Consider the following 230,686-nt stretch of genomic DNA (forward strand, 5'->3'; position numbering starts at 1 on the left):
ACCGAGTGCGGCCGGAAACTGTTGCAGCGCAATCACGACCGCGATACCCGCGGTGAACCCCTCGATCACCGGGGCGGGCATGTACCTGACCGCGCGCCCGACCCCGGCCGCCGCCAGCACCACCAGCAGCAGCCCGGCCATCAACCCGACCGCGAGTACGCCGCTGGCGCCGTGGGCATGCACGATCGGTACCAGCACCACTGTCATGGCCCCGGTCGGGCCCGACACCTGGAACCGGGAACCGCCGAATACCGCCGCCAGCGCGCCCGCGATCATGGCGGTGGCCAAACCGCCCGCCGCGCCCAACCCCGAGCTGATGCCGAATCCCAGTGCCAGCGGCAACGCCACCAGCGCCACGATCAACCCGGCCAGCAGATCCGCGCCGGGAGCCCGGAGCGCGGGCCGCCATTCCGACCAGGTCGGTAGCAGTGACCGCACGATCAGCGCGCGCCGAGCAGGCGCAACTTCAGAGCGGCCAACTGCTCGCGCAGTACCTCGGGCAGCCGGTTGCCGCCGATGGTGGCGTACCACTCATCGATCGAACGGGTCTCGGCCACCCACTCCTCGATATCGACCGCCAGCGCGTCACCCACCAGGTCTCGATACCCGCCGGCGATCCCGGTGAGATCGAGCGCATCCGGGGTCGGCACCAGACCGACAGGTGTCCACAGCGCGGGTGCCTCGTCGTCGAGGCGTTCCAGGGCCCACTTCAGAACCCGGACGTTGTCGCCGAAGCCCGGCCACAGGAACTTGCCGTCGGTGCTGCGCCGGAACCAGTTGACCTGGAAGATCTTCGGCAACTTCGCCGGGTCGGCGGCCGCGCCCAGTTTCAGCCAGTGTGCGAAGTAGTCCCCCACGTGGTAGCCCAGGAACGGCAGCATCGCCATCGGATCACGCCGCACCACACCGACTTTGCCCGCCGCCGCGGCGGTGGTCTCCGACGACAGCACCGACGCGGTGAAAACGCCGTGCTCCCAGTCGAAGGATTCGGCGATCAGCGGCACCGTGGTGGCCCGGCGGCCGCCGAAGAAGATCGCCGAAATCGGCACTCCGGTCGGGTCCTTCCACTCCGGAGCCACCGACGGGCACTGCTCGATCGGTGTGCAATAGCGCGAATTCGGGTGCCCGGCAGGTGTTCCCGCCTCCGGTGTCCAGTCGTTTCCATGCCAGTCGATCAGGTGCGCTGGCGGCTGTTCAGTCAGCCCCTCCCACCAGATATCGCCGTTGTCGGTGCGGGCGGTATTGGTGAAGATCGAGTTCCCGGCCTCGATCGTGGCGATTGCGTTCGGATTCGTTTTCGCGCCGGTCCCCGGTGCGACTCCGAAGAACCCGGCCTCCGGGTTCACCGCATACAGTCGCCCGTCGGCGCCGAAGCGCATCCAGGCGATATCGTCGCCGATGGTCTCGGCTTTCCAGCCGGGCAGCGCCGGTTCGAGCATCGCGAGGTTGGTTTTACCGCAGGAGGACGGGAATGCCGCCGCGATGTAGTGCGTTTTGCCTTGCGGGGAGGTGAGTTTCAGGATCAGCATGTGCTCGGCCAGCCATCCCTCGTCGCGGCCGATCACCGAGGCGATCCGCAGCGCGAAGCACTTCTTACCCAGCAGGGCGTTGCCGCCGTACCCGGAGCCGTAACTCCAAATAGTGCGCGACTCCGGGAAATGCGCGATGTATTTGGTGTGATCGCACGGCCACGGCACATCCTGCTCGCCGGGACTCAGCGGCGAGCCAACCGAGTGCAGGCACTTCACGAATTCGGTTTCACCGCTGAGTGATTCCCACACCGGTGTACCCGAGCGGGTCATGATCTGCATCGACACCGCGACGTAGGCCGAATCGGTGATCTGCACACCATATTTCGGCTCCGCGGCATCCAGCGGGCCCATGCAGAACGCGATCACATACATCGTGCGCCCCGACATCGCGCCACGGTAGTGCTCGCTCATCACGGTCTTCATATCGACCGGATCAACCCAATTGTTCGTCGGCCCCGCATTCGAGGGATCTTCCGAGCAGATGAATGTGCGATCCTCTACCCGCGCCACGTCATCGGGATCGGAGATGCACCAGAACGAATTCGGTTTGGCCGTCAGCGGCACGAAGGTGCCCTTGGCTACCAGCTCCGCGGTCAGCCGGTCCCATTCCGCCCGGGAGCCGTCACACCAGACGATCCGATCCGGCGCGGTCAGCTCCGCCACCTTCTCGACCCAGGCGGCGACACCGGAATGATCGGTCGGGGCCGAGGCGGCCACCGTGGGGGCGGAGCTATCGATCACTGCTGCTCTCCTTCGGATTCGCGTACGTATTTAGTTTAGAAATCGTGCAATCAGTTAGCCAGCAGGTCGCCTCGTGAGAAATCGCACTCCCGCCAGGCATGTCTCCATCTCCGGGAAGCCGCAACCACGAGCAAGGGCCTCGGGAGGAAGTGCCGGGCCCCGAACCGTATTCGACGCCCCGATCTCACGAACGATCAGCCGGTTGAGGTGGCAACCTACAAGATCTCAGCACTGCCCACGCGCCCGTGGCGGCTGGCATACCGCGAACCAGCGATCTGAAGACTTGCGAATTTTAGCAAACAGATCGGATTCTCCTCGATCGAGGGTGTTAGCCGCGGCTTGCATGACCGCCGCTGTGCGCCGATGGGGGATACTAGTTGCATAATTGCGAACATGACCAGGATGTTGATCAGATGACCGAACGGACGACACCGACACTCCCGCAGCGGATCGCCTACATCTGCGGGCGCACCCTGCCCGCGTCGATGTCGGACTGGGTGAGCAACGATCTGACCGGCCTCGGCGCGACCCGGCGCTACCTGATGCGGTTCCTCATCCCGATCATCCCGGTGCTGTGCCTGTTTCTGCTGGTCCCGGGGCCACTCTGGATGGGCCTGGCGATGATGGCACTGCTATATCTGCCGCTGATCTACTTCACCGCTGCCCTGATGTTCGTCTACCGTCGCGCGCGCCTGGTCAAGCACGGACTCGATCCCGCCCTGGCCGACTCTGGACAGCGTGACCGCGCAGCAGCACAGCGACTGGACTACGAACGCCGCCACGGACGCGCCTGAACACCAGCCAACCCACTGTCCCCGCGTAATCGAACAATCGCGAATATCGGCAACAACCTCGAAGGAGACGAGTGGGACGCGGGTAACGCCGATCGGCCGACTGCGCGGCCGGATTCTACGGTGCTACCACTGCGCGTTGCTGTGCCGAACCTCCGCGCTGGAGCCCAGAGCACGCTGCTGCCCGCGATGCGGCGCACAGCCGCTGGTCGATATCAGTACGGGAAGGCCATTCTCCCCACCGGTGCACCTCTGATCGGAACCGTCACCGCTCGCGACGGCCTACATATTCAGCCACCAAATCCAGCACACGAAAGTAGAAACATGCCCATTGCCACGCTCAACGGGGTCCGGATCAACTACGACGTCACCGGAACCGGCACGCTGGTATTGATGATCATGGGGACCGGCGGCCCGGGCAGGGTCTGGCGGACCCACCAGGTTCCCGCTCTGGTCAAGGCCGGATTCCGGGTTGCGACGATGGACAACCGCGGGATCGCGCCCTCGGACGAATGCGCCACCGGCATGAGCTTCGAGGACTTGGTCGGTGACACCGCGGCACTGATCGAACACCTCGGCGCTGGTCCCGCGCATGTGGTCGGCACATCGTTGGGTGCCCGGGTGGTCCAGGAGTTGGCGTTGGCGCGGCCCGACCTCGTCGGCAAGGCGGTCATGATGGCGACCGCCGGACGTCCCCATCCACTGTCGCGCACCCTCAACCTGGGCGAGCAGGCCCTCTACGACAAAGGTGTTCAGCTGCCTCCGCAGTACGCGGCGGCCATCAAAGCGATGCTGAATCTTTCGCCACACACGATGCAGGACCCGACCCGCGCCCAGGAATGGCTCGACATCTTCGAATTCACCTCGGGCACACCGTCGCCGGGCGTGCGGGCACAGATCGGGATGGATCGCTCCTCCGACCGCCGCAGCGACTACGCGCAGATCAGCGTCCCCAGCCTTGTCATCGGTTTCGCCGACGACAAAATGGCACCGCCGGTTTTCGGCCGGGAAGTCGCCGACGCGATCCCCGGTGCCAGGTACGTCGAAATCGAACGCTGCGGTCACTACGGCTACCTGGAGCGACCCGACGAGGTCAACCGCGTGATCATCGACTTCCTCACCGCGGCGTAACAACGCCCGGCAGCCCACAATCAGGAGACCTCGATGAACCAGCCCCTGCCACCGTGTCCGGCATGTTCGAGCGAATACACCTACGAGATGGGGACCTTGCTCGTATGCCCGGAATGCGCCAACGAATGGTCACCAGCCGGCACCGACAGCGTCGACGAAGACATCATCCGGGATTCCGTCGGCAACATCCTCACCGATGGCGACACCGTCACCGTGATCAAGAGCCTCAAAGTAAAAGGCAGCCCGACCGGTATCAAGGCCGGAACCAAGGTGCGCAACATCCGCCTGGTCAACACGGCATCGGCGACCACGACATCGACTGCAAGGTCGACGGCATCGGCCCCACGCAACTCAAATCCAGCGTGGTCAAAAAGGTTTAGCAGGGCTTGCGATCGGCGCGAGATTCGTCCGCGCCGATCGCGTTGCAGGCTTGGTCTCGGATCTTGGCGCTAGATCGTTTCCAGGATCTTTCCGCGTGCGGGCGCACGGTCGCGAGTTCCTGAAAGACACGTATGCAACCGAATACAGGAACCCGGCGCCACCGACCTCCCCGGATCTGGTTCGGTGCCGCGAAACCGTTGCCCATGTGGATCATTCGGTCGTTTTCCGTGTGACTACCAGATAATCGCGTATGACGACGCTGTGTCGGTTCTCCTCGGTGTCCACCGGCCGACCCAGGTGCCCCACGCCCTGTCGTGGGAGAAGTTTCTCGGCGATCCCGCGGTGGTAGGGGGCAAGTTGTCCTCGGTGAGCAGGTCGGTGATCATTTGCGGCCCTGGAGAAATTGTCGGTGGCGGCGGTGCCGTTCAAATGCCCGGCGGCCCCGTTCGAGGCCGCGTTCCTCATCGCAGACCAACTCGGTGAGAATTCACCAGCGGCACAGTGCGTGTGGATACGTTCACGCCGGATCCGCTGCCGATGCCGGTCGCTGGACCCGAGGTCGGCAAGGCCCTTGTCGGCATGCTCGAGGCCAAGGGCATCGGCTTCCACAATAGGAAGTCGACCGCCCGTGTCGATCCTGCCGCGCGCACGGTCCAATTCGCCGACGGCGCAACCGAATCGTTCGATCTGCTCGCGGTGGTGCCGCCGCATTACTCGCCCGCCGCGGCGGTGATGTCGAGCACCGTCGGGCCGACCGGGTGGATCCCGGTGGACTCCTCGACGCTAGCGACGACCGCACCGAGGGTGTGGGCGATCGGTGACAACACGGCGCTGCTGTTGCCCAACGGCAAACCCGTGCCCAAAGCCGCGATCTGCTCGATGGCGGATTCCACATCTTCGTCAGCCAATGGAACACCGGTGCCCCCGACGGCTGGCCCTACCGGGCCATGCAATTCGGTGTCCTTGATCTCCCGGTCGAGGTCGAGCAGCTTGCGGGCAAGACGTTTGACCAGCACAGCTGTAGTCGCCTCGCCTGCGACGGCGATGTCCTGTTCGGCGGCCGCGACAGCAGCGGATGCCGCCATCGAGACGATCCCCTTTGCCCACGCGCCGTTCTCCTTCAAGTGGGCCGTCACCCCTTCGACACCAGCAGCGCGGATCTCCGACGGCGTGCACAGGCCCGAGACCAGGATCAGCGGAGGCCTGTTCGAATAGTCGAACGCCGCCTCGAGGGCCGGGAAGATCGATGCGAGCATGGCCCGCAGCTGGTTGACCCCGCGCACCCAATCGCCCATCAGATCCGTGCGATAACTCGACAGCTGGGTCAGCTCCGCCACCAGTGCATCCGGTGCTGCTACCGGCTCCAAATCGGTTCTCATTCGCGCGGTTTCGGCGATCACACGCGCGTCCTTGGCGACGCTCCTATAGGTCAAGTCGATCGCGGTCCTGCGTTAGGCAGTGTGCTGGTCGGGCGGTTGGGCGATGGGGGTGATGCGAAGGTTGTCGCTGGTGAGGGCTTTGAAGATCTCGCGGGCCAGGTAGCGTTTGAGTCAGCGGATGATCTCGCGTTTGCTCTTTCCCTCGGCGGTGCGTCGAGCGGCGTATGCACGGGCGTGTGGGTCGTAGCTGAGCCGGTTGATGGCCAGCATGTGCAAGGCGCGGTTGGCTTCTCGGTTGCCGCCGCGGTTGAGGCGATGACGGGTGGTCTTGCCGGAGCTGGCCGGGATCGGCGCGGCACCACACATGTGGGCGAACGCGGATTCCGAACGCAGCCGGTCAGGATTATCGCCGGCGGCGGTGAGCAGAGCGGCGCCGGTATCGGGTCCGATTCCCTTGACCCCGAACAGGTTCGGGGCCGCCTGATGCGCCAGACGCTCGATCTCCGCGTCGAGCGCACCGATTTCTTCGGTGAGTTGACGGTAGCGCACCGCCAGGGACTTCAATGCCAGCTTGCTGGCGGCTTCGAGGGTTCCGATTACACCGGGACGCAGCCGCACCGCAGTCTCGACCAACTTCGCGACCGGCAGACGGCGCACACGGTCCCGCAGCTCGTCGGGTGCGGTGACGACAACGGCGTGCAGCTGGTTGGCGGCCTGGGTGCGCGCCTGCATCGCCGATCGGCGTGCTACCCGCAGTGTCCGGATCATTTCCACAGCACTGTCCTGCGATTTCGCTTGCCCGAGAACGGTTCCTGCTTGCACTGCCCTTGCTGCGGCCTCGGCGTCGATGGCATCGGACTTTCCCGACAATCAGCGAGTCTGCCTGCTGGGGCGGATGACTTCGATGACATCGAGGTGCTGGCGGCGCAGGTAACGAGTCAGGCCAGATCCGTAGGAGCCGGTGCCTTCGATACCGAACTTGCCCGGAATGCCAAGGCTGCGAGCCCATTCCAGCAGTCGCCGATGCCCAGATCCGTTGCTCGGGACGTGGATGGTGTCGAGCTTGCGACCGAACTGATCCAACGCGACCGCGACGTGGACATCCAGATGCGTGTCCACCCCGACGGTGACCACGACCCGGTCCAGTTCGATGATCTCGGCCTTGTCCACGAAACCTCCTGCTTCAATACTGAATTGGAGACATCCTCGGCCGGGGCAGCGCGGGCAAGACTGTGGTGGGAAGGTTCAAGCCCCTTTGAGGCCACAGCGCGCCCGGCCGAAGACGCCGGACGGTGTTCTTCCGATGACCGACGTGTCGCCAAGAAGGCACGAAGCCGGTCGGTTTTGGGGTCCAGCCACCGGAAGAACACCGCGCACATCATGCCCACAGTCGGTCTTGCCCTCGCCGCGGAACGCGTGGGTCATGGCGTTCACCGTCCGGCCGGGCACATACACCACCGACTGGCCGGCGGCAAGCAGGACCGTGATCAACAGCGCAGCCTGTGGACTGATCAGGTCAATCGCCCACCGCAATTCGACGGCGGTGTCACGAGCACGATCGATCAGGCTCTGGATCGCCCGCTGATCGTTGCCGACCTTCTGCGACCGGCAGACCTTGCCGGCCTCGTCGATCCCGCACGCGTGATGCCCCGCCTTGCCGACATCGATTCCGATCCACACCCGTTGCCGCTGAGCCACTCTCGGTTTTCTCCTGTTCCCGCAAGCAAACCCATGGACAACCCCGCCAACAGGTCCCTAACCGGCGACGATTCGCAAAAGATCTCAATCGGTGGCCGGGGTGTCCAGCACGGCGGGGCAGCCATTCGCAGCGAGCCACACAAGGGCAGAGACCGCATAAGCTACACCCCGCCGTCCTGGGTATCCAGGACGTCATCCCGGACGATGATGACCTTAGGGATCTCAATGGAGGAGGAGGCCGCCTTCCGACCTCGACCGGCGGCCATGAAATCATGGCACCTTGTCATGGTGTCCGCAGGGAGCCAGCACCGATAGCTGAGCGCCTCGACCGACTCGGTTGAAAGCGCTCCCGGGACTGAACTGCAATCCGGAGGCCGATAAGCCGCGTGGGTCGACGCGCGACCATTCATGGGGTATCGCAGCGATACCGATCCTGAATCAGTGCTGGATATTGGAGATCCCCACCGTTTCGATGCGCTCGCCTCGCTGGCGCTGATCTGGCAAATCTGCCACGTTTCCGCGCAGGTCGGTACTGGATCTCTGGCGATCCGGGATTTCCTGCGTGTGCGAGTAAGGAATCGATCACACGGAGGCAACAATATTGGTGCAGATGTGTGCACGAGTAGCTTCTATTGTGCGTAGCGAGAATGTAGCACAGAATCTATGATCATGTTGTGAGTCTTGTATTATCTTGAGCTGCAATACTTTTCGGTACTTCATTGTGAGTAGCTGAGTGGGAGAGGGTGGCGTCGGTTCTGTCGGTTGGTTTGGTTTCGGTGTGTTGTCTGCTTCAAATGTGTTGTGGTCGCGGTGGAGTCGTTGGTCGGAGCTGCTCTGGGTGGTGCCGGTCGCGTGTTGGTGGGGACCGGCACCGTGGCGGTCAGAGTGTGATCAGGGGTTGGTGAGTAGGGGGTGGGGTTCTTGGGTGAGTGCTGATAGTGCTGCGGCGATTTCGTGGAGGTTGGCTTTGACGTAGGTGGCGGTGGTGCCGTGGGTTTTTCGGGTGTGGTGGCCCGCGTAGGTGCGGGCGGTGGCGTAGCCGAAGGTTCGTTCGACCCAGGTGAGGGTGGTGTGGCGCAGCCAGTGGGTGCTGATGTGTTGGGTCGCGACCCAGGGGAGGTGTTGCCCGATGCGTGCCCAGAGGTAGTCGTAGCGGCGGGCGGTGATGGGTTTGGTGTTGCGGTAGCGCAGCAGCTGCCCTTGGGTTGGGCTGCCGCGTTGTTCGGCGTGGCGCAAGAGGTGTCGCATGAGGGTGGGTGAGATCGGTTGCCACCGGTCGATGCCTTCTTTTTCGCGTAGCAAGATCAGGCAGTGGTGTGGGTCGAGGTCGCAGGGGCGTAGGTGTAGGGCGCCGCTGCGGCGGCAGGCGGTTTCGATGTGTAGGCGCAGGATGAGGGTGTCGAGTTCGGGGTCGTTGCCGGTGAGGGCGGCGACGTGGCAGATCTCGGCGAGTTGGGGTGAGGGGATTGCTTGGCGGTGTGATGGGGGTCGGGTAGGTATTGCTAGGCGGCGGGCGGGGTTTCGAGTGGGGTGGATCCAGTTGTTGTCTTCGGCATAGCGGTAGAGGCAGCGCACGGCGCTGATGAAGTGTTCTCGTGCACCGACACCGTTGCGGCTGCCGCGGCTGCAGGCTTGTGCTGCTCGGGCTTTCTCGTCGAGGTCGGCCTTGGTTACTGTGTCCAATTGGCGGTCGTGCCAGGTGTTTTCGAGGTGGGTGTTGTAGGTGCGCAGGGTGCCTGGGGTGAGGGTGGCCCGTAGTTTCGGGATGACGTCGCCGAAGGTGGGCACCTCGAGGGTGTCGGTAAGTAGATCGGTGGCTGTGATGCCCATCTGCGACAGCAGGATTCGTGTGGCGTCGATGGCTGTTGGATCCGCGACAGTGCGAATGGTCGGTGTCATCGGCTACGACTCCAGCGCATGTGGATGGCCGAAGTATGGGTGGAGAGCTGGTGGTGGGTAGATCGCGAGTTGCTGACGTTGTGGGTGGGCGACGAGCAGGACTTTCTCACCGATGTTCTATGCCGAGGTGAGAACTATGCCGAGCAGATCGGCGCATGACATCGAATCTGTAGCAGCGCAGCATGTTCCGCAGCTAGTGATATCCAGCGGTCGGTCTGATCACAGGTTTTCGAGGAAGGCCAAGAGGGTGTCTGTCGGGCGGTAGATGCCCGGCGGTGTTGAAGCCTGGGTTGTCTGGTCGAGTGCGCGTTGCTTGATGGTCATGTCGGCGTGCAGATAGATTCCGGTGGATCGGATGTCGGCGTGGCCGAGCCAGAGTGCGATGACAGCGGTGTCGACGCCAGCGTGCAATAACGCCATCGCGCAGCTGTGTCGCAGGACGTGTGGATGCAGGTCGGCCGGCCGGATGCTGGGGCAGGATTGGGCTGCGGTGGTCGCATGTCGGCGGACCAGGCGTTCTATAGCGTCGGCGCTGAGCCGTCGGCCGGTGCGGGTCGGAAACAAGGGCTGAGGGGCTTCGCCGGCTCGTTCGTCGGTCCAGACGCGCAGCACCCGCTGTGTGGGAGTGGTCAGCGGAACTGCGCGGTGTTTGCGCCCCTTGCCGAGGCAGCGGAGGTTGGCTCCAGCGCCGAGACTGATGTCGCCGCAGTTGAGCCCGGTCAGTTCGGAGACGCGTAGCCCGGTTTGGACCGCGACCAACAGCAGGGCGTGATCACGGCGACCTTCCCAGCGATCGCGGTTCGGTGCTGCGAGCAGGGCGTCGATCTCGGTGCTGGTCAGGAACGCGACGAGCTGTTTGTCGAACCGTTTGGGTGGGATCGCCAGCACTCGCTGGATCAGCTCGGCGTGCTCGGGGTGTCGCAGGGAGGCATAGGTGAACAGGGACCGGATCGCGGTCAGCCGCAGGTTGCGGGTGCGGGGGCTGTTACTGCGCTCGTGTTCGAGGTGATCGAGGAACGCGCTGATGGTGTCGACGTTCAGGTCGGCCCAGTCCAGGTCGGACGCTGGTTTCCCCGCGCGTTGGGAAACGAAGCCCAGCAACAGTTTCAGAGAGTCGCGGTAGGAGGCGATCGTGCGCGGGCTGACGTGGCGGTGTTTGATAAGCCGTTCGGTGAAGAAGTTCTGCAGGGTGGCGGCGATCGCGGTCATGACGGCCTCGCTTGGACCGAGTATTCGAGCCGCTGTGCGGCAAGACTCAGCAGCTCCGGGGCCGCCGACAGATACCAGTAGGTCGAGCGCGGGTCCCGATGACCGAGATAGGTCGACAGCGTCGGAAGTTTCGCTTCGACGTCCTCGCCGGTTCGATGCCAGCGCAGCAACGTGTTGACCGCGAACGAGTGCCGCAGGTCGTGGATGCGTGGTGGGCGGGGCGCTTCGGCCCCGATTCCGTTGGTGTGACACAACTTCCGGAAGATCGCATGAACGCAGGGATAGACCATCCGGGCGCCGCGGCGGGAGACGAAGAAGCTAGCCGTTGCCGCGTTCAGGTGGTGCTCGTCGCGGATGTCGGCGTAGTCGCGCAGGGCAGTGACGGTGGATGGCAGGATCGGAACCAGTCGGGATTTGCCGAATTTCGATTCTCGGATCAGCAGTGCTTGGTCTGTCCAGTCGATGTCGGTGCGGTCGAGGCGGATCGCTTCGCCGACCCGCAGACCAGTGGCGCCGAGCAGGCCCAGCATCGTGGAGTGAGTGGCCGCCGGCAGCCGACCCTGGACCTGGCGTCGCGCCTGAGTGGTCAGTGTTTCCAGGTCGGTTCGGGTGTAGATGAACGGCGGATGCCAGCGTTGAGGGAACGAGATCAACCCTGGTGGTGGGACTTCGGTGCGCGGGTCCAGCCCGGCCATGTGCTGGGCGAAGCGGCGGGCGATCGTCATCCGGCGTGCCGGGTTCGAGGTCGCCGCATCGACCTCGGGTGCCAGGGCCCAGTCCATTGCGGCGTTGATCGTGACTGTCGGCGCCCCGATATGGTCGAGATAGGCGACGAACCGCGGCAGCAGTCGATGGTGCTCGGCCAGGTCGTGGCCGAGCCGTTTGCGCAGATCCAGGTAGTCGGTAGCAGCCTGAGACAACCGGCTCATCGTGGCGCTCCGGGCCATTCGGCGGCGATGTCGCGCAGCGTGGAGAGGTCGACCTTCGCATAAATCGCGGTCGTGGCCAGGTCTCGGTGGCGAAGGACCTGGCTGATATCGACGAGCGGAACTCCGCGGCGCAGCATTTCGGTGGCCAGCGAGTGTCGCAGCCGATGAGCGCCGACGCGCGGCAGACCCGCCCGATCGCAGGCTCGGCGGGTGACATCGCTGACCAAATCGGCGCGGATGCCGCGCAGGGGCGCTTTGCAGGTCACGAATACCGGGCGCAACGTCGTCGTCGGCCGGACAGCGGTCAGATAGGCGCTGATGGCCTCCCCGACGTCGAACGGCATCGGCATTGCATCCTCGCGGGACGCTTTGCCGCGCAAGATGATCCGCCCGCCCCGCCAATCGATATCGCCCACTTCCAGGCGTGCGACCTCGATCGAGCGCAGTCCCAGCCTCGCGATCATGGTCAAGATGGCGTAGTCGCGGATCTGGACCGGGTCATCGCGGTCGCAGGTGTCGAGTAGTCGCTGGACCTGCCCAGCGGTGATCGACTTCGGGATGCCGGTGTCGTGCCAGCCAGCGACCGGCGGAACCGCCGAAGTCAACGGGTGTGGAAGCAGCCCGCGCAGATACAAAAACTTCAGCAGCGACCGCAGCTCTGCGACACGGCCTTTGATCGCGCCGACGCTGACTCGCGGGCTTTCGGCCAGCAGAAACGCGACGATGTCCGCGCCATCCAGTTCGCCAGGTCCGCTTGGACATGCCTCGGCCAGGAACCGGCGGGCCAGGCTCTCGTAGCGGACGATCGTGGTCGCCGCTAGACCTCGGTCGCTCACCAGCCATGCACGGTATTCGCCGATCAAGGGGTCCAGCGGATCGAGGACGACTGGCGGATCTGTCAGTAGCCCTTCCGATTTCAGGAAGTCGATGAGCGGGTTGAGGCTCTTCGCGGTCGGCGGGTGGCGCATCGCTTCGCAACAGACCCTGCGGAATTCCTCCAGAGATTTCGCGGTCAGCTGCTCTGCCGTCACGTCCTGCTCGATCATCCAGCGTCCCAGATCGCCGATGATCTGCAACATGTTCCGGATCGTGGCGGAGGTGTATCGGCACTCCTCCAGATGATTTCGGTAACCGGCGATGTATGGGCCCATCCTGCCCGGCTTTCTCCGAGTCCCGACCATGATCACGCCTCCATCTGACGCACTCACCCATCAGAAGAAGTATCAGTGCTGCCGCTGGAACTATGCAGGCCGTTTCGCCGCCATACCGAGTCCTTCTGCCGCCATTACCAGGGCTTTCACGTCACGATCCCTGCCGCAGCGGCATAGTTCCCACCTCGGCATAGGTCGACGATGATCAGCTTGTAGCGGCGGATCTTCTTCAACTCGTTCTGCAGCTGCCCCATCTGATGCGCCGCCGAGAGCCGGGTGATCCAGTTGTTGGCGGTGTCGAACAGCACCGAGTGACCGCTCTGCGCGGCTCTGACGCCGAGTCCGATCGCTAGGTGTGTCTTCCCGATCCCCGGCGGGCCCAGCAGAATTACGTTCTCGGCTTTCGCGACGAACGTCGTTGTTGCCAAGTGCGCCAACACATCTCGACGCAGCGAAGGCAGGTGGTCGAGGTTGAAATCCTCAAGGGTTTTCACTTGCGGAAAGTGGGCGGTCGCGATCCGCATGGCGGTGCCTTTGGATTCGCGGTCACTGACCTGGCGTTGCAGGACGGCGGCCAAATACTCTTCGTGGGACCAGTTTTCGTCGCGGGCATGGTCGGCGAGTTCTTCCCAGCAGTGCCCGATCGCCGGGGTCTTCAGCACCCGGGTGAGGTAGTGCAGCATCGAGGGGATGCCTTCGGCGGGTTGTTTGGTTGCCGCGGCGGTGAATTTGGCCATGGTTAGTGGTTGCTCGCTTCTGAGGTGGGAACGGGGGTGAAATCGACGCCGAACAAGGCGTGGTAGTCGGGCAGGGACCGCAGGATCACCTGGTGTCCGTCGCTGTGATGGCGGGCGGCGCGTTCACGGCTGTCACGTTCGCGGGCCAGCCCGGCCCGCATCTGGCGGGCGGTCTCGACATGGACGGGATCGGTGACGACGACCCGCTGAGCCCAGCAGCGGTCGTGGCGGGCCACGACCTCGCCGTCGCAGCGCGCGGTCACCGTCGTCGGTGAGGCGGTGACATCGACGAACCGACCGATCACACGGGGATCCACGGAGTAGTCGACGGTGTCGACGCGAACGTAATAGTCACGCGCCAAACGGATTCGGTGATTGATCCCGACAACCGGATCCAGCGGTGGCAGTGGCATCATCGCCGCGTAGTCACCCTCGAGCGCGTCGACCGGACGGGTCGCGATCGCCCGGACCGTGCGCTGATTGGCGCGGCCCAGCCACTCACCGAGCTGAGTATTGAAGTCCGCCGGTGAACCGAAACTTCGGCCGGGCAGGAACGAGGTCTCCAGAAACCCGTTGCAGCGCTCGACCATGCCCTTGAACTCCGGATCTCGCGGCGGCGCCAACACGATCCGAGACGCCAAGGTCCCGGCGAAAGCCGCAGCCGGTTCGGTCACCTTCCCGGTGCCACCGATCGCCGCTTCTCGATCCCAGACAAGGGTTTTCGTCACCCGACCGATCCCGGCGATCAACTGCCACATCCCCGACAACAAATCACCGCCCTGACGCGAGGGCAGCATCACCGCCGACAGAAACCGCGAATACGCCAACGTCATCACCAGCACCGGCAACACCCGCACCTGTTCATGCCCGACCGGGACCCGGACATCGGGAAACCACAAGTCGCACTGCGTTGTTCGGCCCGGCCGATAGACCACCCGATCCACCGGATCGACACCCGCGTATTCCGGACGGATCTCATGAATCCGGGCCCGCAGGATCGAGGAGGAATGCCTCCACCCGATCCGCTCGGCGATCACCGTCGCCGGCATCCGCGGGAACTCCGCCAACAGCGCACGGATCTCACCCTCGAACGGATCCACCAGCGACCCAACCGGTTTGCGCTCGTACTTCGGTGGCCGATCCGACGCCAACGCCGCCCGCACCGTGTTCCGTGCGATCTCCAACCGTCGCGCTATCTCACTGATCGACACGCCCTCCGCACGATACAGCCGACGGATCTCGGCCCAGTCCTCCACAGCAATCACCCTCCAAAGGGGTACAGGGCTGCTCAATTTTCAGTCGGCAGAATCCGATCAGTATTCAGACGGCACCGACACGCGTTGGTGCACGGCGACTTTCGCCTGGACAACGTCGTTGTTGTCGAACCCGATTACGGCAATCGGTGTCCTCGACTGGGGGATGGCGACGCTCGGTGACCTGCTGACGGACCTGGCCTCGATGGCCTTGTGGTGGACGGAATTCGGGGACTCGATAGTCCGGTGGCGGGCGTGCCGGGAGATGTGCCCGGATGTCCCGGCTCCGATGCCCTCATTCAGGCGTATGCCGCGCAAACGGGGCGACCTGTCGGAGTTCAGTTGGTATTTCGGCTTCGCGAACTACAGAATCGCGGTGATCTTCGAGGGGATTCACTATCGGAACGGCACGGGCTCACCGTCGGGGAGGGGTTCGAGCAGTTGGGGCGATGGTCCACGCTCTGGTCGAGCGTGGACATGTAGCCGTGGAGGACGCCTGGTGAATCCGGTTCTGTGACGCCACACGATCACGAAATTCGCTACATCAGACTGTGCGACTCGGGTAGAGGCAGTCCGATCTACCAATCGCTGGTGGACTCGTTCACCGAATCGGTCCGTCGACCGAGGGGCTGACGATGCCCACAGCTTGCCGATTCATTCCAATGGGCGCCGAGCGGGCATGAGACGACAACACCGCGTGGCGCTGGCGATCAAGTGAGTTCTTTCCATGCGGTAGCCACAGTGTGGACATGTGGGAACCCGTCAACCGGGCACCGCAGTGACTTCGGAGACCAAGAACCAACGCATTCGGATTGCGGTCAAGCATTCTCTTGCCTGGCCTCCTCCACCATCCAGGCCGCAATCTGGGCGCGTGAGGTGAATCCGAGTTTGCTCAGGATATGTTCGAGATGCCCTTGCGCAGTGCGCTGGGAGATCACCAGTTTTGCGGCGATCTGCTTGTTGGTGAGCCCCTGGGCGACAAGGCCGGCGATCTGCCGTTCACGCTTGGTCAATTTCTGATCCGAAGCGCGCGGCGTGCCGGCGGGCTGCTCCCCCAGCGCATAGGCCACCGCAGCGTTCATCCCCATCGCCTGGCCGCGCCGCAACGCCGCGTCGAATCCTCGTTCACCGAGGGCGCGGCGCACCATCCGGTCACATTCGTCGTGATAATGCGACAGGTCCGGGAAAACACTCCCACCAACGACGGACCGCAGTAGCTGGTCCGCGGCCCCCATCAGAGTGGCCGCCCGCTCACCGTCGCCGTCGGCGACGATCCAGGCCAGCACCTCGAGACCGAGTGCCGCGACGGCAGGGCTGCGCACCCGTCGGTTGATTCGCAGCGCTTGCTCCACGAGCTGTTGTGCACGAGCCGGCTGTCCTTGCTGCCATACGGCAAGCCCCAACCCCCACAGCGCGTACGACCGAAACGTCGATTCGTCGCACGCTTCGGTGATGGACAGTATCTGCTCATGGCACTCGATCGCCCGCCCGGTATCGCCCTGGAGTGAATATGCCCAACCGAGCACGGTCAACGCACCAAAGTACCCCCAGTATTCTTGTCTAACCGAACTGAGCATCTCGACAGCACGTTCGAGGCGGGAGGTTGCGCGAGCCAGGTCGCCTCGATACAGCGCCAGCAAGCCATCGGCGAAGGCGGCCAGCGCCTGGTGCAGGGGAGTGGGAGCCCGTTGGGCCAGCGCGCGCTCCTGCTCCACGAAGCCTGCCGCCGAGTCGAGGTCCCCCTGCGCCATCGCCATGACGGCGGCGGCATGAAGCGCCCTGACACGCTCGGGTATCGAGCCCGCGGGGGGGTGGGCCAGGGCGTGGTCGAGCCAGCGTCGCCCTTCGCCGTACAGACCCCGTTGGATCCAGAACACCAGCAATGCGGCGGCGGTACCGAGTCCGGCCTCGGCCGAGGCTGTGCTGTCGTCGGACTCGCAGAACTCGAGTGCATCACGCAGATTCGGTTGCTCACGCTCGAGCCGTGCAGCCCAGTCCAGCTGCCGGGCGCTGATCCACCCGGCCTCCGCCTCCAGCGCCAGCCGCTGGCACCAGTCGCGGTGGCGTCGACGCAGATCCTGGTATTCGCCGGTCTCGTGTAGTTTGTCGCGGCCGTAGTCGCGCACGGTCTCGAGCATCCGGAACCGCACGACACCATCGGACTCCTCCCGGATCACGATCGACTTGTCTACCAGGGCGGAGAGCACGTCCAGCAGACTCTCTACTGCCAGATCATCGGTGCCGCATACCTGCTCGGCGGCGTCGAGTTCGGCACCGCCGGCGAACACCGACAACCGCGCCCACAACTGCTGCTCGACCGGCGTGCACAGCCGGTAGCTCCAGTCGATGCACCACCGCAGCGTCTGCTGCCGCGTCGGCGCGGAGCGGCTGCCCCGGGTGAGCAGTGTGTACCGGTCGGTCAGCCGCGCCAGGATCTGCTCTGCAGACATCGCACGCATCCGCGCCGCCGCGAGCTCGATCGCCAGCGGCAACCCGTCCAACCGCGAACAGATCCGCGCCACGGTCGTTGCGTTGTCGTCGGTGAGCTCGAAACCCGCCACCACCGCCGCGGCACGGTCGGCGAACAACGTCACCGCATCGTACCGGGGTAGCCCCCGCAGCGCCGGCTCACGATCAGGATCCGGGACCGTCAACGGCCTCACCCGCAGCACCGCTTCCCCGGCGATGTCCAACGGCTCCCGGCTGGTGACCAGAATCCGCAGACTCGGACACGCCCGCAACAATGTCTCGACCAGCCCCGCCACCCCCGCCACCACCTGCTCACAATTGTCCATAACGAGCAACGTTTCCCGCACACCCAGGAACCCGACCAGCACCTCGCGCATCGGCCGGGCCGAATCATCGCGCAAACCCAGGGTGGCCGCCACCACGTCGACCAGCATCGCCGGGTCACGCACGTCGGCCAGCTCGATCAGCCACACCCCGTCGGCGAAACCGCGTCGAACACTCGACGCCGCCCGCAACGCCAGCCGGGTCTTACCGACACCCCCGATCCCGGCCAACGTCACCAACCGGCCGGCCGACAACAGATTCTTCACCTCCGACAGCTCGGAGCGGCGATCGACGAAACTGGTCAACTCGAGCGGCAGATTGCCATCAGCGCCATCAGTGCGATCGTCCCCCGCCGCCGGCGGGCCTCCCTGCGTCGGAGGCGGGTAGTCCCGCGACTCGCTGCCTGGTTCCATCTGCAGCGCCATCGCGTCGACCGGGTATCCGTGGCGGCGCTGCACCTGCCGAATGGTCTCGCCCAGCCCCGCCGCCGTGGGCCGCTCGCGCGGATCGCGGCTCATCGCCGTGGCCACCACCGCCGACACGTCCTCGGGTATGCCGCTCTCCCCCAGGTCCGGCACCGGCTGGGTAGTGATCCGCAGAAACTGCGACACCACGTTCTCCCCGCTACGCCGCTCGAACGCGGCATGCCCGGTCAGCGCACAAAACAGCGTCGCACCGAGCCCGTAAACGTCCGCGGCCGGGGTCGGCGCCTGACCCTCGAGTACCTCCGGCGCGGTAAACGCGGGCGACCCGGTCAAGGTGCCCGCGGCTGTCTGGAAGCTGTCGGACATGCGGGCGATACCGAAATCGGTCAACGCCGGCTCGCCGTAATCGGTGAGCAGAATGTTTCCCGGCTTCACATCCCGATGCACGATCCCGACCCGGTGCGCGCTCTCGAGCGCACCCGCGATCTTCACACCAATCCGCAACACCTCCTCCACCGGCAACCGACCCCGCCCGCGGATCCACGCATCCAGCGAATCCAACCGGTGATACGGCATCACCAGGTACGGAAGGCCACTCGCGATGACACCCACCCCGAGCACGGTGACGATGTTCGGATGTCCGGTCAACCGGCCCATCGCCCGCTGCTCTCGAAAGAAGCGTGCCTGGTTGTCGGCGTCCAATTCGGCGGTCAGCACCTTCACCGCCACCGTGCGGTCCAACGCCACCTGCACACAGCGATACACCACACCGAAACCGCCCCGTCCGATCTCCTCGGCATCGGCGAACCCGGACAGACTCAACTCCGCCGCGACCGGCGCGATCACCTCACGGCGCGTCCCGAGCGAGTCATTATCGGCCATCAGCTGCGTGCAAGCCACCCAGCACATGCCCGGACATCAGGCATCAAGGGTCACCTTTCGACAACGCCCAGCGTATCCCACGGGACTGCCTCCACGCTGGTTGACTCATGGGGTCGAGTCTGCGGCACCACCCCGCGCCGCAAGATCATCAACATCCCCTACCTGGCTTGCCCGCAACGCCGACCGATCCTGCACCCGCCCAATCACCGGCCCAGGAGCGATGCCTGGCTCATGTTGTGGCACAAGACAATCGGATACCTACCACCACAGCCGGTCACACCCTGCGCCTGCTGATGCGTCTGGCCCATGAGCGGGGCCTTCGCGGGGGCATCGACGATATGTTCGCGGGCGAGCCCGTCAATACGACAGAGGATCGCGCGGCCCTGCACACGGCGTTGCGCGCTCCTGCCGCCACCTCGATCCGGCTGAAGGGTGCCAATGTGGTGCCTGCGGTTCATCGCGTACTGGATCGTATGAGTCGTTTCGCCGATCGGGTGCGGTCGAGGCAGTTTCGCGGTGCTACCGGGAAACCGATCAAGACGGTGGTGAACATCGGTATCGGCGGATCAGACCTCGGACCCGCGATGGCCTACCACGCGCTGCGCGAAGTCGCGCACGCCAAGATCGAGGCACGGTTCGTCTCCAACATCGATGGACACGACATCACCAGGGCGCTACGCGACCTCGATCCTGAAACCACGCTGTTCGTCATCTCGTCGAAGACCTTCACCACCGTCGAGACTCTGACGAACGCCCGGACCGCGCGCGATTGGTTGTTGTCGCGCCTCGACGATCCCGCCGCGGTCAGCAAACACTTCGTCGCCGTATCCACCAATGTCGAGGAAGTGGCCGCCTTCGGCATCGATCCGGCCAACATGTTCGAATTCTGGGACTGGGTCGGCGGGCGGTACTCGTTGCCGTCCGCGATCGGACTGTCATTGATGATCGTCATCGGTCCCCAGCAGTTCCGCGAACTACTCGCCGGTGCGCATTCCATCGATCACCATTTCCGCTCGGCTCCCTTCGAGGAGAACCTGCCTGTCTTGCTCGGCCTTTTGGGCATATGGCATCGGAACTTCTGGGTTGCGCAGGCTCATGCGGTGCTGCCCTATGACCAACGGCTGGCCCGGCTGCCCGCCTACCTGCAGCAGCTCGACATGGAAAGCAACGGCAAGTCCGTCGATCGTGAAGGCCGCCAGGTCGCCGTCGATACCGCTCCGATCATCTGGGGCGAACCCGGTACGAACGGGCAGCACGCCTTCTTCCAAATGTTGCATCAGGGAACAACTCCCGTACCATGCGACTTCATCGGTGTGCTCGAACCCGCTCATGCTCATCGGGAACACCATGATCTGCTCATGGCGAATTTGTTCGCGCAAACTCGTGCGCTGGCGTTCGGTGATCTCGATAACCCCGATGCTCTGCCCCCGCACCGATCCTTTCCGGGCAATCGCTCGAGCAATACGATCCTGCTACCCCGCTTGACCCCCTACACGCTGGGCCAGCTGATCGCGCTGTATGAGCACAAAGTGTTCGTACAGGGCTGGATCTGGGGTGTGAATTCATTCGATCAGTGGGGTGTCGAGCTCGGCAAGAAGCTCGCCAACCGTATCCATGATGATCTTCGATCCGACCTGCCGCCCAGCTTCGACAGTTCCACCAACGCGCTGATGATGCATTACCGGCGCGTGCGGCAGTCGAGTATCGCGAATCGACTCTCCATTTACCAGTGAAACGAGCTGAATCGTGTTCTACCCCAAAGCATCTGCCCAGATCAGCGTGACCGGTCTGGCGGTCATGGGCAGCAATATCGCCCGTAACTTCGCGCGGAACGGTTACATCGTGGCGCTGCACAATCGCAGCATCGGCAAGATTGACGCCCTGCTCGAGGCGCACGGCGGCGACGGCGATTTCGTGCGGACCGAGACCATCGAGGAATTCGTCGGCGCGCTGGAGAAGCCGCGGCGGGTACTGATCATGGTGCAGGCGGGCGACGCCACCGATGCCGTGATCACCGAACTCGCCGACGCCATGGAGCCGGGCGACATCATTATCGACGGCGGCAATGCGCTGTACACCGACACCATTCGCCGCGAGGCCGCCATGGCCGCGCGTGGCCTGAACTTCGTCGGCGCGGGCATCTCCGGCGGTGAGGAGGGCGCGCTGAATGGCCCCGCCATCATGCCGGGCGGCCCGAAGGAATCCTACGAATCCCTCGGCCCGCTGCTGGAATCCATTGCGGCACAGGTCGATGGCGTGCCGTGCTGTACGCATATCGGCCCTGACGGCTCCGGACACTTCGTGAAGATGGTGCACAACGGCATCGAGTACGCCGATATGCAGCTCATCGGCGAGGCCTACAACCTGTTCCGCGACGCGCTCGGCTTCGACGCCAAGCAGATCGCGGATGTGTTCACGCAGTGGAACTCCGGTGATCTGGAGAGCTACCTGGTGGAGATCACCGCCGAGGTGCTGAACCAGGTCGACGCCAAGACCGGCAAGCCGCTGGTCGATGTCATCGTCGATGCCGCCGAGCAGAAGGGCACCGGTCGCTGGACGGTCAAGTCGGCCCTGGATCTGGGTGTGCCGGTGACCGGTATCGCCGAGGCGGTGTTCGCCCGCGCCTGTCCGGTTCCCGCGCCCAGCGCAAGGCCGCTGTCAGCCTCGCGTCGGGCACCCTGTCCGAAAAGCCCACCGACGTAGCGCAATTCACCGAGGACATTCGCCAAGCGCTCTACGCCTCGAAGGTTGTCGCATACGCGCAGGGTTTCGACCAGATCGCGGCGGGCAGCGCCGAGTGCGACTGGAACCTGCACCCCGGTGACCTGGCGACCATCTGGCGTGGCGGCTGCATTATTCGCGCGCGCTTCCTGAACCGCATCAAGGACGCCTACGCGGAGAATCCGGAACTGCCGAGCCTGATCCTGGCCCCGTACTTCCGCGACGCGATCGAGACGGCCATCGACAGCTGGCGTCGGGTCGTGTCCACGGCCACGCTGTTGGGTATTCCGGTACCCGCCTTCGCCTCGTCGCTGTCGTACTACGACGCCCTGCGCGCGGAGCGCCTTCCCGCCGCGCTCACTCAGGCGCAGCGTGACTTCTTCGGAGCGCACACCTATGAGCGCGTCGACGCGGACGGCAAGTACCACACGCTGTGGAGCGGTGACCGCAGCGAAATTGGTGCCTAGTCAGGTGCGCTCTACTCAAAAGGACAGGAAGTCAACCACATTGAGCCTCAAACTCGGATACAAGGCGTCGGCCGAACAGTTCGCCCCGCGGGAACTGGTGGAGATCGCGGTACTTGCCGAAGAGCACGGCATGGACAGCGCCACCGTGAGCGACCACTTCCAGCCCTGGCGGCACAATGGTGGCCATGCGCCGTTCTCGCTGGCGTGGATGGCCGCTGTCGGTGAGCGCACCCAGCGCATTCAGCTCGGCACCTCGGTGCTGACCCCGACCTTCCGCTGCAACCCGGCGGTCATCGCGCAGGCCTTCGCGACCATGGGCTGTCTACCCCGAGCGCATCATGCTCGGTGTCGGCACCGGTGAGGCGCTCAATGAGATCGCCACCGGCTACCAGGGCGAATGGCCGGAATTCAAGGAGCGTTTCGCCCGGCTGCGCGAGGCCGTGGACCTCATGCGCGCGCTGTGGACCGGTGAGCGCACCGATTTCGAAGGCCAGTACTACAACACCGTCGGGGCCTCCATCTACGACGTGCCCAAGGACGGGATCCCGGTCTACATCGCCGCGGGCGATCCGCTCGTCGCCCGCTACGCCGGGCGCGCCGGTGACGGTTTCATCTGCACCTCCGGCAAGGGCATGGATCTCTACACCGAGAAGCTCATGCCCGCCGTCGCCGATGGAGCCGCCAAGGTCGGCCGCACCGTCGACGATATCGACCGCATGATCGAGATCAAGCTGTCCTACGACACCGATCCCGAACTGGCGCTGGAGAATACGCGCTTCTGGGCCCCGCTCTCGCTCACTCCCGAGCAGAAGCACAGCATTACCGATCCCATCGAAATGGAGGCCGCCGCCGACGCGCTGCCCATCGAGCAGATCGCCAAGCGCTGGATTGTGGCCAGCGATCCGGATCAGGCGGTGGAGCAGATCAAGCAGTACACCGATGCGGGGTTGAACCACTTGGTGTTCCACGCGCCGGGACATGACCAGAAACGGTTCCTGGAGCTGTTCGAGCGGGACCTCGCACCGCGGCTGTGGGCGCTGGGCGTGTATGAAAATGGTCGATGACGGCCGGGTCCGGAACCGTTGGTGGCGGGGGCTTCCAGAACCTGTCGATTTGCATGAGCGCTCTCTGGACTGCGGACGAGGACCGTCTGCCGTTCATACTGACGACGGGTGCCGCTAGGGCGAATAGGGCGCGGGCGTGCAGGTGCGAACCAGTTTCCTGCGGTGTAGGCGGGCCGTACGCCACCGAACTACGTTGACCCGTAACCCAATCACCGGCACCGCATAGGGCATCGGAATGAACGACGCAAAAGTAAGATCGCCTGCCATTCACGTCCCGGTAGTCGGCAGCCGGTCGGGTGGGAACCCGGGTGCCATTTCGCGTGCCAGTTTGCGGTCCGAAACGCTGGGAATCCACGGGGTTCAGCCGGAACGCGTGGGATGCCTTGGGACGCTAAAATACCTGGTCGGATAGGTAGAACCCCCAAGATCGCCAGGTCGCTGACCGGTCTTGGGGTTCTACGAGATGATGAAGAAGAACTGACCGTTTCCGCTGGTCAGGGCGTTGCGGACTGCTGAACTAGGCCGCAGAGTACCAGGCCCGGATCGCTACGCCGGAACAAGTGCCCGAACCACTTCCTTATCTGCGCGAATCTCGCTCCTGGGCCCTCGATATCGAGCTGACTGTCGAATGGAACGGCCACGAAGTGTCGCGCCCGCCGTACCGGACGATGTACTGGTCCCCGGCGCAGATGCTCGCGCACTGCACGGTCAATGGCGCGTCGGCCCGAACCGGCGATATGTTCGCCTCCGGTACGATTTCCGGTCCGGACCAGAACCAGCGCGGAGCTTTCATCGAATTGACCTGGGGCGGAAAGGAACCCGTCACCCTCGGCGACCAGACCCGCACCTTCCTCGAAGATGGTGACACCGTGGCGATTTCTGCGAGCGCCCCGGGACCGTCGGGGACACGCATCGGATTCGGCGCCGTGACCGGACGCATAACGCCGTCACTGTGACCGTCCCGGCCGACGTTCAGGCGTTCGCGGGCAGCGACTCGGAGACGATCAGCGGTACGCCGACCATTTGGCGCAGGTCGTCGATCGAAATCCCGAAGGTCTCCCGAACCGTTGCGCCCGCGGGCCCGACGTCGAAGACCGCGACGTCGGTGTACACCCGACTGACACAGGCGACGCCGGTCAGTGGATAAGTGCACTCCGTGACGAGCTTGGAGCGTCCTTGCTTGTCGCGGAGTGTCATCATCACGAAGACCCGTTCGGCGCCGATCGCGAGATCCATGGCCCCGCCGACGGCGGGAATGGCATCGGGTGCGCCGGTGTGCCAGTTCGCCAGGTCGCCCGTCGTCGAGACCTGAAGGGCCCCAAGGACACAGACGTCCAAGTGACCGCCGCGCATCATGGCGAACGAGTCGGCGTGATGGAAATACGCCGCCCCGGGCAGTTCGGTGACCGGGACCTTGCCCGCGTTGGTGAGGTCGGGGTCGACTTCGTCGCTGCTGGCCGCGGGACCCATGCCGAGCATGCCGTTCTCGGTGTGCAGCACGATGTCGGATTTGGGGGAGAGGTGGTCGGCGATCTTGGTCGGTTGGCCGATGCCGAGATTGACGTAGGCCCCGGCGGGGATATCACGGGCGATGACGGCGGCGAGTTCGTCGGGGGGGAGTGGCATCAGCGCGCTCCTTGAACCGTGTACTGGCGGGCGTCGGCCCGGACTACCCGGTCGACGTAGATTCCCGGGGTGACGATCACCTCGGGATCGAGGGTGCCGACCGGCACGATCCCGCCGACCTGGACGATGGTCGTGGTGGCGGCGGTGGCCATGACGGGGCCGAAATTGCGGGCGGTCTTGTGGTAGACGAGGTTGCCCAGGGTGTCGGCGCGGTGGGCGCTGATCAGTGCGACGTCACCCTTGATCGGGTATTCGAGAGTGTATGTGCGCCCGTCGATTTCGCGGGTCTCCTTGCCTTCGGCCAGCGGCGTGCCGACCCCGGTCGGGCAGAAGAAGCCACCGATTCCGGCGCCCGCGGCGCGCATGCGTTCGGCGAGATTGCCCTGCGGGACGACCTTGAGTTCGACCTCGCCCGCGCGATACAGCGTGTCGAAGACGTAGGAGTCGGTCTGTCGTGGGAAGGAGCAGATCACTTTCCGGACCCGGCCTGCCTGCAACAGGGCGGCCAGCCCGACCTCGCCGTTGCCAGCGTTGTTCGAGACGATCGTCAGGTCCTTCGCGCCCTGGCGGATGAGCCCGTCGATGAGGTCGAACGGCATTCCGGCGAAACCGAATCCGCCGACGAGAACCGTTGCGCCGTCTTCGATTCCGGCGACCGCCTCGTCGACGGTTTCCAGTACCTGGGTCCGGCTCATTTCTTGGTCTCCGTGTTCTCCAGTACGACGGCCAGCCCTTGGCCGACGCCGATGCAGAGGGCGGCGACGCCCCAGCGTTGTTCGCGTTCGCGCAGTACCGCGGCCAGGGTGCCGAGCAGGCGGCCGCCGCTCGCGCCGAGCGGATGACCGAGGGCGATCGCCCCGCCCCGGATGTTCACGATCTCGGGATCGATACCCCAGGCGTCGACGCAGGCGAGGGACTGCACCGCGAAAGCCTCGTTGAGTTCGACCGCGCCCACCTGGTCCCAGGTGATGCCCGCTCGCCGCAGCGCCTGGTTGGCGGCCTCGACGGGTGCGTATCCGAAGATCTGCGGATCGAGCGCGAACACCCCGCGGCCCGCGATGCGTGCCAGCGGATCCCGACCGATCCGGTCCGCCGCGGCCGCGCTCCCCAGGAGAACGGCCGACGCGCCATCGCTGAGCGGTGACGCGTTGCCCGCGGTAATGGAGCCGTCCGCGCCGAAGCTCGGCCGCAGCCGGGCCAGCGCGTCCACCGACGTATCGGGTCGGATGCCCTCGTCCCGGGTCAGCCCGGCAACGGGTGCGACCAGAGTGTCGTAGAAGCCCTCGTCCCAGGCGGCGGCCGCGAGCCGGTGCGAGCGAACCGCGAACTCGTCCTGGCGTTTTCGGTCGATGTCGAACTTCTCGGCGAGCTGTTCAGTGGCCGCGCCGAGGCTGACCGTCCACTCCGCGGGCATGCGTGGATTGACCAGCCGCCAGCCGAGCGTGGTGGAAACGAGCGCAGCGTCTCCGGCGGGATACGCACGGCCGGGTTTCGGGACCACCCACGGGGCCCGCGTCATCGACTCGACGCCACCGGTGAGCACGATGTCCGCGTCGCCGGTCTCGATCTGCCGGGAGCCGATCATGGCCGCGTCCAGGCTGGAACCGCACAGGCGGTTGACGGTGGTGCCGGGCACCGAGGTGGGCAGTCCCGCCAGCAGCGCGGCCATCCGGCCGACATTGCGGTTCTCCTCGCCCGCGCCATTGGCATTGCCGTAGACCACCTCATCGATCGCGGCCGGGTCGAGGCCGGGTGTCTCGGCGAGCACCGCGGAGATGACACCGGCGGCGAGGTCATCGGGCCGGACCTCCGCTAGTGCGCCATTGAAGCGGCCGAACGGAGTTCGTACCGCGGCATACAGGAAAGCGCTCATGGTGATGACGCTAGATGCTCCGGTTGTTAAGGTGAAATATCTATATCCTCCCTAATTGAGACCTCATAGATATAGGACTCGCGATGGAACTCCGGCATCTGCGCTACTTCGTCGCCGTCGCCGAGGAACGACACTTCGGACGGGCGGCCGAACGATTGCACATTGCCCAGCCACCGCTCTCGCAGCAGATTCGACAGCTGGAGGCGGACGTGGGCGTCGAATTGCTGCACCGCACGACCCGGCGGGTCGAACTGACCGAGGCCGGGGCCACTTACCTGGCCGATGCCCGCGCCATCCTCGCCGATGTCGATGCCGCGGCGCACCACGCCCGGCGGGTGGCGGCGGGCGCGATCGGGCACCTTGCCATCGGCTGTGTGGGCTCGGTGACCTACAGCCTGCTCCCGACGCTGTCGCGCGGACTGTCCACCGAACTACCCGGCGTGGACTTCTCCTTCCGCGGCGAAATGCTGGTTCCCGACCAGGTCGAAGCCCTGCGCACCGGCGATATCGATGTGGCGCTGCTGCGCCCGCCGGTCGCGGACTCCTCGCTCACCGTCACTCCATTGCGGCGGGACCGCCTGGTGGCCGCTCTTCCCGCGGGTCACGCGCTCGCGCGTCGCCGGCGGGTGCGGCCGACCGACCTCCGTGATGTCGACCTGATCATCCATGCCGCCGACCGCCGCTCGGTGATGTTCGACGTGGTCCTGCGCCTGTTTCGCGACGCCGGAATCGAACCGCGCATCCGGCACGAGGTCGGCGAGACCTCGACCCTCATCACCCTGGTCGCCGGTGGACTCGGCGCCGCGATAGTCCCCGAGGCCGTCACGGCGCTAACCCTCGACGGCGTCACCTACCGGCCGCTGACCGGTCCCGCCACCACAGTGGAACTCGCGGTCGCCCATCGCGCCGACCGCACCGAACCCCACCTCGTCCGCGCGGTAGCGGTGATTCAGCGGCTCGTGTCCGGCTGAGATCTGGATTGCTCAGCCACGAACTCCAGGAACCGCTGAGCGGCTTGCCCGCTCGGCCCATGTGCGCGGGTCACCGCTCCGTATTGCCGGCTGATCGAGCGATCGCGAAATGGGATGGTGGGAGTCGCGAGCGTGTGCCCCGGCCACGCTGTCGGGATGACCGCGACACCCATTCCAGCCGTGACGAGTGCTCGGAGCGTGGACAGCTCGGTCACCTCGATCACGATCCGAGGGGTGAATCCCGCTTCGCGGCACAGCCGATCGGTCACCTGCCGGAGGCCATACCCGACCTCCAGGGCCACCATGGGCTCGTCGACCAGGTCCGCCACCGCGATATCTGCACGGCCTTCTAATGGGTGGCCCGGTGGGACACCGAGGCCCAGCTCCTCTCGACCGAGTGACAGCCAACGCAGATCGTCGGCGTTGGGGCGGGGAGCGACGAATCCGATGTCGATTCGCCCGTGGCGCACATCATCGACTATGGCATCGGCCGCGCCGCCGCAGAGTTCGAAGGAGGTGCGTGGGGCGAAGACTCGATAGCCATCCAAGAGCCGCGGTATCAACCATCCGCCGAAGGAATGCAGAAAGCCGATTGAGACGACTCCACGGTCCGGATCGACAAGGGTCGCGATCCGCTCCTCGCCCTGGTTGATCTCATCGACCGCGCGGACGGCGTGCGCTCGAAATACCTCGCCGTATTTATTGAGTCGCAGCCGATTCTGGTGACGGTCGAAAAGTTCTACGCCGAGCCTGCGCTCTATTCGGGCCAAAGCTCGTGAGAGTGTTGGCTGGCTGATGTTGAGCTGTTCTGCTGTGGAGGTCATATTTCCCGTCTCTGTCAAAGAGATGAACCATTCGAGTTCGCGCAGCTGCATATCCGGATAATACGGCGAAGCTTGTGGTTGCTCAGGCGGAAATCGTTTGCCGGAATGCGACTATGCACCGCGTGCATCGTGTGCACGAAGTTCCTGGCCTTGTCCTTCCTCCTTACGATTCCGCATTCTGAAATGGCTGCTCGGTGATGCCGATCACGGCAGTCTTCTCATATGACCACTAGGAAAGAGGCACCATGACCCAGTCGTCGCTGACCGCCGTCAGGTCTGACATCGGCACTCCGGATGCGGAGTTGGTGGGCCGCGCAACCGGCCTGATCCCGTTGATCCGCGAATACGCCGCGCAGGGCTCCGAGGCTCGCCGAGTGGCCCCGGAGGTAGTGAAGGCGCTGGGCGAGGCCGGGCTGTTCCACCTGCTCGTGCCCACACGGCTCGGCGGCTCCGGTGCGACGATGCGCACGACCGTCGACGCGGTGGCGGAGGTTGCCCGCGGTGACGGCTCGACCGGGTGGATCACGGCCTTGACTTCCTCGGCCAACGGATTCACCGCGACGTTTTCCGAAGCCGCGCAGCAGGACATGTTCGGATCTAATCCGAAAGCGACGTCATGCGGCATTTTTTCCCCGGGTAAGGCCGAGCCGGTCGAGGGTGGGTATCGGATCAGCGGCCGCTGGCCGTACGCCTCCGGATCCTTCGCGGCAGACTGGGCAACGGTGGGAATCGCGCTGGAGGACGGCGAGGTGGCACTGGCATTGATTCCCGGGGAGGCGTTCTCGATCGAACCCACCTGGTTCGTGACCGGAATGCGGGGCTCGGGCAGCGACACAATTGTTGTCGAAGACCATTTCGTGCCTAAACATCGTATACAGCGTTTCCAGGAAATGGCGGAAGGGCGGTATCTCACTCCATACAAGGATGAACATATGGCATCGATCGGCTTCACATCGGTTGCCTCTGCTATTCTCGTCGCCCCACAGGTCGGGATGGTCCGGCACGCGCTGGAGATTACTCGAGAGAAGTTGCCGGCAAAGCCGGTCGCCTACACGAGTTTCTCCCAGGCTCGGCAGTCGGCCACTCATCATCTCGCTGTCGCAAAAGCAGCCACCAATCTGCACATGGCGGAAATGCTGCTGGACAGGATTTGCCTCGACATCGACCAGGCTGCGGCCGAGGCCCGGCGAATGGATTTGGAAAATCGTGCGCGGATTCGAAACGACACGGGTGTGGTCGCCGAATTGTGCACGCAAGCGATCGACCTGCTGATGAGTGCAAACGGTTCGGGTTCCTTCGCCGAGGCCAATGTGCTGAGTCGGATTTGGCGGGACTCCTCCATCGCGGCGCGGCATGCCTATGTGAGCACCGACATCGGCCGGGAAGCGTACGGCCGGGTGCTGCTGGGCAATGAAGAGACCACAACGGTTCTGTAGGGACGGGTCATGGACACCACCACCGTAGAAGCCGATGCTCCAGCCGGCGATCCCGCCGACTACCGGCGTGTGCTCGGTCATGTTCCGACCAGCGTGGCCGTGGTTACCGCGGCGGGCAGGTCCGGGCCGGTCGGCATGACGATCGGCTCGTTCACCTCTGTCTCACTGGATCCGCCGCTGGTCGCCTTCTTCATCGGCAGCTCCTCTAGAACGTGGCCGCATCTGTACCGTGCGAGCCGCTTCGGCGTGAACATTCTCGGGCACAACCAGAGCGCGGTGTGCCGGGCGTTCGCGCGGCCGAGCGCGGAGCGTTTCGACGAGGTGGGCTGGAGCGCGTCGGCCAGCGGCGTGCCGCTGCTCGACGAGGCGATCGTCGCCCTCGAGTGCTCGCGGTTCAAGGTGGACCTGATCGGTGACCACTACCAGGTGGTCGGCCGGGTCGAGTCGCTGGAGCTGCGTGCCAGCGAGCCGCCACTGATCTTCCTGCGCGGACAGTTCGTTGACCTGAGCGACGGCTCGGACAACTCTCCGGGGCGCTAACCGAATTATTCGGTATTGCTTCGTATCTCAGAGGAAGGACAGCGAGATGATCGATGTCACAGTAGATTTCGGCCGCTGCGATGCCAATGGCACCTGTGCCGCGCTGATGCCCGACGTATTCCAAATCGGCCCGAACGGCTTACTCGAACAATTGCAGACGCGGATCTCCGACGATCGGCAGGAAGAGTTCGACGAGGTCGTGCTGTGCTGCCCGATGGGGGCGATCTCTCGATGAGGGAGACGCTGCTGCCCCGCTTCGATCCGTTCGCCCCGATAGACCAAGCGCACGAGGGCGGAGCCCTTCCGGACGGACCACTGGCGCTCGGCCCCTCCGGTTACACGGTGCTGACCTACGATCTCGCGACCACGGTGCTGCGCAATACGCGTTTCAAGAACGCTGCGCTCGAATTGATGGAGAAGTTCGGTATCACCGACGGACTGGCACACGAATTCCGTGCCGAAAGCGTCATCATGGCGGAGGGCGCGCGTCATTTCCGACTGCGCGCTCCCATGGCGCGGTTCATGGGACCGAACACCGTGCACGAAATCCGCGGAGTGGTCCGTGAGATCGTCGAGGACATTGTCACCGATCTCGAAACAAGCGCTACCGTCGATTTCCACACAGGGATCGACCAGCGCATTCCCGCACGGATCTACTGCTATCTCGCCGGGGCGCCCGCGACGGACGAGCCGTTGGTCGCGAGTCTGTCGGAACGCACGCTCTCACTGCTGCAACGCGACCGCGCTCTCACTCCCGTGATCGTGAACGCCTATGCCGAGCTCTTCGCCTACCTGCGTGCTCTCATCGCACGAAAGCGGGAGCAGGGACTCGGCGACGACATGCTGTCCTACCTGATCGGCCAGCAAGAAGAGGGCAAGCTGTCGGAGGACGAACTGCTCAACGAGGCCGCCGCCATGCTCGAGGCGAGTTCGGTCAATACCTCGCACCAGACCGGTCTGGTCGTGTGGACACTGCTGCGCGATCGAGCGACCTGGCGGCGACTCGTGGACGATCCCGAGTTGATTCCGGCGGCCGTGGTCGAGGCCATCAGGTTGTATCCGCGGCCCGGAATTGTGAGCAAGGTGGCGACCGAGGACATCGAAGTGAACGGAACCATCATCCCGGAGGGCTCCGATGTGCACGTGGCGGTGTGGTCCGCGAACCGTGATGGGCGGCGATTCGATCATCCCACCGAATTTCGTCTCGACCGAGAATCCAATGCGCCGTTGACCTTCAGTACCGGCAGTCACGGCTGCCTCGGTCAGAGCTTGGCCAGAGTGGAGATGGAAGAAGTGGTCAGGTATTTGGCCATGCATCATCCCGATGCGGTGGTGGTCGAAGACGATACCGAAATCGGCCAGAGCGGCGGCCGCTGGCTCGTGAAGGCACTCACTGTGAACTTGAATCCGCGGCAGGGAGAGCGTTGATGAACGCCGAGTCTTTGACGGAGCGCCTGGCTTCGAACTGGGCGAAAATTCGATTCGGCGATATCCCGGGCGAGGTCGTCGATGGAGTCAAGAAGAACATTCTCGATACGCTCGCCGTAGCGATGGCCGGTGCCCACACACAGGAGGCCCGGCAGGTGCGGACCGCACTCACCGGCGGGCGCGGCGTGTCCGGAAGCCTGTTGTGGGGCACCCCCTTTCGGGTTTCACCGGCCCATGCCGCGCTCGCGAACGGGACGGCGGCCCATGCGCGGGACTTCGACGACGGGGGCGGTCCGGGCCATGCCGGGTCCACGGTGCTGCCTGCAGCGCTGGCCGTGACGGAGGCGAACGGCGGTGACGGGCGCACTCTCATCGCGGCGACGATCGCTGGATACGACGTCGGCTACCGGGCGTTGCAGGCGCTCGGGGGCTTCGCCGTTCATACCGGCCGAGGCTGGCACTCGAGCGGCACCATGGGCAGTCTGGCCGCGGCCGCGGCCGCGGCGAAATCCCTTGGTCTGGATGCGGAACGCTTCGCCGACGCGCTCGGCATCGCGGGGTCGTTCACCGGCGGCGTGTGGGCGTTCATCGACGACGGTGCAATGACCAAACGTATCCACCCGGGCAAGGCAGGGGAGACGGGTGTGGACGCGGCCCTCCTCGCGGAGGCCGGAATTACCGGTCCCCGTAGAGTTTTCGAAGCCGAGTGGGGTGGCTTGTACGCCACGTACAACAACGGGCAGGGCTTTCCCGAACAGGCGCTCGTCGGCCTGGGTGCGGACTTCAACGTCGCGACCGCCTATATCAAGCCCTACGCCTGTTGCCGGGGAAGTCACTCCACCATTGACACCATCTTGTCGATAATGCGCGAACGTGACGTGAAACCCACTGATATCGCCCGCATTGCGATCAGAGCTTCTGAAACCGCGGTGAACATGCTGTCGGTCGACCCGATCGAGACGGTGTTCGACGCGCAGTTCAGTCTGCCGTATGCGGTGAGCGTGGCGCTGTGCGACGGCAGCGTCGGCCTCGACCGCTTCGACCCGCCGCGCACGGACGATCCACTGGTGGCGGAGACCTTCGCCAAGATCTCGATGCACGTCGACACCGACATCGAACTCGAGGACGGCCCGCAACTGGATGTGGAGTTCAGCAGCGGGGAGACCCTGACTCTGCACGCCGGAAACCCCACGACCGCAAAGGGTTCGGCACAAAACCCGCTGTCGCACGACGAGGTCGTGGCCAAAGCGCACGCCCTCCTCGCACCGCTCGATCCCGACCTTCCCCGCAGACTCGCGCACGCAGTCGACAACTTGGAAGACGCCCCCGATCTTTCCGACCTGCTGTGTGTGCTCGGAGCAGAAAGACGAGACCACTGCCTTGGCGACTGAACAGATTGCCCAGACGATGGAGCGAACCGAGACGATCGCGGCCGAGCCGGCCGAGTCGCTGGCCGCGCTCCTGGATATAGAAATGGATTGTGCGGCAGGCGATCCGGTACCACCACTGTGGCACTGGATGTATCTGCTGGAACGTCCGGCGCAGCGTGATCTCGGCGCGGACGGCCACCCGGTAACCGGGATACCCGCCCCGCCCGAGCCCGGCCGCCGCCGGATGTTCGGCGGTGGCCGCGTGACGACCTTCGGGCACTTGCTGATCGGCGAGCCCGCGACAAAAGTGACCTCGATCAAAAGCTCGCTCGAGAAGGTCGGCCGTACGGGTCCATTGACCCTGACCACCGTGCTCCAGGAGGTCTTCCAGGGCGACGAGCTCGTGATCCGCGAAGAACAGGACATTGTCTACCGCGCAGCCGGATCGGCCACACTGCCGGCCGCGCCCGTTGCTCCCGCACCGCCCAGCGGACCGACGCTGCGGCTCGCGGCGGATGAGCGGACGCTGTTCCGCTTCTCGGCACTGACCTACAACGGACACCGGATCCATTATGACCTGGGGTGGACCTCGCAGGAAGGCTACGACGGCCTCGTCATCCACGGCCCGCTGCTCGCGCTGATGATGGGTGAGCATATGCGGCGTGAGGGAATCGACCTGCGTGGCAAGACATTCGGATACCGGTTCGTCTCGCCGATGACGAAACCGCAGACCTTCACCATCGTCCCCGGTCCCGAAGGGTTGATGCGCGGGACCGAGGCACGCAGTGCCGCCGGCGCCGTGTGCGCTGTGAGTACGCTGGCGGAGCTCTGAGGGCATGACAGCGGAAGCCGATGTAGTCATCGTAGGTGGTTCCATCGCCGGGTTGCGGGCGGCGGAAACCGTCGTCCGGCTTGCTCCCGAGCTGAGCGTGACGGTCCTGAGCGATGAGGCTCATCTGCCGTACGAACGCCCGCCCCTGTCCAAGGTGGCATTGCGGGATCCGCTCGAACTGGACGATCTCATCTACGGGTCGGTCCGCGAACTAGATCTACACGGAGTCGACTTCAGGCTCGAAACGCCTGCCCTGGGCGTCGATCTCGCCGCCCGACAGGTCCGCCTTCCCACGGCGGAATTGAGGTATCGAGCACTCGTCATCGCGACCGGATGCGGGCCGGTGATACCGCCCGTATTCGCCGCGTTGCCGGAGGTCTATCCGCTGCGTAGTTTCGCCGATGCCCGCGCCTTGCGCGCGGCGGTTGCCGATACCTCGAAGTCGGTGGCGATCGTGGGTGCTGGATTCATCGGTGGCGAATTCGCGTCGACGCTGGTGAAGGAAGGCCGTGCGGTCTCTCTCGTCGATATGGCCCCGAAGCCCCTCGGCAGGTTCGGAGCTCCGGTAGCCGACACCTACGCGGCGTTGCATCGAGACGCCGGTGTCGAGCTGTTCCTCGGCAGGGCGGTTACCGATGTAGCCCACATCGCGGAGGGCCGGGAATTGGTTCTCGACGACGGCACCCGGGTTCGCGCGGATGTCATTCTCGTCGGGACCGGGGTCCGTCCCGCCACACGGTGGCTGGAGGATTCGGGGCTGACGCTCGACAACGGAATTCTGTGCGATAGCCAGTTGCGGGCAGCAGACGGCATTTTCGCTGCCGGTGATGCTGTCCGGTGGCCGAATCCACGGTTCGACGTGGTCATGCGGGTCGAACACTGGACCAATGCGGCGGAGCAAGGGCGTATCGCCGCGATGAACGCGGTGAACCATATCAGAGGACTCGAGGGCACGGTCTGTGCGAACGTGCCGTACTTCTGGTCCGACCAGCACGGGATTCGCATTCAATTCGCTGGATATCTGACGGGAAGCGAAGAGCTACTGGAGGACCGCGACTCCGATGGCTCGCTCTTCCTGTACCGGAACGGCGATGTCGTGACCGGTGTCCTGGCCTTCGAGCGGCGATCCGAGTTCGTCAAAATTCGCGCGGCAATGCGGCGAGGCAATCCCGCACTGCGTCAAATCGTTCCCGATGTGCCGGATCACGACGTAGCGCGCATCGGCTGAATTCTCCTGGCGCTCCGACTCGTAACGGTCGGGCACTCGGGATCTTCACAGTGGAGGACAGATGCGAGAAGAACAGCAAGTGATAGTCGTGGGCGCGGGTCCCGTTGGGCTCTTGAACGCGCTGGGGTTGGCACAGCAGGGTGTTGTCGTCACGGTGCTCGAGCGAGCGTCGTCGCTCTCGGACGCGCCGCGCGCCATCGTCTATCACTGGGCAGCGCTGGATGGCCTGGCCCGCTTGGACCTCCTCGACGACGCCGTGGGGGCAGGATTCCTGAAGCAGGACTACGCCTATCGGGTGCACAAGACCGGCGAGGTGATCGAGTACGGATTGCAGGCACTCGAGGGAAAGGTGGAACGCCCCTACAACCTGCACTTGGGGCAGGGCGCCCTGGCACACCTGATTCTGCGCCGCCTGGAAACCTACGACAACGCGCGGGTGCTCTGGAACCACGAGGTCACCGCGATCAGCCAGGACGACAACGGAGTCCGCGTCGCCGTCCGATCAGGGACCAGCGAACAGGAACTCCGTGCGTCCTGGCTCATCGGCGCGGACGGTGCGGGCTCCAGGATCCGGAGCGAGCTGGATCTCGGCTTCGAGGGGATGACCTGGCCGGAGCGGTTCGTCGCCACGAATGTGCGCTTCGCCGAAGAGCTTTCGGGCTGGGCGCAGTCGACATTCTATGTCGACGACGTCTTCGGCGCGATTATCGCCAAGATCGACGATTCCGGTACGCACGGCATGTGGCGGTACACGTATATGGAAGACGACGCCCTGCCCGCCGAATCGGCGGCCGAGCGCCTGCCCGGGTTCCTCGCCACCGTGTTCGGTGAAAAAACCGCCGCGGCAGCCGAACTCGAGGCAATCTCGCCATACCGGATGCATCAGCGCAGCGCGGCGGCTTACCGGTCGGGCAGGGTGCTGCTCGCCGGTGACGCGGCGCACGCGACAAATCCCACCGGCGGGCTCGGGCTGACCATGGGCCTGTTCGACGCGTACCTGTTGAACGAAGCCCTGGGCGCGGTCGTCTCCGGCCGCGCCGGCGACGGCATCCTCGATGTCTATTCCGACGAACGCCGTCACGCGTTCGTCGATGTCGCCAGTCCACGTGCCAGTGCCAATAAGTTGCTGCTGTTCCATTCCGCCGATCCGGTCCAACTCGATCGTGACCTGGACGTATTCCGGAAGATGTCCCGCGACCGAGAGTTCGCCGCGGAACGCCTCTACTTCACCAAAACCCTGGAAACACCCTCCCTGATCGCGCATTGAGTGTGGCCGCTGTCGTATCGAACGAAGGAATCCCTATGAACCCCCTCGACGGACTCACCGTCGTATCGCTCGAGCAGGCCGTGGCCGCCCCGTTCGCCACCCGCCAGCTGGCGGATCTCGGCGCGCGGGTGATCAAGGTCGAGCGTCCCGACGTCGGCGACTTCGCCCGCGGATACGACGAGACGGTGCGCGGAATGGCCAGCCATTTCGTCTGGCTCAACCGCTCGAAGGAATCGGTCTGCCTCGATCTGAAGTCCGAGCACGGCAGGGACAGCATCCAATCCCTGGTCCGCAACGCGGACGTCTTCGTCCAGAACCTCGCGCCCGGCGCGGCGGAACGGCTCGGGCTGGGCAGCGACGAATTGCGAAGGGTCAAGCCGGAACTCATTCATGTCTCGATCTCCGGCTATGGTCCCGGCGGACCGTATTCGGCGAAGAAGGCCTACGACCTGCTCGTGCAGTGCGAGGCGGGCCTGGTTTCCATTACCGGTACCGCGGACGAGCCGTCGAAGGTGGGGATATCCATCGCCGACATCGCTTCCGGAATGTTCGCGTACTCCGGCATTCTCACCGCCCTGATCCAGCGTGACCGCACAGGTGAGGGCGCCACCATCGAGATCTCGATGCTCGAGGCGCTATCGGAGTGGATGGGCTATCCGCTGAATTACGCCATGTACGGCGGTACGGCACCGCGACGGACAGGTGCGCGGCACGCGTCCATCGCGCCGTATGGGCCGTTCCGGTGCGGAGACGGAAATCAGGTGTTCCTCGGACTTCAGAACGAGCGGGAATGGGCGACGTTCTGCGCGGAGATCCTGGACGCCCCCGCCGTGGCGGAGGACCCACGGTTCGTTCGAAACTCGTTGCGGGTGAGCCACAGTCGCGAGTTGCAAGAGGAGATCGAGCGCGCCTTCTCGGCATGGAGCGCCGAAACGGTCGCGAAGCGGCTCGAGGCCGCGGGCATCGCAAACGCGCTCCTGCGGGATATGCACGACCTGGCGGAGCACCCGCAACTCGAGGCGCGCGGGCGGTGGTTCGACTACGAGTCCCCTGTGGGTTCGCTGCGGGCGCTCGTTCCGCCGGCCACATTCGTCGGAGCCAAGCCGGTGATGGGCCCCGTGCCCGGGATCGGCGAGCACACCGAAGCGGTACTCGCCGAATTCGGAATCACCTCAGTGGCAGATGAATTGGCGAACTGAGCACCAACATTGAATCGAAGGGCGGAATAGCAATGAATCGGGAGGAGGACGTACGGGGCGCCAGATCGTTTCTCTTCGTACCCGGCGATCGTCCGGAGCGTTTCGACAAGGCGATCCGGTCCGGGACCGACATTGTCGTGCTCGATCTGGAGGACGCTGTCGCGGACGAGCACAAGGACAGCGCCCGAGAGGCGGTAGTCGACTGGCTGTCCTCTGGTGGCCCGGCCTGTGTGCGGGTCGATTCCACGGCGGGGCAACGCTTTTGGGCGGACTTAGATGCGCTGATGGGCCTGCCTGGATTAGCCGCCGTAATGGTCCCCAAGGCCGAAAATCCCGACGGCCTGACGGCCGTTGCCGAGCGCGTCGGGGTACCCGTGATCGCGCTGGTCGAGTCGGCGCGGGGGATAGTCCATGCAACGGCTCTCGCCGCTGCCCCCGGCGTTACGCGAATTGCGTTCGGGCACTTGGATTATGCGCTCGACCTGGGATGCGACACCGGCCGAACGGCCATGCTGCACGCCCGGTCCGCACTGGTGCTCGCCTCGCGGGCCGCACGGCTTCCTGGACCGATCGACGGCGTGACCACCGCCCTGGACGACGCCGCGGCCCTGGACGAGGACCTGAGGTGCGCGAAGGAGCTCGGCATGACCGGAAAGCTGCTGGTGCATCCACGTCAGGTGGCGGGCACCCATGCGGCGTTTCGACCCGATGCGGCGACCATTCGCTGGGCTCGGCGGGTGGTCGAGTCCGAGGGTGGGGACAAGGCGGTTCGAATCGATGGCCAGATGGTCGACGCGCCGGTGGTGGCCCGGGCGTGGGCGATCTTGCGAGATGTGCGTTGAGGATGCGACCGCGAAAGGAAAACCGCAGTGGATTTCAATGAGACGACCGCGTTGGGTGCCGTCGTCGCGAGCTTCGAGAGTACGCCCGACCCGAGAGTCAAAGAGATATTGCAGGTGACTACACGTCACTTGCACGCCCTTGTCCGTGAGTTGCGGCCGACCCGGACCGAGTGGCAACAGGCCATCGACTTTCTCACCGACGTCGGTCACACCTGCGATGACACCAGGCAGGAATTCGTTCTCCTGTCCGATGTATTCGGCGTATCGATGTTGGTCGAGTCGATCAACGGTGATGAGCACGGCACCGAGGGCACTGTTCTCGGTCCCTTCCATATGACCGAGTCTCCCCGGCGTGAGCTCGGCGACTCGATCGACCTGGTCGGCGGTTCGACGCCCTGCCTGGTGACCGGTGAGGTTGTGGACGACGCCGGCAAGCCGCTGTCGGGTGTCACGGTCGACATCTGGCAATGCACGGAGGATGGCTTCTACGACGTGCAACAGCCCGACAAGCAGCCGCCGGGCAATGGGCGTGGTCTGTTCATGACAGATGAGCACGGGCGCTTCTGGTTCCGAACGGTTGTACCCAGCCACTACCCGATTCCCACGGATGGTCCGGTGGGGGATCTACTCGGCGCGTCCAGTCGTCATCCGTTCCGTCCCGCGCACATTCATGTGATCGCCGAAGCGGTGGGCTACCGGCCGGTGACGACGCACCTGTTCGTCGCGGATAGTGCGTATATCGACAGCGACGCGGTGTTCGCGGTGAAGAAGAGCCTCATCGTCGATTTCACCGCGATAGACGATCCCGCAGGGTTCGAGCACTACGGCATGACCGGACCTTTCCGCCATGCGCACTTCGATATTCGACTCGGTCGAAATGGGGAACCGAAATGACAGGCACCTTCACCTATGACGCGCTGCCCATGCGGGTGGTATTCGGGTCCGGAAGCATCGAGCAGCTGGCGGCTGAAACGGACCGATTGGGATTGCGCCGCGTACTTGTCCTCTCGACCCCGGAACAGCGTGCCCTCGCGGACAGAGCCGCGGGGTTGCTCGGGAAAGCCGCTGTCGGAGTATTCGATTCGGCCCGCATGCACGTCCCGGTCGAGACGGTTCAGGCAGCGGAGTCGATGGCGTCGGAACTCCAGGTCGATGGCTGCGTCGCGGTCGGCGGCGGATCCACGATCGGTCTGGCCAAGGCGCTCGCGCTCGGCAGCGATCTTGCCATCGTGACGGTGCCGACCACCTACGCGGGCTCGGAGATGACCCCCATCTGGGGAATCACCAAGGGCGAGAAGAAGACAACTGGTCGCGACCGCAAGGTTCTGCCGAACAGCGTCATCTACGACCCCGATCTGACGATGACACTGCCCGTTCCGGTGTCCGGTACAAGCGGGATCAACGCGATTGCCCACGCGATCGAGGCGCTCTACGCCCCCGACGGCTCGCCGGTAATCGCCGCCATGGCCGAACAGGGCATCCGCGACCTCGCCGACGCGCTACCGGCGATATCGGCTGCCTCGAACGACCCGCGGGCACGGGCGCTGGCATTACAGGGCGCGTGGCTGTGCGGAGCCTGCCTCGGAGCGACGACGATGGGCCTGCACCACAAGCTCTGTCATGTCCTCGGCGGATCGCTGGATCTTCCACACGCCGAAACCCATGCGGTAATGCTCCCGTACGTCACGGCATTCAACCTCCCATCGGCGCCCGCTTCCGCCGATGCCCTCGCCCGCGCCCTACGCACCGACGACGCTATTACCGCTCTCCGGGCATTGACCGTCGACCTCGGAGCGCCACAAACTCTCCTGGATCTCGGTGTCGGCGAGAACGACCTCGTCCGTATCGCCGATGAGGTCGTGAGCAATCCGTACTCGAATCCACGGACCTTCACCCGCGAGGAGTTGCTCGAACTCCTCCACAATGCCTGGAAGGGACGCCGCTGAGCGGGACTGGCAGACCACCGATTCGATTTCATCGAAACCGACAGTGGCCCAACGCTGCGGCTCGATATGGTGGACGGTGGGGACTGGGCCCGCGATCACACACTCATCGATGGGGGGTTGGCCGTAGTGCTGACTCGGGCCCGTCATGTCGTCGACGCGCCGTTGAACCCGATTCGGGTCTCGATGCGCCAGGGGGCTCCACGCCGGCTGGATGCCTACCGTGAGGCGTTCGGTGACGCCGTGATCGACTTCGGCATGGACGCGGATGCGACGACATTCCGTCCCGCCGATATGAACCTGCCGCCCACCACCGCCGATGCGGACCTGGCCGACGTACTGCGACCACTGGCCGAGGCGCTGCCACCGCCCCCGCTGTTGTCGACCGCGTGGCCGGAGCGCGTCGCCGTACCCTTCTTCTCCAGGGCCGTGATCACAGAGGCGATAGCGCTCTCGCGGGAATGGCGCACTGCATCTCCAATCAAGTGTTCGCTGACCTGACAACCTGCCGCTTTCATCCCGAGCGGTGCGGCAGCGTGAAAACCCCGAAGCGCGTGGAGATCTGGCTAGATCTCCACGCGCCGCCCCGGTGAAGCAGCGTGAATTGGCTTCTATAGGTCGAGCACGAGACGTTCGGTGCGGGCGCGCGAAACGCAGATCATCATGCAGTCCCCGACGGCCTGCTCCTCAGGGGACAGCACGGAGTCGCGATGTTCCGGTTCGCCGGTCAGGACCGGTGTTTCGCAGGTGCCACAGGTTCCGTTCTTGCAGGAGGATGGAACCGGGATACCCGCGTGCTCGATGACGTCGAGCAGGCTTTCCTCCGCTGGTACGTGCAGTTCCATGCCTGATCGCTGTAGCAGCACGTCGAATTCGCGGGCGGGCTCGTCCACGATTCGGGCCTTGAACCGCTCTGTATGCAAGGCACCGGGAGGCCAGTGTCGGCTGGCTTCTTCGATGGCGACGAGCAGCCCCTCCGGGCCACAGCTGTAGATAGCGGTGTCGGTGCGGGGCTCAGCGAGGAGATTGCCGAGGTCCAGCCGCGGGCCGCAGTCGTCCGCCATCACCGAGACTCGCGGATCGTCTGGAAGAGCGTCGATGTAGGCCATCGCCGACCGGGAGCGGCCACAGTAGACGAATTTCCAGTCGGCCCCTGACATGCGGACTCGATTCAGCATCGGAATCAGGGGAGTGATACCGATGCCACCGGCGATGAACAGGTATCGCTCGGCGTCGACCAGACGAAAATTATTGCGTGGGGCCGATATTTGAAAGATATCGCCGGGCTCGGCGGAATCGTGGATGTACCGTGAACCGCCCCGACTGTCCTGTTCGCGTAGTACGGCGATTCGGAGAAATTCCCGATCGTTCGGGTCGCCGCACAACGAATACTGCCGCACGAGGTCGTTCGGAAGGTGAACATCCACATGTGCGCCGGGTTCCCATTCCGGCGTACGCCCACTTTCGGGCTCGAAAACCAATTCGACGACTCGCTGTGCCAGCGTGCGTTTCTCGGCCAATCGAAATGGGGACGACTCCCCAGCTGGCGAGGGCGGTGCCATCATCCAGCTGGGCAATCCGATATTCATCGTAGTCAATTTCCCTCCACCACACCGGGCGCGAATCGGACGGGCAGCCGGGGGATATGTACGTAGTCACCGCCGCTGAATACGTACTCGGGGTCTGCGATGTCCACGGATAGGTCGGGCAGCCGCCGCATGAGTTCTTCCAACATGACGCGGAGTTCCATTCGCGCCAGCGATGCTCCAGGGCAAGTGTGCACACCGGAGCCGAAGGTCAAGTGCCGGTTGCGACCTCGGTCCAGGCGAAATTCACAGGGATCGGCGAATACCGCCGGATCCCGGTTGGCGGAGGCCCAGCCCAGATAGACGTCACTGCCCGCGCTGATATCGACGCCGCCGAGTTGAGTGTCCGCAGTCGCCCTGCGGAAGAAACCGAAGAACGGTGGCCGCAGTCTAAGCGACTCCTCGACCGCGATCGGAATCAATCGTTTCGGATCCGCCGCGATCTGGGTGCGAATATCGGTGTCGCTGAACACATCGACGATGAGACTGGTCATCGCCGACGTGGTGGTGTGGTGTCCGGCGCCGAGAAACCCGGTGAACAGCGCTACGTAGTCGTCGTCTTCGAGTGACCTGCCTTCTACCTCGATATTGGAGAGATACGTGAGGTAGTCGTCACGCGGTGTGGTCTTCCTATCGTGTACCTGGGCAAGGGTGATCTCGGCGAACTCGGCCTGGCGAAGGCGGAATTCGGCAGGGTCGCCCTGCGCGCCCAACATCGCCGCGGCTCGGTTTCGCACTTCCGGAACGAGCTCGTCCTCGATGCCGACGAGCCGGCAGATCGCGTCGGCGGGAATCGTCTCGGCCAACTCCGCGACCAGATCCGCCGTGCCGCGCTCGATGAAGCCATCGATGTGCTTGTTGATATCGGCCCTGACCGCGGGCTCCAGCACACCGACGATATGGGGTGTCACCGACTGGTCGTACAGCGCGCGCCACTCCGTGTGCTGCGGTTCATCCATTTCGAGTGCGGCAAACGAGCTACGTGGCAATATCGGCCGCAGCACCTGCGGTTCGGACGAGAAGAGTTTGTGATCGCTGGTACCGCGTTTGACAACATCGTATTCCAGCAGAATATGAAATCCGCCGTGCTCTTTGCTGTGGGCGACAGGACACCGGCTGCGAGCCGCATCGAAAAGTTCGAGTGTGCGCTTCGGGGTCGTGGTATGCGAACTCAGTCGGCCGATTTCCTCGTCGAGCTGGGTTTCCGGAATATCTTGCGAATCAATCATTGATTCCTCCATAACGCGTGAATCGAGTCACAGGTCGGCCGTTCAAACAAGAATGCGAGGCATCCGCTGTTCTGTAAAGGACAGGAATTTCGGGGACGTGATGCGCGCCGTGCATCGGCGTGCGAGCCACCCGTGATCGACGGCGTCCGTCGGTCCTACGCCGACACTGGCCAGGTCGTAGGGGCTTTGGTTCGAAGTATGTGTGCCGGAGGGTTGTCGGACGGCGAGCGGTTGGGCCGTGCCGGAAACGCCGAGACACCGGCGACGAACTTCAGGAAGCGCCGCGCGGCCTGGCCGCTCGGGCCATGCTTGCGGACGACGGCTCCGTAACACCGGAAGGCGGTCGAGTCGCTGAGCGAGATGGTGTCGACCGCGGCAGCGGCTACCGAGTGAGTGGCAGGCACGACGGCGACGCCCATTCCGGCCGCGACCAGGGCGTGCAGGGTGGAGAGTTCGGTGACCTCGATTGCGATCCGGGGACTGAACCCGGCCTCCCGGCACAGCCGGTCGGTGACCTGCCGCAGGCCGTACCCGGCCTTCAATGCGATCATCGGCTCGTCCGCCACGTCGGCCATTGCGACGTGATCGCGGCCTTCGAACACATGGCCCGCGGGAACCCCCAGACACAGCGCCTCACGTCCGAGCGGTATCCACTCGAGGTCGTCCGCGGCCGGCTCGGGCGCAACGAAGCCGATGTCGATTCGCCCTTGCCGCACGCTGTCGACCACGGAATCACAAGCGCCGCCATGCAATTCGAAGGACGTACTGGACGCGACCGCACGATACCGATTGAGCAGGTCCGGGATCAGCCAGCCACCGAAGGAATGCGCGAATCCGAGCGATACCGAGCCTCGATCCGGATCGACCAGTGCAGCGATCCGCTGTTCTCCGCGGTCGATCTCATTGAGCGCTCGCAACGCGTGGGCCTGGAAGAGTTCGCCGTATTTGTTGAGCCGAAGCCGGTTCTGGTTGCGATCGAAGAGCTGCACTCCGAGCTTGCGTTCGATTCGGGCCAACGCCCGTGACAGGGTCGGCTGGCTGATGTTCAGCCGAATCGACGCCTCGGTGATGTGCTCGGTCTCGGCCAGCGTTGTGAACCATTGGAGCTCGCGCAATTGCATGGTCAACCTAACCCTCGGGAAGGGGCGCCGACACTGGCGCACACCTCCCCGGTTGTCCAGCGCTGGAGTCCCAGTCGATCATTGGGAACATCCCCCGTACCTCGGTTCGCGGGATGGGAACTCCACCATCCCCTCCGAGTGCGCTCCGTCACATGCGGAGGAACACCTAACCGCTACGTATTCGCGCGCCTACGTATCCTGTGACGTGGAACACCGGCGGTAGTTGCGCGTCAGAGCTTTCTACCGAGGGCGTTGGCCGCCCACAGACCGGCTTCGGTGCGTGAGTTGACGCTGAGCTTGGCCAGAATGTGCTCTACGTGTGCCTCTACCGTGCGCGGGGACAGTACCAACTTGCCCGCAATGGCGCGGTTGCTGAGTCCATCTGCCAGTAATGTCGCCACCTCTTTTTCCCGCGGCGTCAGCAAGCTGGCAAAGGCCACCGCGTCCGCCTGATCCGAGGGGACGGTGGCAGCCGGCCCGAGCGCCAGGCGCATTCGCTGGCCCCGGTCCAGTCGCCGCCCGATCTCGTGCTGGCGGGCGAACAGGTCCTCCCCGAGCCGATCCCGAGTGGCGGCTTTGATCTCCTGATAGCGCGAGCCCAGCATGCCCGGCACTTCGGTATCGATAATGGCCAGCAGTTCCGCGACGACGCCCAACAACTTGGCCGCCTTCTTGGGGTCGCCGTTGTCCAGCGCGATTCCGGCCAGCAGATACAGGACGACCGCACTGCCGAAGTCGTCGTGGTAGTCCCAGCGGAGGGTGAGGCTTTGTTTGGCGTACTCCTCGGCGACATCGAGATTCTGGCACGTCCACGCGTCGAATCCCAGCATCCATTGCGAATAGGAGCGCCCCCACGTATCGCCGACCCGCTCGCTTCGCTCGAGGGCTTCCCGGCCGGCGGCTGTCGCTCCCGCATGATCTCCGGACATGCTCTTGACCAATCCGAGCAAGAACAAGGTCATCAGCAGGCCCTCGGCATCCGCGTGCTCCCGGTGCTCGGTATAGGCCGCTTCGAGAGCTGAGCGGCAGGCCTCGAAATCCCCGGCGATCATGGTGGTGAAGCCGGTCCAGGTGGCGGCGCGCGCGGCCATGCGTGGATCGCTGATCTCCCGGGCGATCGCGACGGCCTCGTCGAGAAATCCCAGGGCAGTACGCGTTTCGCCGTGCAGTGCCTCGAACCAGCCCGCTGCCCATAGTGCGTTGCCACGCTCGGCGCAGGCGGTCGCGTCGCTGGCGAGGGCTCTCTCCAGCCAGCGTCGACCTTCGCGGAGATGGCCACTCATCCACGAGAAGCGAAGGTTGGCGGCCAGCTCCAGGGCGCCATGGGAGCCTGGGGCTGCCCGGAGGAGATCATCGAAGGCCAGCTCGAGGTTCGTGAAATCGGACTCCCAGCGCTGGACGATATCGGGTTGGTCCGGGCCGAAGAAGTTCTCCGCGGCTCGGGTTGCCCAGGTTCGGTAGTACTCCGTGTGGGCACGGCGAGCGCGTCCGTAGTCGTCGCTGTCGCGCGCGTGTTCGCGAGCGAATTCGCGCAGCGTTTCCAGGAACCGGTAGCGCATGCCATCCTGAGCCGTCTCGGTGAGGACGATCGATTTGGATACCAAGCCGTCGAGCGCGTCGAGCAGTTTGGTTCCCTCCAGTGGAGGGAGTCCGCAGACCGCCTCGATCGCGGGGAGATCGGCACTGCCGCTGAACACGGCCATCCTCTCCCAGAGCAACTGCTCGGTTGGGGAGCAGAGGTCATAGCTCCAACGCACAAGCGCGTCGAGCGACTGGTGGTGCGCCGCGGTAGTGGGATCGCCGGAGGTCAACAACGCGAATCGGTCGTCGATGTGGGCCAGCAGCTCCTGTACTGACAGCGAACGCAGGCGCACAGCTGCGAGTTCGATGGCCAGCGGCATTCCATCGAGCTTGGCGCAGAGTCTGGAGACCGCCGCGGTGGTGCGCTCGGTGATCTCGAATTGATCGTTGACGGACTTGGCTCGGGCTTCCAACATGGCGACGGCCGGATATTGGCGTAGTTCGTCCACAGTGACGTCGTGCTGGCTCGGCGGGGTCGCCAGCGGGCGAACGACAACCACACGTTCGCCACGGATTCCCAATGGCTCTCTACTCGTTGTCAATACTCGCAGCTCGGTGGAAGCGGCGAGGAGCGCGGACACCAATCGCCGGCATCCGGGCAGCACATGCTCGCAATTGTCCAGTATCAACAGCATCGAGCGGTCGGCCACATGCCGGCGGAGCTGTTCTTCCGCGCCTACGGTGGCCAGCGCACCCAGGCCCAGTTGGGTCACCACGGCTTCGGCGACGGTATCCGAACTGCGTTGTGCGCCAAGCTCTACGAACCAGGTGCCGTCCCGGAACGCTCGGTCGAGAGTGGCGGACAACGCTGCGGACAATGTGGTCTTGCCGACGCCACCAGGACCGGTGAGGGTCACGAGGCGGGTAGCGGAAAACAATTCGCGCGCCGTTGCCAGCTCGCGCTGGCGCCCGAACAGTTCGTCCGGTGGTGGCGCCAGGGCTCGAGCCCGAGATACGTGCTTACTCATCCCGGTCATTGTGCTCCAGCGCCATACCGGTCGTCATGGATTTGCCGGTCGCGCAATTCCGCTGCGCGACCGGTATCAGCCCCAGGTAATCGGCAGTGTGGTGAGGCCGCGAAAAACCCATCCGTTCCAGGCCACTTCCCGGCGCGTATCGACACGCAGCCGAGGAAGTTCCGAGTACAGCAACGGAACCGCGATCTCCCCGATTCCGATGCGCGCGGCCCAGTTGCCGGCGCACATGTGCACGCCACCGCCGAACGCCAAATGCGGATGCCGCGGGCGGAAGATGTCGAACTCGTCGGCGCGCTCGAAGACGGTGGCGTCGCGGTTCGCTGCGGCGATCATGACGCCGACCATCGTACGGGCGGGCAGTGCGACATCCTGAAGGACGGTGTCACGCGTCGTCTCCCGCGGGTAGTAGCCGATCGGGGAAAGCCATCGGACCGTCTCATCGAATACGGTCGGCCACAAGGCCGGGTCAGCCAAGACGCGATCACGTTGGTCGCGATGGCCATCCAGCGCCCAGACCGAGCTCGTGATCGCGTGCTGAGGCTCGTTCATGCCGCCCGAGATGGTGAGATTGACGTTTGCGGCGATCTGCGTCATCGTCATTCCCGCGTTGGCGAACGCGGAGATCATGCTTTCGTTCGGATGCGCCCGGTAGTGCGGGACGAGCTCGCCGAGACGAGCGTCGACCTCCGCGCGGACGTCGTCGCACCGCTGCCAGAGTTCCGGATCGTCGAAGATATTGCCGATTCCCTCGACGAACGTATTCGACCAGCGGCGCATCACTTCGACCTCGACGTCCTGGAAACCCAGCAGGTCGATCAGGTTCTGCGAGGCGACCGGAGCCGCGTAGTCCCGGTTGAGGTCGGCTCGGTCGGGTCCCTGCTCCCGCAGGTTCTCGAGATGGGTCCGGGCATTGCGTTCGAAGATCGGCGCCCAGTGGGCCCTCATACTCGACGGCCGCAGGGTCCGGTTGACGGGTTGCCGCTCGCTCGCATGGTCGGGATCGTCCTTGTTCACCATGGGTGGGGCACCCACGGCCCGGGCCATCTGGGCGGTGGCGCCGGTGGTGATGTCCGCGCTGAAGGTTTCCTGGTCGGCGTCGATGGCCCGGCAAGCTTGGTGGGAGGTCACCAGGTACTGGTTCAACGCGGGCACCCATGCCACCGGGGACTCGTCGAGCAGCCGTCGGTAGGTGGGGTAGGGATCGGTCACCATCGCGACGGGGTCGACCCAGTCAGCGGTGGGAATCGCGGAGGTCGAATGCGGTGTCATGAAAAACTCCTCGAGGTGAGGGCGGATGCTCGGTGGGGCGCCAAGCTGTCCTGAGCGAACGACTTGAGGCTGAATGCGGGATCGTGCAGTTGGTCGATGTCGGGTGAGCGACCGGCCGTCAGGACGCGCCGGGCCGCCACGTGATCGGCGGGGCGATTGAGTGATTCGACCGCGGCGAGGCGGCCTTGGCGGTAGCAGCAGACCGAGAACCGACCGGTGTTCGGATCCCCCAGGACGACCTCGATGTCGTCGGCGCGGCGCACTCCCGCGATCTGCAGTTTCAGTTCACCCTGGTGGCTCCAGAACCAAGGCAGCTCGGCATAGGATTCGGCGTCGCCGAGGATCGCCGCCGCGACGTGCCGGGCCTGGTCGGTGGCGTTCTGGACCGATTCCACCCGCATGCGGACGCCGGCATGGACATTCGGGTGGTTGGCGCAGTCTCCGATGGCGTAGATCGCGGGATCAGCGGTCCGCAGGTGCTCGTCGACGACAATCCCGTCTGCGACGAGAAGGCCTGCCTGGACGGCTAGTTCGTCCCGCGGCACTACACCGATTCCGACGAGGACGACATCGGCCGGGTACCGCTCGCCGGTGGTGCTGATCGCACCCGTCACGTGATCGTCGACGCCGGTGAATCGAGCCACCGCCTCGCCGAGTCGGATATCGATGCCGACCTCGCGGTGCGCGGCAGTCAGGTGATTCGCCATCGCCGGGGACAACGCTCGCCGCATCGGGCGGTCCTCTGCTTCGAGGACGGTCACGGTGAGCCCGTGTTTCCGTGCCGCCGCCGCGACCTCCAGACCGATAAATCCGCCGCCGACGATCAGCATCGACTCACCTCGACGCAGCGATGACCGCAGTACCACGGCCTCGGCCTGGGTTCGCAGTGTGTGGATTCCCGCCAGATCGGTTCCGGAGACAGAGACCGTGCGATTTGCCGCGCCGGTGGCGAGAACGACTGTGTTGTAAGGTAATTCATTACCATCGGAAAGCTGCACGGATCGCGATCGGCGGTTCAGCGCGGTTGCGGTGACACCGCTGCGTACCTCGATCCCGCGGTCGGCGAAGTACTTCGGCGTCCGCAGCGGCAAGACCGCCGATTCTGTTGCGGGGGACAGGAATTCCTTCGACAGCGGTGGGCGTTGGTAGGGCGGCACGGGCTCGTCGCCAATGATGGTCAGGGGGCCGACGTGGCCGCCGGTCCGCAACGCAGCGGCGACCTCTACTCCCGCGTGTCCAGCGCCGACGACCACCACCCGCTGGACGGCGGGGTCAGATCTGGGATTCTGGGACATCGACTTCCACCTCCTCGAGGTCGACGCCGACAGTCAGTTGGCACCCCAGGCGGCTGCGCTGGTCATCGCGCGGACTGGCGGTGCACTGCAGCATCTCGTCCTCGTCCTCGCCGATCGGCGGAAGCCCTTCCAGATACGGGTCGCGAACGAGAACGTGGCAGGTCGCGCACATCGCCTGACCGCCGCATTCCCCGATGACGCCGGCGATGCTGTTGCGGACGGCCGCGTGCATAACGCTGACTCCGGCCGCTGTCTCGACGATGTCGGTCTCGCCGCCGACGTGGTGGAAGATGATCTTGGGCATGAGAACTCTCTGTAGTCGGCGGATAGGTTCGGTCCGAGTGAACGCGCTTGATCGCTACGTGACCGCCGCGCTGATCTCGTCGTAGCGCCGGGTCTTCACCTGCTCCATCACGTTGCGCAGTGATTCGGGCTCACGGCCGGTGATCAGCTTGACGTGGTGCGACAGCAGGGCTTGGTATCCGCCGGCCACCGCGACTTCGGCGGATACCAGTTCATCGCTGGCCCACATATGCCCGTCAGGGCTCGGCGGCATGTTCGGGTCATAGGTGCGAGGAATGCCGACGGAGTCGAAGAACGCCAGCCGCTCGTCGGCTGTCACGCGCTCGTACTTGATCGGAACGCCGAAGACCTCCGAGCCGAGTCGTGCGATCTTCTCGAAATCGAACAGCTCCGGTCCGGTGATCTCATACACGGCTCCCGCATGTCGCTCGGGGTCCAGTAGGCATGCGGCAGCGCAGTTGGCCACATCGCCTTTCGCCACCGGCGCCAGCGATCCGTATCCGGTGGCCTGCGCCATCACCCCGGCTTGTGCGGCGGGCGCGACCAGTATTTGACTGACGATTTCGGAGTAGAGGGAACTGCGCAGAATCGTGTGTGCGATGCCGGAGTCGCGGAGGTCGATCTCGGTCTGCCAGTGGTCCTTCGCGGACAGCGCCGGATTGGTGGGGTGCACACCGCCCACCGAGGTGTACACAATGTGACGGATGTCCGCGCGCCGCGCCGCTTCGATGGCATTGAGGTGCTCGGGAACTCGGTGTCCGAGGTTGAGTCCACTGATCAAAAGCAGGACATCTCCGCCACGGTAGGCAGAGTCCAATGAATCAGGTTCCTGATAGTCGCCGCGTCGGACGCTGATCCCGTCGGTCTCACGCTGTGCGAGCTTGTCCGGGGTGCGGGTAACGAGCGTCAGTTCGTGGCGTGGATTCGTGTTCGAGAGCAGTGCGGTGACCCGCCGTCCCAGGTCGCCCGAGGCTCCGCTGATAACAATCCGACTCATTGGCTGTTCTCCTGTCGATTTCCACTTGGCCGACCACGACGGCGTGATCGGCGTCACGGAGTGGATGCAAGCCAGAATGCGATTCACTTCAACGGCTGTAAAGGTCAAGAAATTCAGGTGGACGATGCACCAATTGAATAAGAAAATCCTCGGGATCATGCGTATGGTGCATGGTCTGCCTCAAATTCCTGGCCTTTACGCGGCATCAGGGTGATAAGCATGCTTGCTGCAACGGAATTCGCCGCGAACGCGTCTTACTCCATCGCCTCTGACGACAAATCCAGGAGGACCACATGTCCCTCACCGCCGAGCGGCACACCGACCTCGACCGTCCGCGGTTCTTCATCGATGGGAAGTGGGCCGAGCCTCGTGGAAGCCACACCTACCGCGTGGACGAGGCGGCCACCGGCGAGATTCTCGGCACCGCCGCCTTGGGTGGCGAAGACGATATCGACACCGCTGTCCGAGCCGCTCGGGCCGCCCTCGATCACGGCCCGTGGGGACGCACGTCGGCGGCTGAGCGTGCGGCCGTGCTGCGCCGGTTCGCCGATGCGCTGCAAAAGCGAGCCGCGGACACCGCCACCTTGGTGACGCGTGAGAACGGGATGCCGATCCAGCTCTCACAGCAGGTGAACGGTGGCGCGCCCGCTGCCGTCCTGCGCGTATACGCCGATGTGATCGAGCAACTCGCGTTCGAGGACGTGCGGCCGAGTTCGGTCGGATCGACCATCGTTCGGCGGGACCCAGTCGGTGTGGTGGGTGCGATTACACCGTGGAACTTTCCGCAAGCACTGGCGATGTTCAAGGTGGCGCCCGCGCTGGCGGCGGGATGCACAGTGGTGCTGAAGCCCTCGCCGGAGACGGCGTTGGACGCGTATATCTTGGCCGAAGCGGCGTTGGAAGCCGGCTTGCCGCCGGGTGTGCTCAATATCGTCGCTGGTGACCGGGACGCGGGAGCCGCCCTCGTCGCGCACCCCCTGGTCGACAAGATCGCGTTCACCGGTTCCACGACGGCCGGGCGGGCAATCGGCGAAGAGTGTGGGCGATCGTTCCGGCGGCACAGTCTCGAACTGGGTGGCAAGTCTGCGGCAATTTTCCTGGACGACGGCGAAATCGACACGCTGCTGACCGGTCTGGCTGGCGCCTCGTTCCTGAACAACAGCCAGACCTGCACCACGCAGTCTCGGATCCTGGTGGCGCGTTCGCGCTACGACGAGGTGATCGACGCGGTGGCCGGTTACGTCTCCGCGATGACCATCGGAAATCCGCTCGATCCGGCCGTGACGTTGGGTCCGATGGCGAGCAGCGCGCAGTTGGACCGTGTCCTCGGTTATATCGAGACGGCGAAGAAGTCCTCAGCACGATTGGTCGTGGGCGGCGGTCGTCCGGCCGACCAGGATCGGGGCTGGTTCGTCGAGCCGACCGTGTTTGCCGACGTGGACAACAACGACACCCTCGCCCGCGAAGAGGTGTTCGGTCCGGTCATCGCGCTGATGCCGTTCGACGACGAGGACGACGCGGTGCGCCTCGCCAATGACAGCGAGTACGGGCTCGCCGGGTCGGTCTGGAGTGCGGACGAGGATCGTGCACTCGCTGTCGCCGGGCGGATCCGCACCGGAACCATTGGGCTCAACTATTACCTGCTCGATCTGGGCGCGCCGTTCGGAGGTGTGAAGAACTCCGGCGTGGGCCGGGAGCTCGGGCCCGAGGGCATCGACGCATATCTCGAGTACAAGGCCGTCTACGCCTCGAAGAAGTATCTGGCGTCTTGATCGGCGAAATATCAGAAATGAAAGGGAGTTCATGAGCGATCCAGTCGCCGTAGTCCGTGCCTATTTCGATGCCGTCACCGCCGGTGATCCGAAAGCCGTGGGCGCGCTCTTCGCGCCGGATGCCGAATTGCATAATGCGGCGGGCGTGCTGCGGGGTGCGGCCGCGATTACAAAGATGTACGAAGGCGGGCTCGGCCCCGGCAAGATGAAGCCGAGCCCCGGTCCCTTCGTGATCGATGGTGAGCGCGTAGCCGTCGAGATCGATTTGATGGCCGACGGGAAGCCTCTCGCGCTCGGGGATTTCTTCACCATTCGCGATGGAAAGATCCATTACCTCGCGATCTACAGCCTCAAGCCGGTCGACCCCGCCTTCTTCAGGGAAGGCTGAGGTTCCCAGCGTTTCACCCTCTGCTGGATACTCACGGATATTCTTTAGGAGAACAATGAAGATTGCGGTTTTCGGTCCCCATCGCCGGGTCGGTGTCGTCCATGACGGCGGCATTGTCGACATTAACGGCGCTTACGCGAAATACCTCGCGGAGACGGCCGGTGTCACCCGGCCGCAGGCACGGGCCGCAGCCGTGGTCCCGGCTTCGCTGAATGAATTCATCGAGGAAGGTGACCGGGCTCTCGACGGCGCCAGGGAAGCGCTCGAGTATCTCCTCGAGAATGCGCACGACCATCGCGGAGTGTCGGGCCAGCGGTTGCGTCACCAAACGGACGAGGTCATCCTGCACGCGCCGGTGGAGGGGCAGTCGCGGATCTACGCCGCGTTGGCCAACTTCGCCGACCACATGAACGCCGCTGCGCAGAACTCGGCCTCCGGCGATCTGTCGAAGACCCTCGAGCGATTGCTGGCCGGCGGTCCGAAGTTCTTCCTGAAGGATTCGCGGGCCGTGTCCGCGGACGGGCAGCCGGTGCGTTATCCGGCTCGAACCCAGCGGATGGACTACGAGGCCGAGGTGGCGGTGGTGATCGGAAAGCGCGGTCGTGACATCGCCGGCGGTGACTTCCGGTCGCACATCTGGGGGTACACCCTGCACAACGACTGGTCGGTTCGCGACAATGTTTCCTTCGGCCCCGACTTCAACTACTCGAAGAACTTCGATACGTCGGCGACCGTCGGGCCGTGGATCGTGGTCGATGAGGATATCGACCCGCAGAACATCCCGATCGAATGCCGTGTCAACGGCGAAATCCGGCAGGACGGCAATACCGGCGCCATGGTGCACAGTTTCGCCGCGCTCGGCGAATATCTGTCCCGCGACACCACGCTGTGGCCCGGCGACCTGATCAGTAGTGGCACCCCGAAGGGCACCGCCGCAGATGCCACCGTGCAACTGGCCGACGGCACGTTACCGGACGCGCTCTTCGTGAAACCGGGTGATGTCGTGGAGATTTCCTCCAGTCTCATCGGTTCGCTCCGCAATAAAGTTGTCACCCCCACCGAATAGAGGAATAGTTATGGCCACAGGGCAATTCCCGGTCGGCGGAGTGCTTTACGATCGTCCGTTCAAGATCCGCCGACTCAACCATTTCGGTATCAGCGTGGAAGATACCGGCCGCGCTCTCTCCTTCTATCGAGACGTGCTGGGCTTCTACGTCTCCGACAAGATCGAGTTGAGTGTCGTCGAGCCGGGCGAGTGGATGGACGGTGTTCCAGACACGAACATCTATTTTCTCCGCCACAACAGCGACCATCACACCTTCGTGCTGATGCCGCGTCCGTGGATCGACCAGACCGCGTCCTCGCCGCGTTCCGATATCACCATCAACCAGATCACCTGGCAGGTAGGCAGTCTGCGGGAGGTGGTCGAAGCCCGGGTGTGGCTCGAGTCGACCGGAACCAAGATCAGCCGGTATGGCCGCGACCCCGGATCCAATTGGCACACCTACTTTACCGAGCCCACCGGGCATATCAACGAGCTCGAGTACGGTATCGAGCAGGTGGGCTGGGATGGGTTGAGCAAACCGGAATCAATGTGGCCATGGATGAACGGGCACCCGCCGCTGCCGACCAGTTCCGAGAGCACCGAGATGGCGGTGGCCGCGGTCAAGGGCATCGACTTGAACTCCGGTCACCGGTGGGTCGACGAGCTCCCGAAGACCCATGATGTGGGTGGGGTGCTGCTGTCGCGGCCGTTCAAGGCCGTTCGCATCGGACCGGTCAGCATCTTCGTCGAGGACGTCGAGGCGACCGAGCGCTACTACACCGAAACACTCGGCCTCGTGCCGAGTGAGGAGACCACCGTCCTCGGCCATCGCGTCGTCTTTCTGCGAGCGAACACCGAACATCACAGCATCGGCCTGTTCCCACTGGAACTCCGTGCGGCCCTGGGTCTCAGCGAGAACACCACGCTGCTCTCGTTCGGCGTGCAGGTCGGCTCCTACGAACAGTTGCGCGCGGCGCGGACCTACCTGCTCGAGCGCGGCGTTACCTTGCTGGACCTGCCGCCCGAGATTCACCCCGGTATCGATTACGTCATTCACGCGGTCGATCCCGAGGGGCACGTGATGCAGCTGTATTACTACATGGAACAGATCGGTTGGGACGGCAAGCCCAGGCCAGCGGATCAGCGTCGCCGGGTCGAGCCCGGTGTCTGGCCCGAGACAGTGTCGGCGCTGCCTGACACCTATGCGGGCGAAACCTTCTGGGGGCCACTGGGATGAGAGACCGTGTCGTGCGCGAAAGAACCGCCGTCGTCACCGGCGGAGCCCAGGGTTTGGGTGCGGCCATCGCATCGCACCTCGCCCGGGACGGTTTCGCGGTCGCGCTCCTGGATATACAGGAGGACGCCCTACAGCGCGCGAGGAAGAGCATCGAAAGCAGGTTCCATGACGCCTGGGTTTTCGCCGCCGCCGTCGATCTTTCCCGGCCCGAGGCCGTCGAGCGAGCGTTTCACGAGATCGACTCCGAGTTCGGCAGGATCGATGTCCTGGTGAACACAGCGGGCGGCAGCGGAACTGTCGCGGTGCGCGAGATCGAGGACTTGCTGCCGGATGTCTGGAACACCGTCATCGGTAACAATCTGACGAGCGCGTTCCTCTGTGCCAAGTACGCCGTTCCGATCATGCGGCGCAACGGTTTCGGCCGCATCGTCAACTTCTCCTCGGCCGTGGCGAACGGTTTGGCGGGTCCTTCTGGGACGGTGGGTGCACTCTTGCCGTACGCCGCCTCCAAAGCCGCCGTCAATGGCTTCACCAAGCAGCTCGCCAAGGATCTCGGCGGCAGCGGCATTACCGTCAACGCGATCTCCCCGGGGTTGATCCTGCCGGAAGAAGGCAGGGTCCGGGCGACTTTCGACGCGCTGCCCCCCGAGGCCCGAGCGGCCACCGAGGCGGCGATTCCGGTCGGGCGCACCGGCACCACAGACGAAATCGCCGCAGCTGTCACGTATTTGGTTTCCGAGAACGCCGGATTCACCTCGGGTGCCGTGCTGAGTGTCGACGGCGCCGCTTCCTGATTTCACCCGTCGCCGCCGTGCGGCGAGCGACGTTCGCGAGAATGGAATTGCAGAATGCTCCCTTACCCGTTGGTCCTGCTGCCCGCGCTCGGCGCGGATTCCCGGTTGTGGGAACCGGTCATCGCGCGGATCGCGGACATTGTCGAATCGACCGTGGTGGCGCACGCCGGAGACTCCGTCGAGGCGATCGCCGACAATGTGCTCGCGCGGGCACCGGAGCGGTTCTATCTGGCGGGACTGTCGATGGGCGGCTATGTCGCCCTCGATATCGCACTCCGGCGGACCGGTCGGCTCGCGGGGTTGGCGCTGCTCAACACCTCGGCACGCGCGGCCTCGCCCGAACGGCGGGCCAGCGGGGAAGGCATGATCGAGTTGGCGGAGGCCGGTCGTTACGACATCGCGGTCGAACGATTGGCCAGCGCTGTCGCGCCGCCGGGGCGAGACGATGTGGTCGCGCTCGCGGCCGCCATGGCTCACGATCTCGGGCCGACCGCGTTCCGCGACCAGCAGCGCGCCGCACTCGATCGACACGACCGTCGGGCGGCACTGCCGTGGATCGACACTCCGACCGTGGTCGTTTGCGGCACGGCCGATGGCGTAACTCCGGTCGAGCACAGTGTCGAACTCGTGGAGGGTATTCCCGAGGCAGAGTTGATCACCATCGAAGGCTGCGGGCACTTCTCGTCCGTCGAACAGCCTGCGCGGATATCGGAGATTCTCCGGACCTATCTACTGCGGGTCGGCGCACCCACTGCGCGATAGCATTTCGTGACCGCCGCGTACCCGGACGCGCTGCGCCCGGAACCCGCAAGGACACTCGGACATGCTGGGTGACGATCTACGTTGGTTCACGACCCTGGCCGAACTCGAGCGGGTCGGGGAGACTGCGCAACGATTGCGGATGGCCCAACCCACACTGTCACGCAGGCTCGCCCGGTTGGAAAGCCGACTCGGGCAGCGATTGTTCGACCGCCACGGCAAGCGAATCATCCTCAACGACTACGGTCGCGTCTTCTACGAGCATGCGCGTCGAGCCAGCGCCGAACTCGACGCCGCCGAACGAGCGCTGGCGGAGCTGAGCAATCCCGTATCCGGTGTCGTACGCCTGGCCTATGGCGCTTCCTTCGGTATTTGGCCTGTGCCGCAGCTGATCTCAGGATTCAGGCGACACGCGGGCAATATTCCCGTCACCTGCGTCAGGACGAGTCCGGGGCGGCGGCCTCGCGAGTGCGCGACGGTGCCGCGGACCTCGCGATCGTCTCCCCGGGTCCGCCGGTGCTCGGCCTCGGGTGGCAGCAGCTGTCACAGCAGCGCCTCGCGCTGGCGATGCCCGCGGACCACCGATCGGCGGGACGCCGCCGGATCTGGCTGCGCGATGTCGACGATGCTGAATTCATCGTGCCGCCTTCGGGATTCGACCTGCGTCGGGCATTCGACGAGCTGTGCTCGGCGGCGAGCATCAACGCCCGCGTCTCATTCGAGACCGTGGAATTGGCTACGGTCGCCGCGCTGGTTGCCGAGGGGCTCGGACTCGCGGTGGTACCGATGCCGAGAACGGTTCCCGGAGTGGTCATTCCACGTGATGTGTCCTTCGTGCCGCTGGCCGATGAAGGCGCCGTCCGTGAGGTTGGCGTGGTCTGGTCGACAGGCGCTGTCCATTCCGATGCTGTTCGCGCTTTTCGTGAATACGCCGTTGGATCGGCAGTCGCGTATTCATAAATTGCATAGACTCCATTACCAAAGTAAATAATGTCCTTGTCGGGCTTGTTACGAAATATTCGATTTGTTTTAATTCATAAATGACAATCGCCATAACTGGAACCGCGTCGGGCATTGGTGCGGCAACCGCAGCCGCGCTGGGGGCGGCCGGCCACAAGATCATCGGCGTCGACCTGCGCGACGCCGACATCACCGCTGACCTGTCGGATTCGGACGCCCGAGGTGCCGTCATCGACGAGGTTCTGGAGCGCAGTGGCGGCGTCCTCGACGGATTGGTTCTGTCCGCGGGCCTCGGTTTCAATTTTCCCGATCCGATGAAGGTGATCGAAGTCAACTACCGCGCGTCTCTTGCTCTCCTCGATGGGCTGCTGCCGGCCCTCCGTAAGGGTGAATCGCCTGCGGCTGTGGTGGTTTCCTCGTTGGCTTCCACTCAGATCTCGTGGTCGGAAAACCCTATCGCCCATGGCGCCGAGGTCGAGGCTATCGCCCAAGCGGGCGACAACGGGGGTCTGCTCGCCTATGCCGCTTCGAAGAACGCCGTCACCGTAGGCGTTCGTCAGCGCGCCGCCGAATGGGGGGCGGCGGGCGTTCGCCTCAATACCGTCGCCCCTGGCATGGTCGACACTCCGCTGTTCCAGGCCGGTCTTGCTCATCCCCACTACGGCGAGATCGTCCGCAATTTCACCACCCCTATCGGGCGTACCGGCACCCCTGCCGAAATAGCTTCTCTCATCACGTATCTGCTGACACCGCAGGCCGGTTTCATCCATGGGGCGCAATTCATTATCGACGGCGGGGCCGATGCCGAAACCCGCCCCACCGTTGTCTGATGACTTCGATAGTTCGCCAGGTAGTCCCTTACAGAATTTCAGCATGTTGGCCGCACTTATGGCGGCCGATTTCGTCTGCCGAATGGCGGGTTCCTCCCCGCTGGTTCGGACCGACGCTAAGGAGCACGCATGAGCAGCATCGCCGAGACACCGGCCGTGGTCGGCCCGCCGCCGCCGTTCGATTCCGAATTGGTGGCCCCATTGTCCGCCATCCGTCAACAGCTCTCGCCCACCATGACCGGTGCGGATATCCCAGCGGTGCGTGCTGCCATGGCGGCGATGGACATGAGCGATGAGGAGCTGACCGGCGACGGCGCGTTCGATGTTCGGGTGGTGACTGCGTCCGGACCGGGCGGCGGACCCGAGGTACGGTTGCACGTGTGGCGTCCTACGGCGGTCACCGAGCCGGTGGGCGCGATCTTTTACACCCACGGCGGCGGGATGATGATGGGTAGTGCCCGGGGTTTCGAGGTCCGAGAAGTTCTCACATGGGCTTTCGAACTGGGCCTGGCCGTGGTCTCCGTCGAGTACCGGCTGGCGCCGGAGAATCCCTACCCTGCGCAAATCGACGATTGCTACGCCGGTTTGGTGTGGTCCGTCGAGCACGCGGGCGAACTCGGCATCGATCCCGAGCGGATCATTGTCGCCGGCGCCAGCGCCGGGGGTGGCCTGACGGCGGCGCTGGCGCTGCTCGTCCGTGACCGAGGTGGGTCGGCGCTTGTCGGGCAAATGCTCCTGGAGCCGATGCTCGACGACCGCAGCGATACCCCGTCGGCACATCAGCTGGCCGGACTCGGCGTGTGGGACCGTGGAGCGAATATTCTGGGATGGACCGCACTGTTGGGGGACCTCCGTGGCGGGCCCGATGTTTCGTGCTACGCGGCTCCCGCCCGAGCCGAAGATCTGTCGGTGCTGCCCGCTACGTACATCGATGTGGGCTCGGCCGAGACGTTCCGGGATGAAGCCGTCGCCTTCGCCTCGCGGTTGTGGTGCGCCGGCGTCGCGGCTGAGTTGCATGTGTGGCCGGGCGGATTCCACGGCTATGACGTGTTCGCTCCGCAGGCGGCCTTGTCACAGATCACGAGGATCGCTCGGATCGCGTGGTTGCGCCGTATCCTGCAATTCTGACGAGCGACACTCGACGCATAAGCGCCGGAAGGGTCCGGCCTAGCGCCGCGCTCGGTCCGCAGCGAGGACGTAGGTCTTCGGGTCCCATCCCTCGCTGCTGGACCAACGGCGGTTGTCCTCTACCGCAACGTCTTCGGATTCATTGTGGCGTTGGCTTAGCGAGAATTCCGGCCTGAACGCCGATGGCACCGGCTTCGCCTCGGTTCGCGACGTCGAGCTTCTTGAGCACGCCGGCGACGTGGAACTTGACGGTGCTCTCGCTGATATTCAACTCTGCCGCGATCGCCTTGTTTCGCATACCCGCGGCGAGGTAAGCGAGTACTTCCAGTTCGCGCGGGTTCAACGTCGAGAGCAAGTGTTCGTCCGGGCGAGCGGCGGGGGGATCGAGCGGTATGGCGAGTGTGACCCGTGTGCCCCAGCCGTCGATCGCCTCGATATCGACCTGGCCTCGAAGCGTTTGAATGCGGGCGGAAAGTTGCCGCGCGAGCGCGTTGGCGTCCACTGCACCACTACCGTGATCTCGGACCTCGATGAGTACGTTCGTGCCGTCGCAATCCCAGGCGATGCGGAGGCGTTCGAGTGCAGGCTGCGCGGCGAACGCGAGCACGATCGAGCGGACCATAGCTCTTGCGGCGTGGGCGATTTCGCCGGGGAGTGGCCGTCCATCGGCGGGAGGTTCCACGTACTGAACATCGACGTCCTGATGTCGCAGCAGCGGGCGGAGTTCCCCGCGTAGCCGGGCGAACGCGGTCGTCACCGCCTCTTCGGACAGTTCCCGGTCCGCGTCACCAGCCGATCGCAATGCGATCAAGGCCGCTGAGGCGGTTTCACTAGCGGTGATTCGGGCTCGCCGGTCATCGAGATCGTTGGACCGCAGCGTACCGAGCACCGACGCCAGTGTGGCCTCGTGGACCTCGGTGAGTTGAGCGATGGTTCGGGCTCGCTCACTCGACGCCGCGCGAGATTCGGCGAGATAGGAAGGACTGGCCTGCGCGACTTGCTGTTGGATGGAGGTGGCGACGATCCCGAACGCCGCGTGCACCTCTTTCCACACAGGCGTACGGGTTTGATTCGGCCGTGGTACGAGCAGCAACAGCGTGTCGGACGAGTCCCGAAATGCCCACACCGCACGGCGATCACCGGCGATGGTGGCCTCGCCGTCAAAGAATCCGCCCAGCGGCACGGCTTGATTCAGCGCGCTCAACTCGTCAATGGTCACCCGATCCACGATGTCGGCCGCCCCGGCGACTTTGCGCGGACGCCCCGTGCATTCACGGGTGAAGATCACGAGCGCGCTGTGCGCGCACCAGCCGGCAAGGAAGCGGGAGAACCGATCCGCGATCTCGGGTAGCGGGCCGGAGATAACGTGCCGCATACCGATCCAGGCATCGACCGGCGCGGAACCTGCCTGCGAATGAATTGCTGCCTGGACGCTGACCACATGTCCACAGTATTCCGTGTCCGTACCGCCTGCACTGGTCAACCGGTCAGCGCGTACTCGCCCCCCGGCCAGGTGCTGCGGCCGCCGGCGGACGGCAGCGTTGGCCAGGTAAGAAACGGTTTATCACGGAGGAGGACCATGACCGCCACCGTCGAGCAGACGAGGATGGGGTTCAGCGATGGGCGTCGCATCGTGCTCGAGGAAAATGAGCGTCTACTCAACACAATCGCTGCCGAAGGGTGGGACCACGCGGGCGACCTGATTACCTCTGCCCGTGCGGTTTTCGTCATCGGCAATGGTCGCAGCGGATTGGCTACCCAGATGAGCGCGATGCGGTTGATGCATCTCGGTCTGCGGGTGCATGTCGCCGGTGAGGTCACCGCACCGGCGATCGGCGCGGGGGATCTGCTGATCGCGGTCTCAGGATCGGGCACGACAGCATCGGTCGTCGGGGCCGCCGACATCGCGAGGAAGGTCGGCGCGAAGGTGCTGGCTGTGACCACCGCACCGGAATCCCCGCTCGCACAGCGCGCGAACGAGGTGCTGGTGTTGCCTGCTGCGGGCAAACAGGACCACACCGGTGCGATAACCCGCCAATACTCGGGCAGCTTGTTCGAACAGTCCGTGCTCCTCGCCTTCGACGCGCTGTTCCAAGCGCTGTGGAGCAAGCAGGGCGAGAGTGCCGAAGGCCTCTGGGAACGCCACGCCAATATCGGCTGATCTCGCGTCGGCTGATAGCTACCAACGACTAATCACACAGGAGAATCAATGACCAAGCTTCAGGTTGCCGTGGATCTGCTTACCACGGCCGACGCGCTAGCGCTCACCAACAAGGTGGCGCCTTACGTCGACATCATCGAACTCGGCACCCCACTGATCAAGAGTGCCGGCCTCGGCGTGATCAGCGCGGTCAAGGCCGCGCATCCCGACAAGGAGGTCTTCGCCGATATGAAGACCGCCGACGCCGGATTCCTCGAGGCGGATATCGCCTTCGCGGCCGGAGCGGATCTGGTGACCGTTCTGGGCTCGGCCGGTGACGCCACTATCAAGGGCGCGGTCGAGGCCGGAATCAAGCACGGCAAGAAGGTCGTCGCCGACCTGATCGGTGTGGAGAACCGGGTCGAGCGCGCTCGCGAGATCGCCAAGCTCGGTGTCGCCTTTGTGGAGATCCATGCCGGACTCGATGAGCAGGCCCAGCCCGGCTATTCGATTCGGGCGCTGCTCGACGACGGAAAGCTCGCCGGCGTGGCGTTCTCCGTCGCGGGCGGCGTGACGGTGGACACCGTCGCCGCGGTGCGGGACGCCGGTGCGGAGGTCGCCGTCGCCGGTGGCGCCATTTACGGAGCGGCCGATCCGGCCGCCGCCGCCAAGGCCCTCAAGGACGCTCTCGCGAAGTAGTTCTCGACTACGGCAGCCCCCACCTGAGCAGGCCCTGAGCACCGATTGTGCTCAGGGCCTTTGTGTTTCAGTTGGTCCGATTTCGGCCGCTCACAGTCGCCGCCACGATCGTCCGGTTCGTGCCAGCATCAGATCGGCGGAGACCGGCCCGGGCGAACCGGCATCGTACTTGTCCGGACGCCCGGACCGACCCCAGTGTTCGAGCAGGGGATCGATTATGCGCCAAGCCCATTCGATCTCCTCGCGGCGAGGGAACAGGGTTGGGTCGCCACGAAGAACATCATGGATCAATCGTTCGTAGGCCTCGGGTGCCTGATCGAAGACGCTGCGGAAATTCATGTCCAGGCTCACCTCCCGAACGTCCATGCCACCACCGGGGCTCTTCGCCCCGATTTGTAGTGCGATGCCGTCATCGGGCTGGACGCGGAAGGTCAGAACGTTCGATACCGGTGTGAGGTGCGCTCGCCCCGAACCATGGGCCGGCGGGTTGAAGACAACAGCGATTTCGGTGGTGCGTCGGGCGAGACGTTTGCCGGTTCTGATGAAGAACGGAACTCCCGCCCAGCGGCGTGTGGATACGCCCACCGTCATCGCCGCGAATGTCTCAGTGACCGAGTCGGCCGGGAACCCGTCCTTGTCGTGTAGCCGGGCGTACTGGCCGCGCGCGGCTGTGTGGTCGAAGGGGCCGAGTAGCTCAGTTGCCGAAAGCACCTTGGTCTTCTCCGCCGAAATGCTCTCGGCGTCAAGGGAAACCGGTTCTTCCATGGCGATCAACGCGACGAGTTGCAGCAGGTGATTCTGAATGACGTCGCGGGCGGCACCGACACCGTCGTAGTACCCTGCCCGCCCCTGGACACCGATGTTCTCCGCCATGGTGATCTGCACATGGTCGATGTGCCGGTTGTTCCACAGTGGTTCGAACATTCCGTTCGCGAATCGGAAAGCCAGAATATTCTGGACCGTCTCCTTGCCGAGATAGTGATCGATCCGGTAGATCGCTGAGGCGGGGAACACGCCCTCGAGCGCGCTGTTCAAGATTGTCGAACTGTGATGGTCATGCCCGAAGGGCTTTTCCACAACCACCCGCCGCCATCCGTCGGACCCGCGGTTCAAGCCCGCCGCTGCCAGTTGGTCACACACTCCAGCGAAGGTCGCGGGCGGCACCGACAGATAGAACACGTAATTGCCTGGCTTGTCGTTGCTGGTATCGAGTCCGGTCAAGTGATCTGCAAGGCGAGTGAAGGCGGCCGGATCGTCGAACTGCCCGGGCACCAAGCTGATACGGCGAACCAGATCGTCCCAGGTGGCCGCGCGGAAGCCGGTGCGGGCGTATTTCTCGACGTCGCGCCGAAGTTGTTCCAGCACACCAGCCGGGTTCCGGCAGAATCCGACGAGGTCGAAGGCCAGTGGCAGCAACCCGCGATTGGCGAGGTCGTAGATCGCGGGCACCAGTTTCTTCCGGGCCAGATCGCCGGTAATGCCGAACAGCACGAGTGAGGCCGGTTCGGTGATCAGCGAAGCATCGGCCGCGGTGCTGGTCAGCGATACGGCGGACGCGATGGGCGTTGCTGGGCCATGTACTTCTAACAGTGTCACGCTTCTGCACTTCGCTTTCGATGCGAGAGGGGCTCAGGTTGTTTGTCGCGACGCCGGCGTATGCGGTCGATGCGCCACGCCCAGTCTGCGATGCGTGATACCGGGGAGCACTTGGCCGACCGGACAGTGCGGGCTACTCGTCCGGTCAGGTGAGTCGACCCGCGCACCGGCGTAGACATATCTCGCATAACCACACGATCGACTGGAGACGGCGGAATGATGCGGCTGGGATTTGTCGGACTGGGACGTATGGGCTCGAACATGCGTGAGCGGTTACGTGCGCACGGACTCGACGCGATCGGCTTCGACCCGAACTCCGAGCACAGTGATGTGCCCACGCTCGAGGCACTGGTGAACACCCTTCCCGCACCGCGTGTAATTTGGCTCATGGTCCCCGCCGGAGATTCGACCCGAAATGTGGTTGATGAGCTCTTCCGGATACTCTCGCCGGGAGATCTCGTTGTCGACGGCGGCAATTCACGGTTTTCCGACGACAAGGTGAACGCGAAGATGCTGGCCACCAATGGAATTCGGTATGTCGACTGTGGAGTGTCGGGCGGCGTGTGGGGACTAGCGAACGGCTACGCATTGATGGCGGGCGGCGATGCGGCCGATATCGCCGACCTGATGCCGGTTTTCGATGCCCTGCGCCCGAAGGGCGATCGCGAAGACTCGTTCGTGCATGCCGGACCAACCGGTGCCGGGCATTACGCGAAGATGGTGCACAACGCCATCGAATACGGGTTGATGCAGGCTTACGCCGAGGGCTACGAACTCCTCGCGGTCGAGGACTCCATCGTCGATGTGCGTGCCATCATGCGCGCCTGGTCCAAGGGCACGGTAGTGCGGTCATGGCTGCTCGATCTGCTCTCCGAGGCGCTGTCGAGCGATCCCGATTTGTCCCAGATCACCGGCTATACCGAGGATTCAGGTGAAGGTCGCTGGAGTGTGGAGGAGGCCATCGCCCACGCTGTCCCGGTGCCGGTGATTTCCGCCGCGTTGTTCGCGCGCTTCAGCTCCCGCCAGGATGACTCGCCCGCGATGAAGGCGGTCTCGGCATTGCGAAATCAATTCGGTGGTCACGCTGTAACCCGTCCCGCGGCACCGCAGGCGGTATGACGGCCGTGTTCGTGTCGAGTCCGTTCAATGTCGCCAGGTCCGCGCAAATGTTGAATCTTCGTGCACACCACGCGGAGATGGAGTCCGTACACCTCCGCGATTTGTTCGGCGAAAATCCGCAGCGCGGAGCGGAATTCGTTGTGCGGGTCGGCGATCTCCACATTGACTACAGCAAGCACCTGCTGAGGCGAGAGACCCTCGATTTGCTTATCGACGCCGTACGGGCGGCCGGCATAGAAGAGCATCGGGATGCGATGTTGCGCGGTGAGCACATCAACACCTCGGAGGACCGCGCGGTTCTGCACACCGCGCTGCGGCTGCTGCGCGGCGCTACCTTGATCGTGGATGGGCAGGATGTGGTCCGCGACGTCCACGAGGTGCTTGATCGAATGGGCAGGTTCACTGATCGGCTACGAGCGGGTGAATGCTTCGGCGCGACGGGACAACCCATATCGGCCGTGGTCAATCTGGGCATCGGCGGTTCGGATCTGGGTCCGCGCATGGTCTGCCGCGCCTTGCGGCACTATGCGGATACTGGTCTCGATGTCCGCTTCGTCGCCAATATCGATCCGGCGGATCTGGTCGCGACAACGGCTGACCTCGACCCAGCGACCACGCTGTTCATCGTGGCTTCGAAGACCTTCTCAACTCTCGAGACGCTGACGAACGCGTCCGCCGCGCGGCGTTGGATCACTGCGGCTCTGGGGGACGACGCGGTGGCCAAGCATTTCGTCGCTGTGTCCACCGACACCGAGCGGGTCGCCGAATTCGGTATCGACACGGAGAACATGTTCGGACTCTGGGACTGGGTCGGCGGACGATACTCGGTGGGCTCGGCTGTGGGGTTGGCGGTGATGGCAGCGATCGGGAAATCGGCATTCGCCGACTTTCTCCGCGGTCAGCACGACATCGACCGGCACTTCGCCACCGCTCCACTGGCAGAAAATGCCCCAGTTCTTTTGGCGGCGATCGGATTCTGGTATTCGAGCTTCTTCGAGGCGGAAACACGTGCGGTACTGCCGTATTCGAATGATCTCGACAGGTTCCCGGCCTATCTACAGCAGCTGACCATGGAATCCAACGGCAAATCGGTACAGACAGACGGCTCACCGGTACACACCACGACGGGCGCCATCTACTGGGGCGAACCGGGAACAAACAGCCAGCACGCCTTCAATCAGTTGCTCCATCAGGGGACGCGGCTGATCCCCACAGACTTCATCGGTTTCGCACAACCCAACGACGATCTCGCGACCCTCGATGGCAGCGGCAGCATGCACGAAATACTGTTGAGCAATCTGTTCGCGCAGTCGCGGGTGTTGGCGTTCGGGAGAACCCTCGACGAGGTCCGGGCCGATGGGACGCCCGTCGATCTCTCACCGCATAAGGTTATGCCCGGAAACCGACCGTCGACCACGATTCTCGCGGCCCAACTCACACCGCGAACCCTCGGGCAACTTATCGCGCTCTATGAGCATCAGGTATTCGTCGAAGGCGTGCTCTGCGGCATCAACTCGTTCGACCAATGGGGTGTCGAGTTGGGCAAGCACCAAGCGGTTGCACTCGAAGACGCGCTACGTGACCCGGATTCCGCCAGCGCCGGTCACGATTCTTCGACAGACATGCTGATTCGCCGCTACCGAGAGTTCGTCGATCGCAACCGGCCCGCTGAATTTCCTCGACGCTTACCGGACCACCGGGCGCATCGGGACGCATTTCCTGGACCAGTTGTGGACCACCCGATCTGCCCGTAGCGCCCGCGAGCAGTGGGTACGCTCGTTGCGGCGCGCCGCGGTGGACGCTGAATCTGCTGTGCGGCAACGTCATCGTGCGTCGCCGAATGAGCGTAGAGGGGCGGCGTCGCTGATGATTCGACTGATGGCGGATCGGCTTCGATGAAGGTCGTGCGAGATTTGGGTGGGGGTTTGCCCGTGGTCGTAATGGCGGGAGAGGATCGCGGCGACGTCGCTGGGGTCGCGCCGGCGAGCGGGGTCGCGTTCGCAGATCGCGGTCGCTATCCGTGACCATTGCGTAGGCGGGCGATCGAGTGGCTGTGTGCGCACGTGGTCGGGCGTCGTCGTGCCCGGGGGCGTGTCACTGTGTGCACGAGACTCCTCTGCGTCGGGGCTGGGTTGGGTAGTGGTTGTGCTGGTTGGGATTTCGTCGGTCGTAATGGCCGCTGCGGGTGAGCTGTGCGCGTGAGGGTTGCCGGTGGGCGAGTGCGAGCAGGGCGATGGTTGCTTGATTCTGTCATGGAGCCCTCGACAATGACCGGCCACAGCCACGCCAGCTGTTGCGGGACTGCGGCCGAGACGGCGAGCTCGCGTAGGGCGGTGAACGAGAGCAAAAATGCTCCCGCGGCGATCATCAGGGTCATCAGCGTGGCGAGCAGATGGGCCAGCCGGGCTCGGGCGTGTGCACACAGCAGGATCGTGATGCCGTGTACGGCGGCGAGCACGGCGAGCGGCGGTACAACCGCGAACGCCGCCGCGACGGCTGGTTGTGTGTCGGCGTGTAGGACGGCGTGGGCGGCGTTGCCGGTGATGCTGACCGCGGCGGCGACGGGTGAGCATCGTCCAGAAGAATCTCGTGTGCGCACGCTGGCCTCTCCGTGTGGTCGCGAGTGGATCCGGCGCTGCGGTCGTGATGTCATCGGTCGGCTCGGTCATGGAGCGGGCGGTGGTGGTTGTCATAGGGGTCTCCCGGCGCGATTCGAGTGAAATCCAGTCGTGATTGCTGAGATATTGCTACGGGCGCGGAATTGCTCGATCTGGCGGCGTGTCAACACGCCGATCGGGCCGCTAGCGCGGGCCGAGGTGGCGACCTCTGGGTGGCCGCATGGGTGTGCCACGTTGGCGGAGGGCGTCCCGGATGGTGCTGGCGGGGAATCCGGTGAGGCGGCTGCAGCTGGCGAGCGAGTGGCCGGAGAGGTAGAGCCGTTCGGTGTGGTCGACATCGTCGGGAGCCATCGACTGGTAGCGGCGGGGAACCTCGCGGTTGGTCAGGAGTGTCAGGACCGCGGTCTTGGAGATCCCGTACCGAGCGGCGAGTTGCGCGGTGGATGCGCCGTCGACGTATGCGTGGATCAGTTCCCGGACTGACGTGGCGGTGAGGCGCCGCTCGATATTGCGGGGCACGCTGGGCCGCGTAGCGGGGGACCTCTTGCGTCGGCGGTGGAGCGTGGGGCCCCGGCCGGCGTCGATTTTCGGGCGGGTGGTTTCGAGTTTCTGCAGGTCAGCCCGTTTGGAATAACGCCCAGCTGATATGTAGGCGTCTTCTGTCAAGTGGCAGGTGAAAGCGGTCCCGGTAACGTCGGTTGCCGGGACCGCTTTCGTGTGCGGTCGAGCGGGGTCTGTCTCGGGTCGTATCGTGGTTGGCGACGGCGTGGTCAGACTGATATGCGCGGGTTGGTTACCGCAGGACGACTGTTCGATGGGGACGGTGCCGCTGGCCTAGAGTCGGGCGTCGCGACGCGAAAAGCGTTGCTGCCCATAGCTGTGTCGCGGATCGTCCCGCGCGCCGACTCGAGGTTTGGCCACCCGGCCGCGGGTTTGTGTGGCCCGGTGTTCAGCCGTCCCTACCGTTTTCCCTCGGGATCATCCGGGCCGTCGTAGAGTCCTGGTTCCCAAGGGTGTCGGGTGTGGCTTTCAGTCGTCTGCCGTTGTTGTGGCTCCCCTCGATTGGCCGCCCGGCACCCTCCAGGGCGGCTCGGCTGCTGATTAGGAATTGCGAACTCGTCGCTGTGTAGGGACTGGCCAGCGAAGTCGTCTGCGGGACAACATGTTCGGTGAACCGAGGAGATGATATTGGAACGAGCCTGGGCCGGAGTGGACATCGGCAAGGGACACCACCATGCGGTGGTCGTCGATGCCGAAGGCCGTCGGCTGCTCTCGCGGCGAGTGGGCAACGACGAGACCGCGCTGCTCGAGCTGATCGGTCAGGCCGCGGGCCTGGCCGATGACGTGGATTGAGCGGAGACCTGGTCAGCGGTGAGTCGGTGCTGCTGTTGACCCTGCTGGCCGGGCATCGGCAGCGGGTGTTCTATCTCAGCGGCAGCCAGGTCAACGGCGCCGCCAGCGGCTATCGCGGCGCGGGCAAGACCGACGCGAAAGACGCCGCGATCATCGCCGACCAGGTCCGGATGCGCCGTGACCTGACGCCGATCCGCGTCGATGAGGAACTCATCGTCGAACTGCGTATGCTCGTGGCCCGCCGCCGCGACCTCGCCGGTGACCGGGTCCGGCTGGTGAACCGGCTGCATCAGCAGTTGCTTGGCATCAGCCCGGCCCTCGAACGCGCCCTGGACCTGACCACCAAGGGCCCGCTGGTGCTGCTGACCCGCTATCAGACTCCCGAGGCGTTGCGTCACGCCGGGACCGCCGACGTCGAATCCTGGCTGCAGGCACAGAAGGTAAAGAACGCGGCAGCACTGGCGATCAAGGCCGTCACCGCGGCAGCCACCCAGCAGACCACGCTGCCCGGCCAGCGGCTGGCCGCCGAACTAGTCGCCGACATGGCGAAGGAGGTGATTGCCCTCGATGAACAGCTCAAACACACCGACACGCTCATCGAGGGCCGATTTCGCCGTCACCGAACCGCCGAGATCCTCCTGAGCCTGCCCGGCATCGGGTCACTGCTCGGCGCGGAATTCCTCGCCGCCACTGGCGGAGACATGACCGTGTTCGCCTCCGCCGACCACCTCGCCGGCTACGGCGGTGTGGCGCCGGTGGCCCGTGATTCCGGACGTGTCTCGGGCAACCTGCACCGGCCACACCGCTACCACCGTGGGCTGCAGCACGTCTTCTACACCTCGGCGCTGATCAGCATCCGATACAACGAGCAATCACGAAAGTACTACGACCGCAAAAGATCCGAGGGTAAACGCCACACCCAGGCAGTGCTCGCTCTCGCCCGCCGACGAGTCAACGTCGTGTGGGCACTACTGCGCGACAACCGCTGCTACACAGCCGAACCACCCGAACCCGCCGCCATCGCAGCATGAGATCGGGTGAACCGGGCCGTGAACGACTTGACATCCCGATTAGGAATCGAGGAAGTTGGTTACCTGGACGGCGAAGGCTTCGGCGTGCTGGAACAGAAAGGCATGACCGGCATTGCTGTATCCGAGGAGGGTGGCGTTGCCGGTGTGCTCGGCGGCGGTATAGGACACGACGGCCGGTGTCATGATGTCGCGCAGTCCGGTGGCGTACAGAACTGGCTGTTCGATATTTCGCAGTTCGGCCAACACCTGATCGAACGGGATTGCCGCGTTCTTTCCGATTGCGGCAACCTGGCCTTTCGCGGCTGCTTCGGAGACGCCGGGGTCGCTGGCCACGCGGGTGGCGACTCGGTTGAGGTAATCGTTCCCCGCGGTGCGGCCGGTATCGGTCTCGGGGAAGAACAGATACTGAATCGCCTGTAAGTGTTGGAGATGGCCGGCCGGGGCTGGCTGACAGGATCGGTGTTCGTCGCGACATCCGGTGTGACTCGTGAATCGCTTTGCCTCTTTGAGTGCACTTGCCGGGATCTGTCCACTGGTTGTGGCGGCGACGCCGGCCCGGTCTGCTTCGGTGGCTTGATCAGAAGCCTGCCCGACCTCGTTGCCGCGGGGTCGTGGCTCATTACAGGCCTGCCTCGAAGTTCTCCTTCCGGGCCGACGCCGACCAACGACGTCGCCCATCGGAAGGACTTCCGCCGTCAATGCCCATCGTCTCAGAGCAATACGAACTCGTCATCGGCGTCGACACGCACGCCGCCAACCACGCGCTGTCGGTCGTCACCACCGCCACCGGCGCGCGGTTGACCAGGCAAGCTTTCCTACCAGCACGACCGGACTGGATCACGCCCGAGCATGGATCACCCGTCGGGCTGGTGAACGGGCCACTCTTGTGGTTATCGAGGGCATCGGCTCCTACGGCGCCGTCCTGGCCGAGCGTTTGCTCACGGCCGGGTTGGCCGTGGTGGAGCCCTCCGCGATAGCGGCCGCGGATCGACGTGGGATCGGCAAGACTGACGAACTCGACGCCGGGCGCATCGCCAGATCGGTGTTGTCGGTCGAGGTCGGTCGGCTTCGCCGACCGCGTGCCGACGGACCCCGAGTCGCGATGCGAGTTCTCATGATCGCCCGGGAGCAGATGACCAGCGAACGCACCCGCACAATCAACGCGTTGACCGCACTGGTTCGCACTGGTTCGCACTGTCGAGCTCGGCATCGACGCGCGGAAACCGTTGACAAGCAAGCAGATTGAGGTGATAGCAGGATGGCGCACACGCGCCACCGACGATGTCACCGCGCGAACCTGCAGGGCCGAGGCTGTGCGGATGGCCGCCCGGATCCGGGCGTTGGACATCGAGCTGCGCGACAATCGCAAAGCCCTCGACTCACTGGTCGAAACCACCGCGCCGGACCTGACCGCGACACCCGGCGTCGGGGCCGTCGTCGCTGCCGCTGTCTTGATCGCCTGGTCCCATCCTGGACGACTACGGTCCGAGGCCGCCTTCGCGGCCCTGGCCGGAACCTGCCCGATCCCAGCATCATCGGGAAACACGGTGCGCCACAGGCTCAATCGCGGCGGTGACCGCCGCCTGAACCGCGCATTGACCACCGTCGTCATCGTGCGGATGCGCATCGATCCCGCCACTCGCGCCTACGTCGCCCGCCGACGAGCCGAGGGGCGCACGACCAAGGAGATCATGCGGAGCCTGAAACGCTACGTCACCAGGCAACTCTTCCGAATCCTGGCTTCAGCCCACCAAAAGCCCAGTCCGGCTTGACAAATATGTGAAGCATGGGATGTGACAAGGGTCCGCAGCGGCGGCACCGTGCCCTTGGCATGTCCAGTTCGGCCGTGGGCTATGGCATTTCGTACGCGCTGACACAACTTGGGAGGGATCAACAGGATCGGCGCGAGGGCCGGCGGGACCGCATCGACACATCATCGATCATCGGCTTGATCAGGATGTGCGTGGTCCTCCAGGTCGTCCAGCAAATATTTCGTACGGCTGAAAATTGTAATGCCCGTGTGCCAGCGGGTGAGCGAGAGGGGACTTGAACCCCTACGTTGGTGGTCATTAGCACCTGAATCTGGCGTGCCTGCCGGAATTCGCCTGTCGTGGAGGTGGATTCGGCGTGGTCAATATCTTGCTGCTGAAGAATCGCCATGGTCAGGGGTGCAGGACCGAGGTACCTTCTCAGGTTCCGCGGTGCTGCTGCGCCGTAACGCAGACGAGCGAAACCGAAGGCGTAGTGTCGCGGCGCCATCCACGTGTCGTGGCAGCCCGATGCGATACTCCGGCGGGGCGGGAATGATATTGGCGTCACCGAAGCGTTGCCTTGCTCGGGGACGATGACGCGGCCGACGTCCAGTCGTTGGTGTCACACGTGAGCGGATGTGGCTCACCGGTGAGTTTCGAGAGGGCTTGGGCGACTTCCTCGATACCGGCGCGGGTGTAGATGTCGGTGACTGTTCCGCTGGCGCCGGTGTGCCCGGCGTATGCGAAAGCGACGGCTTTGCCGTAGTTGCGCTCCACCCAGGTCAGCGTCGTATGTCGCAGCCAATGCGTCGTGATTCCGTGCGTTTCCACCACTGGAAGGTGCTGTCGCAGACGACGCCACAAGTAGTCGTAGCGGCGGGGTTGGATCGGTCGTCCATTGCGGTATCGCAGCAATGGTTCCGCGGCGGATGCGCCACGTTCTCGGGCATGGCGGAGTAAGCCCGCCATCAGCGTGGGAGTCACCGGTTGCCAGCGTTCGGTTCCCCCCTTCTCCCGCAGCAGAATCACGCATTGCGTCGCGTCGAGGTCCTGAACGCGCAGATGGATAGCGCCGCCTTGCCGACACGCCGTTTCCACGTGCAAGCGCAGCACCAGCGCGTCGAGCTCGGGATCGTTGCCCGTTGTCGAGGCGACCCTGATGATGTCGGCCAATACCTGCTCCGGCAGCGCGCGGCGGGTGGAGGGCAACTGGCGAGGTTTCACCAGTCGGGCTGCCGGGCTTGTCCCGGGCCGGATGTATCCGTCGTATTCTGCCTGCCGGTAGAGGTAGCGCAGTGCCGCAATGGCCATGCGGCCGGTCTGGCGTCCTTCGCGGCTGTTGCGGCGGCGCTGGCGAGACAATTTGAAATGTTCTACGACGGCCTGCAATTCGGTGACCGTGGGCTCGTCGATCCGCCGGTCGGCCCATCCGGAAATGTCCAGAAGCTTCATCCAGTAGACGTTGTAGGCGTAGCGGGTGTTCCCGGCCGGCATGGCGGTGTAGAGCGCGCGGATGTAGGCGGCGAAGGTGGGAACAGACGTCCTGGACTCTATCGCCACGTCCTGAAGGTCTCGCGCGGTGAGACCGAGCCGGTCCAGCAGCAGCGCCGCGGCTTCGAGATTCGCCTGGCGGGTCATGTGATCGGTCATCGCAGCTCACCGCCCGCGTCGGTGATGCGGCGCTGCGCCATGCCGTGCAGAGCCCTCGGTGAGAACAGAACGAGGATTTCGCGGGCAGGGTCGGGGGCCAACAGGACTCGATCGCCTGACCGGATACCGAGCGCGTGACGCAGTTCGGCGGGTAGCCGCAGGCACCACTGCACCGTGATCCGCGCCGCGCCGTCGACGTCGAAAGATAGGAAAGCGAGATCGTCGCGGACAGACCAGCCGAGGCGGTCTCCGGGATGCCAGCCCATGGAATCGACCAACTCCTGGTCGTTGATGCGCCCGACGGTGTCCACGGGGCGCAGCCGGTACCTCGCGGCCTCGGGCAGCGGGCTGTGAAGCAGCGGCAGCGGCAGCGCCGGGCAGGTACTGGGTTCGCCGTCAGCTCGCTCGACGCGATCGTCGGGAAGCAGCGCAGCGATCACAGGTGCAAGCGGGCGGCCGGTCACCATGTCCATCCCCCCGGTCGGAACTCCTGCGGACGAGGATGCGCGGACGGTTCGGTGTCAGGCCGCTGTTCTAGCACCCTGGAGGGGGTGAGCTCGCCCCAAGAACGTGAATGAATCGACGTTCATCACGTGCAGGTTCTTCACGTCCAGTGCGTAACCGAGCGCCCCAGCGACGAATAGGCCACCGCGCGCGATCGAGAGGATCAGATCCGGTTCGAACCCGTCTTTGGCGATTTCGGTGGCGAGCTCGCGGCTCGCCGTCCCGAATAGTTCCCAGGTCAGCACTTCCCGATCCGCCATGGATCCTCCATCTCCCTCGATGCCGCTGGGCAAGAGCATACGACCAGCAACGCGGCGGCGTTCCCCACTTTCGGTCCGGGGAATTAGGGTGGGCCGGGTGCGGATCTATCTGGCCGGCGCGACCGGCGTCATCGGAACGCGGTTATTGCCCTTGCTGATCGAGGCCGGACACGAGGTTGCGGGGATGACCCGGTCTGCGGCCAAGGCCGATCAGGTGCGTGCCGCCGGTGCGGAACCGGTGGTCTGCGATGTGTACGACCTCGACGCGCTCATCGCCGCGGTCGTAGCCTTCGGGCCCGATCTGTTGATGCATCAGCTCACCGATCTCCCCGACGATGCCGCGCTGCTCCCGGAACTCGCCGGTGCGAATGCGCGCATCCGTTCCGAGGGCACTCGCAATCTGATCGCCGCCGCGCAGGCTGCGGGCTCGAAACGCTTTGTCGCCCAGAGCATTGCGTGGGAGCCGCCAGCCGGTCGCGGTGCCGTCATCCAGGAACATGAGGCTGCGGTACTCGATATCGGCGGAGTGGTCGTCAAGTACGGCCAATTCTATGGTCCGGGTACGTACTACGAATCCGAGCTGCCCGATCATCCGCGCGTGCACGTGGATGATGCCGCCGCGCGGACGGTTTCGCTGGTCGATGCGCCGAGTGGCGTGGTGGTTATCGCGGATCCAGCCTGATCCTCGGCGCGACTGGCTGCTTCGGGCCGTGGCCGTGCCGGTCGGTTTGGAATACGGTGGCAGGGGCGATCGCCCGGATCCGCTCACATCCGCCGAAGGAGACCCGCTTGCGCAACACGCTGCTTGTCACGTCCGTGCTCGGTGCCGCACTGGTGGCGATGCTGCCTGCTGGCGCGGCCGGTGCTCAGGGACCCGGCGACGGTCCGCTGAAGGTGCAGGCGACCACCGGCACCGATCAACTGCCGGTGACGGGTGTGGGAGTCGGCATCACCACGTGCGCCGCCGGTCCGGTGCTCACCACCTTGACGACCGGCCGCGACGGAACCGTGACGCAGGCCTTCCCCAACGGCTGCTACCAGGCGCAGGTCACCTCCGTCCCGTCCGGCTGTGAGCTCGCGAGCATCGCCTACGTCCAGGTCGACGTGGCACCCGGCATGACACCGGTCGCGAGCTTCCAATTCCGCTGCGCATAAACCGGTTTCGGCTCAGGCCTGGGGTGTGGCCGATGTTGTCCGGTGCTGGGCAGCCTGCCCAGCAGGACTGACCTCCAGGGCCGGACAGCAGGATGACCAGGCCGACCCCGCACATCCTGGCGAGAATCCCAAAGCTGCTCGAAGTACGTCGGAGTCGGCTGATCCGATGGTGATGCGCCCACAGATGAGCGCAGGAGGAGCCGAGCATGCGTGCGTCGGTGATCGTCCCCCACGTCACGAAACGGTGTGCGGCTACGACAGCGGGCGTGCACTGTCCAACGCGCGGCGCGCATACGCACGCACGTCCGCATCGGTGTCATCGATCGCCAGCTTCAGCGCATCCTGTGCCGCCCCGCTGTGCGGCCAAGTGGCCAGCGACAATACTGCCGCCTTGCGCACATCGAGGTGCGGATCGTGCAAGGCTTCGGAAAGCGGGCTGACGCCGAAATCGGGGTCCGCGCCCGCGAGACCCCGCGCGGCACCCACCCGGACCTGCCAGGCAGAGTGTGCGAGCGCGCCGACAAGTAGCGCCGTGTCATCTTGTGCGACACCGAGATTCGCGAAGGCTGCCAAGGCGGCGGCACGCACGAGCGGGTCCGGATCCTCGGCAAGGGCGCGCGCGGTTTCGGTGCCCTGCCCGCCGATCGCCGACAACCCGTGCGCGACGGCAATGCGCACCTCTCGGTTCTCATCGGTCGCCGCCGACGAGACCGCCTGCCAGTCGTCGAGCGACACCAGAGCCCGCACCGCCTCGATGCGCACCCGATGATCCGAATCGGTCAGTGCCACGACGAATTGCGCCGCTGTTCCGGCTCGCAGCGCGCGCAGCAGATCCACGACGGTCGCCCGGACGACCGGGTCGGGGGAGTCGAGTCGATCGGCGAGGCCGGTCGAATCGGGAAGCACCTCCACGAGTTCGCGCAGACTCGCCGCGGCCGCCGCGCGAACGGATGCCGCGTCATCGCCGAGCGCGTCGATCAATACCGATGTGAATCCCTCGGGGGTGTTCTCGGTCAGCACCGACAGCGCTGCCACTCGAACACCGGCATCGGCATCGGACAGATAGGTCGAAAGGTCCTGCACCGTAGGCGAATCCAGGGCCAGCAGGCTGACCAGTCGTGGTGACGGCGGTGTCGTCGATGTGCGGGCGGTGCGCGGTGCATCGGCGGGTGCGCGCCCACCGATGAGTTCCGGCTGCGCCACCGGGACCACGGTGGTGTCTGTCGACGGCAGGTCATCGAGACCGGGCACCGGTACCAGATACGGCGCCACCGGCCGCTTCAGGAATTCCATCGCGCCGTCGGAGTTCTTGCGCAGATTCAGGTGATAGCGCCACTCGTTATCGTCGCGCTGCGGCAGATCCGCACGTTCGTGATAGAGCCCCCACCGTGATTCGGTGCGGGTCAGTGAACTGCGCGCCGCCATTTCGGCGCAGTCGCGGATGAAGGAGACCTCGACCGCGCGCATGAGCTCATGCGGTGTGCGGGCACCGATTTCGGCGATTTCGTCGCGCATCCGCTCGAATGTCTCGACCGCGATCGACAGTTTCGCGGCCGTCTTCGGCGGCGCCACATAGTCGTTCACGAATCGGCGCAGCTTGTACTCGACCTGGGGCTGCGGCGGGCCGTCCGGCTGCTGCAGCGGCCGGTAGATCAGTTCGTGTGCGGCCGCCAGCTGCTCTTCCGGAAGTTCGATGGGCGCAGCGACTTCGGGCAGTGTGGATGCTGCATGGCCACCAGCCAGATCGCCGAAGACGAACGCGCCGATCATGTAGTTGTGCGGCACGCACGCGAGATCCCCCGCTGCGTAGAGCCCGGGAACGGTAGTACGGGCATGTTCGTCGACCCATACGCCGGATGCGGAATGTCCACCACACAAACCGATTTCGGATATATGCATCTCGATATCGTGGGTGCGATAGTCATGGCCGCGGTTGGCGTGGAAGGTGCCGCGGGTGGGGCGTTCGGTGGTGTGCAGAATGCCTTCGAGGGTGGTGAGCGTTTCGTCGGGCAGATGCGATACCTTGAGATAGATGGGCCCGCGCGCGGATTCGATCTCGCGCTTCACCTCCGACATCATCTGTCCGGACCAGTAATCGGAGTCGACGAAGCGTTCGCCCTTCGCGTTCACCTGGTACCCGCCGAACGGATTGGCCACATACGCGCAGGCCGGTCCGTTGTAATCCTTGATGAGCGGATTGATCTGGAAGCATTCGATACCGCTGAGCTCCGCGCCGGCGTGGTAGGCCATCGAATATCCGTCGCCCGCATTGGTCGGATTCTCGTAAGTGCCATACAGATAACCCGACGCGGGCAGCCCCAATCGGCCGGATGGACCGGTCGCCAGGATCACCGCCTTGGCGCCCACCGCCACGAATTCACCGGTGCGCGTATTCAATGCGGCGGCACCCACCGCGCGACCCGCATCGGTGAGCACCCGCACCGGCATGAGCCGGTTCTCGATGCGGATCTTCTCGCGCATCTTGCGTTGGCGCAGTACGCGATACAGCGCTTTCTTGACATCCTTGCCCTCGGGCATGGGCAGCACATACGACCCGGACCGGTGCACCCGGCGCACGGCGTACTCGCCGTACTCGTCCTTCTCGAACTTCACTCCGTACCGTTCGAGTCGCTGCACCATGGCGAAGCCGCGGGTGGCGGTCTGATATACGGTGCGCTGGTTGACGATTCCGTCATTGGCCCTGGTGATTTCGGCGACGTAGTCCTCGGGTTCGGCCTTGCCCGGAATCACCGCATTGTTGACCCCGTCCATGCCCATGGCCAAGGCACCGGAGTGCCGCACATGCGCCTTCTCCAGCAGTAATACATCGGCGCCTGCCTCGGCGGCGGTCAGTGCGGCCATGGTCCCCGCGGTGCCGCCGCCGATGACGAGCACATCGCAGTCGAGCCGGATCCGATCGGATAGCTCGGGAATATTCACAACTTCTCCAGGATTTCGGCCTTCACCGACCGGCGATCCGCCGGTGTGCGGGGCTCGGGCACATCGACCAGGGTGTGCAGCACGCCGCCGCCGAGTACCGCGATGCGGTCGCCGAGCAGCAGCGCCTCGTCCAGGTCATGGGTGACGAATACGACGGTGGTGGGGTGGGCGCGCCAGGTGTCGATCAGCAAGCGCTGCATGGTTGTCCGGGTCTGGGTGTCGAGCGCGCCGAACGGTTCGTCCATCAGCACCGAGCGCGGCGATCCGGCGAGACTGCGCGCCAACTGGACTCGCTGCCGCATGCCGCCGGAGAGATCGCGCGGGAGATAATCGGCGTAGCCGGTGAGTCCGACCTCCTCCACCCAATGCCGGGCGCTCGTTTTGCGTTCGGCGCGCGGCACCTTGCGCAATTGCAGTGCAAGCTCGATGTTCTGGCGCACGGTGCGCCACGGCAGCAGCGCATCGTCCTGGAAGACCAGGGCGCGGTCGGCGGATGGTCCGGTCACCGCTATGCCGTCGGCGCGGATCACGCCCTGGTCCGGCTTGCGCAGTCCGGCGATCGCCCGCAGCAGCGTCGACTTGCCGCAGCCGGATTTGCCGACCACGACCAGTATTTCGCCGGGCGCGATGGCCAGCTCCAGGTTCTCGAGCACCGTTTTGCCGCCGTAGGCGATGCGAATTCCGTCCAGGCTCAACCGCATTCCGGTTGTGGTCGGGGTGGCGGGTGCGGTTGTCGTGGTCATTCGGCGACCTCCCTCGGCAGCCAGCGGGTGATCCGACGTCCGGCCAATTCCACGATTCCGGAGGTGCCGAAGCCGAGGATGCCGATGGTGATCATGCCGACGAATACCGCCGGATAATCGACGATGGTGTAGGCCTGCCAGGTTCGGTAGCCGATGCCGAGCCGCCCGGAGATCATCTCGGCCGAGATGAGGCAGATCCATGCAACGCCCATGCCCACCGACAGGCCGCTGAATACGCCGGGCAGGATGCCCGGAAATACCACTCGCGCAAGGACATCGGTGCGCGATGCGCCCAGGGTGCGCAGTGCGTCCTCCCAGATGGTCGGCAGGGCGCGTACCGCGTGCCGGGTACTGACCAGCACCGGGAACAGCGATGCCATGAAGGTGATGAAGACGATGCCCGATTCGTCGCTCGGGAACAGCAGAATCGCCACCGGCACCAGCGCGATGGCCGGAATCGGCCGCGCCAATTCGGTGAGCGGTCCGAGCACCGCGGCGAAGAGTCCGGAGCGGCCGAGACCGATGCCCGCGACCACACCGACCACGGCCGCGAGCCCGAATCCGGTGAGAATACGGATCAGCGATTGCGCGACATCGACATAGAACTGGTCCGACTGCAGCTGCTTGCCGAATTCGCGGATGATCTCGGTGACCGTCGGCAGCGTGTCGAAGCGCAGCCACCACCGCACATTATTGGCGGTGAGCAGCTGCCACAGTCCGATCGCTGTCGCGACCGACGTTACCTGGAGCACTCGGGTGCGCCATACGGAACTCCCACGCACCTCGGCGGTTTCGTCGGCCACGGCGGGGCCGGCGAGGGCCGCGGAACGCCCGCCCGTCTCCCGGCCACCACCGGTCAACGTATCGCTGCGCGATGCTGTCATCGTCGGACTTCCGTTACGGCCTGGTCGTAGGAGATCGCCGTGGCGGTCGGGTGCGCCTGCCGATAGCGCTGCGCGGCCGCGGGTGTGGTGAACGGCAGGAAGCTGTCGCCGTCGCGCAACCACGCCGCCTTATCGGCGAACCAGCGCGTGCCGAGTTCGGCATCGGGCACATACGCGGCGCGGATCACCTTGCCCTGCGCCTTGGCCGCCTGAACAGCGCGCAACAGGCAGGTCGGATCGGCGGCGGGCTGCGGTCGATCCGTGCCGTCGAGCCACAGCTCACCGGCCTGCGCGGCATTGCTCACGGGACGGGCACAGACCGGGTCGGTGCCGGTGACGCGGCTGGGGTTGGCGGTGGCCGCCACCGCCTGGTCGTAGTCGCCCACGCCGTTGTCGGCGAAGGCCTTGCGCAGCGGCGCGGGATCGACGAACTTATCGATATCGAGTTCGGCGAAGTCGCCGATCGACTTCAGGTACTGCACATCGCCTTTGAACGCGTCGATCAGACTGGGCTTGAGCGTGGTATCGAAAGACGTTCCGCCGGGCCCGTTGTACAGGTACACGACCTCCTGCGGCAATCCGGAACCGTCGGCGACGATCTTGGCGGCTTCGAACGGCTTCTCGTTCAAGAACTTCGTGGCATCGAGCTGGGCCGCGAGGAAGGCCTGCAGCACCTCGGGATGATCGGCGGTGTAGGAGCGTCGCGCGACCACGCCGTGGAAGGTGGGCACACCCAATTCCGCACCGTCGTAGAGCAATTTCGCCTTGCTCTGGAAGACCAGCAGTCCGGGCCAGGCCACGAACTGCGCGAGCGCGCCGACCTGATGCGATTCCAATGCGGTCGCCCCGATCTGCGGCTGCTGGTTGAGCACCTCGACGCCCTTGGCCGGATCGACACCCGCCCGCGAGAGCGCCTGCACCAGGGTGCCGTGCCCGGCCGAGCCGACGCTGGCCGAAATCTTCTGCCCGGCCAGGTCACCGATCCCGGTCACCGTCGAATCCTGGGGCACCACAACCATATTGAGCGCACCCTTGGGGTTGTAGCCGGTCACCGATACCAGCGCCGTCTTCGCCCGTTCATTGGACTGGGTGCGAGATCCGTTGATCAGCAACGGATAATCGCCCATCGACCCGATATCGATCTTCTCGGCCAGCATCTGCGCGGTGATCGGCGCGCCGGTGTCGTAGTCCTGCCACTCCACCTGGTACTTGGCGCCGCCGCTGTCGGTGATCTTCTGTAGCCGCTGCTCCAGATAGCCCTGGGCGCGCAGCAGGGTGCCCGCGGTGACGGTATTGATTGTTTTGGACTGGTAGCCGACGACGACCTTGACGGTGCCTTCGGGGGTGTTGTCCGAACTCTGCAGGGAGCAGCCCGCCGCGGTGAGTGCGACGGCGAGGAGCAGGGGAGCGAGGCGTTTCTTCATGGGACTTCCGGATCGTTCAGCGCAACAGATAAGGCATATTGACGGTGACGGCGCCCGTGGGACACCGGGCGGCGCAGGGGCCGCAGTACCAGCACTCGTCCACGTGCATGAAGGCCTTACCGTTCTCCGGATTGATGGCCAGCGAGTCGAGCGGGCAGATCTCCACGCACAGCGTGCAACCCTGGATGCACAGTGATTCGTCGATGGTCACCGGAATGTCGGTGCGTTGGTTCGCAAGTGCCATCAGATGACCTTCCATTCGGATGTGCTGCGGTTCAGGCTGCCGCGCATGGTGATTCGATCCCCGCGCATCCGGATGTATTCCAGATCCACCGGTCGGCCGTCGTCGAGCCGGGTCAGCCGTTCGAGCATCAGCAGCGCCGAGCCCTCGGGTGCTTCCAAGGTGGCGGCGGTGTGCGCGTCGGCGGTAACCGCTTCCAGAGCGAGGTCGGCCGAGCCGAGCGGTCCGCCGCTGATCTGTTCGATGAGTACGAAGATGTCGTTGGTCTCGAGATCGTGGCCGAGGACCTCGGTGCCGATATCGGGTGCGAGATAGGTCAGATCCAGGCTCAGCGGCAGGTCGGCGAGATAGCGCAGTCGTTCGATATAGACGACGCGCTCACCAGGATTCAGCCCGAGCTTGCGTGCGACGGCGGGCGGTGCGGTGATATGCATTGCCGCGCGCACCTCGTTGCGCACTGTGCCGTGGCCTTTGAGGGTTTCCTGCAGCCCGAGCAACGCGTCCAGCCCGTGATCGTATTTGCGCCGGGCGACCCGGGTGCCCACCTTCGGTACCCGATCGATCAGCCCTTCGTCCTTGAGCAGTGCGAGTGCGTCGCGCACGGTATTGCGCGACGCGTCGTATTCCGCGACCAACTCCTGCTCACTCGGCAGCACGTCGTCGAACGCTCCCGCATGTATCTGATGACGCAGCACGTCGGCTATCCGGCGCGCCTGGTCGGCCCGCAACCGTCGCACGGGCGTCGCCTCGGCTCCCACCTCCGCCACCTTTCTCTCGCTGACCTGCATGGATAGCGACGATAGTTGGCGCGGAGACGCTCAAATGCCCGCGTTGGAGCTCCGTAAATCAGCGGATGTTATTCCGCCGCCCGCCACACGCTCTGACCTGGACAGATGGGTCTCGGACTGGCCATTGCGCCACCCCGTTCACAGCCGATGACTTTCGATCACACAGATTCGAATGACGGGCGGGAGGGGCGGAACGGAACAATGTCGGGCTCGGCCGGCCCCGAACACCAGGTTCCGCGGAGCGGGCCGCCACTACCGTTGCGCTAACGAGCGAGTCCACGCCGCTGCCTCACCCCCTTCTCGTGGGCGGCCCATTCGCCGGACGTGGACCGGCGATTGAATCAGCTCACCGCCGAGCGGTGGTTTCGGCGGTGAGCTGGGGCATTATCCGGATGCCGATCCAGGGCGGCATCACTCCGGCGGGGGAGGCGAAATCCCCACTGGAGGTGATGTTCTGGCGGTCACGCATCCCTACCATGACGGGCGTGGGTGTTGTCGCCGGTGCTGGTCGCGCTCTGCTGGTCGCGGGGATATGTGCGTTGTTGGTGTCGATCGGGGTGGGTTCCGTGGCGGCGGATTCGGCGTCCTCTGGCTCGGATATTTCGGTCGCGCAGTCGCTCGGTGATCGGGAGCTCACGATCATCTTGCGCCGGGTGACCAGCGTGCCGGGGCCGTTGCGGGTGGATGTGATCACCCATGCCGGTACCGCCTCCGGGCAACTCACGCTCGCGGCGACGCCGACGGGGGTGTCCAAGAAGTCGACACAGCCTGCACCTGGAGCGCCTACCGCCGAGGCGGTTGTCGAACTCGGCGGCACTCCGGGGATGTACTCGGCGACTGTCCGAATGGACCGGGCCGGGCCGTGGGAACTGGCCGTCGGCGACGGTACGCGGGTGGCGCGGATTCCGTTCATCGTGCCCGCACAGGTGACCTCGCCGCCCGAGCGCCTGGTCTACGGCGGATTTCTGGTGGCCGGCGTACTGCTGCCCGTCGCGGTGGTGATCGCGATTCGTGCTCGACGCAGCGTATGGGCGCTGGTTCCCGCCGCCGGAATGGTGGCCGGGGTGGCGGTTTCGGTAACTGCCGCGCTGCTTTCGGCATCGCTGCCGCTGCCACCGCAACCCGGCGGTCAGCTCGATCCCACGCTCGACAATGTCACCGATCCCTACGCCGTGCATCAGCCGTTGATTTCGGACTTTTCGCGGCCGCCGGTACTGCTCATGGTTGCGGGTGGGCCCGTGAACGCCGGGCAGCCAGGCGATCTCGACCTCGTTCTGATCGATGCCGCCACCGGAGCACCCGTCGACGATCTGGTCGTGCACGACAGTGCGCTCATGCATCTGCTGATCGTCGGCCCGACCGGTCGCCTGTCGCATCTGCATCCGACCCGGGTCGGGCCCGGCCGGTATCAGGTTCATCTGGCTGCGCCCGAGGCCGGGCGGTATGCGCTGTCCGCGGAGTTGGCGCGGCGCGGTGGTGGTGTGCAAATGGTTCGCGCGGCAAGCGGTTTCACCATCTTGAACGGTGTCGCAGCACCGGAATCCGCCAGCGCCACAGTGCATCTCGGCGGTGGTGGCGAGATCGCGTCGACCGTTGTCGACGGTAACCCGGTCACCGTCAGGACGACCACTCCGGTGGCAGGGGCACCGACCACCATCACCGCCGAATTCGGCGATGCTGCCGATCTGCAACCGTGGCTCGGCATGGTCGGCCATCTGATCATGGCGGGTCCGCTCCCCGGCGACCCGGATATCGCTGCAGCCGTACAGAACTCACCTATCTGGGGTCACGGCCACTCGATGGGCGCGACATCGATGCAGGGCATGTCCGATATGCCGGGGATGGATATGCCCGGCATGGATATGACCGAGCCCGCCGCGAGCCACGGCACCATGCTCATGCCACCCGCCAATGGCGAAAGCGCACCCGACGAGACGGTCGCCGCATACGGACCTGACGTGCCGTTCACCTACACCTTCCCGCTCGCGGGCCGCTATCGCCTCTGGATCCAGGTCGAGCGGCGCTACACCGTGCTGACGGTCCCTCTCGTTCTCGATGTCGCGGCGGGAGCGCGGCCATGAGTGAGCGATCGATTGCACCCGAGTCCGCCACTCGGAGAAGCGCTTTCCTCGCGGTAGGAGCGGTGATCGTCATCGTGCTCGCCGTCATCGCTTGGTTCGCCTGGCCGCGCCCATCCGGTCCGCTCGTATTGAAAACCGGTACCCCGCAACACCTTGTCACAATTTCCATCGACAGCCTCCGAATCGGCACCACCGCTATCGATATCACCGTCACCGACCGCACCGGCGCGCCGAAAGACCATGCCGCAGTGCTTATTCAGGCGAATCAGCCGCTCATGGGCCACGCTGGGCAGCCCATCGCGGCGACGGCCACCGGTCCGGGCTACTTCCATGCCGCATCGGTACCGCTGATGATGACCGGACAGTGGGAGCTTCGACTGTCGATCGACGAACACGACAGCCTCGACGAACTCGCGGTGCCGATCTGGGTCGGCGGCTGAAAACATGCACAGATCAGGAGGAATGATCACCATGACCACGGCAGCACCGGTCGAAGCCGACACTGGACCCGGTATCTCCGATGACACCATCGCGGCCCGCATCGGTGCCTGGGGTGTATTGCTCGGCACCGCAGTGACATTGGCTGGTCTGAGCTGGGATATCCAGTGGCACAACGAAGTCGGTCCCGACACATTCTTCACCCTGCCGCATCTGTTCCTGTACTCCGGTAGCGCGATATCCGGATTCGCCAGCCTGGCCATGGTTCTCATCGCGACCTCTGCCCAACGGGCCGGTAGGCCCGTACCCCGCCTCGGCGGCACTCCCATTCGAGTCTTCGGCAGCAACCTGACCGCGCCGCTCGGCTATATGGTCGCCGGAGCCGGTGCGGCACTATTCCTGCTCTACGGCCTGCTCGATCTGGAGTGGCATTCGATCTACGGTTTCGACGCGGTGCTCAATACCCCGTCACATGTGGCGCTGTTCCTTTCCATCTCGCTCACCATGATCGGCAGCATCATCGTCTTCGCCGCCCACCGCGACCACCGCTGGGGCCGAATCGGCATCGTCGTCGCGATTCCGATCCTGATCACCTTCGCCCCGATTCCCACCAATGCGTTGAACAACCTGCATCTGCCGGTCGACCCGACCATCCTCGGCATCGTCCTGTTCGGGCCGATGCTGCTCGTACTCGGCGCGGCACTATTGGCGCGTGCGGGCGCAGCCGTCGCCATCGCGGTTTCGCTCGGTGCCATGCAGGCGATCCTGTGGTGGTTCTCGCCCTGGGCCGCGGAAACCTACGCGTCGGCGATCGGACTGCCGCTGCGTGACGGTCTCACGGGACGGCCGCCGGACCTGCCCGTCATGATGCCGATGTTCCTGATCGTCGCGGCGGTCGCGGTCGAGGGTCTGTTCTGGTTGGCCCGGGCCCGTGGTTTCGATGCGCGCAAGATCGTATTGGTGGCGGGTGCGGTGACCGGCGTGATCGTCGGCGTGACGTTCCCGCTGCAATTGAACCTCGTCCGCGCCACGTCGCATATCGCCGTCGGCGACATCGTGACGATCACGCTGCTCGGCATTCCGCTCGGCCTGCTCGCCGGATTCCTCGGCGGCCGGTTCACCACCATGCTGCCCGCAATGAAGGATGCGTGATGTCCGTACTCCGCAGGCTCGCCGTCACCGCACTGGCCGTGATCACGCTGTCGCTGGTCGCCATCGCCCCCGCGTCCGCCTATGCGCCGGTCGAGGTTGTGCATACCGAGCGCGTCCAGGTGGGCCCGTACGGCGTGACCGTCGGCTTCTCCACCTGGCCCATCCGCGCGATGAAGTCGCTCGACTTCACCTTCATGCCCGATGGCGGCATCGCCGACAAATCCGGGACACTGCGCTTGACCGGACCCGCGATCAGACCCGGCCGCCGCGCCACACCGCTGGTCCGCCATCCCCGCAAACGCGACTCCTGGGGCCTCGACGTCAAGGCCTTCGACGACCCCGGCACCTACACCTTCACCTTCGCGATCGACGGCCCGCTCGGGCACGGCGAAGGGACCCTCGGCAATGTCACGGTGCTCGACCAGCCCGGACCGCCGCTGCCGCTGAGTTGGACGATCGGCACCCTGCCGCTGGTCGGCCTGCTGGTCTTCCTCGTGGTGGCCTGGCGCCGCACCCGACCCGGGCGGCAACCACTGGTCGTCTGACGGGTCAGAACCAGGCGTCGCGCATATCCAGCGTGGTGCGGTCCATCAGCTCGAGCAGATCCAATTGCGGTGTGGTCTTGGGCAATTCGTAGCGGAAGAAGTAGCGGGCCGCCGCACGCTTGCCGTCGTAGAAGTCGCCGTCCTTGCCGTGTGCGGCGAGTGCCTGCTCCAGCCAGATCCAGGCGACCACCACGTGCCCGAAGGCCTCCAGGTAGATGCTGGAATTGGCCATCGCGGCGGCGATATCGCCGGAGGCGAACATCCAGCCGGTGACGGTGAGCAGCCGTTGCCAGACCGCGTCGAGCTGTCCGCCGAATTCGGTCCACTCGCCGCCCGCCTCGGTGGCCGCGAGTACGGTCTGCTCGATCTGTGCGGCCAGTAGCCGCAGGCTCGCGCCGTCGTGCTGGATCACCTTGCGGCCCAACAGATCCAGCCCCTGGATGCCGTGGGTGCCTTCGTGGATGGGGTTGAGGCGGTTATCGCGATAGTGCTGTTCGACATCGTATTCGCGGGTGTAGCCGTAGCCGCCGTGTACCTGGATGGCGAGGCTGTTGGCCTCCAGACACCATTGCGACGGCCAGCTCTTCGCCACGCCGGTGAGGATTTCCAGCAGCAGGGTGTGATCGCGTTTGGCAGCCGGATCCGTGGTGGTGCGTTCCAGATCGACGAGGCGGTTGCAGTAGAGCAGCAGAGCGAGCGCGCCCTCGACATAAGCCTTCTGCGCCAACAGCATTCGCCGCACATCGGCATGCTCGATGATCGGCGCCTGCGGTGCGGACGGATCCTTGGCGCTGACCGTGCGCCCCTGGCGGCGTTCCCGGGCGTAGTCGAGCGATTTCAGATATCCGGTGTAGCCCAACGCCGTTGCGCCCAGACCGACGCCGAGGCGCGCCTCGTTCATCATGTGGAACATGTAGGTCAGGCCGCGATGCGGTTCGCCGACAAGGTAACCCACCGCACCGGGCGCGTCGTCCGGATTATGCTTGCCCTCGCCGAAATTCAGCACCGTATTGGTGGTGCCCCGATATCCCATCTTGTGGTTCAACCCGGCCAGCACCACGTCGTTGCGTGCGCCGAGCGAACCGTCCTCGGCCACCAGGAATTTCGGCACGACGAACAGCGAGATGCCCTTGGTTCCGGCCGGTCCGCCCGGAATCTTGGCCAGGACGAGGTGCACGATATTGTCGGTCAGCTCGTGATCGCCGCCGGAGATCCACATTTTCGAGCCGAACAGCCGGTAGGTGCCATCGGCCTGCGGTTCGGCGCGGGTGACGATATCGGCCAGCGAAGAGCCCGCCTGCGGTTCGGACAGACACATCGTTCCGGTGAACCGGCCCTCGACCATGGGCTTGACGAAGCGGTCGATCTGCTCCGGGGTGCCGTGCGCGGCAAGGAGATTGGCATTGCCGACGGTCAGGAAGAGATAGCCGGTGGTGCCGACATTGGCGGCCTGGAACCAGCAGAATCCGGCCGCCTCCACCGTGGCGGGCAGCTGCAGCCCGCCGATCTCCTCGTCCATCGCGGCGCCGACGAGATTGGCTTTGGTGAAGGCCTCGATCGCGGCCTTCACCTCCGGGATGATGGTGACCGTCTCACCGTCGAAGGTCGGCTCATTGCTGTCGTTGCGCTTGTTGTGGGTGGCGAAGTGCCTTGTGGCCAGATCCTCGCAGAGGTCGAGAAAGCCGTCGAAGGTATCCCTGGAATGTTCGGTGAACCGGGGCAGCGCCGTGAGCTCCTCGACCCGCAGCCATTCGTAGAGCAGGAAGTCCAGGTCCCTACGGGAGATCAGGGTCGAGCGCACGGGCACATCCTCTCGCAGTGGCGGAGCACTGGCCCAGACGGGCGCGGTACTCGCTCGGGTCGGTTTGGTACATTACTACGCATGTGTCGCGAATCGATCCCAGGGCTGGGATGACCACAACCACCGGTGCCGCCCGACCTGTCGGCCGTCCCGCCGCCGCTTCCCAGGACCAGGTGCTCGCCGCGGCCAGCGCCCAGTTCCTGGCCTGCGAGCGGGTCGATGTGCAGGCGATCGCGGCGGAACTCGGATTGTCGCGCGCGACAATCTACCGCTGGTTCGGTTCGCGCGACGGTCTGCTCGGCGCGGTCATGGTGTCGGAATTCGAGCGGATGGTCGTGGCGGCGCAGACGCGCGACGACGGCACCGGGGCGCCGAGGGTGCTCGCCCTGCTGGACCGGGTGGCGCAGTGGATGACGCGGAGCGAGGCATACCGCTATTTCATCGCGACCGAACAGGCCACCGCGGGCCGCATCATCACCACCAGCGACGGGCCGGTCCAGCCGAAGGTGGTCGGGGTGGTCGCCGAAATTCTGGATACCGCGATGGTGGAGGGCTACCAGAACCGGGTCGATACCCAGACCTTCGCCTATGCGCTGGTCCGGCTCATCGAGGCCTTCCTGTACCAGGATGCGGTGACCGGCCTTCGCGGCGACGTGGAGCGGTTGCGCGCGGTGCTGGCGGTCATTCTGGGACTGGACCCGGATCAGCGCGGCCCGTAGGTATCGAGGAACAGAACGGGTCCGTTGCCGAAGTCGCCGCGGGTATCCATCGCCAGGAGTCCGGCCAAAGCCTTTGCGGTGTAGACAGTTTCCAATTCCAGCCCGTTGGTCGCGGCGAGCTTCTTCGCGGCAATGGCGGCCGGGGTTTCATGGCCGTAGCCAGGACCGAGCCAGTCGCGCACCATCGTCACGTCGTCCGGGCGCAGCTCGGGCGTGGTGAGTTCCGCGCCGCGTGCGCGCAGCACCTTCGCAGCGCGGTTCGCCAGCTCGACAATGTGTCGCGCGTCGAGGGGAAGCGAGTCGTTGACGACGACACCGACGACGCGGGTGCGTAGTCCGGCAAGCCGTAGACCGAGGGCCAAACCCGCTGCCGTGCCACCGGATCCGACGGCGGTCACCAGATGTGTCGGTTGCGGTAGTTCGCCCGCGGCGATCTGCGCCGCCAGTTCCAATGCGACCTCGACATAGCCGAGTGCGCCGATCGGCGACGATCCGCCGACGGGCAGCAGATACGGTGGGGTGCGCCCGTGCATATGCCGCAGCAGCAGCCACGGTGCGGCCAGGACGGTGCGCAACTTGCTGTGCGTGAAATGTAGGGTGGCGCCGGAGTTTTCCAGTCGTCGCAGCTGCGCGCGGACGTGGTCGTCCACCGGTTGGTCGACCAGCGCCAGTCCGGTGTCGATGCCGAATTCCCGGGCGTAGAGCGCCGTGGCCAGACCCCAGTTGGTTCCGGTGCCGCCGAAGGTGAGAATGGTGCGGGCACCGCGCCGTCGGGCCTCGGGCAATAGCCACTCCAACTTGCGGATCTTATTGCCACCCCAGCCACCCGAGCCGTACCCGCTTTCGTCCTTGCACCAGACAGTGCTGTTGGTGCCGAGGTCCAGCGGGCGGACCGGCGTCGGCGCGATACCGAGCCGGGCGAACGGCAGTGTGCTGGCCAGTTCAGGGAAGCGCTGGTGGAGTAGGGATTCGGTCATAGTCCGACCATTATCGGGGTTCAGCTCTGTTCGGTGAGCAGTTGATCGAGGGGCAGCGCAGACCTGGGACAGGTCGCCCATGCCGAGGTGGCTGGACATGCGAAGCAGCAGGGCCGCGCAGAGGGTTTCGTCCGAACGAACGAATCCCCCCCGTAACGGATTCCGGGCGGCTTCAGCGAATGCATGCTTGCTACCTTCGACTTGTGAGCCGAACCCAGTGGACTATCCATGGTGAGCACCTCGTCGACGAGAATCGACACATCCGACTGTCCACCGTTGATGTCGAGCTGCCCGACGGCGTCAGGTTCACCCAGTACGTGGCGCGGATGCCGCGGTGCGCGATGACCCTGGTACTGAACGACAAGCGCGAGGCGTTGATGATGTACCGGCATCGGTTCATCATCGACCGTTGGGTCTGGGAGCTGCCCGGAGGCTATGTCGACGGTGCCGAGGACGTTGCAGTGGCGGCGGCCCGGGAAGTCGAAGAGGAGACCGGCTGGCGGCCCCGCACAATGGAACACCTGGTTACCTACCAGCCAGCAATCGGCACGCTCGACCAGCCGCAGTTGATCTATCTCGCGCATGGCGCCGACTTGACCGACAAGCAGCCGGACATCAACGAGGCCGAGCAGATCGAGTGGATCCCGCTACCGGATGCGGTCGCGATGATCGACCGCGGAGAGATTGTCGGCGCCGCGACTGTCGTCGCCCTGTACCGCGCTGTCAGTCTGTCGCTCTAGTCGCGGCGAGCACGCGCCGTCGGAAGTTTGCGACGTCGTCGATTTCGTCGTACGGCGCGAGGCGAAACCGGACCTCACGAAGGTAGGAGTAGCTGCGCCGGGACTCGAGGCTGCCCGCCAGGTCGAGCGCCTCGTTGCCGATGCGCACCGCCTCATGTGGATCCGCGTCCGCGACGGCTGATGCCAGCAGGCACAGGTTGAATGCCCGCCCGCGCAGGTAGCCTTCGGACATGTCGAGGGATTGCTCGGCATAGCGAGCCGCCCGGGCGAGGTCGCCCAGATCCCGGAAGCAGTGTGCGGTCTTGGCCGAAAGGTACGCGCCATCAAAGTAGTCCAGCCATTCTGGCCGACCGGAATCTCCGCGGCCGAACGCGCGCTCGGCGGCGTTCAAGGATGTCGCGCAAGACGATTCGTCCAGCCTCGAGGCATGGCCGTGCGCCTCGACCATCAGGCACTCCGACTCCAGCGCGGCGAGGCCAGCGTTGCGGGCTGCTATCTGCGCTGCCCGGGCGAGGTCGACGGCGTCGCCGGGACGTCCGACGTAGGTCGCCTGGTGGCTCATCGCCGCGAGGATCTCCGCACCGAGGCCGGCATCGCCCGCGGCGCGCGACATCCTCAGCGCCTGGATGAGATAGCGCTGCGCGAGGCCGTGTTCCTCGAGATCGTAGGCGGCCCAACCTGCGAGCTTGGTGAGTTCGGCAGTGGTGGCGAAAAGCTGTCGCCCGATGCGCTCGTTGTAGCTGCCGCGCAGCAGCGGGGCGACGGAGCTGTGCAGGTAATGGACGATCGTCGACCGCACCTTCCCACCGCCCACCCTGTTATCGAGGTCCCGGAACGCGGTTGTCATGGTCCGGACTGCATCGACGTCGCTCTGTCCGATCCGGCGATACCCAGCCGAGACCGGGTGCTCGGGTCCTGGCAGGGTCAGCCACCGCATTGATGCGGCCGGGTAGACCGCTACCGCATACGACGCGCCGACCAGGAACCGCCTGCGCTCCACATCACTCCTCCACAACGCAGTCGCCGAAGCGGTCGCCTCGGTGAGACTCAACGAGAACTTCAGTCCGAGATCGGCAGCCTCTCTCCCGCCGCTCATCCCGCAGTCGGCAGCGGCGACCCGACGCCCTGCTACCTCGGTCAGACACTCCGCGATCAGTTCAGGCCCAGGCGGATTCGGTTGCTCGCCCGCCAGCCACCGCCCCACCGAGGTGTGGTCGTAGCGCAACTCGACACCGACCGCGCGGCCTCGCTCGACGACTCGGCGAGCGAGCGCCTTGTTCGGTAGGCCCGTTTCCTCGAGCAGTTCGGCGAGCTGCGTGTTGGGTTGCTTGGGCTGCCGTCCCATTTCAGAAGTGTGGCATGCGAAATGCCTTGCACGCCATGAATTCGCTGCCACGCACACCCCCTGTGCACACCCCCACCCAGGCTGCACACCTTACGGCGAGGCACCCCCTCAGCGTGTTCTTGATCTAGGCACCCGGCGCCGGGGGATGCCTGAGAGCCCTCGGCGCCGGGCGGCCTGCCAAACCCAACGAACCCCAAGGCGGTACAGCCAAATGCCGTTCAACCCGCAAGATTCGCGGCGTCACGGGCGAGATATCCATGCCTAATTCCAAACTGCCGCAACGCGATCCCTTCGTCGGCCCACCCGGTACCTATAGCGGCGCACCGGGCGATGTGGTCGAGCTATTCGCGGATGCCGTCCGCCAATGGGGAGACCCGCCCCAGGAAACGTCCTTGTGCCGAGATGTCGCGTACCCCGGCACCGGTGATCACGAACGAACCGAGGTGATGCCGGATGGCGCTTGCTGAGCCCCAAGCGAAACTCTGCCCCCGCTGCACCTGTGAGGATGCCGAGCCGGAGACCGGGATTTGCCGCTACTGCACGGCCGATATCGAGCGCGCAAGCCGTGCAATCGTTGTCGCGCTGCGCACAGCCAACGCCAGAACCGATCGCCCGGTGGGCTGGTTGCAGCGTGCCGACGGATCATGGGCGCCAGTTGATGACCACGGGTATGTCGGACAGGCATTCGCATTCGCATTGGATGACCACCACGAATTCGACGAACACGCTGTGATCACCGTCGAGCCGATCTCGATCGACGACACGGAGGTCGACTAGCTGTGTCGACTACTGGACTTGCTTGCGCAACCATCGCCGTGGTTTTGACGTTGGGCGTCGTGCCCTTCTACCTACTGCCGTACCTCATCGACCGCCCGGCGCACTTCGACGGCGAGCGGCCGAGCGCGGAAATACTGGCTCGCATCGCTCGCGACCAGTGCCACCGTGCACCAGACCATCCCTACAGCGTCGATGAAGCGCGCCGCGTATTCCGCCAGCGCATCAACTGCGACGCCGGCTCATGCGGCGCAAAACATGAAGCGTTCTGGACCCTGGTCGAGGCGGGGGTGCTCCGACCCGGCGCATATGTCGAGCGGTAGGGCGCCTGATTCGCCCGACCAGACGTGTGGGTCGGGATTGTCACTTGGAGCGCCGAATGACCAGACGCGAGCACCGCCCGCGCACAACGCATTCCCCGAGCTGTTCTCGCCACCCCAGTTGGCCAGCGAAATCTGCGGCGGCGTGCATTCCCAACTCGACAAGGAAGTGAATAATGCTATCCCGCTGTAACACAATCATTTTCGTCGGAATCCTCAGCTCCGCCGCGCTCGGCACCGCACCCGCCGGGGCTACGACCGCTGCACACCCAGAATTCATCGCCGCCAAGTCTTGTGGTTTCGAATTCACCTACAGCCGGCCATCGGTGTACGCGCCGAAGATCACGGGAAACGGCGTCGCCCAGTGCGACGGGCCGCCCGAAGAGCACATCTTGACCCTGGCGCTGGAATACCTCCAGGGCGGCAGGTGGGTGAACGCTGCCTACATCACCGATGCCGCGATCCCGCCGTCCCCGCCGAATTCCAGGTCGTACGAGGTGAACGCGGCCTGTTACGCGGGAACATGGCGTGTCAGTATGAGCGTGACAGGCCGCATCCAAGGAAACCCGTTCGTGTTCAGCGACCACTCGGGAACGCGCGACGTATCGACCAGCCAATGCCCGAGCCGATGAGAGGAAATCTCTGGTGCCGAACCTTGACGTGAGCAAGTCCCGGGAATTGCGGGACAAGATCCAACCGATCTACGAGGAAGCAGCAGCCTTGCTCGGTGCCGAGCATCCGGCGGCGGTGTCGCTGCAACGGGCGGCAACCGAACTCGCCGCCGCCGCGCCCGGCCCTCGACGCTATGGCGACTATGAGACGGAACACCCAACCACATGAGAACGACAAGGGAAGATGGATGATGCCGAAACCTTCTGCGCTCGAACGGCGAACGCTCTGCTGCCCCTGATCCGCACGGCCACCTGAAGTCGCCTCAGATGAGGCCGTGTTTGCGGGCCACTGCGGCGGCTTCGGTCCGTGTCGCGGCACCCAGTTTGGTGAGGATGCGCGATACGTGCACACCGGCGGTATTGCCGCTGATGAACAGCTCGGCTGCAATCTGGCGATTGCTCAATCCTTGTGCGACCAAACGTAATACGTCGGTCTCGCGTGGTGTCAGACCGAAGGTGCGCGGCGGCTCGTTCGCCGGTTCCGGCCGGGCTACCTGGAGCGTCACCCTGGCACGCTCGGCCATCTGCTCGGCCGCGTTGGCCAGTGGTGTCGCCCCCAAATCCGCCGCGAGTTCGGCGGCTTCGCGCAGGGGTTCTCGGGCGGCGGCGCGATTGCCGACCGCCAGTTCGGCTTCGGCGGCGCTGAGCAGGCTGCGAGCCAGGTCGTAGCGTTGATCGACGGCGCGCCATGCGGATGCCGCCTGGTGCCAGGCGGCCGGATCGCTGCTTCTGCTGGCGGTGACGACGGCGCGGTAGGCCGTATCGATCGCGGTGGTCACCGGCAACCGGTCGGCGGTGGACGCGAGTTCCGTTGGCGCGTTCGTGATCCGGGCCGCGGTTGCGAGCAATGGCCACACCTCGTGGTGGTGGGTGGCGAGGTCATCGGCCGCCAGTGTCTCGGCGACGATCTCACCCGCACGTTGGAATTGTCCGTCCGCGATCGCGATTTCGGTTCGCACCGTGCGTAATTGAAGCTGGTACTGGCGCGCCCACGGTCCGTCGCTCAAGAGTGGCGCTGCGGCGTCGGCGCTGCTGATTGCCGCAGCCGAAAAGCCCTGCACCAGTACGATTCTCGCGTGACAGAGCAGTAGTGCGGCCGTGCTGAGCGGCGGCAGCTGCTCGGTGAGCGATTCGTCGATGAGGCCCAGCGCCTCCGGCCAGCGTCCGAGCCCGGCCAACGCTTGAGCCCATTTCACCAGCAGGATGGGTGCGGCATCGGCGAAACGAAAGGTTTCATGGGCGGCCCGCAAACCCTGTTCGATCGCCTCGATGGCTGCTTGGTATTCGCCCGCCGCGACCAGTGCCGCCGACTCCCACAGCACCACGGTCAACAATGTCTGCGGATCGTTCGCCGCGGCATGCGCCTGCTCGAAATACGTGACGGCGGAGCCATTTCCGGCGGCCGCCGCGAGCCCCTGGTAGGCATAGCCGCGTGCGGCGAGCGCTGGCGTGCCGGTCTGCTCGGCGACCTCCACCGCGGCGCGGGCATCGCGCGCGGCCCCGACGGCGTCACCGTTGAAGACACGAGATGCGGCGAGCGTTGCGAGCACCTCACCACGCAGCACACTCGGCGGATGCGCGGGCAATAATTCCAATGCCCGGGTGAGATCATCGACGGACCCGCCGCTGCTCTGATTCTCCAGGCCCGCACGGTAGTAGTACAGGCGTGCGGCCCGCTCGGGTGCTTCCGAGGCATCCAGCAGTTTCAGCGCCTCATCGGCAGCCGCCACGCCGCGTTCGACGATGCCACCGTGAAAGGATGCCTCGACAATGCGTTCCAACACGGTGAGCCGGTCGGCCCCGACCAGCGTCGCCGCATCGGGCACGCGGTCCCACAGCTCCAATACGCGGTCCAGTTGGCGCACGCGTTCGCTTTGTGCCCCTTCGGATTCCGTCGCGGCACACCAGGACGCCACGAGTGCGTGTGGCAGATCGCCCGCAGCGTACGCGTGATAGGCCAGCTCACCCTTCCGTCGGTCACCGGCCTGCAGCGCCTCTTCTGCGAGCAGTACCTGAGAAAGCCTGGTGTGCAGGCGCTTTCGCGCGACCGGCAGCATATCGTCATAGACGGCATCGCGAATCAGACTGTGCCGGAACTCGTAGCCGGTGTCAGTGGCGAGCAGCAACCGCTGGTCGGTGAGCTGGCGCAGTGCTAGATGCAGCCCGTCTTCGGACAGGTCTGTCGCGGATTCCAGTAACCCGGCCCGCACCGGCGAACCCGCGGTGGCTGCGAGTCGCAGGAGCGCCTTGGCATCCTCGGGCAGTCCGGCCTGATAGCCCAGCAGCAGGTCGGACAGGTCCGCGGGTACGCGGTCGGGATCCTCCTGCAGCGCTCGCCCCAGCGCTTCGACGAAAAGCGGAATTCCCTTGCTGCGCTGGAAGACTCGGGTGACAACCCCGGGTTCGGGTTCACGGTTGAGCACCGCGGCGAGTTGCCGCCCGACCTCGTGTTTGGTCAGCGGCTCCGGATTCAGTACGCGCACACCGGGATCACGGCGCAGTCCGGTGACGAGTCGACGCAGCGGCTCCGAATCGGTGGGCCGGTAGGTGCCGATCAGCAGAAGATCGCGCTGGGTGAGATTCGCGATGAGGAAGGCCAGCAGTTCTCGGCTCGAATCATCGGCCCAGTGCAGGTCCTCCAGGACGAGCACCACCGGATGCGAGATCGCCAGTTGCTCGAATACCGTGAGGATCTCGCCGAACAACCGGATCCGATCCGATTCGGGCTCGGCCGCGCCGGTGCGCATCGCAAGTTCGGGCAGCCAGCGTGAGAGCGCGGGGCGCGCGACCGGAAGTAGTGTGGTCAGCTCGTCGACGCCGATCCGCCGCACCAGAGCGCGCATGATCGTGACGAACGGCGCGAACGGCACCCCGCTCGCGCCGAACTCCGGACACCGGCCGGTCAGCACCAGCACATCCGAACCGAGCCGCGAGGCGAACTCGCTGACCAGCCGCGACTTGCCGAGACCGGGCTCACCGGCGATCAGCACGGTGTCCACCGACTCGTCCTGGTACGCACGCTGGAGCGCGGAGACCTCTGCTGCTCGCCCGACAAAGGCACCGCGGTCGGGAACGCTCAACACCACGCGATCATGCCCGGATTACGGTCTCGATGCCAACGTAAAGAGTCGTGGACCCGAAGATAACGAATTCTCGTGATTCGGCGGCACCCTCGTTACCAGCAGAGTCGATCCCATGACGAACAACGACATCCGCCCCTTCCGCATCGAGATCCCCCAGGCCGATATCGACGATCTGCGCGAGCGGCTGACCCACACCCGCTGGATCGACGACCTGCCCGGCACCGGCTGGGAACGCGGCGTGCCCACCGCCTACCTGCGCGAGCTCGCCGGTTACTGGGCCGAGAAGTTCGACTGGCGCGCGGTCGAGGCCGAGCTCAATGAATACCCGCAGTTCAGCACCACTATTGACGGACAGGATGTGCACTTCCTGCACGTGCGGTCCGCCGAAGCCGATGCCACCCCGCTGCTGTTGCTGCACGGCTGGCCCAGCTCGGTGATCGACTTCCTGGATCTGATCGGCCCGCTGACCGATCCGAAGGCGCACGGTCACGCCGACGTGCCCGCCTTCCACCTCGTCATTCCGTCGCTGCCGGGCCACGGCTTCTCCGGTCCGATCACCGAGGCGGGCTGGCACGACGGCAGAGTCGCGGCGGCGCTGGCAGAGCTGATGGCTCGCCTCGGCTACGACCGGTACGGGGTGCACGGCGGCGACCACGGGGCGTTTCTGGCCCCGCGGCTGGCCAGGCTCGACGGTGCGCATGTGCTCGGCGTGCACGTCAATGCGCTGGTCACCTTCCCGACCGGCGATCCGGCCGATATGGCCGCCCTCACCGAGGCCGAGCAGCAGCGGCTGGCACGCATGCAGAACTTCCAGAAGGACGGCTCGGCCTATATGAACCTCAACGGTTCGCGCCCGAACACCATCGCGCAGTTGCTGGCCGATTCCCCGGCCGGGCAGCTCGGCTGGATCGTCGAGAAATACAAGGAGTGGATCGACCAGTCACACGACCTTCCGGAACAGGGCATCGACCGGGATCGAATGCTGGCGAATGTGAGCATCTATTGGTTCACCGACACCGCCCGCAGCGTGGCCAACTTCTACTACGAGCGGTTCCACGACGCCGCGATGTTCGCGCCCACGCCGAAGGGCACCGTGCCCACCGGTGTCGCGGTCTTCAAGGACGGTGACTACGCGATCCGACGCTTCGCGGAAAAGGCGCACAACATCACGCACTGGTCGGAGTTCTACTCCGGCGGCCACTTCCCGGCGCTCGAGGTTCCGGACCTGCTCATCGGCGATATCCGCGAGTTCTTCCGCACCATCGGCTGACCCCGCCGGACCCGTAGCATCGTGCGGGGATTTGCGTCTCCACCAAGGGGAGACACGAGGGTAGGGGTATGGACGGCGACACGCTTTATCCGATCGGCACGATGGCCGAACGGACCGGTCTCTCGGTCAAGACCATCCGCTTCTACGCCGATACCGGTGTCGTGCCGCCGACCACCCACAGCCCCGCCGGTTACCGGCTCTACGACGACGATGCGCTCGCCCGTCTGCAACTGGTGCGAACCCTGCGCGAACTCGGCATTGATCTGCCCGCCATCCGACAGGTGCTCGACCGCAAACTGACGGTGCCCGAGGTCGCGGCCGCACATGCCGATGCCCTGGAGTTCCAGATCAGCACACTGCGGGTGCGGCGCACGGTGTTACGAGCAATAGCCGAGCGAGGCTCGACCCCCGAGGAGATGGAACTCATGCACAAGCTCGTCGAACTCTCCGACGCCGAAAAGCGCCGCCTCATTACCGAATTCGTCGAAGACACCTTCGGTGGGGCCGATGCCAACCCGGAATTCGTGGATCTCATCCGCGCGGCAATGCCGGAACTACCCGACGACCCGGAACCCGTCCAGGTGCAGGCCTGGGTGGACCTCGCCGAACTCACTCGAGATCCGGATTTCCGCGCATCGGTGCGCCGCATGGCGGAATACCAGGCCGCGCAGCGCGCCGAAGGCGATACCACCGGCCTGCACCACGAGCTGACCGAACTCGTGCGCGAACGAGTCGGTCAGGCGCTCGCGGCGGGCACAGCGCCGTCGTCGGCTGCGGCCCAACCTATTGTCGACGAGCTGACCGCCGCATACGCGACGACATTCGGCCGCCCCGATGAGGCCGAGCTACGGAACTGGCTGCTGATCCGCCTCGACGTCGCGGGAGACCCACGCGCCGAACGCTACTGGCAACTCCTCTCGATCATCAATGGCTGGCCCGTCCCGCCGACCCTGGGACCGGTGTTCGACTGGTTGCGCGCCGCGTTGCGGGCCGATTCCTGACCGGTCGTCTCATTCGAGATCCGCCAGCTTGGCGAGGATGGCCGCGGCCATGGCCGCCGGATCGCCGTCCTCGGGACGCAGCACCAGCTCGGCTCGGGTGGGTGCCTCGTAGGGGTCGTCGATGCCGGTGAAGCCGCGGATCTCACCGGCACGGGCTTTGGCGTACATGCCTTTGGGGTCGCGGGCCTCGCAGATCTCCAGTGGTGTATCCACGAAGATTTCGACGAACGGGATGCCCGCGGTATCGTGCACGGCCCGTACCTTATTGCGATCGGCGGCGTAGGGACTGATCAGGGAAACCACCGCGACCACACCGGCTTCGGCGAACAGTCGCGCCACTTCGCCCACGCGGCGGATGTTCTCGACGCGATCAGCCGCGCCGAAGCCGAGGTCGGCATTGAGGCCGTGCCGCAGATTGTCACCGTCGAGCAGGAAGGCCGGACGGCCTGCCGCGACGAGGCGACGTTCCAGTTCCACTGCGACAGAGGACTTTCCGGATCCGGACAGCCCAGTCAACCAGACCGTCAGCCCTGCTGTCGGGCGCTCGTCGCGGCCGACAGCGGTGGCATGCCAGACGACACGAGAGGAGGGCAAGGTCGGCCCGGTGATCATGCCCGCGGCGACGGTGTTGTTGGTGGTGTCGTCGACGAGTATGAAGCTGCCAGTGATGCGGTTGCGGCGGTACGGATCGAACAGCAGCGGCTGGCGGGTGCGCAGCTGAATGCGCCCGATTTCGTTGAGCGACAACGAGTTCGCGTTTTCGTCGCGGTGCAGGGTGTTGACGTCGAGCCGGTAGTCCAGGCTGCGCACCTCGGCGGTCGCGGTGCGGGTGGTGTGCCGGATGGTGTAGGTGGCGCCGGGGGTGAGTTCGGAATCCTCGGCGAACCAGCACACCATCGCGTCCAGATCGCGCCCGACATGGGGCCGGTTCGCGGGGCGGCAGATCAGATCGCCACGGGAGACGTCGAGTTGGTCGGTGAGTTGGATGGTAACGGCCTGCGGCGGAAAGGCTTCGGTGATCGGTAACCCGCCCGGACCCCAGATCGCCTCGACCGTCGTGGTGAATCCGGAAGGCAGCACCGCGACTTCGTCGCCCGGCTTGAAGACACCACCCGACACAGTGCCCGCATACCCTCGGAAATCCTCTGCGTGCCTGCGGGTTACATACTGCACCGGGAACCGCGCGTCGATGAGATTGCGGTCGGAGGCGATATGCACCTCCTCGAGGTGATGCAGTAGCGGCGAGCCCTCGTACCAGGGCATGCTCGCACCGCGGTGCACGATATTGTCCCCGTGCAGTGCCGACATCGGGATGAAGCTCAGATCGGCGACCTCGAGTTTCGTCGCGAAGCTGGCGAATTCCTCGCGGATTTCCTCGAACCGGTCCTGCGACCAGCCGGCCAGATCCATCTTGTTCACGCACACCACCAGGTGCGGGATGCCGAGCAGACTGGCCAGGAAGGCATGCCGCCGAGTCTGTTCCACAATGCCCTTGCGCGCGTCCACCAGGATCAGCGCGAGATCCGCGGTGGAGGCGCCGGTGACCATATTGCGGGTGTACTGGATGTGGCCGGGGGTGTCGGCGATGATGAATTTGCGCCGCGGCGTGGCGAAGTAGCGGTGCGCAACGTCGATGGTGATGCCCTGTTCGCGTTCGGCGCGCAGGCCATCGGTGAGCAACGCCAGATCCGGATAGTCGTCACCGCGCGCCTTACTGGTCCGCTCTACCGCGGCGAGCTGATCGGTGAAGATCGTCTTGGAGTCGAACAGCAGACGGCCGATCAGCGTCGACTTACCGTCATCGACGCTGCCCGCGGTGGCCAGGCGCAGCAGGGTGGTGGTCGTCATCAGAAATACCCTTCCCGTTTGCGGTCTTCCATGCCTGCCTCGGAAATACGGTCATCGGCGCGGGTGGCGCCGCGCTCGGTGATGCGGGTGGCGGCGACTTCGGTGACCACATCCGCGGGGGTCGCCGCGGTCGATTCGACACAGCCGGTGCAGGTCGCATCGCCGACCGTCCGGAATCGCACCGTGCTCTCATACGGCTGCTCACCGTCGAGCAAGGTGAGAAATCGCGTGTACGCCAATAACATTCCGTCGCGTTGGACGACCTTTCGGCGGTGCGCGTAGTAGAGCGGCGGCAGCTCGATGGCTTCGGCGGCGATGTAATGCCAGATATCGAGTTCGGTCCAATTCGACAGTGGGAACACCCGGATGTGTTCGCCCTTGCTGTGGCGACCGTTGTAGAGATTCCACAACTCGGGTCGCTGATTGCGCGGATCCCACTGCCCGTATTCGTCGCGGAAGCTGAATACACGCTCCTTGGCGCGCGCCTTCTCCTCGTCCCGACGCGCGCCGCCGAAAACCGCGTCGTAGCCGCCCTCGCGGATCGAGCGCAGCAAAGTGGCTGTCTGCAAACGGTTTCGGGAGGCGCGCGGTCCGGTCTCCTCCTTCACCCGGCCCGCGTCTATATCGTCCTGCACACTACCGACCACGAGTCGCAGTCCGAGCCGCTCGACGGTGTGGTCGCGGTATTCGATGACTTCGTCGAAGTTGTGCCCGGTATCGATATGCAGCACCGGGAACGGTAGCGGCGCCGGCCAGAAGGCCTTCGCCGCCAGATGCAGCATGACCACCGAATCCTTACCACCGGAGAACAGCAGCACCGGCCGTTCGAAGGTGGCGGCGACTTCCCGGAATATATATGCCGACTCGGCCTCGAGCGCGTCCAGATGAGGCAACTCGTAGGTGCGCGCCGTCGACTTCGCGTACTGGCTCACGCCCCAAAACTAGAACACGTTTCGGTCATTGGTCAATGGTTGGAATCCGGCTTGTGACCCCCGGAGTCGGCGGTCACCCGATCCGCGGCGGCAACGAGTGCGGTTCCGCGTCGGTCGATCTCGGCGCCGGTGATGGCGGCTCCGACGTACATCGTCAGCACCATGTTCTGCCTGCCGTCGCCGCCGTAGGTGGGTGCCGCGAGCAGGCTGACCGGATGTTCCTTGCGCGGGCGCAGATCGGTGCCGAGATAGACCCGCTCCCCGAGGCTGGTCACCAGTTCGCCGACGAGTTCGCGCACCTCGCTCGGCAGGTCGCTGGCCGCGACCCCGGCCAGCAAAGCGTATAGCCGCCGACCGGCCGCGGTCAGGCTTTCGACCAGGTAGCCGCGCTCGCGGCACTCCGCGACGATCCGGCGCAGCCGGGCCTCGTCCTGGCGCAGCGGCACCGTCGGCGGCTTGCGCAACCAGGCGTCGAAGGCCGCGTCGGTATCCCAGAGCACGTACATCAGACCGACCGGCGGCGCGAAATGGTAGGCGGCACCCACCTTGACCAGGCCCGGACCGGTGCTTTCCAGCACCATGATCTGCTCGCCGACCACGGCCGACGCGGTACAGGTGGTGCGGTAGAGCGCGGTGAGTTTCTCCAGCTCGGCGCGCGCGATGGAGGCGATGGCGAAGCTGTCCTGAGCCACTCGGCCCGCGGCGATAAGCGCAGGTCCGAGGCCATAGGTGCGGGTATTCGCGTCGCGCATGAGATAACCGCCCGCGGTCAGTTCGGTGAGGATGCCCAGGCAGGTCGGTTTGGCCAGGTCGAGTTCGCGGGCCAGTTCGGAGAGCCCGAAGCGTTTGCCGCGCCGCTCGACGAAGAAATCCAGCACTTGGACCACCCGTGCGGTCGGGGCGGATCTGCGGGCAACCATGGACAACTCCTAGAACAGGTTCTAATCTTGCTCGTATCGGAATGTACCAGAGCGGTACATATTTGGAACAGCTACTTCGGAGAAGCCTCTTGCTGACACAGCCGTTCGCGGAAGCCATCGCCGCCGCCGAGGAGATCATCACCGGCGCACCGCATATTCGGACCGAACAGGACCTGGTCGAGGGTTACGACTACCTCGCGGGCAGTATTCGCGCCTCAATTCAGATGGCGTGGGCCTTCGAGCGGGACTTTCCGTTCTTCGTCATGTCCACCGGGCCATATACGAAAATGGGTCTGGACAATCCGGACACCCTCTACTTTCACTCGTATCTGCGCCCCGACGCCGAGTATGTGGTGACCGGAACTCGCGGCACCACCCGCGACCTCAGCTTCCAGGTGCTCAACGGCAACTACTCGCCGGTGGATGTGCCCGACAGCGAGACCGCCTTCGATGCCCGCGCCCTCGATATCGCGGCCGACGGCTCCTATGAGCTCCGCCTCGGCCCCGGCGAGGCGCGCCCCGGCTATGTCCATCTCGCGCCCGACTCGGCCATGCTCGTGGTTCGCGAGGTGCACAGCGACTGGGCTACCGAGAAGCCGGGCACGATTCGTATCCAGCGGGTGGACACTGTCGGCGACGCACCGCCGCCGCTCACCAAGGACCTGATGAGCAAGCGTTATGAGATCGCGGGGAAAATGCTGGTCTCGCGGCTGAATACCTTCCTGGCTTTCCCCAAGTGGTTCTATCTCAACCTACCGGTCAATACGATGACCGAACCACGCTCGACCCCGGGCGGACTCACCACCCAGTTCTCCTCCGTGGGCCACTACGAACTCGACGACGACCAAGCGATGATCCTCACGGTGCCGAAATCGGACGCGCCGTATCAGGGTTTCCAACTCGGCAGCATGTGGTACGTGTCGCTGGACTACATCAACCACCAGACCAGCCTCACCGCCGACCAGGCGCGTGTGGATCCGGACGGGATGATCCGGCTCGTGATCAGCGAGCGTGATCCGGGACTGACCAACTGGATCGAGCGCACCGGGCATGCGCGCGGATACCTGCAATTCCGCTGGCAGCAGCTGTCACGGGATCTGAAGCCCGAAGACGGGCCGAACGTGGAGGTGGTTTCGCTCGCCGAATTGCCGGACCGGCTGCCGTACTACCAGGAGGCTCGGGTCACGCCCGAGCAATGGAAGGCCCGGATCGCGGCACGTCAGGTTGTCGTGGCGGAAAGGATGCTCGGCTGATGTTGTTGCAGGACAAGGTAGTTGTCGTCTCGGGCGTCGGTCCGGGGTTGGGGCGTGCGATCGCGGTGCAGAGTGCGCGCGCCGGCGCCGATGTGGTGCTGGCTTCGCGGACCGAGTCGCGGTTGACCGAGGTTGCCAAGGAGATCACCGAACTCGGCAGGCGCGCGGTGGTGGTGCCGACCGATATCAACGATGAAGCGGCCGTGACGAATCTGGTCGAGACGGCGCAGAGCGCGTTCGGCCATGTCGACACCCTGGTGAACAATGCCTTCGCGATTCCGCCGATCACCGATCTGGCCGATGTCGATCTCGATGACGTGCGCGCTGGCTTCGAAACGAATGTGCTTGCCGCACTGCGGTTGACGCGTCTGTTCGTACCCGCGCTCACCGAGTCCAAGGGCTCGGTGGTCATGATCAATTCGGCGGTGCTGCGGCATTCACGGCGCACCTTCGGTCCGTACAAGATGGCCAAGGCGAGCCTGCTGGCGTTGGCGCAGAGTCTGGCCACCGAACTCGGGCCGAAGGGCATTCGGGTGAATACCATTGCGCCCGGCTATATCTGGGCCGACAACCTGAAGTGGTACTTCAACTATCAGGCCAAGCAGCGCGGGATCACCCCCGAAGAGGTATATGCCGAAACCGCCAAGACCATCGACCTGCGCAAGTTGCCCGAACCCGATGAGATCGCTGACGCCGTGGTCTTCTTCGCCTCGCATTTGGCGCGGGCGATCACCGGCGCATGCCTGGATGTCAACGGCGGCGAATACCACCACTAGGAGATGACTGTGATCGGCAGAGACGACGTCGGCACCATCGACGATCTGCACGCCTCGGCGACCAAGGTCGTCGGATTGAGCGATTTCGGCGACGACGGCTACCGCGAGGGGCTGCGAGTGCTGCTCGAGTCCTATGCCAAGGAAGCCGAGCTGACGCCCTTCGGCAATAAGGTCAATCGGGCCTTCCTGCGCGGTGCGCTGATTGCCCGATTGCTGAGCGAGGCCGCGTGGCAACGCTTTCCGGAGCATGCGGAGGTCGCGATCGAGCGCCCGATCTTCGTGACCGGGCTGCCGCGTTCGGGTACCACGGCGGTGCATCGGCTGCTCAATGCGGATCCGGCGCATCAGGGCCTGGAAATGTGGCTCACCGAGATGCCGCAGCCGCGGCCGCCGCGCGAGACGTGGGCGGCCGATCCGGTGTATCAGCGGATCGAGGCGGCATTCGAGCAGCATCATGTGGAACATCCGGAATTCATGGGCGTGCACCATATTTCGGCGGACCAGGTGGAGGAGTGCTGGCAGCTGCTGCGGCAGTCGCTGATGTCGGTGTCCTACGAATGCCTCGGCTATCTGCCCGGCTATTCCGAGTGGTTGCGCGAACAGGATTGGACCGATGCCTATCGCAGGCATCGGCGCAACCTGCAGTTGATCGGGATGCCCGATGCCGGTCGGCGGTGGGTATTGAAGAACCCGAGTCATCTGTTCGCGCTGGACGCGATCTTCGAGGTGTATCCGGATGCGCTGGTGATCCAGATGCATCGGGATCCGCGCACCATCATCGCCTCGGTGTGCAGTCTGAACGAGCAGGCCTCGGCGGGGTGGTCGGAGAAGTTCCGCGGTCCGGTCGTCGGTGCCGCGCAGTTGGATCTGTGGGCCAGGGGAGCGGATAAATTCCTCGCGGATCGCAAGCGGCACAATGCCGCTCAGTTCTGCGATGTGTACTACGACGATTTCGTCGCCGACCCCATCGGCACCGTCGGATCGATCTATCGGCACTTCGATATCGAGCTGAGCCCCGAGGCCGAAGCCGCGATGACGGCATTGCATACGGAAAGCACCTCCGGAGCGGCGCGTCCCGTGCACCGCTACACGCTGGAGGACTTCGGTCTTACCGCGGCCCAGGTCGACGCGCGTTTCGCGGAGTACCGCAGCAGGCACTTCCGCACGAGCTAGCGGGTGGACCGAGATCAGGTCGAAGCCGCGGCGGCATCGGTCGACGCCACCGGTTTCACCTGATCTCGGTACCCGCGACTACCGGCTTACTGCTGCCCGGGTTTGAGCACGATGAACAGGCCGTTCGCCTCGGCGCAGAGGCGTTCGCCGTCGTGCAGGGTGGCCCGGACATAGACCTTGCGGCCCTCCTGCCGTTCGGTCCAGGCGTGCACCTGCAGTTCGGTGTCGAGGGGAGTGATGGAGCGGTAGTCGACGGTGAGCGATGCGGTGCGGGTCACCTCGCCCGTGTACACCGCGGCGGCCATACCGAGCAGATCGTCGAAGCCGACCGCGACCTGTCCACCGTGGACGGCATTATTGCCGCCGAGGTGGAAAGCGCGGAAGGTGATGCGGGCTTCGATGCCGTCCTTGCCCGCCTTATCGACGACGAACGGCGGCAGCGTGATGTTGCCTCGGGAGGGCAGGTCGACCCGGGTCCAGGTCGGCGCGGACCATTCGTCGACGATTGCCGTGTCCAACTTGTCGTTGAGCTGTTTGAGGATGCCGATCGTCTCCAGCGCGAGCTCATCGGTCGGGCACGCCAGCCTGGCCCGATCCATCAGGCTGCGCACCTGCTCGACGAACGCGCCGTAGTGCGGCCCGCCGCGCGAAATATCGAGCTCGTCCAGCTGTGCATTGATCAGCTCCGACATCGGCCGGAACCCGCCCTCGTGGTGCTTTTCGCTCGGCAGCGAGTTACCGACCTGCTCTTCATTCATATAGAACACGTTATCGGTTGCCGGTCGAATGCTCGTTCGGTGGGCTGGTGCAGCGTGGCTACTGTACGCCGACGTTAGCGACGAAGGTGGCGATCTCGTCCAGTGCGCGCTGAGCCTCCGGGATCGGGAACGATCATCTCCCGGCTGGTTGCGCGTGTCCACATGTGGCCGAATGCGGGGGCGGGATGGGCTGGCCTAATGTGGGTAGTCGTTGTTTATCAGGTCTTCCGAAAACCCCCACCGCGGGGCGGGTCGATGGGTTGGCCATCGGGTCGTCGCCGAACGGTGCCGCCGGCGAAAGGCTTTGTCCCGTATGCATATTGCTGCTGTTGTCTTCGATATGGACGGCGTTCTGATCGACTCGGAGCCGGTGTGGGAGCAGGTGCGCCGCCAGTATGTGGCGGAGCAGGGCGGGCGCTGGCTACCCGATACGCAGCAGCGGCTGATGGGGATGAGCACAGGGGAGTGGTCGGACTATCTCAGTACTGAACTCGGTGTCGGTGCGACGCCGGATACCGTGGCCAATGATGTGATCGATCGGATGGCGCAGCATTACGAGCAGTCGGTTCCGCTGCTGCCGGGAGCGGTCGAGGCGGTGCAGCGCATCAGCGAACACTGGCCGCTCGCGGTGGCCAGTTCGTCGCCGCGCAGCTTGATCGACACGGTGCTCGGCCGCACCGGGCTGATCGAATTCTTCGGTGTCACCTTCTCGACCGAGGAGGTCGATCGGGGTAAGCCCGCACCCGATGTCTACGTGGCGGCGGCCGCCTTCATGCGGCACAAGTCCACCGAATGTGCGGCCGTCGAGGATTCGAGCAACGGCCTGCGCGCGGCACATGCCGCGGGTATGCGCGTCATCGCCGCACCGCGCCCGGAATATCCACCCGCCCCGGACGCCCTCGCCTTGGCCGCCGAGGTGATCGACACCCTCGACAAACTCACCCCCCAACTCGTCGCCGGGGAGTGAACCCATCGCCGCAGCCGCTGATATAGCGGGGTCAGCGGTGGTAGGACTCGAGCAGGGCGCGGGCGGCGGCGGTGAGGTCGGCTTCGAGCCAGGTGGGGAGAGTGGGGGCCTGGGCGTGGCGGCGCAGGGCCGCGTAGGGCAGGTCCACCACGGCGCGGCTGATGGCGTCGATTTCGCGGTCGCCATCGCGGCCGAAGCGGGCGGCGGCGATGCGGCGCAGGTGGTCGATGAGCGGTGCGTTCATCTGGTCGAGGCGGGCACGGAATTCCGCGTCCGGTCCGCCGTCGAGTAGATCGCTGGGGCGCAGATTCAGCAAAAGCTTTGCGTCGTCGGGTAATTCGCGACCGAAGTGAATGCTCGCCACGGCCATCGCGACACCGGCCTCGACCGGGTCCGGTTCGTCGGCGGCAGCCTTGACCCGGTCCTGGAAGCGTTCGAGTGCGCGCAGCCAGGCCGCGGCCAGCACACCGTTGCGGTTGCCGAAGCGGTGATAGAGCGTGCCGACGGGTGCGCCGCTGGCCGCCGCGATCGCCGCGACGCTGGCGGCGCGGGGTCCGTCGATGAGCACGAGGGTGCGCGCTGCGTCGAGGATCACGTCGGTGTCGTGCTTGCGGGGAGGCGCCATGTACTAGTACGTTCCTTCTATATGGAGCGATTGCCCTACATAGATGAGCATGCCAGATCAGTGGACGCGAATCGCGATCGGGCGTGGAAAGCCTTGCTGAAAGTTGTCTGCAAGGATCCGAACGATCCGTCGAAGACTCCGACCGGCTTCGTGCTCGCCGCAGCCGAGGAGCCCGCTCGGCTGGCGCTGCGGGGCCGGCACTGGTTCTCGCGCTATGCGCTGGTCTTCGAACTGGACGAGCAAGGTCCGAGCCGGACATTGGTGCGAGCGCAGAGCTGGGCCGAATTCCCAGGTCTGCACGGAAAGATCTACCGCGCGTTGGTTATCGGCACCGGCGGCCACAAGGTCGTGGTGCGCGATATGCTCCGCCGAATCGCGGCCGCGGCATGATCCCGGGTCTGGTCTGGGGTGCCACCGAAGCTGAATGTGAGCTCCCGCTGCCCTGTGACGAGGTGCAACCCGGCGGGGTGCAGGCGGATCGAGCCATCAGCATCGACGCGCCGCCCAATGTGGTGTATGGCTGGCTGTGCCAATTGCGGGTCGCGCCGTACAGCTACGACCTGCTCGACAACTTCGGCAGGCGCAGCCCGCGCCAGCGCGATCCGGTGCTCACCGAACTCGAAGTGGGACAGCGGTTCATGTCCGCGTTCACCCTCGTCTCCTTCGTGCTGTGCCGCCATATCACCCTGGTATCCGGCAAAATCTGCGTCACCTATGCGGTGCGACCCGAGGCGCACGGCACCCGCCTGACGGTCCGAATGCATTGCGGCGCACCGTGGATCGTCGCCCGCGTGCTGGCTCTCGGTGATGTGCTCATGATGCGCAAGCAGTTGCTGACGCTGAAGGAACTGGCCGAAGCCGAGGCGGGCGCTACGGAGGTATCGCCATAGCCGTGCACGATGGGTACATGCCCGTGCGGTTACTCACATCCGGCCATGCGGTCCAGTAGCAGCACCTGTTCGGCATTGTTCCCGGTCAGCTCCGCCGCACGAGCGAATTCGGCACGCGCTTCGTCCGGTCGACCGAGCCGATCGAGCAGGTCGCCGCGGACAGCGGGGAGCAGGTGATAGTTGTCCAACGAACCGGTGGCGACGAGCGCATCGACGAGTTCGAGACCCGCGGCGGGCCCGTGCACCATGCTGACCGCGACGGCCCGATTCAATTCGATGATCGGTGACGGAAAGCGTTCGGCGAGAACCGCATACAGGCCCGCGATCCGCCGCCAATCGGTCTCCTCGGCGCTCGGCGCCATGGCATGCACTGCGGCGATCGCGGCTTGCAGCGCATAACGGCCCGGCCGTATCCCGCGATCGCGGCTGACCGCATGGGCCCGGCCGAGTGCGGCGTAACCACGTCGGATCAGCAGCTGATCCCACCGGGCACGCTCCTGATCCGCCAGCAGGACAACGGTTTTCGTGGGGTTCATCCGTGCGGCCGAGCGCGATGCCTGCAATTCCAGCAGTGCGGCGAGGCCGTGCGTTTCCGGTTCGTCGGGCAGCAGATTCGCCAGCATCCGCGCCAATCGCAAGGCGTCCTCGCACAATTCGATCCGGATCCAGTCATCGCCTGCCGTCGCCGAATAGCCTTCGTTGAAGATCAGGTAGACGACCTCCAGCACCGAATCCAGACGCCTGGCCAGCTCGTCGCCGTGCGGCACCGCATACGGCACGCGCCTGGCGGCGATGGTGCGTTTGGCCCGCACAATGCGTTGGGCGACAGTCGATTCCGCTATGACAAAGGCGCGGGCGATTTCCTCGGTGGTCAATCCGCCGAGCAACCGCAGCGTCAATGCCACCCGGGCCGGTTGCGACAACACCGGATGACAGGCCGTGAAGATCATGCGCAGCAGATCGTCTTCGATATCCTCCGCTGCTTCGGGCTCCGGACCGGTCCGGAGTTCATGACCGACCAGCGTCAGCTTCCGTGCGAGGGTCCGATTGCGCCGCACCCGATCGATCGCCCGATGTTTCGCGGTGAGCATGAGCCAGCCGCCCGGATTCGGCGGCACACCGTCGTTCGGCCACTGCTCCAGGGCCGCGACCAGCGCGTCCTGGGCGAGTTCCTCGGCGGCGTCGATATCGCCGACGATCCGGGTCAGCCCGGCCACGAGGCGCGGCCACTCCATCCGCCACACGGTCTCGACAGCATCTCGGATCTGCTCGGGCGACCGGCTCATCTATCGGATCAGCCCTCGGCGACCTGACGAAGCTCCACCTCGATGTCCCACTCCGGTCCGTGCACGCTCAGGAAGCGCGAGGTCCATTCCACCGCCTCCTGTTTCGTTTTCGTCTGCAGCAGACAGTACCCGCCGACGACCTCCTTCGATTCGGTGAACGGACCATCGAGCACCGTCTGCTTGCCGCCGGCCTGGCTGATCTTGGTGGCCTCGGTGATCGAATGCAGACCGGCGGTATCCAACAGCACCCCGGCCTTGGTCATCTCCTCGATCACCTTGTTGACCTGTTCGATCAGCGCTTCGTCGGGAACCGGCGCATTCGTCGGATCAACTCGGATCAGCATCATGTGTCGCATCTGGCCATCCTCGGTTCGGTGGTCGGCTTGTCCGACCCTCACACAACGCATCGAACGGCATCGGCTCGAATCGACATTCTCCCGGAAAAATCTTCCGGAACCCACATTTGTTACGCGGGCCAGGCGCGCACGGCGGCCCGCGCGGTCCAGCGGCCGTCGTCGTAGCGGACCGCCACGGGATGGTCGAAGGCCGCGCTCACGGTGTCCGTCGTGACCGTCTCGGCGGCGGGACCAGCGGCAACGGTCCGGCCGTCGGCGATGAGCAGCGCGTGGGTCGTGGTGCTCGGCAGCTCCTCGAGATGATGGGTGACCAGGATCGAGGCGACCTCGGGATGGGTTTCGCCGAGTGCGTCGATGGTCTCGAGGAGTTGTTCGCGGGCCGCCACATCGAGCCCGGTGGACGGCTCGTCGAACAGCAGCAGGCGCGGCTCGGCGATGAGGGCACGCGCGATCAGGGTTCGGCCGCGTTCGCCCTGCGACAGCGTCGGCCAGATCTCCTCGGCCTTACCTTTGAGGCCGACGGTGTCGATCATGGCGTCCGCCCGGCGCAGATCCTCCGGCGTAGGTGTCCAGCGCATCGGGGTGTCGATGGTGGCGGTGACGCCGGTGAGCACGACCTCGCGGACGGTCAGCGGATATCGCAGTGGATGGCGCGGATTCACATGCCCGATCGAGTGGCGCAATGGGGCCAGATCGACCCGGCCCATCCGCTGCCCGAGGATATCGACGGTGCCCGAGGTCGGGAAGGTGATCGCGGCGCAGAAGCCGAGCAGGGTGCTCTTGCCCGCGCCATTGGGTCCCAGCAGCGCCCAGTGTTCGCCCGCATGGACGGTCAATGAGATGCCGTCGATGATCTGCTTGCCTTCGCGGCGGAAGGTGACGTCGGTCAGTTGCAGCACTGGGGTTTCGGGCACGGGAGATCTCCGTTCGGTCATCAGGTGAACGCGTCTTTCAAAGCGGTCAGATGCTTCCGGCTGAATTCCGCTGCGGCACTGGGATTTCTATGTGCGATCGCATCCGTGAGCCGAATGTGCGCGTCGTGGTCGGCGGGCTCCGAGGGGACCGGGCGGATCTTCAGCATATCGATCATGGCCACCCGGAGCCGGGGGAGGAAGCTGTCGAAGAGTTGGGTGAGTACATCGTTGTGGGCGGCGACGATGACGGCGCGGTGGAATGCCATATCGGCATCGACATGGTCGGCGATCGGTTCGCCGTGCGTCTCGCGCGCGGCCAGGGCCCGGCGGATGGCGCGCAGGTCGGCGGGTGTGCGGCGCTGCGCGGCCAACGCCGCGGCCTCGGCCTCGATCGCGATGCGGGCTTCGATGACCGCCGCGATGGTGGCGCGGCGCAGCACCACATCCCAGTCCTCGGTGACATCCAGCGCGGTCACGAAGACACCCGCGCCCTGACGGCTGTCGAGCACGCCCTTACCCGCCAATTCGCGGATCGCCTCGCGCAGCGTCGAGCGTCCGACACCGAGCTGCGCGGCGAGGGTCGTTTCACCCGGAAGGCGATGTCCCAGTGGCCATTCCCCGTTGCGGATGCGGGTGAGCAGCAGTTCCGCCGCCTGTGCCGCGAGGGGATGCCGCCGTACCTGCGAGACCATCCGAACCTCTCTACTTGTCTGAGGAGTTGTGTATAGTCTAGCAATCATGCGCACCATGCTTCTGCTTAGCCGCCACGGCGGGGCCTAACGACCGGCCGCCCGCCGTGGGGCTTCGTCGTGGCCGGTCACCGTTCTCTGTGACGGCCGCGAAGGCCAGGAAGCAGCAATCATGACCATGTTCCCCACCATCGCCACGCCCGCCGGTGCCGTCTCGGCGTGGAACAGACAGCGGCATTCACAGATGCCGTCGCATCGCTACCGCAGCGTCTACGATCGCGTGGAAGTGCCACTCGCCGAACGTAGTTGGCCGGACGCCCGGCTCACCCACGCGCCGCTGTGGGTGCCGGTCGATCTGCGCGACGGCAACCAAGCACTCGCCGAACCCATGGATCCGGTGCGCAAGCAGCGATTCTTCGAACTGCTGGTTGCCATGGGCTACAAGGAGATCGAGGTCGGCTACCCGTCCGCATCGCAGACCGATTTCGATTTCGTCCGGCTGATCGCGCGCACCGATATTGCGCCGGAGGATGTCACGATCGTGGTATTCACTCCGGCCCGACGCGATCTCATCGAACGCACGGTGGAATCGGTGCGCGGTATCCGCAACGAAGTCGTCATCCACATGTACACGGCGACCGCGCCCGTGTGGCGAAATGTGGTGCTGGGCAAGGACACGGGCGAGTTGCGCGAGCTGATCGCATCCGGCGGCCGCGACGTCCTCGAATTCGCCGGTGATCTGCCGAATGTGCGATTCGAATTCTCGCCCGAGGTGTTCAACCTGACCGAACCGGATTTCGTACTCGATATCTGCGACCACATGACGACTCTGTGGGACGCCACTCCGCAGCGGCCGGTGATCCTGAATCTGCCTGCCACGGTGGAGGTTGCGACACCGAATGTGTACGCCGACCAGATCGAATACATGCACAAGAACCTGGCCCGCCGCGACAGTGTCATCCTCTCCGTGCACCCGCACAATGACCGGGGTACCGGTATCGCATGCGCGGAACTGGCCGTACTCGCCGGAGCACAACGCGTGGAGGGCTGTGTCTTCGGCAATGGCGAACGCACCGGCAATGTCGATATCGCGACCTTGGCGCTGAACCTGCACGCGCAGGGCATCGATCCGATGATCGACTTCTCCGATATCGACGAGATCCGCAGGACAATCGAGTACTGCACGCGCATGCCGATCCACGAAAGGCATCCGTACGTAGGCGATCTCGTGCATACCGCGTTCTCCGGCACACATCAGGACGCGATCAAGAAGGGGATGGCCGAACATCGCGAACGGGCCGCCGCGAGGGGTATCGCTGAACGCGAACTCGACTGGCATGTCCCATATCTGCCGATCGATCCGGCCGATATCGGGCGCAGCTACGACGCGGTCATCCGAGTGAATTCCCAGTCCGGCAAGGGCGGGATCGCGTATCTGCTGGAGTCCGAATACGGCCTGGAACTGCCGCGCCGACTGCAGATCGATTTCGCGCGACACGTGCAGGCGCATACCGATGACACTGGTCTGGAGATCACCGCCGCCGAACTGCACGAGCTGTTCGAGGCGACATATCTGCACACCGAGACGGCGTCGGTCGAGTTGACCGAATGGCGGACGACCGACGGATACACCGAGGTCACGTTGAGCATCGGTGGTGTCACCGAGCGCAGCGAACACCGCGATATCGGTCCGATCGAGGCGCTCACCGCGGCACTGGCCCGGGTGGGATATCCGGTCGAGGTGCTCGGATTGACCCAGCAGTCGATCGGGGCGGGCAACGACGGGACCGCGATCACCTATCTCGAATACCGCGTCGGTGCGCGGACCGGATGGGCCTGCGGACGCAGCGATTCGGTCCTCACCGCATCGCTGGCCGCCGTCATCCGAGCCGCGAACGCGATAATCTCCTAACGGGTACCAAACGACATCTCGGTCAAAATGCCCGGGACGGCGGCCGCGCATGAAAAGGTATGCAGCGTGGTGCGGCACGTGACAGGGAACCTCCCCGCTGAGGTGACGAGCTTCGTAGGTCGTGACGCCGAGGTCGCCACGGCGCGCAAGCTGCTGTCCAGCACGCGGCTGCTCACCCTGACCGGGCCGGGCGGCGTCGGGAAGACCCGGCTCAGCCGTCGGGTGGGGGAGGCGGTGCGCCGCGCCTTTCCCGACGGTGTCTGGCTCGTCGAGATCGCGCATGTGCACGACGGGGAGCTGGTGGCGTTGAGCGTCGCGCAGGCGCTCGGTCTGCGCGACGACACCACTTCACCCGTCGTCGGCCTGACCGAATTCCTGGCCGACAAGAGCCTGCTGTTGATCCTGGACAACTGCGAGCATTTGATCGGCGCATGTGCGGAACTCGTGGACCGGCTGATTCCGACGACCACCCACGTGCGGATTCTCGCGACCAGCCGTGAGTCGCTCGGGGTCTCCGGGGAACAGGTCATGCCGGTGCTGCCGCTCGCGGTGCCGGAAGTGGACGAGGACGAGGCACGTCCGGCGCACGTCGACAGCGATGCGTTGCGGCTGCTGATCGATCGGGCCGTTGCCGCGAACCCCGATTTCCAGGTCACCGATGCCAATCGCAGGGTGCTCGCGGCTATCTGTCGTCGCCTGGACGGTATACCGCTGGCACTCGAGCTGGCGGCATTGCGGTTGCGGATGTTCACACCGGATCAGGTGCTCGCACGCCTGGACGATGCGATGCGGCTGCTCACCGCCGGGTTGCGTACCGCGCCGGAGCGACAGCAGACCCTGGAGGCCGCCATCCGGTGGAGCTACGACCTGTGCACGCCCGACGAGCAGCGCCTGTGGGAGCAGCTGTCGGTCTTCGCGGGTGGTTTCGACCTGGAGGCCTCGGAGGCGGTCTGCGTGGTCCCGGATGTGCTGTTGGATGCGTTGACAGGGTTGGTGGACAAGTCGGTGCTCGGCTACCGGCAGAACAGCGACGGTACCGGGCGATACACCATGCTCGAACCGTTGCGTCAGTTCGCCTTGGCGCGATTGGTCGCCCGCGGTGGTGAGCGGGCGGTGCGGCTACGTCATCGCGACTACTACCACGGGATCGCCGCGCAGGGTCGCACCGCGTACTGGGGCAGCGAGGATGTCACCTGGTTCCGTGACGTCACCCGTGAACATCCGAATCTGCGTGCGGCACTGCAGTTCTCGCTCGCCGATCCGGAAAGTGCCCATCGCGCACTGGAAATCGCGACGGAACTGCGACCGTTCTGGGAGCACTACCGCTTCCTACTGGAGGGCTATCGCTGGCTCCTGGAGGCGCTGGAGAAGGATCTCGACCACACGAAGGATCGAGCGCGGGCACTGGCCGCTGCCTCGGTGATCGCCGCCATGCTGTCGGATCCGGAGACCGCGACGCGATTTGCGGACGAATGTCTGCACATCGCAACGGAACTCGATGCCGAAGACGTGCTCGTCGAACATGCCCTGCTCGCCGCGCTGCTGGCATTCGCCAACGATGAACCGAGGCGGGCACTCGATATCGCCGAGGCGGCGTCGGACCGTGCGCGGGCCTGCGCCCACCACGGCGTCGAAATGGAGAGTTCGGCCTTCGCGTATGTGTGTGCGCTGGTGTTGGACGACGAGCGGGCCGGCGCGATCGCGGATCGCTTCCTCGCCAAGACCAAGGACTACGGCTCGCACCTGCTGGGCGGGCTGGGGCATTGGGCGGTGGGCACCGACCGCTGGCGTAAAGGCGAGCAGGAGCAGGCGATTGCGGAGCTACGCAAGGCGGTCGAGCTGTTCAGTCTGTTCGATCGGTGCGTGTGGACGGCGTCCGGTTTCGACGGACTCGCGTGGGTGGCGACGGCCGATGGCGACCTGAACCGTGCGGCGCGGCTGATGGGTGCGGCATCGACGGTGCGGCGCGGCAGTACCCAGCGGCTCGCCCATGAGATGACCGAATTCGTCGGCGACAAGGTGCGCCTGCAGGTGCGCGATGCGATGGGCGAGAAGGAGTTTCGGGCCGCCTTCGATACGGGTGCGGCCTTGGGGTTGGAGGAGGCGGTCGCTTTCTCGCTCGGCACGCCGCTGCGTGCCGCGCCGGTGAAAACCGTTGCGGCGGATGTGCTTACCCGGCGCGAACGTGAAGTCGCGCGGTTGATCGGGGCGGGCTACAGCAATAAGAGCATCGCGAGTGAGCTGGTGATTTCGATTCGGACCGTCGAGAGCCACGTCGACCACATTCTCACCAAATTGGGCTTCACCTCGCGGACGCAGATCGCCGCGTGGGTCAGCCGGAATCAGATCTGACGCGTCAGTCGCCGGTCGCGCCGTCGATGCGTTCGCGAAGGAAGTCGGCGTGGCCGTTGTGTCGCGCGTATTCCTCGATCATGTGCACATAGACCCAGCGCAGGCTGTATTCGGTGCTGCGATGAGCGAAGACATGGTCGAGGGGTAGGTCCGCGACGGCGGCGTCGGCCAACTTGATCTCCGCGTGCAGCGTCGCCAGATCCGCGGCGGCGTCGGCATTGGCGATATCGTCGAAATCGCCGTTCGGGTTGTCTTCGCTGCAGTAGAGGTAATCCAGCGGTTCGCCGCAGGTGGCGATGCGGAACCAGCCGCGTTCGCATTCGGCGAGGTGGCGGACCAGGCCGAGCAGCGACAGCGTCGAGGGTGCGACGCAGCGCCGCTTCAGCTGTTCGGACTCGAGCCCGGCGCACTTCCACAGCAGCGTGCGGCGGTGCAGGTCCAGCCAGGTCTGCAGCATGGTCCGCTCGTCGGCGACCAGCGGCGGCTTGGTTCTGGTGATCTCGGGTGCTGTCCACGTCACCGGCCGACTGTAACTGGCGAACCGCGAATTGATCTCGCGAATTAATGCGACATCGGCCGGACATAGTGATGCCTATGTCGCCTCGGCGTCGGCGCTACAGGCCGGAGTTCAGGAAGTCGATGACCGCGCGCTCGAAGGCGTCCTTGCGCTCGATCTGCACCCAGTGCCCGCAGCGCCCGAACAGCCGCAGATCGGCATTCGGTAGCTGACGTGCGGGCAGCAGCGCACCCTCGGCCGGAGTGACCCGATCATCGCGACCCCACAGCAGCAGCACCTCATTGCGCAGCGCGCGCAGCCGTGCCCACAGCGGAATCGGTTCCGCGAAGGCGGGATTCGCGAAGGTCGCGTAGGCGTCGCGGATCGCCGCGATGGCGGTCGGATCCGCCGCGGCGGCCCATCGGTTCTCGACCAGCTCGTCGGTGAGTACCGCCTCGTCGAACACCATGGTCCGCAGCCAGGCGAGTACGCGCTCCCGGGTCGGCTCGCCGGTGAAGTCGAGCAGCCGCCGAATCCCTTCGGACGGTTCGGGTCCCAGCACATTGACGCCGACACCGCCCGGCGCCATGAGCACCAGTCGATCGATGCGCCGGCCGTGCTCGAGCGCCACCAGCGTCGCCACCGCACCACCCATGGAGTTGCCGAGCAGGTGCACCGTCGGCAGCTCGAGTCGATCCAGCAGACCGAGCACCGCGTCGGCGGCGATGCGCAGATAGTTGCGCTGGTACACCTCGGGGCGCTCACTCGCGCCGAAGCCCGGCTGATCCAGTATCAGGCAGCGGAAGTGTTCGGCGAGTATCGGCAGGTTCGCGCCGAAATTGGCCCAGCCCGACACACCCGGGCCGGATCCGTGCAGCAGCACCAGCGGCGGACCCGAACCCGCCTCGTGGTAGCGAAGTTTCAGCCCGTCGACGGTGATATGGCGACTGGTATCCGCCGCGTCCATCAAACCATCCGATCTTCGACCGGCAGCCCGAATTCACCGCGGCCGAACATGGCGAGGGCGCGCTCGACATCATTGATGACGTGCACACTGCCCGCGTGTGCGTCGCGCCAATGTCGTTCGATCGGATTGGGTTTGCGGATCGAGTGGCCACCGGAGTTGTCGAACAGCAGCTCGATCGCCTGGATCGCGCGCTCGGTGCCGCGCACCTGATCGCGGCGGGTGCGCAACCGGGTTTCGTAGGGAATCTCTTCGCCCGCTTCGGCATAACGCAGTTGCTCGGAAATGTTGTGTTCCATCTGCAGGATGGCCGCGTCGATTTCGGATCCCGCGCGGGCGACCCGCACATGGGCGAATGCGTCCTCGGCCACCTTCTGCCCGCCGTAGGACAGCCGGACCCGCTCGCGCATCCGCTCGATATGCGCCTCGTACGCGCCCTGTGCGGCGCCGATGATGGGCGCGGTGATGGTATTGGAGAAGACGCCCGCGAACGGAATCTTGTACAGCGCAGCGGGATTGGCTTCCTGGCCGGGACCGCGCAGCTGTGACTGTTCGGTGGCGCTGTAGGCGCGGTGATGCGGCACGAAGGCCTTCTCGATGACGATATCGTTGCTGCCGGTGCCGGACAGGCCGACGACGTGCCAGACGTCATCGATGCGATAGTCGTTGCGCGGCACCAGGATTGTCAGATAGTCCTTGGGATTGCCCCGTTCGTCCGGGGCCAGTGCGCCCAGGAATGCCCACTGGGCATGGTCGCAGCCGGAGGAAAAACTCCACCGGCCGCTGACCTCGTAACCGCCGTCGACCGGCGTGAGTCGACCGGTCGGGGCGTACGAGGAGGAGATGAGCGTGTCGGAATCCTCGCCCCACACCTCTTCCTGCGCCTGCAGCGGGAAAAGTGCCAGCTGCCAGGGGTGCACGCCCAGCACCGACGACACCCAGCCGGTGGACGGGCAGGCCGACGCGATCGTGCGAATGACCTCGTAGAACGCCACGGGGGAGGCCTCGTCGCCGGCGAAACGCGACGGCTGCAGCATGCGGAACACCCCCGCCTCGGTCAGTTCCCGGATGCTCGCCACCGGAACCCGCCGCTGCAGATCGGTCTCCGCGGCTCGCTCGCGGATTGCCGGGAGCAGATCCCGAACCCGATCGAGCACCTTATTGACCATGACGGGAGTCCTCCTATGTTCTCGCGACCGGTGTGCCGGACGACGCCATAGTTGTGACGCTATGGCGGCCGTGGCGGCGCGTCGGGAGGAAGTCCCGGTGATCGGAACGCTCGGAGGTCGGCGTCTATACCGCGTGCAGCAAATTCGATTCGGCGGTGGTGTCGTACGGGTCCGGACCCCACCGATAGCCGTAGCCGCGGATATTCGTGATCAGCCCGGGGCGGTCCAACTTCGCGCGCAACGAGGCCATATGCACATACAGTTTCCGCGATACCGCAAGCATCGAGTCGCCCCAGACGCAGTCCATCAATTGCTCACGGCTGACCGCTATTCCGGGCCGCTCGGCCAAGACCCGCAGCAACTCGAACTCCAGCCGGGTGAGCGGAACCAGTTCCCCGGCCACCTCCACCCGCCGCGCCGCGAGATCTACGCGAACATCTTCGCTGGTCACCGTCTTACCCCGGGCAACGCTGGCAACGCCGACCCGCCGCGTCACCGCCTCCAGCCGCGCGGCCAACTCACCGATGCGCGCGGGTTTGACGAGATAGTCGTCGGCGCCGCTGTGCAGCCCGAGCACAATCGAACGCTCATCGGCGTGCTCGCCGAGAATCACCACCGGCACCGAGCTGACTTCGCGCAACTTGCGCAACACCTGCAACCCATCCATATCCGGCAGGCCCATGTCGAGGATAACGGCGTGATAGCCGTGATGCGCCAAGAGTAGATCGGCCCCGCGATGCTTACGCTCCACCTGATGACCGTGCAGTTCGAGCCCCTGCGCCAGCGCGTCGCCGTCATCGGCTTCACCATCGATCATGATCAGCCGCATCCGTCTCACCTTCCCGCACCATCCGCCGAAGAGCAGCGAACTAGCATGGTCGCCGCCGCCACCCCACCACGCAAAGCCATTCCCTTGCCACCCTTGGGAACCACCCCTCCCCGCGCCCTCCGCGCCCTCGGTTGGACATGCGATCACGTGGAAACCATGGCGGCAAAACGCGAGAAGCCCCCACCACCAGTGCCACCTGATCTTGATTGCGTCAGTGCGCGGCGGTCGCGCCGGCTTTGCGGCCGAAGAAGGTGGCGTCGCCCAGGGAGGTGCCGCTGATATAGCCCTCGCCGTGGAGGCCGGAGCTGGCGCGGCCGGCTGCGAAGAGGCCGGGGATGGGGAGGCCGTCGAGGTTGAGGACGTGGCCGTCGAGGGTGGTGTGGAGGCCGCCGAGGGTGAAAACGGAGGCTCCGGTGCCGCGGCGGTTGCCGGATTCCGAGGGCGGTCGGACGCCCGCTTTCACATCGATGGCGGCCAGCGGGGGGCTCAGTGGGCGCAGCCAGCGCGGTGCTTTGTGGAAGTCGGGATCGGTTCCACGCGAGGCGAATTCGTTGTAGCGGTTCATGGTGGCGATGAGTGCGCCGGGCGGTAGGGCGAGTAATTCGTCGAGTTCGTCGATGGATTCGGCGACGTGGGTCGGGCGCACACCCCAGCGTTCGCGTTCGGGCACCTCCTCGTAGCCCTGTTCGTCGAGCACCACCCAAACGTTCATATCGTGACCGAACAGCGCGGCCTGGCCGATGCGGCCGGGATAGGTGTCCTCGTTGACGAAGCGCTGGCCGCGATGGTTGACGATCATGCCGCGCGCGGCGAAACCCGGAATCAGGGAAGCACCGACCTGACCGGCCGACATATGCCGCACGGCGGCGCCGGCGGCCTGTGCGATGCGGATGCCGCTGCCGTCGTCGGTGCCCGCGCTCACCTTGGTATGGCCGAGCAGTCGTGGCGCGTGGGCGGTGAGCATATCGTCGTTGTCGACGAAACCGCCGGTGGTGAGCACACATCCGCGTCGTGCCCGAATCATGAGCTCCTTGCCGTAGTGCCGGGCCACCACGCCGACCACCGAGCCATCTTCGCCCAGAAGCAGATTCGTCGCGTAAGTGTCGTATTGCGCTGTCACACCGGCAGATTCGGCCGCCGACACCAGACAATCCAGCAGCAGCCTTCCGCCGAAGTCATGCGCGGTAGGCCGGTGCCCGCGCGGGGCCGGGATAGCGATTTCGGTGAACGGCCAACTGTTTTCGCCGAGCCACATGAGCCCGTCATCGGTTGGCGGTACCCAGGCGGGAGCATTCCAGAGACTGGGTTTGAACGGCACACCGCGATCGACGAGCCAGTGGAAATGCGCCACGCTGTGCTCGCTGTAGTGCACGATTTTCGCCACATCCGCGCCCGGCCCGAGCGCCGCCACCAGGAATGCCGCCATCTGTTCGGGACTGTCATCGAACCCGCACGCCCGCTGGATCGGCGTACCGCCGCCGAGGTAGATCTCGCCACCTGACAAAGCCGACGCACCACCCGGCCCACCGGCCCGATCCAGCACCAAAACCTCGGCACCGACCGTCGCGGCCTCGAATGCGGCGCAAGCCCCCGCACTGCCGTACCCGACGACCAGCACGTCGGTCTCGATGTCATAGGACTTCACCTCGGCGGCGGCACGCGGCGCGACCGATTTGCGGACCGTCATGGCATCGAGGCTGCGCGCATCCACCGGATGCCGGAATCGATCATCTCGGTGGTCGAGCCGGGTACTCCCGTTCAGCGGGACTGGCACCGATCGCGGCGTCCCGCACTCGCGATGGTGTGTGAACGGCGTCACGTTCGCGTATCCCGGCGCCAGTGAGGAGAGGAAATCGATGCGGGTCCTGGTCACCGGAATCACCGAGCCGAGCGGTCGCGCGGTGGCGCGCATGTTGTTGGCCGCCGGGCACGAAGTGGTCGGGCTGGACCAGCGGTGGCACCGCTACATCGATCCGCGGGTGCGGTTCACGACCGACCACACCGACGCTGTCGACGGCTGCGCGAGCGTCGTACATCTGGCAGCCAGCGGGCTCGCCGAAGTCGCCGCCGCCGCACGCAAAGCCGGTGCGCGAGTGGTGGTTCCGGTCAGTTCGCGCTCGACGCGGCTTTCGGACGCCAAGGCCACAGCGGTGCTGCGCGCGTCGGGCTCGGATAGCGTGCTGGTGCGCACCGCGCCGATCGCCGGGCGTCGTATCGGACACGAAACCCGCCGTGCACTGGTGCCGATTCTCGGCTCGAAGTCCGATGCCGGATTTCAGTTGCTGCACAGCGACGACCTGGACCGCTTCCTGGTACTGGCCGCCACCGCGCTGCCGTCCGGTCATAGCGAAGATGGGCTCGAGATCGTCGAACTCGCAGCTTCCGGCGTGGTGACCACCGACGAGGTGCGCCGCATGATGCGCGAAGCGGACGTACGCTACTCGGCCTGGGTGCCCGGCTGGTCCGGTCGCCAACCCCTCTTGGATCCCACTGTCGCACAGGAGAAGTGGGGCTTCCGCTGCGGCTGGACCGCACGCGAGGTCATCGCCGACATGGTGCGCGGGATGATCGGCCGCAAGCCCGATGGCGGCGGCTTCCGCACGCGCAGGGGCGCAATCCCGTTGCCGTCACACGTGATTCCATCTCGTGCCGCCACGTCGGACAACCATCCGCTCACCGATGTCGCCCCGGAAGGTCTCGAGGGCGAATTCGACGATCGGGTCGACGAGCGCTACCCGGTGCACACCGCAACCAACACCTCCGAAGCATTGCCCGGCCCGATGACACCCCTGACCATCGACCTGCAGGCCGGCGCCATCCGCCTCAGCAACGAGGCCATGGGCGAGATGATCGCACTCGACGGCATCGCCTTGGAACACTGGACGAGTCGGGTCACCACGGTGCTCGGCCACCACATCTACATCAATGCCTCGATCGGCGTGCTCGCGGCCGAGAATATGCCGGGCTGGGATGAGGAGAGCATCCGCCGCGACGCCTACGGCAATATTCCGGCCGAAATCGCCCTGCAGCCGCACGGCAAGCCACCGATGCCGACCGGGCCGGCCAGCACGCTGGCGACCGGGCGCGCGACCTCCCGGGTCATCGCCACAGCCCGCCGTTTCGGCAAGACGGCCGAGCTGATCAATGCCGCATCTCATGCGGAAGCAATGAACGCGAACGAGATTCGCGAACTGTCCGATGAGCAGTTGCACGTCCGCGCTCTGCTCTGGCGCGATCGTCTGCACCAGGCGTGGCAGGCCGCGGCGATCGGTGTGATGATGACCGGCGCCGCCACCGCCATCCACGCACGCGGCAAGCATGCCGGCGAGGTTCCGATCGACCTGACTCGGCTGGAATCGGCGAAGCCCATGCTCGCGGTGGAACGTCTGGCCGAATTCTGCCGCGCTGACACCGATCTCGCCGAGCTGGCGCGCGCCGGTGATATCGATGCGGCACGGGCGAAATCACCCGCCTTCGCCGCCGCGCTCGACGAGGAGTTGGCCAAGGTCGGGCACCGAGGTCCCGGTGAATGTGAGTTGCTCAACCCGACATTCCGTGACCGGCCCGCCCTTTTGGTGAGCGCCGCCGCCCGCGCTGCGCAGATGCCGGCGCCCAAGCGCGACTCCGTGGATTCGTCGCCGAGTCGCACGGCTCGGATGGCCGCAGGAGCCACCGTGGCCCGGGAACGCGCACGCGACGGCGTCGTCCGGATTACCCACTGCCTGCGACTTGCCGTGCGCGAGCGGGCCGATCGGCTCGTTCGCGTCGGTCGGCTGCGCGAAATCGACGACGCCTGCTATCTCACGCTGGACGAAATCTTCTGTCTCCCAGCGGATGCGGCCGACAAGGTGGCGCGCAGGCGCGCGGAACGCATTCGGTTGCAAACCATCAGGATGCCCGATGTCATTGCCGGACAATGGGAGCCGGTACCCGACGCGGCGGCGCTCACCGCCGACGAGAGCCTGACCGGTATCGGTGTCTGTGCCGGTGTGGTGGAGGGCCGGGTGAAGCTGGTGCTGTCGCTGGATGACGATATCGAGCCCGGCGACATCCTGGTCGCCGCGGTGACCGACACCGGCCACACCGCCATGTTCTCCTACGCCGCCGCCGTGATCACCGATATCGGCGGGTCCGCGTCCCATGCCGCGATCGTCGCCCGCGAATTCGGCATTCCCTGTGTCGTCGACACGAAGACCGCGACCACCAGCCTGGCCGACGGCCAGCGTGTGCGCGTGGACGGCGCGGCCGGGACGGTCACGCTGCTGGCCGACTGAGCGCGGCCCGAACTCGGGTCGCAGACCATTATGCGGCCCTTGATGAAAGGAACACCCCTCGTGAAGAATTCGCGCGCTTTCCGCGGCACGATCGCGGCCGCGGCCGCAGTGCTGGTCGGCGTTCTCCCGGCGCTGGCCGGACCGGCGTCGGCGGGTCCGGCGTTCTCGGGGCCGGCCGTGCCGGTGCTGCGGTCCCCGGGCCAGGCCGATCGGCCGATGGGTCTGGCGCATGCGCCGAATGCCCGCGATATCGGCGGCTATCCGGCCAAGGGCGGCAGCAAGCTCGTGACCGGCGCGGTGTACCGTTCCGACGCGCTGGCCAAACTCGACGCGAGCGAACAGCAGAAGCTGGTGTCGCTCAACATCACTCAGGTCATCGACTTTCGCAGCCCCACCGAAACCGGCCGCGATCCCGATAAGCTCCCGGCATCGATCCGCCGCACCGAACAGCCGGTCTACGATCCGGCCAATGACTTCTACCTCATGGTCGCGCGGCTGATCCAGGCCGGACCGGCCGCCCAGCAGGAGGCGCTCGGCGACGGCAAGGCCGCCAAGATCATGCGCGACTACTACGCGTGGTTCGTTTCGAATCCCACCGCGCGCGCCCAGTTCGCACAGGCGTTCAAGGACATCGCGACCGCGCAGCGTGCGGTGCTGTACCACTGCACGGCGGGTAAGGACCGCACCGGCTGGATGACCGCGATCCTGATGAGCGCGCTCGAGGTGCCGAAGGGACAGATCTACAACGACTTCACCGACTCCAACGACAATTTGGCGGCCGGGAACAAGGCACTGCTGGACGGCCTCGTCGCCCAGGGCTTGGTGACCGATCGTGCGCTCTGGGAGCCGATCCTCGGTGTGCAACGCGAATTCCTGGACGCGGCATTCGACCAGGTCCAAGCGTCCTACGGCTCGTTCGACAGCTTCCTCAGCGATGGTCTCGGGATCGACGCCACAACACTGGAGGCCCTGAAGACAAAGCTCCTGACCAACCACTGACCGTGTGCCGGTGTCACCGCGAACGGTGGCACCGCCCGCAGCTCCGGGAATCGATCAAGATCAGGTGGAACTGGTGGTGGGAGCCTCTCGCGATTTGCCGCCATGGTTTCCACGTGATCGTTTGTCCAGCTCGGTGTGCGGGAGTTTGGCGGGCTAGTGGGTTAGCTGGCTTTGAGGAAGGTGCCTGCGTGGGTGGTGGTGCCGAAACCTGGTGCGAAGGTTCCGTATTCGTATAGAAGGTGACCGGCGACGATGGTTGCGGCGACGGCGCGGTCGTTGCGGTTGACCATGCGGTCCAGGCCGTCGATACCGGGGACGGGGGCTTCGGCGTAGGCGGCGCTGGAGCCGTCGAATCCGGCGGGGTCGATGACGGCGATATCGGCGCGGGCGCCTTCGGTCAAGCGGCCCGCATCCAGGCCGTACCAGTCGGCGAGTTCACCGGTCAGTCGGTGGATCGCGGTCTCCAGCGGCATGAAGGCGCGCCGGTGGACGCGCTCCAGCATGCGCAGGCCGAAGTTGTAGAAGGCCATATTGCGCAGGTGGGCACCGGAATCGGCGAAGCCGACCTGGACGACGGGGGAGCACTGGAGCCGGTCCATCACCTCGTCGCGATCATTGGCGATGACTGTGCGCCAACGCAATTGCGCACCGTGCTCGACGGTGAGGTCGAGCAGGGCGTCGGCCGGATGGATGCCGCGCTCGTCGGCCACCTCGCCGAAGGACTTGCCGATGACCTCGGGATCCGGGCAGGCGACGATCTGGGCGTCGTAGAGGTCGCGATGCCATACGCGGGGACCGTATTTCTTGCTGAGGTCCTGGCGGAACTGTCGCCGGTAGGACTCGTCGGCGAGCAGTTCACCGCGCTTCATCACATCGCGGATATTGAGTGCCGCGACGCCGGAGCCGAATTCCTCGAACACCACCAGATCGATACCATCGGCGTACACCTCGAACGGCACCGGCAGATGCTGCCACCGGAATTGCGCTCCGCCAACGATATTCGCGATCCAGGCGGCGGTCGTGGCGGCCCGCGCGACGGTGCGGTCGGCCTTGACGTCCATCCCCGCGATCAGCGTGGTCTTCAGCGGCTTACGGAACGGTCGGCCTGCGCTCTCGGCGAAGTAGCGGGCTATCTCGACGCGGGCGGTCAGGTTGGGCGTGCTCTGATGGATCCGATCGCGCTGCCGCAGAATGTCGTTCAAAGCTCGATATTCGCGCCAGGTGGCATAGGTCGACGGCAGCTGTCTGGTGGGGAAGCGCACGCCCTCCAATTTGGAGAACGAACTGCGAATGGTGGACAGCCCGAGGAAACCGGCATCGAGTGCGTCGGAGAGCATCTCACGCATACGGTCCAATTCCACCTCGGTCGGCCGCGCCGCCGCGTCCACGGCCCGAGCCAGCCCCATTATCGCGACCCGCATATCCGAATGTCCCAGTAGCGCAGCCACATTCGCACCGAGCGGGCGCGCGGCGAGGGTGCGAGCGTACGCATGCGGACCGTCCCAGTCCTTGTGCTCCTTGACCGCGGCATGCACCGCATCCCACGGCAATGCCTCCACCCGCGCGAACATATCGGCACAATCCTCGGCCTCGGAATACACCGTCGACAACGAACAATTCCCGAACACCACAGTGGTGACGCCGTGCCGTACGGACTCGCCGAGACCGGGGTTGCCGAGCACCTCCGCGTCGTAATGCGTATGCACGTCGAGCATTCCGGGCATCACCCATTTGCCCGTCGCATCCACTGTCCGCGCACCGTCGGGCAACGCCGAGGCGCTGATCACGGTGACCCGGCCGTCGGTGATTCCGATATCGGCGAGGCGCGGCGGTGTGCCGAGCCCGTCGAATACCGATCCGCCGCGAATCACCAAATCGCACTGAGCCATCTCAGCCCCTCACAGCCATGTAGGAGATACCGGGAGTACCGGTTACATGGTCGCATGGCGTCGGCCTCTCGAAAAGGTCAGGCGACCTCGAGTGCCATGTAAGTCGCCACCAGCATTCCGGCCATGATGCCGAGGCCGACCAGCGGGCCGAGCATGGCGACCGAGAGCCAGCCGAGGCCGATCAGCGCCCCGCCCGCCAACCAGGTCGCGATCGGCGCGAAACGCGACATCAGCTCGAAGAGCTTGCCCGGTATGGCATGGTCGGCTTCGCAGGGTTCGTCGCCATCGTGGACATACCCGACGACACCGGGTAGCCGCTTGGCGACGAGGGCGCGCCGTGCCCGCCCTTGATCGGAGAAAACACGCGCGCCATGACCGCCAGCGCCAAGGGCACGATTACCGAACCGGGTCGTCGAGTCGCCCAGAAAGCCGGGTTGAACCGGACCATTCTCGCAAAGGGGTGGCATCAGCTGGAGCTGGCGTTGCGCAACGCCGCCCGCTACACGGGCACGCAGGTCGTCAAGGTACCGGCTGCGTACACGTCGTTGAGGTGTTCTCGCTGTCGCAGTGTGGACCCGGTGAGCCGTGAGAGCCAAGCGGTTTACCGGTGTACCAGTTGCGGGCACTGTGAGAACGCGGATGTGAACGCGGCGAAGAACATTCTTGCCGCCGGGCTGGCGGTGACGGTCTGTGGAGACCTCGCCGTTGGGCGGTCCGTGAAGCAGGAACCCCCAACCATTGAGGTTGGAATCCCCCGGCTTTAGCCGTGAGGAGGATGCCAAGTACCGCACCTGCAGCGTGCCCGTTTTCCCTCGGCACCGTATTCATCGAGCGTAGAGGGCATGCCGTGCGCTCTCGTACGTCGTTCGGATCTGCCGCCCGATCGCCCCGCCGTCGCTGGGAGCGCGGACCTCGGCGATGGTGCGTGCGGGCCAACTCGGGGGCTGTGCGGCGCCGCCCAGGGCCCAGGCCGCCTGTCGGGCGGCGCCGAGCGCGACGTATTCGCTCGGCTGCGGGACCGTGACCGTGAGCCCGAAGATCTGGGCGGCCAGTTCGGCGACCAAGGCGGAGCGGGCGGCACCGCCGATGAGCAGCACACGGTGGATCGGGATTCCGGAGGTGCGCAGATGGTCGAGCGCGGCGGCCATATTGCAGAGCATGCCCTCGACGGCGGCGCGCGCAATATGGCTGGGGCGCAAGGTTTCCGGTCGTAGACCGTGCAGACTTCCCGTGGCGTGTGGCAGGTTCGGGGTGCGTTCGCCGGATAGGTAGGGCAGCATGACGACGCCTTCGGAACCTGGCGGTGCTTGGCGCGCAAGGGTTTCCAGGCCGTTGAGGTCGACGCCGAGCAATCGGGCGGTCGAGTCGAGTACACGGGCGGCGTTGAGTGTGCAGGCCAGTGGCAGGAATGCGCCTGTCGCGTCGGCGAATCCGGCAATGGCTCCGGTGGCATCGGCGCTTGGTGCGGCGGCACGGGTGTAGACGGTGCCGCTGGTACCGAGTGAGATGACGACGTCACCGTCTGCGATGCCCAAACCCAGTGCGGCACCGGGATTATCGCCGGTGCCCGCCGCGACGAGTGCACCCGCCGGGGTGCGTCCGACCACTTCGGCGGGTCCGGCGACGCGGGGGAGTTCTGGGTTCCGGCCCCGGAAGGCATGGGCGAGTAAATCTTTGCGATACCGACCGGTCGCGGGCGACCAGTATCCGGTGCCAGAGGCGTCGCCGCGGTCGGTGGTCGGTTCGACGGTGGGATCGGACGGCCCACCTCGTAGCCGCCAGGTCAGATAGTCGTGCGGAAGCAGCACCCGGTGTGTGCGGTCGGCATGTTCGGGTTCGTGATCGGCCAGCCAGCGTAGCTTGGCGACGGTGAATGCGGCCAGCGGCACACTGCCCACGGCGTCGGCCCAGACCTGCGGGCCGCCCAGTTCCGCGATCAACGTTTCGGCCGCGTCGGCGGATCGTATGTCGTTCCACAGCAACGCGTCCCGGACCGGGCGACCATCGGCGTCCAGTGCGACCAACCCGTGCTGTTGCCCCGCGACCGCCACCGCATCGGCCCGATCCAACAACCCCTTGCCCGCCGAACACAGTGCCTGCCACCAGGATTCGGCGGGCACCGCAGTGCCGTCCGGGTGCGACTCGCGCGCCTCCTCCAGGATCTCGCCGGTATCCGCATCGCACAGGACGACCTTGCAGGATTGGGTGGAGCTGTCGACCCCCGCGACGGTAGCCATCACGCACCTGGCCTGAGCTGGATTTTACGGCCGTTGCCTGCGCGGAAAGTCTGGAGCGCATCGGCGAATTCGGCCAATCCGAAGCTGTGGGTGATCATGGTGTTCGCATCGATCACGCCCTTGCCCAGGAGTTCCACCGCGCGACCGAAGCTGTTTAGCACCGCCATCGAACCCACAATGGTGATCTCGTCGTTGTAGATCCGGAACGGGGAGATCGACGCGGTCGCCGCGCCCGGAGCCACCCCGAACTGCTGGAACACCCCGCGCCCGACCGCGCAGTAGTGACACGCGCCGCAGAACAACGACGGGTCCACCGCGACGGTATCGCCGATCCGCACACCGTCGACGTCGGTGCCCTGTGCCACCACTGAACCGGCGAACTCGTGACCGGGCACGATCGGATACGGTGTCGGCGGGAATTCGCCATCGGCAATATGCACATCGGTGCCGCAGATCCCGACCGCGTCCACCCGCACCACGACCTCGCCGGGCCCGGGCGTCGGATCCGGCACGTTCTGTACGGCGAATTCCTCAGGCGTCTCGATCACGACCGCGCGCATAGCACTACCTTGCACCCCAACCCCGCCGCACCGTCGCATTTCGACCCGCAGCATCGCGGATTTCCGGATGAGGCAGACTGTCGCGGTGAACGACGACCCGGACCGGCACACCGACGTGCACGTCCGCACGGGCGACGGGACCACATTGCCCGCCCTGACGGATCCGCTGCTGGACGATCTGCTGCGTGAACCACCCGATCCGGAATATCCGGCGATCGTGGTCGAACGCGGCGAGCACGCCTACATCCAGGCGCGCCTGCTGCCCGACGGCGTGTACGAACTCGAGCACCGTGCGGCCGGATCCGACGAGTGTTTCCAGATATACACCCCCGATGCCAAGCTCGTGCGCGATGTCATGTGGGCCTGGATCGACGAAAACGCTTGGTGGCGTGAGAGTGTCGGGTGGTATCGCGTCGATCCGGCGATTGCGGAATTGGAAGCGGCCCGACGCGAGTTGTCCGGTCTGCTGGACGGACTTTCGGTCATGGACGGCATCGAGTCGGTGATGGACGATGCGTTGAGCCGTGCGGACGAGCTGCTCGCCATGGAACTTCCGGATGACGACGAGCTAGACCGAGGCTAGGCGGCTTTGGTACCACAGCGCAGTTGTCGCGATATCGGCTTCCGTCAGCGGCAGATAGGTGCCCTCGTTCTGCCAGCCGAGCGCCTGAATCGTCACGCGCAACCCCTGCTGGAAGCAGATCGGATCGCGAATATGCCAGCGGTACATGCCGAATCGCTGATGCGGCTGGTAGATCTCATCGGGCGGCAGAACCTGGTGCAGGCCGAGATAGGGCGTCGAATACGTGCGGTAGGCGCCGTCGAGATCGAAATTCCACGCGCCGCCGAAGTAATCCTCGGTGCCGGTGCCGCACAGGGTCGGATGGATGGTGTCGCCGTCGAGGTAGAACTTCAGCTCGCCCTCACCCCACCAGCCCGGCGCGCCGGGCCGAATCGCCAGGTAGGTGCCGACATATCGGCCGGGACCCGGCACCACGTCGAGAATTGTGTGCACGGCGGGCGAGCCGAGTGGTGTGCTGTGGCGGCGTAGCGCGTGCAGATATCCGGCGGAGTCGGGGACATCTTCCTCGGTATAGGTGAATTGGTAGTAGACCGGCACCGCACGGTCGCTGCCGTTGTGCAGTGTGATCTTGGCGTGCGCACGAAAAGGCATGGGCCAGAAGCTGTTCAGACCACCGGCGGGAGCAACCACCACCATCTCCGACTGCACGAGTGCCAGTTCGTCCCAGCCGTTGCAGAAGAAATCGCCGAGTGGCAGGTCGATCGACGGCTCGGGTTCGTCGTCCCAGTACATGCGCAGGGTGAGCTGCCGCAGCACGGTTCGGTCGGTGGTGAGCCAGCAGTGGCGCAGCACGCCGGAGCCGGAAATATCTGCGAGCGTCACGGTTTCGCCCGCATTGAGGTGAATGGAGGGGGAGACTTTCCAGCCGGGACCGAGCAGCCGCGCCGCATGTGCGCCGGTGCCCTCGACCGCGCGAGCCCCGGCACCGGGGGAGCCGGTCGGATTCTCCGCACTGATCGAGCGGGTGCGCGCGGAGTCGAGCCGCCAGAGCTCCGATGCCGATCCGAGGACGGTCACAGCCCCGGCCAGCCGTATCGGTCGGTGACAGCGGCGTGGCCCGCGCGCTTCTGGTAGGCGATGGTGGTCGGCGGCTGTTCGGGCTCGCCGACCGAGACGCTCGCCGAGAGCTGCGCCAGTTCACGCCGGAATTGGTCCATATCCAGCCAGCGGATCTGCTGCACCAATTCCTCCATCGTTTCGGCGGGCAGGGCACGGGCCTCCGAATAGACCAGCAGGCCCTCGCGGAAGGCCATGAGCGTCGGGTAGGCCGACACTCCGGCCATTTCGGTCAGCTGCCTCTCGGTATCGATATCGACTGTGCCATAGACGATTTCGGGGTGCAGGTTCGCGGATGCCGAGAAGACCTCGGCGAAACGGCGCGACGGCTCACAGCACTGCGCACCCCAATCGATCAGCACGATGTGGCTGTTCGCGAGGGTCGCATCGAAATTATTTCGGGTCACGGTCATTGTCGGCATCGAGGTCCTCGCGATAGCTGTCCTGTGTGCAACCCTGCATCCTCGCATAGGCGGCGGCTTACGGGAGGTGAGCGGATCGGTGTTGCTCCGCCGCCAGAAAATGCGCTATGTCCGCGGTGGATTCGTACAACTCGCGGTAGCGGCGGTAGTACCACGCATAGGTCGCACCACGATCCGCATCGGGCTCCACCATGCCGATGACCGGATTCCAGCCCGCGGTATCGACGCCTACGGCCTCCGCCGCGAGCAGCGCGTCGCCGAGGCAGGCGCCGACGGTATCGGCCGGTAGTTGCTGCGGCAGGCCGGTCACATCGCTGACGATCTGGGTCCAGAGCCCGCCCTTGGTGCCGCCGCCGACGGCGACCAGTCGCGGGGCCTGTCCGCCTGCCATCGCTTCGAGGTTGTGCCGCACGCCGTAGGCGATGCCTTCGAGCACCGCCCGGTACAGCTCCGCACGTCCGTGTCCGAGGGTGAGGCCCGCGATAATGCCCCGTGCATCCGGATCGAACAGCGGTGTGCGCTCGCCCGCGAAGTATGGGAGCGCGAGCAGGCCGCGACTGCCCGCCGGAACCTCGGCGGCCTCGGCCACCAGGTCGGCGAAGTCGCCGCCGACGAGTTTGCGCAGCCAATCGGTGACCGCGCCGGAGGTCGCCATGCCCGCCGCCGATGTGTAGGTGCCGGGCCAGGTGCCGCAGGTGAGCCAGAGGCCGGGATGCGGGCGGGGATCGGTCAGCACCTGCACGAGGAACATGGTGGTGCCGTACATGATCATGGCGTCGCCGGGTGCCCGGACACCGACGCTGGCGGCCTCGGCCCAGGCATCGATGGTTCCGGTGGTGACGGGCAGCCCGGCGGGGAGCCCGGTCGCCGATGCGGCCGCCGCACTCACCTTGCCGACGACTTCGGTGGGCCAGGCCAATTCGGGCAGCTTCAGACCGGGAGCAACGATTGTTGCCCAATCGTGCGCCCAATCTCGTTGGCGCAGGTCGTACATCGGGACGCACTGGCTGGCCGATTGATGATCGAGCACATAGCGACCGGTAAGCCGATGCACCAGAAAGGAACTCGCCATCAACAGCATCTCGGTACGCGCCGCGACCTGCGGCTCGTGCCGGGCCAGCCAGCGCAACTTGGGGCCGACGGCCTGGCTGGTCAACGGTGAACCGCCGCGCTCGAGTACCGCGGCGGCACCGAATTGCTGGTTCAGTTCGGCGATTTCGGCGGTTGCCCTGGTGTCGACGCCGTAGAGGATGGCCGGGCGCAGGGGATTTCCGACGGCGTCGGCGGGCAGCAGGCACGGTCCGATGCCGGATACGGCGAGGGCGTCGAGCGTCGTGCCGTCGGCCGCGTCGAGGAGTTCGCGGGTGATCGCGCGGAACTCCGCCCACCAGATCTGGTCGACATCGTGTTCGACCCAACCCGGCCGCGGTGTCGAAACACCGTGCGTTCGTTCGGCTCTGGCGATAACGGTGCCGTCCGGCCGGACCAGGACGCCCTTGGAACTGGAGGTCCCGATATCGACGCCGAGGAATGCGCTCGTCATCGGGTGAACTCGTCGAGGGTGATATCGAGGAGATCGCAGGTGGCCCGAACCGTGGCGCGATGGTCGCCCGGGACGGCGTGAATATGGTTGGCGCCGAAGCGGGACAGGAAATCCTCGGCACGTGCGTCCAACCGGGCGAAGGCATGTGGCCATTCCCAGGTGGACTGTTTCATCAGCGATTCATTGGTCGCCTGGTCATAGGTCTCGAAATCGCCCAGCATCAACTGCATTCGGTAGTCGCCGTCCTTGCGGGTGAGGCGGGCCAAGGTCATCCGGCCGGGTGCGGCCAGATGGTGCACCGACGCACCACCCGCCGGGAAGAAGAACACCTCCGGATAGAGATGTACATTGGCGAGATTCTCGGTCGGCTCGTCGCTGCGGGCGGCGAACCAGGTGGCGTGCTGGCCCGAGTTGCACAGATCCCAGATATCGCGGTCGGCGTGATAGTGCCGGACATCGGCGAAAAGCACTGGGGTGTGGGCGATCTGCTGCAGCAGCCGCATGGTGAGTGCGCCGTCCATATCCGCTTCGGTCGCGCACACGTGGGGTTGTTTGGGGCCGTTCCAATCGTAGGGGTCGTTGAGGAACGCCTCGGTGATATCCATGGTGGCGAAATACTGGGTGAGCTCGGGCTGGCCCTTGATACCCGAGAAGTCCAGCCGCCATTCGTCGATCAGCTCACGCACGGCAAGATACGAGCGAATCTGGCGTTCCAGCAATTCCGGAGTAAGTTTCACGCCGTCGTAGTGCACACCGGCGGTGTTGCGCTCCAACCACTCTCGTGCCCCTTTCGCCTCACCGGCGTCGGCCTGCTCGGCGCGACGGACGATCTCCCACTGGTCGATCTCCTCGACATCGATACCGAACAGGCGCTGCCACTGATCGGTATTGGCGACGGCAGTATTCATTCCCATCGGCCGCCCGCCGAAGCGCCCGAAAGTGCTCCCGCGCAAGCTCGATACGGCGGCTGCCGCGCTCGCCTGACTACCGATGGCCTCGATCAACTCGGTATCGGCCGGATCGCCCCACAACCGGGTGTGCGTGCGGCCGATCTGATCCAGCGCACCGCCCGCGGCCAGCATGCCGACCATGCCCGGCTGCACCGGATCGATGTTGGACAGCAACAGCAGCGGACCTGGTGTCGCACCCGCGGCCAGCATGGTGAAGTGCGGGAACGCCCAGACCGCATAGTGCAGCACTGTGAGATCCACACCGGCGGCGGCCACCTCGCGTGCCACCGAGCCGGCCAGTGCGTTCGTACTGATTTGCGCCGCACCCCGGATCACCTCGTGCCCGGCCGCCCGCAACTCGGCGACCAGCCGATCCTCGGCCGACTCGATGAACTCCGCGATCCCGGCGTGCACATAATCACGCCCGTCGGACACGCTCATAACCCCGATTCGCGCCATCCCGACTGCCTCCCAACGCCGCAGGCCCCCTCCAGGATTATCTATCCGAAGAGGGCCGCCGGTGGTCGGCTTCGGGCGAGCGGGTTCGAGGTCGTTATCCGCCGGTGACCCGGCTGTCGACCAAGTCGGCGGTGATCGTGTCGAGTCGCCGGGCGCGTTCCGGATCGAAGTCCTTGCCCGCCAAGGCGAGTCGCTTGCGCCGTCGGAAGGCGGCGAGCGGTTCGGTCGGCGGATGATCGATCAGTTCGGCGATGGGGACGATGGCCTTGCGCACCGGTTGACCGGCGAGGAGCAGCCACGTTTTGGTGAGGAGGCGGTACGCCGTCGGCAGCGGGTCGGCCATGGCGGTACGCACCGTCAGCGGGTTGTAGAGCACATATCGCGTGCGTGCCCGCGGATGGCGTTGCGGAAATGCCACGCCGAGCAGGTCGACGCAGCGCGAGGACTGCATGGCCGCGCGTATGGGGCGAAATCCGGTGCGTAGCTGAAGGTCGTCCCAGTGGATGGTGCCGGGCAGTCCGCCCGAGCCCGCGATACTCATGATGATCGGGGCCTCGGCGCGTTCCAGCGCGTCGAGGAGTCCGTGCCCGATCACATATCGGCTCAGGTAGATGAGGGCGAAGGTGTATTCGAAGCCGTCGGGGGTCTCCTGGCGTTCGGACCGGAAGTTCTGTGCGCCGAAGACGACGCCGTCGACGGTATCGGTGACCGCCGCGACTTCCGCGATGACCTTGTGCATTCCCGCGAGCGTGCTGAGGTCGGCCCGGATGAAGCTCGCCCGGTCGGCGGCGCCGAGTTCGGCGGCCTCGCGCAGGAATCGCTCGCCCTTGACCGCGCCGCTGGCCACCGCGAGCACCCGGTCGCCCCGGCCGAGGAAGTACCGGCCGAGCCCCTTGCCCATGCCGTCTGTGCCGCCGGTTATCACGTAGGTGCGCATCGAATCGCTTCTCCTCGAGTCGTTTTCGGATGAGTCATCGGCCGATGACATCGAGGCTAGGAAGGCCGCGAGACGCAAGTCAACAATTGGTGACTTATGGTGACCAGATGACCGAAACCACAGCGCCGGGCCGTCGGCGCAACCGTGCCGCCACCCGATCCGCACTCTTGGACGCCGCCCGGATCCGGTTCGCCACGACCGGATTCGACCGGACCGGCGTACGCGATATAGCGGGTGATGTAGGCGTCGACCCGGCGCTGGTGTTCCGGTACTTCGGTTCCAAGCAACAGCTCTATGCCGAGGCGATGCATATCGAGATACCGAAAGGCGTTGCGGCCGACCGACATCGACCGGTCGTATCGATCGCTGATGCGCTGCTGCGCGATGTCGTCTTCGCGGACCGGCCCGAATTCGGCGGTGAGCATCCACTGGTGGCCGGACTGCGATCTGCCGGTCATGAAGTCGTGCGCGACCAGTTGCGCGCGCAACTCTGCGATGGCTATCTGGGCGAGATGGCCGCGCGCCTGGGCGGCGCGGACGGCGCCTTGCGTGCGGAACTGATCGGCGCGCTGCTGCTCGGTTTGGGGGTCATGCGCACGGTGGTCGGGGCACCGGCGGTCTCCGAAGCGTCATTCGAGCAGACCAGGGCGCTCGTGGCGGGCATGGTGCGATCGCTCAGCGGGGAACGGCCGCGGTGACGGGGCGCGGGGTGGGGAAGGTGAGTGGTGCGAGATGGACGCCGCCCTGGGCCCACCCCGCACTGGTGATCCACCAGCGGTCATCGTCGCGCACGAGTTCGGCGGCGTGGGCGCCGATATGGCCGACCTTGTCGCCGGTGCGGAACCGGAAGGGGGTGTCGCTGCGGAATACGTCGGTGCCGACGTAGTGCGGGCGCGGACCGATGAACAAGTACCACCAGCCGCCGTGGTGCACGACGAACGGGGATTCGGTATTGCCCGCCTCGGTGCCGATCGTGGGATCGGTGTATGCGATATGACGGTCGCCCCAGTGCACGAGATCGCCGCTGGTGCGGTAGACGACGGTGTGGTGTCCGCCGCGCGGTGTACTGGTGGCGCAGTAGTACATGACCCATCTCTCGCCGATGCGCACGACCATCGGATCTCTCGCGTCGTAGCCGTCGAGGAACAGCGGTCCGGCACGGCTGCGGGTCCAACGGAACAGGTCGGTGGAGGTGGCGAGGTTGATGGCGGCGGTGGTGCGGTCGGTGCCGCCGCCGGCGTAGAACATGTAGTAGCGGCCGTCGACGCCGATGACATGCGGTGCCCAGATATGCGTTTCACCGTAGCCAGGATCGACGGTCAGGGCGGATGGTCGCTTGGTCCACGGTCCGTGGAGTTGGTGTGCGGTGGCGTGGGCGAATTCTGTTTCGTGGAACGGGTCGGCGGGTTCGGGATGGGTGATGCCGAAAAGGTGCCAGCGGCCGGATTCATCGCGGACGATGGTGTGGTCGTTGATGTACCAGGGGCGTGATTCGGCGTCGCTGGGGTTGTAGATCCTCGTGAACGCGCCTGCTCTCACCACCTCGCGCGTTGCCATACAGCTCATGATGACGTGCGCGGACCTCGCTGAGGTCAGGTCTGCAGCATTGGGATGTCGCGGGTCAAGGGGTCGGTGGATGCTGCGGGGGTGTTTCTTCGGGGGAGTCGGATGATGGTGGCGCCGATTGCGGGGGCTTCGGCTGCTCGATGATCGTGGTCGGCTGGTCCGACCCCGGCTCAGGTGTCGTTGGCTCGGGCGTTGCGGTCTGGGTCGCCTCGTGCTCATTCGCTGTCGGCCGGGGAAGAGTGGACTGAGCCGCTGGGGGCTGGGGCGTCGTCGGCTGAGCTGTTGGTGGTTGCGGAGCCGGTGACGGAGATGTCGTCGGCTGCGGCGTTGTCGTTGCAGGTGCCGCCTGGGGCTCGGCGGACCGCTGGTGGTTACGCCGCAGTACCGCCTGACTGAAGCTCGTACTGCTGAAATGCGTTCCGTAGACCCCGAGTGCGACCACCCCGGCCGCGATCACCGCGACGCCCGCGCTCCAGTCGATATGCCAGAACGCCGCGACAACGCCGACGAGCGAGCTGAGCAGGGCGATGGCCTTGGCCGCAGCATCGGTCATGCTCGGGCTCGGCGCCTGTTCGCCCGACTGCCATTCGTCGAGCATCAGCAGCACCGCGAGCAGTGGCAGCGCGATCGCGAAGGCGATCATGGAGATCCGACCTGAGACGCCCAGCGGCGAGGCCGTGAGGAAACCCTGCAGGATGACGACGCCGACGGCGATCAGCCCGCCGTACATCAAGCTGTTCTGCTTGGCGTACTTCTTCTTCTCGGCGGGGGTGGCCAGCTTCGTGTAGTCGACATCGTCGTGCACGCTGGTGACCATACTGGACCTTCGGCGGTAATTCCGGATGAACAGTCGCCACGGCGGGGACTAGGCGTCCACCAGCACCGCGCGGAGTTGGGCGAGTTCTGCACCGGATAGTCCGTTGGTGCGCAGCCATTCGGCCGCCCCGCCCTGGGTGGTGTGCAATTCGTCGAGGAATCGGATGATCACATCCGGATCGACCGCCAGGATGCCGGTTCGGACCGGTGGCAGCCCGTGATAGGACGGCAGCGCGTCCAGGCGTTCGCGGATGCGTTCCAGGCGTTCGCCGGTGAGTGCGTAATCGGCGGCGATGGCCTCGGCCGGAACACCCACCGCGTCCAGCACCATGGCCGCGAGGATGCCGGTGCGGTCTTTGCCTGCGGCGCAATGGAAGACGACCGAGTGACGTTCGGCATCGGCGATCAGCTGGGCCGCCGCCACGATGGATTCGCCACTGCCGGTGAGGAGTTCGCGGTAGAGCGCGACCAGGTCGTACTGTCTGCCGTCGGGAACCAGATCGGCGGGGGTCGCGACGACGTCGGTGGCCTTGCGTACCGGGAGATTGACCATGCGCACCGCCGCGCTGCCGGTCAGTCGGCCGTAGCCCTCGCGTAGTACCTCGTCCGGGTTGCGTAGGTCGATCAGCGTGCGCAGGCCGACCGGTCCGGTCAGGATGGCCAGATCGTCCTCGGTGAGATGCTGCGGTGTGCTGGAGCGATAGACGACGCCGAATCTAGTTTCGCCGCCACCGATCACCGGGAGGCCGCCGAGGTCACGGACATTATCGATTTCGGCGAACTCTACCCATCGCCGCTGGGCGCTATCGGTGAACATCGCGCTAGTGGGCTCGGCCCGCGGCGGCCTCGTCGGCGCGGCTCAGGCCGCACAGACCGATGAGGTCCTCGTGCAATTCGAACCACACCGTGTGATAGCTGTCCATGACCGGCCGGGCCACCCAGCTGTGGTCGCCACCGTTCATCCGCTCGACGGCGCGGGCCAAGCGGTCGGTGTATGGCGCGAGGCGGGGCGCGATGGTGCCGATGCGTTCGACCAGGGGAGTGACACTGTGGTGCAGTGAGGTCAAGCGCGCCAAAACCGCTGCGTCGTAGGTGTTGTCGGAATGATCGTTCACCGTGCTCGCGTCCTTCATCTGCCAGGCCGTGATGACTGCTTTCAGCTCGGCATTGAACTCGCAGAATTCATCGTAGGCCGCGGCGAGGTCGCTCCGGTCGAGATCGACGCGCTCGTGTTCGAGAAGTCGCCCTAATTGTTCGCGGCCCTGCGGGGTCAGGCGGATGCCCACGGGTGTGCTGGCGCATAGCCCATGCGTCACGAAATCAGCAGTGTGCGAGGCGGCTTCGGCCGCGGCGATCGTGAGGCTGGTGGCGATGGCGTCCGGTTGTACTCGGCCCTTGATGCCGATCAGGCGCAGTACGGCGAGTTCGGAGACTTTGTTGCCGTCGGCTTCTCGGGGAATCGGCGAATTCGTTGCATCGGAATCAGTTGCCGCTGAGCGATCTTCGTTCGGTTTCGACAGGAACTCCGGCAGCTCGGCCGAGTCGACCTGTGCCCATTGTGCAAGTCGCCCGACATCCTCGATTACCGAGGCATCCACCGCCTTTCCACTCACTCGTCCCGGCCACACGGTGCCCGCCCCACCATCGACGGTGACGACGCGACCGGCCAATGCCTCGACAACCCCCGCACCGCAGCCGACGACGCACGGACGGCCCAGCTCGCGGCTGACCAGCGCGGCATGCGAGGTGGCCCCGCCGAGTTCGGTGACGATGGCCCGCGCCGCGATCATCCCGTGCAGATCATCCGGGCTGGTGGTGGGGCGCGCCAAGATCACGTGCTCGCCTGCGGCCGAACGGGTTTCGGCCTCGTCGGGATCGGTGACCACAATGCCGGAGGCGAGTCCCGGACACGCGGATTCGCCCTGTGCCAGGGCCCGCAGCCCGGTGTCGTCGCCCGATGCGGGCAGCAAGACGGTGCGCACCTGGTCGGCCCCGACGCGGCGCAATGCCTCATCCGTATCGATGAGCCCCTCATCGACCATGGCGACAGCGGCGCGAACCGCTGCGCGCGCAGAGCGTTTCGCCGATCGAGACTGCAACAGCCACAGGCGACCGGATTCGACCGTGAACTCGATGTCCTGGATATCGCGACCGTCACGCTCGAGCAGTTCGGCGGCGGCGAGTAATTGCCGGTGCACTTCCGGCAGCGTCACCGCGAGTTCGTCGAGCGGGCGCGGGGTAGTGCGTCCCGAAACGACGTCCTCACCCTGGCCGCCGACCAGCCATTCGCCGAAGACCGCACGCGCACCGGTATTCGGATTCCGGCTGAACAGCACGCCGGTCCCCGAGAGCACGTCGAGATTCCCGAACACCATGGCCTGCACCGTGACCGCCGTACCGAGCGAGTCCGAAACACCCCGGGTGCGCCGATAGGTCTTGGCCCGCGCGGAATCCCACGAACGGAACACCGCGGTGATCGCGCCACGCAACTGCTCCCACGGATCCTCCGGCACCGCGCCATTCGGATCACCGAGCACGATCTCCCGATACTGGGTGACGAACCGCCGCCGAGTATCGCTGGCGTATCCGGGATTTCGCGTATCGGCGGTCAGCGCGCGCTCGACCGAGTCGTTCATCCCCAGATTCAGAACGGTATCCATCATCCCCGGCATACTCACTGCGGCCCCGGACCGCACCGACACCAGCAACGGATGCTCCGCGGCCCCGAAGCGCCGGCCCGTCCCACTCTCCAACGCGGCGATACCGTCTCGCACCCCCGCCCAGATCTCGGCGCCGAGCACCCCGCCGTTGGCCCCGAATTCCGCCCATGCCTCGGTCGTCAGCACGAATGCGGGCGGCACCGGTAGCCCCAACCCCCGCATATGATCAACGCTCCACGCCTTTCCCCCGATCCGCTCCCGCGAAAGCCCGCACGCCCCATCGAGTTCCACAACGACCGAACCATCGGCACCGGCCCTCCCGAAGGCGGCCCCCGGTCGCTCCACCGGCTCCACTCCGATCGTCATAACACTCCTTTGATCATCGACAGCCACCGCGCACCCAGCGCATGACAAGGGCAGCTAACCGGGCCGCTGGCCCGAACGCCCTGGCAGATGGCGCAACCCCGCAGTGCGCACCCGCGGGCAGCCCGATTTCAGCCTGCCGCCCCGCTCGGCCCGGGCGTACCGGACGTCCCGGTCAGCAGGATGCGCCGACCTCGACGCTTCCCGGCGATGGCCGTGGCTAGGGCACCACGACAACCTTTCCGGTGGCTTGGTTGTTCTCCATGTAGCGGTGGGCCGCGACGATGTCGTCCAGGCCGAAGACACGGTCGATGTTGGGTCGATAGACGCCGGCTTCGACCTGGTGGATGACGCGCTGCAACACGGTCGTGCCAGCGCTGCCCTTGAAGTCGTCGCTGTGGAAAGCCGTGAGCTTGGTTCCGGACGGGATCATCGCTATCGGTTCGAAGTCCGGGATCAGCCATCCGCTGAGCGAGCCCGCCACACACACCGTCCCGCCTCGACGGACGAGGTGCAGCGAGTCCACCGCCGTGCTCGCTCCGACGAGATCCAGCACATAGTCCGGACCCTCGGGCCATACCGCGTGCACGCTCGCCGTCAGCGATTCACCGGTGTCGAGGAGTACGTGGTCGACACCAGCCGCGGTCAATGCGCCGATCTTGCCTTGTCGCCGAGTGGTGGCCGCGGTCTCGATGCCGTAGCCGGCCGCGATCGACGCGGCAGCCATCCCCACCGACGAGGTCCCGCCACGGATCAGTAACCGCCCCTCGCCACCCGGCACGACCCCCAACGCATCCAGCGAGCCCTGTGCGGTCAAATACGTCTCAGGTAGCGCGGCCAGGACCTCCCAAGGCAACGTGGTGCTGACCGGCATCAGCAGCGAGTTCGGCAACAATGCGTACTCCGCGTAGCCGCCGTCGAACTCCCGGCCCATCTCACCCATCACCGCCGCAACGGTCGTCCCATCCGGCAACATCGGATCGGTCGAGGCGGCAACGATTCCCACACATTCGATCCCGAGCACACGGGGGAACGTCACGTTCGGGGAATGCCCCTGACGGGTCCTCAGCTCCGACCGGTTCAAGCCCGCGCCCTGCACCCGCACCAGGCTCCAACCCTCCCGAACCGCTGGTACCGGCAGCTCACGGATCTCCAGTACCTCCGGACCACCGGCCCCGGCACAGACCGCCGCTCGCATTGTCGTACTCACACCACCTCGACGGAGTGAGGTCGTAGTGCTGGCCGAGTGAAGATCATCGCGCATGGGTTCACTGTCGCCGGAAAACGGCGTGGCCTGCCACCGATAGAATGCCAACTTATGCCCGTTGGCCGCCAACTTGCCCGGACCGGTCAGATGTCACGTCTCTGGCCATCCGGAGGCGTACATCTATGGCCGTCGGGGGGAACAAGCACGGTGCATTCCCATCCACGTGGACACCTGGTGTACGCGGCCCAAGGTGTCCTATCGGTCCACACCGAACGCGGCACTTCGATCGTTCCGGCCAATCGAGTCGCATGGACCCCAGCCGGATTCGCGCACTACCACCGCGCGCACAGCCACACCGATATGCGGATCCTGTTCCTACCGGCATCCTTGGCCCGGCTCGCACCGGACCATCCCGCCGTGTTCCTGGTCTCGGACCTCGCCCGCGAAATCCTGCTCACCCTCACCGGCCCCCGCGAGCGCGACCGCGCCGCGCTCGCTCGCCTCCGTCGAGTCCTCGTCGACGAACTCCACGAAGCACACGAGCAGCCTCTGCAACTGCCGGAACCACACGACGATCGGTTGCAAGCCATTGCGGAGGTGCTGTACCAGCAGCCCGCGGACAACAGCTCACTGGCCGAACTCGGGCAGACGATCGGAGCCAGCGCCCGCACTCTCAGCCGACTGTTCCACAACGAACTCGGCATGACCTTCTATCAGTGGCGCACACAACTACGCATCTATCACGCACTCGTCCTGCTCGCCGACGGCCACGACACGACCCACGTCGCCCACGCCTGCGGATGGGCGAACCCCAGCAGCTTCATCACCGCCTTCACCGACATCATCGGCACCACTCCGGGCCGCTACCGAACCGGACGCCACCGCTCCACCACCCGAATGACCTGAGCAGCAAGGCCTTTCAGCGCGGCACTGTCCGGGTCGCAGCACAACCTTGAGTTAGTCAGCTTCGCTGACTATAGTAGTCAGTGAAGCTGACTAAATTATATCGGAGGCCGATATGGACCGGGATGCGCAGTGGCGGGTCATCGAGCAACAGCGACGCGCCGTCGCCGACGTGCTCGACGATCTCGCGCCGAACGAGTGGGAGCTGCCGTCGCTGTGTTCGGGCTGGCGGATTCGGGATGTGGCCGCGCATATCGCCTTGGCGCCGCAGCCGCCCGGCCCGGTGGATATGGTTCGTGAAGGGCTGCGGGCGCGCGGGCGCTTCCATCGGCTGAATCACGATGTGTCCGTTCGCTATGCCGACGCGAGGCAGGATCTCGTCGCCGAGATCCGGGCGCATGCGGCATCGCGAAAATTGCCGGTGGTCACCAACTATCGCAATATCCTCTACGACATCATGGTGCACGGTCAGGACATCGCCATCCCGACCGGCAGACAGATCGAACTCCCCATCGAGGCTGCGGCGACGGCGGCCACTCGGGTTTGGGCCATGGGTTGGCCATTCTGGGCGAAGTACCGGCTCACGGGATTTCGGCTCATCGCCACGGACACCGATTGGGTGGTGGGTACCGGAGACGAGGTACGTGGCCGTATCGCCGACCTGCTGTTGCTGACGACCGGCCGCTCAGTTGTGCTGCCGCGCTTGTCCGGTGACGGTGTCGGCAAGCTGTGGATGCGGTTGTCGTATCGAAATCTGGTCCGTGGATGCGCCGGTCGCGTCGAGGGGTCGCGGCCCGACGTCATGCGCCGCTGCGCCGCAGATAGTCGGCTGTGATGGAACGCCGATCGTCGAGTAGGGCCGAAGGTGTTCCGGTGAAGACGATTTCGCCGCCGTGCTTGCCGCCGTCCGGTCCGAGATCGATCACCCAGTCGGCCCGTTTGACCACCTCGAGATCGTGTTCGATGACGATGACCGTATTGCCCGCGTCGACCAGACGGTCCAGCAGGGCGATCAGGGCGTCGACATCGGCCATGTGCAGTCCGGTGGTCGGCTCGTCGAGTACGTAGATGCCGCCGCTGCGGTGCAGGTGATCGGCGAGTTTGATGCGTTGACGTTCACCGCCGGAGAGTGAACTCAGCGAGCGGCCGAGCGTCAGATAGCCGAGACCGACCTCGTTCAACGCCCGCAGTGGAGTCCGAATCTTGCTGCCCGCATTGCCATTCCAGAAGTCGAGAGCCTGCTCCGCGGTCATATCCAACACATCGGCGATGGATGCACCGCGCACGGTATAGCCCAGCACCTCGCGACGATAGCGGCGTCCGTGGCAGCTCTGACACACGGTGGTGATCGGATCCATGTAGGCGAGATCGGTGAAAATGACGCCTGCTCCACCACATTCGGCGCATGCGCCCTCGGAGTTGAAGCTGAACAGTCCCGGCTTGACGCCGTGCTCGTTGGCGAACACCTGCCGCATCGGGTCCATGATGCCGATGTAGGTGGCGGGGCTGGAACGTCGGGAGGCGGCTATGGCGGACTGGTCCACGGCGATCGCCTGCGGGTAGGCGCGCACGAAGGCATCGGATACCAACGTGCTCTTGCCCGAACCCGCCACACCCGTGACCGCGGTGAGCACGCCCGTGGGGAACCGTGCGGTCAGGTTCTTCAGGTTATACGAATCCGCGCCGGTAACCGCGAACCAGCCGGTCGGGGTGCGGCTCGCGCTTTTGACCGGTTGCACCCGCCGCAGCTGTTCACCGGTCGACGTGCCCGAGGTGCGTAACTTTTCTACGGTGCCCTGGAAGACGACCTGACCGCCGTGCCCGCCCGCGCCAGGTCCCATATCCACGATGTGGTCGGCGACGGCGATGACATCGGGGGAGTGTTCGACCACCAGCACCGTATTGCCCTTGTCGCGCAACTGGATCAGCAGCTTGTTCAATCGGCCGATATCGCGCGGATGCATGCCGACGCTGGGTTCGTCGAAAATGTAGGTCATCCCGGTGAGACTGGATCCGAGATGCCGAACAACTTTGAGCCGCTGCGCTTCTCCGCCGGAAAGTGTGGATGTCTCGCGATCCAGTGAGAGATATCCGAGGCCCACTTCCTCGATCCGGCGCAACCGGGCGATGGCGGCATCGGCGATCGGTGCAGCGGGTGTCCCATCGAGCTCGCCGAGCACGTCTATGAGGTCGGTTACCTCCATGCGGCCGAAGTCGGCGATGCCGAACCCGTTGATCCGGCTTGCCAGCGCGTCGGAATTCAACCGTGCGCCACCGCATTCCGGACATGTCTGCGCATGGACGACCGCCATCGCCGCGGCGCGATTCTTATCGCTCAGCGCACCGAGGTCGCGTTTGATGTAGAGCCGGTCGAAACGTTCCAGCAGTCCCTCATAGGCATTGCTGCCCATCGAGCCGGTCTTGTTGCGGCGGGGTACCCGGAATCCGTTGCCGCGCAGGAACAATTGCCATTCATCCGGAGTGAAATCGCGTAATGGCTTGTCCGGATCGAAGAGACCGGACTCCGCGTAGATCTGCCACTGAAATGTCCCCACCGCAAACGGCGGAAAGTTTATGGCACCCTCGTTGAGCGATTTGGCGGCGTCGAGCAACTTGTCCAGATCCGGCCGCACCACCTGGCCGAGCCCACCACACTCGGGACACATGCCCACCGGGTCGTTGAACGAATAACGGGTCGCCTCACCGGCACTCGGCTCGCTGTACCGCGAGAACAGCACACGAACGATGGACTGGATATCGCTCATGGTGCCGACAGTCGAGCGGGAATTACCGCCGATCGGCTTCTGATCGACCACCACAGCGGGTGCGAGGTTGTCGATCACATCGGCCTCGGGCCGCTCGTACTTGGGCAGTCGGTTGCGGATGAACCAGGTGAAGGTCTCATTGAGCTGACGCTGCGATTCGACGGCGACGGTGCCGAAGACCACCGACGATTTGCCCGATCCGGATACGCCGGTGAAGACGACGATCTTGCCTTTGGGGATGGCCAGGGAGATATTGCGCAGGTTGTTGGCGCGGGCCCCGATGATCTGGATGGTGTCTCGGTCTGCGTTCACAATCGCCACGGTAGGTGCCAATGAGGTCAGGATCGGTCCTCATTGCGGCGGATACTGGAAGCTGTGACCGACACCGCCGCCCGACTACTGCAGCTGCTCTCCCTGCTGCAGACCCGCCGCGAATGGACCGGGCCCGAGCTGGCCGAACGCCTCGGTGTGACGGTCCGGACGGTGCGCCGCGATATCGAGCGGCTGCGGGAATTGGAATATCCGGTGCATGCCGGCCTCGGTTCGGGCGGCGGTTATCGGCTGGGGGCCGGGACCGCACTGCCGCCGCTGTTGCTCGACGACGAAGAGGCCGTCGCGATCACGCTCGGATTGCGCAATGCCGCGCTGGGCGCGGTCGAGGGCATCGACGAGTCATCGGCGCGGGCACTGGTCAAGCTGCAACAGGTGCTGCCCGCCCGACTCCGCCGCCGAGTAGAGGCGGTCCGGTCGGCAACGGTATCGCTGGGCGGCCCCGCAGCCGGACCGATGGTCGACCCGGAAACCCTGGTCGTCCTGGCCGCTACCTGCCGCGACCGCGAACGCATCCGCTTCCACTACCGCGATAAAGGCGATGCCGAAACCCGCCGCCTGACCGAACCCCACAGCCTCGTCTCCGCGGGCCGCCGCTGGTACCTGGTCGCTTGGGATATCGACCGCACCGACTGGCGCACCTTCCGCGTAGACCGCATCGAAGCCCCGCAACCGATCGGAATACGCAGTACCCCAAGGCAATTACCCGCCGAAGACGCGGCTGCCTTTGTCACCCAATCCCTCGCCCACTCCCGCCCGCTGCGCAGAGTGGTCTTCCTCGTCCACGCCCCGGCCCCGCAACTGATCGAAACCTTCCGCGTCCGCCCTGAGGAAATCGAGCCCATCGACGACAAATCCTGTCTCCTCCGCACCACCGCCGACTCACTGGAATGGACCGCCGTGCGAATCGCCCATCTGGGCCTGGAATTCGAGGTCAGAGAACCACCGGAGATGGCGGAAATGCTGACCGACCTCGGACGCAAACTCCTCCGTGCGGCGGGCCGGGCAACAGGTGTGTAGCACCGTGAATCATGGTGGTGGATTGAGCGTCTCGTCCTTGCGTAGGAGTTTTGTCACTTCCTCGCCGATCGTCGATGTCAGTCGGTCGGGGCAGGCGATGCCGAGTTTGCGAGCGAGTTCGGCACCGTGCAGATCGACGGCCGCCTCCGCGAGGTCGGTCAGTGTCGCGGTGGCCGCACGTGCCTGAACCCAGGCCGTGGTTGCGGTAGCGGCCGCGATCAGCACAGCGGGCCACCACCACGCGGCGACCACGAGATACAGTGCGGCCCAGCCGAATAAGCGCGCGGCACCGGTGTAACTCGCATGCGCGGCGCTCAGTTCGGCCCTCGCGTCCTCGGGCATGGTGAACCACAGTCGCGGCCAAGCCGCCGACATGTCGAGCCGATAGCGGGCGAACACTCGGATATCCAAGCCGCGCAACCGATCCCCGATCCAGGTCGGCCGGTCCGCCGGAACCGGACTGATTCTTCGGCAGGCGGCAACGGTCGCGGGCAGGTCCGGTGCGTGCGCTGTCGCCGCGCCGCCCGACAACGCCGCCCGAGTCGCTTCCTCGACCTTCTCGTGCGCCGTCTGCCAGCGCTCGCGGCGGAAGTTCGTCAGATAGCGAGCGGGCCGTCGGCGACCAGGAATTGTCCAGAGCCGTTCCACGATTCGCCCGAGCCAGCTCGCCGCCAAACCGGCCGCCGCGGCGAAGCCCAGTATGCCCGCCGCCACCACAACGACCCGGGTGAGCTGACTTCCCGTGGCGGACTTGACGAATTCGTCGACCCAGCCGTCCAGCCGACGTGGGTCGAGTGCATGGCAGTGACCGAGCCGAACCGCGACCAAGACCGTCGCGACCCACAGCAGACCGGGAACTACGAGCAGCGTGACCCAGCGTTCGGCGAGCTTCTTGCCCAACTCGCCGAGAAATGCGTTCACGAGCGCACTTCGGCGTCGGCCAACGGCAGTCCGGTCATCGTGCACGTCGAGGCACTCGGTGCGCTGCCCACCAGCAGCACCCGCGCGCAGCGCTGCGGGGCCGGACACACCTGCGCCGATATCGATGGATGCCCGGTGCCACCGGGCATACCGGCATAGTTCCGCGAGCCCGTTGTCACGTGGTCGATGCCGTGCTGGGCAAAGAGTTGGTCCAGCGCGTCCAGTTCGGATTCCAGTGCGGTATGGGTGGTTCCGGTACGGACGGTCTGCACGATCCGGTCCAACAGTGCGGAGGCGCCGATGTTGGCGGCGGTCGAGACGAAGCTCGCATCGGCCAGCAGCACACACACCCGGTCGATCCGTTGGGCCACCCTCATTCCGGCCTCCGCTCAATGTCTGGCGCGGGCAAGGCGACTCGCCGTTCGCTGATTGTGCGATGGTAGCCCGATCGCGACAATGGTGGCAGCTGTCGGCGATCTCACGGGGGTGTGCGGATGTCTGACGATCTCGATGAAGCCGTGGTGCGGCTGAATATCTCCCGCGCGATTTACGGCCGGTTCGTCGACACCGGCGCTCTGTTCATGCTGCAGTCGTCGGTCCATGCGGGTGAGGCGGCCGTAGCAGCGGCCGCGCCGGACCATCCGGCGATCGCCGCGATACTGTCCAACCACGCCAAGCAATTGCTGCAATTGCATGCCCACACCGATGATTTCGATGTTCTGGACGCGGCCATCGGCCGACTGCGCGAGGCACTGGCGATTACCGAGTCCGATGATCCGGACCGATCCCAGCTCCGGGTGGGGCTGGCTTCTGCGCTGCGTTGGTGGTTCGACGAGATGCGAGATCCGGCCGCGCTGCGGGAAGCGGTGGATCTGTTCCGCGAGCAGGTCGCCGAAGGTCCCGCTGACAGTCCGTATCGGGTCACCTGGCTGAACGACCTCGCCAACGCACTGCTCGAAATGTCCGAGTTCGCCGGTGAAGTCGGGCCGCTCGAGAAATCGATAGCGGTGCGCCGCGCGGCCGTGCGGGCAGCCGAAAGTGCCGACGACCAGGGCGCGGTGATCGTTGCCCGCAACGATCTCGGCGGACAGCTGTCGATGCTGTACGAAAGAACCGGGAACCCAAAGGTATTGCGCGAGGCGGTGGATATCGGTCGGGCCGTGGTCGCCGCAATACCCCACGACCATCCGGACCGCGATGCGTTGCGGTCCAACCTGGCCCATGCGCTGCGGCTGTTATTCGAGCTGACCAAGGAGTTCGAACTCGTCGAGGAGGCGAGGAGCCTGTTTCGAGACGATCTCCGCCCAGTACGGTCCGGTGGCGGCACCAGCCGCGCCGATATGGAAGAACAGGTGCGATCGTTCTTCGATCAGTCCGCGGACCTGGCCGCGCCCGCCAAAATGATTGCGGCTCTGCGTGACACCCTGGCCGCGCTGCCGCCGGATGGTCCCCCTCGGTATCAGTTCCGGGTACCGCTCGCCATCGCGCTGAAGTGCTGGCACGAGCGGACCGGTGAGGTGTCGGCACTGCGTGAAGTGGTCGCGATATTTCGCGACGAGCTGGCGGAATACTCCCGAGACGATCCGGTCTGGGGCAATGCTCTCGGTGATCTCGGATCAGCGCTGACCGCGTTGTACGAGCACACCGGCGATGGCGAGGCGCTCGATGAGGCGGTGGCGCGGTATCGCGACGCGGAGACCGTCATCCCGGTCGGACATCCCCATAGGTCCGGTCTGGAGAATTCGCTCGGGATCGCATTGCGTTTCGTATTCGATTGTCGCGGGGATATCGGTGCGCTCGAGGAGGCGATAGCCCTGATGCGCGGCCTGGTCGCCGGGCATGGCCCCGACGATCGAGACCGCGCGGGCGCCTTGAACAATCTCGCGCTGACGCTACGTCCGTTGTTCGATCGGACCGGGGATATCGCCGTCATCGACGAGATCGTGGCTCTGTTCCGCATGGCCGTCGCCGCGACTGGCGACAGCGATTACGACTGGCATCTCGCGAGTGCGCTGCGAAGTCGGTACCGCCGCACCGGTGATGTGTCGGCGCTGCAGGAGTCGCTCACCATCGTGCGTGCCGCGATGAGACAGGTTCCGGCACGTGATCCGCGCCGGGCCGAGCGATGGAACGAGCTGGGAAACATCCTGCACGCCTACTACGACCAGTCGCAAGACTCGGACGCGCTGGACGAGGCGATCGCGGCGCATCGAGCCGCCGTCGATGCCACCCCGCGCGATCATCCGCATCGGCCCATCCATCAGATGAACCTCGCCGGGACGCTGCATACCAGCTTCGAGCGAACCCGCGACCCCGCCGTCCTGGACGAGGCGATCGCGCGGCAACGGGCCGCCATTGCCGCGATAGCGGCCGATCATCCGCGGCGCGCGGTCTTCCTGACCGATCTCGCCGGCATCCTGCGCGATGCGTTTCGGCGGACCGACGCACCGGAGGTGCTCGACGAGGCGGTGACGTTGCTGCGCGGCGCGGTCGCGGCCACAGACGTCGGGGATGCGGCGCGCCTCGCCGCTCGCGCGGCTCTGGTAGCCACCCTGCACCTGCGGTTCGAGCGGACTGGTGCGATCGCCGAACTGCGGGAAGCGGTCGAACTCGGCCGCACCGTGGTGGCCGCCACGCCGCTCGATCACAGGTACCGGGCCGAACGGATTTCGGCGTTCGCGACTGCGCTGCATACCTGGTTCGAGCGCACCGGCGACCCACCCGCGCTGGATGAAGCGATCGCCGCCCATCGGGAGGCACTCACGGTTAGCCCCGTCACCGAGCGCGGGCGCATTATCGGTACTCTGAACAATCTCGCCAACGCCCTGCAGACGCGATGCGAGTGGTACGGCGATGACGACGCACTCGATGAGGCGATTCGGTTGTATCGCGAAGCGGTAGCGATGAATTCACCTGATCCCGTAGATTCGCAGATCTCCCGGACGAATCTGGGGACGGCGCTGCGGTTGCGGTTCGAGCGAACCGGGAATGCGGGGGATGTACACGAGGCTGTTGCTTTGGCGCGGATAGTCGTGGCGGCGACATCGCCGGACGATCCGGCCCGGCCGCGGTGGCAGACGAATCTCGCGAGCGCGTTGCTGTCATCGTTCGAACGCACCGGCGCGGTCGAGGCGCTGGACGAGTCGATTCGGGTCGGTCGAGCGGCCGTCGCCGGACTTCCGGCGGATCATCCGGCGCTGGCGACGTCGCGGACATTCCTGGCGAATGGGCTGCGCCGGATGTTCGAGCGCTTCGGCGATCTCGCGGCTCTCGACGAGGCGATCGCGCTGCACCGCGCCGCACTCGAGGCCACCACCACAGATGATCCGAGGCGGGCGACCCATTTGGCGAATCTCGCGCTGGTGCTGCGACTGCAGTTCCAGCGGAACGGAGATTCCACGGTCCTCGGCGAGGCGGTGCGGGCGGCGCGGGACGCGCTGGATGCGACACCACCCGACCACCACGATGCGATGCTGCGCACGGCCGGTCTCGCGAACGCGCTGTACCTGCACTTCGACCGCACCGGGAATACGGCGGCGCTGCGCGAGGTGATCGAATTGCGGCGCACAGTTCTCGATGCGACCCCGCAGGGCCACCCGGACCGCGGATTGTTCCTGACGAACTTCGGGAATACCCTGCACGCGCTGTTCGACCGCACCGGCGACACCGCGGCGCTCGACAGTGCGGTCGCCGCGGTGCGCGAAGCGGTCGCGGTGACCGCGCCGGATGATCCCGATATGGCAGGACGCAAAGCCAATCTCGGTGCGGCGTTGAGTGCGCGGTACCGGCAGAGCGAGGATCGGCAGACGCTCGAGGAGGTCGTCGAACTGAGCCGAGCGGCGCTCGATGGGACCGCGTCCGACGATCCCGCCCGCGGCACGTACCTGAACAACCTTGGTAATGCGCTCTATTGGATGTTCGAGCGCACCGGTGCGCCGGAGTTCCGCACCGAGGCGCGCACCGTGCTCGCGGCCGCCATGGCATGGGCGGCGGCCCCGGTCCGGCATCGGATCTTCGCCGGTCGCTATCTGGCCCGCATCGAGATGGCGGCCGGAGCGCCGACGGTTGCGTTGACCGTATTGGAATCCGTGGTGGAGTTGTTGCCGCAGCTGGCAGCTCGGACATTGGACCGGGCCGATCGCGAACACGGTCTCGGTCAGGTCGCCGGTCTGGCGGCGCAGATCGCCGTCGCGGCGGTTGCCGGGCGGCGTCTGGAGCGGGCGGTCGAACTGCTCGAGCAGGTCCGCGGGGTGCTCATCGGTGAGACGATCGACGATCGGACCGGTGCGACCGAATTGCGGGCGGCGGCACCGGATCTGGCCGACGAGTTGACGGAATTGCATGAGCGCATAACAGCATTGGACGCGGCGGAGGCGATCCCGAGCGAACGGGCCGCGCATGGCGAATCCACCCGCAGGGCGGCCGTCGGTGCCCAGCGGCGGACCTATACCGAGCAGTGGGTGGCGCTGCTCGACCGAATCCGCGCGCGACCGGGGCTCGATCGGTTCCTGCGCCCGCCGAGCATCGAACGATTGCGACGTCAAGCCGGCGCCGGTCCGATTGTCATGGTGTATGCCGACATTCGGCATGGTGGTGCGCTCATCTTGTCTGCGGCGGATCCGGTGACGCATATTCGGTTGCCCGGGCTCGGATCGGATGATGTCTTCGAACAGGTCATCGCTCTGTCGGGTGCGCTGCACGCGGTGGAGGGCGATTTCGCGGGCCGCGCCAAGGCGCAAGCCGACATTCTCGGGGTGCTCGACTGGCTGTGGCACCGCGTCGCCGGGCCTGTCCTGCGCGAGCTGAACCTGCCGGGTGACGCTCGGGCTCGCGTATTCTGGTGTCCCGTAGGCCCTTTGGCCCTGCTGCCGATCTACGCCGCGGGCCTTCGAACCGACTCGCGGCAGAGCGTGCCGGAACGTACCGTCTCCTCTTTCATCACCACGGTGCGAGCACTGGAACATGCCAGGAATCGACCATCCGGGGAGGGAGCCTCGGCGGTCATCGTGGCGATGCCGATGACCGACAGCGGTGCGGAGGACGGCGTCGACCGGGAAATCAAGCGTCTTGCCGAACTATTGCCGAATCCGCTGATCCTGCACGACACCGCCGCGACCCATGCCGCGGTCGCCGATGCGCTGGCCGTTCATTCCATTGCGCACTTCGCCTGTCACGGACTTTCCTATCTGGCGGATCCGGCGGCGAGCGCGCTGGTGCTGTCCGACTTCGCGGAAAAGCCGTTCACCGTCGTCGATCTGGCGCGCATGAATCTCGGCGCGGCAGACCTGGCGTATCTGTCCGCATGCAGCACGACCCGGGGCAACCCGACATTGGCGGACGAAGGCGTGCATCTGACGGCCGCGATTCATCTGGCCGGGTACCGGCACGTCATCGGGACGCTGTGGCCGATCAACGATGCGGCCGCCGCCGAATTCGCCGCCGATTTCTACACCCGGCTCACCGAGAACGGAACCAGCACACCGAAAGTCGATGACAGCGCCCGCGTCCTGACCGAGGCGATCTGTGCGATGCGCGCCAACTATCCGGCGCTGCCCACCCGCTGGGCCGGATACCTCCACCAGGGCGCGTAAAGCTCGGGCACCTGGAAGCAGCGCGAAATGTGGTAGCGCATCGGCGATTTCGCCGCACTCCGCCATCGCGTGCGTGGCAACCAGCTGGAGACCCAACTTTTCCACATAACCAATGCACTGGACACGAGTACGTCCAACGATGGATTTATCCGAATGCGGAAATGATGCCGAATGCGATCAGCGCGATAGCGTGGGAAAGTCGGCCGCGGCAGCGGGTTTCGTCGTAGCAACCGTGACGGCGCGCGGTGTTTCGGCCAGTGGGCTCGGGGCGCCGTATAGCGCGGCGACGATGGCGGCCAGTACGAGCAGGCTGCCGAGGGCGAGGGTGATCTGCACCCAGGAAGGGCCGGTTTGCTGGGTAAATCTGGGTCTGAACTGTGCTGCCTGCCCGAATGGTGCGGGACGTTGTTGCTGCCGATCCTTCACAAGGTGTTCCCTGAAGTAGTTGAAACACAAGTTGATTCGCGGTGTAACAGCGACCTTTACTCGAGCCGGAGTCGTCGCGTGGGGAATATCCTGACAGCACAGCAGTTTTAGAGCAACCGCTTACGGCAAATTAGTTTGTACCGGCCCGTCAAGGCCGGTTCACGATCACAAAATGCCGACCGGTCTATACCTCGTTTCGCATCTGGGCGGTAATGATGCGCTGGTACCCGGAGCCGAAGATCCTTGGCAGCAAATCGATTACGCGGGCATCAGTGCCGATGAGAATCTTGGCCTTATCCTTTCTGATCCCGCGCAGGATGGTCTTCGCCGCTGATTCGGGTGTCGTCTTGGCCAGTTTGTCGAAGTTGGCGGCGAGCGCGTCGCGGTCGCGGTCGCCGCCCGCGCGAGCCTTCCAAGCGATTTCGGTCTTGATCATGCCGGGATGGACGCTGCTGACCCCGACCGGATGGCCTGCGATCTTCATCTCCTGGCGCAGTGCGTCGGTGAAGCCGCGGATGCCGAATTTGGTTGCGTTGTAGGCGGCTTGGCTCGGGCAGGCGGCGAGGCCGAACATGCTGGAGACATTCGCGATATGGCCGTCACCGGAGGCAATCACCTGCGGCAGAAAGGCTTTCGTGCCGTACATCACGCCCCAGAAGTTGATATCGACGATCCACTCGAAGTCCTCCCAGGTCAGCTCCTCGATATTGGCGGTGAGCGAGACGCCCGCATTGTTGACCACGACATTGGCCGGGCCGAAGTCGGATCGGACCTCATCGGCATGTGCGTAGACAGCGGCACGGTCGGTTACGTCCAGCTTGTATGCCCGCGCCTTGGCCCCGGCTTTCTCGCACAACGTGGCAGTTTCCGTGACATTGGCCAGATTTCGCCCGGACAACGCCAGCTTCGCGCCGTGGTCGGCGAGCTCCAGCGCTAACGCGCGGCCGATGCCCGCACCCGCGCCGGTGATGACGACGACCTTGTCCTCAAAGTTCTTCACAGCAGCTGTCCTTGGTCATTTGGTGGTGTAGCCGCCGTCGGCGACGAATTCGGAGCCCGTGCAGAAACTTGCCTCATCGGAGATGAGGAACAGCACGAGATTGGCCAGCTCGCCCGGCGCCGCGGCCCGGGGGAGCGGTTGGTCGTGCACCATCGAGTGCGAGCGATCGGAATCGGCGGTCATCTCGGTGGCCACGACGCCGGGATGTACCGAGTTGACCCGGATGCCGTCGGCGCCGAACTCCTGGGCGGCGGCCTTGGTCATCCCGCGCACCGCCCATTTGGAGGCGACGTAGCCGAGGATATTGCTGAATGCGATGATGCCGCCGATCGAGGAGATATTGACGATCGAGCCGCCGCCAGCCCGGCGCATCGACGGCACAACGGCTTTCATGCCGAGAAACACGCCGACCTGGTTCACATCGATCACCTTGCGGTAATCCGCCTCGGCGAGCCGCTCGATCGGGTCGACGTGCACGATGCCCGCGTTATTGACCAGCCCGGAGACCGGTCCGAAGGTGCGTTCGGCCTCGGCAACCACTGCGGCCCAGGCGGATTCGTCGGTGACATCGAGGACGCAGAACACCGCATGGTCGCCGAGTTCGGCGGCCACCGCCTTGCCCTCGTCGACGAGCACGTCCGCCACGACCACCGAGGCGCCCTCACTGACCAGTCGACGGGCGAATGCCGCACCCATACCGCGCGCGCCTCCGGTCACGATGACCGTCTTGCCGCTCACTCTGTCCACGTCACGCTCCTGAATCGGCGATGTGATCGGCCGCGATATAGCCGAAGACCATGGCGGGTCCGATGGTCGCGCCCGCGCCCGCGTAGCTGTTGCCCATGACGGCGGCCGAATTGTTGCCCGCCGCATACAGTCCGGCGATCGGCGCGCCGTCTTCGCTTAGCACTCGGGAGTGTTCGTCGGTGACCAGGCCGCCCTTGGTACCCAGATCGCCGGGCACCATCTCGACCGCATAGAACGGACCCTGATCGATTGGTGCCAGACAGGGATTCGGTTGCACGGTGGGGTCGCCGTAGTAGCGGTCGTAGGCGGATTCACCGCGATGGAAGTCCGCGTCGCGTCCGGCGCGCGCGAAACCGTTGAACCGCTGCACCGTCGCGATCAAGGAATCGGCCGGAACACCGATCTTGGTGGCGAGTTCGGCGAGCGTGTCGGCCTTCTTGATGATCCCGGCATCGAAATACTTCTGCGGGATGGCCTGTTTCGGGAAGGTGCCGAGGAACAGGTATCGATCGCGGAAGCGCTGATCCATGATGAAATGCGCAGGCACATGGCCCACACCGGTCGCATGGCGCTCGTACATGGTGTGCACAACATCGACATAGCTGGCCGATTCATTGGTGAACCGCTCGCCCGCATCATTGACCATGATCGCGCCGGGCTGGGATCGCTCGGCCAGGCAGAAGAACGGCGGCCCGTCCGGATTGCGCACCGACGGACCCCACCAGGCGTCGTCCATCAGATCCAAAGCGGCGCCGAGCTTTTCACCCGCCCGGATTCCGTCACCGACATTTTCGGTCGCGCCGACGGTCCAGTCGGTGCTGACCGGCTCGGTGAAGAACTGTTTGCGCATCTCCAGGTTGTGCTCGAAACCACCGGCGGCGAGCACCACACCGCGCCGCGCATGGATGACGATCGGTGCACCATCGCGCTCGGCGCGCACTCCGATCACCGCATCGTCGGCGGTAATCACTTCGGTGAGTGGAGTATTCAGCCATACCGGCACGCCGGCGTCGCGCAGCGCCAGCCACAGCCGGGCCACCAGCGCCTTGCCCAGGCTCAGCGGCTGCCGTCCCCGGATCCGGTTCAAAACCGCCTTCGCGCCGACCTTCATCGCGGTGCGCTTACCCTTCCAGGTCCGCGCGATCATATTCAGATCGTGGAAGTCGCTGACGGTGAACGCGATTCCCTTCGGGCCGGACATGGTCGGCCGGTTGATCAGCTCCAGATCCTTGCCGAGCAGTCGGCCGTCGATAATTGCCGGCTCGATGCTGCGGCCCTGCGCGAGGCCACCGGGCAGTTCCGGGTGGTAGTCGGAATAGCCACGGTCATAGACGAATTGGAGGTGGTTGGTGCGTGCGCCGAGATAGGTCATCATGCGCGGGCCGTTGTCCAGGAATGCGTCCTGTTTGGCCTGCGGAACGCGGTCGCCGACAACGGATTTCAAGTATACCCGGGCCAGATCCGGGCTGTCGGGCACGCCCTCGCGTACCAGCACCGGATTGTTCGGAATCCATACGCCGCCGCCGGAGCGGGCGGTGGAACCGCCGAAGCTGCCGCTCTTCTCGATCAGCACCACCGAAAGCCCGCGATAGGCGGCGGTGAGCGCGGCGGTCATACCCGCCGCACCCGAGCCGACGACCACGACGTCGTAGGTGTATTCCTCGGACATCTGGCTCCCTTTCCCTAGTAACCGGCGCCGGTGAGCATGCCGCCGTCGATGACGACCTCGGTTCCGGTGCAATAGCTCGCGGCATCCGAGGCCAGGAAGACGGCCGCCTCGGAGACCTCGCCGGGCTGTCCCCAGCGCGGAATAGGCAATCCGGCGAAGAAGGTATTGCCGTCGACGCCGGAGCCCGCCGCCGCCGTCATGGGCGTCGCGATACCACCGGGATGGATGGAGTTGACCCGGATTCCGCTGGCGCCGAGTTCGCGCGCGGCCGATTTGGTCAGTCCGCGAATGGCGAATTTGCTTGCACTGTAAGCCGATAGGCCCGCCGCGCCGACAAATCCCTCGACCGAGGAGATATTGACGATCGCGCCACCGCCGGTCATCGCGGGCGCGGCGGATTTGATGCCCAGCCAGGTGCCGGTGACATTCACCGTCATGATCGTGGTGAAATCGGTCAGGCTCATCTCGGCGATGCGCTGGAACCGCAGCAGACCGGCATTGTTGACGAGCACATCGAGTCTGCCGAACTCGTCCACCGCGGTCCGCACCGCGGCCGCCCAATCGGCTTCGCTGGTCACATCGTGGTGCAGATAGCGTGCGCCGGTCTCGGCGGCCAACTGTTCGCCCTGATCATCGAGCACATCGCCGAACACGACCCGCGCACCCTCGGCAACGAAGCGGCGGACATGTTCGGCGCCCATCCCACGCGCTGCGCCGGTGATCAGCGCGACCTTGTCATCGAGTCGACCCACGTCAGGTCCGTCCTTTCTCCGGCGTCGGTTCGAACGCCGTATGCGATATCGACGCTATGGGCGCGCGGGCGGCGCGAACGGGAGTAGTCCCATCCACCGAGACATGCACCTGACCTCCACGAGAGCATCGGAAATATTTCTACTAGGCATACCGACCTTGGGGGATGGACAGCCGGCGGAGCCGGTGGGGTGGGAAGAACAGAGTGGAGGCAATGCATGAAGTTCTCGATGATCTTCGAGGCACAGATGACCGACCCGTCGGCCGACCACGAACGGCAGGTACTACGCGACTGCGTCGAGCAGGCGGTGCTGGCCGAGGAGATGGGGTTCGACACCGTCTGGGCGGTCGAACATCACGGCTTGAAGTGGTACGCGCATATGAGCGCCCCGGAGATCTTCCTGACCTGGGTGGCCGCGCGCACCGAACGGATCCGCATCGGCCACGGCGTGGTGTGCATGCCGTTCAACTTCAATCACCCGGTGCGCGCCGCCGAACGCGCGGCCATGCTCGATGTGCTCTCCAACGGGCGGGTGAATCTCGGCGCAGGCCGCGGGGCTACGCCGCAGGAGACATCCATGTGCGGTGTCGATCCTGACCGCACCTATCAGGAGGTGGAGGAGTCGCTGCGCATTATCGGCAAGGCCTGGCAGGATCCGGAGGGCGAATTCGAATGGCACGGTGAGCTGCTCGATATCGATCCGCATCCGATGCTCCCGCGTCCGGTGCAGCTGCCGCATCCGCCGCTGTTCATGGCGTGCACCAAGAAGGACACGCTGAAGCTGGCCGCCGACTACGGAATCGGTGCGCTGGTACTGGGTTTCGCGGGTGTGGAGGAGATCGCCGAACTGCGCCGCACCTATGACGCGGCCATTGCCGAGCGGACGGGGGAGAAGTTCGTCTCGACGGTGGTCAACGACCACTTCGCGGCACTGTGCCCGACGATCGTGCTCGACGACCGGGAGAAGGCGCAGCAGATCGGCGCGCGTGGGCAGCGGTTCTTCGCGCAGTCCATCAAGCACTGGTACGGCGCGGGTCCGGTGCCGGATGAGGCCGTCGATCCGACTGTGGACGAGGTGGCCAAGATTCGCGAGGCCGCCGATGAGCATGTGGCGTATCTGCACGAGGCGAAGATTCCGGTGAAGACCGGGGCTACATCGGTTTTCAACGCCGAGCACGCGTACGGCAGCCCGGAAGACGCCATCGCGTACGTCGAGCGGCTGGAGGCGGCCGGTGCCGACGAGATCCTGTGCCTGATCCAGATGGGGACGGTGCCGCAGGAGGCATGTCTGGAGACCATTCGGCATTGGGGCGAGAAGGTCATTCCACACTTCCGGGGAGCGGAGCGAGCCGGAAACATCGAGCAGAGCCGCGCAGCTGAGCGTGCCGAGACAACTGAATTCCTGGGAGCTTGAGATGACCGATCTCACTGGCAAAGTCGCCCTCATCACCGGCGCCGCTCGTGGCCAGGGTGAGCAGGAAGCTCGCCTGTTCGCCGCCGCCGGCGCACGCGTCGTCCTCACCGACGTACTGGAATCCGAGGGCCGGGCAGTTGCCGAATCCATCGGTGACTCAGCCCGTTTCGTCCGCCACGATGTCAGCAGCGCCACCGATTGGGCTGCCGCCGTCGACACCGCGGTCACCGAATTCGGCAGTATCGATGTGCTGGTGAACAATGCGGCGATCTACACCGCCAAACCGCTCGTCGAGACCTCCGCCGCCGAACTCGAACGCATTTTGCGTATCAACCTGATCGGGTCGTTCCTCGGCATCCAGGCCGTCGTGGATCCGATGCGGGCGGCGGGCGGTTCGATCGTGAATATCTCGTCACAGGCCGGGTTGCAGGGCTTGATGGGCCATTCCGCGTACGGTGCGTCCAAATGGGCGCTGCGCGGGTTGACGAAGACGGCCGCGCTCGAGTTGGGGCCGCTCGGAATCCGGGTCAACTCGGTGCATCCGGGTCCGATCGCGACACCGATGATCGGGCACCTCGGGCTGAACACCGGTCCCGGCAGCTTTCCCTCGCTACCGCTGGGTCGCGTCGGATTGCCCTCGGAGGTGGCAGATTTGGTGGCATTCCTGGCCTCCGATGCCGCGGCGTTCATCACCGGTGCGGAATTGGCCGTCGACGGCGGATTGTCGGCGGGACAGTTCATTCCACCGGATGCGCTGCCGCCGGTCGGAGCCGCGGGCGAGGAGTGAGCATGCCGCTGAAGCCCGAAGCTCAGGTGATCGTCGATGTCGGCTCGGCCGCGTTTCCCGCGCTGGGCACCGAAGTGCTCGATGCCGCCGAGGCGCGTCGGATACTCGCCGCGCGTCCGGCGGTCCGGGTCGATTCGATTCCGGTGGGGCAGGTCGAGGAGCGTTTGGTGCCGGGACCTGTCGGGGCACCTGAGGTTCGGGTTCGCATGTACTGGCCCGCCGAGTACGATGCCGACCTGCCGGTCGTGATGTTCTGCCACGGTGGCGGTTTCGTCATCTGTGACCTCGACAGTCACGATCAGCTGTGTCGTGCGATGAGCAATGGTGTCGGTGCGATCGTGGTTTCGGTCGACTACCGGCAGGCCCCCGAACATCGGTTCCCGGCGGCCGCCGAGGATGCCTACGCGGTCCTGAAATGGATTGCGGCCCAGGCGAGTTCCTTCGGCGGCGATCCAGCCCGCATCGGGGTGGCCGGTGACAGCTCCGGTGGCAACCTGGCCGCCGTCACGGCACTGCTGGCCCGGGATCGCAATGGCCCTGTCATCGCCCATCAACTGCTGGTCTACCCGATGCTCGATCCGGCCCGTGACACCGTCTCCTATCGGGAGAATGCCTACGGCTACTTCGTCACCGATGACCATTTGCGCTGGTATTGGGAGCAGTACCTCGCCTCGGCCGCGGATGCCGACAACCTGTACGCCGCACCTCCGCGCGCGGCCGACCTGTCCCGCCTCCCGCCCGCCTACGTCATCACCGCCGAATTCGACCCACTCCGCGATGAGGGCGAGGCCTACGGTCGGCGGCTGCGGGATGCGGATGGCGAGACCGTCACGATTCGCTACGACGGCCAATTCCACGGCTTCTTCAGCATGGCCGACAATTTGCCGGATGCGAAAGATGCTGCCGACCAAGCCTTTTCGACAGTGCGCCGAGCATTGGCGAAGCCATGACCGTCGAACGTCTCGGCACCATCTTTCCCGCCGACAACCTCACCGCCGCAATAGATCTGCTCACCGCGGTACTCGGCACCACCGCGACCTTCGTCGACGGTGATCGGTGGGCGCAATTCGATATCGGACCGACCCGGGTCATGCTCGCCGGTGCCGATGAACGCGACATCCCGTCCCTTGCCGTCAAAGTCGCGGATCTCGACGTGACTCTCGCCCGCCTCCGTGCCGCCGGATTTCCGGCCGACGAGCCCGTGACCGGACCGCACGAACGACGCACTTCGGTCCGTCCGTCCCGCGAATCCCCGTGGGCGATAGTCCTCTACGAGCCGTCCTCCGCCGGATGAACCGGCTCGTGTGGCTCGGATAACATCGCACCCCGCCTTCCGTACGCTACCGTATGGTGAGTGTTCCATACGATAGCGAATGGAGGTTGGGTCATGGTTCGAAATATCCACCAGCGGGAGTACCCGGTGCCCACGGACCAACTCGGCGCATTGCTCGCCAGGGCCGCCGAGCCGGACAGCCCGGTGTGGCCGCCCGGCTGGCCCGCGCTGGTCCTCGACCGGCCACTCGGTGTCGGGGCCGACGGCGGACACGGCGTCATCCGGTATCGGTGTACCGAGTGGGTGCCGGGCCGCCGCGTGGAGTTCACCGTCGCGCCCGGATCCTTCCTGGTCGGTACGCACAGCCTCGACGTGCTGGACGGCCCGTGGCCGGACAGCAGCATCCTGCGCCACGAGATCGACTGCCGCCTGCGCGGTATCGGCTACCTGCTGTGGCCGGTGGCCATCCGCTGGATCCACGACGCGATGATCGAGGCGCTGCTCGACCGAACCGCGGTCTCCCTCGGCCACCCGCCCGTCACCCCGGCCCGTCCGTCACCATGGGTCAACTTTCTGCGCTGGATCTTCTCTCGTCGTCCAGCGGCGCGGACCGCCGCACACGCCGATTCGTCCACGTAGCTGGACGCAGTCCGTTCAACAGCAGCGTAAGCAGTCGCTCGGCCTGCGCGGATGGCTCTGGCGAGTCCTGGGCGGCCCAGGCAATGGCCCCGATCATGCGCAGCACATCGGCCGCGTCGGCGGTCGCAATGACTGTGCCGGACTCCTGCGCGCGGTGTAGCAGAGCGGTGCCCATCGCGAAAGTCTCCGCGTGCCAAGCGGATACCAGATCCGCGCCGCCGTCGATGGCGGAATTCAGGATCGCGGCGGAGAGCCCGCGGAAGGTGAGCGCGTGTGCGATCGCCGCACGCAGCCAGGTGGTGAGTGCCTGGTAGCTATCCGGCGCTTTCATCAGGTCGCGGCCCAGCTGGGCCAGCTCGGCGACGCGCTCGCCCAGCACTGCTTCGATGAGTTCGAGACGAGTCGGAAAGTGTCGATAGAGGGTACCGCTGGCGACCCCCGCGCGCCGGGCGATGTCGTCGAGTGAGGCGTCGACGCCGTGCTCGGCGAAGGCGAGGCGGGCCTGTTCGAGTAGGCGCTCGTAGTTGCGTCGGGCATCGGCACGCATCGGCCTCGTTGCGCCGGTGGCTCTTTCGCGCGTCAGCGGGCTCTCCTCTTGCTAACCGGGGACATAGTCCGTTACTGTCTCGGATAACCGGACTATGTCTCACCTTATGGCAAGAATGGGGCGGCAGGAGGTCGTCATGGCATTGTCGGCGCAGGACCGGATCGAGATCGGTGATCTGATCGCGATGCACGGTCATCTGATGGACGCGGGTGAGCTCGATCGGATGGACGAGCTGTTCACCGCGGAAATCACCTACGACGTCAATGATTTCGGGTTCGGTGAGCTGCACGGGATTCCGGCGCTGCAGGAGGCCTCGGTCGCGCTCGGCAATGGGAATCCGGTCGGGCATCACATTACGAATGTGGTCATTGCCGAGGTGGATGGTGCGGTTCGGGTGCGGTCGAAGGGGATCGGGATCTATGCCGATGGGACCAGCGGCAGCGTCGAATACGACGATACGGTCGTGCGGGTGGCAACCGGCTGGCGCATCTCGTATCGCCGGGTGATCGCACACAAGGTGCCGCTGGGTGGCCGGGCGACCAGGTCGGCTTAGGGCGACAAACCGACCGCTTTTCTACTTTTCTCAGCTACATACTTGTTAGCCGCATACGGACGGTCGTGCGTTGATAGTGTCGCGCAATGTCGGATATGCGGGACGCTCATCTCGAAGCCGAGCCTCCCACCGACCGCCAGGCCGTGCGGCCCGGGGTTGATCCGGAGCGGGCAGTACCGGACAAGATCGAGGTCGACGACGAGGAGAAGCCCGCGCGGATATTGCGCGGATGGGCCGAGTGGGTGGTTGCGACCGCCGCGTTCGCGGTCGCCTTGCTGGTGCTGTGGCAGGTCTTTCAGCCGCTGGCGCAGGGGAGTCAGTACTACCTGGTGATCTTCCTGGCCGGGACTTTGCCTGTGGTGTTCCTGGCCTATCGGTCCGGGCTGCGATGGTTCGATCGACGGCATGGTCCGGGTCCGCTCGACTGGTTGTTGGCCGTGGTCGCGCTGGTGGTGTGCCTGTATCCGGTGCTGCCGATGGCGATCGGGTCCGGTGGGGGCGGGTACAACGCATTCCTCGATCGGCAGGGTTTGTTCGATCCGGTCGATATCGCCATGGGCACGGTGCTCTTGGTGTTGGTGCTGGAGGCCAGTCGGCGCACCACGGGCTGGGTATTGCCCGCGGTGTGCCTGGTATTCATCGGCTACGGCTACTACGGCGGGTACCTGCCGCAGCACTGGACCATCGCGCACGCCGGACTCGACTTCGGACAGATCATCGATGCGCTCTACAACTCCGGCAGCGGGTTCTACGGCACGCCACTGGATGTCGCGGCCAGCTATATCGTGCTGTTCACCCTCTACGGCGCCGTACTCGAATTCTCCGGTGCGGCACAGTTCTTCGTCGATCTGTCGGTCGCGGCCTTCCGCCGCTCGCGCGGCGCGGCCGGACGCACGACCGTCGCATCCGGATTCCTGCTCGGCACCGTCTCCGGATCGGGCACCGCGACCGCGGTCACGGTCGGTGCGGTCACCTGGCCGATCCTGCGTCGCGCCGGATATCCGCCGGAACAGGCGGCGGGTGTGCTCGCGGCGGCGGGTGTCGGTGCGATCCTGTCACCGCCGACACTGGGTGTCGCCGCCTTCATCGTCGCCGAATATCTCGACGTCTCCTATGTGACGGTGCTCGGGTGGGCGATGATCCCGACGCTGCTGTACTACTTGGGAATTCTGCTCGCGGTCGAGATCGATGCGCGCCGGCTCGGCGCGGAGTCGGTCGAGATCAGCACCACCTCGGTATGGCGACTGCTGGCCCGATTCGGTTACCACTTCCTGTCTTTGATCGCGATCGTGGTGCTGCTGCTGATCGGCGTGAGCGCCGCGCGCGCCGTGGTGTACGCCACCGCACTGGCTTTCGTGCTCGCCTTCCTCGATGCGCGCATCCGCGCCGAGGCCCGCTCACCGCGCCGAATCTTCCAGATGCTCGGCAGCGGTGTGCGTTCGGCGCTGCCGGTGGTCGCTGTGTGCACGTCGGCGGGGGTGATCACCGCGATCGCCACCAAGACGGGACTCGGCGCGCAGCTGGCATCGCTGCTGGTGAGTGCGGGAAAGGCGTTGTCGGACAACCACACCGTCGTGTTGGCGTGCACCGTGGTGCTCGCCGCGATCGCGCTCGCGCTGCTCGGGCTCGCGGTCCCGGTGACCGCGTCGTTCATTATCGGCTGGGCGATCATCGGTCCCGCTCTGCTCGCGCTCGACGTATCTCCGCCCGCCTCGGCGATGTTCGTCTTCTACTACTCGGTGCTTTCCGAGGTGACGCCACCGACCGCACTGGCCGCCGTGGGCGCGGCGGCCATCACCGGTGCGCGTGCGGTGCCGACGATGTGGCAGGCATTGAAGTACGCGCTGCCAGCCTTCCTGGTGCCGATTGTGTTCGTGCTCAGCGGACCCGGCGAATATCTGCTCGGGCACGGGCCGGTACTCGGTGTGCTGTGGACCACGATCGTGGCCGGTGTCGGCGTTGCGGCACTGGCCGCCGCGACCGGCGGCTGGATCCTCGGCATCGGCCCGGCCGGACTTCCGGCCCGGCTGCTCGCCGCGGTGGCCGGGCTGGCGCTGCTGTACCTGGAACCCGGCGCGCTCGTCGTCGGTCTGGCCGCGCTGACCGCGGCCGTCGGGGTAACGCTGCTCTCACGAAGGAGGACGACTTGAGAAGAGTTGCCATAGGATTCGCCGTCGCCGTGGTCTCGGCCGGATTGCTGACCGGATGTGGGGGCCGCCGCGACACACCGCAGTCCGACACCGGCGGCGAGGTCACCTGCGAGGTGCAGAGTGAGACCCGCGTCGGCATCGCGACGGGCAATTCGACCGGCGTGTACTTCGCACTCGGCAATGCCTACGCCGACCAGATTTCGCAGGCCACCGGCGGCAAGGTGAAAGCGACCGCGGCCGAAACCGGTGCGTCGGTGCAGAATATCCAGCAATTGGTGGCAGGCACCTATCAGGTCGCATTTTCCCTCGCCGATACCGCGGCCGACGCGGTGCTCGGCAACGCCAGCTTCGACGGCAAAAAGCAACCGGTGCAAGCACTTTCGCGACTCTACCCGAATTATACCCAGGTAATCGCGCGCGCCGGCGCCGATATCGAATCGGTCGCCGATCTGCGCGGCAAACGGGTTTCCACCGGCTCGCCGAAGTCCGGCACCGAGGTGATCGCCCAGCGGGTACTGCAGGCGGCCGGGTTGAACCCTGACAACGATATCGAGGCCCAGCGCTTGGATCTCACCAAGACAGTGGATGGTATGAAGGACGGCTCGATCGATGCCATGTTCTTTTCCGGCGGCCTACCGACACCCGGTATCACCGATCTGTTGACCTCCGACAAGGGCAAGGTGCATTTTCTCGATATCTCCGAACTCACCGGCAGTATGCATGCGGTCAACCCGGTCTACGAGGAAGGCACGATTCCGGGCACCGTCTACGGACTGTCCGCCGATGTGAAGACCATCGTCGTCCCGAATCTGTTGCTGGTGCGCGACGATCTGGACGCGAACCTGGCGTGCATCCTCACCAAGACGCTGTTCGATCGCAAACCCCAACTGGAACAGGCCAATTCGTCCGCGAAAGGGATCAGCCGCGATACCGCGACGATTACCGCACCGGTGCCGCTGCACCGCGGTGCCGCGCACGCCTTGACGAAGTAGTGCCTCGTCCAGATAGCTTCTGCCGTATCGAGCCTTGGTCCGTCGAACGCAGTCGAATGGTGGGCGCCCACGCCGCATTCGACCGCCATATCACTACGCTCGGCGAGCAGTCGCAGCAAGCCATTGGACGAGGCAGTAGCTCAGGATGCCAACGCTTCCGTCAATGTCCGCGCGATATCGACTGTGGCGGATATGAATTCGTCGCGTTCGGGTTTGGTGGTCGATGCCCGCAGCGGCCCCGATTGGACTTCGTATGCGGCCGTGCCTTTCGCATCGAAAACCGGTGCGGCGAGGTAACTCAGCGGGAGTTCGGCATCGGAGTCGAGTTCTGCCTTGGTGAATGGCCGCGAGGTGAGAAAGGCGAGGCGGCGCAGCGCCCGGGTACGCAGGTGCGGTTGCACGAGTTCGGTCCCCATCGCGCTCAGTAGGTCGGCGAGGAGTTCGACCGTGCCCGCATCATCGGTGCGTGGGCGGAACAGGGCAACGCCGCGATCGCGCACGAGCGTGAGCAGCCCGCTCGCGACGCGGCGGTCCGAGTCGGGTGCGGTGGCGAGCCAGGTGTTCTGCTCGGCCGCCGAACGCCACGGCATTACGCTCGCCCCCGCCGGAAATTGCATCGGGATGCGATGGCCGACGGGGATGCCGGGGACGACGCGCTCGGGCCCGTGGCGCACATCGAGCACCGTGAGGTGATCGGGCTCGATACGACTCAACGTCGCGCCGTAGCCGGTCCGCACGGTGAGTTCGGCGAGGATATCGCCGAGCGCGTGCGGCAGTGCGGGACCGTGCAGATTCGCCAGCGTCGGACCGAGACCGTATCCGCGGCTCGCGTCGCGGCGCACCCAGCTCGCCGATTCCAGTTCGGCCAAAATCGCCGTCGCGGTCGCGCGGGCGATATCGAGCCGGTCCGCAATGCCCGCGACGCTGATCGGCTCCGGCGTCGCGGCGAGCAGCGACACGATATCGATGACACGGCGGGTCGGCGGGGACGGGGACCGATCGGGCATGTGCAACCCCTTGTGCGGCTCGGCGGGACAGCTCTACGATGACGAATATTACAACAGCATAGCGTCGAATATTCGACAGTTGGAGCGCGCATGATCCTGGACAGATTCCGAATCGACGGACAGGTCGCCGTCGTCACCGGCGCGGGGCGCGGCCTCGGCGCGGCGATCGCGGTGGCCTTCGCGGAGGCGGGCGCGGACGTCGTCATCGCATCCCGCACCAAGAGTCAGCTGGACGAGGTCGCCGAGCAGGTTGCGGCGGTGGGCCGCCAGGCCCACGTGGTGCCCGCGGATCTCAGCGATATCGAGGCGACCGCCGGACTGGCCGCCGCGGCCGTCGAACGTTTCGGGCGGCTCGATATCGTGGTCAACAATGTGGGTGGTGCGCTGCCGTGCCCGCTGCTCGATACCACGCCGGACGCGCTGGTGGAGGCATTCAACTTCAACGTGACCAATGCGCATGCGCTGGTTCGCTCGGCGGTACCGAAGATTCTCGAAACCGCCGGTGGCGGTTCGATTCTCAATATCACCTCGACCATGGGCCGCCTGCCCGGCCGCGCCTTCGTCTCCTACGGAACGGCGAAAGCGGCGCTGGCGCACTACACCCGGTTGGCGGCGATGGATCTGAATCCACGCATCCGGGTGAATGCCATTGCGCCCGGGTCGATTCTGACCTCGGCGCTGGAGATCGTGGCGGGCAATGATGCGATGCGCACCGAGCTGGAGGCCAAGACGCCGCTGCACCGCATCGGCGAACCCGAGGATATCGCCGCTGCCGCACTGTATTTGGTGTCACCTGCCGGAAAGTACGTCACGGGCAAGGTGCTCGAACCCGACGGCGGCCTGATCGCGCCGAATCTCGATCTCCCGCTTCCGGATCTGTCATGAACTACCGCGTAGTCCAATGGGGCACCGGGAATGTCGGTGCACATGCGCTGGCGGGTGTGATCGCGAATCCGGATCTCGAGCTGGTCGGGGTATGGGTATCGGGTCCGAAGAAGGACGGGCTCGATGCGGGAACCATTGCCGGACTCGATGATCCGGTCGGTGTGACCGCGACGACGGATACCGAGGCGATCCTGGCCGCGAAACCCGACTGTGTCGTCTACTGCTCGATGACCGACAATCGACTGCTGGAGGCCGTAGAGGATCTGCGCAGATTGCTCAGCGCGGGCATCAATGTGGTGGCGTGCGCGCCGGTGTTCTTCCAGTATCCGTACGGCGTGCTGCCCGACGAATTGCTGAAGCCGATCCAAGAGGCTGCGGCGCAGGGCAATTCGTCGCTGTGGGTCAATGGCATCGATCCCGGTTTCGCCAATGATCTGCTGCCGCTCGCGCTCGCGGGCACCTGCCTGCGCATCGACCAACTGCGGTGTCTGGAGATCGTCGACTACGCCAGCTACGACAACCGCGAGGTCATGTTCGACATCATGGGCTTCGGCAAACCGCTGGACGAGATCCCGATGTTGTTGCAGCCCGGGGTGTTATCGCTCGCGTGGGGCGGCACCGTGCGCCAGTTGGCGGCGGGCATCGGTGTCACCCTCGACGCCGTCACCCAGACCTACGAGCGCATCCCCGCTCCCGAATCCTTCGATATCGCCACCGGCCATATCGCCGAAGGTACCGCCGCGGCACTGCGTTTCGAGGTTCGCGGCATGGTCGGCGACCAGCCCGTGACGGTCCTCGAGCACGTCACGCGCCTACGTCCCGACCTGTGCCCCGATTGGCCGCAACCCGCTCACCACGAGGGCTCCTATCGCGTCGAGATCATCGGCGAGCCGAGTTACGCCATGGATCTGGTCACTTCGAGCCGCAATGGCGACCACAACCACGCGACCCTGCTGGCGACTGCGATGCGCATCGTCAACGCCGTCCCGGCCGTGGTCCGGGCCCCATCGGGCATCCTTACGGCCCTCGACCTTCCCCTGATCACAGCGCCCGCTACTCGCCCGGCGTAGTTACCCCCGAGGGGACAGCACCCGTCCCGCCTGACCGTCGGCCGGATTCGCACCTCCAGGAGAGGTGCGAATCCCGACAGGGGGTGCCGCTGTTTACTGGGCGAGGGCTACGAGCGCGCGGTCCACGTCGGCGGCGCTGTTGTAGAGGTGGAACGAGAATCGAAGGCCGCCGCCTCGGGCGGAGGTGAGCACGCCGGCCTCCTCCAAACGGGGTGCCGCATCGCCCGCGCCCGACACGGCGACAATCGCCGAATCCGCTGGTACCGACTGGAATCCCAACTCCGCCAGCCCGTTTCGGAATCGGGTGGCGAGTTCGCGGTTATGCGCGCCGATCTTGTCGACGGTCAGCTCTTCGATCAAGGACAGTGCGGAGAGTGCCGCGATGACGCCGAGCCAGTCCGGTGTCGAATCGAAACGCCGGGCGGTGGTCGGCAGCGCGATCGGTTCGTACAGTTCGGCCCAGCGGTCGGCCGCCGCGTACCAGCCTGGGCTGATCGGGCGCAGCCGCGCGGCTGCCTCCGGCGGTGCGGCGAAGAAGGCCACGCTGCGTGCACCGATCAGCCACTTGAATGTCGCGCACACCCAGTAGTCGGCATCGACGAAACGCAATGGCACCCACCCGGCGGCCTGGGTGGCATCGGCGAGGAGTCGAGCGTTGTGCGCCAGGGTGGCCGCGCGCAGCATCGGCAGATCGACGGCTCGACCGTCCTTCGACTGGACCACGCTCACCGCTACCAAGGCGGTCTCGGGCCGGACCTCTTCGGCGATGCGCTCCAACGGCACGAACCGGACGTTCAGATCACCGCGGTGCACGAAAGGCATGGAGACAGAGGAGAATTCGCCTTCAGCGAGCAACACCTCCGCCCCCGACGGCAGTGCGGAGACCACCGGCGCGATCAATCCGGCGACGGTGCCGCCCAGCGCGATATCGTCGGCCGAAGCGCCCGCGAGCAGTCGTGCGAATCCGGCCCGCAATTCGGGTACCAGGTAGTCCCGCGTGGTCGGTGCGGCACGGCCCGCCGCCCAGAGCGCGTTGAACTCCTGCAATGCCGCCAATGTCCGCGCGGCGGGCAACCCGTGGGAAGCGGTGTTCAGGTAGGCGGTCTCGGTCGTGAATTCAGCAGGCGCGAGGGAGGACATGCTCCCACCCTCCGCCGCCACTGCTGCTCCGGTCGAGTGCCACCCGGAAGATAGTGGCCTCAAATCCGGCAAGCTGTCCTATTTCTGTGTCGCCCACATGTTCGTCAGCAGTTGGTAGCTGGGGGTGTCGGCGAGGGCCTGCATCGATTCGTAGATGCGTTGGTAACTGGTCGAGGTGATACGCCAGTGGCCGTCCGGATCGAGTCGGTAGGTGTCGGAATAGTAGCCTGCGCCGCGGATGAGGACGCCGTATTCGGTGGCGATCACGGTATCCTCGAAAGCCCATGAGCCCGTGGCCGTTTCGCCGTCTACGGTGATCTCCGGATGGTTCGCGATATGGGTGGTGACCACGGAGGGGCCGAGGTTCTCGCGCATGAATGCGGTGATGGCGTCGCGACCGTCGAGGGTCAGCGGTTCACCGAGGGCGTGGGTGCCGTAGCGACCGGCGACGTCGACGGCGAGGGTATCCCCGAAGTCGTCCCATTGTTTGAGATCGAGGGTCCGGAAGTAGCGGTACTTGAGCTGGCGGACGGCTTCGATCGCGGCGAGATCCATCCGTTCAGCTTGGCATTTGCCGGGGCGTCAGACAAGAACCTGTTCTACTTTCTTCCGGTCGCCGCGGCGTGGTTCGCCAACGCCTCGAGTACGTCGACCCGGCTCGCGGGCACCTCGATGTCCATCGCGATGGCATCCGGGCCTGCCGTGGCGAAATCGAAGTCGAAGAATCCGCAGCAGGAGCTCTCGCGGGCGGCGAGGTCGCGGGCCGTGTCTTCGTGCGTTGCGGCCAGTTCCAGCCGCAGACGGGTAGGCGCGATCCGTTCGATCCGACGCAGCGCGGCCGCGAAGAGATCGGTGAATTCGGCCACGCGCAATGGCTGCTCCGCCGTTGGTAAGGTGCAGGCATCGGGCACCCAGAGCAGGTTTTCGCTCATTCCGGCCACCTTCGTGGGGGTGTTGGCATATATCGAAAGGGTAGTGCAAGATTCTGGGGTTCGGCCATGGGCGTATCCGGGGTGTCGCCGTCGACCCATCGGGTACTCGATCGAGTGGACACGGTTTCGCCCGCATCCTTTGCACTGGAAGTTTCCGACCAGGAGTCCGCAATGACCGAAGGTCCTGTTACGCACCCGCCCCTCCACGAACCATCCCTCGATCAACAGTTCGCGCTGAAGGCCGCCGCGCGCCGTCTGGAGCGCGAATTCGACAGCACCCGCGACGAAGCCATCGAACGGTGGCTGTACTCCGCTTACGACTACCTCGCGGATCACGCCACCATCAACAACTTCCTGCCGCTACTCGCCGAGCGCTATACCCGTGAACTGCTCCGCGCCATGGCCGAGGAACACGCCGACTAGTCGCATCGCGCCGCGGCTCGCCGCAATACCTGTTCCGCGTCGGTGCTGATGCGCCGCACCAGATCAGCGGCGGATTCGAGACTGCCGATGAGGTCGACATTCTCGCCCGCCCAGATCGGCGCACAGTCGAGATCACCCTGCTCGGCCGCCGCCCGATAGCGTTGCCGGGCAAGGGGATCGGCCGCGAGTTCGGTCTCCCGTCCGGCCCATTCGTCGAGGAATCGGTTGCGCAGGGTGCGGGCGGTGTACTCGGCGGGCCACGGGGATTCGCGGGCGATATCGACGATGCGGTTGCGTTCGGTATCGCCGCCGCGTGCATCGATGATGGCCTTGGCTTCTTCGGCCGAGAGCAACGATTCGTGTGTCGCCTCGAAGCGAGTGCCGATCAACGCGCCCGCCGCACCGAGCACGAGTGCGGCGGCGAGTCCGCGTCCATCGGCGATGCCCCCCGCGGCGAGCACCGGCGTACCCGCCGCCAGATCGACGACCGCGGGTACGAAGGGCAGCGTCGCCCGCCCGCCGCCGTGCCCGCCCGCCTCCGCGCCCTGCGCGATCAGCACATCGGCCCCGGCTTCCAGGGCACGGGCCGCCTCGTCCGTGGTAGTGACCTGGACCAGCAGCGGAATCCCGGATTCCCGAATCACGCCGGCAAACGGGGTGGGATCGCCGAAGGACAGCAGGATCGCGTGCGGTCGGCGCTGCACCGTCCTTCGCACGGTAGCGAGATCGATGGCCCAGCTCAACAGGCCGATGCCCCAAGGCTTTTCGGTGCGAGCGGTGAGCAACGCACATTCCTGATCGAGTAGCTGCTCGTCACCGCCGCCGCCACCGATCAGGCCGAGTCCACCGGCCTCGGAGACCGCCGCGGCCAGTGCACCGCCCGCGACGCCGCCCATCGGTGCGAGCACTACGGGATGCTCGATGTCGAACAGGTCGGTGAACTCGGTGCGCAGTGCCATCGGAAAACCCCTTCCGTCGCTATCGACGATAGTCAAGGGGTATCAGGCCGCCGGTCGCCGCCCGTGATCTTTTCAGCCCCGATCCCAGTCGTGACCCCAATAGCTATCGGCGGTCATTTCCTCCGCGGTGTAGGTGTTCTCATCCACCAGCACGCCTTCGGTGCCGAATTCGAGATCCCAGCCGCCGGGTGTGCGGACATAGAAGGAGATCATTTTGTCGTTGGTATGGCGGCCCATCGTCGAGGACAGGTGATATCCGGCCTTGTTCACCCGGTCGAGCGCACGGCCGACATCGTCGAGACTGTCGACCTCGACCATGACGTGCACCAGCCCCGGGCCCTCCTGACCGCCGGAGGGGATCAGCGCCAAGCTGTGGTGGCGCTGATTCACACCGAGGAAGCGGATACGCACCGGGCCGTATTCGGGCGGTGCGGTCAGCCGGAACGCACCGCGCGGCAGGAACCCGAGGACGTCGGTATAGAAGTGGAAGGCGCCGTCGAGATCGGGCACCGGCAGCACCGCGTGGCCGAGGCCGAGTCCCGTAGTGACGAAACGGTTTCCATACTTGCCGACGACCGGACTGTGGTCCAGGACCGGTCCGTGGAAGATTTCGACGGTGGTGCCCGCCGGATCGCGGAAGGTGATCGCCTCCTCCACACTGCGGGCATCCGCCTCGGCCACGGTGAGCGCGGTGACTTCGATTCCGGCCTGCTCAACAACTTCTCGTGCCGCGGCGAGTGCGCGATGGTCGCGGACCTCCCATCCGATGGCGAGCACCTTGTCGGTTTCGCCCGGCACCAGGACCAATCGTGCGACGTGCTCATCCATGCGCAGATAGATGGCGTCCGGATCCGGCCCGGTGCCCTCGGCGAAACCGATCACATCGAAGGCGAAGGTGCGCCAGGCATCCGGGTCGCTGACCGCGACCCGCACGTAACCGAGCGAGCTGATGATTGCCATATTCTCCTCATTCATAGGTGACCCGGACCGCATCGGTGACCGGAACCGCCTGGCAGGCAAGTACATAGCCGTCCGCCAGGTCTTCACGTTCCAGAACTTCGTTACGCAGCATTTTCACTTCGCCGTCGACTACCCGACAGACACAGGCGCTGCAGGCGCCTTCGCGGCAGGAGTACGGAGCTTCCATACCGCGCGCGAGCAGCACGTCGAGCAGTACGGTATTGCGCGGCCAGGAGAATTCGTCCGTGGTGCCGTCGAGCTCGACCTCGAGGATGGCAGCGTCGTCGGTGTCTTCGACCTCGGTTTCGGCGAAAGGATCACCGGACAGCGAGATGAACTTCTCGACGTGCACCCGGTCCATGCCCAGGCGGTCGGCGGCTGTGACGACAGCGTCCATGAAAGGTGCTGGGCCGCAGACGAATAGCTGGCGCTCGAGCCACGGTGCGAGCAAAGTGGTCAGTGTGGGCATCGACGGCAAGCCCTGCACAGACTCCAACCAATGCAGCACAACGAGCCGGTTCGGGTGCTCGGCGGTCAATGACTTCAGTTCATCGGCGAAGATCACCGAGTTCTCGTCACGATTGGCGTAGATCAGCGTGCACCGGCCGCTGCCCAGCGCCAGTACCGATTTCAGGATGGACAGCATCGGCGTTATCCCGCTGCCCGCAGCCAATAGCAGCAGATCTTCGTCGAGCGAATCGGGTGTGAAAATGCCTGCGGGCGGCAAGCTGTCGATTTTCATGCCAGGAACAGCGTTATCGCACAGCCAGTTCGAGGCGTACCCACCCGATGTCCGCTTGACGGTGACCTCGAGTCGGCCCTCGTGCGGTGCACTGGACAGCGAGTACGAGCGTGCCACCGAACCGGTTCGTTCGCTGGGGATGCGCAGTGTCAGAAACTGGCCGGGCCGACAGGAAAGTCGACGCTCCGGTTCGGCGACAAGCTCCAGCGAGACCGCATCTCGTGTTTCGGAAGTTACTCGAACAACTCGAAGCGTTACCGCCGCACTCACAGCAGATCCCCATCACGGGTACTCAACCCGACTTCTCCCGCACTGACGGCCTTTTCGATGCTGTCGCGCAATGCCGCACACCCGCGCACGGGACCGCCGTCGTTACATGCGAACTCGGCACAGTGCGCGCGAGCGACGGAGCTCCACTGCACGCTGGTGTGCGCGGAACTGAATTTGACCACCGACACCTGATTCCGGCAGGTATGGCAGGTGATGCAATCCATTACAGATCCGTTCAGGCGTCCGCGCGTTGCGCGGCCAGATTATCGGCGACCTCGGCCTCCCACGCCGTGACGGCGCGGGTGGTGTCGACCTCGAATTCGAAGCGGTCGGTCATCTTCGATTCCACCTCGGCGATATCGGTGTAGAACTGCTCGTACCAGCGCCGCAGCTGGTAGACCGGCCCGTCCTCCTCGCACAGCAGCGGATTGTCGATGCGGGTCTTGCGTTCCCAGATCGCCACATCCTGCTCGAAACCGCGCCCGAGTCCATTGGCGAAACGTACCGCCATCGCATCGGCATCTTCCGGTGACAGGCCGGGCAGCTTCTTGACGATCGCGCCGTACTGCAGCACGAATTTGGTGGGCGAAACCGGGTAGTGGCAGTTGATGAGGACGGATTCGACCGTCTGCCCGCTGGATTCGTTGACGAGGTAATCGATCATGTAGGAGGGTCCGTAATAGTGCGCCTCCGAACGCAGCGTGTTCTCCGCGCCCGCCTCCTTGGCCAATTCGCCCTGCACATCCGCGCGTCCGATCGAGGTCATGTATTGACTGGCGATATGGCCCTCGAAGACATTCTTGAAGTAGGTTGGAAAGGCGAAGTGCACGTAGAAGAAATGCGCCATATCCACGACATTGTCGATGACTTCGCGGCAGTTCGCGCCCTCGATGGTGATCTGGTTCCAGGTCCAGTCGCTCCACTCATCACCGAACACACCCTCGATGCGGGGGATCGTGATATCCGCGGGCGGCGGATTGCCTTCGGGATCGTTCCAGATGAACAGCTGCCGGTTCTGCTCCAACGTGATCCACGATTTGGTGCGGGCCAGCGGTGGTACGCGGCGCGCGTAAGGGATTGCGGCACAACGGCCATTGCCCCGCCAGCGCCAATCGTGGAACGGGCAGGCGATGGTGTCGCCCTTGATAATGCCGTCGCCGAGGTTGCCACCCATATGTCGGCAATAGGCATCGAGCACATTGAGGGTGCCGTCCGCGCTCGCGAAAACCACCAGTTCGGTGCCGAAGATTTCGATGGTGTGCGGTTTGCCGTCGCGGAAGTTGTCGGCGAGGCCGACGCAGTGCCAACCCCGGGCATATCGGGTGGGCGGGGTGCCGGTGTCGATCACGCGCACCTGATCGTCGGTCATGGTTCCTCCACGTTCGTCGGGCTGTCGTTTCGATGGTTCGGCGCGGCGATGGACGCGCAAAGGTGTGGTCTCACTGGCCGGGAGACGGCTCAGGCAGTGGTAAGGCGCTCGAATCCGGAGCGGTAGAACAGCAGCGGATCGGCCTCGCGACCCGCGCCGAGTGCGGTGACATGACCGATGACGATGGTGTGATCGCCGCCGTCCAGCTCTCCGCCGAGCTCGCAATCGATCCACGCGATGGATCCGTCGAGTAGCGGCGAACCGTTGGGGGAGCGGGTCCAGTCGAGTCCGTCGAATTTGTCGGGTCCGCTGCGGCCGAGCTGTTTGCACACCTGCTCCTGATCGGCGGCGAGCACGTTCACGCAGAACTTGCTCGCCGCGCGGATCCGCGGCCAGGTGGTGGAGGTCCGGGCCGGGAACAATGCCACGGCAGGCGGATCCAGCGATAGTGCGGAGAAGGACTGGCAGGCGAACCCGATGGGTTGCGCGCCGTCCAGGGCGGTGATCGCGGTGACTCCGGTGGCGAATCGGCCGAGGACGGCCTTGAAGTCGAGCACGACGGCCATGGCGCTCCTAGTTTCTACTAGAAATATTCCGTTTCGCCATGAAGGTAAGCGGCGCGCGCAGTGGGCTGTCAATGCTCGGTTCCGGCTACCGAGAAGATCCGTAGCGATCTCCGTAGTTTCCGCGATTCGACGTCGTCCGCGTGACGGCACTGTGATTGGGGACACAAGCGGGTATGCCGAAAACGGACATGCCTAATCGAAATACTTCTAAGCTGTATGAGCTACACAATGGAGGTGCGCCATGACGGTCGAGGTGCTGACCGGTCCGGGATCCGACGAGCTGTTATCGGGTCCGGGTCGTCCGACCACCCGGCCCGCGCAGCCGCCGGTTTCCATGATCGAGCGAATGACGCTGATCCTAGACGCTTTCGACGGTTCGACACCGACTCTGACGCTGCTCGGATTGGCCGAGCGAACCGGCCTGCCGCGGTCTACAGTGCACCGCATCCTGGACCAGATGATCCGGCTGCGCTGGTTGGCGCACGCACCCGGCGGCTACCGCCTCGGCATGCGTCCGCTGGAACTCGGCGGACTCGCCGCCGACCACAATGAGATTCGCGATGTGGTGAGTCCGCTGCTGCACGAGCTGTGTCAGCGGACCGGCATGGTGGGCCACCTCGGCGTGCTCGATGGACGCGAGGTGCTGTACCTGGACAAGGCCGGTGGCCGCTACACCGCGAGCATCCCGACCCGCCTCGGCGGCCGGATGCCCGCGCATTGCACAGCCCTCGGCAAGGCGATGCTGGCCTCGCTGGAGCCGAGCATTATCGAGACCTCCTTCCGGGACCGGTTGCCGCAATTGACGCCGCGGACCATTTGCGACCGGGCGGAACTGCACCGCGAGTTGGCGCGGATCCGGCATCGGCAGGGAATTGCCGTGGACATCGAGGAGTCGGTGACCGGGATCTCCTGCGTCGCGGTGCCGATTCGCGGGCGCGGAGCAGCCATCGGCGCACTCTCGCTGTCCGGTCAAGTCGGCGGGGATCGAACGGCGTTGGATACCGCGCGTTTGGCGCGGGTGCTCGTCGAGGTTGCGCACGAGGCGGGCCGGGCGCTGTTTCCGCGCCACGCTCGGTGGCGGTGATTCGGGTCTGTGGCGTCGTGGTCGGGGCGAGACATCTCGGCTGTGGTCGCGTCAACCGAGTTGTCCGAACGGACGCGGCGCACCATTTAGCTCGCTGCGCGTGAAGTGCCGGTAAGTCAGTGCGTGGCCCGGCGAAATTGTGCGCGCGACCTGCCTGCGTGTGGTGTGGTGCTCGGCTAGCGTCGGGGGTGGGACCTCATTGAGGAGGGCGATGTGATCTACAGCGATGAGCATCAGGAGTTCCGGGCACTGGTTCGGCGGTATGTCGAGCAGAAAATCAATCCACGCGTCGACGAGTGGGAACGGGCCGAGTGGATGCCGCTGCACGAGATCTTCGCCGATATGGCGAAGCTCGGGATGCTGGGGCTGGAATACGATCCGGCCTACGGCGGCCAGGGTGCGGACCATCTGTTCACGGTTGTGCTGTGCCAGGAGCTCGGGCGGGTCGCCCACGGCTCGTTCCCGATGGCGCTCGGGGTGCAGGTCGCGATGGCGACGCCGTCGCTGCACGCGCACGGCAGCGAAGAACTCAAACAGGAGTATCTCGCGCCCGCTATGCGCGGCGAAATGGTCTGTGGTGTAGCGGTTACCGAACCGGAAGCGGGTTCGGATGTGGCGGGGATTCGCACGCACGCCCGGCGCGACGGTGACGACTGGGTGATCAACGGCTCGAAGATGTTCATTACCAATGCCGTTCAGGCCGACTGGCTCTGCACCTTGGTGCGCACCTCCGACGAGGGCGGCTACCGCGGCATGAGCCAGATCATCATCCCCACCAGCACCCCGGGCTTCCGGGTCGACCGCAAACTCGACAAGCTCGGTATGCGCGCCTCCGACACCGGCCTGCTCACCTTCGACAATGTCCGAGTTCCGGTGCGCAACACCATCGGTGAAATCGGCCGCGGCTTCCAGCAGCAGATGTCGCAATTCGTGATGGAGCGCATGTTCGCCTCCTACAGCGTCCCCATCACCTGCGCCATCGAACTCGAGGCCACCCGCGACTACGCCCGCGACCGAAAGCTGTTCGGCCACCCGCTCAGCGCGAACCAATACCTGCAATACACCTACGCCGAACTCGCGGCCCGCGTCGACATGCTCCGCGTCTACACCGAGTCCACCGCCCAGTCCTACATGGCAGGCACCGATGTGACTCGGATGGCCACGATCTCCAAACTGGAGGCCGCCCGCCTCGGCCGACAGGTCGCCGACTGGTGCCTACAGGTGCACGGCGGCATGGGGTACATGGAAGAAACCTGGACCTCCCGCGCCTACCGCGACAGCCGCCTGCTCAGCATCGGCGGCGGTGCCGACGAAGTCATGCTCCGCGTGCTGTCCATGATGGACGGCTTCACCGACTGAACGAGCCACTGCCGTCGCACAACCTCTGCCTTATGCGAGACAGCCGGTCGATATGCGACAGCGCCGATGTCGTGGCTTGGGCCTCAGTGCGGGATCGAGTCGATGATCGCGCGTGCGCCTTGGCGCAGAAGGTCCGCGCCGACGAAGAAGCCGAGGGCGCTCGGGTCCTCCGGGACGCCCCAGTGTTTGGCGTCCAACCACTGGCTGCCGTCGAGGTTGAAGACCTTGCCGTGCAGAGTGAGTCGTCCGGTGGGGTCGGTCGTCGCGTGTCCGGCGATCGGGGAGTTGCAGTGGCCCTGCAGTGCGTGCAGCATTGCCCGCTCGGCATCCGCGTGACGGTGGGTGGCCGGATCGTCCAGGCGCGCACCGAGATCGAGTAGTTGGGTGTCGTCGTGGCGGCACTGCAGTGCGATCACGCCGGCCCCGATCGGCGGGCACATGGTGTCCAGGTCGAGGGTTTCGGTGATCCGGTGCGCCTGGTCGACGCGGTGCAGGCCGGATACGGCCGCGATCAGCACATCGATATGGCCTTCTTCGAGGCGCGCCAATCGGGTATTGACGTTGCCGCGCAACGGTTTCACCGCAAGATGCGGATAGTGCAGCCGCAGCTGTGCGGTCCGGCGCACCGAGCTGGTGCCGACGACCGTGCCCTCGGGGAGATCCGCGAGTGGTGCACCGGTGCGCGTGATCACCGCATCGTGCACGTCCTCGCGCGGCAGATAACCGGCGAAGGCGAGCCCTTCCGGCACCGGAATATCCCCGGGAATGTCCTTGAGGCAATGCACCGCCAGATCGGCCTCGTCATCGAGCAGGGCTCGATCGATCTCCTTGACGAAGGCGCCCTTACCCCCGAGCTTCGACAGGTCGCCCATCCACCGATCGCCCGCCGTGGTTACCTTGACCAGCTCGCTCTCGACGCCGAGCCCGGCCAGCAATCCGGCGACCTGCTCGGCCTGGGCCAGGGCCATCGGGCTGGAGCGGGTGCCGATCCGAATAACGCGCGTACGCGACATGCGGCGAGACTACTCCCGGCGCTCGCGCCCCGATCACCGGGGCGTGTCCCGCTCAGCGGGACTTTGCACCCGAAATATGCCTAAGCGGTATAGTCCTATCGTGACCGAAGCGAAGTCTCCGGCGAGCGCCGAAGTTCCCGACCTGCCGACGACGAGTTGGGCCGTGCTCGGCATGCTCTCGCACGCCGACGAACTCTCCGGCTACGACCTGAAGAAATGGGCCGACTGGAGCCTCCAATTCTTCTATTGGAGCCCATCGTTCAGCCAGATCTACGCCGAGCTCAAACGCCTCGAGAAACACGGTTACGCCACCTCGCGCACGGTGCTGCAGGACGACGGCGTGCGCGGCAAGCGCATGTACGCCATTACCGCGAGCGGTCGCACGGCGGCGGCGCAGTGGGTGAACCACGCACCGGTGGAGGCGCCGGTGCTCAAGCACAGTGTCATGTTGCGCGCCTGGCTGGGGCATCTCGCCGAACCGGACCGATTGCGCGAAATCCTCTCCGAGCACATCGGATATGCGGAGCGGATGCGCAAACTCGCCGAGGTCGATGCCGAGGGCGCCGACGAGAATCCGGATTGGGCCTATCCGGGCGCGGTATTACGTTGGTGCATACGGCATTACGAGGCCGAGCGTGATTTCGCCGAGGCCCTGCTCGCCGACGTGGATAAACTCGCGACGAAGACCGCTCCGAAGAAGTCCGCGAAGGGCAAGGGACGCCGCGCTTCCTGATCCCGCTCACTGAGCGGGATGGCGCTTGCTATGACTAATAGAAATACTTCTACTAGTCATATGCGCACCGAATTCGCACAGCAGCGTTCGCTGGACACGATCGAGACGGCGCTCGCCGCCCTCGCCGCGGGCGGCATGGTCGTGGTGGTCGACGATGAAGATCGCGAGAACGAGGGCGATCTGGTCCTCGCCGCCGCACTGGCGACGCCCGAAGCCATCGCCTTCATGGTCCGCCACACCAGCGGCGTGCTGTGCGCACCGCTGCCCGGCGCGGATCTGGATCGGCTCCAGCTGCCGCCCATGACACCGATCAACGAGGACCCCAAGGGGACCGCGTATACGGTGTCGGTGGATGCGGCTTCCGGTGTGACGACCGGGATTTCGGCCGCCGACCGCGCCCACACCGTGCGCACGCTGGCGGATCCCCGCACCACGCCGGACGAGCTGACCAGACCCGGCCACGTCTTCCCGCTGCGCGCGCATCCCAGCGGTGTGCTCGGCCGTGCGGGCCACACCGAGGCCGCTGTCGACCTGACCCGGCTGGCCGGATTGCGACCGGCGGGTGTGATTGCCGAAGTCGTGAACGACGACGGCTCGATGGCCCGTCTGCCGCAATTGCTCGACTTCGCCGAAACCCATGCACTGCCGATCATTTCGATCGCCGATCTGATCGCTTACCGCCGCCGGGCCGAACCCACCCTGACCAGGGTCGTGCAGACCCGCTTGCCGACTCGATACGGCGAATTCCGCCTCATCGGCTACTGCGACGAGATCTCCGGAACCGAAACCCTCGCAATGGTTTTCGGCGAACCGAGTAGCGAATCCGTATTGGTGCGGCTGCATTCGGAATGCCTCACCGGTGACGCCCTCGGCTCGCTGCGCTGCGATTGTGGCGACCAACTCGACGCAGCGTTGCGTGCGATCGCCGAGGAGGGCAGTGGCGTGGTGGTCTATCTGCGCGGACAGGAGGGGCGGGGCATCGGATTGTTGAACAAGTTGCGGGCGTACGAATTACAGGATCGCGGCGCCGATACGGTCGAAGCGAATCTCGCACTCGGGTTGCCGGTCGATGCCCGTGGGTATGCGGCGGGTGCGCAGGTGTTCGCCGATCTGGGCATTCGGTCGGTTCGGCTGCTCAGCAACAACCCGGCCAAACAGGCGGGCCTGGAACACTACGGGGTAACGGTGGTGCGGCGGCTGCCGCTGCAGGCGACGCCGACCGAACACAATATCCGCTACCTGCGCGCCAAGCGCGATCGGATGGATCATCAACTCTCGGGTGTGGACGCCGAGCAGGCAAGGGCCACCTCGTAGCCGACCCTTTCGAGCGACCTGCAAGCAGTCGCTGGCGGTGAACCTTTTCCGATCTTCGCCGCCGAATGCTGGCTATTTGCCATTGGATTGCCGACATGTGCCTGTTTCACTACGGAGATTTTTCGTTCGAGTCATGCGTCGCGGGTCGGCCTGCTTTCCTGATGGAGTCAGGATGGAGAGTCCGCGAGCAGGGTGAGCCGGAAGTCGGTGACAGCGGTGCACCGAATACCTATCGAACACCAGCACTTCCGCTCGGGCTGGCTGTGGTTGCCCGTTGGCGTCTTGCTGACTGCGGCGGCGGTCGTGGTCTGGATCGCCAGACCCGAGCGACAGTCGTCCTGCACAGCGACACCTTCGGTCCCGGATACCGGGACCGAAACCTCGCGAATGATGGTGGCCAGCAGCAGTACCGGCATTGCCAACTGGCATACGGTGGACGCGTCGCCACCCACCCGGCCGGGGGAGGCGCGGTACTACTCGTTCGGTCCCGGTCCCGCGTGTTCGTTTGCCGGACTGCCGACGAATGGCTTCTACGTGGGCGTCTCCACGCGGGAATACGGTCACGCCGATCTGTGCGGTGCCTACCTCGACGTGCACGGTCCGCGCGGTGATGTCCGGGTGCTCATCGCCGACCGCTGCCCGGGATGTGCTCCTGGACAACTGGATTTGAGTACGGCCGCATTCGAACAGATCGCTGACCGGTCCGACGGCGTCGCGCAGATCCGCTACTCCGTGGTCCGCGATCCGCTGCCCGCGCCGGAGCTGATCTACGAGCTGAAGCCGGACTCCTCGCCCTCCTGGCTGGCCATGCTGGTGACCGGATCGGGAAATCCCATCCAGCGGGTCGCTTTACGGTCCGCTGCGGACGGGCCGTGGCATGAGCTCAATCGAGGCATGGACAACTACTGGACGATCAGCGGCGCCGGGCCGGGTCCGTTCTCGGCACAGGTGACCGATGTCCGCGGGCATCAGGTGGAGATCACCCGGATCTCGTTGGAGCAGGGCGAGCGGTACACCGGCCTGAGTCTCTATACCGAGCCTGTCCCGGAACCTCTGCCCGCGCCCACGCCGGAGATCACGAACACGACACCGCAGCAGCCATCCAGCATCGCCGCGACGGGCTGTGCGAACTAGCTGGGTTTCGTTGCCAGCGCCCGTCCGGCGGCGCGGCCGGAGAAGATACAGCCACCGAGGAAGGTGCCCTCCAGCGCGTTGTAGCCGTGCACACCGCCGCCACCGAATCCGGCGACCTCGCCTGCGGCATACAGTCCGGGCAGCGGGGTGCCATCCGGTCGCATCACCTGCGAATCCAGATTGGTCTGCAGTCCGCCGAGGGTTTTGCGGGTCAAGATATTGAGCCGCACCGCGATCAGCGGCCCGTTGGCTGGATCGAGGATGCGATGCGGTTTGGCCACGCGGCCCGCCTTATCGCCGAAATACCGGCGCGCATTGTTGATCGCCATCAGCTGCGCATCCTTGGAGTACTTATTGGCGACATCACGATCGCGGGCGACGATCTGCTGTTCCAACTCGTCGAAGTCCAACTGTGGGCCGCGTGCGATCTTGTTCATGCCATCGACCAACTCGCGCAGGGTATTCGCGACCACGAAGTCGACCCCGTGCTGTTTGAACGCCTCGACCGGACCGGGCGCGCCCTTGGCCACCCGGCTCTTGAGGGTGAGTTTGAGGTCCTTACCGGTGATATCCGGATTCTGCTCCGAGCCCGATAGCGCGAACTCCTTCTCGATGATCGACTGGGTGAGCACGAACCAGGAGTAGTCGTAGCCGGTGGCCAGGATTTCCTTCATGGTCGAATTGGTGTCGAAGCCCGGGAAACACGGTGCGGGCAAACGCTTTCCATTGGCGTCGAACCACAGCGAGGACGGACCGGGGATGATCCGGATGGCGTGATCGGGCCAGATCGGATTCCAGTTGTTGATGCCCTCGGTGTAGTGCCACATGCGATCGCGATTGACGATGGCGCCGCCCGCGGTCTCGGAGATGCCGAGCATCCGCCCGTCCACATGTGCGGGCACACCGGAGATCATGGTCTCCGGCGCCGGACCGAGCCGTTCGGTGGGCCAGTTGCGGCGGATCAGCTCGTGATTGTGGCCGATACCGCCGGAGGTCACGATCACCGCCTTGGCACGGAATTCGAAGTCGCCGACTACATTTCGTGACGAAGCCCGACCGCGTTCCAGATCGGTCTGCTCGAGCACGCTGCCGCGCACGCCGACCACCGCACCGTCCTCGACGATCAACTCGTCGACCCGATGCCGGAAACTGAAGCCGACCAGTCCGCGGCGCTCACCCTCGAGCACCGGCTCCTGGAATACCCGCACCACCTCGGGGCCGGTACCCCAGGTGAGGTGGAAGCGCGGCACCGAATTGCCGTGCCCATCAGCGAAGGCACCGCCGCGCTCGGCCCAACCGACCAGTGGCGTCACCCGTAGACCCAACTCGTGCAGATAGTCCCGCTTCTCGGTGGCCGCGAAGCGCACATAGGCCCGCGCCCACTGGCGGGCCCAGTAGTCCTGGTCCTCACGATCGAAACCCGCCGAACCGAACCAATCCTGCAGTGCCAGTTCGTAGGAGTCCTTGATGCCGAGGCGGCGCTGCTCCGGACTGTCCACGAAGAACAATCCGCCGAGCGACCAGAAGGCCTGGCCGCCGAGGTTATTGCGATTCTCCTGGTCCAGCACATGCACCTTGCGGCCGGCCTTGACCAGTTCGTGGGTCGCCACGAGCCCGGCCAGGCCCGCACCGACGACGATGACATCTGCCTCTTGCGTGAATTCGGGACTCGGGTCGGTCATGGTCATCCTTCGGTCTCGGTGCTGTAGGCCAGCACGATGTGGCAGAAAAGGTCGGTGCGTCGCATGCGCACTTTGCGGCTGCGGGGTTCCATCAGCACCTGAACGGCGGTGCCGTCGTGCACCGCGACCAGGGCCTGTCCGAGCGCGACGGGATCGGGCACGGTCCGGCCGACGCGGGCCAGTGCGGCGACGATCGTCGGCATCAGCGCCGCGACGATCGCCTCCTCGCGCCCGGCCATCACCTGCCGCAGGCTTGGTGTGCGCAGCGCGTGCGAGGTGAATTCGGCGGTGATGCGAAACCAGTCCTCATCGATCGGCACGGCGCGGTCCAAGCGTTCGACCGCGGCGCGGATATCGGCGATGCCGTCGACCGAGAAGCCGTCGAGGGTCGCGCGGATACCGGCGATCATGGCGGCCGATCGCTGCTCCCACATGGCCAGGAACAACTCGTCGAGCGAGGTGAAGTTGGAGTAGAAGGCGCCACGGGTGTATCCGGCCCGTTCGCAGACGCGCTCCACCGAGGCGCGGCCGAAGCCCTCTTCGGCGAAGACCTGATACGCGGCGGTCAGCAGGCGTTTACGTGTCTCGGTGCGCCGGCGGGTCACCCGGCGCACCGGGGTATCCGCATCGGTGGTCGAGGCCAACGTGCACCTCCTCGGGCATCCGGTCCATTCGATACAGCAATGTATTCAATACAGAAATGTATCAGAAGGCCGACTCACGTTCGGCGGAACGGATGAACCAGCGCGGTCGGCAGGGATAATCCGAAGAGACCGTTCCCCCTGTCGGTGAGGAGTGATCGGCTTGAATGCGAGTGCGGCATCCACGGGCATGACCGGCTGGCGAGTACGACGGCCGGGACCGATCGATGGCGGACCGCTCGACTTCGTTCGCGAAGCGGTGCGCGAACCCGCGGCCGGTGAACTCTCGGTGCGGGTACTGGCCTGCGGGGTCTGTCGCACCGACCTGCATGTCGCCGAGGGGGATCTGCCGGTGCATCGGCCCGGTGTAGTGCCGGGGCACGAGGTGGTGGGTGAGGTGGTGGCCCAGGGGCCGGGATCCGCTGGGGCACTCGGATCTTCGGCTCCCGAGTTCGCGGTCGGTGATCGTGTCGGTATCGCCTGGTTGCGCCACACCTGCGGCATCTGCCGGTACTGTCTGCGCGGCGCGGAGAATCTCTGCCCGAATTCGGAGTACACGGGCTGGGACGCGGACGGCGGTTACGCCGAATATGCCACTGTCCCAGCGGCTTACGCTCACCGGCTGCCCGACGGATACAGCGATATGGAAACCGCGCCGCTGCTGTGCGCCGGGATCATCGGCTATCGGGCGCTGCAGCGTGCCGATGTGCCCAGGGGTGGACGGCTCGGGATCTACGGTTTCGGCGGCAGCGCGCATATCGCCGCGCAGGTGGCGTTGGCGCGGGGTGCCGAAGTGCATGTGATGACCAGGGATCGGGCGGCGCGCGAGTTGGCCGCCGACCTCGGCGCCGCCTCGGTGCAGGGTGCGGCGGATCGGCCTCCGGTGCAATTGGATTCGGCGATCTTGTTCGCGCCGGTCGGCGAGCTGGTGCTGCCCGCACTGGAAGCGCTCGATCGCGGCGGCGTCCTTGCCATCGCGGGCATCCATCTCAGCGATATCCCGGCGCTGAACTATCAGCGGCATCTGTTCCAGGAGCGCGAGATTCGCTCGGTGACTGCCAATACCCGCGCCGACGCACGCGAATTCCTCGCGCTGGCGGGCGAACACCGAATACATGTGACCACAACGGGGTACTCCCTCGGTACGGCAGATCGAGCCCTCGCGGATCTCGCACACGGACGTTTCACCGGCGCAGCGGTTCTCATCCCATAGGCGCCCGAATCATCGTGCGCGGGACCGGATTCCAGGACACGATTCAGCGCTGAACCGGTCTCGCTTCAGCTGAGTTGCTTGACGCAACTCTATATCGTTCTTACCTTCGCAGATATAGCCAAGTGACGCTTGTCGCTGACAAGCGTCACTTGGCTTCTCACAACGGCGTGAGAGGTGATCACGATGGAAATCCGGAAGGTAAGAATTTTCGAGAAGTGGCGGCTGGCACGGGTATTCGCTGTGCTATTGCTCGTCGCTACGGCGGGGGTGGTGACCAGCATCGGCGCGCAGGCACGGGCGGACTGTGCCGCGGTCGATGTGGTCGTCGCCAGAGGCACCGGGGAACCCGGGTGGCTGGGCTCCGTCGTCGGCGACCCGCTGTATGGCACGCTGCTCCAAGCACTTCCGGTGAGCAGCAGCGCTTACCGGGTGGACTATCCCGCGGACCTGCTCGACCCCACGTCGCTCAGCCGCGGCACCCAGGACATGACCGACCATGTCATTCGGCAGTCGCAAATGTGCCCGGATCAGCAGTTCATCCTGGTCGGCTACTCGCAGGGCGCGGCCGTCGTGCACGGTGTCGTCGGCACCGGCATCGTGACCGCGCTGCCCGGGATCTACGTGCTCCCCGGCGATCTCGAATGGAAGGTCTCCGCGGTTCTGCTGTTCGGTGATCCCCTCCGCCTGATCGGATGGGGCGTCCCCGGTAACTACGCCTGGAAGACCGCCGATTACTGCACCGGTGGTGATCCGATCTGCGGTGGCGGCTTCGACCCGAACCAGCACGGGAACTACGGCTGGGCATTCTGGCCGGCCGCGGATTTCGCGGCGGGCCGGGTATAACCGGGAAATCCGCGCGGCGGGGTCGAGCACCGACCCCGCCGCCGGTGTGTTCGCACGAGATTCATGCCGATGGCACCCGGGCGTGGGACAGTCTGAATATGACAGCGCACCGTCGCATCGGCATGATCATTGCGGGACTCGTGAGCATCGCCCTGGTGGCGGGGTGCGGTACCGCATCGGACAGCGGTCACCCGACCACCTCGACGGCCCCGGGAGTGATCCCGCTCATCTCGACCGACGATCTGCGCGGCGCGCAGTCGGATGAGGTACATCTGTTCGGGCTCAACGATTTCCACGGCAATCTGCAACTACCGGCGAGTTCGAACGGCAAGATCGCCGGATACGACGCGGGCGGTGCGGCCTACCTCGCCACCCATCTGGCCCGGTTGAAGCAGGCGTATCCGGCCAGTGCCGTGGTGTCGGCGGGCGACAATATCGGCGCGAGCCCGCTGGTCTCCGGACTCTTCCACGACGAGCCGACCATCACCTTCCTGAATTCCATCGGACTGGCCGCCTCCTCGGTGGGCAATCACGAATTCGACAGCGGTGTCGTCGAATTGGCGCGACTGCAGCAGGGCGGATGCGCGCTCGCCGGATGCTCGCCCGGCGCGCCGTTCACTGGAGCGAAGTTTCCCTTTCTGGCCGCCAATGTCACCGGTGCGGACGGTAAGCTGCCGCCCACGCTGCGGCCGTGGACGATGCTCGAGGTCGGCGGACACAAGATCGGTGTCATCGGCACGGTGACGCCCGAGACGGCGAGTATTGTTCTGCCGGAAGGTATTCGGGGCTACACCTTCGGCGACGAGGTCGCGGCGATCAATCGCTATGTCCCCGAGGTGAAGTCGGCCGGTGCGCAAACGGTGGTGGCGTTGGTGCACGACGGTGGTGTGCAGAAAACAGTCCAGAATGCGGCGGTCGACTACAACGGTTGTGCGAATATCTCCCCCGAGGTCACCGCATTGGCAACCGGTGTCGATCCCGCGGTCCGGGTGCTGTTCACCGGACATTCGCATCAGCCGTATGTCTGCACCATCGATGGCAAGGTGGTCACCCAGGCCGCCTCCTACGGTCGGCTGATCACCGATGTCACCCTGCGCTTCGGCGCCGACGGTGTGCAGGCATCGGCGGTCAACCGGGTGGTGACCCGGGAGGTCACTCCGGACGCGGCCACCACCTCGCTGATCGACTTCTATGCCGAGCAGGCCAAGCCGCGCGCGGAGCGGCCGGTCGGCGTCGCGGCGGCGTCGCTGCCACACGAACCGGCGGGCTCCGGTGAATCGCCGCTCGGTGACGTCATCGCCGACTCGATGCTCTCGGTCACCGCGGCTGCGCCCGCATCGGCGGTCGCGGCATTCATGAATCCGGGCGGTGTGCGCACCGATTTGAAGTCCGGTCAGATCAGCTACGGCGATATCTACAGCGTGCAGCCGTTCGGCAATCAAGTCGTCACCGTCACCATGACGGGCAGTCAGGTCCTGCGTCTGCTCGAACAGCAATGGAGCAACGGCAAGACGACCGTGCTCTCGCCCGCCGGGCTCACCTACACCTATGTCGAGTCGAGTCCGAAGGGCGGCAAGGTCGTCGCCGACAGCGTGCGCATCGGCGGCCAACCCCTCAACCCGGTCGCCACCTACCGCATCACCACCAACAGCTTCCTGGCTTCGGGCGGCGACGGTTTCACGGTCTTCACCGAGAGCACCGACAAGACTGTCGGGCCCGTCGATCTTGATGCTTTCGAGACCTACCTGAAGGGCCGCCCCCCGCTGGAATCGCCGCCCGCCCGCGCCGGGAAGCGCTGAGCCGGTGGGCAAACGCGGTGTCCCGATTAAGGTTTCGCGTTCGGGCATTATCTGAAAACTGTTGTAACACACAATATTAGCGACGCCCATTGGTGACCATTCACACATCGCCCTGGGCCGTCGTTCGCTTGCCCGGGGCTAGCTGCGCCGATTAAAGTTACCCACCAGTAGGGCAACGGTGTTCCTGCATTGGCTCAGCAAACTGTTGGCTGGAAGCCGAATCAATGATGTCCGCATTCACTGCTGCATGCCGGGCGCGCATGTGTGACAACTCAATTCGAGTGCGACAGCAGGAGGAAATGCGATGACGACTTTCATCGTGACGGGCGGAACCGGATTCTTGGGCCGGCGGGTGGTTCAGGAACTGCTGGCGGCCGATTCCGAAGCCATTGTGCATGTGCTGGTTCGCACCGCGTCGGTGGCGAAATTCGGTGAACTCACCGCGGGCTGGACGGGTGGCGAACGCGCATTTCCGATGCTCGGTGATCTGACCGCCGAAGGTCTCGGTTTGATCGAGGACGCGCCCAAGGCCGACCATGTGATCCACCTCGGTGCGGTCTACGACATGACCGCCGACGAGGAGACCGCGCACGCGGCCAATGTCGCGGGCACGCGCTCGGTGCTGGAACTGGCGCGCGAATTGGGTGCGGTACTGCACCACGTCTCCTCGGTGGCCGTGGCCGGTGACTACAAGGGCAAGTTCTTCGAGGAGGATTTCGACCTCGGCCAGCAGCTGACCTCGCCGTACCACCGGACCAAATTCGCCGCGGAGAAGCTGGTCCGCGAATCCGAGGGCGTGCGCTGGCGGGTGTATCGGCCGGCGATCGTGGTCGGCGATTCGCGCACCGGTGAGATGGACAAGATCGACGGTCCGTACTACTTCTTCCCGGCCATTTCGCGCCTCGGCGCATTGCCTGCCGAACTGCCGATGTTGCTGCCGGATCTGGGTGCGACCAATATCGTGCCGGTCGACTACGTGGCGGGCGCGATGGTCGAGTTGGTGCGCCGCAAGGGGCTCGACGGGCGCACGTTCCACCTGGTCAACCCCGAGCCGCAGCCGTTCGGCGAGATCTACGGTGCGCTCGCGGCCGCGGCGGGTGCGCCGACCGGAATCGGCACGGTGCCCGGCAGCGGGTTCGCGCTGAACGGGCTCGCCCACCTCCCGGGTGTCGCGACCGTTCGCGATTTCCTGTTGGCGCAGATGGGAATTCCGGCCGAGGTCGCACCGCACACCTCGTTCGCGGCGGAATTCGTCTCCGACTCCACGCGGGCACAGTTGCGCGGGACGGGGTTGGCGGTGCCGTCGTTCGACAGCTATGCCGAGCGGTTGTGGCAGTACTGGGCCGAGAACCTGGACCCCAACCGGGGTCGGCCCGGCGACAGCGGTGATGCGCTGGACGGTCGCGTCGTCCTGATCACGGGGGCGTCCTCCGGTATCGGCCTGGCCACCGCCCATGCCGTCGCGCAGCGCGGTGCGACCGTGCTGATGGTGGCGCGCGGTGTGGACGATCTGCACGCCGCGGCCGAGGCGGTGCGGGCCGATGGTGGTGTCGCCCATGCCTATCCGTGCGATATCACCGATTCCGACGGCGTGGACGATTTGGTCGCCGCGGTGCTCGCCGATCACGGTCATGTCGATTATCTGGTGAACAATGCGGGACGGTCGATCCGTCGCTCGGTGGTCAATTCCACCGACCGCATGCACGATTTCGAGCGGACCATGGCGGTCAATTACTTCGGTGCGGTGCGACTCATTCTCGCGCTGCTGCCGTCGATGCGGGCGCGGCGCTTCGGACATATCGTGAACATCTCCTCGATCGCCGTGCAGACCAAGGTGCCGCGCTTCGCCGCGTATGTGGCGAGCAAATCCGCGCTGGACAACTTCAGCGAGATTGCTGCCGTCGAAAATCGGGATGCGGGAATCACTTTCACCTCCGTACGCATGCCATTGGTGCGCACGCCGATGATCGCGCCGACCGATATCTACCGCTCGCTGCCGGTGCCGGATCCCGACCGCGCCGCCGCCATCGTGGTGCGCGCCATCGAGGATCGCCCGCACCGCATCGACACCCCGGTCGGCACCTTCGCCCAGGCGGTCGAACTGCTGATGCCGTCGGTCAAGCGGACGATCATGCACCAGGGGTTCCGCTGGTTCGGTGAATCGCATGCGGCACAGGGGAAGCAGCAGGCAGTGGCCCCCACCGCCGCCGACGACGCGGATCAGGACTCCGGTCGCAATGCGCTGTCCTACCTCGCACCGGTGGTACTGCCGCTGATGACACTGCCCAGCCCCGCCGCGCGGGTCACCCGGGTAATCCCCGGCCTACATTGGTGATAGATCCCATCATGGGCTGATCGTCCCGACGCGAACCGCGTGCTGCGGCGAGCGTGGGACGTTCGGCCCTGGTGTGGACGATCGGTGTTTCGTATTCTTGCGATGCCGACCAGCCGTATTTCCTGCCCGTAGTTGCGGTCCAGTGCCGGGGTGGTGACGAATCCTGGGACAAGGACCGTCGAACTCGTGGCAGGGATAACGGTCGTGAAAGTTCGTAGGAATGGTGTGGGGCAGTTCGATCAGTTGACCGATGAATTCTTCTCGGCCCTCGAGTTTCTGAAGAAGCTGTCGGCCGAAGGCGGTGAGATGACCGCCCTGTGCGGCGCCTGTGTGCGGGTGCTGCCGGTGCAGCGTGCCGCGATCCTGATCCAGGAGCGCGATGCCGGGCTGCAGCCGTGGGCCACAAGTGATTCGGTCGCGGCGCGGGTGGAGGCGGTGCAGGCCACCGCGGGGCAGGGGCCGGCCGTGGACGCCGCCGTCGCCGGTGTGCCGGTGCTGGTGGCCGATCTGGCCGAAACCGATGTGCGGTGGCCGGGTTTCGCCGATGAATTGAACCGCGTCGCGGTGGCCGGGGCGGTGGTCGCGGGGTCGATGGTCGCGGTGCCGTTACAGCTGGGTGTGGTGCATTTCGGCGTCCTCGATCTATATCGGGCCGAACCGGGCAAACCGGAACCGTACGTGATTTCGGCGGGGCTGCATATCGCCGATCTGGTCATCGCGCAGTTGGTGGCCGGATCGGCGAAATCCGCGCACGCCGCCGCGCAATGGTGGGATCAGCCGCTGACCAGTCGCACGATCCACCAGGCGGCCGGAATCGTCCTCGCACAATTGGATATTCGCGCACCCGACGCTTATGCGCTGCTGCGCGCCTATGCCTTCACGCACGGGCTGTCGCTGGCCGAGGTCGCGGCGCTGGTCGTGGACGACCGGCTCCGCTTCGATACCTGACTCAGTCCGTCGCGTCCGCACGCAGATCGATGCGACCCTCGACAATGTCACCGGCGATATCGGTGAGTCGTCGTCCGGTGGCGCGGGCATGTCCGCGCATGATTTGGAACGCACGATCCATATCCCGGTCGCCGCGCTCGGCGAGCACACCCTTGGCCTGCTCGATGGCGACGCGCGTGTTCAGCGCGGTCGGAAACTGCGCCTGGATCGTCTCGCCCTGTGCGAGCAACACGTATTGCGCGATGCCGACGGCCGCGATATCCGCGAGGATCTGCCCGATGCGCAGATCCAGCTGTCCGAGCGCGGCGGCCGAGGTGGCAAGGATCGTGAGCGCGCCGATGCTGTCGCGGTGCAGCCGCAGTGGCACGGCATAGGCGGAGCGATACCCCGCGGCCGTTGCCGCGGGGGTGAACTCCGGCCACAGCTGCCCGTCGGCACGCAGATCGGGGACCGATACCGCCGCCCTGTTTCGATAGGCATGCAGGCTCGGTCCCTCGCGCTGTAACAAACCGAGCAGTCGCGACGACTCGTTGGTTGAGGCGAGTACTTGTAGCTCACCGCGTTGGTCGGCTAGCAACAATCCGGCATCAGTAGCGTCGGTGACTTCGGTACAGGTCTCGAGCAGCTGCTGACACAGTTCGATAACGTCGAAATCGCTCGCCAGCGAGTCGACCGCGCGCACAAGTGACCGTAATAACTGGATCGAATCCGGCAGCGGCTCGGATGATCGGTCGTGCTGCCGATCGTCGAATCGGGGCGCCATTGCAGTCTCCCGGTCGCGGTGATTGCTACTCGCCGCAATGCGGCACATTTAACGGAGAGAATTCAGCGAAAATAAGCCTCACCGGGCACATCATTGTGGCACGGTCAGGTCGAGCCTGTCCTCCATCGTGGCATTCGGATAGTAGTCATGTCGAACACCATCTGATGGCCGGTCAACGGAATCCGATGAGTAGCTGGATATTTCACAGGAGCATGGTGGTGTCGAAATTGTGGTGTGTTACTTCGCTTAGCCATACCATGGAAACGTCAGCAAGTGCGGCGCGGGACTTGAGGGGACGACCGACTTTCGCACGTACGGGGTGATTCGGGTGTCTGACAACGAGGTGCTGGTTGCCGCGGCAGCGCGGCTAGCCGAGCTGCTACCTGCGATCGGTGACACAGCGGAGATGGTGCGCCAGCTCATGAACAGCGCGATCGTCGCGCTCGACCTGGTCGGCTGCACCGTCATGCTGATGCCGGACGAGGCGCTCACGCCCGACGAGCGCTCCCGGATGGCCGCCGCGGCTCCGGACGAACTGGTGGCCATGGAACTCTGTCAGCATCGCAGCGAACGCGGTCCGAGCGTGGACGCGTACCGGTCCGGCAAACCCATCGCGATCGACGATATCGGTCGATACGGCGAGCGCTGGCCGGAGTTTGCCGCCGAGGCGGTCCGGCACGGGTTGTCGTCGCTGGCCGAGATTCCGATGCGGGTCGGCGAGACCACGGTCGGTGCGCTCGGCCTGTACGGTCCGAGCCCACGGATCTGGACCGACCAGGATCTCTTGGTGGGCGGACTGTTGGCGAGCATGGCGACCGGCCACATCGTCAATTCCAACGCGCTGCGCCGTCAGCAGCGTTTGACCGCGCAGTTGCAGCATGCGCTGGATTCGCGGATCGTCATCGAGCAGGCCAAGGGTGTGATCGCCAATGCCCGGCGGACCACGCCGGAGGTCGCGTTCGAACTGATCCGCACACATGCTCGCAAGAATCGGGTCGCCGTACATGCGGTGGCGAAAGGGATCGTCGAGCTCGGCCTGCGCGTCTGAGTAAATTCATTACTCCGCGAAAGTGCATGATCATTTGCGCGCGGCGCGGTAATGTGAAAGTTGGACTATCGGCCCCAGTCCCCGGCCGGATCCCGTTCTCCGCCAGTGCCGTCCATGCCCTCGACGGTCTGCTTCGACGCACATTCATACGTCGAAATCAGCCTGCATGTCGCATCACTTGTTTGTCTGGGGGCAATCGTGATCCTGCTCGTTTCATCTCGGTCCGAACGCAATTCACATCGGTCCGAACGACCTCCAACCACTTTGCGGTCCGTTGCTCGTCCGCTTCGTAATCGGATTGATATCGAATCCGATGGTGTCGATGCAGAATTGGTACATCGCATCGGCGACGGCGATCAAGAGGCCTTCGCTCAGTTCTACCGACGCACTCGCGGTTTGGTCTATCGCAGGGTGCTGGCGATCGTCCGTGACCGTGGGTATGCCGAAGAGACCTGTCACGACGTCTACCTCGAGGTGTGGCGCTGTGCGATCGGGTTCGACGAGCGCCGCGGGTCAGTGCTCACCTGGTTGCGCATGCTGGCCCATCGCCAGGCCGTGGACCGAGTTCGGCACGAGCGCGCCACCATGGACCACAATCACTCCTGGGGCAGTCGCGACTATCAGCCCCCTACCGATGTGGTGGCCGAGGAGGCAGTGCGGCACGACGAGAGGGACGCCCTGCGTCGCAGCCTCACTCATCTGACCGCACTCCAGCACGAATCCATCGCGCTCGCGTACTACTCCGGACTCAGCTATCCCGAGGTGGCGGCGCGTCTCGGGGTCGGTCTCCCCACGGTCAAATCCCGGATCCGGGCGGGGCTCGAGCACCTGAAGACCGACCTGTCCGAACCGCTCAACTAGCGCCTGGTCAGACTGCCCGTGCCGACGGTGCAGGGCGCGCTGTGTGTAGGCGCCGTCGCCGGGCAGATTCATGATCGCGATATTGGTCAGCGAGCCGGTGTCGGGGTGGTCGTAGTTCCATTTGCCGAGATAGGGCCGGGCCGGAGTGGTCGGCGTGCGGGTATCGAGGCATCCTTCGAGACGGAGGTGGATGATGGGACGAGCCCGCTATCTGAACTCGCTTCCCGCGCAACAGTCTAGGGGAGTTCGATGGTTTCGACGGGTCGAGATCAACTTCCGACCAGGCGAATGACCAGTCCGCTCTCGGTCCGCCAGCCCTTCGAGCGACCTGCAAGCTGTCGCTAGCGGAGATCGAACAGATTGGGCTGACCGGCTCTATATCGACCGGCATCCATTTGGCGGAACGGCTCGAAAGCGGGAATCGAATCGCGAGTGAATAGTTGGGCGCGGGCGGCGGGGGAGCCGGAGGCGTCCAGGAGTGCGTTCACCGCGGTGCGCCCCGCCTCGTTCGCGCCCTCCATGGTCGCCAGATCGAAGTTGGTCCGCACGTAGTCGGCGGCCAGGAACAGATTCGGGATCTGCGTGTGCGCGGTCGGTCGATCGGCCCACGATCCGATCGTATTCACAAGCAGCGGTTCATCATTCGTATTCTGTCCGTCCGCCCACTCGATACCGGGATCGAGCATCCACTCGCGGACGATGCCGTCCTGCAACTGGATTCGGCCGTCGTCGTTGAGCGCGGCGCTCATTTGCGCCCAGGTCTCCTGGTATATCTCGTCGCGGGTGCATTCCTTGGCGGTCTTGCCGAACAGAATGCCCGGGGTATCCCAGTCGGCGATATCGATGGTGAGGCCGTCGACGATCGATCCGTCACCGTATTTCGCGGCGTAGTCGACATCCCAGAATGCCCGCTGGGTATAGGAGGTCAGCCGCCACGGTGCGTCGAGATAGATGTTGTATCCCTTACCTAGGTCCAGCTTTTCGGTGACGAACATCTGCATGCCGTTCATCCAGTCGACGGTCAGCGCATCCATTCGGCCGAGCGCCGGATCCAACTCACGGATTTCCGGTGACCACAGCCGACGGGCCCGATCGGTCGGTACCGCGCAGACATACCAATCCGCGTCGAACACCTCGGTGCCGCCATTCGGGCGCCGAATGCGCGCACCGCCGATGCGGCCGTCAGCCACCACGAATTCCTCGAGCGCGTGGCCGGGCCGGAATTGCACACCCATGCCTTCCAGCAGCGAAATCCACGGATCGAGCCAGGCCTCATTGGTGGGTCCGTTGAGCACCTCGTAGACCTTCGGGCCGCCGGTCAGTTCCTGCAGCAGTGCGATGAAGAAGCCCTCCATCATGTTGCCCATGGTCCTAGTGCTGGCCACATATTCCTTGGCGGCCACCAGGGCTCGTGTCAGACCGGTGGCGGCAAGTGCCTGGAACTGCGCGGATCTGCTTGCCGCGCCGACATAATCCCACCAGCTGACATGTTCCCACTGGCCGAAGCGTCGCTCCTCGCACGAGGTCAGATAGGTGACGACCCGCCCTGCCATATACATGGCCTCCGGCAGCGGAACGAGATTGTTCTTCATGAACACCTCGACCAGGATGCGTTGCAACCCTTCCGGTGTGAGCGCCTGCGCGGGATCGAAATAGAACCCGAACATCAGTGGAAAGCCATCGGGCAGATTGCCCGCCCGCGGATAGCGCGGATCGCTCACCGAGAACGGAATCAAATTGTCGTATACCGACTTTCGGGTACCGGGCAGCGGAATGCGGTGCATCGTGTCGTGCACGTGGTGATAGAACGAGGTGAATCCGCGCGCACCGTGTTCGCCGGGTAGCGGCGCGCGGCCGCCGACCCCGGTGCCCGGCAGCGGAATCGTGCGGGATTTGCCGCCGAGTTCCTTGCGATCGAAAACCGTTACCGCGAAACCGCGTTCGGCCAGTTCATGCGCCGCGGTCAGACCGCCGATGCCCGCGCCGAGCACCGCGACGGTATTGCGCGTCGGGCCGTTTCGGCGTCGCGGCGTCGGCTCGGCTGCCGCGATTCCGGTCGATGTCGCCAATCCCGCGGTGCCCGCCACCGCGGCCGCGCCGCGTAGCAGCGAGCGTCTGCTGATCTGGCTGTCCCGATGCTGAGTTGTCACTGCAGACCCCTAAATCTGACTATTCCAATCGTCATATTTATCAGATCGCGGGTCAGCATGGGAGACAATGCGAAGATGACGATGCAGCGACGCCCGGTGCGGACCTATGGCGGTATCGGCGCGGAGGACCGAGTCGCGGCGCGGCGTGGCAAACTCCTGGAAGCCGGGCTGGAGCTGTTCGGCACGCGCGGATATTCGGCGACCGGCGTCAAGGATCTGTGTCGCGCGGCCGGATTGACCGACCGGTACTTCTACGAATCCTTCTCCGGCACAAAGGAACTGTTCGCCGCGGTCTTCGACCATGTCATCGACGAGCTGTTCACGGCCGTGGCCACGGCGGTCGAGGCGACGAAGCCGCGCGGGACGCGCAAGTTGCGGGCCGGGATCGGCACGTATCTCACCGCATTGGCCGAGGATCCGCGCAAACTGCGCATAGTTTTCGTCGAACCCACCGCGGCCGGCGCCGAATACCGGATGCGTGAAGCGCTGTGGCGCTTCGCCCGATTGGTCGCGGCCACGGCCACCGAAGCACGGCCGGATGTTCAGCCGCCCGCGGAGATCATCGATATCTTCGCGCTGTCGGTGGTCGGGATGCTGGAGCGGGTGATCGTGGAGAAGCAGGGCGGTCGGTTGGATGTGCCGATGGACGATCTCATCGACTATTGCGCGGCCTTCGCCGGAGCCTCGTTGCGCGCGGTCTACAGCGGCCAGATCGCTGAGCGGACAACGGATTAGCCAGCTGGCCCACATCGATCGAGTGCGGTAGATTCCACATCGAGTTCGTGCCGGGCGCGGACCGACCCGCGGGGGACAAGCGGGAGGGACTAGGACAGTGGGGACCAAGGGGTCTGTGGCTGAGCGCATCGATATCGGCGAACGGGAGATCCGGGTGCTCGTCGAGAACGGCGAGTACTGGCTGCGCAATCGCGGCGATATCGCGATGATGGTGGTTACCGTCGAGCGGATCCGTGCGCATTGGCCGCGGGCGCGCATCGGTGTGCTGACCCATCAGCCCGGTGTACTACAGGGTCTGGTGCCGGAGGCCGAGCCGATCTGCGGGCCCGACTGGCGTTGGGGATCCGACGGCTGGCAAGGAGTGTTATCGCGTACCGCGGGCACGAAAGTGGTTGGGCCGGCGGCATTGTGGTGGCGGGCGACCACGGATGGACCGAAGGATCGGCTGCGGGCGATCCGTGTACGCGGTCGCGGCGAGATCGATGACGTCGAGGCGAATCCGATAGCGCCTGAACTCGAATTCCCGGTGGAGATTCCGGCGGCGGTCGAACAGGCCTCGCTGGTGCTCGCGATCGGCGGCGGCTATCTGACCGATGTCGACCGCTATCAGGCGCACCGCACCCTCAACCTGCTCGAATACGCGTCCGCGCATGGTATTCCGACGGCACTGATCGGGCAGGGTATGGGACCCATGCGTGATCCGTATCTGGTCCGCCGCGCCGCCGAGGTGCTGCCGACGGTCGACTTCGTCGCGCTGCGTGAAGGACGGCGTGGCTCGGAGTTGCTCGGCAAATTCGGTGTCGAGTCGGACCGGGTGCTGGTCACCGGCGACGATGCGGTCGAATTCGCCTATCGCAGCCGCGATGCCAGGATCGGCACCGAGATCGGCGTATGTCTGCGTGTCGCGGACTATGCGCAGGTCAGCCTCGAAGCCCAGGAGATCGTCGGGCAGGTGGTGCGCACCCGTGCCGCGGAGTTGGACGCCGGGCTTATGCCGCTGATCATTTCCGAATACGCCTCCGAGGACCGGCTTTCGACGCTGCCGCTGTTGGTGGGGGCGGATAAGGCGCTGCCGCCGGTCGGTCGCGGTGGCACTCCGGCCGATGTCGCCCGGCAGGTCGGGCGGTGTCGCGTCTTGGTGACCAGTGCCTATCATCTGGCGGTCTTCGCGCTGTCGCAGGGGATTCCGGCCGTCGGTATCACCGCCTCGGAGTATTACGACGACAAATTCCACGGGCTGGCGCAGATGTTCGGGACCGGACTGCGCGTGGTGCACCTCAACGATCCCGAACTGGAACAAGAATTGACCATGGCGCTGGACGAGCTGTGGGACGATGCACCTGCGCTCCGGGACCCGCTGCAACAGCGAGCGGTCGAACAGATCGACGCAGGCCGGAGTGGTTTGGCACGGGTATTCGGGTTGGTGGAAAACGGACCGGTTCGGTCGGTCCCACAATCAGGGGGATGACTGTCGTGACGATGACCGAAATCCTGGCCGCCTGGCGTAATTCGTCGTTCAACCTGTGCAGCCAGACCCCCACCGTCAGCAAACTGACCGATATGTATCGCTTCCATCACCGCATCGCGAACGACTACCCGGAGCTGGTCCACCGCGGCGATGTGCTGGCCGGGGATGCCCGCCTGGCCAAGGCCGCATTGCACCGCCCGCGAGTGCGCACGGTAGCCACCGTCCGCAACCGCCCGGATCTGCTGGTCTGACACATGAACTGGCAGTTTCGCCGAGCTGCCTATGCGGTGGATCCCGGATCGGCAAACTAAAGAGTCTGTTAACTAATCCGTTGCGGGCGCGCGCCCTGGGGCGAGTCGCAGTAGACATGTGCTGAGGACTCGCGGCAGGAAGCGTTGGTGTGGATGGTTATTGATCATGTGACGCCGGGCGCGTTGCTATCGAGCACACTTCCGGACGAGCGCGGGCGGTTCGGTGAGTTCGGCGGCAGGTATGTTCCCGAAGGTCTGATGGCGGCGCTGCTGGAATTGGAACAGACCTATGCGGTGGCGCGGGCCGATGCCGGATTCCGCGACGAACTTCGTGAATTGCTGCGTAGCCGGGTCGGCCGTCCCACGCTGTTGCATCAGGTGCCGCGCTTCGCCGAGTTGCTCGCGGTGCCGGGCGTGCGGGTGTATCTGAAGCGCGAGGATATGACCCATACCGGTGCGCACAAGATCAATAACGCACTGGGCCAGGGATTGCTGGCCAAGCGGATGGGCAAGACCAGGATCATCGCCGAGACCGGTGCCGGTCAGCACGGAGTCGCGGTGGCGACCGTCTGCGCGATGCTCGGCATGACGTGCGTCATTTATATGGGCGCGCACGATATGCATCGCCAGGCCTCCAATGTCATGCGGATGACGTTGCTCGGCGCGGAGGTGCGTCCGGTGGAGACCGGCAGCCGCAGACTCAAGGAGGCAATCAGCGAGTCGGTGCGCGATTGGGTGTCGAACCTCGACACCACGCACTACCTGTTCGGCACCTCGGCCGGGCCCGCACCGTATCCGATGATCGTGCGCGATCTGCAAACCGTCATCGGCCGCGAGACCCGACTGCAGATCCTGAAATCCGAAGGCCGACTACCGGATTACCTCGTGGCGTGTGTCGGCGGCGGCAGCAATGCCATCGGCCTGTTCCACCCCTTCGTCGATGAACCGGAGGTCCGGTTGATCGGTGTCGAGGCCGCGGGCCTCGGCGTCGAAACCGGGGTTCACGCGGCCACCCTCAATGCGGGCAGTCCCGGCGAAATGGACGGCGCCTACAGCTATCTGCTGCAGGACGACGACGGACAGGTTACGCCGACCCACAGCATCGCCGCGGGCCTCGACTATCCGGGCGTCGGCCCGGAACTCAGCTACCTCAAGGACATCGGTCGCGTCACCTACCGCACCGCCACCGACGCCGTGGCACTGCGCGGCCTGCACGCCCTCACCCGCACCGAAGGCATCATTCCCGCCCTCGAATCCGCCCACGCTGTCGGCTATGTCCTCGAACTGGCCGAACGCGGTGACCTGCCTGCCGACTCGATCGTGGTGCTCGGACTTTCCGGTCGCGGTGATAAGGATCTCGCCATCGCAGCGGAGCGGCTGGCGGGATAACCTCTTCGCCGGACGGATGCCGCATGCCAGGATGGCCGAATGACCAACGGAGCGAGCCGAGTTGCCGAGCATATGGTCGAGCTGATGATGGACTACGGCCAGTTCTGCATAGACGGCGGTTTCGGCGATCCGGATAACGAAATCGACCTGCTGGATCAGGCGTTCGCGCAGCAGCCGTGCGCCGGGGATGGCACCGTCCTGCTGGTGCTCAGCCCGCATCAGAATAACTTCGAGATGTCGATCGCGGTACAGGTGTGGGATGGCAGGCCGCCGAACGATCGTGACGACTGGCAGCAGGTATGCGAAGGCCGACTACGTGTCGATTCCGATGGGACACTGAGCATCTCGTCGCCGACGGACGGGTGGGCGGACCCGTGTCCGGTGCCGCCCGGCGATTATCTGATCGAAGTCAGTGGTCGCGGATTCGTGAACTACGGATGGCCGGGGACCACGACGCCCGGTGATATCTGGCGGATTCGGTTGTGGCCCGACGACGGCGACGACCTGCTGCCGCACCGGCAGTGGGATATGCCGGGATACGGAGTTCCGGAAAATGTGCCGATATCCGAGCGGACCGCGCAGGAGGAATTCGCGGACGAGCAGTGGGTTGACGTCATGGATGCCACCGGCACGCGACGCATCCGAACCAGTGAACTGGACGCGGAAACTGCGGCGGCCGAGCGCGTGAAATGGGGCGGCGATCCGATACCGGAACTGCGCGAATACGTTTCGGCGGCGGAGCTGGCTCGCTTCGACCGCCCGCTCGCCGAGGCGATCGCCGCGATGGATGAGCCGACCTTGCGGCGGCTGGCTCGACGGTGCGCCGTCAAGGCCTGCGAGTTGGCCGATATCGCCGAAAGGCCGTGGATAGCAACGGGATTGATGGCCTTGTGCGAAGGGCGACCGCTACCCGCGCCGTTCGACGACATGCCGACCGCCTTCGAGCGACTGGAGGGCGAGGAGTTCGGCCCCGCCGAGGACAATTCGCGCCAACTCGTCGCAACCATCGGCGAATCGACGCGTTCGCAGACGAATCCCTTCGATATCGGTCCCGTACATCGCCCCTTCTTCGCACTCGGCGCCATCGAGCACGCGACGAATCCGGATGCATTGGCCGCGGCGATAGCCACACTGCATACCGCCGCACTCACCTTCGGTGCCGATGCCCCGGTGCTATTCGGCGAAATCGGCAGCGAGTTCCGCTCGGTCGGCTGACCGAAGCAGGGCCAACTCCTCGGCGAGGATCTTCACCGTGTCGCGAATCTGGTCCTCTGTGTGGCATGCGGTGACGAAGAAGCGCAGGCGGGCAAGGTTTTCCGGGACAGCGGGGTAAATAATCGGGTTGACGTTGATGCCGCGGCGCAACAGCGCGTTCGACAGTGTCAGTGTCTGCAACGAGTCGCCGATGATGCAAGGGATGATCGGTGTGTCCGCGCTGTCACCGGTGTCGATACCGGCGTCGCGAGCCAGGCGCAGGAACAGTTGTGCGTTGTGCCGCAGGCGATCCAGTGGTGTGCGGTCGGTGCGCAGTTGGCGGATCGCCGCCGCCGATGCGGCCGCGTTCATCGGGGTCATGCCGACGCTGTAGACGAATCCCGGTGTGGTGTATTTGAGGAAGCGGATCAGCTCGGCGCTGCCCGCCACATAGCCGCCGCATCCGGCAAGCGCCTTCGACATGGTGCCGGACCACAATTCGACATCGCCGCGATCGACGCCGAAGTATTCGCCGATCCCGCCGCCGCCGGCACCGAGCACACCGATGCTGTGCGCCTCGTCGATCATCAACAGCGCTTGGTGCTTCCGCTTGACCTCGATGATCGCGGGCAGATCCGGAATATCGCCGTCCTGGCTGTAGACGCCCTCGATCAGGATCAGCACGCGGCGATACTGGTGCCGGATTTCGGTGAGCAGCTGGTCGAGTGCCGCATGGTCGTTGTGCGGGAACGGCCGCCGCGTCGCGCCGGACAGTTTGCAGCCCTGCAGGATGCTGTCGTGCGCGAGGCTGTCGTGGATCACCAGATCCTCCGGACCGACAATGTGCCCGATGATCGTGACGTTCGTCGAATGGCCGCCGACGAGTGCGATCGCATCCTCGGTGCCGAGCAACCCCGCGAGTTCGGCCTCCAGTTCACGGTGCACCGGCTTTTCACCGGAGAGCACGCGGCTGGCCGAACACGAACTGCCGTAGCGGGCGACCGAATCCTGGACCGCCGTCACAACTGCCGGATGACCGGACAGGCCCAGGTAGTTGTAGCTGGAGAAGTTGAGCACGGGCGCGCCGTCGATCACCGAGGTGTCCCGGGTGACGCCGTCGTTGATCAGGAAGTACGGATTCGACAGCCCGAGTGCCTCCGCGCCGGAGAGCCGATCGGCGATCGCCCGCACCTCGGCGAAGTCGGAGATCCGATACTCCGGCGCGACGGTCACGCGCTCGGGTTCCGGCGCGGCGGGTGCGGGCGCAGCGGGTGCAGGCACAGCGGGCGCGGGCGAAGCGGCGACCTGATCCGCGACATAGCCGATGACATCACCCAGTGTCGTCGTCGCTGTGAACCAGCTCGGATCGATGGTCAGTCCGGGAAGTTTGCGGACGAGTCCGCCGAACAGGTCGGTGAGCATGATCGAATCGAGTCCGAGGCCGTCGGTGATCGTCCGGTCGTCCCGCACTAGGTCGGCCGGGAAGCCGCTGACCCGGGCCACCTCCGCGCGCACGATGCCGGCGACCGCCTCCGGGCTGACCGACGACCGCTCGGTGTCCGGCAGCGGTGTCCGGATCTCGGTGGATCCCGTCGCGACACTGGCCAATACGGCGGCCTGCTCGCGGAAGAGTGCGATCAATTGATCCATAGTGGTTGTTGCCTCAGGGGTTGTGGAAGTCGTTGTGTGGGTGGGGGGTTCGACCCAGAATCGGTGTTCGGTCGAGAACTCGTAGGTCGGCAGGCGGCGACGGACTCGTTGCGCCGGTGCGTAGAGTCGATCCCAATCGGGGGTGAAACCGTCGCGGTACAGCGCGGCAAGGGTCTGCGTGAATTCGGTGCCGGTCGCACCCGGTCCGGGGCTGGGCGCGAGGCAGCGCGCCGCCAGCTCGGGCCGAATCCGACCGACCAGCGCCGCCAGGACCTTTCGCGGGCCGATCTCGATGACATGGCTGGGCTCGGTGCCTAGTGCCGCCTCCACGGCGTCGGAGAATCGGACGGTGGCACAGACGTGTTCGGTCCAGTACGCGGCGTCCATCGGCTCGGAAGCATCGAGCAGGCGTCCGCGTACGGTCGAATAGACGGGAATATTCGGTGCACGGTAGACGCAGTCGCGGGCGATGGCCTCGAACTCCGCCAGCATCGGTTCCATCAGCGGGCTGTGGAACGCGTGGGAAACGTTGAGCGCCTTCGTGATCACCGCACGAGCGTCGAGTGCCGCCCGGATCCGCTCGATCGCCACGGCCGGACCGGAGAGCACGAGATCTGCCGCACCATTGACGGCGGCGACCGCAACCAAGGGTTCCTCGGCGAGCAGATCGGCCACCCGGTTCTCGGCCGCGCGTACCGCGAGCATCGCACCGCCCGTCGGTAATTGCTGCATCAGCCGACCGCGCGCGACCACCAACCGACACGCGTCGTCGAGGTCGAAAACTCCCGCCACCGCCGCGGCCGCGAATTCGCCGATGCTGTGCCCGATGAGCCATGCGGGCCGCACGCCCGCGTCGGCGAGTGACCGGGCGAGTGCGTATTCCATCGCGAAGATGGCGGGTTGTGCGAGGTCGGTGCGGTCGATATCGATGCTCTCATCGAGCAGCAGGTCGCGCACCGAGCGATCCAGGTGCTCGATCATGCAATCGTCGACCGCCCACAGGGCGTGCTGGAACAACGGGTTCGTCGCGTCCAATGCCCGTGCCATACCGGCGAATTGCGAGCCCTGACCGGTGAACATCCAACCGGTGCCGACCGCTTGTGCCACTCCGATTTCGGGTTCGCCCCGCAGGCGTGCGATAGCGTCGGCACGATCGGTCGCGACAATCGCCATTCGAGTGCGCCCGGAAGATTTGACCTGGTTACTGGTCCAGCACAGCTGCGCGAACCGATCCTCCGGTACCGTCGCCAATGCGTCGGCGAGGCGAAGCGCGTTGCGCCGCAGTCCTTCCTGATCATTCGATGACAGCGTGAGTACGCCGCCCCCGGACGCCGCCGGAGCCGGCTTCGCGGGTGCGCTGGCCAGCACGATGTGCGCATTCGTACCACCGATCCCGAAGCTGCTGACCCCGCCGAGCGCCGGTCCGTGCAGCGGCATCGGTTCCGCGACCAGGCGCAGACCATGGCGACTCATCCGCAGCTGGGGGTTTTCCTGCTCGGCGAATCTCGTCGGCGCGACTACACCGTGATGCAGACCGAGCGCGACCTTGATCAGTCCGGCGACGCCCGCAGCGCCCTCGGTATGGCCGAGATTGCCCTTGATGGAACCGATGCCGCAGGGTTCGGCTCGGTTCGCCCCGTGCAGTGCGCCGAGCGCCTTGACCTCGATCATGTCACCGAGAATCGTTCCGGTGCCGTGCGCTTCGATGAAGTCCACGTCCTCCGGCCGTACACCGGCCCGCTGATAAGCCTCGGTGATCACTTGCTGCTGTGCCCACCGGTTCGGCGCGGTGATGCCGTTGCTGCGGCCGTCGGAGTTGACCGCGCTGCCCTTGATCACCGCGTAGATCGGCAGCCCCTCGGCCACCGCATCGGCCAAACGCCGCAGCACGAGCACGGCGACACCCTCACCGCGCACGATCCCATCGGCGTTGCCGCTGAACGGTTTACAGCGAGCATCGGGTGCGGAAAGGCCCGCCTGGGTGTAGAACACACCGACGGCCGGGGTGAGAACGAGGTTCACGCCACCGGCGACCGCCTGATCGCATTCGCCGGAAGCCAGTGCACCACAGGCGAGATGGACCGCGACCAGCGATGACGAACAGGCGGTATCGACCGCGATACTCGGACCGCGGAGATCGAGCTGATAGGACAGCCGGTTCGCGGTCATGAAATACCCGTTGCCCGAACCGTGCTGCGGTGTGATGGCGGCGTAATCGCTCATCTGCAGGTTCGCCCATTCATTGGCCATCACACCGACGAAAACCCCGGTGCGGGTGCCGGACTGGGCCCGTGGATCGAGTGCGGCATCTTCGAATGCGCGCCAGGTGGCCTGCAGCAGCAGGCGCTGTTGCGGATCCATCGCCTCGGCCTCGCGCGGTGCGATACCGAAGAATTCGTGATCGAACGCGTCCGCGTCGTCGATGAATCCGCCGCTGCGGGTATTGATGGTGCCGGGTGCACCGGCAGGGTCGTGGAAGTCGTCGGCATGCCAGCGGTTCGCGGGCACCTCCGAAATGGCGTCGCGTCCGTCGAGCAGCAGCTGCCACAGTGCGGCAGGATCGGGTGCTTGCGGGAATCGGCAATCCAGGCCGACGATCGCGATGTCCGTCATGCGGCCACAGCGAATTCGGCGGCCAGATATCCGGCGATATCGGCGATGGTGGGGTAGTCGAAAACCAGGGTCGGGTCGACGTCGAGTGACCACCGGTCCTCGATCTCGCCGCACAGGGTCACCGCCGAAGCGGAGTCGAGGCCGAGCTCGGCGAGCGGAATCGCCGGATCCACTTGGTGCGGTGCACGTTCGGTGTAGTCGGCGACGCGCTTCACGAGCCAAACCTGGATCGTTGTCGGGCAGGTGGCAGCGGTGTCGAACATATTCGGCTCCTCGGCGGTACGGGTCGGTCAGACGGTCAGTGATCGGCTCAGTGCCGGTTCGAGATCTTCGTGCAGGACACCCTCGATGCGATCCCCCAGGAACGCCGCCCGCATCGAGCTGCGCTGGACCTTGCCGCTGGTGGTGTGATGCACCGAACGGGTTTCTACGAGAACGACATTCGGCGCGGGCACATCGAACCCTCGGGCGACCGCGATTTTGATCGCCGAGGTCAGCTCGTTGAGTGTGGCGTCGCCCAGCAGTGCCTTCTTGATGCCATGCAGCACGACCATTCGTTCCCGGCCCCCCGCGTCGACGGATACGGCGACGCCGACGCTGCCGGCGAGTGCCGGATGCAGCTCGCCCACCAGTTCCTCGACGTCCTGGGGATAGAGGTTGCGGCCGTTGATGATCAGCAGATCCTTGAGCCGACCGGCGACGAACAGCTCCTCGTCGTGCCGCAGACCGAGATCACCGGTGCGCAGGAACGGCCCCTCGGTGCCGATGTGCGCGTCGAAGGTCTCGCGGGTCTCGTCGGGACGGTTCCAATAGCCGGCCGCAACACTCTCGCCGCGAATCCAGATCTCGCCGACAGTGTTGTCCGGCACCTGTTTGCGCGTGTGCGGGTCGACAATGCGGATGTCGAGACCGCGCGCCGCGCGTCCGCAGCTAACGAGCCGGGTATCGCGTCCGGCGTCGAGGTAGACCGGTGCCGCGTCGATCCGTCCGTAGCTGGCGAGCAGCGTCACCTCCGCCAGGCCGTAGGCCGGCACGAATGCCGTGGGCTGCAATCCTGCGACCGCGAACCGCTCGTTTACCGCCGCCACGGTCCGTTCGCGAACCGGCTCGGCGCCGCACAACGCGGACCGCAGACTGCTGAGATCGAGATCTGCCAGCTGCTCGTCGGTTACTCGGCGCACGATCAGGTCATATGCGAAATTCGGCGCGCCGGTGTAAGTTGCTCGATACTTGCTGATGGCCTGCAGCCAGCGCACTGGACGCTTGAGGAATGTCATCGGCGACATGAACACCAGATTCCCGCCGGAGTACACCGCCCCGAGCAAAAAGCCGATCAGGCCCATGTCGTGGAAGTGCGGGATCCAGGCGACACCGGTCGCGGTATCGTCCAGCCCGCCACCGACGGCGATGGCCGCCTCGTTGTGCATAAGATTGCCGTGCGTCACGACGACGCCCTTCGGGGTGCCCGTCGATCCCGAGGTGTATTGCAGGAATGCGATCGTCCCGGAGTCGATATCGGGCATCTGCCAGGCGTCGGGGTCGCCGAGCGGGCCGTCGGTGGCGGCGACGACCGCGGTTGTGGTCGCCGCGACCAGTGGCTGGAACTGGGTGGTCGTGAGCACCAACCGGGCGCCGGAGTCCGCGATTATGCCCGCTAGCCGGTCGGCGCTGCGCTCGTAGTTCGGCAGCGGCGCGGGAACGGCCACGACACCGGCATACAGGCAGCCGAGAAATGCCCGCAGAAACGCCATACCGTCCTGGTAGAGGAGCACAACGGGCTGCGCCGACTCCGGACGATCGGCCAACCAAGCGGCCACGGCCCTGGCGTCGCGATCGAGTTCGCGGTAGCTGACGATCTCCTCGATGAGCTCGCGACCGGCCTCACGCAGGTAGGTGTAGGACCTCGTATCCTCGTATTCGCATACTTGCTGCCGGACGTGGTGGACGTAACTCGGCTGCATACTGTGTATTCCTTCGGGGAGAGGCGACATCGGGACTACATATGACTGTCGTCGCTCCGCCCCGCCGAAAGTAGGAACCTCAGGGATCGCCCGGCAAACCCGAGGGGTGGGCAATTTTCCACCCAGGGTGCCCACACAGCAGTGTGGCGCCCGGTGACCGGAGGTGAGGTCGACACCTACGACGGCAATACGCGGCGCAGGCTGCTGGTGAAGCCGGGGGTCACAGGTCTGTGGCAGGTGAGTGGACGCTCGGATCTATCGCTCGAGGATGCGGTGCGCCTCGATCTGTCCTATGTCGAGAACTGGTCGATGATCCTGGATCTGCTGTTGATCGCCAAGACGATCGGCGCGGTCGCGCGCGGGGAGGGTGCGTACTGAGACTCAGCTGGGGCGGCGGGCCGGGAATTCGGCGGCGAGTTCGGCGAATACCGCGGTATTCAGCGCGAAGGCCCGCTGTCCTTCGTCGAGCACCCGGCGGCGTTCGAGATCGTCGAGCGGCAATTGGTCGAGCAGACCGCGGTATTCGCGTTTGAAGGCCGCCGGATTGCCGAGCGCGTCGAAGACGTAGAAGCGCACACCGTCGCCGCGATGCGGGAGATTCCACAACTTCTCGGCGGTCCCCCGGATGACCTGGCCGCCCGAGAGGTCACCGAGATAGCGGGTGTAGTGGTGCGCGATGTACCCGGCGGGCCACTCGCGGGCGCATTCGTCTATGCGGGCGGCGTAGGCGGCCGTGGCGGGCAGCGCTTCGAGGGCGTCGCGCCAGTCGGTGCCGATGAGGTGCGCGAGGTCGCGTTCCAGTTCCGCGGTCCTGGCCAGTTCGGTACGGATGAACGGACCCGCGATCGGATCGTCGGCCAGGGCGTCCCAGCGGTCTTCCAAGGCGTGGTAGATGAACCAGAGTTGGGCGGTGTAGCGGTGGTAGGAGTCGATGCCGAGTTCGCCGCCGAGCATGTCACTGATGAACGAGGAGTTCTCCGCCTCTTCGTGCCGCCGTGCGGTGGCGGTGCGGATCGCCGTGGAGAACGGGACCGTATCCGACATTTCTGAACCACCTCACCGATGCCGACCGGGGCCGCAACAGCTTTGGGCACCCTAACTAATCGGTATAACCATACCGGCTGTCCCTGGCAGCTACCTGTGCATCATGATCGACGGCCGGATTCGCGACGCCCCGGGTGGCGCGGGAGCCGGCGTATGCGCACGATGACCGGCCGGCGGATCGAGCCGAATCGGCTCAGGATGCGCGGCCTGCGCACAGTGCGGTCGAACCACTCGCCGAGGGTGACGCCCGCTGCCAGCGCGCAACCGACGCCGACCGCCGCGAGCACCTGATTGGCTCCGATCAGCAGCTCGTCGTTGAGCAGGGCATAGAGCCCGCGATACACCTTCAGCCCCGGCAGCAGCGGGGTGATGCCCGCGAGCGCGACGACCAGCGGGGGAGTCAGCGCCCGCCGCGCCATCAGACCACCGGCCAGACCGACCAGCGTCGCGGCGACTGCGGAGGAGATCACCGGACCGAAGCCGAGATGCTGTACGAGCAGAAAAGAGATGGTGCCCGCGGCACCGCCGAATGCGGCCGCGGCGAGCGCGCGACGCTCGGCGTAGCAGGCGAGTGCGAAGGCCAGTGCGGCCACCGCACCGGCCGCGATCTTGATCGGCAGATCGGTGATATCGCGGCTGGAGGTCAGATAGACCGGCGGGATCGTGGCGCCGAGGATATCGCCGACCCGCAGTGCCATCGCGATGCCCGCGATAATGCCGCCGGTCATCATCATGACCTCGAGCATGCGGGCGGTCGCGGTGATCGGCGCGCCGGTTATCGCATCCTCCACCGCGCCGACCAGCTGCAATCCACTGAGCAGCACGGTGATTCCGGCCGCGATGACCAGTGTCGGGTCGACATCGATATGCAGGGTCGCAGCCAGGGTGGCCAGCAGCAGCGCCGGTGTCGCCGCGACGGCGCCGCCTACCACATGCTGGAAGAAGAACGGCAGACCGTAGCGATTCAGGACGCGATTGACGCGGTCGATGGCCAGGGTGGTGCCGAAGCTGACCGCGGCGACCAGCCAGCCGCCGCCGAGCAGCGCCGCGATCGATGCGGCGAGCAGTGACCAGCCGAAGGTAGCGACCCAGCGGTGGTACGGATGCGGCGCGGAGGTGACCGCGTCCAGTCGGGCGCGGGCATCCCCGGGTGGGACAACCTCATTGCGGATGCGGCGGGTGAGCCGGTCGACCGCGGCGAGGCGGGTGAAGTCCAGGGAGCGGTACTTGACCACCCGCATGCTGCTGGCGGGCGGCAGCAGGGGACCGCGGTCGGCCCAGATCCTGATCGCGTCATAGGTGACGTCGATATCGCAGCGGGCCAGTCCGTAGGTGGCGGCGATGAAGCGCACCTGGGCCATCGTGTCGTTGACACCTGTGCCCGAGGCGAGCACCACCTCGCCTACCCGCACGGCCAGATCGAGCACCTCGGCGACGCGCGCATCGTCGGTGAGATCGATCGGCTGCAGCGGCGTCGGTGCGGCGACGATGTGATCGGCGGTGGCCGGACGGTCGGCGACCAGCAGATCGACCGCCTGTTTGACGACCGGAACGCGGGGCGCTCGCAGGAAGCGCAATCGCGGCCGCCTGGCCGCCTGATCGCCCGGGGCGGTGTCGTCTCCTCCTGGAAATGTGTCCGGACCCATGAGCGCGACCGTAGTCAACCGAGGCCCTGGTTCGCATCCGCAGTGGTCCGAGGGGCCGTCTCTAGGGGTGGACGGTTGTCCGGACACTTGGTCGAAGCCGCCAAAGGTGATAGAACTTGTTCTAATTTGCAGATGGGAGCGTGCACGGTGCGGTACGGAATTGTGTTGTTCACCAGTGACCGGGGCATTACGCCCGCCGATGCGGCCGCGGCCGCCGAACAAGCCGGATTCGACGCCTTCTATGTGCCCGAACACACCCATATCCCGGTGGTTCGGGCGGCGGCGCATCCGCGCACCGGGGATGCGAGCCTGCCCGACGATCGGTATCTGCGCACGCTGGACCCGTGGGTCGCGCTGGCCACCGCGGCGGCGGTTACCAGCCGGATCACGTTGTCCACCGCGGTCGCCCTGCCCGCCGAACACCATCCGATCACCCTGGCCAAAACCCTCGCCTCACTGGATCATCTGTCCGGTGGCCGGGTCAGCCTCGGCGTCGGTTTCGGTTGGAATACCGACGAAATGGCGCATCACGGGGTGCCCGCCAACAAGCGCAGGACGGTATTGCGTGAACATCTCGATGCCATGCGCGCGTTGTGGTCGGAGGAGGAAGCCAGCTTCGCGGGACAGTTCGTGAATTTCGGGCCCAGTTGGTCCTGGCCCAAGCCGGTGCAGAAGCGGATTCCGGTGATTCTCGGTGCGGCCGGGACCGAGCAGTCGTTCACCTGGCTGGCCAAGAATGCGGACGCCTGGCTCACCACCCCCACCGAGGACGGCCTCGGGGAGAAGATCGAACTGCTGCACCGGGTTTGGCGCGAGCACGAGCGCGAGGGCAGCCCGGAGATCATCGCGCTGGCCGGACGTCATGATGCGGCACAGCTCGCGCGGTGGGCCGAATTGGGTATCACCGAAGCGGTTTTCGGTCTGCCGGACCGCGAAGCCGATGACGTGCGCGCATACCTGACCCGCCTCGCCGGAAAGCTCGGTCTCGAAGCAGCCCGCTGACACCCGTACTCACCACCGCCGGCTCAGCGGGCTGCCGTCCCCGTGGGTGTCAGCGGGCCTTCCGGCTAACCGCGTCGCCTGCGTGCCACGAGCAATCCGACCAGCACACCGGCCACGCCGATGATCGCAACGCCGATCACGGCGACCGCGATCAAGCCGGTCGACGAATTCGATTCGGACGCCCTCGATTCCGCCACCGCGGGGGCCGCACCGGGTGTGCGGCTCGTCGGTGTCTTCACACCGGTCGAATTCTCACCGAAAACGCCATCGCCGATGGTGCCCGCGTATGTCGGACCGCTCTCCTTGGTATCGGTGACGGTGAGATCCAATTGCACCGACACCGGGCGGTTTTCGCCCTGTTCGAAGGTCGAGCCGAGTTTGACGGCGATGTAATACCAACCGGCCACCGCCTCCCGCCGTGACTCCAACTGGTCGGCCTTGCGGTTGGTGTACCGGATCGGCACCGTGGCTATCGCATTATTCGTCGGCAGTACGCCCTCGGTGCCGGTATAGGACGAGAAGTCCGAATCGATCTGCTCGCGGATCGGGCTGTAGAGAGTGGTCCGGATACTGGAGAGGTTGTCGAGTCCACGACCGCCATTGGCTCCGAACCGAACTCGATACGCCAGGCCCTGACCCCAGTCCAATCTGACGCGATAGAACACGAATTCACCCGGCTGGAGCGTATCGGTGTAGCGACCGCTGCCCGGCAGGGTACCGGCCACGGTGAACGACGAGCCGCCGGATACCGGCGTGCCCGCACCACTGGGTTCGACGAAGCTCGTCGGCGGTGCGACCGCGACCGGACCGGCGTCGGTCACCGCGGGCTCGATACCGACGATCAGTTCGATCGGAAGTCGCTCCGGCACACCGGCGGATACCTTCTCCCAGGTCAATTGGAAGTAGTAGCGGCCGCCGCCCTTGCATTTGTCGGAGCCGCTGTTGCCCTTGCGTTCCTTGGTCGCGCCGTCGAAGGCCTTGGCCACGGTGAGCGCGGCACCGTCGCTGGAACTGGTGGAGGCCTCGAATTCGAAGACATTGCAGTCCTCGCCATCCGCACCGTAGACCCGCATTTGCAGCGAGTTCAGATCGTCGGTCGGGGAGATATCACGCAATCGCGGAAAGGAAAGGGTGCCACTGAAATACGCGGTTGCGCCCGCCGGGACATCGACTGCCCAGTAACGCTTTTCCCGCTGACCGATGGTGTCCAGATACTGGCCCGGGGTGGCGACCGGCGCGGCGCCGTAGGTCGGGGCGCCGGTGATCGGGATGCCGACGGCCTTGTAATTGCGCAGCGCGGCCGAAGATATGCGCGGCAGCGTCCGTTCGAGTGCAGGACCGTCGGCGGCGTCGCTGTAGGTACCGCCCGTGACCTGCGCCATGCAGGTCAGTTGCGCGCGGGCCTTGGCGTCGACGGCGAATCCGATGGTGTGCACGACGAGATCGACCCCCTGCTTTTTCAATTCGCGGGCGACCTCACAGGGTTCGGGTGGGGAGCAGGTGTCGTCGCCGTCGGAGACCAGGACGATCGAGCGCGGTCCCGATTTGGGCAGTGTCTCGGCTGCCTGGCGCAGTGCGGTGCCCATCGGTGTCCAACCACTGGCCTTGATCCCGTCGACCGCGCTGGTCAGTGCGCTCCGGTCCAGGGTTTCGGCTTTGTGCAGGACCCGGACGTCACGGCAGCCGGATATCTTCTCCGCCTCGGTATTTCCGGTGTTCGTGCCGTAAACGGTCAGTCCTACTTTGGCATCCGCGGGTGCGGAGCCGACGAAGTTGCGCACGGCATTCTTGGCGGCATCCATCATGGTGCCTACCGGATCGGGGCGCTGCATTGAGCCGGATGCGTCCAGAATGAGCATGGTCGGCGCGTACTGCGGGTTGTCCGGACTCTGCTGTGCCTGCGCGGGCAGCGCCGCCACGGCGAGTCCGATCAAACCCGCAGCAGTGGCCGCGGTCAGTCGGGTAAAGCCCTGGATAATTCTCGACATTTGCCTCGTCTGCTTATTTCGCTTTGGTAACGGAGCAGACGTTACCCATAGAGGGTGGGTGTTCCCATTGGTGAAACGGGAACTGGCATAACCGATTGTCCGTATCGGCTGGTCACGGTGATACCGGTGTCAGGGAGACATTCCAGAACTCGGCGTAGCGGCCACCGCGGTGCAGCAGTTCGTCGTGCGTGCCCTGTTCGACGATCCGGCCGCCGTCCAGGAAGACGATGCGATCGGCGCGTTGAATTGTCCGCAAACGATCGCGCGGGCGTTGCGGCTCTTGGGCTTTGCCGCCGACCTGCCGGTGCGCGTCGTGGCCGTCCGCTCACAGCTTCCGCTCGACCAGGTCGGCAGCCTCGTTTGCCCGGCCCGCCCGGTGAAAGCGGCAGCTATTGCCGACGTCGGTGTCATCCTGGCGACCGGCCTCGACCCGGCGCGGTTTCCGGCAGGCGTCCGCGCCGGCATCGGCCCCGCCGACCGACCCGACCGGTCCTGGCGGGAAGCCCGCACCGCCCTGCACTTCGCCAGCCCACGCCAGCCGATCGTCCACTACGACGATTTGGGCGCGTCGGCCTTGCTCGCGCACGTGCCCCGGACCGTCGCGCGCGACAATGCCGATGTGGCCGCTATTACCCGAATAGCAAGCACCTCAGAGGATCTGGAGACGCTGGATGTCTACTGCACCACTGCCTCGCTGCGCCGGGCCGCCGAACTGCTCCACCTGCACCACAGCAGCGTCTCGCGCCGAATCGATCAGATCGGAAGGGCGATGGGCATCGACCTGACCGACCCGACCGGGCTGTTCCGGGCCAGACTCGCGCTCGCCACTTGGCGGCTCCTCGGCGACTGAGGACGTGGATCAGTGCACCGCAACGAGCAGTGAAACTCGTTGCGGGGCACTGCTATTCGAATTTCAGCGCAGATCGCGGCGGCGGAAGCCCACGATCCCGGCCCCGAGCAGCACGGTCACGATCCCGAGCAGCCACAGGATCGGCGTGGCCTCGAAGGATGAGCCGGGCAGCTTCGGCGGATGCGCGAAGGGAACCAGATCGCGGACCCACTGCGGGAGTCCGTCGAGCGCACCGATGACGAAGATGATGATCATCGTGCTCAGCACGCCCCAGGCGACCGGCGTGTAGCGGGGCGCGAGCCCGTAGATCGCCACCGTGATCGCGGTGAGTACCCACACCGCGGGCAGTTGCACCGCCGCGGCGCCGAGGCAGTCGCCGAGCTTGCCCGCCAGATCGCCATCCGAGATGCCGTAGATGACGCCGACGGCCGTACCCGCGAGGAACAACAGCACCACCGGTCCGAGCAGCGCGATGCCGATATGGCTGAGCGCGTAGCGTTCTCGGCTCACCGAACCGGCCAGTGTGGCCTCGGCGCGCTGGCTGGACTCCTCCTCGTGCAGTCGCAGTACGGCCGAGATGGAGTAGGCCGAGGCCGCGATGGCCAGCATGCCGAGGGCGAAGGTGATGAACGAATTCTGCAGCGCATCCGTGCCGCCCATCCGGGTGATCACGTCGCGGACCTGCTTACTGTTGTCGAGCATATCGCCGACGCTGTTGATGGCGCCGCCCATCAGCGATCCGTAGAGCACGAAGCCGATGGACCAGGCCAGCAGCGAGCCGCGCTGCAGTCGCCATGCCAGTCCGGATGGACCCGAAAGCGCGGGAGCAGCGACCGGTGCGCCGGGCCGCTCGGCGAGCAGGCCGGATCCGGTATCACGTTGCCGCAGTAGTACATACGCGACGACGGTGGCCACAACGGCGACGGTGAGCAGCGGAATGAGCACCCACCAGCGCTCATCGGCGTATGGCCGCATATTGATACACCAGCCGAGCGGCGAGAACCACGACAGCACACCGTTTCCGGCGTCGCCGACCGCGCGCAGCGCGAAGGCGGTGCCGAGTGCACCGAATGCCACTCCGCGCGCGACCCGCGCCCCCACGCTCACCTGTGCCGCGACGGCGGCGACCCCGGCCCAGGCCAGACCGGCGCCGCCGAGCGTCGCGCCATAGGCCAGCGAACCGGCGGCGGGCAGGTCACTGCCGTACAGCGCGAGAGAACTCAAGATGGCGACGATCAGACAGCCGGTCGCCGTCATGATCATGGCGGCGGTCAACCCCGCGTAGCGGCCGACGCTGGTGGCGCCGACCAACTCCGCGCGCCCGGACTCCTCCTCGACCCGGGTGTGCCGGATGACGGTGAGGATCGTCGCGATCGCGATCATCGCGTAGAACGGCCCGGCCTTCCACAGCCCGACCGAACCGAGATCGGTGCTGAAGACCGGCCCGTACATGGCAATGAGCGCCGGACTTTCCATGACCGACTTCGCCGCATGTTCGAGGTCGGCCTGCGTGGTGTAGACGGCCTTGGCGCTGCTGACATAGGCGGCGGGCAGCAGCCCGAAGGCGAATACCCACAGCGGCAATACGATTCGGTCGCGACGCAGGAACAGTCGCAGCAATTGGGCGGTACCGGCGAAGTCGGCCGACCCGCGCACGGCGGGTGTGGCGTAATGCCTGCCGCCCACGGTTGCGGTTGTCATGATCCCACCTTCTCCATGGTCGCGGTCGCCTGCTCCGAGGTCGCGCCGTCGACGTGGTAGTGCCGCATGAACAGCTCCTCCAGCGTCGGCGGCGCACTGGTGAGGCTGCGCACACCGGTATCGCCGAGAACCCGGATCAGCTCACCGAGATGTTCACCCTCCACCTGGCAGCGCAGCGTCGACCCGTCGAGCTCGATATCCTCGACACCCGGGATCCGGCTGAGATCGCCTGGGTCGCCGAGCAATTCGGCGGTGATGGAGGTCCGCGAGAGGTGTCGCATATCCGACAGCGATCCGCTCTCGACGGTGCGTCCGGCCCGGATGATGGTCACCCGGTCGCACAGCACCTCTACCTCGGACAGGATGTGGCTGGACAGCAGCACCGTGGTGCCGCGCTGGTTGGCCTCCTCGACGCATTCGCGAAATACCTGCTCCATCAAGGGATCCAGGCCCGAGGTCGGTTCGTCGAGCAGCAGCAGGCGCACATCGGAGGCCAGCGCGGAGATCAATGCGACCTTCTGCCGATTGCCCTTGGAGTAGGTGCGGGCCTTCTTGCGCGGATCCAGATCGAACCGCTCGATCAATTCGGCGCGACGCTGCGGATTGATTTCACCGCGCATTCTGGCGAGCAGGTCGATGGTCTCACCGCCGGACAACGACGGCCATAGCGTGACATCGCCTGGTACGTAAGCGATTTCGCGGTGCAATTCGACCGCATCGGTCCACGGGTCGCGCCCGAGTAGCCGGGCATCGCCGGAGCTGGCGCGCAGGATCCCCAGCAGGATGCGGATGGTGGTCGACTTTCCCGCGCCGTTCGGGCCGAGGAAGCCATGGATTTCGCCCTCGCGGACAGCGAGATTCAGCCCGTTCAGGGCGGCGAAGTGACCGAAGTTCTTGTGCAGGTCGCGAACTTCGATGATGTCGGACATCAGGTCTCCTTGGTAAGGGTGTCCAAAATCGTTGGGTCGGTTAGGAATCCCTGGGTGTAGAGCTCCGCGGCGGGCAGCATGAACTCCTCGCTCAAGGTGCGAACGAGCTTGCGGTAATCCAGCTTTTCGCCGCGTTGCTGCAGCAGGGTGAAGTACAGAACGGTCGCGCCGACATTGACCATCGTCAGATATTTGGCCCGCGCGGCCGGATCACGGCTCGGCTTGAGGGTGCCCGCCTCGACGCCTGCCTGGATGTAGTCCTCGGCATCCGAGATCATGTGCTCGAGCAATGATTCGGCCAAGGGTCCGCCCGCCTGCAGGCTGCGCACCATGTAGGCGACCAGCGGGCCGTAAGCCTCGATCTCGGACATCGCGTCGAGCATGCTTTTCGCGACGTTCGTCTCGGTGGCGGTCTTCCACTTCTGGTCGCGGATCAACTCCAGCACCCGCTCGTCGCAGGCGGCCCGCAGGCCGTCCTTGGAGCCGAAGTGATGGTTGACCAGTCCGGGGGAGACACCGGCCGCTGCGGCGATGGCGCGCACTCCGACCTGGAATCCGTTGTCACCGAACACCTCGATCGCGATATCGCGAATGCGGGCGGCGGTGGTGAGATCCGAATTCGGGGTCGGCGTCACGCGGCGCCTCCTAGTTGGGCGGGTCCTTGCGATACGGCTCTCTGGTTGAACACATGTTTAGTATATTAAACACGCGTTCAATGGTAAAGCAAGAGTTTGGCGAAGATGTCGTGTCACGATATTTGAGACGACAGAATGTGCTGGTCAGCGCCTTGGAAGTGGGCACGGAGGATGGCATGCCACCGGCGCGGACTGGCCGCCGGGGGTGGGCGAAAGACTAATGTCGGTGCCATGGCTGACACCGAGAACCCCTCGACATCGGACCACCTCCGCGACGCACTCGATGGCCCATGGCGCGCGGTTCGCGCCGAGGCCAGGGTGCAACTGGCGGGAGATCAGTTCACCGGCGATCCCTATCTCGACTACCACGCGGCGCGGGCGCGGGTGCTCGAGCAGATGCGGGCGATCGCGTCGATGGGCTACGCCGAGCGTGGTTTCCGACGCGAGAACGGGGGCACGGGGGAGCCCGGTGAGGCGGTGGTCGGGTTGGAGATGTTGGCCTACGCCGATCTGTCGCTGTGGGTGAAATCAGGTGTGCAGTGGGGGTTGTTCGGCGGGGCAGTGGAGAACCTCGGGACCGAACGGCATCGCGATGTGGTCAAGCGGTTGATATCACTGGATCTGCTCGGCTGTTTCGCGATGACCGAATCCGGTCACGGCAGCGATGTCGCGAATCTGGAGACGACCGCGACCTACGATCCGCAGTCCCAGGAGTTCGTCGTCCATTCGCCGACACCGTCGGCTCGCAAGGACTACATCGGCGGTGCGGCCGAACACGCCGGGATGGCAGCGGTTTTCGCGCAGTTGATCACCGAGGGGACGAGCCAGGGCGTGCACTGCTTCCTGGTGCCGATCCGGGATGAACACGGCGCCGACCTGCCAGGTGTGACCACCTACGACGACGGCCTCAAGGGCGGCCTGCTCGGTGTCGACAACGGCCGCATCGTCTTCGATCAGGTCCGCATCCCTCGGGAGAACCTGCTCAACCGGTACGCCGACGTCGCGCCGGACGGCACCTACAGCTCGGATATCGAGAATCCCAGCCGCCGATTCTTCACCACGCTGGGCACCTTGGTGCGCGGGCGGGTCAGCGTCGGGGGTGCGGCCGCGGCCGGTGCGCGGGTGGCATTGAGCATTGCCACGCGATACGCACTGAAGCGCCGCCAATTCTCGGATCCGGACAGCGGCCAGGAGACCTTGCTGCTCGACTACCGCAGTCATCAGCGACGGCTGCTGCCCTTGATCGCCCGGTCGTATGCGCTGGCCTTCGCGCAGAATGATCTGGTCCGCCGTATGCATCTGGTGCAGACCGGTCAGGATCTCGATCCGGGCGCACAGCGCGCCCTGGAGAAGCGGGCCGCCGGACTCAAAGTCGCACAGACCGGATTCGCCACCCGTGCCATCCAGGAATGTCGCGAAGCCTGCGGCGGCGCAGGCTATCTCACCGAGAATCGGCTCGTCACACTGAAGGCCGATACCGATGTGTTCACCACCTTCGAGGGCGACAATGTCGTACTGACCCAGCTGGTGGCCAAGGAACTGCTTACCGCCTACTCCGATGAGATCCGCGATCTGGACGCGCTCGGCTGGGTGCGCTTCGCCGCCACCATGGCCGGTGATGTGGTTCGCAAGCGTTCCGGTGTGCGCCAACTGATCCAGACGCTGCGCGACCGCAGTGACGACACCGTAGACGACGGCGACCTGTCCCGCCGCTCGGTGCAGCTGCAGTTGTTCGCCGATCGCGAGGACTATCTGGTGCGCACCGCCGGATACCGGCTGCGGGCCCGTGCGAAGGACACCGCACCGTTCGAGGCGTTCAACAATGCGCAGGACCACATCCTCGCCGCGGGCGCCGCGCATATCGATCGACTGATTCTCGAGGCGTTCATCGAAGGTATTGCCGGAATTGCGGATCCGGAGGCGCGCGAACTCGCCGAGACCGTCTGCGATCTGTACGTCTACTCGCTACTCGAGGAGAACCAGGCGTGGTTCATCATGCACCGGTTCATGTCGGTGGAACGTGCGAAGGCCGTGCGTCGCGGTGTCAATGAACTGGTCGACCGGCTGCGCCCGGATGCGCTGACGCTGGTCGAGGGCATGGGTGTGCCGGAGAGCATGCTGCGTGCGGCACTGCTGGATGATGCGAGCGTGTTCGATCGGATCAGTAGTCGTACGACGGTGTAGCGGATCTAGGAGTCGATGCGCGGCTGCTCCGCGAGAAAGCGTTTGGTGAGCTTCCAGCACACGACGACTAGCGCGATCGCCACCGCCGCGCCGCCGACGATATCGGTGGGCAGGTGATAGCCGAGGCCTATCATGCCGACTGCGGCGCAGACCAGTGCGACGGTGGCGATCACGATGGTTCCGACGCGCGCCCGCGTCGAGTCGGTCAGCACGACGAACGTGGTGGCGATCGCGACCAGATGCACGGTATGTCCGCTCGGATAGGCGAGATAGTCGTGCAGCGGTCGATCCCACAGCGGTTTGAGCACCCAGCTGTTGATTCCGACCACGACCTCGGGAATCACCACCATCGCCACGGCCCGCCGCCACTGCCCCCGATAGCCGAACCAGGCGGCGGCCGCGAGCAATAGCGGGATCAGGATGTAGCCGTTGCTCGGGATCACCAGCGCCTCGTAGCCGCCGGGATGGTCGTCCAGCGCCGCGTGGATCGGCTGGGCGAGCTCGCGATCCAGATCGCTGGCCGCGCCGTCGCCGGGAAAGGTCAGCGGCAGCGTTACGGCGATGCCGAGGCCGACGAGCACCGCGCACAGCGCCACGAGGTTCGCTCGTATCCGGGCGAGCCACGCCTCCCATTTGACGATCACCGCTCGACGATAGGGCACCCGCGAATAGACACCATCAGTTGCGGGCACACACAGCCGGGGTCGGAGCCGACTCGCAAGTGAGTGCACCGGCGGCTCCCCGTCAATTTCGAACGGTGTCAGCCGAAGTCGTCCGATGGTGTGAGATCGGCGACAACCTGGACCGTGAGGGGGCCACCATGGTTGACCACAGATCGGCGCGGCTACCGACTACACATCGCACTCATCGTCGAGCGTCGCCCCAACCACAGTCCGCGGAACGGCCGACTCCCGTCCTCACCCCGGCCCGTAGGTCAGTACCGCGGTGATGACGAACCAGATCACCCACGCGAAGGCGATGAGCATGCCCGCCGCGAGCGTGATGCGCATGAACGCCCGCCCGAGATCCATATCGCCGGCCTGCCGCGGATACAGCTTCCACGGGCTGTACCAGGGCGCCTCGATGATCAGGGCCGGCGCGTTGGCGTCCTTTTCGGCCTGCGCCAGTTCCTCGGCATAGGCCTCCGCCTGCGCCTGGTTCGGGCCGCCGTGCCACAGCGTGATATCGATCGGGCCGAGGAAGCCCTCGTTGACCAGCTCCTGCGGGGCGGGCAGATAGGGCAGGATGCCCAGGCTGCGGAAGGCCACCGCGACATCGTTGGCCGTCCACAGGTGGATGTTCTTCTCGGAATCGGCCAGCGTCTCGAAATAGTGCCGCAGCCGTTCCGGATCGCTGCCGAGGATCACATCGAAACTCGGATCGCTCCACTCCTGTTTGACCGACAGCTCGGCGCCGCGCAGCGGCACGATCAGCGCGACACCGTGCACCGCGCGCTGACCGAGACCGCGCGCGGCCAGCCAATTCTGCAGTGCGAGTGTGTGTTCGCGCGATTTGTCCAACGGGGTGCGGCGATCGCGGGCCTCGCTGGCGATCGGTTCGCCGGAGATCGTCCACGGACCGCTGAGCGGCACCTCCAGCACGCCGTCCTGCCGCGCGACCAGCGCCTCGGTCTCGATCACCACGCAACTGGTCGGGGTCCAGACCACGGCGTCGAACTGATGCAGCCGATCGTTGTGGAACAGACTGCAATTCACCGTTGCGACGCCGTGCGGGCTGGTCGGATCCTTCCAGGTGCGCAGCCAGTCGATCAGCGCCCGCTCGGCATTGGTGCCTGCCGGGTTCTGTACTCGCACGAGCATTCGCGACCGCCCTTCACGTCATCACTCGATGGTGGCAAGGATACGGACAACACTGCCCGGTTCGCCGCGCCTACGACCAGACGCGGCGTGTCACTGCGGTTGTTCCGCAGCGATCTTTCCAGCCCGCACCGCATCGACCAATTCGGTGTGGTCGGCCTCGGTCCGATCGGCATAGTGAACCGCGAAGCGCGCGACGGCATCCTCGAACGCCTCATCACCGTCGAAATACCCGGCGAGCAAGCGCGGATCGAGGGAACGCGAATGCGCACGAGCCAGTAGCGCACCGGCCAGCCTGCCGTAATCGTCGAGATCGTCCGAGGACAACTCCGCCGGATCGATACTGCCCTTCATATTGCGGAACTGGCGCACCGTGAACGGCAGTTCGCCGGTCTCCAAGCGCAGTGTGGTCCAGCCGAGCAGGATATCGGTTTCGGACTGAACCAGCCTGGCGCCCTGCACGATTCGCTCACCCTCGTGCGTCGGCGGCGCCGCGGGCAGGAACGGCGCCAGGGCCGACGGATTGGCCTGTTTCAGCTGCAGCACCAGCGCCTCGCCCGCATTGCCGTGCAGCAGCGCCACATAGCTGTGCAGTCCGACGCTCCCGGTCCCGACAATGCGGAAGGCGGTGTCGGACACCGCGAATCGGGCCAGCAGATTGCGCCGGGACTCGCGTAACGTATCGCCGTAGCGCTCCAGTCCGTCGATGATTTCCTCGGCGACCTCGGCGTCGACCGCCGTGAGAATCGGTGGGTCACTGACGAATCGGTGCTTGCTGATCCCGGTCTCGTGGTCCTCGAGATGTTCGGTCCACTTCTCGACCACCTTGGCGCTGGTGTTCTTGCGCGCCTTCTTCGCAGCCTTCTTGAAGTCGTCGAGCAGATCGTCGGCCCTGGCCCTACTGATGATCGACTCGTCCGGCAGCGCGCTCCACGATTCCAGGAACGGTTGCTCGGCGAGATGATCGATGGCGAGGCGATAGCTCCGGGCCGCATCCCGCGCGGCCCGCAGGCAATCGTCTTCCGCCGCACCGCCTTCGCGGCCCGCCAGCACCAGACTGGCCGCGAGCCGCTCCAGATCCCACTCCCACGGCCCGACGATCGTTTCGTCGAAATCATTGATGTCCATGACGATTTCGCCGCGCGACGTCCCGTACAGACCGAAATTCGCGGCGTGCGCGTCACCGCAGATCTGCGCGGGCACGCCGGTATCCGGACTGCCCGCGAGATCGGCGGCCATCAAACCGGCGGCACCGCGATAGAAGGTGAACGGTGAGGCGAGCATGCGACCGACCCGCAGCGGAACCAGATGCGGCAACCGACCGGCATTGCTCGCGGCGATGAAGTCGAGCACATCCGGTCGCGTGGACCAGGTGACCGCTCGATCCCGGGCACTGACCGGAACCCGCTGACGCAGCGCCCGCCCGCGGGCGTGCACGTCCTCGGCAGGAACAAACGAGCGAAGATCAATACCACTGTCCAACACTGTGTCATTTTGCAGCGCCTGCGGCGCGGCGTGTTCGCGGCCCCCGGTGTCTCGCGTCCGAGCCGTCGAGACTCGCGACTTCGTCGCATGCGCTTCGACGGCTCGGACGCGAGACGGGCCGCGAACGTCGCTCGTAAGACTCGCTCCGTGGTGGTCGAGCGAGATGGGTATCGGGGTGCCTAACGCACTCAGGCTGCTCAGGTAGCGGGTACTGCGGGATCGACGGGTGTGATCGGCAATCGCAGGGCGCCGGGGGCGGATGCGGGCACCGTCGGATGGTTCGGGGCGACGGGGGAGATCCGCTGATATGCCGAACCCAGTTCGGGGCGCGGATCGGCCTCGTTCTTATTGGGCCAGAAGGCCATTGCGCGCTCGGCCTGCGCGGTGATCGTCAGCGACGGATTGACACCGAGGTTTGCCGTCACCGCTGAACCGTCCGCGACATGCAGCCCGGGATGTCCGAATACCCGCTGATACGGGTCGACCACGCCGGCCTCCGGACTCTCGCCGATGACACAACCGCCGATGTAATGCGCGGTGGCCGGGATATTCAGCACATCCATGATCAGGCCGTGGGTATCGCCGTTCACCTTGGCGCCGAACCGTCGGCCGATATCGTGCGCCAGCGGAATCCAGGTCGGATTCGGTTCGCCGGTGCCCTGTTCGGTCTTCAATTGCCCGCGCTTGCGGTAGGAGGTCAGCGAATTGTCCAGTGACTGCATCACCAGCAGGATTACCGACTTCTCCGAGGCATGGCGGGCATTGAGACTGCGCAGGAAAACCAACGGATGCAACACGATTGCCAGCAGGAAGCGCAGGAATCGGAACGCCCCGCCGTCCACGATCGGCACCGACATCGGGAACAGCGCGTTCTGCCCCTTGCCGTAATGGCAGACCTCGATGTGGGTATCGGCCTCTGGATGGATCGAGGAGGTGATCGCGATGCCCTCGGCGAAGTCGCTGCGCGAGCGGCTCACGACATTGAGGATCGCCTCGGAATTGCTGCGGGTCAGCTCACCGAGGCGCGGCGACAGATCCGGCAGTATCGCCTCGTCGCGCATCTTGTGCAGCAACTTCTGCGTGCCGAGCGCCGCACCGGAAAATACTACCTGCTCGGCGGTAAATGTCTTGCGCTGCTTGCGGATCCAGCGATCTGAGCGCTCGGTCTCGACCGCATACCCACCGCCGGACAGCGGCCGGACCGCGGTCGCGGTGGTCAGCGGGTGTACCTCGGCACCCGCCTTTTCGGCCAGATACAGGTAATTCGTCGTGGTGGTGTTCTTGGCATTGTTCGGGCAGCCGGTGAAACATTGTGCGCAATGCACGCAGCCGCGGCGGTGCGGACCCGCGCCGCCGAAGTACGGATCCTCGACCTCGGTGCCCGGATCGGCCTCGTTGAAGAAGACACCCACATTGGTCGGGTGGAAGGTATGGCCGACGCCCAGATCGTCGGCGATCTCCTTGATCACCTCGTCGGCGGGTGTCATCCGCGGATTCGGGGCCACGCCGAGCATGCGCTGCGCCTGGTCGTAGTAGGGCGCCAGTTCGGCCTTCCAGTCGGTGATATGGGCCCACTGCTTATCGGTGTAGAAGTTCGGCAGCGGCTCGTAGAGGGTGTTGCCGTAGATGAGCGAACCACCGCCGACGCCCGCGCCGGAGAAGACCGCGCATTTACCGAGCACACTGATCCGCTGCGGTCCGGTCAAACCGAGCCGCGGCGCCCAGATCGATTTGCGCACATTCCAATTCGTCTTCGGGATATCCTCGGCGGGCCAGCGCCGTCCGGCCTCGAGCACTCCGACCCGGTATCCCTTCTCGGTCAGGCGCAGCGCACTGACGCTGCCGCCGAATCCGGAGCCGATCACTACCACGTCGTAGTCGAATGCTGGCATGGTTTCCCTCTCTGAACCGTGCGATAACCGTGTGAGATGGTTCCACACTCATTCTGTCACCCGGGTCGGTGCGGTGTATCGCACAGCAGGTAGGTACCGAAAGTATGCGCGACCGGCGTGCCCGGATGGCGTGAACCGGGGTCGGTGCGGTATGCACGGGCTGTGACAACCGAATCGGGGAAAACGGAACCGGGCGAACGCGCCGGCTCCGGCGCGGACAACCCGGGAAAAGCGGGCGATCCGGCCGCGGGCGGCGTCTTCGCCGACCGCATCTTCACCGTTCCCAATGTCCTGAGCGTGTTGCGACTGGCCGGTGTGCCACTTTTCCTGTGGCTGCTGCTGGTGGTGCGCGCCGACGGCTGGGCTTTCACGCTGCTGGTGCTCAGCGGCGTCACCGACTTCCTGGACGGCAAGCTGGCCCGGCTGCTCGACCAGTCGTCGCGACTCGGCGCACTGCTCGATCCGTTCGTGGACCGGCTGTACCTGGTGACCACGCTGGCCGCATTCGTGATCCGCGGGTTGCTGCCCTGGTGGGTCGCGGTGATCCTGATCGGCCGCGACGCCGTCCTGGCCTTGACTCTTTCGGTGTACAAACGCCGCGAACTGGATCCACCCGAGGTCATCTACCTGGGTAAAGCCGCCACCTTCGCGTTGATGTCGGCGCTGCCGTGGTTGCTGGCCGGTCAGATGGATTGGGCGCTGGCAGGTTTCGGTCGTGCATTTGGCGGGGCATTCCTGGTCTGGGGCACGGCGGTGTATGTGTGGACCGGCGTGCTCTACATCTGGAAGGCTTTCGCCGTCGCGCGAGCGATACCGGCTGTGCCACACCGCAGTGAGTAGCGATTAGAGTTGCGTGGAACCCGCTGGCGACTGCTTGCAGGTCGCTCGAAAGGTCAGCACGATGAAAGGACGGCCTGTGACCCAGACCCCCGAGGATCTGCGCTACACCGAAGAGCACGAATGGGTGCGGCGGATCGGCCCGACCCGGGTTCGGGTGGGCATCACCGACTACGCCCAGTCTCAACTCGGTGACGTTGTGTTCGTGCAGTTGCCGGAGGTCGACAAAGATGTGGCCGCCGCGGACAGCATCGCCGAGGTGGAGTCGACCAAGAGCGTGTCCGATATCTACGCTCCGCTGGCCGCGAAAGTTGTTGCGGTGAACGATGTTCTGGACTCGGCGCCGGAAACGCTGAACACCGATCCCTATGGCGACGGGTGGATCTTCGAGCTCGAATTGAGCGACGAGTCCGGCGTGGATGCCGCGCTCGGTGAACTACTGGATGCTGCAGGTTATCAAGGAGTTATCGGGGGCTGACCCAGCCTTCCCAGTTCTACCTGCACGGGTACGCCCTGGCAGGGTACGGTCGAAGCCAACAGATGTGCCGGTGCTTGGCAACCGGTGTTCTAGCGCCAGGATCCCCAGGTCGTGGCGGTGAAGGCAGCACCTGCTTGCATGGATAATCAGGTTCGAGGAGGAGAGAAACGGTGAGCGAGAACAAAGACCCGGGTTACGGGGAGACCGCGGCCGAGACGACGTCGGTCTTCCGCGCGGATTTCCTGAACGAGGTCGACGCGTCGCGCTCCGCTGAGGCGACCGGCGAACAGCCGGTCCAAGGGGTCGAGGGTCTGCCGGTTGGTGCTGCCCTCTTGGTCGTGAAGCGAGGCCCGAATGCGGGCTCGCGGTTCCTGCTCGATCAGCCGACCACGTCGGCGGGCCGCCATCCCGACAGTGACATCTTTCTCGATGACGTCACCGTCAGCCGTCGGCATGCCGAATTCCGGCAGGACGACGATTCCTTCCAGGTGGTCGATGTGGGCAGCCTCAACGGCACCTACGTCAACCGGGAGCCGGTGGACTCCTCGGAGTTGCAGAACGGTGACGAGGTTCAGATCGGCAAGTTCCGCCTCGTCTTCCTCACTGGGCCCAGGGTCCAGCAGAGCGATTCGTCGGCGGGTGCGGGCAGCCTGTGACATCAGCGGCACGGATTTCGCGTGTCGGCAGTGTTGACAGGGAAGAACGCTGTGTCATGAAAGACTCGGTGCTATGACGGGCGCGGCGCAGTGGGCTCGCGGAGGCATGTCGATCGGCTCCGTGCTGGACCTGCTGCGACCGGACTTTCCGGATGTCACCATCTCGAAGATCCGTTTCCTCGAGGCCGAGGGGCTGATCCGACCCGAGCGCACACCGTCGGGTTATCGCAGGTTCTCGATCGCGGACTGCGAGCGGCTCAGATTCGTGCTGACCGCACAACGTGATCAGTACCTGCCCTTGAAGGTGATCAAGGAGCAGCTCGAAGCGATCGACAGCGGTGCGGCGACGCTCGGTGTGCGGGAAGCCCGCGCCCGGGCGCACTCCGGCCGCAACGGTGCGCCGGAGTCGGGGCACGCCATGCCCGACTCCGAGCTCACCGCTACACCTGCGGCGCACCATGGCGCACGTACCGCGGCGCCGCGCAAACTCGGCGTCGTGCCCGGTGAAATCTCGCCCGACGAGCTGCGATTCGATCACGAAATCCGGCTCACCCGGGCGGATCTGCTTGCCAGGGCCGAGATCGATGAGAAATTCCTCGCCGATCTGATTCGAGCGAATCTGATCACCCCCGGCGCCGCCGGTTTCTTCGACGAGGATGCGGTGACGCTGGCCAAAACCGCCAAGGCGATGGCCGAATTCGGCCTGGAGGCACGGCATTTGCGCGCCTTCAAGCTGGCCGCGGACCGTGAGGCCGCGCTGGTGGCGCAGATCGCCGCCCCGATCGCCAAGAGTCGCGATGCCGGTGCGCGGGCCCGTGCCGAGGAGACGGTGCGCGAGTTGGCGGCATTGTCGCTGACACTGCACACCTGCCTGGTGAAGGCGTCGGTGCGATCATCGCTCGGCGGCTGAGTTCCGGCGGGTGCATCGGAAGTTCGCTTTGCGTTCCAGACGGACAACACGCCGATTTCGGCTGTGCACAGGGAATGCTGCACGCCTCGAGGTTCGCTTAGACTCGTGGTACGGCGAGCTCTGCAGCGGTCATGCCGGGCGGCCGGCGAGTCATTGGGAGGCAGTGCGATGAGTGAGATGCGCGTAATCGGCATTCGTGTCGAGCAGCCACAGAACCAGCCCGTGCTGTTGCTCCGCGAGGCGTCCGGAGACAGGTATCTGCCGATCTGGATCGGGCAGGCCGAGGCGACCGCGATCGTGCTCGAACAAGAGGGGGTGACCCCGATCCGTCCGCTGACTCACGATCTGATCAAGATCTTGATCGCCGACCTCGG

Annotated in this window: 203 protein-coding genes and 14 pseudogenes (2 of these 217 only partly in view); 110 read left to right on the plus strand and 107 right to left on the minus strand. The window is 65.4% G+C overall.

From position 1 onward, the window contains the following. Both OIE68_RS04615 and OIE68_RS04620 read right to left on the minus strand, forming a co-directional pair. A protein-coding gene (locus OIE68_RS04615) for a SulP family inorganic anion transporter (protein WP_327098151.1) crosses the window boundary here: on the minus strand, window positions 1-438 show its 5' portion. It extends 1,245 nt beyond the left edge of the window; 438 of the gene's 1,683 nt are visible here — the first part of the coding sequence; it begins with the start codon at window positions 436-438; the stop codon falls past the left edge of the window. Between the two features lie 2 nt (window positions 439-440). Further along, complete coding sequence (locus tag OIE68_RS04620; protein WP_327098152.1) at window positions 441-2,273, minus strand: phosphoenolpyruvate carboxykinase (GTP); 1,833 nt, start codon at window positions 2,271-2,273, stop codon at window positions 441-443. Window positions 2,274-2,686: 413 nt separating this feature from the next. Between OIE68_RS04620 and OIE68_RS04625 the strand changes: the two genes are divergently transcribed. The 4 genes and pseudogenes from OIE68_RS04625 to OIE68_RS04640 all read left to right on the plus strand — a co-directional run. Continuing rightward, window positions 2,687-3,067 (plus strand): DUF5313 family protein, encoded by a 381-nt coding sequence (locus OIE68_RS04625; RefSeq protein WP_327098153.1) that lies wholly within the window; start codon window positions 2,687-2,689, stop codon window positions 3,065-3,067. 321 nt (window positions 3,068-3,388) lie between these two features. Next, complete coding sequence (locus tag OIE68_RS04630; protein WP_327098154.1) at window positions 3,389-4,195, plus strand: alpha/beta hydrolase; 807 nt, start codon at window positions 3,389-3,391, stop codon at window positions 4,193-4,195. 33 nt (window positions 4,196-4,228) lie between these two features. Further along, window positions 4,229-4,575 (plus strand): annotated as a pseudogene (locus OIE68_RS04635) (zinc ribbon domain-containing protein YjdM). Between the two features lie 580 nt (window positions 4,576-5,155). Continuing rightward, window positions 5,156-5,380 (plus strand): annotated as a pseudogene (locus tag OIE68_RS04640) (NAD(P)/FAD-dependent oxidoreductase); the annotation flags it as partial. A 149-nt stretch (window positions 5,381-5,529) separates the two neighbouring features. Here OIE68_RS04640 and OIE68_RS04645 read toward each other — a convergent pair. From OIE68_RS04645 to OIE68_RS04665, 5 genes and pseudogenes are all read right to left on the minus strand, one after another. Then, a pseudogene (locus tag OIE68_RS04645) lies at window positions 5,530-5,991 on the minus strand (IS110 family transposase); the annotation flags it as partial. Window positions 5,992-6,126: 135 nt separating this feature from the next. Then, window positions 6,127-6,825, minus strand: a complete 699-nt coding sequence (locus OIE68_RS04650; RefSeq protein ID WP_327098155.1) for a transposase — start codon at window positions 6,823-6,825, stop codon at window positions 6,127-6,129. Further along, window positions 6,826-7,125 (minus strand): IS110 family transposase, encoded by a 300-nt coding sequence (locus OIE68_RS04655; protein WP_327098156.1) that lies wholly within the window; start codon window positions 7,123-7,125, stop codon window positions 6,826-6,828. It abuts the gene before it with no gap. 219 nt (window positions 7,126-7,344) lie between these two features. Continuing rightward, window positions 7,345-7,653, minus strand: a pseudogene (locus OIE68_RS04660) (IS110 family transposase); the annotation flags it as partial. A gap of 891 nt (window positions 7,654-8,544) precedes the next feature. Then, window positions 8,545-9,552, minus strand: coding sequence for a site-specific integrase (locus OIE68_RS04665; RefSeq protein WP_327098157.1), 1,008 nt, complete (start codon window positions 9,550-9,552; stop codon window positions 8,545-8,547). Window positions 9,553-9,576: 24 nt separating this feature from the next. Between OIE68_RS04665 and OIE68_RS04670 the strand changes: the two genes are divergently transcribed. Further along, window positions 9,577-9,711: a hypothetical protein gene (locus tag OIE68_RS04670; RefSeq protein WP_327098158.1), complete on the plus strand. Its 135-nt coding sequence runs from the start codon at window positions 9,577-9,579 to the stop codon at window positions 9,709-9,711. A 60-nt stretch (window positions 9,712-9,771) separates the two neighbouring features. On the opposite strand, the gene OIE68_RS04675 is transcribed toward OIE68_RS04670, so the two are convergent. The 5 genes from OIE68_RS04675 to istA all read right to left on the minus strand — a co-directional run bounded on the left by OIE68_RS04675 (window position 9,772) and on the right by istA (window position 14,843). Beyond that, entirely contained in the window at window positions 9,772-10,761 is a 990-nt protein-coding gene (locus OIE68_RS04675) for a tyrosine-type recombinase/integrase (RefSeq protein WP_327093611.1), read from the minus strand. Beyond that, entirely contained in the window at window positions 10,758-11,690 is a 933-nt protein-coding gene (locus tag OIE68_RS04680; protein ID WP_327093610.1) for a tyrosine-type recombinase/integrase, read from the minus strand. Before OIE68_RS04680 ends, OIE68_RS04675 begins: the two co-directional genes overlap by 4 nt. Next, on the minus strand, window positions 11,687-12,769 hold the full coding sequence (locus OIE68_RS04685) for a site-specific integrase (RefSeq protein ID WP_327093609.1): 1,083 nt from the start codon (window positions 12,767-12,769) through the stop codon (window positions 11,687-11,689). The genes OIE68_RS04680 and OIE68_RS04685 overlap by 4 nt, the downstream gene beginning before the upstream one ends. Before the next feature lie 218 nt (window positions 12,770-12,987). Further along, window positions 12,988-13,578, minus strand: coding sequence for an ATP-binding protein (locus tag OIE68_RS04690; RefSeq protein ID WP_327098159.1), 591 nt, complete (start codon window positions 13,576-13,578; stop codon window positions 12,988-12,990). A 2-nt stretch (window positions 13,579-13,580) separates the two neighbouring features. Further along, window positions 13,581-14,843 carry an IS21 family transposase gene (gene istA, locus OIE68_RS04695; RefSeq protein ID WP_327098160.1) on the minus strand — a complete coding sequence of 421 codons (1,263 nt, stop codon included), beginning with the start codon at window positions 14,841-14,843 and terminating at the stop codon, window positions 13,581-13,583. Here istA and OIE68_RS46970 point away from each other — a divergent pair. Further along, window positions 14,743-15,348 carry a phosphotransferase gene (locus tag OIE68_RS46970; RefSeq protein ID WP_419150679.1) on the plus strand — a complete coding sequence of 202 codons (606 nt, stop codon included), beginning with the start codon at window positions 14,743-14,745 and terminating at the stop codon, window positions 15,346-15,348. The two genes, istA and OIE68_RS46970, sit on opposite strands and share 101 nt — an antisense overlap. A gap of 301 nt (window positions 15,349-15,649) precedes the next feature. On the opposite strand, the gene OIE68_RS04700 is transcribed toward OIE68_RS46970, so the two are convergent. Further along, window positions 15,650-18,931 (minus strand): protein kinase domain-containing protein, encoded by a 3,282-nt coding sequence (locus OIE68_RS04700; RefSeq protein ID WP_327098161.1) that lies wholly within the window; start codon window positions 18,929-18,931, stop codon window positions 15,650-15,652. 123 nt (window positions 18,932-19,054) lie between these two features. Here OIE68_RS04700 and OIE68_RS04705 point away from each other — a divergent pair. The 5 genes and pseudogenes from OIE68_RS04705 to OIE68_RS04725 form a co-directional block, all read left to right on the plus strand. Beyond that, window positions 19,055-19,225, plus strand: a pseudogene (locus OIE68_RS04705) (IS1380 family transposase); the annotation flags it as partial. Continuing rightward, window positions 19,168-20,664 (plus strand): glucose-6-phosphate isomerase, encoded by a 1,497-nt coding sequence (gene pgi, locus OIE68_RS04710; protein ID WP_327098162.1) that lies wholly within the window; start codon window positions 19,168-19,170, stop codon window positions 20,662-20,664. The pseudogene OIE68_RS04705 and the gene pgi (OIE68_RS04710), both read left to right, overlap by 58 nt. Window positions 20,665-20,728: 64 nt before the next feature. Next, window positions 20,729-22,119 (plus strand): annotated as a pseudogene (gene gndA / locus OIE68_RS04715) (NADP-dependent phosphogluconate dehydrogenase). Between the two features lie 40 nt (window positions 22,120-22,159). Next, window positions 22,160-23,183 (plus strand): annotated as a pseudogene (gene fgd / locus OIE68_RS04720) (glucose-6-phosphate dehydrogenase (coenzyme-F420)). Window positions 23,184-23,719: 536 nt separating this feature from the next. After that, window positions 23,720-24,139 (plus strand): annotated as a pseudogene (locus tag OIE68_RS04725) (fumarylacetoacetate hydrolase family protein); the annotation flags it as partial. Window positions 24,140-24,155: 16 nt separating this feature from the next. Here OIE68_RS04725 and OIE68_RS04730 read toward each other — a convergent pair. From OIE68_RS04730 to OIE68_RS04740, 3 genes are read right to left on the minus strand one after another with little or no spacing between them, the layout of a single operon-like run. After that, window positions 24,156-24,809: a 3-oxoacid CoA-transferase subunit B gene (locus tag OIE68_RS04730; protein ID WP_327098163.1), complete on the minus strand. Its 654-nt coding sequence runs from the start codon at window positions 24,807-24,809 to the stop codon at window positions 24,156-24,158. Next, entirely contained in the window at window positions 24,809-25,504 is a 696-nt protein-coding gene (locus OIE68_RS04735; protein WP_327098164.1) for a 3-oxoacid CoA-transferase subunit A, read from the minus strand. The genes OIE68_RS04730 and OIE68_RS04735 overlap by 1 nt, the downstream gene beginning before the upstream one ends. Further along, the gene (locus OIE68_RS04740) at window positions 25,501-26,682 is read right to left on the minus strand and encodes a thiolase family protein (RefSeq protein WP_327098165.1); all 1,182 of its coding nucleotides are present in this window, start codon (window positions 26,680-26,682) and stop codon (window positions 25,501-25,503) included. The genes OIE68_RS04735 and OIE68_RS04740 overlap by 4 nt, the downstream gene beginning before the upstream one ends. Window positions 26,683-26,765: 83 nt before the next feature. Here OIE68_RS04740 and OIE68_RS04745 point away from each other — a divergent pair, with 83 nt between their 5' ends. After that, window positions 26,766-27,653, plus strand: a complete 888-nt coding sequence (locus OIE68_RS04745) for a LysR substrate-binding domain-containing protein (RefSeq protein ID WP_327098166.1) — start codon at window positions 26,766-26,768, stop codon at window positions 27,651-27,653. Here the strand turns inward: OIE68_RS04745 and OIE68_RS04750 are convergent. After that, a complete protein-coding gene (locus OIE68_RS04750; RefSeq protein ID WP_327098167.1) occupies window positions 27,632-28,528 on the minus strand; it encodes a LysR family transcriptional regulator in 897 nt (298 codons plus the stop codon). The two genes, OIE68_RS04745 and OIE68_RS04750, sit on opposite strands and share 22 nt — an antisense overlap. Window positions 28,529-28,722: 194 nt before the next feature. Between OIE68_RS04750 and OIE68_RS04755 the strand changes: the two genes are divergently transcribed. The 13 genes from OIE68_RS04755 to OIE68_RS04815 all read left to right on the plus strand — a co-directional run bounded on the left by OIE68_RS04755 (window position 28,723) and on the right by OIE68_RS04815 (window position 41,063). After that, window positions 28,723-29,913, plus strand: coding sequence for an acyl-CoA dehydrogenase family protein (locus OIE68_RS04755; RefSeq protein WP_327098168.1), 1,191 nt, complete (start codon window positions 28,723-28,725; stop codon window positions 29,911-29,913). 9 nt (window positions 29,914-29,922) lie between these two features. Next, the gene (locus tag OIE68_RS04760) at window positions 29,923-30,453 is read left to right on the plus strand and encodes a flavin reductase family protein (protein WP_327098169.1); all 531 of its coding nucleotides are present in this window, start codon (window positions 29,923-29,925) and stop codon (window positions 30,451-30,453) included. Window positions 30,454-30,499: 46 nt separating this feature from the next. Next, window positions 30,500-30,688 (plus strand): ferredoxin, encoded by a 189-nt coding sequence (locus tag OIE68_RS04765; RefSeq protein WP_327098170.1) that lies wholly within the window; start codon window positions 30,500-30,502, stop codon window positions 30,686-30,688. Beyond that, entirely contained in the window at window positions 30,685-31,881 is a 1,197-nt protein-coding gene (locus OIE68_RS04770; RefSeq protein ID WP_327098171.1) for a cytochrome P450, read from the plus strand. The genes OIE68_RS04765 and OIE68_RS04770 overlap by 4 nt, the downstream gene beginning before the upstream one ends. Next, complete coding sequence (locus tag OIE68_RS04775) at window positions 31,881-33,272, plus strand: MmgE/PrpD family protein (protein WP_327098172.1); 1,392 nt, start codon at window positions 31,881-31,883, stop codon at window positions 33,270-33,272. The genes OIE68_RS04770 and OIE68_RS04775 overlap by 1 nt, the downstream gene beginning before the upstream one ends. Before the next feature lie 16 nt (window positions 33,273-33,288). Beyond that, window positions 33,289-34,083 (plus strand): mesaconyl-C4 CoA hydratase, encoded by a 795-nt coding sequence (locus OIE68_RS04780; protein WP_327098173.1) that lies wholly within the window; start codon window positions 33,289-33,291, stop codon window positions 34,081-34,083. A 4-nt stretch (window positions 34,084-34,087) separates the two neighbouring features. After that, a complete protein-coding gene (locus OIE68_RS04785; RefSeq protein WP_327098174.1) occupies window positions 34,088-35,311 on the plus strand; it encodes an FAD/NAD(P)-binding oxidoreductase in 1,224 nt (407 codons plus the stop codon). A 61-nt stretch (window positions 35,312-35,372) separates the two neighbouring features. Beyond that, window positions 35,373-36,578, plus strand: coding sequence for an FAD-dependent monooxygenase (locus OIE68_RS04790; RefSeq protein ID WP_327098175.1), 1,206 nt, complete (start codon window positions 35,373-35,375; stop codon window positions 36,576-36,578). 35 nt (window positions 36,579-36,613) lie between these two features. After that, window positions 36,614-37,777 (plus strand): CaiB/BaiF CoA-transferase family protein, encoded by a 1,164-nt coding sequence (locus OIE68_RS04795; protein WP_327098176.1) that lies wholly within the window; start codon window positions 36,614-36,616, stop codon window positions 37,775-37,777. Window positions 37,778-37,809: 32 nt separating this feature from the next. Next, on the plus strand, window positions 37,810-38,619 hold the full coding sequence (locus OIE68_RS04800; protein ID WP_327098177.1) for a CoA ester lyase: 810 nt from the start codon (window positions 37,810-37,812) through the stop codon (window positions 38,617-38,619). Window positions 38,620-38,646: 27 nt separating this feature from the next. Further along, window positions 38,647-39,513, plus strand: coding sequence for a dioxygenase (locus OIE68_RS04805; RefSeq protein WP_327098178.1), 867 nt, complete (start codon window positions 38,647-38,649; stop codon window positions 39,511-39,513). Further along, window positions 39,510-40,565 carry a maleylacetate reductase gene (locus OIE68_RS04810; protein ID WP_327098179.1) on the plus strand — a complete coding sequence of 352 codons (1,056 nt, stop codon included), beginning with the start codon at window positions 39,510-39,512 and terminating at the stop codon, window positions 40,563-40,565. Before OIE68_RS04805 ends, OIE68_RS04810 begins: the two co-directional genes overlap by 4 nt. Before the next feature lie 30 nt (window positions 40,566-40,595). Further along, on the plus strand, window positions 40,596-41,063 hold the full coding sequence (locus tag OIE68_RS04815) for an AraC family transcriptional regulator ligand-binding domain-containing protein (protein ID WP_327101574.1): 468 nt from the start codon (window positions 40,596-40,598) through the stop codon (window positions 41,061-41,063). Window positions 41,064-41,173: 110 nt separating this feature from the next. On the opposite strand, the gene OIE68_RS04820 is transcribed toward OIE68_RS04815, so the two are convergent. From OIE68_RS04820 to OIE68_RS04855, 8 genes are all read right to left on the minus strand, one after another. Then, window positions 41,174-42,082 (minus strand): PDR/VanB family oxidoreductase, encoded by a 909-nt coding sequence (locus OIE68_RS04820; protein ID WP_327098180.1) that lies wholly within the window; start codon window positions 42,080-42,082, stop codon window positions 41,174-41,176. Window positions 42,083-42,156: 74 nt separating this feature from the next. Next, the gene (locus OIE68_RS04825; RefSeq protein ID WP_327098181.1) at window positions 42,157-43,377 is read right to left on the minus strand and encodes a cytochrome P450; all 1,221 of its coding nucleotides are present in this window, start codon (window positions 43,375-43,377) and stop codon (window positions 42,157-42,159) included. 155 nt (window positions 43,378-43,532) lie between these two features. Then, window positions 43,533-44,498 carry a LysR family transcriptional regulator gene (locus OIE68_RS04830; RefSeq protein WP_327098182.1) on the minus strand — a complete coding sequence of 322 codons (966 nt, stop codon included), beginning with the start codon at window positions 44,496-44,498 and terminating at the stop codon, window positions 43,533-43,535. A gap of 230 nt (window positions 44,499-44,728) precedes the next feature. Further along, entirely contained in the window at window positions 44,729-47,047 is a 2,319-nt protein-coding gene (locus OIE68_RS04835) for an ATP-binding protein (RefSeq protein WP_327098183.1), read from the minus strand. Window positions 47,048-47,122: 75 nt separating this feature from the next. Beyond that, the gene (locus tag OIE68_RS04840; protein ID WP_327098184.1) at window positions 47,123-48,325 is read right to left on the minus strand and encodes a cytochrome P450; all 1,203 of its coding nucleotides are present in this window, start codon (window positions 48,323-48,325) and stop codon (window positions 47,123-47,125) included. Beyond that, the gene (locus OIE68_RS04845; RefSeq protein WP_327098185.1) at window positions 48,322-49,620 is read right to left on the minus strand and encodes an NAD(P)/FAD-dependent oxidoreductase; all 1,299 of its coding nucleotides are present in this window, start codon (window positions 49,618-49,620) and stop codon (window positions 48,322-48,324) included. Before OIE68_RS04845 ends, OIE68_RS04840 begins: the two co-directional genes overlap by 4 nt. Continuing rightward, window positions 49,598-49,924, minus strand: coding sequence for a 2Fe-2S iron-sulfur cluster-binding protein (locus tag OIE68_RS04850; protein ID WP_327098186.1), 327 nt, complete (start codon window positions 49,922-49,924; stop codon window positions 49,598-49,600). The genes OIE68_RS04845 and OIE68_RS04850 overlap by 23 nt, the downstream gene beginning before the upstream one ends. A gap of 54 nt (window positions 49,925-49,978) precedes the next feature. Then, entirely contained in the window at window positions 49,979-50,920 is a 942-nt protein-coding gene (locus OIE68_RS04855) for an NAD(P)H-binding protein (protein ID WP_327098187.1), read from the minus strand. Window positions 50,921-51,213: 293 nt separating this feature from the next. Here OIE68_RS04855 and OIE68_RS04860 point away from each other — a divergent pair, with 293 nt between their 5' ends. The 10 genes and pseudogenes from OIE68_RS04860 (at window position 51,214) to OIE68_RS04905 (ending at window position 59,833) form a co-directional block, all read left to right on the plus strand. Next, complete coding sequence (locus OIE68_RS04860; RefSeq protein WP_327098188.1) at window positions 51,214-52,692, plus strand: aldehyde dehydrogenase; 1,479 nt, start codon at window positions 51,214-51,216, stop codon at window positions 52,690-52,692. Between the two features lie 31 nt (window positions 52,693-52,723). Continuing rightward, complete coding sequence (locus tag OIE68_RS04865; RefSeq protein ID WP_327098189.1) at window positions 52,724-53,080, plus strand: nuclear transport factor 2 family protein; 357 nt, start codon at window positions 52,724-52,726, stop codon at window positions 53,078-53,080. A gap of 55 nt (window positions 53,081-53,135) precedes the next feature. Further along, entirely contained in the window at window positions 53,136-54,146 is a 1,011-nt protein-coding gene (locus OIE68_RS04870) for a fumarylacetoacetate hydrolase family protein (protein WP_327098190.1), read from the plus strand. Window positions 54,147-54,156: 10 nt separating this feature from the next. Then, entirely contained in the window at window positions 54,157-55,362 is a 1,206-nt protein-coding gene (locus OIE68_RS04875) for a VOC family protein (RefSeq protein WP_327098191.1), read from the plus strand. Between the two features lie 11 nt (window positions 55,363-55,373). Continuing rightward, on the plus strand, window positions 55,374-56,156 hold the full coding sequence (locus tag OIE68_RS04880; protein ID WP_327098192.1) for an SDR family NAD(P)-dependent oxidoreductase: 783 nt from the start codon (window positions 55,374-55,376) through the stop codon (window positions 56,154-56,156). 54 nt (window positions 56,157-56,210) lie between these two features. Continuing rightward, entirely contained in the window at window positions 56,211-56,918 is a 708-nt protein-coding gene (locus tag OIE68_RS04885; RefSeq protein WP_327098193.1) for an alpha/beta fold hydrolase, read from the plus strand. 61 nt (window positions 56,919-56,979) lie between these two features. After that, window positions 56,980-57,105, plus strand: a pseudogene (locus tag OIE68_RS04890) (helix-turn-helix domain-containing protein); the annotation flags it as partial. Between the two features lie 278 nt (window positions 57,106-57,383). Beyond that, a complete protein-coding gene (locus tag OIE68_RS04895; protein ID WP_327098195.1) occupies window positions 57,384-57,875 on the plus strand; it encodes a LysR substrate-binding domain-containing protein in 492 nt (163 codons plus the stop codon). Between the two features lie 80 nt (window positions 57,876-57,955). Continuing rightward, the gene (locus OIE68_RS04900; protein WP_327098196.1) at window positions 57,956-58,705 is read left to right on the plus strand and encodes an SDR family oxidoreductase; all 750 of its coding nucleotides are present in this window, start codon (window positions 57,956-57,958) and stop codon (window positions 58,703-58,705) included. 129 nt (window positions 58,706-58,834) lie between these two features. Then, complete coding sequence (locus tag OIE68_RS04905; protein ID WP_327098197.1) at window positions 58,835-59,833, plus strand: alpha/beta hydrolase; 999 nt, start codon at window positions 58,835-58,837, stop codon at window positions 59,831-59,833. A 139-nt stretch (window positions 59,834-59,972) separates the two neighbouring features. Here OIE68_RS04905 and OIE68_RS04910 read toward each other — a convergent pair whose 3' ends face one another. Beyond that, window positions 59,973-61,208: a LuxR C-terminal-related transcriptional regulator gene (locus OIE68_RS04910; protein ID WP_327101575.1), complete on the minus strand. Its 1,236-nt coding sequence runs from the start codon at window positions 61,206-61,208 to the stop codon at window positions 59,973-59,975. A gap of 204 nt (window positions 61,209-61,412) precedes the next feature. On the opposite strand from OIE68_RS04910, the gene hxlB reads away from it, so the two are divergent. Both hxlB and hxlA read left to right on the plus strand, forming a co-directional pair. Beyond that, entirely contained in the window at window positions 61,413-61,994 is a 582-nt protein-coding gene (gene hxlB / locus OIE68_RS04915; RefSeq protein WP_327098198.1) for a 6-phospho-3-hexuloisomerase, read from the plus strand. A gap of 48 nt (window positions 61,995-62,042) precedes the next feature. Further along, window positions 62,043-62,672: a 3-hexulose-6-phosphate synthase gene (hxlA, locus tag OIE68_RS04920; protein WP_327098199.1), complete on the plus strand. Its 630-nt coding sequence runs from the start codon at window positions 62,043-62,045 to the stop codon at window positions 62,670-62,672. 90 nt (window positions 62,673-62,762) lie between these two features. On the opposite strand, the gene zwf is transcribed toward hxlA, so the two are convergent. Next, entirely contained in the window at window positions 62,763-64,268 is a 1,506-nt protein-coding gene (gene zwf / locus OIE68_RS04925) for a glucose-6-phosphate dehydrogenase (protein WP_327098200.1), read from the minus strand. Window positions 64,269-64,487: 219 nt separating this feature from the next. Here zwf and gnd point away from each other — a divergent pair, with 219 nt between their 5' ends. Further along, on the plus strand, window positions 64,488-65,387 hold the full coding sequence (gene gnd / locus OIE68_RS04930) for a phosphogluconate dehydrogenase (NAD(+)-dependent, decarboxylating) (protein ID WP_327101576.1): 900 nt from the start codon (window positions 64,488-64,490) through the stop codon (window positions 65,385-65,387). After that, window positions 65,384-67,030, plus strand: a pseudogene (gene pgi / locus OIE68_RS04935) (glucose-6-phosphate isomerase); the annotation flags it as partial. The gene gnd and the pseudogene pgi (OIE68_RS04935), both read left to right, overlap by 4 nt. 371 nt (window positions 67,031-67,401) lie before the next feature. Here pgi (OIE68_RS04935) and OIE68_RS04940 read toward each other — a convergent pair. Next, window positions 67,402-67,986 carry a DUF2637 domain-containing protein gene (locus OIE68_RS04940; RefSeq protein ID WP_327098201.1) on the minus strand — a complete coding sequence of 195 codons (585 nt, stop codon included), beginning with the start codon at window positions 67,984-67,986 and terminating at the stop codon, window positions 67,402-67,404. Window positions 67,987-68,188: 202 nt separating this feature from the next. Next, the gene (locus OIE68_RS04945) at window positions 68,189-68,524 is read right to left on the minus strand and encodes a hypothetical protein (protein ID WP_327098202.1); all 336 of its coding nucleotides are present in this window, start codon (window positions 68,522-68,524) and stop codon (window positions 68,189-68,191) included. A 663-nt stretch (window positions 68,525-69,187) separates the two neighbouring features. Between OIE68_RS04945 and OIE68_RS04950 the strand changes: the two are divergent. After that, window positions 69,188-70,389 (plus strand): annotated as a pseudogene (locus OIE68_RS04950) (IS110 family transposase). 39 nt (window positions 70,390-70,428) lie between these two features. On the opposite strand, the gene OIE68_RS04955 reads toward OIE68_RS04950, so the two are convergent. Beyond that, window positions 70,429-70,722: an alpha/beta hydrolase gene (locus OIE68_RS04955; RefSeq protein WP_327098203.1), complete on the minus strand. Its 294-nt coding sequence runs from the start codon at window positions 70,720-70,722 to the stop codon at window positions 70,429-70,431. 365 nt (window positions 70,723-71,087) lie between these two features. Between OIE68_RS04955 and OIE68_RS04960 the strand changes: the two are divergent. After that, window positions 71,088-72,161 (plus strand): annotated as a pseudogene (locus tag OIE68_RS04960) (IS110 family transposase). 543 nt (window positions 72,162-72,704) lie between these two features. Here the strand turns inward: OIE68_RS04960 and OIE68_RS04965 are convergent. The 3 genes and pseudogenes from OIE68_RS04965 to OIE68_RS04975 all read right to left on the minus strand — a co-directional run. After that, entirely contained in the window at window positions 72,705-73,790 is a 1,086-nt protein-coding gene (locus OIE68_RS04965; RefSeq protein WP_327098204.1) for a site-specific integrase, read from the minus strand. Beyond that, window positions 73,787-74,263, minus strand: coding sequence for an AbrB/MazE/SpoVT family DNA-binding domain-containing protein (locus OIE68_RS04970; RefSeq protein ID WP_327098205.1), 477 nt, complete (start codon window positions 74,261-74,263; stop codon window positions 73,787-73,789). Before OIE68_RS04970 ends, OIE68_RS04965 begins: the two co-directional genes overlap by 4 nt. 96 nt (window positions 74,264-74,359) lie before the next feature. Beyond that, window positions 74,360-74,554: pseudogene (locus OIE68_RS04975) on the minus strand (phosphoribosyltransferase); the annotation flags it as partial. A gap of 97 nt (window positions 74,555-74,651) precedes the next feature. Between OIE68_RS04975 and OIE68_RS04980 the strand changes: the two are divergent. Both OIE68_RS04980 and OIE68_RS04985 read left to right on the plus strand, forming a co-directional pair. Next, window positions 74,652-75,236: an NAD(P)H-binding protein gene (locus OIE68_RS04980; RefSeq protein WP_327098206.1), complete on the plus strand. Its 585-nt coding sequence runs from the start codon at window positions 74,652-74,654 to the stop codon at window positions 75,234-75,236. Between the two features lie 107 nt (window positions 75,237-75,343). Next, the gene (locus OIE68_RS04985) at window positions 75,344-75,709 is read left to right on the plus strand and encodes a hypothetical protein (RefSeq protein ID WP_327098207.1); all 366 of its coding nucleotides are present in this window, start codon (window positions 75,344-75,346) and stop codon (window positions 75,707-75,709) included. 252 nt (window positions 75,710-75,961) lie between these two features. On the opposite strand, the gene OIE68_RS04990 is transcribed toward OIE68_RS04985, so the two are convergent. Genes OIE68_RS04990 through OIE68_RS05015 form a run of 6 tightly spaced genes read right to left on the minus strand, consistent with a single transcriptional unit; the run spans window position 75,962 to window position 82,729 of the window. Continuing rightward, window positions 75,962-78,649 (minus strand): fumarate reductase/succinate dehydrogenase flavoprotein subunit, encoded by a 2,688-nt coding sequence (locus tag OIE68_RS04990; RefSeq protein WP_327098208.1) that lies wholly within the window; start codon window positions 78,647-78,649, stop codon window positions 75,962-75,964. Further along, entirely contained in the window at window positions 78,646-79,392 is a 747-nt protein-coding gene (locus tag OIE68_RS04995) for an ABC transporter ATP-binding protein (protein ID WP_327098209.1), read from the minus strand. The genes OIE68_RS04990 and OIE68_RS04995 overlap by 4 nt, the downstream gene beginning before the upstream one ends. Further along, the gene (locus OIE68_RS05000; RefSeq protein WP_327098210.1) at window positions 79,389-80,276 is read right to left on the minus strand and encodes an ABC transporter permease; all 888 of its coding nucleotides are present in this window, start codon (window positions 80,274-80,276) and stop codon (window positions 79,389-79,391) included. Before OIE68_RS05000 ends, OIE68_RS04995 begins: the two co-directional genes overlap by 4 nt. Further along, window positions 80,273-81,700, minus strand: a complete 1,428-nt coding sequence (locus OIE68_RS05005) for an ABC transporter substrate-binding protein (RefSeq protein ID WP_327098211.1) — start codon at window positions 81,698-81,700, stop codon at window positions 80,273-80,275. Before OIE68_RS05005 ends, OIE68_RS05000 begins: the two co-directional genes overlap by 4 nt. 16 nt (window positions 81,701-81,716) lie before the next feature. Continuing rightward, window positions 81,717-81,944, minus strand: a complete 228-nt coding sequence (locus OIE68_RS05010; protein WP_040689749.1) for a 4Fe-4S dicluster domain-containing protein — start codon at window positions 81,942-81,944, stop codon at window positions 81,717-81,719. Then, window positions 81,944-82,729, minus strand: a complete 786-nt coding sequence (locus tag OIE68_RS05015) for a GntR family transcriptional regulator (RefSeq protein WP_327098212.1) — start codon at window positions 82,727-82,729, stop codon at window positions 81,944-81,946. Before OIE68_RS05015 ends, OIE68_RS05010 begins: the two co-directional genes overlap by 1 nt. Before the next feature lie 371 nt (window positions 82,730-83,100). On the opposite strand from OIE68_RS05015, the gene OIE68_RS05020 reads away from it, so the two are divergent. From OIE68_RS05020 to OIE68_RS05035, 4 genes are read left to right on the plus strand one after another with little or no spacing between them, the layout of a single operon-like run. Next, complete coding sequence (locus OIE68_RS05020; protein WP_327098213.1) at window positions 83,101-84,810, plus strand: hypothetical protein; 1,710 nt, start codon at window positions 83,101-83,103, stop codon at window positions 84,808-84,810. Then, window positions 84,807-85,250: a FixH family protein gene (locus tag OIE68_RS05025; protein WP_327098214.1), complete on the plus strand. Its 444-nt coding sequence runs from the start codon at window positions 84,807-84,809 to the stop codon at window positions 85,248-85,250. Before OIE68_RS05020 ends, OIE68_RS05025 begins: the two co-directional genes overlap by 4 nt. A 31-nt stretch (window positions 85,251-85,281) precedes the next feature. Beyond that, the gene (locus OIE68_RS05030; protein WP_327098215.1) at window positions 85,282-86,400 is read left to right on the plus strand and encodes a hypothetical protein; all 1,119 of its coding nucleotides are present in this window, start codon (window positions 85,282-85,284) and stop codon (window positions 86,398-86,400) included. Continuing rightward, window positions 86,400-86,945, plus strand: a complete 546-nt coding sequence (locus OIE68_RS05035) for a hypothetical protein (protein ID WP_327098216.1) — start codon at window positions 86,400-86,402, stop codon at window positions 86,943-86,945. The genes OIE68_RS05030 and OIE68_RS05035 overlap by 1 nt, the downstream gene beginning before the upstream one ends. A 4-nt stretch (window positions 86,946-86,949) precedes the next feature. Here the strand turns inward: OIE68_RS05035 and OIE68_RS05040 are convergent, their stop codons facing one another. After that, entirely contained in the window at window positions 86,950-88,746 is a 1,797-nt protein-coding gene (locus OIE68_RS05040; RefSeq protein ID WP_327098217.1) for an acyl-CoA dehydrogenase, read from the minus strand. Window positions 88,747-88,856: 110 nt separating this feature from the next. Here OIE68_RS05040 and OIE68_RS05045 point away from each other — a divergent pair, with 110 nt between their 5' ends. Continuing rightward, on the plus strand, window positions 88,857-89,465 hold the full coding sequence (locus tag OIE68_RS05045; protein ID WP_327098218.1) for a QsdR family transcriptional regulator: 609 nt from the start codon (window positions 88,857-88,859) through the stop codon (window positions 89,463-89,465). On the opposite strand, the gene OIE68_RS05050 is transcribed toward OIE68_RS05045, so the two are convergent. Further along, window positions 89,450-90,442: a 1-aminocyclopropane-1-carboxylate deaminase/D-cysteine desulfhydrase gene (locus tag OIE68_RS05050; protein WP_327098219.1), complete on the minus strand. Its 993-nt coding sequence runs from the start codon at window positions 90,440-90,442 to the stop codon at window positions 89,450-89,452. The genes OIE68_RS05045 and OIE68_RS05050 overlap by 16 nt on opposite strands. A gap of 203 nt (window positions 90,443-90,645) precedes the next feature. Here OIE68_RS05050 and OIE68_RS05055 point away from each other — a divergent pair, with 203 nt between their 5' ends. After that, window positions 90,646-91,182 carry an NUDIX hydrolase gene (locus tag OIE68_RS05055; RefSeq protein ID WP_327098220.1) on the plus strand — a complete coding sequence of 179 codons (537 nt, stop codon included), beginning with the start codon at window positions 90,646-90,648 and terminating at the stop codon, window positions 91,180-91,182. Here OIE68_RS05055 and OIE68_RS05060 read toward each other — a convergent pair. After that, window positions 91,166-92,527: a hypothetical protein gene (locus tag OIE68_RS05060; RefSeq protein ID WP_327098221.1), complete on the minus strand. Its 1,362-nt coding sequence runs from the start codon at window positions 92,525-92,527 to the stop codon at window positions 91,166-91,168. The two genes, OIE68_RS05055 and OIE68_RS05060, sit on opposite strands and share 17 nt — an antisense overlap. A gap of 257 nt (window positions 92,528-92,784) precedes the next feature. Between OIE68_RS05060 and OIE68_RS05065 the strand changes: the two genes are divergently transcribed. From OIE68_RS05065 to OIE68_RS05085, 5 genes are all read left to right on the plus strand, one after another. Further along, window positions 92,785-92,994, plus strand: coding sequence for a hypothetical protein (locus OIE68_RS05065; RefSeq protein ID WP_327098222.1), 210 nt, complete (start codon window positions 92,785-92,787; stop codon window positions 92,992-92,994). Then, a complete protein-coding gene (locus tag OIE68_RS05070) occupies window positions 92,981-93,304 on the plus strand; it encodes a hypothetical protein (RefSeq protein ID WP_327098223.1) in 324 nt (107 codons plus the stop codon). The genes OIE68_RS05065 and OIE68_RS05070 overlap by 14 nt, the downstream gene beginning before the upstream one ends. Before the next feature lie 38 nt (window positions 93,305-93,342). Continuing rightward, window positions 93,343-93,624, plus strand: a complete 282-nt coding sequence (locus OIE68_RS05075) for a hypothetical protein (RefSeq protein WP_327098224.1) — start codon at window positions 93,343-93,345, stop codon at window positions 93,622-93,624. Window positions 93,625-93,797: 173 nt separating this feature from the next. After that, the gene (locus OIE68_RS05080) at window positions 93,798-94,253 is read left to right on the plus strand and encodes a hypothetical protein (RefSeq protein ID WP_327098225.1); all 456 of its coding nucleotides are present in this window, start codon (window positions 93,798-93,800) and stop codon (window positions 94,251-94,253) included. A gap of 13 nt (window positions 94,254-94,266) precedes the next feature. Then, a complete protein-coding gene (locus tag OIE68_RS05085; RefSeq protein WP_327098226.1) occupies window positions 94,267-94,461 on the plus strand; it encodes a hypothetical protein in 195 nt (64 codons plus the stop codon). A 94-nt stretch (window positions 94,462-94,555) separates the two neighbouring features. On the opposite strand, the gene OIE68_RS05090 is transcribed toward OIE68_RS05085, so the two are convergent. Then, the gene (locus tag OIE68_RS05090; RefSeq protein WP_327098227.1) at window positions 94,556-97,375 is read right to left on the minus strand and encodes an ATP-binding protein; all 2,820 of its coding nucleotides are present in this window, start codon (window positions 97,373-97,375) and stop codon (window positions 94,556-94,558) included. Window positions 97,376-97,487: 112 nt separating this feature from the next. Between OIE68_RS05090 and OIE68_RS05095 the strand changes: the two genes are divergently transcribed. Then, window positions 97,488-98,645 (plus strand): epoxide hydrolase family protein, encoded by a 1,158-nt coding sequence (locus OIE68_RS05095; protein WP_327098228.1) that lies wholly within the window; start codon window positions 97,488-97,490, stop codon window positions 98,643-98,645. A gap of 68 nt (window positions 98,646-98,713) precedes the next feature. Beyond that, the gene (locus OIE68_RS05100; RefSeq protein ID WP_327098229.1) at window positions 98,714-99,646 is read left to right on the plus strand and encodes a MerR family transcriptional regulator; all 933 of its coding nucleotides are present in this window, start codon (window positions 98,714-98,716) and stop codon (window positions 99,644-99,646) included. A 9-nt stretch (window positions 99,647-99,655) separates the two neighbouring features. Here OIE68_RS05100 and cysC read toward each other — a convergent pair whose 3' ends face one another. The 3 genes from cysC to OIE68_RS05115 are packed head-to-tail and all read right to left on the minus strand — an operon-like array spanning window position 99,656 to window position 103,346. Further along, complete coding sequence (cysC, locus tag OIE68_RS05105; protein WP_327098230.1) at window positions 99,656-101,494, minus strand: adenylyl-sulfate kinase; 1,839 nt, start codon at window positions 101,492-101,494, stop codon at window positions 99,656-99,658. After that, entirely contained in the window at window positions 101,494-102,426 is a 933-nt protein-coding gene (gene cysD, locus OIE68_RS05110) for a sulfate adenylyltransferase subunit CysD (protein WP_327098231.1), read from the minus strand. Before cysD ends, cysC begins: the two co-directional genes overlap by 1 nt. A gap of 32 nt (window positions 102,427-102,458) precedes the next feature. Continuing rightward, on the minus strand, window positions 102,459-103,346 hold the full coding sequence (locus OIE68_RS05115; RefSeq protein WP_327098232.1) for a helix-turn-helix domain-containing protein: 888 nt from the start codon (window positions 103,344-103,346) through the stop codon (window positions 102,459-102,461). Window positions 103,347-103,435: 89 nt separating this feature from the next. On the opposite strand from OIE68_RS05115, the gene OIE68_RS05120 reads away from it, so the two are divergent. From OIE68_RS05120 to OIE68_RS05130, 3 genes are read left to right on the plus strand one after another with little or no spacing between them, the layout of a single operon-like run. Then, window positions 103,436-104,599, plus strand: coding sequence for a hypothetical protein (locus tag OIE68_RS05120; protein WP_327098233.1), 1,164 nt, complete (start codon window positions 103,436-103,438; stop codon window positions 104,597-104,599). After that, window positions 104,599-105,375, plus strand: a complete 777-nt coding sequence (locus tag OIE68_RS05125; RefSeq protein ID WP_327098234.1) for an SDR family oxidoreductase — start codon at window positions 104,599-104,601, stop codon at window positions 105,373-105,375. Before OIE68_RS05120 ends, OIE68_RS05125 begins: the two co-directional genes overlap by 1 nt. 9 nt (window positions 105,376-105,384) lie before the next feature. Continuing rightward, a complete protein-coding gene (locus tag OIE68_RS05130; RefSeq protein WP_419150680.1) occupies window positions 105,385-106,548 on the plus strand; it encodes a sulfotransferase family protein in 1,164 nt (387 codons plus the stop codon). Window positions 106,549-106,634: 86 nt separating this feature from the next. On the opposite strand, the gene OIE68_RS05135 is transcribed toward OIE68_RS05130, so the two are convergent. Further along, window positions 106,635-107,306: a PaaI family thioesterase gene (locus OIE68_RS05135; RefSeq protein WP_327098236.1), complete on the minus strand. Its 672-nt coding sequence runs from the start codon at window positions 107,304-107,306 to the stop codon at window positions 106,635-106,637. Window positions 107,307-107,619: 313 nt separating this feature from the next. On the opposite strand from OIE68_RS05135, the gene OIE68_RS05140 reads away from it, so the two are divergent. Further along, window positions 107,620-108,273 carry an HAD family phosphatase gene (locus tag OIE68_RS05140; protein WP_327098237.1) on the plus strand — a complete coding sequence of 218 codons (654 nt, stop codon included), beginning with the start codon at window positions 107,620-107,622 and terminating at the stop codon, window positions 108,271-108,273. Between the two features lie 31 nt (window positions 108,274-108,304). On the opposite strand, the gene OIE68_RS05145 is transcribed toward OIE68_RS05140, so the two are convergent. After that, a complete protein-coding gene (locus OIE68_RS05145) occupies window positions 108,305-108,898 on the minus strand; it encodes a TetR/AcrR family transcriptional regulator (protein WP_327098238.1) in 594 nt (197 codons plus the stop codon). Between the two features lie 21 nt (window positions 108,899-108,919). On the opposite strand from OIE68_RS05145, the gene OIE68_RS05150 reads away from it, so the two are divergent. Together OIE68_RS05150 and OIE68_RS05155 are read left to right on the plus strand one after the other, a co-directional pair. Continuing rightward, window positions 108,920-109,288 (plus strand): hypothetical protein, encoded by a 369-nt coding sequence (locus tag OIE68_RS05150; RefSeq protein ID WP_327098239.1) that lies wholly within the window; start codon window positions 108,920-108,922, stop codon window positions 109,286-109,288. Continuing rightward, the gene (locus OIE68_RS05155; RefSeq protein ID WP_327098240.1) at window positions 109,285-109,788 is read left to right on the plus strand and encodes a hypothetical protein; all 504 of its coding nucleotides are present in this window, start codon (window positions 109,285-109,287) and stop codon (window positions 109,786-109,788) included. The genes OIE68_RS05150 and OIE68_RS05155 overlap by 4 nt, the downstream gene beginning before the upstream one ends. Window positions 109,789-109,817: 29 nt before the next feature. On the opposite strand, the gene OIE68_RS05160 is transcribed toward OIE68_RS05155, so the two are convergent. The 4 genes from OIE68_RS05160 to OIE68_RS05175 all read right to left on the minus strand — a co-directional run bounded on the left by OIE68_RS05160 (window position 109,818) and on the right by OIE68_RS05175 (window position 113,036). Next, complete coding sequence (locus OIE68_RS05160; protein WP_327098241.1) at window positions 109,818-111,023, minus strand: RNA polymerase sigma factor; 1,206 nt, start codon at window positions 111,021-111,023, stop codon at window positions 109,818-109,820. 59 nt (window positions 111,024-111,082) lie between these two features. Continuing rightward, window positions 111,083-111,430 (minus strand): YciI family protein, encoded by a 348-nt coding sequence (locus OIE68_RS05165; RefSeq protein ID WP_327098242.1) that lies wholly within the window; start codon window positions 111,428-111,430, stop codon window positions 111,083-111,085. 110 nt (window positions 111,431-111,540) lie between these two features. Beyond that, a complete protein-coding gene (locus OIE68_RS05170; RefSeq protein WP_327098243.1) occupies window positions 111,541-112,344 on the minus strand; it encodes an ABC transporter ATP-binding protein in 804 nt (267 codons plus the stop codon). Between the two features lie 20 nt (window positions 112,345-112,364). Further along, a complete protein-coding gene (locus OIE68_RS05175) occupies window positions 112,365-113,036 on the minus strand; it encodes a FadR/GntR family transcriptional regulator (protein WP_327098244.1) in 672 nt (223 codons plus the stop codon). A 241-nt stretch (window positions 113,037-113,277) separates the two neighbouring features. Between OIE68_RS05175 and OIE68_RS05180 the strand changes: the two genes are divergently transcribed. Together OIE68_RS05180 and OIE68_RS05185 are read left to right on the plus strand one after the other, a co-directional pair. Then, a complete protein-coding gene (locus OIE68_RS05180; RefSeq protein WP_327101577.1) occupies window positions 113,278-114,945 on the plus strand; it encodes a 2-isopropylmalate synthase in 1,668 nt (555 codons plus the stop codon). Between the two features lie 78 nt (window positions 114,946-115,023). Beyond that, on the plus strand, window positions 115,024-117,297 hold the full coding sequence (locus OIE68_RS05185) for a LuxR C-terminal-related transcriptional regulator (protein WP_327098245.1): 2,274 nt from the start codon (window positions 115,024-115,026) through the stop codon (window positions 117,295-117,297). Between the two features lie 4 nt (window positions 117,298-117,301). Here OIE68_RS05185 and OIE68_RS05190 read toward each other — a convergent pair whose 3' ends face one another. From OIE68_RS05190 to OIE68_RS05210, 5 genes are all read right to left on the minus strand, one after another. Further along, window positions 117,302-117,817: a DinB family protein gene (locus OIE68_RS05190; protein ID WP_327098246.1), complete on the minus strand. Its 516-nt coding sequence runs from the start codon at window positions 117,815-117,817 to the stop codon at window positions 117,302-117,304. 94 nt (window positions 117,818-117,911) lie between these two features. After that, on the minus strand, window positions 117,912-118,760 hold the full coding sequence (locus OIE68_RS05195; RefSeq protein ID WP_327098247.1) for an alpha/beta fold hydrolase: 849 nt from the start codon (window positions 118,758-118,760) through the stop codon (window positions 117,912-117,914). After that, window positions 118,760-119,926 carry a 3-hydroxy-9,10-secoandrosta-1,3,5(10)-triene-9,17-dione monooxygenase oxygenase subunit gene (gene hsaA / locus OIE68_RS05200; RefSeq protein ID WP_327098248.1) on the minus strand — a complete coding sequence of 389 codons (1,167 nt, stop codon included), beginning with the start codon at window positions 119,924-119,926 and terminating at the stop codon, window positions 118,760-118,762. Before hsaA ends, OIE68_RS05195 begins: the two co-directional genes overlap by 1 nt. 124 nt (window positions 119,927-120,050) lie before the next feature. Beyond that, the gene (locus OIE68_RS05205; protein WP_327098249.1) at window positions 120,051-120,755 is read right to left on the minus strand and encodes a response regulator transcription factor; all 705 of its coding nucleotides are present in this window, start codon (window positions 120,753-120,755) and stop codon (window positions 120,051-120,053) included. Between the two features lie 211 nt (window positions 120,756-120,966). After that, entirely contained in the window at window positions 120,967-122,442 is a 1,476-nt protein-coding gene (locus tag OIE68_RS05210; protein WP_327098250.1) for an FAD-dependent oxidoreductase, read from the minus strand. Between the two features lie 169 nt (window positions 122,443-122,611). Here OIE68_RS05210 and OIE68_RS05215 point away from each other — a divergent pair, with 169 nt between their 5' ends. Together OIE68_RS05215 and OIE68_RS05220 are read left to right on the plus strand one after the other, a co-directional pair. Next, entirely contained in the window at window positions 122,612-125,029 is a 2,418-nt protein-coding gene (locus tag OIE68_RS05215; RefSeq protein ID WP_327098251.1) for a PEP-utilizing enzyme, read from the plus strand. A 60-nt stretch (window positions 125,030-125,089) separates the two neighbouring features. After that, window positions 125,090-126,028, plus strand: a complete 939-nt coding sequence (locus tag OIE68_RS05220) for a tyrosine-protein phosphatase (protein WP_327098252.1) — start codon at window positions 125,090-125,092, stop codon at window positions 126,026-126,028. A gap of 161 nt (window positions 126,029-126,189) precedes the next feature. Here OIE68_RS05220 and OIE68_RS05225 read toward each other — a convergent pair whose 3' ends face one another. Both OIE68_RS05225 and OIE68_RS05230 read right to left on the minus strand, forming a co-directional pair. Further along, window positions 126,190-127,917, minus strand: a complete 1,728-nt coding sequence (locus OIE68_RS05225) for an N-acyl-D-amino-acid deacylase family protein (RefSeq protein WP_327098253.1) — start codon at window positions 127,915-127,917, stop codon at window positions 126,190-126,192. Between the two features lie 77 nt (window positions 127,918-127,994). Continuing rightward, window positions 127,995-128,384, minus strand: coding sequence for a hypothetical protein (locus tag OIE68_RS05230; RefSeq protein ID WP_327102064.1), 390 nt, complete (start codon window positions 128,382-128,384; stop codon window positions 127,995-127,997). Here OIE68_RS05230 and OIE68_RS05235 point away from each other — a divergent pair. After that, a complete protein-coding gene (locus OIE68_RS05235) occupies window positions 128,289-128,681 on the plus strand; it encodes a transposase (RefSeq protein WP_327098254.1) in 393 nt (130 codons plus the stop codon). The genes OIE68_RS05230 and OIE68_RS05235 overlap by 96 nt on opposite strands. 60 nt (window positions 128,682-128,741) lie before the next feature. Here the strand turns inward: OIE68_RS05235 and xylB are convergent, their stop codons facing one another. Together xylB and OIE68_RS05245 are read right to left on the minus strand one after the other, a co-directional pair. After that, window positions 128,742-130,154, minus strand: a complete 1,413-nt coding sequence (gene xylB, locus OIE68_RS05240) for a xylulokinase (RefSeq protein ID WP_327098255.1) — start codon at window positions 130,152-130,154, stop codon at window positions 128,742-128,744. Beyond that, window positions 130,154-130,714 carry an alcohol dehydrogenase catalytic domain-containing protein gene (locus tag OIE68_RS05245; protein WP_327098256.1) on the minus strand — a complete coding sequence of 187 codons (561 nt, stop codon included), beginning with the start codon at window positions 130,712-130,714 and terminating at the stop codon, window positions 130,154-130,156. Before OIE68_RS05245 ends, xylB begins: the two co-directional genes overlap by 1 nt. A gap of 67 nt (window positions 130,715-130,781) precedes the next feature. Between OIE68_RS05245 and OIE68_RS05250 the strand changes: the two genes are divergently transcribed. Beyond that, a complete protein-coding gene (locus tag OIE68_RS05250; RefSeq protein WP_327098257.1) occupies window positions 130,782-131,297 on the plus strand; it encodes a hypothetical protein in 516 nt (171 codons plus the stop codon). Here the strand turns inward: OIE68_RS05250 and OIE68_RS05255 are convergent. The 5 genes from OIE68_RS05255 to OIE68_RS05275 form a co-directional block, all read right to left on the minus strand. After that, entirely contained in the window at window positions 131,283-132,314 is a 1,032-nt protein-coding gene (locus tag OIE68_RS05255) for a glycoside hydrolase family 172 protein (RefSeq protein WP_327098258.1), read from the minus strand. The two genes, OIE68_RS05250 and OIE68_RS05255, sit on opposite strands and share 15 nt — an antisense overlap. Further along, window positions 132,311-132,766 (minus strand): thioredoxin family protein, encoded by a 456-nt coding sequence (locus tag OIE68_RS05260; protein ID WP_327098259.1) that lies wholly within the window; start codon window positions 132,764-132,766, stop codon window positions 132,311-132,313. Before OIE68_RS05260 ends, OIE68_RS05255 begins: the two co-directional genes overlap by 4 nt. Window positions 132,767-132,833: 67 nt before the next feature. Next, window positions 132,834-134,318, minus strand: a complete 1,485-nt coding sequence (locus OIE68_RS05265; protein WP_327098260.1) for an FGGY-family carbohydrate kinase — start codon at window positions 134,316-134,318, stop codon at window positions 132,834-132,836. Then, window positions 134,315-135,727 (minus strand): L-fucose/L-arabinose isomerase family protein, encoded by a 1,413-nt coding sequence (locus OIE68_RS05270; RefSeq protein WP_327098261.1) that lies wholly within the window; start codon window positions 135,725-135,727, stop codon window positions 134,315-134,317. The genes OIE68_RS05265 and OIE68_RS05270 overlap by 4 nt, the downstream gene beginning before the upstream one ends. Window positions 135,728-135,821: 94 nt before the next feature. Beyond that, on the minus strand, window positions 135,822-136,664 hold the full coding sequence (locus OIE68_RS05275; RefSeq protein ID WP_327098262.1) for an SDR family NAD(P)-dependent oxidoreductase: 843 nt from the start codon (window positions 136,662-136,664) through the stop codon (window positions 135,822-135,824). A 107-nt stretch (window positions 136,665-136,771) separates the two neighbouring features. Between OIE68_RS05275 and OIE68_RS05280 the strand changes: the two genes are divergently transcribed. Continuing rightward, window positions 136,772-137,362: a TetR/AcrR family transcriptional regulator gene (locus OIE68_RS05280; RefSeq protein ID WP_327098263.1), complete on the plus strand. Its 591-nt coding sequence runs from the start codon at window positions 136,772-136,774 to the stop codon at window positions 137,360-137,362. Here the strand turns inward: OIE68_RS05280 and OIE68_RS05285 are convergent. The 5 genes from OIE68_RS05285 to OIE68_RS05305 all read right to left on the minus strand — a co-directional run bounded on the left by OIE68_RS05285 (window position 137,340) and on the right by OIE68_RS05305 (window position 143,279). Further along, on the minus strand, window positions 137,340-138,221 hold the full coding sequence (locus tag OIE68_RS05285; RefSeq protein ID WP_327098264.1) for a glycosyl hydrolase family 32: 882 nt from the start codon (window positions 138,219-138,221) through the stop codon (window positions 137,340-137,342). The two genes, OIE68_RS05280 and OIE68_RS05285, sit on opposite strands and share 23 nt — an antisense overlap. Window positions 138,222-138,285: 64 nt before the next feature. Then, window positions 138,286-139,035, minus strand: a complete 750-nt coding sequence (locus tag OIE68_RS05290; protein ID WP_327098265.1) for a hypothetical protein — start codon at window positions 139,033-139,035, stop codon at window positions 138,286-138,288. Between the two features lie 60 nt (window positions 139,036-139,095). Then, window positions 139,096-139,863 (minus strand): tyrosine-protein phosphatase, encoded by a 768-nt coding sequence (locus OIE68_RS05295; protein ID WP_327098266.1) that lies wholly within the window; start codon window positions 139,861-139,863, stop codon window positions 139,096-139,098. Window positions 139,864-139,867: 4 nt separating this feature from the next. Next, window positions 139,868-142,072, minus strand: a complete 2,205-nt coding sequence (locus tag OIE68_RS05300; protein WP_327098267.1) for a pyruvate, phosphate dikinase — start codon at window positions 142,070-142,072, stop codon at window positions 139,868-139,870. A 217-nt stretch (window positions 142,073-142,289) separates the two neighbouring features. Continuing rightward, window positions 142,290-143,279, minus strand: a complete 990-nt coding sequence (locus tag OIE68_RS05305; protein ID WP_327098268.1) for a zinc-binding dehydrogenase — start codon at window positions 143,277-143,279, stop codon at window positions 142,290-142,292. Window positions 143,280-143,423: 144 nt separating this feature from the next. Here OIE68_RS05305 and OIE68_RS05310 point away from each other — a divergent pair, with 144 nt between their 5' ends. After that, window positions 143,424-144,182, plus strand: coding sequence for a helix-turn-helix transcriptional regulator (locus OIE68_RS05310; RefSeq protein ID WP_327101578.1), 759 nt, complete (start codon window positions 143,424-143,426; stop codon window positions 144,180-144,182). Between the two features lie 112 nt (window positions 144,183-144,294). Further along, complete coding sequence (locus OIE68_RS05315; protein ID WP_327098269.1) at window positions 144,295-145,014, plus strand: maleylpyruvate isomerase family mycothiol-dependent enzyme; 720 nt, start codon at window positions 144,295-144,297, stop codon at window positions 145,012-145,014. On the opposite strand, the gene OIE68_RS05320 is transcribed toward OIE68_RS05315, so the two are convergent. After that, a complete protein-coding gene (locus OIE68_RS05320) occupies window positions 144,980-147,256 on the minus strand; it encodes an excinuclease ABC subunit UvrA (RefSeq protein ID WP_327098270.1) in 2,277 nt (758 codons plus the stop codon). The genes OIE68_RS05315 and OIE68_RS05320 overlap by 35 nt on opposite strands. 63 nt (window positions 147,257-147,319) lie before the next feature. Here OIE68_RS05320 and OIE68_RS05325 point away from each other — a divergent pair, with 63 nt between their 5' ends. After that, window positions 147,320-148,294, plus strand: coding sequence for a YafY family protein (locus OIE68_RS05325; protein ID WP_327098271.1), 975 nt, complete (start codon window positions 147,320-147,322; stop codon window positions 148,292-148,294). 9 nt (window positions 148,295-148,303) lie between these two features. Here OIE68_RS05325 and OIE68_RS05330 read toward each other — a convergent pair whose 3' ends face one another. Together OIE68_RS05330 and OIE68_RS05335 are read right to left on the minus strand one after the other, a co-directional pair. Continuing rightward, complete coding sequence (locus OIE68_RS05330; protein ID WP_327098272.1) at window positions 148,304-149,215, minus strand: hypothetical protein; 912 nt, start codon at window positions 149,213-149,215, stop codon at window positions 148,304-148,306. Then, window positions 149,212-149,592 carry a hypothetical protein gene (locus OIE68_RS05335; RefSeq protein ID WP_327098273.1) on the minus strand — a complete coding sequence of 127 codons (381 nt, stop codon included), beginning with the start codon at window positions 149,590-149,592 and terminating at the stop codon, window positions 149,212-149,214. Before OIE68_RS05335 ends, OIE68_RS05330 begins: the two co-directional genes overlap by 4 nt. Window positions 149,593-149,709: 117 nt before the next feature. Between OIE68_RS05335 and OIE68_RS05340 the strand changes: the two genes are divergently transcribed. After that, complete coding sequence (locus tag OIE68_RS05340; protein ID WP_327098274.1) at window positions 149,710-154,806, plus strand: CHAT domain-containing protein; 5,097 nt, start codon at window positions 149,710-149,712, stop codon at window positions 154,804-154,806. A 177-nt stretch (window positions 154,807-154,983) separates the two neighbouring features. Here the strand turns inward: OIE68_RS05340 and OIE68_RS05345 are convergent, their stop codons facing one another. From OIE68_RS05345 to OIE68_RS05365, 5 genes are all read right to left on the minus strand, one after another. Further along, window positions 154,984-155,142 (minus strand): hypothetical protein, encoded by a 159-nt coding sequence (locus OIE68_RS05345; RefSeq protein ID WP_327098275.1) that lies wholly within the window; start codon window positions 155,140-155,142, stop codon window positions 154,984-154,986. A 274-nt stretch (window positions 155,143-155,416) separates the two neighbouring features. Next, window positions 155,417-156,232 carry an SDR family NAD(P)-dependent oxidoreductase gene (locus tag OIE68_RS05350; protein ID WP_327098276.1) on the minus strand — a complete coding sequence of 272 codons (816 nt, stop codon included), beginning with the start codon at window positions 156,230-156,232 and terminating at the stop codon, window positions 155,417-155,419. A 15-nt stretch (window positions 156,233-156,247) separates the two neighbouring features. Next, window positions 156,248-156,979, minus strand: a complete 732-nt coding sequence (locus OIE68_RS05355; RefSeq protein WP_327098277.1) for a glucose 1-dehydrogenase — start codon at window positions 156,977-156,979, stop codon at window positions 156,248-156,250. Between the two features lies 1 nt (window position 156,980). Next, window positions 156,981-158,648: a 3-oxosteroid 1-dehydrogenase gene (kstD, locus tag OIE68_RS05360; RefSeq protein WP_327098278.1), complete on the minus strand. Its 1,668-nt coding sequence runs from the start codon at window positions 158,646-158,648 to the stop codon at window positions 156,981-156,983. A gap of 14 nt (window positions 158,649-158,662) precedes the next feature. Beyond that, a complete protein-coding gene (locus OIE68_RS05365; protein WP_040701430.1) occupies window positions 158,663-159,400 on the minus strand; it encodes a glucose 1-dehydrogenase in 738 nt (245 codons plus the stop codon). 216 nt (window positions 159,401-159,616) lie between these two features. On the opposite strand from OIE68_RS05365, the gene OIE68_RS05370 reads away from it, so the two are divergent. From OIE68_RS05370 to OIE68_RS05390, 5 genes are all read left to right on the plus strand, one after another. Continuing rightward, entirely contained in the window at window positions 159,617-160,813 is a 1,197-nt protein-coding gene (locus OIE68_RS05370) for an LLM class flavin-dependent oxidoreductase (RefSeq protein WP_327098279.1), read from the plus strand. A gap of 1 nt (window position 160,814) precedes the next feature. Then, window positions 160,815-161,600 carry a glucose 1-dehydrogenase gene (locus tag OIE68_RS05375; RefSeq protein WP_327098280.1) on the plus strand — a complete coding sequence of 262 codons (786 nt, stop codon included), beginning with the start codon at window positions 160,815-160,817 and terminating at the stop codon, window positions 161,598-161,600. Window positions 161,601-161,602: 2 nt separating this feature from the next. After that, on the plus strand, window positions 161,603-162,550 hold the full coding sequence (locus OIE68_RS05380; protein WP_327098281.1) for an alpha/beta hydrolase: 948 nt from the start codon (window positions 161,603-161,605) through the stop codon (window positions 162,548-162,550). Further along, the gene (locus tag OIE68_RS05385) at window positions 162,547-162,894 is read left to right on the plus strand and encodes a hypothetical protein (protein ID WP_327098282.1); all 348 of its coding nucleotides are present in this window, start codon (window positions 162,547-162,549) and stop codon (window positions 162,892-162,894) included. Before OIE68_RS05380 ends, OIE68_RS05385 begins: the two co-directional genes overlap by 4 nt. 93 nt (window positions 162,895-162,987) lie before the next feature. Next, complete coding sequence (locus tag OIE68_RS05390) at window positions 162,988-163,512, plus strand: SRPBCC family protein (RefSeq protein ID WP_327098283.1); 525 nt, start codon at window positions 162,988-162,990, stop codon at window positions 163,510-163,512. Here OIE68_RS05390 and OIE68_RS05395 read toward each other — a convergent pair. After that, on the minus strand, window positions 163,439-164,059 hold the full coding sequence (locus tag OIE68_RS05395; RefSeq protein WP_327098284.1) for a helix-turn-helix domain-containing protein: 621 nt from the start codon (window positions 164,057-164,059) through the stop codon (window positions 163,439-163,441). The genes OIE68_RS05390 and OIE68_RS05395 overlap by 74 nt on opposite strands. 136 nt (window positions 164,060-164,195) lie before the next feature. On the opposite strand from OIE68_RS05395, the gene OIE68_RS05400 reads away from it, so the two are divergent. The 3 genes from OIE68_RS05400 (at window position 164,196) to OIE68_RS05410 (ending at window position 167,754) form a co-directional block, all read left to right on the plus strand. Then, complete coding sequence (locus OIE68_RS05400) at window positions 164,196-164,612, plus strand: nuclear transport factor 2 family protein (RefSeq protein ID WP_327098285.1); 417 nt, start codon at window positions 164,196-164,198, stop codon at window positions 164,610-164,612. Window positions 164,613-164,698: 86 nt separating this feature from the next. After that, complete coding sequence (locus OIE68_RS05405) at window positions 164,699-166,762, plus strand: TRAP transporter fused permease subunit (RefSeq protein ID WP_327098286.1); 2,064 nt, start codon at window positions 164,699-164,701, stop codon at window positions 166,760-166,762. Then, a complete protein-coding gene (locus OIE68_RS05410; RefSeq protein WP_327098287.1) occupies window positions 166,759-167,754 on the plus strand; it encodes a TAXI family TRAP transporter solute-binding subunit in 996 nt (331 codons plus the stop codon). The genes OIE68_RS05405 and OIE68_RS05410 overlap by 4 nt, the downstream gene beginning before the upstream one ends. 140 nt (window positions 167,755-167,894) lie before the next feature. Here OIE68_RS05410 and OIE68_RS05415 read toward each other — a convergent pair whose 3' ends face one another. Further along, window positions 167,895-168,761: a helix-turn-helix domain-containing protein gene (locus OIE68_RS05415; protein WP_327098288.1), complete on the minus strand. Its 867-nt coding sequence runs from the start codon at window positions 168,759-168,761 to the stop codon at window positions 167,895-167,897. 90 nt (window positions 168,762-168,851) lie between these two features. Here OIE68_RS05415 and OIE68_RS05420 point away from each other — a divergent pair, with 90 nt between their 5' ends. Both OIE68_RS05420 and OIE68_RS05425 read left to right on the plus strand, forming a co-directional pair. Further along, entirely contained in the window at window positions 168,852-169,646 is a 795-nt protein-coding gene (locus tag OIE68_RS05420; protein ID WP_327098289.1) for an SDR family oxidoreductase, read from the plus strand. Continuing rightward, window positions 169,643-170,716: a diacylglycerol kinase gene (locus OIE68_RS05425; protein WP_327098290.1), complete on the plus strand. Its 1,074-nt coding sequence runs from the start codon at window positions 169,643-169,645 to the stop codon at window positions 170,714-170,716. Before OIE68_RS05420 ends, OIE68_RS05425 begins: the two co-directional genes overlap by 4 nt. A 93-nt stretch (window positions 170,717-170,809) precedes the next feature. Here the strand turns inward: OIE68_RS05425 and OIE68_RS05430 are convergent, their stop codons facing one another. From OIE68_RS05430 to OIE68_RS05440, 3 genes are all read right to left on the minus strand, one after another. Then, window positions 170,810-171,856, minus strand: a complete 1,047-nt coding sequence (locus tag OIE68_RS05430; RefSeq protein ID WP_040701441.1) for an aminotransferase class V-fold PLP-dependent enzyme — start codon at window positions 171,854-171,856, stop codon at window positions 170,810-170,812. 78 nt (window positions 171,857-171,934) lie between these two features. Then, window positions 171,935-172,411, minus strand: a complete 477-nt coding sequence (locus OIE68_RS05435) for a nuclear transport factor 2 family protein (RefSeq protein WP_327098291.1) — start codon at window positions 172,409-172,411, stop codon at window positions 171,935-171,937. A gap of 44 nt (window positions 172,412-172,455) precedes the next feature. Beyond that, window positions 172,456-172,788, minus strand: a complete 333-nt coding sequence (locus tag OIE68_RS05440) for a hypothetical protein (RefSeq protein WP_327098292.1) — start codon at window positions 172,786-172,788, stop codon at window positions 172,456-172,458. 171 nt (window positions 172,789-172,959) lie between these two features. On the opposite strand from OIE68_RS05440, the gene OIE68_RS05445 reads away from it, so the two are divergent. Then, window positions 172,960-173,211, plus strand: a complete 252-nt coding sequence (locus tag OIE68_RS05445; RefSeq protein ID WP_327098293.1) for a three-helix bundle dimerization domain-containing protein — start codon at window positions 172,960-172,962, stop codon at window positions 173,209-173,211. Here the strand turns inward: OIE68_RS05445 and OIE68_RS05450 are convergent. From OIE68_RS05450 to OIE68_RS05470, 5 genes are all read right to left on the minus strand, one after another. Next, a complete protein-coding gene (locus OIE68_RS05450; protein WP_327098294.1) occupies window positions 173,208-174,170 on the minus strand; it encodes an NAD(P)H-dependent flavin oxidoreductase in 963 nt (320 codons plus the stop codon). The genes OIE68_RS05445 and OIE68_RS05450 overlap by 4 nt on opposite strands. Window positions 174,171-174,242: 72 nt before the next feature. Further along, entirely contained in the window at window positions 174,243-175,130 is an 888-nt protein-coding gene (locus OIE68_RS05455; protein ID WP_327098295.1) for a VOC family protein, read from the minus strand. A gap of 7 nt (window positions 175,131-175,137) precedes the next feature. Next, window positions 175,138-176,142 (minus strand): ferredoxin--NADP reductase, encoded by a 1,005-nt coding sequence (locus tag OIE68_RS05460; RefSeq protein WP_327098296.1) that lies wholly within the window; start codon window positions 176,140-176,142, stop codon window positions 175,138-175,140. A 235-nt stretch (window positions 176,143-176,377) separates the two neighbouring features. Beyond that, entirely contained in the window at window positions 176,378-177,511 is a 1,134-nt protein-coding gene (locus OIE68_RS05465; RefSeq protein WP_327098297.1) for a Rieske 2Fe-2S domain-containing protein, read from the minus strand. Between the two features lie 89 nt (window positions 177,512-177,600). Beyond that, window positions 177,601-178,077 carry a flavin reductase family protein gene (locus tag OIE68_RS05470; RefSeq protein WP_327098298.1) on the minus strand — a complete coding sequence of 159 codons (477 nt, stop codon included), beginning with the start codon at window positions 178,075-178,077 and terminating at the stop codon, window positions 177,601-177,603. 241 nt (window positions 178,078-178,318) lie between these two features. On the opposite strand from OIE68_RS05470, the gene OIE68_RS05475 reads away from it, so the two are divergent. Beyond that, a complete protein-coding gene (locus tag OIE68_RS05475) occupies window positions 178,319-179,161 on the plus strand; it encodes an IclR family transcriptional regulator (RefSeq protein WP_327098299.1) in 843 nt (280 codons plus the stop codon). A 213-nt stretch (window positions 179,162-179,374) separates the two neighbouring features. After that, on the plus strand, window positions 179,375-180,520 hold the full coding sequence (locus OIE68_RS05480) for an acyl-CoA dehydrogenase family protein (RefSeq protein ID WP_327098300.1): 1,146 nt from the start codon (window positions 179,375-179,377) through the stop codon (window positions 180,518-180,520). An 83-nt stretch (window positions 180,521-180,603) separates the two neighbouring features. On the opposite strand, the gene hemC is transcribed toward OIE68_RS05480, so the two are convergent. Then, window positions 180,604-181,533, minus strand: coding sequence for a hydroxymethylbilane synthase (gene hemC, locus OIE68_RS05485; RefSeq protein WP_327098301.1), 930 nt, complete (start codon window positions 181,531-181,533; stop codon window positions 180,604-180,606). Between the two features lie 100 nt (window positions 181,534-181,633). Between hemC and OIE68_RS05490 the strand changes: the two genes are divergently transcribed. The 3 genes from OIE68_RS05490 (at window position 181,634) to OIE68_RS05500 (ending at window position 184,714) form a co-directional block, all read left to right on the plus strand. Then, window positions 181,634-182,266 (plus strand): PadR family transcriptional regulator, encoded by a 633-nt coding sequence (locus OIE68_RS05490; protein ID WP_327098302.1) that lies wholly within the window; start codon window positions 181,634-181,636, stop codon window positions 182,264-182,266. Between the two features lie 60 nt (window positions 182,267-182,326). Beyond that, the gene (locus tag OIE68_RS05495; RefSeq protein ID WP_327098303.1) at window positions 182,327-183,580 is read left to right on the plus strand and encodes a bifunctional 3,4-dihydroxy-2-butanone-4-phosphate synthase/GTP cyclohydrolase II; all 1,254 of its coding nucleotides are present in this window, start codon (window positions 182,327-182,329) and stop codon (window positions 183,578-183,580) included. Window positions 183,581-183,796: 216 nt separating this feature from the next. Further along, window positions 183,797-184,714 (plus strand): expansin EXLX1 family cellulose-binding protein, encoded by a 918-nt coding sequence (locus OIE68_RS05500; RefSeq protein ID WP_327098304.1) that lies wholly within the window; start codon window positions 183,797-183,799, stop codon window positions 184,712-184,714. Here the strand turns inward: OIE68_RS05500 and OIE68_RS05505 are convergent. Both OIE68_RS05505 and OIE68_RS05510 read right to left on the minus strand, forming a co-directional pair. Next, window positions 184,711-186,402, minus strand: coding sequence for an FAD-binding dehydrogenase (locus OIE68_RS05505; RefSeq protein WP_327098305.1), 1,692 nt, complete (start codon window positions 186,400-186,402; stop codon window positions 184,711-184,713). The two genes, OIE68_RS05500 and OIE68_RS05505, sit on opposite strands and share 4 nt — an antisense overlap. Next, window positions 186,399-187,040, minus strand: coding sequence for a TetR/AcrR family transcriptional regulator (locus OIE68_RS05510; RefSeq protein ID WP_327098306.1), 642 nt, complete (start codon window positions 187,038-187,040; stop codon window positions 186,399-186,401). Before OIE68_RS05510 ends, OIE68_RS05505 begins: the two co-directional genes overlap by 4 nt. Window positions 187,041-187,227: 187 nt before the next feature. On the opposite strand from OIE68_RS05510, the gene OIE68_RS05515 reads away from it, so the two are divergent. The 5 genes from OIE68_RS05515 to OIE68_RS05535 all read left to right on the plus strand — a co-directional run bounded on the left by OIE68_RS05515 (window position 187,228) and on the right by OIE68_RS05535 (window position 194,175). Continuing rightward, window positions 187,228-188,250 carry a zinc-binding alcohol dehydrogenase family protein gene (locus OIE68_RS05515; RefSeq protein ID WP_327101579.1) on the plus strand — a complete coding sequence of 341 codons (1,023 nt, stop codon included), beginning with the start codon at window positions 187,228-187,230 and terminating at the stop codon, window positions 188,248-188,250. A gap of 183 nt (window positions 188,251-188,433) precedes the next feature. Beyond that, entirely contained in the window at window positions 188,434-189,093 is a 660-nt protein-coding gene (locus OIE68_RS05520) for a cutinase family protein (RefSeq protein WP_327098307.1), read from the plus strand. 98 nt (window positions 189,094-189,191) lie between these two features. Then, window positions 189,192-190,892 (plus strand): bifunctional metallophosphatase/5'-nucleotidase, encoded by a 1,701-nt coding sequence (locus OIE68_RS05525; protein ID WP_327098308.1) that lies wholly within the window; start codon window positions 189,192-189,194, stop codon window positions 190,890-190,892. Between the two features lie 304 nt (window positions 190,893-191,196). Continuing rightward, window positions 191,197-193,227, plus strand: a complete 2,031-nt coding sequence (locus OIE68_RS05530; RefSeq protein ID WP_327098309.1) for an SDR family oxidoreductase — start codon at window positions 191,197-191,199, stop codon at window positions 193,225-193,227. A gap of 225 nt (window positions 193,228-193,452) precedes the next feature. Beyond that, the gene (locus OIE68_RS05535) at window positions 193,453-194,175 is read left to right on the plus strand and encodes a GAF and ANTAR domain-containing protein (protein ID WP_327098310.1); all 723 of its coding nucleotides are present in this window, start codon (window positions 193,453-193,455) and stop codon (window positions 194,173-194,175) included. Window position 194,176: 1 nt separating this feature from the next. Here the strand turns inward: OIE68_RS05535 and OIE68_RS05540 are convergent, their stop codons facing one another. Further along, window positions 194,177-194,938, minus strand: coding sequence for a GAF and ANTAR domain-containing protein (locus OIE68_RS05540; protein ID WP_327098311.1), 762 nt, complete (start codon window positions 194,936-194,938; stop codon window positions 194,177-194,179). 328 nt (window positions 194,939-195,266) lie between these two features. On the opposite strand from OIE68_RS05540, the gene OIE68_RS05545 reads away from it, so the two are divergent. Together OIE68_RS05545 and OIE68_RS05550 are read left to right on the plus strand one after the other, a co-directional pair. Then, the gene (locus tag OIE68_RS05545; protein ID WP_327098312.1) at window positions 195,267-195,986 is read left to right on the plus strand and encodes a GAF and ANTAR domain-containing protein; all 720 of its coding nucleotides are present in this window, start codon (window positions 195,267-195,269) and stop codon (window positions 195,984-195,986) included. A gap of 330 nt (window positions 195,987-196,316) precedes the next feature. Continuing rightward, window positions 196,317-196,847 (plus strand): sigma-70 family RNA polymerase sigma factor, encoded by a 531-nt coding sequence (locus tag OIE68_RS05550; RefSeq protein ID WP_327098313.1) that lies wholly within the window; start codon window positions 196,317-196,319, stop codon window positions 196,845-196,847. A gap of 341 nt (window positions 196,848-197,188) precedes the next feature. On the opposite strand, the gene OIE68_RS05555 is transcribed toward OIE68_RS05550, so the two are convergent. After that, complete coding sequence (locus tag OIE68_RS05555; RefSeq protein WP_327098314.1) at window positions 197,189-198,997, minus strand: hydroxysqualene dehydroxylase; 1,809 nt, start codon at window positions 198,995-198,997, stop codon at window positions 197,189-197,191. Between the two features lie 75 nt (window positions 198,998-199,072). Between OIE68_RS05555 and OIE68_RS05560 the strand changes: the two genes are divergently transcribed. From OIE68_RS05560 to OIE68_RS05580, 5 genes are all read left to right on the plus strand, one after another. Continuing rightward, on the plus strand, window positions 199,073-199,732 hold the full coding sequence (locus OIE68_RS05560; protein WP_327098315.1) for a TetR/AcrR family transcriptional regulator: 660 nt from the start codon (window positions 199,073-199,075) through the stop codon (window positions 199,730-199,732). Window positions 199,733-199,847: 115 nt separating this feature from the next. Beyond that, entirely contained in the window at window positions 199,848-201,200 is a 1,353-nt protein-coding gene (locus OIE68_RS05565; RefSeq protein ID WP_327098316.1) for a polysaccharide pyruvyl transferase family protein, read from the plus strand. Then, window positions 201,197-201,451 (plus strand): hypothetical protein, encoded by a 255-nt coding sequence (locus tag OIE68_RS05570; RefSeq protein ID WP_419150681.1) that lies wholly within the window; start codon window positions 201,197-201,199, stop codon window positions 201,449-201,451. The genes OIE68_RS05565 and OIE68_RS05570 overlap by 4 nt, the downstream gene beginning before the upstream one ends. A 153-nt stretch (window positions 201,452-201,604) precedes the next feature. Next, window positions 201,605-202,840, plus strand: a complete 1,236-nt coding sequence (gene trpB, locus OIE68_RS05575) for a tryptophan synthase subunit beta (protein WP_327098317.1) — start codon at window positions 201,605-201,607, stop codon at window positions 202,838-202,840. 39 nt (window positions 202,841-202,879) lie between these two features. Continuing rightward, on the plus strand, window positions 202,880-204,055 hold the full coding sequence (locus OIE68_RS05580; RefSeq protein ID WP_327098318.1) for a hypothetical protein: 1,176 nt from the start codon (window positions 202,880-202,882) through the stop codon (window positions 204,053-204,055). Here OIE68_RS05580 and OIE68_RS05585 read toward each other — a convergent pair. Genes OIE68_RS05585 through OIE68_RS05595 form a run of 3 tightly spaced genes read right to left on the minus strand, consistent with a single transcriptional unit; the run spans window position 204,014 to window position 210,258 of the window. Then, entirely contained in the window at window positions 204,014-208,297 is a 4,284-nt protein-coding gene (locus OIE68_RS05585) for a type I polyketide synthase (protein ID WP_327098319.1), read from the minus strand. The genes OIE68_RS05580 and OIE68_RS05585 overlap by 42 nt on opposite strands. Next, window positions 208,294-208,560, minus strand: coding sequence for an acyl carrier protein (locus OIE68_RS05590; RefSeq protein WP_327098320.1), 267 nt, complete (start codon window positions 208,558-208,560; stop codon window positions 208,294-208,296). The genes OIE68_RS05585 and OIE68_RS05590 overlap by 4 nt, the downstream gene beginning before the upstream one ends. A gap of 27 nt (window positions 208,561-208,587) precedes the next feature. Next, a complete protein-coding gene (locus OIE68_RS05595; protein WP_327098321.1) occupies window positions 208,588-210,258 on the minus strand; it encodes a fatty acyl-AMP ligase in 1,671 nt (556 codons plus the stop codon). A 147-nt stretch (window positions 210,259-210,405) separates the two neighbouring features. On the opposite strand from OIE68_RS05595, the pseudogene OIE68_RS05600 reads away from it, so the two are divergent. Then, window positions 210,406-210,636, plus strand: a pseudogene (locus OIE68_RS05600) (sugar transferase); the annotation flags it as partial. A 3-nt stretch (window positions 210,637-210,639) separates the two neighbouring features. Here OIE68_RS05600 and OIE68_RS05605 read toward each other — a convergent pair. Both OIE68_RS05605 and OIE68_RS05610 read right to left on the minus strand, forming a co-directional pair. Then, window positions 210,640-211,302, minus strand: coding sequence for a biliverdin-producing heme oxygenase (locus OIE68_RS05605; protein WP_327098322.1), 663 nt, complete (start codon window positions 211,300-211,302; stop codon window positions 210,640-210,642). Window positions 211,303-211,403: 101 nt separating this feature from the next. After that, on the minus strand, window positions 211,404-212,948 hold the full coding sequence (locus OIE68_RS05610) for a threonine/serine ThrE exporter family protein (RefSeq protein ID WP_327098323.1): 1,545 nt from the start codon (window positions 212,946-212,948) through the stop codon (window positions 211,404-211,406). Between the two features lie 147 nt (window positions 212,949-213,095). Here OIE68_RS05610 and OIE68_RS05615 point away from each other — a divergent pair, with 147 nt between their 5' ends. After that, window positions 213,096-213,950 (plus strand): TIGR03619 family F420-dependent LLM class oxidoreductase, encoded by an 855-nt coding sequence (locus tag OIE68_RS05615; RefSeq protein WP_327101580.1) that lies wholly within the window; start codon window positions 213,096-213,098, stop codon window positions 213,948-213,950. 65 nt (window positions 213,951-214,015) lie between these two features. Here OIE68_RS05615 and OIE68_RS05620 read toward each other — a convergent pair whose 3' ends face one another. Next, window positions 214,016-215,938, minus strand: coding sequence for a vWA domain-containing protein (locus OIE68_RS05620; protein WP_327098324.1), 1,923 nt, complete (start codon window positions 215,936-215,938; stop codon window positions 214,016-214,018). Between the two features lie 169 nt (window positions 215,939-216,107). Here OIE68_RS05620 and OIE68_RS05625 point away from each other — a divergent pair, with 169 nt between their 5' ends. Next, a complete protein-coding gene (locus tag OIE68_RS05625) occupies window positions 216,108-216,788 on the plus strand; it encodes a PucR family transcriptional regulator (RefSeq protein ID WP_327098325.1) in 681 nt (226 codons plus the stop codon). Window positions 216,789-216,851: 63 nt separating this feature from the next. Here OIE68_RS05625 and OIE68_RS05630 read toward each other — a convergent pair whose 3' ends face one another. From OIE68_RS05630 to OIE68_RS05640, 3 genes are read right to left on the minus strand one after another with little or no spacing between them, the layout of a single operon-like run. Next, the gene (locus OIE68_RS05630; protein ID WP_327098326.1) at window positions 216,852-218,489 is read right to left on the minus strand and encodes an ABC transporter permease; all 1,638 of its coding nucleotides are present in this window, start codon (window positions 218,487-218,489) and stop codon (window positions 216,852-216,854) included. Further along, the gene (locus tag OIE68_RS05635; RefSeq protein ID WP_327098327.1) at window positions 218,486-219,418 is read right to left on the minus strand and encodes an ABC transporter ATP-binding protein; all 933 of its coding nucleotides are present in this window, start codon (window positions 219,416-219,418) and stop codon (window positions 218,486-218,488) included. The genes OIE68_RS05630 and OIE68_RS05635 overlap by 4 nt, the downstream gene beginning before the upstream one ends. Further along, window positions 219,418-220,053 carry a TetR/AcrR family transcriptional regulator gene (locus tag OIE68_RS05640; protein WP_327098328.1) on the minus strand — a complete coding sequence of 212 codons (636 nt, stop codon included), beginning with the start codon at window positions 220,051-220,053 and terminating at the stop codon, window positions 219,418-219,420. The genes OIE68_RS05635 and OIE68_RS05640 overlap by 1 nt, the downstream gene beginning before the upstream one ends. A 231-nt stretch (window positions 220,054-220,284) precedes the next feature. Here OIE68_RS05640 and OIE68_RS05645 point away from each other — a divergent pair, with 231 nt between their 5' ends. Continuing rightward, the gene (locus OIE68_RS05645) at window positions 220,285-222,237 is read left to right on the plus strand and encodes an acyl-CoA dehydrogenase (RefSeq protein ID WP_327098329.1); all 1,953 of its coding nucleotides are present in this window, start codon (window positions 220,285-220,287) and stop codon (window positions 222,235-222,237) included. 5 nt (window positions 222,238-222,242) lie between these two features. Here OIE68_RS05645 and OIE68_RS05650 read toward each other — a convergent pair whose 3' ends face one another. The 4 genes from OIE68_RS05650 to OIE68_RS05665 form a co-directional block, all read right to left on the minus strand. Further along, window positions 222,243-222,881, minus strand: coding sequence for a phosphatase PAP2 family protein (locus OIE68_RS05650; RefSeq protein WP_327098330.1), 639 nt, complete (start codon window positions 222,879-222,881; stop codon window positions 222,243-222,245). Window positions 222,882-223,154: 273 nt separating this feature from the next. Then, window positions 223,155-224,057 (minus strand): nuclease-related domain-containing protein, encoded by a 903-nt coding sequence (locus OIE68_RS05655; protein WP_327098331.1) that lies wholly within the window; start codon window positions 224,055-224,057, stop codon window positions 223,155-223,157. Between the two features lie 90 nt (window positions 224,058-224,147). Further along, window positions 224,148-225,539: a DUF2252 domain-containing protein gene (locus OIE68_RS05660; RefSeq protein ID WP_327098332.1), complete on the minus strand. Its 1,392-nt coding sequence runs from the start codon at window positions 225,537-225,539 to the stop codon at window positions 224,148-224,150. Between the two features lie 197 nt (window positions 225,540-225,736). Next, a complete protein-coding gene (locus tag OIE68_RS05665) occupies window positions 225,737-227,431 on the minus strand; it encodes a GMC family oxidoreductase (protein ID WP_327098333.1) in 1,695 nt (564 codons plus the stop codon). A 270-nt stretch (window positions 227,432-227,701) separates the two neighbouring features. On the opposite strand from OIE68_RS05665, the gene OIE68_RS05670 reads away from it, so the two are divergent. The 5 genes from OIE68_RS05670 to OIE68_RS05690 all read left to right on the plus strand — a co-directional run. Continuing rightward, the gene (locus OIE68_RS05670; RefSeq protein WP_051181979.1) at window positions 227,702-228,271 is read left to right on the plus strand and encodes a CDP-alcohol phosphatidyltransferase family protein; all 570 of its coding nucleotides are present in this window, start codon (window positions 227,702-227,704) and stop codon (window positions 228,269-228,271) included. A 61-nt stretch (window positions 228,272-228,332) separates the two neighbouring features. After that, window positions 228,333-228,746, plus strand: a complete 414-nt coding sequence (gcvH, locus tag OIE68_RS05675; RefSeq protein ID WP_327098334.1) for a glycine cleavage system protein GcvH — start codon at window positions 228,333-228,335, stop codon at window positions 228,744-228,746. Between the two features lie 170 nt (window positions 228,747-228,916). Continuing rightward, window positions 228,917-229,402, plus strand: a complete 486-nt coding sequence (gene garA / locus OIE68_RS05680; protein WP_040689879.1) for a glycogen accumulation regulator GarA — start codon at window positions 228,917-228,919, stop codon at window positions 229,400-229,402. Window positions 229,403-229,475: 73 nt separating this feature from the next. Next, window positions 229,476-230,312 (plus strand): MerR family transcriptional regulator, encoded by an 837-nt coding sequence (locus OIE68_RS05685; RefSeq protein ID WP_327098335.1) that lies wholly within the window; start codon window positions 229,476-229,478, stop codon window positions 230,310-230,312. Between the two features lie 168 nt (window positions 230,313-230,480). Further along, window positions 230,481-230,686 carry the start of a bifunctional nuclease family protein gene (locus tag OIE68_RS05690; protein ID WP_327098336.1) on the plus strand. The gene runs 268 nt beyond the window's last position, so only the first 206 of its 474 coding nucleotides appear in the window; its start codon is at window positions 230,481-230,483; the stop codon falls past the right edge of the window.

It is taken from the genome of Nocardia vinacea, assembly GCF_035920345.1.
Classification (GTDB): Bacteria; Actinomycetota; Actinomycetes; order Mycobacteriales; family Mycobacteriaceae; genus Nocardia; species Nocardia vinacea_A.

Excerpts from the sequence above, each read along its gene's own strand:
- OIE68_RS05030 (WP_327098215.1), top strand. The coding sequence starts at position 85,282 with ATGACCACGGCAGCACCGGTCGAAGCCGACACTGGACCCGGTATCTCC.
- cysC (WP_327098230.1), bottom strand. The coding sequence starts at position 101,494 with ATGACGACCACCACCCTGCTGCGCCTGGCCACCGCGGGCAGCGTCGAT.
- OIE68_RS05080 (WP_327098225.1), top strand. The coding sequence starts at position 93,798 with ATGCTATCCCGCTGTAACACAATCATTTTCGTCGGAATCCTCAGCTCC.
- OIE68_RS05385 (WP_327098282.1), top strand. The coding sequence starts at position 162,547 with ATGACCGTCGAACGTCTCGGCACCATCTTTCCCGCCGACAACCTCACC.
- OIE68_RS05145 (WP_327098238.1), bottom strand. The coding sequence starts at position 108,898 with ATGGCGCCTCCCCGCAAGCACGACACCGACGTGATCCTCGACGCAGCG.
- hxlA (WP_327098199.1), top strand. The coding sequence starts at position 62,043 with ATGACCAAGCTTCAGGTTGCCGTGGATCTGCTTACCACGGCCGACGCG.
- OIE68_RS05635 (WP_327098327.1), bottom strand. The coding sequence starts at position 219,418 with ATGTCCGACATCATCGAAGTTCGCGACCTGCACAAGAACTTCGGTCAC.
- OIE68_RS04770 (WP_327098171.1), top strand. The coding sequence starts at position 30,685 with ATGAGGGAGACGCTGCTGCCCCGCTTCGATCCGTTCGCCCCGATAGAC.
- OIE68_RS05395 (WP_327098284.1), bottom strand. The coding sequence starts at position 164,059 with ATGCGTGCCGATGCCCGACGCAACTACGAGCGCCTACTCGAACAGGCC.
- OIE68_RS05015 (WP_327098212.1), bottom strand. The coding sequence starts at position 82,729 with ATGCAGGTCAGCGAGAGAAAGGTGGCGGAGGTGGGAGCCGAGGCGACG.
- trpB (WP_327098317.1), top strand. The coding sequence starts at position 201,605 with ATGGTTATTGATCATGTGACGCCGGGCGCGTTGCTATCGAGCACACTT.
- OIE68_RS05060 (WP_327098221.1), bottom strand. The coding sequence starts at position 92,527 with ATGGGACGGCAGCCCAAGCAACCCAACACGCAGCTCGCCGAACTGCTC.
- OIE68_RS05505 (WP_327098305.1), bottom strand. The coding sequence starts at position 186,402 with ATGACCATGACCGACCCGAGTCCCGAATTCACGCAAGAGGCAGATGTC.
- OIE68_RS04850 (WP_327098186.1), bottom strand. The coding sequence starts at position 49,924 with ATGCCCAAGATCATCTTCCACCACGTCGGCGGCGAGACCGACATCGTC.
- OIE68_RS04665 (WP_327098157.1), bottom strand. The coding sequence starts at position 9,552 with ATGACACCGACCATTCGCACTGTCGCGGATCCAACAGCCATCGACGCC.
- OIE68_RS04855 (WP_327098187.1), bottom strand. The coding sequence starts at position 50,920 with ATGAGTCGGATTGTTATCAGCGGAGCCTCGGGCGACCTGGGACGGCGG.
- OIE68_RS04965 (WP_327098204.1), bottom strand. The coding sequence starts at position 73,790 with ATGACCGATCACATGACCCGCCAGGCGAATCTCGAAGCCGCGGCGCTG.
- OIE68_RS05100 (WP_327098229.1), top strand. The coding sequence starts at position 98,714 with ATGGACGGCGACACGCTTTATCCGATCGGCACGATGGCCGAACGGACC.
- OIE68_RS04885 (WP_327098193.1), top strand. The coding sequence starts at position 56,211 with ATGCTCCCTTACCCGTTGGTCCTGCTGCCCGCGCTCGGCGCGGATTCC.
- OIE68_RS04795 (WP_327098176.1), top strand. The coding sequence starts at position 36,614 with ATGAACCCCCTCGACGGACTCACCGTCGTATCGCTCGAGCAGGCCGTG.
- OIE68_RS05045 (WP_327098218.1), top strand. The coding sequence starts at position 88,857 with ATGACCACAACCACCGGTGCCGCCCGACCTGTCGGCCGTCCCGCCGCC.
- OIE68_RS04760 (WP_327098169.1), top strand. The coding sequence starts at position 29,923 with ATGGACACCACCACCGTAGAAGCCGATGCTCCAGCCGGCGATCCCGCC.
- OIE68_RS04785 (WP_327098174.1), top strand. The coding sequence starts at position 34,088 with ATGACAGCGGAAGCCGATGTAGTCATCGTAGGTGGTTCCATCGCCGGG.
- OIE68_RS04750 (WP_327098167.1), bottom strand. The coding sequence starts at position 28,528 with ATGCAGCTGCGCGAACTCGAATGGTTCATCTCTTTGACAGAGACGGGA.
- OIE68_RS05125 (WP_327098234.1), top strand. The coding sequence starts at position 104,599 with ATGTTGTTGCAGGACAAGGTAGTTGTCGTCTCGGGCGTCGGTCCGGGG.
- OIE68_RS04775 (WP_327098172.1), top strand. The coding sequence starts at position 31,881 with ATGAACGCCGAGTCTTTGACGGAGCGCCTGGCTTCGAACTGGGCGAAA.
- OIE68_RS05590 (WP_327098320.1), bottom strand. The coding sequence starts at position 208,560 with ATGTTCGACACCGCTGCCACCTGCCCGACAACGATCCAGGTTTGGCTC.
- OIE68_RS05000 (WP_327098210.1), bottom strand. The coding sequence starts at position 80,276 with ATGACAGCATCGCGCAGCGATACGTTGACCGGTGGTGGCCGGGAGACG.
- OIE68_RS05515 (WP_327101579.1), top strand. The coding sequence starts at position 187,228 with ATGACCGGCTGGCGAGTACGACGGCCGGGACCGATCGATGGCGGACCG.
- OIE68_RS04845 (WP_327098185.1), bottom strand. The coding sequence starts at position 49,620 with ATGTCCCAGAATCCCAGATCTGACCCCGCCGTCCAGCGGGTGGTGGTC.
- OIE68_RS05010 (WP_040689749.1), bottom strand. The coding sequence starts at position 81,944 with ATGGCACTTGCGAACCAACGCACCGACATTCCGGTGACCATCGACGAA.
- OIE68_RS05265 (WP_327098260.1), bottom strand. The coding sequence starts at position 134,318 with ATGACGAGCGCATTCCTCGGCGTCGATATCGGGACCTCCAGTTCCAAG.
- hemC (WP_327098301.1), bottom strand. The coding sequence starts at position 181,533 with ATGTCGCGTACGCGCGTTATTCGGATCGGCACCCGCTCCAGCCCGATG.
- OIE68_RS05310 (WP_327101578.1), top strand. The coding sequence starts at position 143,424 with ATGTCACGTCTCTGGCCATCCGGAGGCGTACATCTATGGCCGTCGGGG.
- OIE68_RS05275 (WP_327098262.1), bottom strand. The coding sequence starts at position 136,664 with ATGCGCACCTACGTGATAACCGGCGGCACAGACGGCATGGGCAAGGGG.
- OIE68_RS05215 (WP_327098251.1), top strand. The coding sequence starts at position 122,612 with ATGCGGGTCCTGGTCACCGGAATCACCGAGCCGAGCGGTCGCGCGGTG.
- OIE68_RS05300 (WP_327098267.1), bottom strand. The coding sequence starts at position 142,072 with ATGACGATCGGAGTGGAGCCGGTGGAGCGACCGGGGGCCGCCTTCGGG.
- OIE68_RS05335 (WP_327098273.1), bottom strand. The coding sequence starts at position 149,592 with ATGAGGGTGGCCCAACGGATCGACCGGGTGTGTGTGCTGCTGGCCGAT.
- OIE68_RS04875 (WP_327098191.1), top strand. The coding sequence starts at position 54,157 with ATGGCCACAGGGCAATTCCCGGTCGGCGGAGTGCTTTACGATCGTCCG.
- OIE68_RS05475 (WP_327098299.1), top strand. The coding sequence starts at position 178,319 with ATGACGGTCGAGGTGCTGACCGGTCCGGGATCCGACGAGCTGTTATCG.
- OIE68_RS04755 (WP_327098168.1), top strand. The coding sequence starts at position 28,723 with ATGACCCAGTCGTCGCTGACCGCCGTCAGGTCTGACATCGGCACTCCG.
- OIE68_RS05205 (WP_327098249.1), bottom strand. The coding sequence starts at position 120,755 with ATGCGGCTGATCATGATCGATGGTGAAGCCGATGACGGCGACGCGCTG.
- OIE68_RS04810 (WP_327098179.1), top strand. The coding sequence starts at position 39,510 with ATGACAGGCACCTTCACCTATGACGCGCTGCCCATGCGGGTGGTATTC.
- OIE68_RS04900 (WP_327098196.1), top strand. The coding sequence starts at position 57,956 with ATGACAATCGCCATAACTGGAACCGCGTCGGGCATTGGTGCGGCAACC.
- OIE68_RS05150 (WP_327098239.1), top strand. The coding sequence starts at position 108,920 with ATGGAGCGATTGCCCTACATAGATGAGCATGCCAGATCAGTGGACGCG.
- OIE68_RS04800 (WP_327098177.1), top strand. The coding sequence starts at position 37,810 with ATGAATCGGGAGGAGGACGTACGGGGCGCCAGATCGTTTCTCTTCGTA.
- OIE68_RS05465 (WP_327098297.1), bottom strand. The coding sequence starts at position 177,511 with ATGACCGACGATCAGGTGCGCGTGATCGACACCGGCACCCCGCCCACC.
- OIE68_RS05285 (WP_327098264.1), bottom strand. The coding sequence starts at position 138,221 with ATGGCAACGCGCGAGGTGGTGAGAGCAGGCGCGTTCACGAGGATCTAC.
- OIE68_RS04740 (WP_327098165.1), bottom strand. The coding sequence starts at position 26,682 with ATGAGCGCTTTCCTGTATGCCGCGGTACGAACTCCGTTCGGCCGCTTC.
- OIE68_RS04765 (WP_327098170.1), top strand. The coding sequence starts at position 30,500 with ATGATCGATGTCACAGTAGATTTCGGCCGCTGCGATGCCAATGGCACC.
- OIE68_RS04675 (WP_327093611.1), bottom strand. The coding sequence starts at position 10,761 with ATGACCGCGATCGCCGCCACCCTGCAGAACTTCTTCACCGAACGGCTT.
- OIE68_RS05005 (WP_327098211.1), bottom strand. The coding sequence starts at position 81,700 with ATGAAGAAACGCCTCGCTCCCCTGCTCCTCGCCGTCGCACTCACCGCG.
- OIE68_RS04790 (WP_327098175.1), top strand. The coding sequence starts at position 35,373 with ATGCGAGAAGAACAGCAAGTGATAGTCGTGGGCGCGGGTCCCGTTGGG.
- OIE68_RS05025 (WP_327098214.1), top strand. The coding sequence starts at position 84,807 with ATGAGTGAGCGATCGATTGCACCCGAGTCCGCCACTCGGAGAAGCGCT.
- OIE68_RS05315 (WP_327098269.1), top strand. The coding sequence starts at position 144,295 with ATGGACCGGGATGCGCAGTGGCGGGTCATCGAGCAACAGCGACGCGCC.
- OIE68_RS04835 (WP_327098183.1), bottom strand. The coding sequence starts at position 47,047 with ATGAGTAAGCACGTATCTCGGGCTCGAGCCCTGGCGCCACCACCGGAC.
- OIE68_RS05245 (WP_327098256.1), bottom strand. The coding sequence starts at position 130,714 with ATGCGCGCGGTCGTGATCGAGACGCCTGAGGAATTCGCCGTACAGAAC.
- OIE68_RS04865 (WP_327098189.1), top strand. The coding sequence starts at position 52,724 with ATGAGCGATCCAGTCGCCGTAGTCCGTGCCTATTTCGATGCCGTCACC.
- OIE68_RS04905 (WP_327098197.1), top strand. The coding sequence starts at position 58,835 with ATGAGCAGCATCGCCGAGACACCGGCCGTGGTCGGCCCGCCGCCGCCG.
- OIE68_RS04685 (WP_327093609.1), bottom strand. The coding sequence starts at position 12,769 with ATGTTGCAGATCATCGGCGATCTGGGACGCTGGATGATCGAGCAGGAC.
- gcvH (WP_327098334.1), top strand. The coding sequence starts at position 228,333 with ATGAAAGGACGGCCTGTGACCCAGACCCCCGAGGATCTGCGCTACACC.
- OIE68_RS05035 (WP_327098216.1), top strand. The coding sequence starts at position 86,400 with ATGTCCGTACTCCGCAGGCTCGCCGTCACCGCACTGGCCGTGATCACG.
- OIE68_RS05415 (WP_327098288.1), bottom strand. The coding sequence starts at position 168,761 with ATGCCCGATCGGTCCCCGTCCCCGCCGACCCGCCGTGTCATCGATATC.
- OIE68_RS05235 (WP_327098254.1), top strand. The coding sequence starts at position 128,289 with ATGACCGCCAGCGCCAAGGGCACGATTACCGAACCGGGTCGTCGAGTC.
- OIE68_RS05400 (WP_327098285.1), top strand. The coding sequence starts at position 164,196 with ATGGCATTGTCGGCGCAGGACCGGATCGAGATCGGTGATCTGATCGCG.
- OIE68_RS05050 (WP_327098219.1), bottom strand. The coding sequence starts at position 90,442 with ATGACCGAATCCCTACTCCACCAGCGCTTCCCTGAACTGGCCAGCACA.
- OIE68_RS05540 (WP_327098311.1), bottom strand. The coding sequence starts at position 194,938 with ATGGCGCCCCGATTCGACGATCGGCAGCACGACCGATCATCCGAGCCG.
- OIE68_RS05260 (WP_327098259.1), bottom strand. The coding sequence starts at position 132,766 with ATGACCGTGACCCGAAATAATTTCGATGCGACCCTCGCGAACAGCCAC.
- OIE68_RS05425 (WP_327098290.1), top strand. The coding sequence starts at position 169,643 with ATGAACTACCGCGTAGTCCAATGGGGCACCGGGAATGTCGGTGCACAT.
- OIE68_RS04745 (WP_327098166.1), top strand. The coding sequence starts at position 26,766 with ATGGAACTCCGGCATCTGCGCTACTTCGTCGCCGTCGCCGAGGAACGA.
- OIE68_RS05520 (WP_327098307.1), top strand. The coding sequence starts at position 188,434 with ATGGAAATCCGGAAGGTAAGAATTTTCGAGAAGTGGCGGCTGGCACGG.
- xylB (WP_327098255.1), bottom strand. The coding sequence starts at position 130,154 with ATGGCTACCGTCGCGGGGGTCGACAGCTCCACCCAATCCTGCAAGGTC.
- OIE68_RS05495 (WP_327098303.1), top strand. The coding sequence starts at position 182,327 with ATGCGCACCGAATTCGCACAGCAGCGTTCGCTGGACACGATCGAGACG.
- OIE68_RS04730 (WP_327098163.1), bottom strand. The coding sequence starts at position 24,809 with ATGCCACTCCCCCCCGACGAACTCGCCGCCGTCATCGCCCGTGATATC.
- OIE68_RS05195 (WP_327098247.1), bottom strand. The coding sequence starts at position 118,760 with ATGGACGCGGCGGATACCAGTCGCCATATCACCGTCGACGGGCTGAAA.
- OIE68_RS05135 (WP_327098236.1), bottom strand. The coding sequence starts at position 107,306 with ATGAATGAAGAGCAGGTCGGTAACTCGCTGCCGAGCGAAAAGCACCAC.
- OIE68_RS05155 (WP_327098240.1), top strand. The coding sequence starts at position 109,285 with ATGATCCCGGGTCTGGTCTGGGGTGCCACCGAAGCTGAATGTGAGCTC.
- OIE68_RS05165 (WP_327098242.1), bottom strand. The coding sequence starts at position 111,430 with ATGCGACACATGATGCTGATCCGAGTTGATCCGACGAATGCGCCGGTT.
- OIE68_RS05610 (WP_327098323.1), bottom strand. The coding sequence starts at position 212,948 with ATGGGTCCGGACACATTTCCAGGAGGAGACGACACCGCCCCGGGCGAT.
- OIE68_RS04780 (WP_327098173.1), top strand. The coding sequence starts at position 33,289 with ATGGAGCGAACCGAGACGATCGCGGCCGAGCCGGCCGAGTCGCTGGCC.
- OIE68_RS05270 (WP_327098261.1), bottom strand. The coding sequence starts at position 135,727 with ATGGCGCGAATCGGGGTTATGAGCGTGTCCGACGGGCGTGATTATGTG.
- OIE68_RS05620 (WP_327098324.1), bottom strand. The coding sequence starts at position 215,938 with ATGTCGAGAATTATCCAGGGCTTTACCCGACTGACCGCGGCCACTGCT.
- OIE68_RS05570 (WP_419150681.1), top strand. The coding sequence starts at position 201,197 with ATGACTGTCGTGACGATGACCGAAATCCTGGCCGCCTGGCGTAATTCG.
- OIE68_RS05585 (WP_327098319.1), bottom strand. The coding sequence starts at position 208,297 with ATGACGGACATCGCGATCGTCGGCCTGGATTGCCGATTCCCGCAAGCA.
- OIE68_RS05645 (WP_327098329.1), top strand. The coding sequence starts at position 220,285 with ATGGCTGACACCGAGAACCCCTCGACATCGGACCACCTCCGCGACGCA.
- OIE68_RS05210 (WP_327098250.1), bottom strand. The coding sequence starts at position 122,442 with ATGACGGTCCGCAAATCGGTCGCGCCGCGTGCCGCCGCCGAGGTGAAG.
- OIE68_RS05440 (WP_327098292.1), bottom strand. The coding sequence starts at position 172,788 with ATGAGCGAAAACCTGCTCTGGGTGCCCGATGCCTGCACCTTACCAACG.
- OIE68_RS04625 (WP_327098153.1), top strand. The coding sequence starts at position 2,687 with ATGACCGAACGGACGACACCGACACTCCCGCAGCGGATCGCCTACATC.
- OIE68_RS05180 (WP_327101577.1), top strand. The coding sequence starts at position 113,278 with ATGCCGTCGCATCGCTACCGCAGCGTCTACGATCGCGTGGAAGTGCCA.
- OIE68_RS05445 (WP_327098293.1), top strand. The coding sequence starts at position 172,960 with ATGACCGAAGGTCCTGTTACGCACCCGCCCCTCCACGAACCATCCCTC.
- OIE68_RS05375 (WP_327098280.1), top strand. The coding sequence starts at position 160,815 with ATGACCGATCTCACTGGCAAAGTCGCCCTCATCACCGGCGCCGCTCGT.
- OIE68_RS05665 (WP_327098333.1), bottom strand. The coding sequence starts at position 227,431 with ATGCCAGCATTCGACTACGACGTGGTAGTGATCGGCTCCGGATTCGGC.
- OIE68_RS04870 (WP_327098190.1), top strand. The coding sequence starts at position 53,136 with ATGAAGATTGCGGTTTTCGGTCCCCATCGCCGGGTCGGTGTCGTCCAT.
- OIE68_RS04700 (WP_327098161.1), bottom strand. The coding sequence starts at position 18,931 with ATGGCCGATAATGACTCGCTCGGGACGCGCCGTGAGGTGATCGCGCCG.
- OIE68_RS05685 (WP_327098335.1), top strand. The coding sequence starts at position 229,476 with ATGACGGGCGCGGCGCAGTGGGCTCGCGGAGGCATGTCGATCGGCTCC.
- OIE68_RS05295 (WP_327098266.1), bottom strand. The coding sequence starts at position 139,863 with ATGTTCACCGATAGCGCCCAGCGGCGATGGGTAGAGTTCGCCGAAATC.
- OIE68_RS05370 (WP_327098279.1), top strand. The coding sequence starts at position 159,617 with ATGAAGTTCTCGATGATCTTCGAGGCACAGATGACCGACCCGTCGGCC.
- OIE68_RS05280 (WP_327098263.1), top strand. The coding sequence starts at position 136,772 with ATGACCGAAACCACAGCGCCGGGCCGTCGGCGCAACCGTGCCGCCACC.
- gnd (WP_327101576.1), top strand. The coding sequence starts at position 64,488 with ATGCGGCTGGGATTTGTCGGACTGGGACGTATGGGCTCGAACATGCGT.
- OIE68_RS05455 (WP_327098295.1), bottom strand. The coding sequence starts at position 175,130 with ATGGCAATCATCAGCTCGCTCGGTTACGTGCGGGTCGCGGTCAGCGAC.
- OIE68_RS05435 (WP_327098291.1), bottom strand. The coding sequence starts at position 172,411 with ATGGATCTCGCCGCGATCGAAGCCGTCCGCCAGCTCAAGTACCGCTAC.
- OIE68_RS05450 (WP_327098294.1), bottom strand. The coding sequence starts at position 174,170 with ATGGCACTGCGCACCGAGTTCACCGACCTGTTCGACATCGAGCATCCC.
- OIE68_RS05530 (WP_327098309.1), top strand. The coding sequence starts at position 191,197 with ATGACGACTTTCATCGTGACGGGCGGAACCGGATTCTTGGGCCGGCGG.
- OIE68_RS05175 (WP_327098244.1), bottom strand. The coding sequence starts at position 113,036 with ATGGTCTCGCAGGTACGGCGGCATCCCCTCGCGGCACAGGCGGCGGAA.
- hxlB (WP_327098198.1), top strand. The coding sequence starts at position 61,413 with ATGACCGCCACCGTCGAGCAGACGAGGATGGGGTTCAGCGATGGGCGT.
- kstD (WP_327098278.1), bottom strand. The coding sequence starts at position 158,648 with ATGTCCGAGGAATACACCTACGACGTCGTGGTCGTCGGCTCGGGTGCG.
- OIE68_RS04825 (WP_327098181.1), bottom strand. The coding sequence starts at position 43,377 with ATGATTGATTCGCAAGATATTCCGGAAACCCAGCTCGACGAGGAAATC.
- OIE68_RS04995 (WP_327098209.1), bottom strand. The coding sequence starts at position 79,392 with ATGACCACGACAACCGCACCCGCCACCCCGACCACAACCGGAATGCGG.
- OIE68_RS05070 (WP_327098223.1), top strand. The coding sequence starts at position 92,981 with ATGGCGCTTGCTGAGCCCCAAGCGAAACTCTGCCCCCGCTGCACCTGT.
- OIE68_RS05580 (WP_327098318.1), top strand. The coding sequence starts at position 202,880 with ATGACCAACGGAGCGAGCCGAGTTGCCGAGCATATGGTCGAGCTGATG.
- OIE68_RS05560 (WP_327098315.1), top strand. The coding sequence starts at position 199,073 with ATGACGATGCAGCGACGCCCGGTGCGGACCTATGGCGGTATCGGCGCG.
- OIE68_RS04690 (WP_327098159.1), bottom strand. The coding sequence starts at position 13,578 with ATGGCCAAATTCACCGCCGCGGCAACCAAACAACCCGCCGAAGGCATC.
- OIE68_RS05430 (WP_040701441.1), bottom strand. The coding sequence starts at position 171,856 with ATGTCCTCCCTCGCGCCTGCTGAATTCACGACCGAGACCGCCTACCTG.
- OIE68_RS04860 (WP_327098188.1), top strand. The coding sequence starts at position 51,214 with ATGTCCCTCACCGCCGAGCGGCACACCGACCTCGACCGTCCGCGGTTC.
- OIE68_RS05380 (WP_327098281.1), top strand. The coding sequence starts at position 161,603 with ATGCCGCTGAAGCCCGAAGCTCAGGTGATCGTCGATGTCGGCTCGGCC.
- OIE68_RS05065 (WP_327098222.1), top strand. The coding sequence starts at position 92,785 with ATGCCTAATTCCAAACTGCCGCAACGCGATCCCTTCGTCGGCCCACCC.
- OIE68_RS04680 (WP_327093610.1), bottom strand. The coding sequence starts at position 11,690 with ATGAGCCGGTTGTCTCAGGCTGCTACCGACTACCTGGATCTGCGCAAA.
- OIE68_RS05095 (WP_327098228.1), top strand. The coding sequence starts at position 97,488 with ATGACGAACAACGACATCCGCCCCTTCCGCATCGAGATCCCCCAGGCC.
- OIE68_RS05630 (WP_327098326.1), bottom strand. The coding sequence starts at position 218,489 with ATGACAACCGCAACCGTGGGCGGCAGGCATTACGCCACACCCGCCGTG.
- OIE68_RS05250 (WP_327098257.1), top strand. The coding sequence starts at position 130,782 with ATGAGGCAGACTGTCGCGGTGAACGACGACCCGGACCGGCACACCGAC.
- OIE68_RS05470 (WP_327098298.1), bottom strand. The coding sequence starts at position 178,077 with ATGGCCGTCGTGCTCGACTTCAAGGCCGTCCTCGGCCGATTCGCCACC.
- OIE68_RS04910 (WP_327101575.1), bottom strand. The coding sequence starts at position 61,208 with ATGCGGCACGTTATCTCCGGCCCGCTACCCGAGATCGCGGATCGGTTC.
- OIE68_RS05405 (WP_327098286.1), top strand. The coding sequence starts at position 164,699 with ATGTCGGATATGCGGGACGCTCATCTCGAAGCCGAGCCTCCCACCGAC.
- OIE68_RS05115 (WP_327098232.1), bottom strand. The coding sequence starts at position 103,346 with ATGGTTGCCCGCAGATCCGCCCCGACCGCACGGGTGGTCCAAGTGCTG.
- OIE68_RS05420 (WP_327098289.1), top strand. The coding sequence starts at position 168,852 with ATGATCCTGGACAGATTCCGAATCGACGGACAGGTCGCCGTCGTCACC.
- OIE68_RS04670 (WP_327098158.1), top strand. The coding sequence starts at position 9,577 with ATGGCCGAAGTATGGGTGGAGAGCTGGTGGTGGGTAGATCGCGAGTTG.
- OIE68_RS05230 (WP_327102064.1), bottom strand. The coding sequence starts at position 128,384 with ATGCCACCCCTTTGCGAGAATGGTCCGGTTCAACCCGGCTTTCTGGGC.
- OIE68_RS04970 (WP_327098205.1), bottom strand. The coding sequence starts at position 74,263 with ATGGACATGGTGACCGGCCGCCCGCTTGCACCTGTGATCGCTGCGCTG.
- hsaA (WP_327098248.1), bottom strand. The coding sequence starts at position 119,926 with ATGGTCAATAAGGTGCTCGATCGGGTTCGGGATCTGCTCCCGGCAATC.
- OIE68_RS05525 (WP_327098308.1), top strand. The coding sequence starts at position 189,192 with ATGACAGCGCACCGTCGCATCGGCATGATCATTGCGGGACTCGTGAGC.
- OIE68_RS05655 (WP_327098331.1), bottom strand. The coding sequence starts at position 224,057 with ATGCTCGTGCGAGTACAGAACCCGGCAGGCACCAATGCCGAGCGGGCG.
- OIE68_RS04830 (WP_327098182.1), bottom strand. The coding sequence starts at position 44,498 with ATGCAATTGCGCGAGCTCCAATGGTTCACAACGCTGGCCGAGACCGAG.
- OIE68_RS04630 (WP_327098154.1), top strand. The coding sequence starts at position 3,389 with ATGCCCATTGCCACGCTCAACGGGGTCCGGATCAACTACGACGTCACC.
- OIE68_RS04735 (WP_327098164.1), bottom strand. The coding sequence starts at position 25,504 with ATGAGCCGGACCCAGGTACTGGAAACCGTCGACGAGGCGGTCGCCGGA.
- OIE68_RS05140 (WP_327098237.1), top strand. The coding sequence starts at position 107,620 with ATGCATATTGCTGCTGTTGTCTTCGATATGGACGGCGTTCTGATCGAC.
- OIE68_RS05225 (WP_327098253.1), bottom strand. The coding sequence starts at position 127,917 with ATGGCTCAGTGCGATTTGGTGATTCGCGGCGGATCGGTATTCGACGGG.
- OIE68_RS05605 (WP_327098322.1), bottom strand. The coding sequence starts at position 211,302 with ATGTCGGATACGGTCCCGTTCTCCACGGCGATCCGCACCGCCACCGCA.
- OIE68_RS05340 (WP_327098274.1), top strand. The coding sequence starts at position 149,710 with ATGTCTGACGATCTCGATGAAGCCGTGGTGCGGCTGAATATCTCCCGC.
- OIE68_RS05160 (WP_327098241.1), bottom strand. The coding sequence starts at position 111,023 with ATGGAGTGGCCGCGCCTCGTGGCCGGGCTGACCCGGATCGTCGGCGAT.
- OIE68_RS05390 (WP_327098283.1), top strand. The coding sequence starts at position 162,988 with ATGGTTCGAAATATCCACCAGCGGGAGTACCCGGTGCCCACGGACCAA.
- OIE68_RS05595 (WP_327098321.1), bottom strand. The coding sequence starts at position 210,258 with ATGCAGCCGAGTTACGTCCACCACGTCCGGCAGCAAGTATGCGAATAC.
- OIE68_RS04840 (WP_327098184.1), bottom strand. The coding sequence starts at position 48,325 with ATGACACCGCATTCGACCTCCGCGATTCCCACCGCTGACTGGGTCGAC.